General features: G+C 63.0%; 210 protein-coding genes, 3 tRNA genes, 4 pseudogenes and 3 riboswitches (1 of these 220 running past the window's edge). Of the genes and pseudogenes, 117 read left to right on the plus strand and 100 right to left on the minus strand.

What is annotated here, in order from left to right:
• The 4 genes and pseudogenes from EY713_RS13970 to EY713_RS13985 form a co-directional block, all read right to left on the minus strand.
• Positions 1–358, minus strand: a pseudogene (locus EY713_RS13970) (GNAT family N-acetyltransferase); it reaches 389 nt to the left of the window's first position.
• Positions 358–1020: a haloacid dehalogenase type II gene (locus EY713_RS13975; protein ID WP_131115790.1), complete on the minus strand. Its 663-nt coding sequence runs from the start codon at positions 1018–1020 to the stop codon at positions 358–360. The pseudogene EY713_RS13970 and the gene EY713_RS13975 overlap by 1 nt, the downstream one beginning before the upstream one ends.
• A gap of 5 nt (positions 1021–1025) precedes the next feature.
• A complete protein-coding gene (gene murJ, locus EY713_RS13980) occupies positions 1026–2576 on the minus strand; it encodes a murein biosynthesis integral membrane protein MurJ (RefSeq protein ID WP_131115792.1) in 1551 nt (516 codons plus the stop codon).
• Between the two features lie 295 nt (positions 2577–2871).
• A complete protein-coding gene (locus EY713_RS13985; RefSeq protein WP_131115794.1) occupies positions 2872–3471 on the minus strand; it encodes a superoxide dismutase in 600 nt (199 codons plus the stop codon).
• Between the two features lie 243 nt (positions 3472–3714).
• On the opposite strand from EY713_RS13985, the gene EY713_RS13990 reads away from it, so the two are divergent.
• Complete coding sequence (locus EY713_RS13990; protein WP_131115796.1) at positions 3715–5067, plus strand: hypothetical protein; 1353 nt, start codon at positions 3715–3717, stop codon at positions 5065–5067.
• Here the strand turns inward: EY713_RS13990 and EY713_RS13995 are convergent.
• Positions 5064–7181, minus strand: coding sequence for a S9 family peptidase (locus EY713_RS13995; protein WP_131119728.1), 2118 nt, complete (start codon positions 7179–7181; stop codon positions 5064–5066). The two genes, EY713_RS13990 and EY713_RS13995, sit on opposite strands and share 4 nt — an antisense overlap.
• A gap of 280 nt (positions 7182–7461) precedes the next feature.
• On the opposite strand from EY713_RS13995, the gene EY713_RS14000 reads away from it, so the two are divergent.
• A complete protein-coding gene (locus EY713_RS14000; protein WP_131115798.1) occupies positions 7462–7896 on the plus strand; it encodes a Ros/MucR family transcriptional regulator in 435 nt (144 codons plus the stop codon).
• Between the two features lie 10 nt (positions 7897–7906).
• On the opposite strand, the gene EY713_RS14005 is transcribed toward EY713_RS14000, so the two are convergent.
• Both EY713_RS14005 and EY713_RS14010 read right to left on the minus strand, forming a co-directional pair.
• Positions 7907–8347 (minus strand): SufE family protein, encoded by a 441-nt coding sequence (locus EY713_RS14005; protein WP_131115800.1) that lies wholly within the window; start codon positions 8345–8347, stop codon positions 7907–7909.
• Positions 8348–8470: 123 nt separating this feature from the next.
• A complete protein-coding gene (locus EY713_RS14010; protein ID WP_131115802.1) occupies positions 8471–8845 on the minus strand; it encodes a hypothetical protein in 375 nt (124 codons plus the stop codon).
• Positions 8846–8944: 99 nt separating this feature from the next.
• Here EY713_RS14010 and EY713_RS14015 point away from each other — a divergent pair, with 99 nt between their 5' ends.
• The 4 genes from EY713_RS14015 to EY713_RS14030 all read left to right on the plus strand — a co-directional run bounded on the left by EY713_RS14015 (position 8945) and on the right by EY713_RS14030 (position 12509).
• On the plus strand, positions 8945–9544 hold the full coding sequence (locus tag EY713_RS14015) for a hypothetical protein (protein WP_131115804.1): 600 nt from the start codon (positions 8945–8947) through the stop codon (positions 9542–9544).
• A gap of 144 nt (positions 9545–9688) precedes the next feature.
• On the plus strand, positions 9689–11530 hold the full coding sequence (locus EY713_RS14020; protein WP_131115806.1) for a PAS domain-containing sensor histidine kinase: 1842 nt from the start codon (positions 9689–9691) through the stop codon (positions 11528–11530).
• The gene (locus tag EY713_RS14025; protein WP_131115808.1) at positions 11523–12158 is read left to right on the plus strand and encodes a hypothetical protein; all 636 of its coding nucleotides are present in this window, start codon (positions 11523–11525) and stop codon (positions 12156–12158) included. Before EY713_RS14020 ends, EY713_RS14025 begins: the two co-directional genes overlap by 8 nt.
• Positions 12159–12509 (plus strand): DUF1491 family protein, encoded by a 351-nt coding sequence (locus EY713_RS14030; RefSeq protein WP_131115810.1) that lies wholly within the window; start codon positions 12159–12161, stop codon positions 12507–12509.
• 19 nt (positions 12510–12528) lie between these two features.
• On the opposite strand, the gene EY713_RS14035 is transcribed toward EY713_RS14030, so the two are convergent.
• On the minus strand, positions 12529–13650 hold the full coding sequence (locus tag EY713_RS14035) for a DUF2336 domain-containing protein (RefSeq protein WP_131115812.1): 1122 nt from the start codon (positions 13648–13650) through the stop codon (positions 12529–12531).
• A 205-nt stretch (positions 13651–13855) separates the two neighbouring features.
• On the opposite strand from EY713_RS14035, the gene EY713_RS14040 reads away from it, so the two are divergent.
• Positions 13856–14095: a hypothetical protein gene (locus EY713_RS14040; protein WP_131115814.1), complete on the plus strand. Its 240-nt coding sequence runs from the start codon at positions 13856–13858 to the stop codon at positions 14093–14095.
• A 37-nt stretch (positions 14096–14132) separates the two neighbouring features.
• On the opposite strand, the gene EY713_RS14045 is transcribed toward EY713_RS14040, so the two are convergent.
• Genes EY713_RS14045 through EY713_RS14055 form a run of 3 tightly spaced genes read right to left on the minus strand, consistent with a single transcriptional unit; the run spans position 14133 to position 17603 of the window.
• Positions 14133–14735 carry a hypothetical protein gene (locus EY713_RS14045; RefSeq protein ID WP_131115816.1) on the minus strand — a complete coding sequence of 201 codons (603 nt, stop codon included), beginning with the start codon at positions 14733–14735 and terminating at the stop codon, positions 14133–14135.
• Positions 14726–15334, minus strand: a complete 609-nt coding sequence (locus tag EY713_RS14050; protein ID WP_131115818.1) for a DUF1214 domain-containing protein — start codon at positions 15332–15334, stop codon at positions 14726–14728. The genes EY713_RS14045 and EY713_RS14050 overlap by 10 nt, the downstream gene beginning before the upstream one ends.
• A 49-nt stretch (positions 15335–15383) precedes the next feature.
• The gene (locus tag EY713_RS14055) at positions 15384–17603 is read right to left on the minus strand and encodes a transglycosylase domain-containing protein (RefSeq protein ID WP_131115820.1); all 2220 of its coding nucleotides are present in this window, start codon (positions 17601–17603) and stop codon (positions 15384–15386) included.
• Between the two features lie 183 nt (positions 17604–17786).
• Between EY713_RS14055 and EY713_RS14060 the strand changes: the two genes are divergently transcribed.
• Positions 17787–18335 carry a YcgN family cysteine cluster protein gene (locus EY713_RS14060; protein WP_131115822.1) on the plus strand — a complete coding sequence of 183 codons (549 nt, stop codon included), beginning with the start codon at positions 17787–17789 and terminating at the stop codon, positions 18333–18335.
• Between the two features lie 21 nt (positions 18336–18356).
• Here the strand turns inward: EY713_RS14060 and EY713_RS14065 are convergent, their stop codons facing one another.
• Positions 18357–19157, minus strand: a complete 801-nt coding sequence (locus EY713_RS14065) for a S1 family peptidase (RefSeq protein ID WP_131115824.1) — start codon at positions 19155–19157, stop codon at positions 18357–18359.
• 5 nt (positions 19158–19162) lie between these two features.
• Positions 19163–20173, minus strand: a complete 1011-nt coding sequence (locus tag EY713_RS14070) for an alpha/beta hydrolase (protein WP_131115826.1) — start codon at positions 20171–20173, stop codon at positions 19163–19165.
• A 129-nt stretch (positions 20174–20302) separates the two neighbouring features.
• Between EY713_RS14070 and EY713_RS14075 the strand changes: the two genes are divergently transcribed.
• The 7 genes from EY713_RS14075 to EY713_RS14105 all read left to right on the plus strand — a co-directional run bounded on the left by EY713_RS14075 (position 20303) and on the right by EY713_RS14105 (position 29407).
• Positions 20303–21466: an OpgC family protein gene (locus EY713_RS14075; RefSeq protein WP_131115828.1), complete on the plus strand. Its 1164-nt coding sequence runs from the start codon at positions 20303–20305 to the stop codon at positions 21464–21466.
• A 185-nt stretch (positions 21467–21651) separates the two neighbouring features.
• Positions 21652–24165, plus strand: a complete 2514-nt coding sequence (locus EY713_RS14080; RefSeq protein ID WP_131115830.1) for a GcvT family protein — start codon at positions 21652–21654, stop codon at positions 24163–24165.
• Positions 24166–24187: 22 nt separating this feature from the next.
• Complete coding sequence (locus EY713_RS14085) at positions 24188–24502, plus strand: virulence factor (protein WP_131115832.1); 315 nt, start codon at positions 24188–24190, stop codon at positions 24500–24502.
• A 210-nt stretch (positions 24503–24712) separates the two neighbouring features.
• Positions 24713–25624 carry a DMT family transporter gene (locus EY713_RS14090; RefSeq protein WP_131115834.1) on the plus strand — a complete coding sequence of 304 codons (912 nt, stop codon included), beginning with the start codon at positions 24713–24715 and terminating at the stop codon, positions 25622–25624.
• 72 nt (positions 25625–25696) lie between these two features.
• On the plus strand, positions 25697–26581 hold the full coding sequence (locus EY713_RS14095) for an MBL fold metallo-hydrolase (protein ID WP_131115836.1): 885 nt from the start codon (positions 25697–25699) through the stop codon (positions 26579–26581).
• A gap of 86 nt (positions 26582–26667) precedes the next feature.
• A complete protein-coding gene (locus EY713_RS14100) occupies positions 26668–28467 on the plus strand; it encodes a chloride channel protein (protein ID WP_131115838.1) in 1800 nt (599 codons plus the stop codon).
• A 73-nt stretch (positions 28468–28540) separates the two neighbouring features.
• Positions 28541–29407, plus strand: a complete 867-nt coding sequence (locus EY713_RS14105) for a 4-(cytidine 5'-diphospho)-2-C-methyl-D-erythritol kinase (RefSeq protein WP_131119730.1) — start codon at positions 28541–28543, stop codon at positions 29405–29407.
• A gap of 82 nt (positions 29408–29489) precedes the next feature.
• Here the strand turns inward: EY713_RS14105 and EY713_RS14110 are convergent, their stop codons facing one another.
• Positions 29490–30503: a polyprenyl synthetase family protein gene (locus EY713_RS14110; protein WP_170314080.1), complete on the minus strand. Its 1014-nt coding sequence runs from the start codon at positions 30501–30503 to the stop codon at positions 29490–29492.
• 282 nt (positions 30504–30785) lie between these two features.
• Between EY713_RS14110 and EY713_RS14115 the strand changes: the two genes are divergently transcribed.
• Together EY713_RS14115 and EY713_RS14120 are read left to right on the plus strand one after the other, a co-directional pair.
• On the plus strand, positions 30786–31010 hold the full coding sequence (locus EY713_RS14115) for a putative signal transducing protein (RefSeq protein ID WP_131115840.1): 225 nt from the start codon (positions 30786–30788) through the stop codon (positions 31008–31010).
• The gene (locus EY713_RS14120; RefSeq protein WP_131115842.1) at positions 31003–31791 is read left to right on the plus strand and encodes a tRNA1(Val) (adenine(37)-N6)-methyltransferase; all 789 of its coding nucleotides are present in this window, start codon (positions 31003–31005) and stop codon (positions 31789–31791) included. The genes EY713_RS14115 and EY713_RS14120 overlap by 8 nt, the downstream gene beginning before the upstream one ends.
• 54 nt (positions 31792–31845) lie before the next feature.
• Here EY713_RS14120 and EY713_RS14125 read toward each other — a convergent pair whose 3' ends face one another.
• Positions 31846–32226, minus strand: a complete 381-nt coding sequence (locus EY713_RS14125) for a hypothetical protein (RefSeq protein WP_177525405.1) — start codon at positions 32224–32226, stop codon at positions 31846–31848.
• Between the two features lie 369 nt (positions 32227–32595).
• On the opposite strand from EY713_RS14125, the gene EY713_RS14130 reads away from it, so the two are divergent.
• The 5 genes from EY713_RS14130 to EY713_RS14150 are packed head-to-tail and all read left to right on the plus strand — an operon-like array spanning position 32596 to position 36318.
• On the plus strand, positions 32596–33036 hold the full coding sequence (locus EY713_RS14130) for a VOC family protein (RefSeq protein ID WP_131115846.1): 441 nt from the start codon (positions 32596–32598) through the stop codon (positions 33034–33036).
• Positions 33037–33081: 45 nt separating this feature from the next.
• Positions 33082–33558 (plus strand): nucleoside deaminase, encoded by a 477-nt coding sequence (locus EY713_RS14135; RefSeq protein ID WP_131115848.1) that lies wholly within the window; start codon positions 33082–33084, stop codon positions 33556–33558.
• A 5-nt stretch (positions 33559–33563) separates the two neighbouring features.
• A complete protein-coding gene (locus tag EY713_RS14140) occupies positions 33564–34973 on the plus strand; it encodes a malonyl-CoA decarboxylase (RefSeq protein WP_245572728.1) in 1410 nt (469 codons plus the stop codon).
• A 12-nt stretch (positions 34974–34985) separates the two neighbouring features.
• Positions 34986–35645: a thiaminase II gene (gene tenA, locus EY713_RS14145; RefSeq protein WP_131115850.1), complete on the plus strand. Its 660-nt coding sequence runs from the start codon at positions 34986–34988 to the stop codon at positions 35643–35645.
• Between the two features lie 22 nt (positions 35646–35667).
• Positions 35668–36318: a DedA family protein gene (locus tag EY713_RS14150; protein WP_131115852.1), complete on the plus strand. Its 651-nt coding sequence runs from the start codon at positions 35668–35670 to the stop codon at positions 36316–36318.
• A 38-nt stretch (positions 36319–36356) separates the two neighbouring features.
• Here EY713_RS14150 and EY713_RS14155 read toward each other — a convergent pair whose 3' ends face one another.
• The 3 genes from EY713_RS14155 to EY713_RS14165 all read right to left on the minus strand — a co-directional run bounded on the left by EY713_RS14155 (position 36357) and on the right by EY713_RS14165 (position 39341).
• Positions 36357–37523, minus strand: coding sequence for an extracellular catalytic domain type 1 short-chain-length polyhydroxyalkanoate depolymerase (locus EY713_RS14155; protein ID WP_131115854.1), 1167 nt, complete (start codon positions 37521–37523; stop codon positions 36357–36359).
• Positions 37524–37722: 199 nt separating this feature from the next.
• Positions 37723–38535, minus strand: coding sequence for an acetoacetate decarboxylase (locus tag EY713_RS14160; protein WP_131115856.1), 813 nt, complete (start codon positions 38533–38535; stop codon positions 37723–37725).
• 23 nt (positions 38536–38558) lie between these two features.
• The gene (locus EY713_RS14165) at positions 38559–39341 is read right to left on the minus strand and encodes a 3-hydroxybutyrate dehydrogenase (protein WP_131115858.1); all 783 of its coding nucleotides are present in this window, start codon (positions 39339–39341) and stop codon (positions 38559–38561) included.
• 225 nt (positions 39342–39566) lie between these two features.
• Between EY713_RS14165 and EY713_RS14170 the strand changes: the two genes are divergently transcribed.
• The 3 genes from EY713_RS14170 to EY713_RS14180 all read left to right on the plus strand — a co-directional run bounded on the left by EY713_RS14170 (position 39567) and on the right by EY713_RS14180 (position 42077).
• Entirely contained in the window at positions 39567–40730 is a 1164-nt protein-coding gene (locus EY713_RS14170; protein WP_131115860.1) for a patatin-like phospholipase family protein, read from the plus strand.
• Positions 40731–40736: 6 nt separating this feature from the next.
• The gene (locus EY713_RS14175) at positions 40737–41723 is read left to right on the plus strand and encodes a CorA family divalent cation transporter (protein ID WP_131115862.1); all 987 of its coding nucleotides are present in this window, start codon (positions 40737–40739) and stop codon (positions 41721–41723) included.
• Positions 41724–41786: 63 nt separating this feature from the next.
• Positions 41787–42077, plus strand: coding sequence for a hypothetical protein (locus EY713_RS14180; RefSeq protein WP_131115864.1), 291 nt, complete (start codon positions 41787–41789; stop codon positions 42075–42077).
• A 9-nt stretch (positions 42078–42086) separates the two neighbouring features.
• On the opposite strand, the gene EY713_RS14185 is transcribed toward EY713_RS14180, so the two are convergent.
• Positions 42087–42878, minus strand: a complete 792-nt coding sequence (locus EY713_RS14185; protein WP_131115866.1) for an NAD kinase — start codon at positions 42876–42878, stop codon at positions 42087–42089.
• A gap of 155 nt (positions 42879–43033) precedes the next feature.
• Between EY713_RS14185 and EY713_RS14190 the strand changes: the two genes are divergently transcribed.
• The gene (locus tag EY713_RS14190) at positions 43034–43804 is read left to right on the plus strand and encodes a VOC family protein (RefSeq protein WP_131115868.1); all 771 of its coding nucleotides are present in this window, start codon (positions 43034–43036) and stop codon (positions 43802–43804) included.
• A gap of 72 nt (positions 43805–43876) precedes the next feature.
• Positions 43877–44563 carry a DUF1045 domain-containing protein gene (locus EY713_RS14195; RefSeq protein ID WP_131115870.1) on the plus strand — a complete coding sequence of 229 codons (687 nt, stop codon included), beginning with the start codon at positions 43877–43879 and terminating at the stop codon, positions 44561–44563.
• Positions 44564–44568: 5 nt separating this feature from the next.
• Here the strand turns inward: EY713_RS14195 and EY713_RS14200 are convergent, their stop codons facing one another.
• The 3 genes from EY713_RS14200 to EY713_RS14210 all read right to left on the minus strand — a co-directional run bounded on the left by EY713_RS14200 (position 44569) and on the right by EY713_RS14210 (position 46066).
• Positions 44569–44913 (minus strand): hypothetical protein, encoded by a 345-nt coding sequence (locus EY713_RS14200; protein ID WP_131115872.1) that lies wholly within the window; start codon positions 44911–44913, stop codon positions 44569–44571.
• Positions 44914–45025: 112 nt separating this feature from the next.
• Positions 45026–45652 carry a transglutaminase-like cysteine peptidase gene (locus EY713_RS14205; protein WP_131115874.1) on the minus strand — a complete coding sequence of 209 codons (627 nt, stop codon included), beginning with the start codon at positions 45650–45652 and terminating at the stop codon, positions 45026–45028.
• 99 nt (positions 45653–45751) lie between these two features.
• Positions 45752–46066, minus strand: a complete 315-nt coding sequence (locus EY713_RS14210) for a hypothetical protein (protein ID WP_131115876.1) — start codon at positions 46064–46066, stop codon at positions 45752–45754.
• Positions 46067–46218: 152 nt separating this feature from the next.
• On the opposite strand from EY713_RS14210, the gene EY713_RS14215 reads away from it, so the two are divergent.
• From EY713_RS14215 to EY713_RS14230, 3 genes are all read left to right on the plus strand, one after another.
• Positions 46219–47046: a hypothetical protein gene (locus EY713_RS14215; protein WP_131115878.1), complete on the plus strand. Its 828-nt coding sequence runs from the start codon at positions 46219–46221 to the stop codon at positions 47044–47046.
• Between the two features lie 154 nt (positions 47047–47200).
• Positions 47201–47275, plus strand: a tRNA-Thr gene (locus EY713_RS14220).
• Positions 47276–47779: 504 nt separating this feature from the next.
• Entirely contained in the window at positions 47780–47980 is a 201-nt protein-coding gene (locus tag EY713_RS14230) for a hypothetical protein (protein WP_131115881.1), read from the plus strand.
• Between the two features lie 103 nt (positions 47981–48083).
• On the opposite strand, the gene EY713_RS14235 is transcribed toward EY713_RS14230, so the two are convergent.
• The 4 genes from EY713_RS14235 to EY713_RS14250 form a co-directional block, all read right to left on the minus strand.
• Positions 48084–48278: a hypothetical protein gene (locus tag EY713_RS14235; protein WP_131115883.1), complete on the minus strand. Its 195-nt coding sequence runs from the start codon at positions 48276–48278 to the stop codon at positions 48084–48086.
• A gap of 94 nt (positions 48279–48372) precedes the next feature.
• Positions 48373–48828, minus strand: a complete 456-nt coding sequence (locus EY713_RS14240; RefSeq protein WP_245504102.1) for a response regulator — start codon at positions 48826–48828, stop codon at positions 48373–48375.
• A complete protein-coding gene (locus EY713_RS14245; RefSeq protein ID WP_131115885.1) occupies positions 48829–49929 on the minus strand; it encodes a PAS domain-containing protein in 1101 nt (366 codons plus the stop codon). It lies immediately after the preceding gene.
• Between the two features lie 509 nt (positions 49930–50438).
• On the minus strand, positions 50439–51683 hold the full coding sequence (locus EY713_RS14250) for a glycosyltransferase (RefSeq protein ID WP_131115887.1): 1245 nt from the start codon (positions 51681–51683) through the stop codon (positions 50439–50441).
• A gap of 582 nt (positions 51684–52265) precedes the next feature.
• On the opposite strand from EY713_RS14250, the gene EY713_RS14255 reads away from it, so the two are divergent.
• Positions 52266–53003 (plus strand): aldose 1-epimerase family protein, encoded by a 738-nt coding sequence (locus EY713_RS14255; RefSeq protein ID WP_245573015.1) that lies wholly within the window; start codon positions 52266–52268, stop codon positions 53001–53003.
• A 15-nt stretch (positions 53004–53018) separates the two neighbouring features.
• Here EY713_RS14255 and EY713_RS14260 read toward each other — a convergent pair whose 3' ends face one another.
• Complete coding sequence (locus EY713_RS14260) at positions 53019–54434, minus strand: mannose-1-phosphate guanylyltransferase/mannose-6-phosphate isomerase (RefSeq protein ID WP_131115889.1); 1416 nt, start codon at positions 54432–54434, stop codon at positions 53019–53021.
• A 357-nt stretch (positions 54435–54791) separates the two neighbouring features.
• Here EY713_RS14260 and EY713_RS14265 point away from each other — a divergent pair, with 357 nt between their 5' ends.
• Positions 54792–56285, plus strand: coding sequence for a phosphomannomutase/phosphoglucomutase (locus EY713_RS14265; protein ID WP_131115891.1), 1494 nt, complete (start codon positions 54792–54794; stop codon positions 56283–56285).
• Positions 56286–56346: 61 nt separating this feature from the next.
• Here EY713_RS14265 and EY713_RS14270 read toward each other — a convergent pair whose 3' ends face one another.
• The 5 genes from EY713_RS14270 to EY713_RS14290 form a co-directional block, all read right to left on the minus strand.
• A complete protein-coding gene (locus tag EY713_RS14270; RefSeq protein WP_131119738.1) occupies positions 56347–57291 on the minus strand; it encodes a substrate-binding domain-containing protein in 945 nt (314 codons plus the stop codon).
• A 64-nt stretch (positions 57292–57355) separates the two neighbouring features.
• Positions 57356–58357 (minus strand): ABC transporter permease, encoded by a 1002-nt coding sequence (locus tag EY713_RS14275; RefSeq protein WP_131115893.1) that lies wholly within the window; start codon positions 58355–58357, stop codon positions 57356–57358.
• Positions 58354–59922: a sugar ABC transporter ATP-binding protein gene (locus EY713_RS14280; RefSeq protein WP_131115895.1), complete on the minus strand. Its 1569-nt coding sequence runs from the start codon at positions 59920–59922 to the stop codon at positions 58354–58356. Before EY713_RS14280 ends, EY713_RS14275 begins: the two co-directional genes overlap by 4 nt.
• Before the next feature lie 129 nt (positions 59923–60051).
• Entirely contained in the window at positions 60052–61260 is a 1209-nt protein-coding gene (locus tag EY713_RS14285; RefSeq protein ID WP_245572729.1) for a DUF5666 domain-containing protein, read from the minus strand.
• Positions 61261–61271: 11 nt separating this feature from the next.
• Positions 61272–62144 (minus strand): DUF6502 family protein, encoded by an 873-nt coding sequence (locus EY713_RS14290; protein WP_245572730.1) that lies wholly within the window; start codon positions 62142–62144, stop codon positions 61272–61274.
• Positions 62145–63028: 884 nt separating this feature from the next.
• Between EY713_RS14290 and EY713_RS14295 the strand changes: the two genes are divergently transcribed.
• Positions 63029–63220: a DUF2171 domain-containing protein gene (locus tag EY713_RS14295; RefSeq protein ID WP_131119740.1), complete on the plus strand. Its 192-nt coding sequence runs from the start codon at positions 63029–63031 to the stop codon at positions 63218–63220.
• A 109-nt stretch (positions 63221–63329) separates the two neighbouring features.
• Here EY713_RS14295 and EY713_RS14300 read toward each other — a convergent pair whose 3' ends face one another.
• The 3 genes from EY713_RS14300 to EY713_RS14310 all read right to left on the minus strand — a co-directional run bounded on the left by EY713_RS14300 (position 63330) and on the right by EY713_RS14310 (position 65901).
• Positions 63330–63548: a hypothetical protein gene (locus EY713_RS14300; RefSeq protein ID WP_131115899.1), complete on the minus strand. Its 219-nt coding sequence runs from the start codon at positions 63546–63548 to the stop codon at positions 63330–63332.
• 128 nt (positions 63549–63676) lie between these two features.
• Positions 63677–64516, minus strand: a complete 840-nt coding sequence (gene eutC, locus EY713_RS14305; RefSeq protein WP_245572731.1) for an ethanolamine ammonia-lyase subunit EutC — start codon at positions 64514–64516, stop codon at positions 63677–63679.
• Entirely contained in the window at positions 64513–65901 is a 1389-nt protein-coding gene (locus EY713_RS14310; RefSeq protein ID WP_131115901.1) for an ethanolamine ammonia-lyase subunit EutB, read from the minus strand. Before EY713_RS14310 ends, eutC begins: the two co-directional genes overlap by 4 nt.
• Before the next feature lie 245 nt (positions 65902–66146).
• On the opposite strand from EY713_RS14310, the gene EY713_RS14315 reads away from it, so the two are divergent.
• The 4 genes from EY713_RS14315 (at position 66147) to EY713_RS14330 (ending at position 70191) form a co-directional block, all read left to right on the plus strand.
• Entirely contained in the window at positions 66147–67250 is a 1104-nt protein-coding gene (locus EY713_RS14315) for an ABC transporter substrate-binding protein (protein WP_131115903.1), read from the plus strand.
• Between the two features lie 180 nt (positions 67251–67430).
• Positions 67431–68312 (plus strand): ABC transporter permease, encoded by an 882-nt coding sequence (locus EY713_RS14320; protein ID WP_227401674.1) that lies wholly within the window; start codon positions 67431–67433, stop codon positions 68310–68312.
• Positions 68309–69091 (plus strand): ABC transporter permease, encoded by a 783-nt coding sequence (locus EY713_RS14325; RefSeq protein ID WP_131115907.1) that lies wholly within the window; start codon positions 68309–68311, stop codon positions 69089–69091. The genes EY713_RS14320 and EY713_RS14325 overlap by 4 nt, the downstream gene beginning before the upstream one ends.
• A gap of 29 nt (positions 69092–69120) precedes the next feature.
• A complete protein-coding gene (locus EY713_RS14330; RefSeq protein WP_131115908.1) occupies positions 69121–70191 on the plus strand; it encodes an ABC transporter ATP-binding protein in 1071 nt (356 codons plus the stop codon).
• 6 nt (positions 70192–70197) lie between these two features.
• Here the strand turns inward: EY713_RS14330 and mntR are convergent, their stop codons facing one another.
• A complete protein-coding gene (mntR, locus tag EY713_RS14335; RefSeq protein WP_131115910.1) occupies positions 70198–70635 on the minus strand; it encodes a manganese-binding transcriptional regulator MntR in 438 nt (145 codons plus the stop codon).
• A 125-nt stretch (positions 70636–70760) separates the two neighbouring features.
• On the opposite strand from mntR, the gene EY713_RS14340 reads away from it, so the two are divergent.
• Positions 70761–72041, plus strand: coding sequence for an Nramp family divalent metal transporter (locus tag EY713_RS14340; protein WP_245504100.1), 1281 nt, complete (start codon positions 70761–70763; stop codon positions 72039–72041).
• A 16-nt stretch (positions 72042–72057) separates the two neighbouring features.
• Here EY713_RS14340 and EY713_RS14345 read toward each other — a convergent pair whose 3' ends face one another.
• The 7 genes from EY713_RS14345 to rlmB form a co-directional block, all read right to left on the minus strand.
• Positions 72058–72924 carry a dienelactone hydrolase family protein gene (locus tag EY713_RS14345; RefSeq protein WP_131115914.1) on the minus strand — a complete coding sequence of 289 codons (867 nt, stop codon included), beginning with the start codon at positions 72922–72924 and terminating at the stop codon, positions 72058–72060.
• Positions 72925–73018: 94 nt separating this feature from the next.
• Positions 73019–73339: a 2Fe-2S iron-sulfur cluster-binding protein gene (locus tag EY713_RS14350; protein ID WP_227401676.1), complete on the minus strand. Its 321-nt coding sequence runs from the start codon at positions 73337–73339 to the stop codon at positions 73019–73021.
• A gap of 59 nt (positions 73340–73398) precedes the next feature.
• Positions 73399–73902: a DUF934 domain-containing protein gene (locus tag EY713_RS14355; protein WP_131119744.1), complete on the minus strand. Its 504-nt coding sequence runs from the start codon at positions 73900–73902 to the stop codon at positions 73399–73401.
• The gene (locus EY713_RS14360; protein WP_131115918.1) at positions 73902–74636 is read right to left on the minus strand and encodes a phosphoadenylyl-sulfate reductase; all 735 of its coding nucleotides are present in this window, start codon (positions 74634–74636) and stop codon (positions 73902–73904) included. The genes EY713_RS14355 and EY713_RS14360 overlap by 1 nt, the downstream gene beginning before the upstream one ends.
• Before the next feature lie 4 nt (positions 74637–74640).
• Positions 74641–76314 (minus strand): nitrite/sulfite reductase, encoded by a 1674-nt coding sequence (locus EY713_RS14365; RefSeq protein ID WP_131115920.1) that lies wholly within the window; start codon positions 76312–76314, stop codon positions 74641–74643.
• 4 nt (positions 76315–76318) lie between these two features.
• Positions 76319–76648 (minus strand): DUF2849 domain-containing protein, encoded by a 330-nt coding sequence (locus EY713_RS14370; RefSeq protein ID WP_131115922.1) that lies wholly within the window; start codon positions 76646–76648, stop codon positions 76319–76321.
• 194 nt (positions 76649–76842) lie between these two features.
• Positions 76843–77709: a 23S rRNA (guanosine(2251)-2'-O)-methyltransferase RlmB gene (gene rlmB, locus EY713_RS14375; protein ID WP_245572732.1), complete on the minus strand. Its 867-nt coding sequence runs from the start codon at positions 77707–77709 to the stop codon at positions 76843–76845.
• 156 nt (positions 77710–77865) lie between these two features.
• Here rlmB and EY713_RS14380 point away from each other — a divergent pair, with 156 nt between their 5' ends.
• The 8 genes from EY713_RS14380 to EY713_RS14415 all read left to right on the plus strand — a co-directional run bounded on the left by EY713_RS14380 (position 77866) and on the right by EY713_RS14415 (position 85105).
• Entirely contained in the window at positions 77866–78198 is a 333-nt protein-coding gene (locus EY713_RS14380) for a PepSY domain-containing protein (protein ID WP_131115924.1), read from the plus strand.
• 49 nt (positions 78199–78247) lie between these two features.
• On the plus strand, positions 78248–78970 hold the full coding sequence (locus EY713_RS14385; RefSeq protein WP_131115926.1) for a response regulator transcription factor: 723 nt from the start codon (positions 78248–78250) through the stop codon (positions 78968–78970).
• 70 nt (positions 78971–79040) lie between these two features.
• Complete coding sequence (locus EY713_RS14390; RefSeq protein WP_245573017.1) at positions 79041–80408, plus strand: ATP-binding protein; 1368 nt, start codon at positions 79041–79043, stop codon at positions 80406–80408.
• Between the two features lie 75 nt (positions 80409–80483).
• Positions 80484–80939, plus strand: a complete 456-nt coding sequence (locus EY713_RS14395; RefSeq protein ID WP_131115930.1) for a hypothetical protein — start codon at positions 80484–80486, stop codon at positions 80937–80939.
• Positions 80940–81009: 70 nt separating this feature from the next.
• Positions 81010–82143 (plus strand): c-type cytochrome biogenesis protein CcmI, encoded by a 1134-nt coding sequence (gene ccmI, locus EY713_RS14400; protein ID WP_131115932.1) that lies wholly within the window; start codon positions 81010–81012, stop codon positions 82141–82143.
• Positions 82144–82147: 4 nt separating this feature from the next.
• Positions 82148–82630, plus strand: coding sequence for a cytochrome c maturation protein CcmE (ccmE, locus tag EY713_RS14405; RefSeq protein WP_131115934.1), 483 nt, complete (start codon positions 82148–82150; stop codon positions 82628–82630).
• Positions 82631–82640: 10 nt separating this feature from the next.
• A complete protein-coding gene (locus tag EY713_RS14410) occupies positions 82641–84632 on the plus strand; it encodes a heme lyase CcmF/NrfE family subunit (RefSeq protein WP_131115936.1) in 1992 nt (663 codons plus the stop codon).
• Entirely contained in the window at positions 84632–85105 is a 474-nt protein-coding gene (locus EY713_RS14415; RefSeq protein WP_131119747.1) for a cytochrome c-type biogenesis protein, read from the plus strand. Before EY713_RS14410 ends, EY713_RS14415 begins: the two co-directional genes overlap by 1 nt.
• Here EY713_RS14415 and EY713_RS14420 read toward each other — a convergent pair.
• Complete coding sequence (locus tag EY713_RS14420; RefSeq protein ID WP_131115938.1) at positions 85102–85572, minus strand: MarR family winged helix-turn-helix transcriptional regulator; 471 nt, start codon at positions 85570–85572, stop codon at positions 85102–85104. The two genes, EY713_RS14415 and EY713_RS14420, sit on opposite strands and share 4 nt — an antisense overlap.
• A gap of 81 nt (positions 85573–85653) precedes the next feature.
• Here EY713_RS14420 and EY713_RS14425 point away from each other — a divergent pair, with 81 nt between their 5' ends.
• The 5 genes from EY713_RS14425 (at position 85654) to EY713_RS14445 (ending at position 92972) form a co-directional block, all read left to right on the plus strand.
• Positions 85654–86028 (plus strand): nuclear transport factor 2 family protein, encoded by a 375-nt coding sequence (locus EY713_RS14425; RefSeq protein WP_131115940.1) that lies wholly within the window; start codon positions 85654–85656, stop codon positions 86026–86028.
• Between the two features lie 145 nt (positions 86029–86173).
• Positions 86174–87745 (plus strand): Do family serine endopeptidase, encoded by a 1572-nt coding sequence (locus tag EY713_RS14430; protein WP_131115942.1) that lies wholly within the window; start codon positions 86174–86176, stop codon positions 87743–87745.
• A gap of 142 nt (positions 87746–87887) precedes the next feature.
• Positions 87888–88571 (plus strand): response regulator transcription factor, encoded by a 684-nt coding sequence (locus EY713_RS14435; protein ID WP_131119749.1) that lies wholly within the window; start codon positions 87888–87890, stop codon positions 88569–88571.
• Positions 88555–90042: a sensor histidine kinase gene (locus EY713_RS14440; RefSeq protein ID WP_131115944.1), complete on the plus strand. Its 1488-nt coding sequence runs from the start codon at positions 88555–88557 to the stop codon at positions 90040–90042. Before EY713_RS14435 ends, EY713_RS14440 begins: the two co-directional genes overlap by 17 nt.
• Positions 90039–92972, plus strand: a complete 2934-nt coding sequence (locus tag EY713_RS14445) for a bifunctional [glutamine synthetase] adenylyltransferase/[glutamine synthetase]-adenylyl-L-tyrosine phosphorylase (RefSeq protein ID WP_131115946.1) — start codon at positions 90039–90041, stop codon at positions 92970–92972. The genes EY713_RS14440 and EY713_RS14445 overlap by 4 nt, the downstream gene beginning before the upstream one ends.
• A 17-nt stretch (positions 92973–92989) precedes the next feature.
• Here EY713_RS14445 and EY713_RS14450 read toward each other — a convergent pair whose 3' ends face one another.
• The 4 genes from EY713_RS14450 to EY713_RS14465 form a co-directional block, all read right to left on the minus strand.
• A complete protein-coding gene (locus tag EY713_RS14450; RefSeq protein ID WP_245573018.1) occupies positions 92990–95191 on the minus strand; it encodes a PAS domain-containing sensor histidine kinase in 2202 nt (733 codons plus the stop codon).
• A gap of 306 nt (positions 95192–95497) precedes the next feature.
• The gene (gene pepN, locus EY713_RS14455) at positions 95498–98161 is read right to left on the minus strand and encodes an aminopeptidase N (RefSeq protein WP_131115950.1); all 2664 of its coding nucleotides are present in this window, start codon (positions 98159–98161) and stop codon (positions 95498–95500) included.
• A gap of 72 nt (positions 98162–98233) precedes the next feature.
• Positions 98234–99571: an MFS transporter gene (locus tag EY713_RS14460; protein WP_131115952.1), complete on the minus strand. Its 1338-nt coding sequence runs from the start codon at positions 99569–99571 to the stop codon at positions 98234–98236.
• A 34-nt stretch (positions 99572–99605) separates the two neighbouring features.
• Positions 99606–101852 (minus strand): mechanosensitive ion channel family protein, encoded by a 2247-nt coding sequence (locus EY713_RS14465; protein ID WP_131115954.1) that lies wholly within the window; start codon positions 101850–101852, stop codon positions 99606–99608.
• Positions 101853–101980: 128 nt separating this feature from the next.
• On the opposite strand from EY713_RS14465, the gene EY713_RS14470 reads away from it, so the two are divergent.
• From EY713_RS14470 to EY713_RS14485, 4 genes are all read left to right on the plus strand, one after another.
• Entirely contained in the window at positions 101981–102916 is a 936-nt protein-coding gene (locus EY713_RS14470) for a glycine--tRNA ligase subunit alpha (protein ID WP_131115956.1), read from the plus strand.
• On the plus strand, positions 102916–104967 hold the full coding sequence (gene glyS / locus EY713_RS14475; RefSeq protein ID WP_131115958.1) for a glycine--tRNA ligase subunit beta: 2052 nt from the start codon (positions 102916–102918) through the stop codon (positions 104965–104967). Before EY713_RS14470 ends, glyS begins: the two co-directional genes overlap by 1 nt.
• Before the next feature lie 187 nt (positions 104968–105154).
• A complete protein-coding gene (locus tag EY713_RS14480) occupies positions 105155–105604 on the plus strand; it encodes a hypothetical protein (RefSeq protein ID WP_131115960.1) in 450 nt (149 codons plus the stop codon).
• A 39-nt stretch (positions 105605–105643) separates the two neighbouring features.
• A complete protein-coding gene (locus EY713_RS14485) occupies positions 105644–106036 on the plus strand; it encodes a hypothetical protein (protein ID WP_131115962.1) in 393 nt (130 codons plus the stop codon).
• 7 nt (positions 106037–106043) lie between these two features.
• Here EY713_RS14485 and EY713_RS14490 read toward each other — a convergent pair whose 3' ends face one another.
• Both EY713_RS14490 and EY713_RS14495 read right to left on the minus strand, forming a co-directional pair.
• Positions 106044–106337, minus strand: a complete 294-nt coding sequence (locus EY713_RS14490; protein WP_131115964.1) for a DUF1330 domain-containing protein — start codon at positions 106335–106337, stop codon at positions 106044–106046.
• 23 nt (positions 106338–106360) lie between these two features.
• The gene (locus EY713_RS14495) at positions 106361–106618 is read right to left on the minus strand and encodes an exodeoxyribonuclease VII small subunit (protein WP_131115966.1); all 258 of its coding nucleotides are present in this window, start codon (positions 106616–106618) and stop codon (positions 106361–106363) included.
• A 64-nt stretch (positions 106619–106682) separates the two neighbouring features.
• Here EY713_RS14495 and EY713_RS14500 point away from each other — a divergent pair, with 64 nt between their 5' ends.
• Both EY713_RS14500 and EY713_RS14505 read left to right on the plus strand, forming a co-directional pair.
• Positions 106683–107543, plus strand: a complete 861-nt coding sequence (locus EY713_RS14500; protein WP_131115968.1) for a cytochrome b/b6 domain-containing protein — start codon at positions 106683–106685, stop codon at positions 107541–107543.
• Positions 107536–108321 (plus strand): molybdopterin-binding protein, encoded by a 786-nt coding sequence (locus tag EY713_RS14505; RefSeq protein WP_131115970.1) that lies wholly within the window; start codon positions 107536–107538, stop codon positions 108319–108321. Before EY713_RS14500 ends, EY713_RS14505 begins: the two co-directional genes overlap by 8 nt.
• A gap of 4 nt (positions 108322–108325) precedes the next feature.
• On the opposite strand, the gene EY713_RS14510 is transcribed toward EY713_RS14505, so the two are convergent.
• The 4 genes from EY713_RS14510 to ygfZ all read right to left on the minus strand — a co-directional run bounded on the left by EY713_RS14510 (position 108326) and on the right by ygfZ (position 111109).
• On the minus strand, positions 108326–108853 hold the full coding sequence (locus tag EY713_RS14510; RefSeq protein ID WP_131115972.1) for a tyrosine phosphatase family protein: 528 nt from the start codon (positions 108851–108853) through the stop codon (positions 108326–108328).
• Positions 108850–109494, minus strand: a complete 645-nt coding sequence (locus tag EY713_RS14515; protein ID WP_425374314.1) for an HD domain-containing protein — start codon at positions 109492–109494, stop codon at positions 108850–108852. The genes EY713_RS14510 and EY713_RS14515 overlap by 4 nt, the downstream gene beginning before the upstream one ends.
• Complete coding sequence (locus EY713_RS14520) at positions 109491–110198, minus strand: HWE histidine kinase domain-containing protein (protein ID WP_131115974.1); 708 nt, start codon at positions 110196–110198, stop codon at positions 109491–109493. The genes EY713_RS14515 and EY713_RS14520 overlap by 4 nt, the downstream gene beginning before the upstream one ends.
• Before the next feature lie 65 nt (positions 110199–110263).
• Entirely contained in the window at positions 110264–111109 is an 846-nt protein-coding gene (gene ygfZ, locus EY713_RS14525) for a CAF17-like 4Fe-4S cluster assembly/insertion protein YgfZ (protein ID WP_131115976.1), read from the minus strand.
• 214 nt (positions 111110–111323) lie between these two features.
• Here ygfZ and EY713_RS14530 point away from each other — a divergent pair, with 214 nt between their 5' ends.
• Positions 111324–112649 carry a dihydroorotase gene (locus tag EY713_RS14530; RefSeq protein ID WP_131115978.1) on the plus strand — a complete coding sequence of 442 codons (1326 nt, stop codon included), beginning with the start codon at positions 111324–111326 and terminating at the stop codon, positions 112647–112649.
• 89 nt (positions 112650–112738) lie between these two features.
• On the opposite strand, the gene EY713_RS23350 is transcribed toward EY713_RS14530, so the two are convergent.
• Positions 112739–113209, minus strand: a complete 471-nt coding sequence (locus EY713_RS23350; protein ID WP_281015355.1) for a substrate binding domain-containing protein — start codon at positions 113207–113209, stop codon at positions 112739–112741.
• A 290-nt stretch (positions 113210–113499) separates the two neighbouring features.
• A pseudogene (locus EY713_RS23355) lies at positions 113500–113628 on the minus strand (helix-turn-helix domain-containing protein); the annotation flags it as partial.
• Positions 113629–113727: 99 nt separating this feature from the next.
• Between EY713_RS23355 and EY713_RS14540 the strand changes: the two are divergent.
• Complete coding sequence (locus EY713_RS14540) at positions 113728–114522, plus strand: SDR family NAD(P)-dependent oxidoreductase (RefSeq protein WP_131115980.1); 795 nt, start codon at positions 113728–113730, stop codon at positions 114520–114522.
• A gap of 107 nt (positions 114523–114629) precedes the next feature.
• Here the strand turns inward: EY713_RS14540 and EY713_RS14545 are convergent, their stop codons facing one another.
• From EY713_RS14545 to pdxH, 8 genes are all read right to left on the minus strand, one after another.
• Positions 114630–115142, minus strand: coding sequence for a hypothetical protein (locus EY713_RS14545; protein WP_245572733.1), 513 nt, complete (start codon positions 115140–115142; stop codon positions 114630–114632).
• Positions 115139–117877 carry a DNA ligase D gene (gene ligD / locus EY713_RS14550; RefSeq protein ID WP_131115981.1) on the minus strand — a complete coding sequence of 913 codons (2739 nt, stop codon included), beginning with the start codon at positions 117875–117877 and terminating at the stop codon, positions 115139–115141. The genes EY713_RS14545 and ligD overlap by 4 nt, the downstream gene beginning before the upstream one ends.
• Positions 117878–117994: 117 nt before the next feature.
• Positions 117995–119056, minus strand: coding sequence for an alkene reductase (locus EY713_RS14555; protein ID WP_131115983.1), 1062 nt, complete (start codon positions 119054–119056; stop codon positions 117995–117997).
• Between the two features lie 167 nt (positions 119057–119223).
• Positions 119224–119424 (minus strand): hypothetical protein, encoded by a 201-nt coding sequence (locus EY713_RS14560; RefSeq protein ID WP_413771087.1) that lies wholly within the window; start codon positions 119422–119424, stop codon positions 119224–119226.
• Positions 119425–119564: 140 nt separating this feature from the next.
• Positions 119565–120032 carry a TIGR02301 family protein gene (locus EY713_RS14565; RefSeq protein ID WP_131115987.1) on the minus strand — a complete coding sequence of 156 codons (468 nt, stop codon included), beginning with the start codon at positions 120030–120032 and terminating at the stop codon, positions 119565–119567.
• The gene (locus tag EY713_RS14570; protein ID WP_131115989.1) at positions 120019–120486 is read right to left on the minus strand and encodes an NUDIX hydrolase; all 468 of its coding nucleotides are present in this window, start codon (positions 120484–120486) and stop codon (positions 120019–120021) included. Before EY713_RS14570 ends, EY713_RS14565 begins: the two co-directional genes overlap by 14 nt.
• Positions 120483–121235, minus strand: coding sequence for an SDR family NAD(P)-dependent oxidoreductase (locus EY713_RS14575; protein ID WP_131115991.1), 753 nt, complete (start codon positions 121233–121235; stop codon positions 120483–120485). The genes EY713_RS14570 and EY713_RS14575 overlap by 4 nt, the downstream gene beginning before the upstream one ends.
• A 141-nt stretch (positions 121236–121376) precedes the next feature.
• The gene (gene pdxH, locus EY713_RS14580) at positions 121377–121946 is read right to left on the minus strand and encodes a pyridoxamine 5'-phosphate oxidase (protein WP_245573019.1); all 570 of its coding nucleotides are present in this window, start codon (positions 121944–121946) and stop codon (positions 121377–121379) included.
• Between the two features lie 265 nt (positions 121947–122211).
• Here pdxH and EY713_RS14585 point away from each other — a divergent pair, with 265 nt between their 5' ends.
• Both EY713_RS14585 and EY713_RS14590 read left to right on the plus strand, forming a co-directional pair.
• Positions 122212–122559 (plus strand): RT0821/Lpp0805 family surface protein, encoded by a 348-nt coding sequence (locus EY713_RS14585; RefSeq protein WP_245572734.1) that lies wholly within the window; start codon positions 122212–122214, stop codon positions 122557–122559.
• A 156-nt stretch (positions 122560–122715) separates the two neighbouring features.
• Positions 122716–123675 (plus strand): DnaJ C-terminal domain-containing protein, encoded by a 960-nt coding sequence (locus tag EY713_RS14590; protein ID WP_131119757.1) that lies wholly within the window; start codon positions 122716–122718, stop codon positions 123673–123675.
• 35 nt (positions 123676–123710) lie between these two features.
• On the opposite strand, the gene EY713_RS14595 is transcribed toward EY713_RS14590, so the two are convergent.
• From EY713_RS14595 to EY713_RS23600, 3 genes and pseudogenes are all read right to left on the minus strand, one after another.
• Positions 123711–124616, minus strand: coding sequence for an anti-sigma factor (locus EY713_RS14595; protein ID WP_131115995.1), 906 nt, complete (start codon positions 124614–124616; stop codon positions 123711–123713).
• 12 nt (positions 124617–124628) lie between these two features.
• Entirely contained in the window at positions 124629–124913 is a 285-nt protein-coding gene (locus tag EY713_RS14600) for an RNA polymerase sigma factor (RefSeq protein ID WP_131115997.1), read from the minus strand.
• Positions 124914–125087: 174 nt separating this feature from the next.
• Positions 125088–125219, minus strand: a pseudogene (locus EY713_RS23600) (sigma-70 family RNA polymerase sigma factor); the annotation flags it as partial.
• Between the two features lie 258 nt (positions 125220–125477).
• On the opposite strand from EY713_RS23600, the gene fabI reads away from it, so the two are divergent.
• The 4 genes from fabI to aroC all read left to right on the plus strand — a co-directional run bounded on the left by fabI (position 125478) and on the right by aroC (position 132537).
• Positions 125478–126326, plus strand: coding sequence for an enoyl-ACP reductase FabI (fabI, locus tag EY713_RS14605; protein WP_131115999.1), 849 nt, complete (start codon positions 125478–125480; stop codon positions 126324–126326).
• Positions 126327–126328: 2 nt separating this feature from the next.
• Positions 126329–126940 carry a histidine phosphatase family protein gene (locus tag EY713_RS14610; RefSeq protein WP_131116001.1) on the plus strand — a complete coding sequence of 204 codons (612 nt, stop codon included), beginning with the start codon at positions 126329–126331 and terminating at the stop codon, positions 126938–126940.
• Between the two features lie 366 nt (positions 126941–127306).
• Positions 127307–131377 (plus strand): Pls/PosA family non-ribosomal peptide synthetase, encoded by a 4071-nt coding sequence (locus EY713_RS14615; protein ID WP_131116003.1) that lies wholly within the window; start codon positions 127307–127309, stop codon positions 131375–131377.
• A gap of 68 nt (positions 131378–131445) precedes the next feature.
• Positions 131446–132537, plus strand: a complete 1092-nt coding sequence (gene aroC, locus EY713_RS14620; protein WP_131116005.1) for a chorismate synthase — start codon at positions 131446–131448, stop codon at positions 132535–132537.
• Positions 132538–132604: 67 nt separating this feature from the next.
• Here the strand turns inward: aroC and EY713_RS14625 are convergent, their stop codons facing one another.
• The gene (locus tag EY713_RS14625; RefSeq protein WP_131116007.1) at positions 132605–133546 is read right to left on the minus strand and encodes a histone deacetylase family protein; all 942 of its coding nucleotides are present in this window, start codon (positions 133544–133546) and stop codon (positions 132605–132607) included.
• Positions 133547–133695: 149 nt separating this feature from the next.
• Between EY713_RS14625 and EY713_RS14630 the strand changes: the two genes are divergently transcribed.
• Together EY713_RS14630 and EY713_RS14635 are read left to right on the plus strand one after the other, a co-directional pair.
• Positions 133696–134307 carry a L,D-transpeptidase gene (locus EY713_RS14630; RefSeq protein ID WP_131116009.1) on the plus strand — a complete coding sequence of 204 codons (612 nt, stop codon included), beginning with the start codon at positions 133696–133698 and terminating at the stop codon, positions 134305–134307.
• Positions 134308–134497: 190 nt separating this feature from the next.
• The gene (locus tag EY713_RS14635) at positions 134498–135061 is read left to right on the plus strand and encodes a DUF6101 family protein (protein WP_131116011.1); all 564 of its coding nucleotides are present in this window, start codon (positions 134498–134500) and stop codon (positions 135059–135061) included.
• Positions 135062–135070: 9 nt separating this feature from the next.
• Here EY713_RS14635 and mutL read toward each other — a convergent pair whose 3' ends face one another.
• From mutL to EY713_RS14655, 4 genes are all read right to left on the minus strand, one after another.
• Positions 135071–136954 carry a DNA mismatch repair endonuclease MutL gene (gene mutL / locus EY713_RS14640; protein WP_131116013.1) on the minus strand — a complete coding sequence of 628 codons (1884 nt, stop codon included), beginning with the start codon at positions 136952–136954 and terminating at the stop codon, positions 135071–135073.
• 16 nt (positions 136955–136970) lie between these two features.
• Positions 136971–138251 (minus strand): M16 family metallopeptidase, encoded by a 1281-nt coding sequence (locus EY713_RS14645; protein ID WP_131116015.1) that lies wholly within the window; start codon positions 138249–138251, stop codon positions 136971–136973.
• A 46-nt stretch (positions 138252–138297) separates the two neighbouring features.
• Entirely contained in the window at positions 138298–139584 is a 1287-nt protein-coding gene (locus tag EY713_RS14650; RefSeq protein ID WP_131119759.1) for a M16 family metallopeptidase, read from the minus strand.
• 363 nt (positions 139585–139947) lie between these two features.
• Entirely contained in the window at positions 139948–140385 is a 438-nt protein-coding gene (locus EY713_RS14655) for an organic hydroperoxide resistance protein (protein ID WP_207388224.1), read from the minus strand.
• A gap of 186 nt (positions 140386–140571) precedes the next feature.
• Between EY713_RS14655 and EY713_RS14660 the strand changes: the two genes are divergently transcribed.
• The 9 genes from EY713_RS14660 to hisG all read left to right on the plus strand — a co-directional run bounded on the left by EY713_RS14660 (position 140572) and on the right by hisG (position 152319).
• The gene (locus EY713_RS14660; protein ID WP_131116019.1) at positions 140572–141489 is read left to right on the plus strand and encodes a TIGR01459 family HAD-type hydrolase; all 918 of its coding nucleotides are present in this window, start codon (positions 140572–140574) and stop codon (positions 141487–141489) included.
• Between the two features lie 64 nt (positions 141490–141553).
• The gene (locus tag EY713_RS14665) at positions 141554–142606 is read left to right on the plus strand and encodes a bifunctional riboflavin kinase/FAD synthetase (RefSeq protein WP_245572735.1); all 1053 of its coding nucleotides are present in this window, start codon (positions 141554–141556) and stop codon (positions 142604–142606) included.
• Positions 142607–142619: 13 nt separating this feature from the next.
• Positions 142620–143780, plus strand: coding sequence for an N-methyl-L-tryptophan oxidase (gene solA / locus EY713_RS14670; protein ID WP_131116021.1), 1161 nt, complete (start codon positions 142620–142622; stop codon positions 143778–143780).
• Positions 143781–144027: 247 nt separating this feature from the next.
• Positions 144028–147075 (plus strand): isoleucine--tRNA ligase, encoded by a 3048-nt coding sequence (gene ileS / locus EY713_RS14675; RefSeq protein WP_131116023.1) that lies wholly within the window; start codon positions 144028–144030, stop codon positions 147073–147075.
• Entirely contained in the window at positions 147075–147557 is a 483-nt protein-coding gene (lspA, locus tag EY713_RS14680) for a signal peptidase II (protein ID WP_131116025.1), read from the plus strand. Before ileS ends, lspA begins: the two co-directional genes overlap by 1 nt.
• Before the next feature lie 80 nt (positions 147558–147637).
• Complete coding sequence (locus tag EY713_RS14685) at positions 147638–148333, plus strand: hypothetical protein (protein ID WP_131116027.1); 696 nt, start codon at positions 147638–147640, stop codon at positions 148331–148333.
• 173 nt (positions 148334–148506) lie between these two features.
• On the plus strand, positions 148507–150018 hold the full coding sequence (gene hisS / locus EY713_RS14690; RefSeq protein WP_131116029.1) for a histidine--tRNA ligase: 1512 nt from the start codon (positions 148507–148509) through the stop codon (positions 150016–150018).
• A gap of 166 nt (positions 150019–150184) precedes the next feature.
• Complete coding sequence (locus tag EY713_RS14695; protein WP_131116031.1) at positions 150185–151336, plus strand: ATP phosphoribosyltransferase regulatory subunit; 1152 nt, start codon at positions 150185–150187, stop codon at positions 151334–151336.
• The gene (gene hisG, locus EY713_RS14700; RefSeq protein ID WP_131116033.1) at positions 151333–152319 is read left to right on the plus strand and encodes an ATP phosphoribosyltransferase; all 987 of its coding nucleotides are present in this window, start codon (positions 151333–151335) and stop codon (positions 152317–152319) included. The genes EY713_RS14695 and hisG overlap by 4 nt, the downstream gene beginning before the upstream one ends.
• Positions 152320–152414: 95 nt before the next feature.
• Here hisG and EY713_RS14705 read toward each other — a convergent pair whose 3' ends face one another.
• Complete coding sequence (locus EY713_RS14705) at positions 152415–152702, minus strand: hypothetical protein (RefSeq protein WP_131116034.1); 288 nt, start codon at positions 152700–152702, stop codon at positions 152415–152417.
• A 272-nt stretch (positions 152703–152974) separates the two neighbouring features.
• Here EY713_RS14705 and EY713_RS14710 point away from each other — a divergent pair, with 272 nt between their 5' ends.
• Positions 152975–153430 (plus strand): META domain-containing protein, encoded by a 456-nt coding sequence (locus tag EY713_RS14710; RefSeq protein ID WP_131116036.1) that lies wholly within the window; start codon positions 152975–152977, stop codon positions 153428–153430.
• A gap of 13 nt (positions 153431–153443) precedes the next feature.
• On the opposite strand, the gene EY713_RS14715 is transcribed toward EY713_RS14710, so the two are convergent.
• Positions 153444–154553: a 2'-deoxycytidine 5'-triphosphate deaminase gene (locus EY713_RS14715; protein WP_131116038.1), complete on the minus strand. Its 1110-nt coding sequence runs from the start codon at positions 154551–154553 to the stop codon at positions 153444–153446.
• 98 nt (positions 154554–154651) lie between these two features.
• Positions 154652–154730: riboswitch (SAM riboswitch) on the plus strand.
• A gap of 156 nt (positions 154731–154886) precedes the next feature.
• On the opposite strand from EY713_RS14715, the gene metZ reads away from it, so the two are divergent.
• Together metZ and apaG are read left to right on the plus strand one after the other, a co-directional pair.
• Positions 154887–156020: an O-succinylhomoserine sulfhydrylase gene (metZ, locus tag EY713_RS14720; RefSeq protein ID WP_131194363.1), complete on the plus strand. Its 1134-nt coding sequence runs from the start codon at positions 154887–154889 to the stop codon at positions 156018–156020.
• A gap of 107 nt (positions 156021–156127) precedes the next feature.
• Positions 156128–156520, plus strand: a complete 393-nt coding sequence (gene apaG, locus EY713_RS14725; protein WP_131116042.1) for a Co2+/Mg2+ efflux protein ApaG — start codon at positions 156128–156130, stop codon at positions 156518–156520.
• Here apaG and EY713_RS14730 read toward each other — a convergent pair.
• A complete protein-coding gene (locus EY713_RS14730; RefSeq protein WP_210215274.1) occupies positions 156517–156834 on the minus strand; it encodes an ArsR/SmtB family transcription factor in 318 nt (105 codons plus the stop codon). The genes apaG and EY713_RS14730 overlap by 4 nt on opposite strands.
• Before the next feature lie 225 nt (positions 156835–157059).
• On the opposite strand from EY713_RS14730, the gene EY713_RS14735 reads away from it, so the two are divergent.
• From EY713_RS14735 to cobJ, 8 genes are all read left to right on the plus strand, one after another.
• A complete protein-coding gene (locus EY713_RS14735) occupies positions 157060–157473 on the plus strand; it encodes a GFA family protein (RefSeq protein ID WP_131116045.1) in 414 nt (137 codons plus the stop codon).
• 21 nt (positions 157474–157494) lie between these two features.
• A riboswitch (cobalamin riboswitch) is annotated at positions 157495–157713 on the plus strand.
• A gap of 124 nt (positions 157714–157837) precedes the next feature.
• Positions 157838–158269 (plus strand): DUF1636 family protein, encoded by a 432-nt coding sequence (locus EY713_RS14740; protein ID WP_342635951.1) that lies wholly within the window; start codon positions 157838–157840, stop codon positions 158267–158269.
• Positions 158266–159318, plus strand: a complete 1053-nt coding sequence (gene cobW, locus EY713_RS14745; RefSeq protein ID WP_131116048.1) for a cobalamin biosynthesis protein CobW — start codon at positions 158266–158268, stop codon at positions 159316–159318. The genes EY713_RS14740 and cobW overlap by 4 nt, the downstream gene beginning before the upstream one ends.
• A gap of 9 nt (positions 159319–159327) precedes the next feature.
• The gene (gene cobN, locus EY713_RS14750) at positions 159328–162636 is read left to right on the plus strand and encodes a cobaltochelatase subunit CobN (protein WP_131116050.1); all 3309 of its coding nucleotides are present in this window, start codon (positions 159328–159330) and stop codon (positions 162634–162636) included.
• Positions 162637–162926: 290 nt separating this feature from the next.
• A complete protein-coding gene (gene cobG, locus EY713_RS14755) occupies positions 162927–164246 on the plus strand; it encodes a precorrin-3B synthase (protein WP_131116052.1) in 1320 nt (439 codons plus the stop codon).
• 53 nt (positions 164247–164299) lie between these two features.
• The gene (locus tag EY713_RS14760; RefSeq protein ID WP_245572736.1) at positions 164300–164872 is read left to right on the plus strand and encodes a precorrin-8X methylmutase; all 573 of its coding nucleotides are present in this window, start codon (positions 164300–164302) and stop codon (positions 164870–164872) included.
• The gene (locus tag EY713_RS14765; RefSeq protein ID WP_131116056.1) at positions 164869–165609 is read left to right on the plus strand and encodes a precorrin-2 C(20)-methyltransferase; all 741 of its coding nucleotides are present in this window, start codon (positions 164869–164871) and stop codon (positions 165607–165609) included. Before EY713_RS14760 ends, EY713_RS14765 begins: the two co-directional genes overlap by 4 nt.
• Positions 165606–166370, plus strand: coding sequence for a precorrin-3B C(17)-methyltransferase (gene cobJ, locus EY713_RS14770; protein WP_131116057.1), 765 nt, complete (start codon positions 165606–165608; stop codon positions 166368–166370). Before EY713_RS14765 ends, cobJ begins: the two co-directional genes overlap by 4 nt.
• Here the strand turns inward: cobJ and EY713_RS14775 are convergent.
• Positions 166352–167113, minus strand: a complete 762-nt coding sequence (locus EY713_RS14775) for a cobalt-precorrin-6A reductase (RefSeq protein WP_245572737.1) — start codon at positions 167111–167113, stop codon at positions 166352–166354. The two genes, cobJ and EY713_RS14775, sit on opposite strands and share 19 nt — an antisense overlap.
• An 11-nt stretch (positions 167114–167124) precedes the next feature.
• Here EY713_RS14775 and cbiE point away from each other — a divergent pair, with 11 nt between their 5' ends.
• Genes cbiE through cobM form a run of 3 tightly spaced genes read left to right on the plus strand, consistent with a single transcriptional unit; the run spans position 167125 to position 169492 of the window.
• A complete protein-coding gene (cbiE, locus tag EY713_RS14780; protein ID WP_131116059.1) occupies positions 167125–168336 on the plus strand; it encodes a precorrin-6y C5,15-methyltransferase (decarboxylating) subunit CbiE in 1212 nt (403 codons plus the stop codon).
• Positions 168333–168734 (plus strand): cobalamin biosynthesis protein, encoded by a 402-nt coding sequence (locus EY713_RS14785; RefSeq protein ID WP_131116061.1) that lies wholly within the window; start codon positions 168333–168335, stop codon positions 168732–168734. Before cbiE ends, EY713_RS14785 begins: the two co-directional genes overlap by 4 nt.
• On the plus strand, positions 168731–169492 hold the full coding sequence (cobM, locus tag EY713_RS14790; RefSeq protein WP_131116063.1) for a precorrin-4 C(11)-methyltransferase: 762 nt from the start codon (positions 168731–168733) through the stop codon (positions 169490–169492). The genes EY713_RS14785 and cobM overlap by 4 nt, the downstream gene beginning before the upstream one ends.
• 4 nt (positions 169493–169496) lie before the next feature.
• On the opposite strand, the gene EY713_RS14795 is transcribed toward cobM, so the two are convergent.
• Positions 169497–170594 (minus strand): cobalt-precorrin-5B (C(1))-methyltransferase, encoded by a 1098-nt coding sequence (locus EY713_RS14795; RefSeq protein WP_131116065.1) that lies wholly within the window; start codon positions 170592–170594, stop codon positions 169497–169499.
• Positions 170595–170644: 50 nt separating this feature from the next.
• Between EY713_RS14795 and cobA the strand changes: the two are divergent.
• The 4 genes and pseudogenes from cobA to EY713_RS14815 all read left to right on the plus strand — a co-directional run bounded on the left by cobA (position 170645) and on the right by EY713_RS14815 (position 175995).
• Positions 170645–171459, plus strand: a pseudogene (cobA, locus tag EY713_RS14800) (uroporphyrinogen-III C-methyltransferase).
• A complete protein-coding gene (locus tag EY713_RS14805; protein ID WP_131116067.1) occupies positions 171456–172838 on the plus strand; it encodes a cobyrinic acid a,c-diamide synthase CobB in 1383 nt (460 codons plus the stop codon). The pseudogene cobA and the gene EY713_RS14805 overlap by 4 nt, the downstream one beginning before the upstream one ends.
• Before the next feature lie 32 nt (positions 172839–172870).
• Complete coding sequence (locus tag EY713_RS14810) at positions 172871–173659, plus strand: class II glutamine amidotransferase (RefSeq protein WP_131116069.1); 789 nt, start codon at positions 172871–172873, stop codon at positions 173657–173659.
• The gene (locus EY713_RS14815) at positions 173656–175995 is read left to right on the plus strand and encodes a cation:proton antiporter domain-containing protein (RefSeq protein WP_245572738.1); all 2340 of its coding nucleotides are present in this window, start codon (positions 173656–173658) and stop codon (positions 175993–175995) included. The genes EY713_RS14810 and EY713_RS14815 overlap by 4 nt, the downstream gene beginning before the upstream one ends.
• A gap of 28 nt (positions 175996–176023) precedes the next feature.
• On the opposite strand, the gene EY713_RS14820 is transcribed toward EY713_RS14815, so the two are convergent.
• Positions 176024–177430: an FAD-dependent oxidoreductase gene (locus tag EY713_RS14820; protein ID WP_165491142.1), complete on the minus strand. Its 1407-nt coding sequence runs from the start codon at positions 177428–177430 to the stop codon at positions 176024–176026.
• 308 nt (positions 177431–177738) lie between these two features.
• On the opposite strand from EY713_RS14820, the gene rpmH reads away from it, so the two are divergent.
• The 6 genes from rpmH (at position 177739) to EY713_RS14850 (ending at position 182753) form a co-directional block, all read left to right on the plus strand.
• Positions 177739–177873 carry a 50S ribosomal protein L34 gene (rpmH, locus tag EY713_RS14825; protein ID WP_131116073.1) on the plus strand — a complete coding sequence of 45 codons (135 nt, stop codon included), beginning with the start codon at positions 177739–177741 and terminating at the stop codon, positions 177871–177873.
• A gap of 88 nt (positions 177874–177961) precedes the next feature.
• Positions 177962–178471: a ribonuclease P protein component gene (gene rnpA, locus EY713_RS14830; RefSeq protein WP_131116076.1), complete on the plus strand. Its 510-nt coding sequence runs from the start codon at positions 177962–177964 to the stop codon at positions 178469–178471.
• A 69-nt stretch (positions 178472–178540) separates the two neighbouring features.
• Complete coding sequence (yidC, locus tag EY713_RS14835) at positions 178541–180346, plus strand: membrane protein insertase YidC (protein ID WP_131116078.1); 1806 nt, start codon at positions 178541–178543, stop codon at positions 180344–180346.
• Between the two features lie 3 nt (positions 180347–180349).
• Positions 180350–181003: a ribosome biogenesis GTP-binding protein YihA/YsxC gene (gene yihA, locus EY713_RS14840; RefSeq protein WP_131116080.1), complete on the plus strand. Its 654-nt coding sequence runs from the start codon at positions 180350–180352 to the stop codon at positions 181001–181003.
• Between the two features lie 38 nt (positions 181004–181041).
• Positions 181042–181956, plus strand: a complete 915-nt coding sequence (gene argB, locus EY713_RS14845) for an acetylglutamate kinase (RefSeq protein WP_131116082.1) — start codon at positions 181042–181044, stop codon at positions 181954–181956.
• A complete protein-coding gene (locus tag EY713_RS14850; protein ID WP_245572739.1) occupies positions 181953–182753 on the plus strand; it encodes a pyrimidine 5'-nucleotidase in 801 nt (266 codons plus the stop codon). Before argB ends, EY713_RS14850 begins: the two co-directional genes overlap by 4 nt.
• A gap of 44 nt (positions 182754–182797) precedes the next feature.
• Here EY713_RS14850 and EY713_RS14855 read toward each other — a convergent pair whose 3' ends face one another.
• The 6 genes from EY713_RS14855 to otsB all read right to left on the minus strand — a co-directional run bounded on the left by EY713_RS14855 (position 182798) and on the right by otsB (position 190488).
• Positions 182798–183619 (minus strand): lytic murein transglycosylase, encoded by an 822-nt coding sequence (locus EY713_RS14855; RefSeq protein WP_131116084.1) that lies wholly within the window; start codon positions 183617–183619, stop codon positions 182798–182800.
• A gap of 136 nt (positions 183620–183755) precedes the next feature.
• Positions 183756–185342 carry a chromosomal replication initiator protein DnaA gene (gene dnaA / locus EY713_RS14860; RefSeq protein WP_131116086.1) on the minus strand — a complete coding sequence of 529 codons (1587 nt, stop codon included), beginning with the start codon at positions 185340–185342 and terminating at the stop codon, positions 183756–183758.
• Between the two features lie 55 nt (positions 185343–185397).
• Complete coding sequence (locus tag EY713_RS14865) at positions 185398–185889, minus strand: rhodanese-like domain-containing protein (RefSeq protein ID WP_245572740.1); 492 nt, start codon at positions 185887–185889, stop codon at positions 185398–185400.
• A gap of 653 nt (positions 185890–186542) precedes the next feature.
• A complete protein-coding gene (locus EY713_RS14870) occupies positions 186543–187958 on the minus strand; it encodes an alpha,alpha-trehalose-phosphate synthase (UDP-forming) (protein WP_131116088.1) in 1416 nt (471 codons plus the stop codon).
• Positions 187943–189745, minus strand: a complete 1803-nt coding sequence (locus EY713_RS14875) for a glycoside hydrolase family 15 protein (protein WP_131116090.1) — start codon at positions 189743–189745, stop codon at positions 187943–187945. Before EY713_RS14875 ends, EY713_RS14870 begins: the two co-directional genes overlap by 16 nt.
• On the minus strand, positions 189742–190488 hold the full coding sequence (gene otsB, locus EY713_RS14880; RefSeq protein WP_131116093.1) for a trehalose-phosphatase: 747 nt from the start codon (positions 190486–190488) through the stop codon (positions 189742–189744). Before otsB ends, EY713_RS14875 begins: the two co-directional genes overlap by 4 nt.
• A 191-nt stretch (positions 190489–190679) precedes the next feature.
• Between otsB and EY713_RS14885 the strand changes: the two genes are divergently transcribed.
• The 6 genes from EY713_RS14885 to EY713_RS14910 all read left to right on the plus strand — a co-directional run bounded on the left by EY713_RS14885 (position 190680) and on the right by EY713_RS14910 (position 199788).
• On the plus strand, positions 190680–191819 hold the full coding sequence (locus tag EY713_RS14885) for a glycosyltransferase family 4 protein (protein ID WP_131116095.1): 1140 nt from the start codon (positions 190680–190682) through the stop codon (positions 191817–191819).
• Positions 191816–194017 carry an amylo-alpha-1,6-glucosidase gene (locus EY713_RS14890; RefSeq protein WP_131116097.1) on the plus strand — a complete coding sequence of 734 codons (2202 nt, stop codon included), beginning with the start codon at positions 191816–191818 and terminating at the stop codon, positions 194015–194017. Before EY713_RS14885 ends, EY713_RS14890 begins: the two co-directional genes overlap by 4 nt.
• Before the next feature lie 44 nt (positions 194018–194061).
• Positions 194062–194808 carry a phosphatase PAP2 family protein gene (locus EY713_RS14895; protein ID WP_131116099.1) on the plus strand — a complete coding sequence of 249 codons (747 nt, stop codon included), beginning with the start codon at positions 194062–194064 and terminating at the stop codon, positions 194806–194808.
• Between the two features lie 113 nt (positions 194809–194921).
• Positions 194922–197033 (plus strand): FUSC family protein, encoded by a 2112-nt coding sequence (locus EY713_RS14900; RefSeq protein ID WP_131116101.1) that lies wholly within the window; start codon positions 194922–194924, stop codon positions 197031–197033.
• A 40-nt stretch (positions 197034–197073) separates the two neighbouring features.
• The gene (locus EY713_RS14905; RefSeq protein ID WP_131116103.1) at positions 197074–198657 is read left to right on the plus strand and encodes an acetolactate synthase large subunit; all 1584 of its coding nucleotides are present in this window, start codon (positions 197074–197076) and stop codon (positions 198655–198657) included.
• Positions 198658–198783: 126 nt separating this feature from the next.
• The gene (locus EY713_RS14910) at positions 198784–199788 is read left to right on the plus strand and encodes an SDR family oxidoreductase (RefSeq protein WP_131116105.1); all 1005 of its coding nucleotides are present in this window, start codon (positions 198784–198786) and stop codon (positions 199786–199788) included.
• Between the two features lie 47 nt (positions 199789–199835).
• On the opposite strand, the gene EY713_RS14915 is transcribed toward EY713_RS14910, so the two are convergent.
• Positions 199836–199910: transfer RNA gene (locus EY713_RS14915), tRNA-Gln, on the minus strand.
• 202 nt (positions 199911–200112) lie between these two features.
• On the opposite strand from EY713_RS14915, the gene EY713_RS14920 reads away from it, so the two are divergent.
• A tRNA-Pro gene (locus EY713_RS14920) sits at positions 200113–200189 on the plus strand.
• A gap of 215 nt (positions 200190–200404) precedes the next feature.
• Here the strand turns inward: EY713_RS14920 and EY713_RS14925 are convergent.
• Genes EY713_RS14925 through cyoA form a run of 7 tightly spaced genes read right to left on the minus strand, consistent with a single transcriptional unit; the run spans position 200405 to position 207386 of the window.
• On the minus strand, positions 200405–200938 hold the full coding sequence (locus EY713_RS14925) for a response regulator transcription factor (RefSeq protein ID WP_131116107.1): 534 nt from the start codon (positions 200936–200938) through the stop codon (positions 200405–200407).
• Positions 200928–202268, minus strand: coding sequence for an ATP-binding protein (locus EY713_RS14930; protein WP_131116109.1), 1341 nt, complete (start codon positions 202266–202268; stop codon positions 200928–200930). The genes EY713_RS14925 and EY713_RS14930 overlap by 11 nt, the downstream gene beginning before the upstream one ends.
• A gap of 26 nt (positions 202269–202294) precedes the next feature.
• On the minus strand, positions 202295–203143 hold the full coding sequence (locus tag EY713_RS14935) for an SURF1 family protein (RefSeq protein ID WP_245572741.1): 849 nt from the start codon (positions 203141–203143) through the stop codon (positions 202295–202297).
• Positions 203140–203523 (minus strand): cytochrome o ubiquinol oxidase subunit IV, encoded by a 384-nt coding sequence (gene cyoD, locus EY713_RS14940; RefSeq protein ID WP_131116111.1) that lies wholly within the window; start codon positions 203521–203523, stop codon positions 203140–203142. The genes EY713_RS14935 and cyoD overlap by 4 nt, the downstream gene beginning before the upstream one ends.
• Positions 203523–204152: a cytochrome o ubiquinol oxidase subunit III gene (gene cyoC, locus EY713_RS14945; RefSeq protein WP_131116113.1), complete on the minus strand. Its 630-nt coding sequence runs from the start codon at positions 204150–204152 to the stop codon at positions 203523–203525. Before cyoC ends, cyoD begins: the two co-directional genes overlap by 1 nt.
• Before the next feature lie 5 nt (positions 204153–204157).
• Positions 204158–206158: a cytochrome o ubiquinol oxidase subunit I gene (gene cyoB / locus EY713_RS14950; RefSeq protein ID WP_131116115.1), complete on the minus strand. Its 2001-nt coding sequence runs from the start codon at positions 206156–206158 to the stop codon at positions 204158–204160.
• A gap of 37 nt (positions 206159–206195) precedes the next feature.
• The gene (cyoA, locus tag EY713_RS14955; RefSeq protein WP_131116117.1) at positions 206196–207386 is read right to left on the minus strand and encodes a ubiquinol oxidase subunit II; all 1191 of its coding nucleotides are present in this window, start codon (positions 207384–207386) and stop codon (positions 206196–206198) included.
• A gap of 169 nt (positions 207387–207555) precedes the next feature.
• On the opposite strand from cyoA, the gene EY713_RS14960 reads away from it, so the two are divergent.
• Positions 207556–208893: an MFS transporter gene (locus EY713_RS14960; RefSeq protein WP_131116119.1), complete on the plus strand. Its 1338-nt coding sequence runs from the start codon at positions 207556–207558 to the stop codon at positions 208891–208893.
• On the opposite strand, the gene EY713_RS14965 is transcribed toward EY713_RS14960, so the two are convergent.
• The gene (locus tag EY713_RS14965) at positions 208859–209929 is read right to left on the minus strand and encodes an LLM class flavin-dependent oxidoreductase (protein ID WP_131116121.1); all 1071 of its coding nucleotides are present in this window, start codon (positions 209927–209929) and stop codon (positions 208859–208861) included. The genes EY713_RS14960 and EY713_RS14965 overlap by 35 nt on opposite strands.
• A 116-nt stretch (positions 209930–210045) precedes the next feature.
• A riboswitch (TPP riboswitch) is annotated at positions 210046–210153 on the plus strand.
• 63 nt (positions 210154–210216) lie between these two features.
• Between EY713_RS14965 and thiO the strand changes: the two genes are divergently transcribed.
• The 4 genes from thiO to EY713_RS14985 are packed head-to-tail and all read left to right on the plus strand — an operon-like array spanning position 210217 to position 212750.
• Positions 210217–211203 (plus strand): glycine oxidase ThiO, encoded by a 987-nt coding sequence (gene thiO / locus EY713_RS14970; RefSeq protein WP_131116123.1) that lies wholly within the window; start codon positions 210217–210219, stop codon positions 211201–211203.
• A complete protein-coding gene (gene thiS / locus EY713_RS14975) occupies positions 211181–211378 on the plus strand; it encodes a sulfur carrier protein ThiS (RefSeq protein ID WP_131119775.1) in 198 nt (65 codons plus the stop codon). The genes thiO and thiS overlap by 23 nt, the downstream gene beginning before the upstream one ends.
• Positions 211375–212148 carry a thiazole synthase gene (locus EY713_RS14980; protein WP_131116125.1) on the plus strand — a complete coding sequence of 258 codons (774 nt, stop codon included), beginning with the start codon at positions 211375–211377 and terminating at the stop codon, positions 212146–212148. The genes thiS and EY713_RS14980 overlap by 4 nt, the downstream gene beginning before the upstream one ends.
• Positions 212145–212750: a thiamine phosphate synthase gene (locus EY713_RS14985; RefSeq protein WP_131116127.1), complete on the plus strand. Its 606-nt coding sequence runs from the start codon at positions 212145–212147 to the stop codon at positions 212748–212750. Before EY713_RS14980 ends, EY713_RS14985 begins: the two co-directional genes overlap by 4 nt.
• Before the next feature lie 5 nt (positions 212751–212755).
• On the opposite strand, the gene EY713_RS14990 is transcribed toward EY713_RS14985, so the two are convergent.
• Complete coding sequence (locus EY713_RS14990; protein ID WP_131116129.1) at positions 212756–213250, minus strand: GFA family protein; 495 nt, start codon at positions 213248–213250, stop codon at positions 212756–212758.
• Positions 213251–213502: 252 nt separating this feature from the next.
• On the opposite strand from EY713_RS14990, the gene EY713_RS14995 reads away from it, so the two are divergent.
• Positions 213503–214081, plus strand: a complete 579-nt coding sequence (locus tag EY713_RS14995) for a cytochrome b (protein ID WP_131116131.1) — start codon at positions 213503–213505, stop codon at positions 214079–214081.
• Between the two features lie 45 nt (positions 214082–214126).
• On the opposite strand, the gene EY713_RS15000 is transcribed toward EY713_RS14995, so the two are convergent.
• The gene (locus EY713_RS15000; protein ID WP_131116133.1) at positions 214127–214576 is read right to left on the minus strand and encodes an RrF2 family transcriptional regulator; all 450 of its coding nucleotides are present in this window, start codon (positions 214574–214576) and stop codon (positions 214127–214129) included.
• A 194-nt stretch (positions 214577–214770) separates the two neighbouring features.
• Here EY713_RS15000 and EY713_RS15005 point away from each other — a divergent pair, with 194 nt between their 5' ends.
• Positions 214771–216951, plus strand: a complete 2181-nt coding sequence (locus tag EY713_RS15005) for a malate synthase G (protein WP_131116135.1) — start codon at positions 214771–214773, stop codon at positions 216949–216951.
• Positions 216952–217073: 122 nt separating this feature from the next.
• On the opposite strand, the gene EY713_RS15010 is transcribed toward EY713_RS15005, so the two are convergent.
• The 3 genes from EY713_RS15010 to EY713_RS15020 all read right to left on the minus strand — a co-directional run bounded on the left by EY713_RS15010 (position 217074) and on the right by EY713_RS15020 (position 221846).
• Complete coding sequence (locus EY713_RS15010; RefSeq protein ID WP_131116137.1) at positions 217074–218333, minus strand: cell wall hydrolase; 1260 nt, start codon at positions 218331–218333, stop codon at positions 217074–217076.
• A gap of 166 nt (positions 218334–218499) precedes the next feature.
• A complete protein-coding gene (ppdK, locus tag EY713_RS15015) occupies positions 218500–221178 on the minus strand; it encodes a pyruvate, phosphate dikinase (RefSeq protein WP_131116139.1) in 2679 nt (892 codons plus the stop codon).
• A 71-nt stretch (positions 221179–221249) separates the two neighbouring features.
• A complete protein-coding gene (locus tag EY713_RS15020; protein ID WP_245572742.1) occupies positions 221250–221846 on the minus strand; it encodes an HdeD family acid-resistance protein in 597 nt (198 codons plus the stop codon).
• A gap of 199 nt (positions 221847–222045) precedes the next feature.
• Between EY713_RS15020 and dxs the strand changes: the two genes are divergently transcribed.
• The 3 genes from dxs to EY713_RS15035 are packed head-to-tail and all read left to right on the plus strand — an operon-like array spanning position 222046 to position 226027.
• Entirely contained in the window at positions 222046–223986 is a 1941-nt protein-coding gene (dxs, locus tag EY713_RS15025) for a 1-deoxy-D-xylulose-5-phosphate synthase (protein ID WP_131116142.1), read from the plus strand.
• 29 nt (positions 223987–224015) lie between these two features.
• Positions 224016–224738: a TlyA family RNA methyltransferase gene (locus tag EY713_RS15030; protein WP_131116145.1), complete on the plus strand. Its 723-nt coding sequence runs from the start codon at positions 224016–224018 to the stop codon at positions 224736–224738.
• A complete protein-coding gene (locus EY713_RS15035) occupies positions 224735–226027 on the plus strand; it encodes a class I SAM-dependent RNA methyltransferase (RefSeq protein ID WP_131116149.1) in 1293 nt (430 codons plus the stop codon). Before EY713_RS15030 ends, EY713_RS15035 begins: the two co-directional genes overlap by 4 nt.
• 9 nt (positions 226028–226036) lie before the next feature.
• Here the strand turns inward: EY713_RS15035 and EY713_RS15040 are convergent, their stop codons facing one another.
• Both EY713_RS15040 and EY713_RS15045 read right to left on the minus strand, forming a co-directional pair.
• Positions 226037–226768: an SOS response-associated peptidase gene (locus EY713_RS15040; protein ID WP_131116152.1), complete on the minus strand. Its 732-nt coding sequence runs from the start codon at positions 226766–226768 to the stop codon at positions 226037–226039.
• Between the two features lie 42 nt (positions 226769–226810).
• A complete protein-coding gene (locus EY713_RS15045) occupies positions 226811–228586 on the minus strand; it encodes an acyl-CoA dehydrogenase family protein (RefSeq protein WP_131116155.1) in 1776 nt (591 codons plus the stop codon).
• Between the last annotated feature and the right edge of the window lie 67 nt (positions 228587–228653).

Raw genomic sequence — 228653 nt, forward strand, 5'->3', positions numbered from 1 at the left:
TTTCGAGCCGGATCATCGGATCGGGATCCGCGACAACCCGATCGAGCCGCTTTGTCATAACGATGGTCGGGTCGACGCGCGTGTAGCCCGCATGGTCGAGGAGTTCATCGACAGAGGCATCGGCCAGCGGCGTCAGCCGAAACACTACCGGCAGGCCATGCCGTCGATAAAGCGTTTCGGCGTCGCGCCTCACGGCCTCGAAGTCGGGGCCGGGGCTTCAGGCATTGGCCGAATTGGCTCGCTTTGTATAACCATCATGCAGGCGCAGCAGCCAGCCGCCACTCAGCACAGTCGTTTTGGCCGGCCACGCATTGAAGCCGCATTCCTCGATGGATCGGATGGCCGCGTTGTCGATCATCAGGGCTCCGGATCTAACAGCGCGTCGAGCGAGGCGACGATCCGGGTTGGCGGCAAGTCGTGATATTCGTCGGGCATGCCGCCGCGGTTGAGCCAAACGGTTCCGAACCCAAAGGCCGCCGCGCCCGCGATATCGCAACGGTTCGACGACACGAAGGTTACGTCGGCTGGCGGCGTCCCGAACTGTGTTTCGACAAGCGCATAGCCACGCGGGTCCGTCTTGAAGGTCCGGAGTAGATCGACCGACAGAACCGCATCGAGCACCGGGCCGAGACCGGCCGCCGAAACAGCACCACGCACCATGGCCTCGGTTGCGTTGGACAGGATGGCGGTCGCGCAACCCTCGCGCTTGAGCCGCGCCAAGGTGGGCCGGGCATCGGGGTAGGGCGTCAACGTCTCGTAGGCGGTCAGCAATTTCTGCCGCGTGGTTGGATCCAGCCCACCACAGCGCGCCGCCGCATAATCGAGCGCAGCTTCGGTGATGGCCCAGAAATCGACGTAGCGGCCCATGAGGACGCGCACCCAGCTATATTCGAGCTGTTTCTGTCGCCAGAGCTCGGACAGCCTGTCGGTTTGCGCGCCGATCTCGCCGCGCAACGGGATGACGGCCGCATGGACGTCGAACAGGGTCCCATAGGCGTCGAAGACGAACAGACGAGGCATGGCGTTCAGGCCTTTGCTTTGACGAACCGGCGCGGCAGGCCGGGCAATTTCACCTGCAGCACCCAGAGGGCGCCCAGCAAGGTGACACCATAGAGTGCGGCGGCCGGCATGCCGATCAACAACAGCGAAAGTTCTCCGCGTGTCGTCAGATGTCGCGCATAATCTTCAATCGACGGCGCCGCGAGCACGATGAACGCGCCGAGCGCGAGGCATCCGACATCGACCGCCACGGCGACGCGCGCCAGCGTCTCATCGAGCCGCATGGTGCCTTTCAGGCTCGCGAGCGTGACGAGGATCAGGAGGTTGATCCAGGCCCCGACGGCGGTGGCGGTCGCGAGGCCGACGGCCCCGAGCGGCTTGTAGAGCAGCAGTTTCAGCGCGAGATTGAGGGCCACGGCCGCCAGGGAGGCGATCATCGGCGTGGTCGTATCGCCTCTCGCCTGGAAGCTCGCGACGGCCGAGCGGATCAGCACGATCGGCAGAAGGCCGATCCCATAGGCGGCCAAGACCGCGGCAGAGGCTGCGGCATCCGCCGCCGTGAATTGGCCGCGCTGAAAGACGCCTTGCATGATCTCGCGCGGCATCAGCATGAACATCAGAAAGAACGGCGCCGAGAGCGCCAAGGTCAGCGCCATGGTGCGGTTTTGCACGTGTAGCGCGGCGCCAGCATCGCCTTGCGCCAGCCGCCGGCTCATTTCGGGCAGCAGCACCGTGCCGGCCGCGATCCCGATCACGCCGATCGGCAGCTGATAGATGCGCTCGGCATAGTAGATTGACGACGGGCCGCCGGTCGGCAGCATCGATGAGATGATCGTATCGGCGAAGATGGCGATTTGAACGCCGGCGGAGCCGATGACGGCGGGGCCGAGCGCCCGAAAAAATCGGCGCACGTCCGTGCTCCAACGCGGCCTGACAAGCTTTTCCATCACTCCGGCGCGGCGGGCCGCCACCAGCATCATGACGAGTTGCAGCACACCCGAGACCGTGACGCCGACGCTTGCGGCGATCCCGGCATTTGGAAACAGGAATGCCACGCCGAGGAACATCACCATGACGACGTTCAGCAGCACCGGCGCGAAAGCGGCGGCCGTGAAGCGGCGATTGGCGTTCAACGTGCCGGACTGAAGCGTCACCAAGGTGACGCAGAGCAGATATGGGAATGTGATGCGGGTCATGCTGATCGCATGATCCATCTTGGTCGGATCGCTTTCGAAGCCAGGCGCCAGCAGACGCACGAGCTCCGGCGTGAACGCCATGGCCAGAACCAGCAGCACGATCTGTGAAGCGAGCAGAATTGTGAAGATCTGGCTCGCAAACGTCTTGGCTCGCTCCGGCCCTTCCGTCTCCAGCACGCGGGAGTAGGACGGCACGTAAGCCGAATTGAACGCGCCTTCCCCAAAAATGGCGCGGAAATGATTGGGAAGGCGGAACGCCACCACGAAGGCGTCGGCGACGCCGCCGGCGCCAAGGATCGCGCTGAGCGCGACGTCCCGCAGGAAGCCGGTTCCACGCGACAGGATGGTCAGGCCACCGACCGAGAGCAGACTTCTATACATCGGTGACACGATGCGTGACGAGGTTCGCCATGGCGGGCCGTAACAGGACGACTGTCCGGGCTCGCTCCGCTGCGCCCCTGCGGGGCCGTGTCGACGTCATCCGGCTTGATCCACTATTCATGATGCGAAAACGCATTCGCGACGGACGCGAAGGCGTTTTGCGTGACTGTCGCCTCGGAGCCCGCACAACGACGTCGCGGGCCTGCCGAGGTTTGCGCGATCCATGCTTAACGGAACGCTTTCAACAAGGACTTAAACGGCCCGAACCGCAACGGTCGAGCCGAACATCAGCCTTTTACTTGACGGCGGCTGCGTGCATTTCCTCGACGTGTTCCCAATTGATCAGGTTCTCGACGAAGGCCTTGAGGTAATCGGGGCGGCGATTGCGGAAATCGATGTAATAGGAGTGCTCCCACACGTCGACACCGAGGATCGGCTTAGCGCCGTGAACCAGCGGGTTCTCGCCGTTTGCGGTCTTTGAAACTTCGAGCTTGCCATCCTTGACGGTCAGCCAAGCCCAGCCCGAACCAAATTGGGTGGTACCAGCCTGGATAAAGGCTTCGGTGAATTTATCGTAGGAGCCGAAGCTCTCGTCGATGGCCTTGGCGATCGACGCCGGGGGCTTGCCGCCACCGTTCGGCTTCATCCACTTCCAAAAATGGATGTGATTGTAATGCTGGCCGGCATTGTTGAAGAGAGCGGCGTTCTTGCCGAACGATCCAACCACGACCTCTTCGACAGACTTGTCTTCGAACTCGGTGCCCTTCAGCAGGTTATTGCCGTTGGTGACGTAAGCCTGGTGGTGCTTATCGTGATGAAATTCCAGGGTTTCCTTCGACATGTAAGGCGCCAACGCGTCATGCGCGTAGGGCAGCTCCGGGAGGGTGAAAGCCATTTGAAACTCCTTGGTTGACGCGGAAGAGGGCCGAAACGGCCCCCTGCGCGACGGGCATGAAACTAGCGGCTGTTTGAAAAGGAGCAACCATGAAGGTGCGTGACGGGAACCGCTCGTCAGCACAATGATTTTACTTACTCTTTGAAACCCGCTTATTGTTTTTTTCGTGCTGGGCGGACGCTTCGGTAGCATGGGCGTTCACGAACCATGCTGAGACGGATCGACGGGAATGGATGACGCTTGATGACACTTGGGATTTACGTGCTCGGCCTTTTGCTCGTGGTCATCGGTGTGATTTGCGTCGCCAATGGCGCGCCGATCATCCGCCTCGAACAAGGTTGGGCCGAGGTGATCGCCGGATCTGTCATCGTGTCGGGCGGTTGTGTCACATTCGCGATCGCGGTTTTGGCGACGCGGCTCGACTCGCTTCGAGTTTTGCTGACCGCAACCGCTCCCGCCGCGATGCTCGTGGCGGAGCGCGGGGAAGACCGTACGGTCGATCGGGATCTGTCCCAGGACGACACCCTGTTCTCGCCCCGCCGGCCCGATCCGATTTTGGCCAACGACGATGCAGCACCGCGTCCCGACCCGCTCCGCCGCTGGGAGCCTGAGCCGCCGACTGTTGCGGAGCCGATCCGGCTTGAGGAACAGGCACGCCACGACGACCACGCGCGCCTTCTCGAGCCGAGCCGATCCGATATGTCGGTGAGCGAGCTGCCCGGTGACGCAGACGCTGAACGAGAGCCGCCGCATCAGGATGAGCAGCGCCTTGTCGCTGAGCCCGTGGCCGCACTTGAGGCCGCGCCCGTGCTTCGACCCGATTGGGACAACGCGGGCGTTCAGGACGCACCACAGCCGCGTCGTACATCGCGTTTTATGTCGACCATTATGGAACGCGCCGACGCGCTGCGGAAACGCAATCCGTTCGAGCGTCCGGCTCCTGCGATTTCAGATCGGCCATCCGCCGTGCAGCCTGTGCTGGTCCCCATGCACGATACGATGCTGTCCGACGCGCCGGCACGAACCTCGATTGATCTCTCATCCGGCTGGCCAGACCTTTCCCAAGATGGGCATCGGTTGCAGACGGGCGAGAGCGAGGATCGTTTCGAGGCGTTGGCTCATCCCCACGAGCATGAGGCTCACGGCCATGAGGCTCACGGCCATGACGCTCACGAGCATGAGGCTCACAGCTTCGACGCGCATGAGGGCGGGGCCGAGCCGCGCGATGACGACGGACTAGCGACGCATCCGGATCAGGACCACCCAGTCGATAATGGTCACGACCTCGAGCATGAGCCAAGGACCTATGGCGAGCCGGACCCGCATGAGACCGAGGAGCGCGTAGAGACGGGGTCGTCTTATCCCGATCTTCAGCATCACGAGCCTCTCCAGGCTGAGGCCGAGACGAACGAAGCCGACGTCGCCCCGCACCCGCTCAGCCCGACGATCGTTGGCCGCTACAATGCCGGCTCGGCCTCGTACGTGATGTATTCGAACGGAATGATCGAGGTCGAAACCGACACGGGCGTCCACCAATTCGGCTCGATGCAGGAGCTGAAAGCCTTCATCGAGCAACAGGACGTCAACCGCGCTTAACGCGTGGGCGCAGCGGCCGACACGCAAGTCATCGCAAAGGCATATTCGAGCGCGATCTCTTCCAGCCTATCGAACCGGCCGGAGGCGCCCCCATGTCCGGCTTCCATGTTGGTTTTCAGCAGGATCGGACCACCCGATGCGGTCGCGCGCAGCTTTGCGACCCATTTTGCCGGCTCCCAATAGGTCACCCTTGGGTCGGTGAGGCCGCCTAACGCCAGAATCGGCGGATAGGGCCGGGGCGCGACATTGTCGTAGGGCGAATAGGATCGGATCGTGTCGAAGGCCGTCCGGTCGAGGATGGGATTGCCCCATTCAAGCCATTCGGGCGGCGTCAGTGGAAGGTCCGCGTCGAGCATCGTGGTCAGCACGTCGACGAATGGAACATCCGCGATGATGCCGGCGAACAGACCCGGCGCCATATTGGCGACCGCGCCCATCAACATGCCGCCCGCGCTGCCGCCCTGGGCGACGATGCGGCCACGAGCCGTGTAGCCTGCTTCAATCAGGTGATGAGCTGCCGCTATGAAATCATTGAATGTGTTCGGCTTATTGGCCAGCTTGCCCTTGGTGTACCAGGCCCAACCTTTGTCGGTACCACCCCGGATATGTGCGATCGCAAACACGAATCCGCGATCGACGAGCGACAAACGGTTGGCTCCGAAGGCGGCCGGAATGGCATAGCCGTAGGCGCCATAACCATAGAGTAACAGCGGCGCCGAGCCATCGAGTGGCGTATCCTTCCGATACAGAAGCGAAACCGGAACCGTCTCGCCATCGGCTGCTGTCGCGAAGACGCGGCGGCTCACATATTGCTCGGGATCGTGCCCGGACGGCAGTTCGCGCCGCTTCCGAAGAATGCGACGCCGCTCACCCATATCGTAATCGAACACCTCGTCCGGCGTCGTCAGAGACGAGTAGGAAAATCGAATCGTCTGGGTGTCCTGCTCGGCGACATCACCGAGGCCGAGATAATAGGCATCCTCGTCGAAATGGATCGAATGTTCCTCGCCGCTCTCGATGGTACGAACGACGATCCGAGGAAGACCATTTTCGAGCTCTAAACGAACCAGGTGATCGCGATAGACATCCGCATGGAGAAGCAGTCGACCGGCCCGATGCGGCACGAGATCCACCCAATCGGCTCTCCCGTCGCAGGATAGGGGCGCCTCGACGATCTTGAAATCTTCGGCGCCATCGGCGTTGGTGCGAATGAAGAGACGGTCGTGACGCTGATCGACGTCGTAGCGGAGGCCGGGCTCTCTCGCGGCGATGAGGTGACGCGAGACCGCGCCCATCACGCTCAAGTCGACGAGGTGGTTTTCGGTCGCATCATGGCCGTGAACCGAAATGACCGCGAACTGGCCGGATCGCAGACGTTCGATCGAAACAAACCAACCGGGGTCCGGCTCATGGAAAACGAGATCGTCGACGTCACCGCTGCTGCCGAGCCGGTGGCGATAAACGCTGCTGGCGCGATGGTTATCGTCCATCCGCACGTAGAGGAAGGAAGCGCAATCGGCGAACCAAACGGCATTGCCGTCCGTCTGCGGCACCCGATCGGCAAGATCGCTGCCGGCTTCGATGTCACGCACCTGTAGGGTGAACAACTCTGATCCTTTGAGGTCCGCGCTCCAGGCAAGCAGCCGATGGTCCGGCGAATGCTGCGCTGCCCCGATTTCGAAGAACGGATGCCCTTCTGCGAGAACATCGCCATCCAGCAAAATCGTCTCGTCGACCTCGGTATCGCGCGGGCGTCGACACACAATCTCATGCTGTCCATTATCGCGGTGGCGAACGTAATAGTCGAAAGGCCCATCCGAGACCGGAACGTCGCTGTCGTCTTCCTTGATGCGCGCGCGCATTTCGGCGATCAAGCTTGTCTGCAAATCGCTCGTCGGCGCCAGAACAGCATCCGCATAAGAGTTTTCGCGATCGAGCATGGCCTTGATGTCCGTCGGCAGGGCAGAGGGTTTGCGGAGCACCTCCTGCCAGTTCGACGCCTTCAACCACGCATAGGGATCATCCAATTCGAGGCCGTGCACGATCGTGAGGCTCGATCGCCGTTCGGCGGGAGCCGGCGGCTGGGCAGATGCGAAGGGGGGCTCGCTTGTCAGGGCTGTCAAGGGATGATCCGGGTCACGAGGTGGCGCATCGGCTGTATTGATCCGGCCGACAGGATCGACGGCAGACGTCTCATGAGAGGTAGCTAATGCCTGTGATCTGAGCCGACAAGGCAATCTGGTTCGGGATCCTTTGCCAGCAGAACGACGGGCGGCTTGAAGCCGCGATCAGCTTCATTGACTTGTTAGCGATTACCGGCGATATCGCAAAAGTTGTTCGATCAATTTTATGGATCGCAATGCCTAACCTTTGTCTTTCCCAATACCGCAAGAGATGTTTCCCGTGACAGGAAAGCCTGATTCTGGCGAAGTCTTGCTCCTCGCCGCAGATATAATTTCCGCATATGTCAGCAATAATGCTGTTCAAGCGAGTGAATTACCTAACGTCATCTCTGTCGTGCATACGGCGCTGCGAAGACTTGGGACGCCTGATGTATCGACGCCGCTGCAACCGGAGGTCTTGAGACCCGCGGTTTCGATTAGGCGGTCGATTACACCGGATTACCTGATCTGCCTCGAAGACGGGAAGAAGTTCAAATCGCTCAAGCGGCATCTTCGCACGCATTACGAAATGTCGCCGGAAGATTATCGCGCCAAGTGGAACCTCCCCTCGGATTATCCGATGGTCGCGCCCGCTTATGCGCGGGAGCGGTCGCAACTCGCCAAGGAAATGGGTCTCGGTCAACAGCGTCGCTTGAAGAACCGCTGAGCCGCTGACCTTAATGGTGAACGGCTGCTTCGGCGCCAAGCGCCTGAGCCGCATCGCGCTTGATGCGGTCCACCATGGCCCGCACGCCATTCGATCGCTGCGGGGTTAAATGTTCGGTCAGACCGAGACGAGCATAGACCTCTGCGGCGTCGAGGGCGAGAATATCGCGCGCGGCCCGGCCCGAATAGAGCGCCAAGGTGATGGCGATGAGACCTTTGACGATGTGGGCGTCGCTATCGCCCCGAAACGTCAAAATCGGCGCATCGCCCTCGTGGCCCACGGCGGTCTCGAGCCAAACCTGACTGGCGCAGCCTTTCACGCGGTTGGCTTCGGAATGCGCGTCCGTGGGGAGCGGGTCAAGGTCGCGCCCAAGCTCGATCACGTAGCGATAGCGTTCTTCCCAATCGTCGATGAAGGCGAAGTTCTGTTCGATGTCGTCAATGCTCGGCATATCGATCCAACTATCGGTCGCGTCTCGTTCTGTCGGCAGCCTGGTCGGTTCGCAGCAGCGTACTGACCGTCCTGGTACCTTCACGGAACATAGGGTTGCGTCGGCAGGATCACCACCGTCCGATTAGCGCACCGCGCTTTCGTTTCGGGCCGTCAGCACAGGACCGGCCCATCCGCGCTGGCGGTCGGACGCCGTCAACGTATCGCGGGACGACGTGCGGATCGCGCCCGTCGCCAGGGCTCTCGCCGCGGCGCCCATCGATTCGGGGATGATCGTCCCGGTCACCCATCCGGCGCAGGCGGCAGGTGCGACGCGACACGCGCGATCGAGCGACCTCGCCGCAAACTGGCCGGCCTCGCTCGCCGATGTAGCGACCACGTCGGAGGGCCGGGGTGCGTTCGGCAGGAGCGACACGACGATCCCGATGCAGATCGCCGAACGAACGAGGAAAAACATGAAACAGGCGCTCCGCAGCATGCCGATGGTCGGTTGCGTCACTCATCAATAAACGAAGCGGCCAAAGGTCTCCTCAAACCTTTGAGTCGAATGGTTCGGGAAGCCGTATCGCTTCCTTAACCTTAACGGCGGGAGATCGAGATGCGAGATTGGCGTCGCGATGCGAGTGGTGTTTCTGTTGGTTGGTCGGCTAAGTCAGTGCAAGATCGAATTATGAACACTGACCAAGCCCGCTTCAGTCAAGCCATCACCGAGGCCGCGAACCGCGCTGAGGCGACGGCTCTGCTGATCAGGGCAGGGTATCGAGTCTATCGGCCAGAGGCAGATATTGAAGGCGAGGATTTGGTTATCCGCGTCCCGGCTGAGACTGCGCTCCTGACCGGTGAGCTTCGCGGTGTTCAGCTCAAGGGCCGGCCCGTCGTTGACGAACGGCGCTATGGCGGCCGCGATCTTTGGATGCTGTTCCCATCAACAAGATACAATGCGGAGGTCGCTCGCGAGTGGTTTCTGGTTCCGCACGATCATCTTTTCGCTTGGGTTGAAAATCGCCATGGCTCCGCTCCCAAGTGGGATCGTTACTGGAGCTACCCGTCGATCTCAAAGCCGCTAGCGAGCTTTCTTGCGGAGTACGTGGTAAAACCCCTGGATCCGAACGGCATGCGCTTCGTGGAGACGGGCGAAAGCGCAACCATCACTGACGTCGATGGCAATCCGGTCAATTTCGACGAGCGCATCGGATAAATTGCACACCGAGACACTACCGGATCGTCGCATTACTTGCGTTTGCTCGCCGTCTCGCGGTTGTATTTAGGGTTCGCTTAAGGCCGGCCCCCCATAGTGCTCTCAAGACGCAGCGTCGATTGCACGTGGCGTGCGGAGCGTGGCGTGACCGTTCTATTGAGCTTGCTGAATCATATCGACCGGCTCGTCCATCCCGACGCTCGCGCTTCCGAGGTCGAGCGTGTGCGGCATGGCTCTTTCATCGCCACCCGCCTTGGCCTGTTCCTCGCCGCCATCGTCATGGTCCCAATCGGCCTCGCGTCCGGCCATGTCCCGACCCTGTGGGATGCGCTCGTGCTGGCGTGGCTGACGCTGCCCTTGGTGGCCGTGGGCTACGTTTCGAGAACCGGCCGTTTAAGGCAGGCGGAAGTGGCGTGCCTGATCACCTGGGCCGGCTTTGCGGTCACGGCTTGTTTCGCCGGCGGTCTCAGTCTCTATGGCGCCTATGCGTTGCTTCTTCTGATCCCGCTCGAGGCGACATTTGGGTCCGATCCGCGCCTCGTTCGTTTCGCTCTGATCGGTACCGCGCTGGTCGGGTTGGGGCTTGCGATCGCGGCTCGATCGGGGGCTGTGGCCGATCTCGGTGCCGATATTCCCGTCACCGACGCGATCATCGTCGGTCCGGCGCTGGCCTATTGCATCGTGCTGGCGCTGGTGGCGTCGTCGCTCCAGCGTTTGCGCGATCGGCTGCACGGTCTCGGTGAGCAGCGTTACAAAGTATTGTCCGAAGCGATCGGCGATCTCCTGCTTCGGTACGATCGGGCTGGCGGCGTCTTGATGGCCAGCCGCGAAGCCGAACAACTTTTCGGCATCCGACCGCGCGACCTTCTCGGCCGCGGGTTCTTCGAGCGGGTGCATGTCGCTGATCGCCCCGCCTTTCTGAAGCTGTTCAGCGATGCCGGCACTTTCGGCGGCAATGTGTCTGCGCGCTTGCGCTTACGCACATCGTTGGTGGATGGCGATGCTGCCCGACGCGACACGCCGGTCTTCGCCTGGATCGAGGTCCGCGCACGGCGCTCCGACACGTGCGAGCAGGCCGCGAGCCCGGCCGATCCAAGCATCATCGCGATCGTGCGGGACATCACGGCGCAGGTTCAGCACGAGCAGACGATCCAGCAAGCGCGCGCCGAGGCCGAGCGTGCCAATAGCTGGAAGGATGGTTTCCTCGCCAATGTCAGCCATGAACTCCGTACCCCGCTCAATGCCATCATCGGTTTCTCCGAAATGCTATCCAGCGAGGCCTTGACGCCGCGCGATCCACGGAAGCAGCGGGAATATGCCGGCATCATCACGACCTCGGGTCATCATCTCCTGTCGGTCGTCAATTCGCTGCTCGACATTTCGAAAATCGAAGCGGGTCGCTTCGATCTCGAGCCCGAGGCGTTCGACGTCGCCGATCTAATTCGCACCTGTTCCGACATGATCGGGCTGAAGGCCGAGCAGGCCGGCGTCTCGATCGCGCAGGACACGTCGGGCTTCAGCGGTGCGATCGTCGCGGACCAACGCGCCTGCCGGCAGATCGTGATCAATCTTCTGTCCAACGCTTTGAAGTTCACGCCGCGCGGCGGTCAGGTGACGATCACGGCCAAGCCGCAAGGCACATCGGTGCTGATCGTCGTGGCCGATACCGGGATCGGCATTGCGGCGCGCGACCTGGCCCGGTTGGGCAACGCGTTTTTCCAGGCGAAGTCCGGCTACGATCGTCCTTATGAGGGAACCGGACTCGGCCTGTCGGTCGTGCGTGGCCTCGTCGGTCTGCATGGTGGCACCATCGCGGTCGAGAGCGCGCTCGGGGAGGGAACCCGCGTCTCCGTTCGCTTGCCCCTCGATTGCCGGATTGTGGGCGCAGGCCTCGGCGCCGCCACGATCGAAACCGTTCCGCGCTACGCGAAATCCCCCGTGTCGGCCGTCATGACCGATCTCCCGAAGGTGCAGAAAATTGCGTGAAGCCACCATGTCCGATCTTGGGGCGTCTCGACCCCGCAAGGCCTCCGGCAAGGGCGGGACATCCGCTCGTGCCTCGAAGGCGAGTTCGTTCCGGTCGAAACTGCGGCGCATCCGCCCGCAAGCCATCACGGGGATCGCGAGCGCCGGCTTCGCGGCCATCATGGTCGGGATCGTGCTGAACGCGGTGGTGTTCCAGAAGGGCCGGCATCCGGCGCCTCTGTTCGGCTCCGTCCCCTCGGTCGCAAGCGCGCCGCATCCAACGATTCTACCGCCGGTTCGCGTGCAGGCTGCCGCGCCACAGCCAAACCTCGCCGACGCGCCGGTTTCGGATGCGGCTGCCCCGTCGCCGCATGCGGTTCCGGCTCCGGTGCGTCAGGTTATTGCGCCCGCCGCGAAACCGAAGGATGGCATCGCGCAATTTCTCCGTGAGAAGCCACAGGCCGATCCTCACGGCACGGCGTCGATCCCGCGTAGCGCGTCGATTCATCCGGGTGCGGCCAAGCCGGCTGTTAACGGCAAATTGGCAGAAACCCACAAGCCGAAGATGCGCCCAGGGCAGCATAATCCAGCCGTGAAGACAGCTGCGGCGAAGCCGAAGGCGACACCAGCCGTCTCGGTCGAAAACTAAATGTCGGAGCGGCTCCGGTCGGATTTTTGGGTCGGCGCTTATATCAGGCGCTGCTCCAGCGAGGGCGTGGTGGCGATGTTGCGGCGGCGCGGAGCCGCAGAGGCAGGCGCCATCATGGTCAAGGTCGACCGGCTGGACGGCACCGCGACGCTTTATGCGCCCGCACCACAGACCGCCTTCGCCGAACGCGGCATCGATCGCTTGTTCGCGCGCGCCCATACGGAGGATGCGATCGCTGTGATCGACGCGGAAATTCGCCTGAAGAGCCAGATCCGCTTCGACCCGGATCTTTGGATCGTCGAAGTCGAGGACCGGACGGGACGCTCGTTCCTCGACCTCGACGAGACCTGAGGCGCGTCGGTTCTCGAGGTTAAGCCGTCCGCCGCGCCTGCGGGACAGGGGTGTCGCGACGGATCGGAGCAGCCTCGAGAGGTCCTTGTTCGATGCGGTTTGTCGCCGCTGCTGTGCTCGGTGCGGTGCGGCGAAGCGGCTCGGTCCCGCTCGCCATCGCGGCGATCAGCCGTCGCGCAGCGTTGGGCGACACGATCTCGACGATCCGGGTGAGCGCGCGCACCTTGCCGACCGACCGGCCGATGCGTGGATCCCCAAGGATGAAGACGCGAGCCGCCATCTCGGGGGAGGCCCCGACAGCCGCCAGAGCCAGCGCCAGGACTTCGCCGCCTTCCTCATGCATGAGAGTCAGAAGAGACGTCCCCTCGCTTCCGAGCGCGCGACTGAGCGAACTCTCGAAAGCATCCCGTTCGCCGCACATGACCAGCCGGTCCATATGGGCGAGGCTGGCGGCGGTTGTTCCATCGAGCCGGCCCCATTGCCGCTTGCCGAGATCAAGCCGCCGTGCCGCTTCGATGATGGCGTGTCGACGATCGGTGTCGACGATCGAGAATAACGGCGCAAGGTCGATCGGGTCGCTCTCGCGCAGGGCGAGAAGCTGGCCCAACGCGCTGTCTGGATCGGCCTTTGCGCGCCGCACGAGATGCTGGAAGACCGCTCGATCCAGCGTCACCGACCGGTTCGCTGCGAGCCGACACAGCACGACGGCTTCCGGCCGCTCCGCCAGGGCCGCGATCGTTCTCGACGTCAAGGCCCGCCGTCCCGCGACGCCGGCCGCGACGTCGGTCGTCCCCCATGTGGCGGCGGCCGTTAGCGTTTCGTCGTCGAGGACCGCATGCTCATAGACCTGCAGGGCGATCCGGCCTTGCTCGGCGATGAATCGGTCGAGAAGCGCGCGCGGCGTGGCCGGGTGGCGCGATAGTTTTTCGGCGACGATCAGCCTTGCCTCGCCATCGGCGTTGTCGAGGAGGTGCGACACGATGGTGACGAACTGTTTTAGATCCTCGGGAGCGTGATGCTGCTTCCGCACGAACATGTCGACGACGACACGCAGCAGCACGGGCCGGATGTTCACGTCGGGGGATTGTCCGAGAGCCACGAGCCTTTCAAGAGCGACGGGAAGATCGTCGATGGCCGGCATACGCGAAAGCCTCATGAACAATGAATTGATCGGACCCCGCAAACTACCCAATGTTCATTGACGCAACATTAACCTTCGAAAACCGTAATGGAGCCTCGCGCAGATGCTGATCACGGGTTCAGCAAAGCGAGTGCCATCGCTTCATTCGGGGAGAGCGAGGCAATGATCAGGTAGGCCGCAGGCCCTGGTGGCGGGGAGTTGACGTATGACGAACGTAATCGCATTCCAGCCGGGACGGGTCGGCTCAACGGCTTTGAACGACGACGCCAGCATCCGTCAGGAGGCCAGCATCCGTCAGGAGGCCAGCATTTTGTTCTTCACGGGGGTTCGATATGTCCGGGACGAGCCTGATCAGGAGCGTCCTATGGCCCACGTTGTCGAGACGCGGGATCAGGCTGTGATTGACCTTGCGCCGTCCGGCCGGATCGACCGCAAGCAGGCCTGAGCGGTTTCAAGCAGGCCTGGGGCGGTTCAGCCTCGCGCTACTTCGGCGTGGCGGCCGCGCAGATAAGGGCGGCAGCTTGTCGCTCGGCTGCCGCGCGTTGGCTCGGCGCGGTCGCCAAAGCTTGAGCCTCCACAAAACCTTTGGGCTCGGGGACCGACACGCGAAGCTCTTGGCTCGGCTCATCGTCAGTCTCGCGAGCGTCGAGTGCGGCAATCTGATCGTCCGTCGCCAGCGTGAACGCCAGCACACCATGCGACGCCGAGCGGTTCGTCAGAGCGTAAAGCGCGCGACCGTGGCGTCCATGCACCGAGACACTGACGAAGTCGGTGTCGGCCACCTCGAGGCTGATGTGGACCGGGCCGGCCGTCAGATCATAGCGACAAAAGGCCGACGCGATCGCCGGATCACGAAAGCCAAATTGGGCGTCGTCGACCGGCGACGCGAGATGGGTGCGAAGCGGCGCAGCCGTGATGGCCACGACCTTCGCAAAGCCATCAGCCTTGCTCCATCGCGGAAGCAGCAGCAGGGACGCGATATGAACGATGCCGGCCACGAGCACCGCCACGCCAGCGTAGAAGAGAGCGTCCAGCACGCGGACTTGCCACGGTCCGGCGTTGTTGGCAGAGGGAGCTAATCGCATGCGGTCTTGACCACGGTCGGCAACGCAGGAACCGGGCCACCGCCCAGCAAGGCTGCGCTCGGCGGCGTGTCGTAAAAACTCAGCATCAGGATGAAACGTCCTGTCGCCGGTGCGGGCAGCCAGTTGCCGGGCCGCGCCGCTCGGGCGACCTTGATCGTGAAGCCTCCATCTGCCCCACGAAGGAGCTCGGCCGACGTAAACCCGGCGCGGACCAGTGGTGGCGTCGGCGATTGGTCCGGCAGGCCGCCGCGCGGGTCGAGCAGCGTCAGCGTCCAGAATTGCGCGACCGGCGTTGGTCCTGCGACGCTGTAGGTGCAGCGCGCCGTCAGGGCCGCTCCATCCTGATCCGTGGTGGCGAGGAATTGAAGCCCCGAAGCGGCCGCGAGCGGGATGCGTCCGTGTTTGGCGAAAATCGCCTTGGCATAGGGATCGGGTTGGGTCGAGCCGGCCGCCGGCCATGCGGTCCAGACGCCGCTGTGCACGGCTCCCACCACGGGTTGGCCGATGCAGGCCACATAGGTTGCACCGAGACCCAGGGCCGTGCCGCCCGCCACGGCTAGGACGAACTTGACGAGCCGCGCCAGACGAGAGCCTAGCATCGAGTGGCTGGACAAAAGAAATGGGGGATGGTCTGCGTCGTCGCCAAGCCTATTGCAACCCTGTCCTGGCCGCACTGGCTTGGCCCGCGAGATCGCTCGAGCCCGAGGCGACGTCGAGTGTATCGCCAGCCGACCGCTGTTGCCCAGCCGACCGCATCAAGGCGCCGATTTCCATGATGATGCTGGCGGAGTGTCGCGAGAGGGTCGCGGTCCGCGCCGTGGCATCCGCTTGGCTCGGCGCGTCGCCTTGAGGCTGCGACGCCACGGGTAGGGGTTTGCGGACGTCCTCGACGCCGAAGGGCGGTTTGGTTTCGATCCCTTGGTGGGCGAAGGCCATGATGTCGTGCCAGGTCATGGCCGGAAGGGTTCCACCCGTCATCTTGTTCATGGAGGTGTAATCGTCGTTGCCGAACCAGACGGCGCCGACGTAATTGCCGGTGAATCCGCAGAACCACGCATCGTGGTAGCTGTTCGTCGTGCCGGTCTTTCCCGCGACCGTGACATTGTCGAGCCGCGCGCGTGTCCCCGTTCCCTCGGTCACGACATGGGTCAACATCGTGTTCAGGGTCGCGATATCGGTGGCCGGAACGACCTGCTCGGGCTTCGGCCCATCCCGGTCGTGCCGGTAGACGAGATCGCCGAGGCCGTTGCGGATTTCGATCGCAGCATAGGGCGGCACGCGCTTCCCGCCATTGGCGAAAGCCGCATAGGCCGACGCCATGTCGACGACGGTCACTTCATCGGCCCCAACCGGCAGCGACACCGTATCGTTGAGCGGTGTCGTCAGGCCCAATTTATGAGCGTTTTCGACGATCTTGGCCCGCCCGATCTTGGCATTGCCGTTGCCGATCGCAATCGACAGTTTCACCGCGATGGTGTTGAGCGAATGAGCGAGCGCGTTGACCAGCGGAAGTGCGCCGGCGTAGCGGTTCTCGTAATTGTGAACGCACCAATTGCCGATGCAGACGGGTCCATCGACCACGATCGTGGATGGCTTAAACCGCCCCGTCATCAGCGCCGTGAGGTAGACGAACGGCTTGAACGATGAGCCGGGCTGGCGCTGTGCATCGGTGGCGCGATTGAATTGGCTGGCGCCATAGTCCCGCCCGCCCACCATCGCATGGACCGCGCCATCGAGATCCACGATGACGGCCGCGCTCTGCTTGGCGTGATAGGACGGGCCATTCTGCCGTAGCTCATCCTCGATCGTGGCTTCCGCCTTTTTCTGCAGATCCATATCGATTGCGGTGCGGACCGTGAACACGCGAGTGTCGCCAAGCTTGTCGTCCGCGACAAGGCGACGAACTTCGTCATAGGCGTAATCGAGGTACCAATCAGGCGACACATCGCGGGTGCGGTCGACCGGGGTGGCCGGATTTTCACGCGCCGAGCGGACCTCGCCTTCGGTCATGTAGCCTGCGTCGACGAGATTGCTCAATACGTCATAGGCGCGGGCGCGGGCCGCCGGCAGGTTGATGTGGGGCGCATATTTAGTCGGCGCCTTGAACAGGCCGGCCAGCATCGCGGCTTCAGCGAGCGAAACGTCGCGAACCGACTTGCCGAAATAGAATTCCGAAGCGGCCTGAATCCCGAAGGTGCCCCCGCCCATGTAGACGCGATCGAGGTAGAGCTGCAGGATCTGCTTTTTGGTCAGGTGGAATTCCAGCCAAACCGCCAGATAGGCCTCGCGGATCTTTCGCTCAATGGTGCGCTGGTTCGATAAAAAGAGGTTCTTTGCGAGCTGTTGCGTGATCGAGGAGCCGCCCTGCACGACGCCGGACGAGCGCGCATTCACGGTCAGGGCCCGCATAGTGCCGATGATGTCGATGCCGAAATGCTCGTAGAAACGCCGATCCTCGGTCGCCAACACGGCTTCGGTCAAAAAGGCCGGCATGCTTTCGAGTGGAACGCCGTCATCGTGCAAAATGCCCCGCCGCCCAATCTCGGCCCCGTTCCGGTCGAGGAACGTGACGGCTAGATCCTGCTTCTTCAGCCAATCGTCCGTGGTATCCTGGAACGCCGGAACCGCGAGGATGAGAGCCACGATCGCGCCGCCGAGCCCGAGCGTCAGCGCCTCGCAGGAGAGCTCGACCGCAAGCCGTCGGATGCCGCTGACATGGAACCTGTCCATGAAAGCCGAGAAATCGGCATAGGCCGTCTTCGAGCTTTCGCCGCCGGCATAGATGGTGGAGTCGAACCAAGCATCAACCGACAACAGCGCACGCGCCACCCTTTTGCCGAAAGTCGACGTCCGGAAGCTTTGCAACACGCGTCAATACTCCCGCCTGCCGTCGATCGTCCATGGCACGCGTCGGTTCCCGCCCGAACGTCCTCTTGACGCTTGAAGACGGAAAGCGCAAGTCCGCATCGGAGCGGCGGGCGACCGACTGTGCGATTGCCCGTTCGCCTTATGCCACATCGTCGTCACGGGACGACTTACCATATCGATCATATGAGCGACCAACAGGACGAAATTGCGCCCGCGACCACGGAGGCTGAACCCTTTTGGCGCAAGCCTCTCGAGGTGATGACCACCCCGGAATGGGAGAGCCTCTGCGACGGCTGCGGACGCTGCTGCCTTGTGAAGCTTGAAGACGAAGACACCCGTGAGGTATATTTCACCGAAATTTCCTGCGCGCTGCTCTCCAAGGCCACGTGCCAATGTTCCGATTACCCGAATCGGCAAAGCAAGATCCCGGATTGTGTGAAGCTGACACCTGAGATCGTGCGGACGATCGGATGGTTGCCACCCACCTGTGCCTATCGGCTCGTGGCCGAAGGCCGCGATCTGATGTGGTGGCATCCCCTGGTCTCTGGCCGTGCCGAAACGGTCGATGAGGCCGGCGTCTCGGTGCGCGGCAAAGTCGCGGCGTCGGAAGATGAGGTCCAGATCGACGATCTTCCCGGATATATCGTGGCATGGCCGACCAAAGTGCCGGCCCGCGCTCGCAAAAAGGCGATGGCCGCCGGCGCGAAGCGCCCCGGGGGCAAGCTCCCTTAACGGCCACCCGGTTCGGCGCGGTCAGCGCGCCGTCCACTCTGCCAGAACGGCGTTGATCCAGCCCTTCTGGGGGGAGAGCCAGATCGCCTGCGTGAGGTCTCCGCATTGCGCCGAACCCCGGCCAGCAGACCATACCATCAGGGCCGCGACGACATCGCTGTCGGCTGCGAAGACGGGTCCGCCCGAGTCACCCGTGCAGGCGCCGAGGCCGCGATGGTCTGGATCCTCGGCCCAGAGAAGCAGCGTCGACAGCGGTGCCCTGGTCGTCACCGTCGCGAGCCGCAGCTGTCCGGAGCTCGTCGCATCGCCCTCGCGGGTCAGGCCGAAACCGGCGAGCCTGTAGCGCGTGCCGATCGCGGCCGAGGGACCACCACCGAAGATCGCCGGACGGAAGCGGTCCGGGAGCGGTGCAGGCAGCCGGATCAAAGCCAGATCGATCGATCGTTCGCGCGTCTTGATCGCATCGGCTCGGTAGCCGGAATTCCGGCGGATCTCAGCGGTGTCGAGCAGGACAGGCGCATCGGATGTGTCGCGGAAATGCACCTTCGCGGCTGCGCCGGGTGGGACGCAATGCGCCGCAGTCAGCACCGCATTCTGTGCCACCACGAGCCCGGAGCAATAGCCAGCGATGCGACCTTTCAGGCTCAGGACCATGACGACATGCGGCGCGATGCTCGATCCCTCGGTGGAGGGCCCAACGATCGCGCTGGCCGGTGCGGCGCCAGCGATGACGAAAAACGACGCCATCACGGCGGCGCCAAACAGGTGGCCCGCAGCGATCAGCCTCGGCCGGTTCGACGACTTGGGAAGAAACGACCGCATGCGGATCAGCGTGCCGACACTTTGCCGAAGCTTCCATCGACGAAGATGAGCGCATCGACGATCGATTTTTTCCACAGCGCCCAATTGTGGTCGCCATCCATGACGCGGAAATCCACGTCGAGGCGGTTCATCTGCATGGTTTCGAAAAACGCGATCGATCCTCGCCATAAAAGATGGCTGTCGTCATCGCCGACCGACAGATAGATGGCGGGCAAGAGCTTGCCCGTATCGATCGCTTTGTTCAGCAGGGTGAATACGTTCGAGGCATTGAAGCGCTTCGGATTGAAGGGTGTGCCGAACGCGCCGCCGAAGTGCGCGCCGTCCGGCGGGAGATCGACCCCGATCGTGACGGTCGCCGGATCGACCTTTTGAAAATAAGCGATGGCTGGCGCGCGATCATGCGGCGGGGGTGGGGCCGATCCCGCGTTCATGGCCGATGCCTCGTCGGCCGGGAGGGGGATGTTCTGCCAGATGGCTGGAGAGAGGGCCGCGACCGCGCCATATCGATCCGGGTCCGACAAAGCGAAGCGCAAGGCCCCATAGCCGCCCATCGAGACACCCGCGATGGCGCGGTGAAGCCTGTCTTTGGCGACCGGCCACGCGGCATCCACGGCCCTTGGCAGGTCGCGTCCGATCGCGGTCGCGTAGTCGCCGGGGCCGCCGATTGCGCCCGAGTCGACGTACCAGGAATTACCCGCGTCCGGCATCACGACCAGCACGGGCCGAATGCGCTTCTGGGCAATCAAATCATCGAGGGTCGCCGAAATGTTGCCCAGCGTCTCCCAATCACTGCCGGCTCCGTTCAACCCGTGGAGCAGGAAGAGGACCGGCCAGCCCGTCGCTGGACGCTGACCCGACGGCACATAGACTTGCGCGGTCTGATCCTTGCTGAGAGCAGCGCAGTGATAATGAAAAGGCTGTAGCGTCCCAGCGATCGCGGGAAGCGCCACGGCACCGAGGACCAGCACGGCGAGGGCAAGATCGATGAGGCGTTTCGAAACCCGAGTTATGGACATCGACTTTTCCGGTACGGAGCTGGCCGGCTGGCCAAGCGGCTCCAAATTTCTATGTGTAGAACAGCGCCACAAGGACGCTGCATATCAGGATCACAGTGACTTCGACTCAGTAGGTACGGAGTTTCACGAATGAATGACATCGAGCCGGAGGGCATGCCGTCGCAGGGGCCGCGATCCACGCAAGGATCAGGCGGCCGTCGCGACGACATCGACTTCTGGCGAGGATTCATCTTATGCACAATCTTTATCAATCACGTGCCAGGAAACCTCTTCGAGCGTTTCACATATCGAAATTATGGCTTTTCTGACTCGTCTGAAGCCTTCGTCTTCATTTCCGGCTTGTCTCTTTCGCTGGCTTACGGTTCCAAGTTCCTCAATGGGGGGCAGGGCCTCGTGCTCGTCAGCCTCGCACGGCGCGCCGTGAAGCTTTACGCCGTTCACATTCTGCTGTCGCTCGCGGGCCTTGCGATCTTCGCCTCCGGCGCCGCCCTGGCGCAAAATTCGACGCTGATGCAAGAGCATGGCCGCGATCTTTTCATCGACGATCCATTTTCAGCGCTGATCGGACTATTCTCGCTCGGCCACCAGCTCGGTTATTTCAACATTCTGCCGCTCTACGTGCTGATGCTCGCCATGACGCCCGCCATGTTCTGGCTGGCCAAGCGCAATCGGCTGCTGATGTTGGCTGCTTCGCTCGCGGTCTACCTGCTGTCGCGTGTGGCCGGGTTGAACGTCCCGAGTTGGCCCATGAAGGGCGATTGGTTCTTCGATCCCTTCTCTTGGCAACTCATGATGGCGGTCGGCCTCGCTGTGGGTCTCAGTCTTCGCGATGGTGCCGTGCCGCGCAACCGTCTCGTGATGCTCGTGGCGGGCGGCTTGGTGCTCGCGGCGGCCTTTTGTGCCACGGACGGGTTGTCGTTCTGGCCCGGCCTGATGGATCTGGCCCGCGAGAGGGCCGATCTCGGCAAGACGACGCTTGGCGCAGGGCGCATTGTCCACTTTTTCGCCCTGGCCTATGTGGTTTATGGAATCGGATTAGCTCACAACATGCGCCATGCGGCCTGGTTCAGGCCGCTGTGTTCAATCGGGCGAAGTGGCCTCTGGTCGTTCGCGATCCTATCGGTGCTGGCTGCCGTCGGGCAGGTGTTGGCACAGTCGCTCGGCCATTCCGTTCTGCTCGACACGCTGCTGATCGGGGGTGGCCTTGGGCTCCTCTACGGCTGTGCGATGCTGCTGGATGGCCGGCGAGATGGCACGATCCCGCTTTTGGCCGGCCTCTCGCCGCGGCGTTGACCTGCCTGCTTGCCTGTCGTGGATCCGACTGAATTCAAGATCGACGGCGGTTTCGCGATAGCCGACGTCGTTGCATCGTGAGACGGCGACCCCGATGACGCCGATGTATCAGATGACAGACGAACAGAGGTCATGCACCGCGAGCGGTCGATGCCTCTTGTTCTGGCCGAGGTGGAGGCAGGGATTTGAGAACGCAAGCGCGTGTCGTCGTGATCGGCGGAGGCGTGGTCGGGGTGTCCACACTCTATCACCTCGTCAAGAAAGGCTGGAGCGACAGCGTTCTGGTCGAGCGGAAGGAATTAACGTCCGGCTCGACTTGGCATGCCGCGGGCCTGCTCCCCTTGTTCAACGTCAGCTATTCGGTTGGCCAAATCCATAAATATTCGGTCAATCTCTATCGCGGGCTCGAAGCCGAGACGGGGCAGGCGGTCGGCTTCCGGCAAGTGTCCAACATTCGCCTCGCGCGCACAAAAGACCGGCTCGACGAATATAAATATTACGCCGGAATCTCGAGGACGATCGGTGGCATCGACGTCAAATTCCTGACGCCGGACGAATTGAAGGAGATCTGGCCCCTCTGCAACATCGATGGCGTGCTCGGCGCCATGCAGCATCCGCAGGATGGCTACATCCAGCCGGCCGATCTAACGCAGGCGCTGGCGAGAGGCGCGCGGAGCGGCGGCGGCGAAATCAACCGCAACACGACCGTGCTCGGCATCGAGCGCACGACCTCCGGCGAGTGGAAGGTGAAAACCGACAAGGGCGATATCCTCTGCGAGCATATCGTCTCGGCCAGCGGCAATTTCGCGCGGCAGACCGGCCGCATGGTCGGCCTCAATGTGCCGGTGATCCCGGTCGAGCATCAATATATCGTCACCGAGCCGCATCCCGCCATTCAGGAACGAAAGCGCCAGGGCTTGCCCGAAATGGGCGTGCTCCGCGAATCCGATAGCTCCTGGTACATGCGCGAGGAAGCGGGCGGTTTGCTGCTCGGCCCCTACGAGAAGGGCGCTCCGGCCTGTTATGTCGAGGGTCCGTCGGCCGCGAGCGAATACGAGCTTTTCCAAGAAGATCTCGAGCGGCTGATGCCCTATGTCGAAACCGCGATCGAGCGCGTTCCGGCCTTCGGGGAAGTCGGCATCAAGAAGATCTATAACGGTGCGATCGCCTACACGCCGGACGGCAACCCGATCGTGGGGCCGGCGCCGGGTGTGCCGAACTTCTGGCTCAATGAAGGCCATTCGTTTGGCGTCACGGCCGCCGGTGGGGCCGGCTGGCAACTGGCCGAATGGATCGTCGAGGGTGAGCCGACCGTCGACATGATGGGCGTGGACCCGCGCCGCTACGGCCGATACGCCTCGAAGGGGTATCTGATTGAACGCAACGAGGAGGCCTATGCCAAGGTCTTCACGACGCATTATCCGGATGAGGAGCGCGATACCGCCCGTCCTCTGCGGCAAACGCCTTGCTATAGCCGCATGCGCGACCTTGGGGCCGTGTTCGGATCGACCTTCGGGTGGGAGCGGCCGAATTGGTTCGCGCCGCCCGGCTATGCGCTCAGCGAGGCGGATCTCGCCAAGCCAGACGTGCTGCTGAACGAAAACCATCCGCCGGCGATCGACAGCAAGCGGCCGGTCGAAAAGTGGAGCTTTCGCCGCTCGAACTATTTCGATTTCGTCGGGCAGGAATGCCGCGCGATCCACGAGCGCGTCGGCCTCCAGGACATGTCAGCCTTCGCCAAATTCGAGATTTCCGGACGCGGCGCCGAGGCATGGCTCGACCGGATCCTGACGAACCGGATTCCCAAGGCGCTCAACCGGGTCACACTAACCTATCTGTTGACCAAAAACGGCGGCGTTCGGTCGGAGTTCACGCTGACCCGCATCGGCCCGGAGCGGTTCTATCTGGTTTCGGCCGGCGCGCTCGAGGAGCATGATTACGATACGCTGACCAAGCTGCTGCCGATCGACGGCAGCGTCCGCATCGACAAGACCACCACGCAATATGGCGTTCTGGTATTGGCCGGCCCGCAATCGCGCGCCCTGATGCAGCGGATCGCCGATGCCGACATGTCAAACGCCGCCTTCCCGTGGCTGACGGCCCAGCACCTCAGCGTCGGCGCGGCTGGTCTTCTCGCACTCCGGGTCAATTTCGAGGGGGAGCTCGGCTACGAGCTGCACCATTCGATCGAGATGCAGAACTACATCTTCGATCAGGTCATGGCGGCGGGCGCGGATTTCGGCATCAAGCCGTTCGGCTTGCGGGCCATGGATGCCATGCGGCTGGAGAAATCCTACAAGCTGATCCCGCGTGAATTATCGATCGAATATGCGGCCTATGAGTCCGGTCTCGATCGGTTCATCGACGCCAAGAAGGCGGACTTCCTCGGCCGTGACGCTCTGATGAAGCGTCGTGAGGCCGGCCTGCCGAACAAGACCGTGACGCTCGAAGTCTTTGGTGTGACCGATGCGGATGCGCGCGGGTCGGAGCCTCTTTATGTCGGAGACACGCTCGTCGGCCGCACGACATCGGGTGGCTATGGCTGGCGCGTCGGCAAATCCCTCGCGCTCGCGATGGTACGCCCTGATCTCGGAACTCCGGGGACTGAGGTCGAGATCACGATCCTGGGAGAGCGCCGCCGCGCGGTCGTCATTCCAGAAAGCCCCTTCGATCCGGACAACGCCGTCTTGCGCGGCTGACGCAGAGGAGCGAGGATCGCCCATGGCCGATCTTTACGTCCTGTCATGGCGCGACATTCCGGCCCAAGTCATCGTGCGCGACGGCTTGCGCACGATCACGCGCGATTTGCCAAAGCGCTTTTCGGATGCGATCGGACGTGCGGCCTCGCGAGAGGGTCCGGCGGGGATCGACGATGATCCGTCGCAATGGCGCGAGAGTGCGGCTCGCCGCTGCAGCGATGATCTTGAGGCCGCTGCCCGGGACGCGATCGACGAAATCGAACGTAACTACGATGGCAAGATGCTGGCGGAGCTGTCGGCTGCGGCGGGGCATAGCAGACCTCTGACCCTCCGTTAGATTCGTCCCGCCTCCAAGCGTCCGATCGCCTGCTTCCGGCGTAACCGCCGAAAAAAGATTTCATTGCTCAATCGTGCAGCAAAGCTGAGTTGAGCGTCGCAATCCCAGCCGATATCCCAGACCTATGCGCTGTCGCAGAGCGCCAGATGATTCTGGCGCCTGTGATGTTGCGGGACATGGTCGCCCTCCGGCGGTCGAGAGGGTGGGGTCTTGGTCGATCATTCAGCGCTTCCGGGACTGCCGTCGGCCGCGAGCCTGCGGCGCCGCGGTATGGTGCTGGTGTTCTCGGCCGGTGCGCTTTACGCCACCGCCGGCTTCTTCGCCCGCGTGGTCCATGTCGATGCCTGGACGCTGCTGGCCTGGCGATCGTTGTTCGGCGCCATGTTCATGGTGTTGGTGGTCGCGGCTGAACGCAAACGGTTCAGCCTTCGCGACTATGCGGTCAGTGGGCCTCATCTGCTTCTCGTCCCGCTGACGGCTCTTGGAACCAGTGCCTATATTTTCGCGCTGACGCTCACCACCGTGGCAGATGTTATGATCGTCTATGCGACGACGCCCTTTGTGACCGCGGTCGTGGCGTGGCTCTGGTCGGGCGAGAAACCGAGCTCTCGGACGCTTGTCGCGAGTTCGGTCGCGCTGCTTGGGGTCGGGGTGATGATTGGGGCCAGCGCGCCAAGCGACGGCCGGCTCCTCGGCGCCGCTTTGACCTTGTTCATGAACGTCACATTTGCGATGGCGCTCGTCCTGGCTCGACGTCATCCGACGATCTCGATGACGCCGGCCAACACGCTTGGCATTTTGCTGGCCGCCTGTATCGGTTTCACATTCGGACCCAATGAGGCGGTGGGGCTTTTTTCGCTGGTGATGCTGGCGCTGTTTGGCATTCTCACGATTGGGGTCGCGATTTGGCTGTTCATGCGAGGCGCCCGTTTGATCCCATCGGCCGAGGCAGCCTTGATCGGCATTTCCGATACGGCGATCGGCCCGGTCATCGTGTGGCTGGTGTTTGGCGAAAACCCCGGTTTAGCCTCGATCGTCGGCGGAACGATCGTTGCGGCCGCGCTGCTTTGGCATATGTGGCCGGAATTACGCGGGGCTTTGCGGCGTCCGGCTCTGGCATGACGCCAATCATTTGACATTCGTCGCAAGTTTTCTGACACAATAGGTGGGATGACGTTTGTTGCGGTCCCGCCGATGTTCGCTCCTGCAGTTGACGATCCGTCCGTCGGCAACCTGACGGTTCGATTCTGGGGTGCACGTGGCTCGTTTCCGGCGACCGGAACGGAATTCGCGCGCTTCGGCGGCAACACGTCTTGCGTCGAGATCCGGCTCGGCGATCGCATGTTCATCGTCGATGCTGGCTCGGGCTTCATCAAGGCGGGTGACGCGCTGATGGGCAACGTGCCGTCCCGCATCGACATTCTGTTCAGCCACCTGCATCACGATCACGTCTCGGGCTTTCCGTTCTTCGCGCCGGCACTCGCGGGCCATTGCGGCATCCGCACATATTGCGGAAACCTCGGAGGCGAGAGCGCTCAGAATGCGCTGGATGCGATGTTCTCGCCGCCGCTGTTTCCCGTGACGCTGGCGGCTTTCCCAACCCGTTTCGAACATTTCGGCTTCAAGGCGGGGGAGACGTTGCGGTTTGGCGATGCCGAGATCGCGACCTGCCCGTTGTTCCATCCTGGCGGTGCGACCGGCTATCGCTTCGATCATGGCGGCCGGAGGGTTTGCTACATCTCCGACATCGAGCATACCGACCCCTGGCCCGCATCTCATCTGGTCCGCTTCTGCAAGGGGGCGGACCTCGTGATCTACGATTCGATGTATACCACCGCCGAATATGCGATGTTCAAGGGCTGGGGTCATTCGACGTGGAATGCTGGGCTCGCCTTGTGCAAGGCGGCCGGCGTGAGCCGGATGGCCGCGTTTCATCATTATCCGTTGCACAATGATAATGATCTCGATGCGATCGAGGCCGAGATCGCGGCGGCGTCACCGGGGTCTTTCGTGGCGCGCGAGGGACAGTCATTGGTTTTTACACCAAAAATGGTCCTCGCGAACGCCGTTGCGGGCTGACCAGCGCTGAGTTGTCCGCATCCGGCATTGACACGCGGAAGGTGACACGGGACGTCTGAGGTTTGTTGGTCCGCTGGAGACAGCGATTGTCAGACCCGTTTCAGGATCCCGACGCCACGACCCAGCCGAGTGTCGGCCGGTTCCTGCGCGGCTTGTTGTTTCCGCCGGCTCTCCGCAACTTCGTCCGCTCGCGCGAGGCCGGTCTCGTTCTCGTCAGTCTCGTAATCGGGCTGGTGAGCGGCTGCCTCGTCTCGTTCATCAGCTGGGGCGTGCAATCCATGCACGTTCTGCTGTTCTCCATGCCGATCGAGTCCCGGCTGAGCGCGACCGAGGATCTGCCGGTCTGGCGTATTCTGCTCATGCCGACCCTCGGCGGCGGCGTGCTGGCGTTGCTGGCCTTGGTCGGGCAACGCATGGGCGGTCGCCTCGCGGATGCGATCGAGGCCAATGCGCTCTATGGCGGACGGCTCTCGCTGACTGGAAGCTTGCTCGTGACGGCGCAAACGATGGCGTCCTGCGGCTTTGGCGCATCGGTCGGGCTGGAAGCAGGTTACGCGCAAATTTGCGCGGCCGTCGCGTCCCGATTCGGCCTCAATTTGGCGGCTCGCCGGGCCGATCTGCGCCTGCTGGTCGCTTGCGGGGCAGGGGCCGCGATCTCGGCGGCCTTCGGTGCTCCGCTGGCCGGAGCATTTTATGCCTTCGAGGTTGTGCTCGGCACCTACACGGTCGGCACGCTCGCGCCCGTGGCCGCCAGCGCGCTCGTGGCCAATCTCGTCAACCAGGGTCTGTCGTCGCCGGAATTCTTGATCAAGCCCGGGTCTCTTCAGGCCGTGAGCCCGCAGGATCTGATTCATGTGGTCGCTATTTCGGTGATCTGCGCTCTGGTCGGGATCGTTCTGATGTTGGCGGTGTCAGCCTCCGACTATCTGTTCCGCCGGTCCAACCTGCCGGTCTGGTCACGCACGATCGTCGGTGGCGCTCTGGTTGGCTTGCTTGGGTTGATCACGCCACAAGTGCTCGGTGCCGGACATGGCGCAATGGAGCGGGATCTGGTGGCGTCGATCGGCCCGATGATGCTGGTCACGATCATCATCATGAAAGGCCTCGCTTCCGCGATCTCTCTCGGGGCCGGTTTTCGCGGCGGCCTGTTTTATGCGTCGCTCCTGCTCGGCGCCCTGGTCGGGCGGCTCTATGCCGATGGCGGCTGGCTGCTCAATCCTGATCTTGCCTTCGACCCTGACCTTGCGGCGCTCACCGGCATGGCGGCGCTGGGGACGGGCGTGATCGGCGCGCCGGTCACGATGACGGCGCTGGCGCTTGAGACGACCGGGAATTTTTCCATCACGATCGCGGCCCTGATCGCGGCCACGATCTCGTCCGTCATCGTGCGGGAGTTGTTCGGCTATTCATTCGCGACCTGGCGCTTTCATCTGCGCGGTGAGGCCATCCGTGGGCCGCATGATGTCGGTTGGATGCGCGATCTTGCGGTTCGCAAGCTGATGCGAACGGAAGTCAGCACCCTGCCGGCCGATACGCTGTTGACCGCAGCCCGGACGCGTTTTCCGCTCGGCAGCGCCAAGCAGATTGTCGGGCTCGATCCGCAGGGTCGATATGCGGGTCTCGTTCTCCTAGACGATCTCTACACCTCTCCCGAGGCGGCCGACCGGCCGATCAGCGTGATCGTGCGGCATCAGGAGCATGTTCTCTATCCGTGGATGACGGTGCGCGAGGCGCTCAGCCGATTTGAGACCTACGAGGCCGATGCGCTGGTTGTGGTCGATCATGAAGCGACGCTCAAGGTGATCGGCATCCTGAGCGAAGCGCATGCGTTGCGGCGCTACGGCGAGGAACTCGAGCGACAGAACCCCGATAATGTCACCACCTGAGGCTGCTCGTCAGGCTGGAAAGGTTCCATCATGGCTTGACCCCGGACCGCTGTTCGGTTGAAGAACGCGCATGATTTTGACCGCCAGAGCGCCCGCGAAGATCAATCTGTCGCTGCATATCGTGCGACGGCGCGAGGATGGATATCACGACCTCGAAAGCCTGGTGGCATTCGCCGGCGCGGGGGATCTCCTGTCGCTTGAACCCGGTCCGGATCTGACGCTCGAGACATCTGGCCCGACAGCGGCGGCCGCGGCAATCGGCGGCGATAATCTCGTGCTTCGGGCAGCGCGAGCGTTGCGCGAGCTTGTGCCGGATCTGACGCTGGGAGCCTTTCGATTGACGAAGCGGCTGCCCGTCGCGGCTGGGATCGGTGGCGGATCGTCCGATGCGGCTGCTGCTTTACGATTGTTGGCCGAGGCCAATGCCATGCCAGCCGATGACGAACGCCTCTTCGCCGCTGCCCGCGCGACCGGCGCCGACGTGCCGGTCTGCCTCGATCCGCGCGCCCGGATGATGCGCGGGACGGGCGAACGGCTTGGGCCGCCTCTCCGGCTTCAGCCGCTCGCAGCCGTCCTGGTCAATCCGGGTATTGGTCTGGAAACGCGCCATGTCTTCGGCCGCATGGGGCTTCAGCCGGGTCAAGATCATGGGATGCCGGCCCATCCGGACGTTGGTGACCGCCCGACCGGCGATCATCTGTTCGGGTTACTCCGAAAGAGCCGGAACGACATGGAGGATGCCGCCAGCGTGCTGGCGCCCGTGATTTCCGACGTGTTGGCCGTCCTCGGCGCAGCAATAGGCTGCCGTCTGACACGCATGTCCGGCTCCGGCACCACCTGTTTTGCGATCTTCGATGATTGTCGTGCCGCGTCGCGAGCTGCGCGGACCGTTCGACGCGACCATCCGGGGTGGTGGGTCAAGTCGACGGTTTTGCGCTGAGGCTTTCGGCAACTCGTCGCCTCACGCATCGGTCGGATCGACGGCGGGCAAACCGCCCACCGCCTCCGACGTTGGCGTTTCCTCAGTGCGTGCGGGCGATGCAGAAGTCGATCACGCCGCCGAGTGCGGTCTTGAAGTCAGATTGTGGGAACAGCTCGAGCGCGTCCTGGGCCATTGCGCCGTAATGTCGCGCGCGTTCGATCGTGTCCTCGATGGCCCGGTGTTTCCGCATGGTCGACATCGCGACGGCGAGATCGCCGTCCTCGATCTTTCCGTCTTCGAGGCAACGACGCCAGAAGCTTCGCTCCTGCTCCGATCCCCGCCGAAACGAGAGCACGACCGGGAGCGTGATCTTACCTTCGCGGAAGTCGTCGCCGACATTCTTCCCAAGCTTGATGCTCGATCCGCCATAGTCCAGCGCATCGTCGATCAACTGGAACGCAATCCCAAGGTTCATCCCATAGGCACGGCAAGCGGCAATCTCCGGCTTGGAACGGCCGGCCAAAATCGGACCGACCTCGCAGGCAGCGGCGAAGAGCGCCGCCGTCTTGGCTCGGATCACGGCGAGATAATCGTCTTCGGTGGTGCTCGTGTCCTTGGCGGCCGAGAGTTGCATGACCTCACCCTCCGCGATCACGGTGGCGGCGGACGACAACACGTCGAGACACGGCAGCGACCCAACCTCCACCATCATCTTGAAGGCTTGCCCCAGGAGGAAGTCACCCACCAGCACGCTCGCCTCGTTGCCCCAAAGCATGCGAGCCGCGAGTTTACCGCGACGAAGATCGCTCTGATCGACGACGTCGTCATGCAGCAACGTCGCCGTATGCATGAACTCCACGGCGGCTGCGAGCTTGATATGATCGTTACCCGTATGGGCACACAGGCCAGCGGTCGCCAGCGTCATCATCGGGCGAAGGCGCTTGCCACCCGAGCTGATGAGGTGATTGGCGACTTCCGGGATCATCGTGACGCTGGAGCCGGTCCGCGCCAGGATGGTTTGATTGACGCGCTGCATATCGGCATCCACGAGCGACACCAGCAGATTGAGCTCGCCGCCGCTTGCCGGCTCTTCAAGAGGTATGACCAGACCCAAAGGTGATGTTCCTTGCCATGAGAGCAGGATCGGTTTGACGTCACGCCGCAAAGCGATCCCGCGACCGCCAAGCCTGCCCACTGATCCACCCAGTCAGTACCGATGTTATGACCTGCTGGGAAGCGCGCGGACCATAAAGCTGTGATCTCGATGCCGCAACATTCACGCTATTGGCGGCTGACATGATCGAGATGGGCTTTGCAGTGAGCGATGCAACGCGGCAAAGTCGGCGAGGATCGACGCGATCCTTCCGTTTGGTCATATCGAAAGCTGTCCACCCTGATGATCGAACTGCTCCGGACCAACGATCTGATTTTGATCTCGCTAATCGAGGCGATGTTTACGGACGATCGGATCGGCTACTTCGTGGCCGACCAGCATATGAGTTCCATGGAAGGCTCGAGCGGTTTTCTGCAACGCCGGATTTTAGTGGCCGACGACCAGATCGACCAGGCGCGGCGCTTGTTGCGGGATGCCGGTCTTGGTCAAGAGCTTAAACATGGGTGAGGTCGGCCAGGACCTGGGCGGCGCCCCCGACATCACGCTCACGGCGCTTCTCGATGGTCGCTTGTCCGTCTATCAGCCCTGCGTCGGACACAAGGCCGGAACCGACGCGATCCTCTTGGCTGCTGCCGCGCCGGATCTCGGCCAAGGCACATTCGTCGATGTCGGATCTGGTGTCGGTACGGTGGGATTGCTCGTGGCGCTTAGGCAACCGGACACGACCGGACTTTTGCTCGAGCGTGGTCCCGTGGTGGCCGATCTGGCGCGTCGCAACGTCGCGCTGAACGATATGGGCGATCGGCTGAGGGTTCTGGAAGCGGATTTGTTCGACGGTGCCACGCGGGGCACGCTTCGCGATAAGGCGGATCTTGTGATCACCAATCCGCCCTTTTTTTTAGCCGGTCGCTCTCGTGTGTCGCCCCATCCGGGAAAGGCTGCTGCCCATGTGCTCGATGCAGGGCCGGGCGAGCAACATGATGGCCATGGACACTGGTTGCGAGCCGCGCTTTCCCTGCTCGGTCCGCATGGCCGATTGCTGATGATTCATCGCCCCGAAGCTTTACCCTACCTGCTCGCCGCCGCTACGGGCCGACTTGGCGAGATCCGCATCATGCCGATCCATGCGCGAGCCGGCGATCCAGCCATTAGAATTTTGATGATGGGCACGCGCGGCAGTCGAGCACCGCTGACAATAGCCGATCGCTTTGTTCTTCACGGCGTTGGTGGTGCCTTCACGCCGGCGGCCGCTGCCGTGCATCGCGGTGAGCCTCTGTCGTTGATGTGACCAAAAAAAGCCGGCTAACGAGGGCCGGCTTTCACGTTAATGTTTGATCGACGTTCAGCAAACGCGAACGAGGTGCGGGCCGTAATAATCGTAGACCCGGCGGAGGCAACCGCCGTAGCCGTAACCGCCGTAACCGGCGCCATAATACCCTGGCCCGTAGGCGCCGTACCCGCCGTAGACGGATCCGAGACCAAGTCCGAGGCCGAAGCCTGCTAGCCCGTAGCCGTAACCACCATAGCCGCGATGCCCGTAACCACCATATCCACCGCGATAGCCATAACCGCCGCCGCGATAGCCACCGTAGCCGCCGTGGAACCCGCCGCCATGACGGAAGACACCGCCGCCGCCGAAACCGCCGCCTCCGAAGCCGTGACCGCCAAATGCCGCAGCCGGCTGCACTGACGCGAGGGAGCCGCCGACAAGCGTCAGAGCCATTGCGCCGACTAATCCTGCTTTGCGAATGTTTGCTTTGAAATCAATCATTGTGTGATGTCCAAACTGTCTATTTCTCAAAAACAACGCCCATTCTGATGTATGGTTCCGCGATGTCTTGAAGTCTAGGGGACGTTCGACACAGGCCAGCAACTAAGCTTGTGTTCATCTTGCGTTCATCTACCATTCATCTTGCCGATCAAGGCGAGCAGGCCGTCCGTCATAATATGCCGACGGCGTGAGGATCGATCCGAAAGCGACGTCGGACGTTTGATGGTTGGGCCATCGTGTCTGCGCCTGTAGAAGGCTGTGGACGGCGGCCTAGATTGACTATTCCGGCTGTCGCAACCGCAGCCAGCACCTAGGAGCATCATGCGCTATCTTCACACAATGGTCCGCGTCGCGGATCTCGACAAGACCCTGGCGTTCTTTTGCGGACAGCTTGGCATGACCGAGACCCGCCGTATCGAGAATGAGAAAGGCCGCTTCACGCTGGTGTTTCTCGCTTCGAGCGATGATGTCGAAGCGGGGCGGGCGCATCAGGCACCCCTGCTCGAACTCACCTACAACTGGGACCCGGAAAGCTATTCGGGCGGCCGGAACTTCGGCCATCTCGCCTACGAGGTCGATAATATCTACGATCTCTGCGATCGCCTCATGAAGGCCGGTGTCACGATCAATCGCCCGCCGCGCGACGGCCACATGGCCTTCGTGCGCTCGCCCGACAACATCTCGCTCGAGCTTCTGCAAAAAGGTGGCCCGCTCGCGCCTGCCGAGCCTTGGCTGTCCATGAAGAATACAGGAGAATGGTAGCAAGCTCTTGCGGTTCGCGAGGGTCAACGACTCTCTGCGGGTAAGATGATGGCGTCCGATCACGATTTTCTGCTGCAAGCCGTGGCTTTGTCGAAATCCAATATGGAGCAGGGCCGCGGTGGTCCCTTTGGGGCCGTCATCGTGCGCGACGGGGTCGTGATCGGAGAAGGCTGGAATGCGGTGACGTCGTCAAACGATCCGACGGCGCATGCGGAGATCATCGCGATCCGGCGCGCCTGCGAGGCGGTCGGTTCGTTCTCGCTCGACGGCGCAACGATCTTTTCAAGCTGCGAACCCTGTCCGATGTGCCTGTCGGCCATCTATTGGGCACGCATGGAGCGGCTCGTCTATGCCAATACGCGGCACGAAGCCGCTGCAATCGGCTTCGACGATGCCTTTCTCTATGATGAGGTGCCGAAAGACGCTGCGGACCGGTCGCTCCCGACCGAACATGTGGTGTCTCCGGAAGCCAGGGCGGTGTTCGACGCTTGGGCGGCCAAAAGCGATAAGGTGGAGTACTAGCCCCGATGTCGGACGTCTCGACGGTCTTTTCGGGTTCTGGCGCGGGCATGCGGGCCCGCAGCGCCTCCTACGTGTCGGATTTGATCCAATCGGTGGCCGATCGAGGGCGGCTCCTGATCGGTTATCCGCGCCTGTCCGGCGGCGACCACCCCGCCGTCTTGCGACTGGCAGAGGCATTGATGTCGGTCCGTGGCGAAGCCTCGGGCGTGGCTCTCGCGCAGCAAATGCTGCAGGCTTATGCGGCGCTGCCGATCGCGGAGCGTCGTATCGTTCTCAACGACATGGCGCGCCGCTATGGCCCTGACCTCACGGCTCTGTTGGCCGCCTCCAAGGCGTTCCTGGCCACCCCGACCCTGGCGCTCGCCGCCACGGTCCAGAAGGCTGCCGAACCCCGCGCGCTCGAACTCATTCGGCGGCTCAATCTGGCGCCCGGCGGGACACCGTCGCTGGTTGCCATGCGGGCCGATCTTCTCGCGTGCATCGGCAGTGATCCGCTTTTGGCAGATCTCGATCGTGCCTTCGCGGCGTCTTTTGCGTCCTGGTTCAATCGCGGCTTTCTGGAGATGCAGCGGATCGACTGGTCCACGTCGGCCAATGTGCTCGAGAAGATCATCCGCTACGAGGCGGTTCACGCCATATCGGGTTGGGACGATCTGCGCCGTCGGCTCGCGCCGCAGGATCGACGCCTTTATGCGTTCTTCCACCCCGCCTTGATCGACGAGCCCTTGATCTTCGTCGAGGTGGCGCTGACGACCGCAATCCCAAGCACCATCGCGCCGCTCTTGGCCGGCCAACCCTCTCCGGCCCCGGACACCCCGGCCAACACAGCCGTCTTTTATTCGATTTCGAACGCACAGGCGGGTCTTCGGGGCGTCTCGTTCGGCAATTTTCTCATCAAACACGTGGTCGAGGAACTCAAGCGCGAGTTGCCGCGCCTGCAGACCTTTGTCACGCTATCGCCCGTTCCGGGGTTTGCGGCTTGGCTCACGTCGGTGATCGATAACGACACGGATGGTCTGCTCAGCCCCGAGGATCGGCGCGTCCTGAACTTCGTCGATCGACCGAACTGGCACGAGAAGGCCAGTGCGAGCGAGCCGGTTCATCGCGTGCTGCTGCCGCTGGCGGCGCATTATTTCCTGCGCGCGCGGACGCCCGGCGGACGGGTCATCGACCCGGTTGCACGGTTCCACCTCGGCAACGGAGCGCGGCTCGAACGCATCAATCCGCTTGGCGACGTGTCGCGCAAAGGCTTGGCGACGTCGCACGGGCTGATGGTCAACTACATCTACAATCGCGACGAGATCGAAGCCAACCACGAGATCTTCGCCAATAAAAATGAGGTCGTGGCTGCCAGCGCCGTCCGCAAATTGCTGCGGTCCCGTGCCGTGCCGAAGACCGTCGCTTCCCACGCATAAGGAATTTTCAGCATGTTTTCGACTGATGCCTGGGCGCGGAACACGGCTCTTTACGAGCGCATCCGCACCATGCCGTTCAATCAGAACCTCGCGGACGGCACGCTGCCGCTGAAGCTGTTCCGGCACTACATCATCCAGGACGCGCATTACCTCGTCGCCTTTGCGCAGGCACTTGCGATCGCCTCCGCCAAAGCGGACCACCCCGATCACGTGGTACAATTCGCGCAGGGCGCGGCAGGCGCGATCGCGGTCGAACGGGAGTTGCACACCGGCTACTTCCGCACCTTTGGGGTCACGCCGGACGAGGTGGCGTCAACGCCGGTTTCACCAGCGGCTCATCATTACATCAGCTTTTTGATCGCAACCGGCTTTCGGGAGCCGCTGGCGGTTCATCTCGCGGCGCTGCTGCCGTGTTTCTGGGTCTATCGCGAGGTCGGCCGCGATATTCTCGGACGTGCCTCGACCGATAATCCCTACCGGGCCTGGATCGACGCCTATGGCGGTGAGGACTTCTCGACCGCGGTCGATGCCATGATCGCCACCACCGACGCTCTGGCCGCAGAAGCGGGCGCGCCCATCGTCGCTGCGATGCACGCGGCCTTCACGCGCGCCACGCAACTCGAATGGATGTTTTGGGACTCGGCCTATCGCGATGCGGGTTGGCCGGTTTGATCGCCGAACACGTAAGAGTGCGATGCACCTGATCAGCGCGGCGGGCCTCGAAAATGCGATCCTGCATTTTGGCTATGCAGCAGTTTTCCTCGTCATCGCGCTTGAAAGCGCAGGCCTGCCATTGCCGGGCGAAGCCACGCTGATCTCCGCCGCGATCTATGCCGCCGCCACCCACGCCTTATCGCTGCCGTTGATCATCATGGCGGCAACAGGCGGCGCGATCATCGGCGACAATATTGGGTTTTGGGTCGGCCACCGCTTCGGTTTCGAGCTGCTGCTGCGATATGGCAAACACATCGGGCTCGGCGAACCGCAGTTGAAGCTCGGTCAATATGTCTTTGCAAAATACGGCGGGACGATCGTGTTCGTCGGCCGCTTCGTCGCGGTGCTGCGCGCCTTCGCGGCCGTGCTGGCTGGCGCAAACCGCTACCCGTGGGGTAAATTCCTGCTGTTCAATGCCGCTGGCGCCCTCATCTGGGCGACAGTCTACGGCTGCGCAGCTTTCTGGTTCGGACGCTCGATCCATCGGTTCATGGGGCCGGTTGGACTGGGGCTCGGCCTTTTGGCGCTCGTCGCAATGGTCGTCGGCTGGCGGATCGTCAAGCAGCAGCAGGCTGCCCTTCAGTTAGAGGCGGAACGCGCCTATCCGGGGCCGCTCTCGGCTCACGTCTGACGCGCGTCGGCTCGACGACTCAGACGCGCTGTCGCAGCCTAGCAAGCCTGGAGGAAGAACCGAATCATCTCGGCCGACGCGTCTGGGCCATCCGGATCGGTATATGAGCCGGATCGACTGCCACCCGCCCAAGCGTGGCCGGCGCCCCCAAGGCTCCAATTCTCGAAGCGGATCGCGCCTTTGCCGTCTCGACCCAATGTCCTGACGAAAGATCGCCCGCTGAGACAAGCCCCGCTTTCGGTCTCGATCCGCAGTCCGGTTTCGCGTGCCGTGATCTGCGCCACGATGGCATCGGCATTGTGCGGATGCACGGTCCGATCGGCGTCGCCATGCAGCACGATGACCGGGATCGCCCGCTCGAGCAGGCTGTGCTGGATGGTTTCGACCGTCGCGGCCTGTCCGAACCAGCCGCCTTTTGTGCCGCCGTTGCCCTGCATCGCCGAAAAGGCCGATGACATGTCGGATGCAGCTCCGTAGGCGAGGCCCGAATGGATGCCCACCGCCGCATAGAGGTCGGGATAGAGTTCAGCCAGAATGGCCGCCATAGCGCCCCCCGCCGAAAGACCTGCCACGAATGTGCGGTTCGGGCCGAAGCCGAATTCGGCGGCAACCTCGCGCGTCAGTCCGGCCAAAATGCCGGGCTCGCCCGCGTCGCGGTGCTGATCTTTCGGCTCGAACCAATTCCAGCACCCGGATGCGTTGGCGCTTCGGCTCTGCTCGGGATAGACGACCGCGACATTATGCCGGGCCGCAATATCATTCATGCGCGTTCCGACCGCGAAATCATCCGGGTTCTGCGAGCAGCCATGCAGCATGACCAAGAGAGCGGTCGGCTTCTTCTCGAGGTCGGGGCGGAAAAGCTTAAAATTGCGCGACCCGTAGCGCTCCGCATGCGACCGCATGACGAAACTGCCACGCGTGGCATCCGCCTTCACGTCCGTCGTGTTGGCGGCGCTCGGCCAAAACGGGGATGTGAAGGACGATAAGGTGCTGGCCAGCGCCGCCACATTGCCGGGCGGGGCGCAGCATGTGGCCGGATCGCGCTCAGCGCGTGAACTCACGGACGCACCGGGGCCGACAATCGTCTTGGCGACGACATCGCCCACGCCGGACACCGCCTTGCGGATCAGATCGGTGGCCTCGCCGAGGTCGCCGTTTCGCAACAGACGCGTCGCGGCTTCGATGGCTTTATTGATGGCGGGCATCAGCACTCTTTCCAATGGTTGAGTGACGGTGCCCGTCGCGCAACCATCGTCATCTCACCACCAATCGACATGACCCGGAAGATGGTGCAGTGCAGCAAAAACGTCAAGCCGGGCGCCACAGGCCGAAACGCAAAGAAGCGCGCGATCCTGATCGGATGGCGCGCTTTCCTAGGTCTTGAGCGGCGTCGCTCGAGCTGGTTCAGCCCGCGACGGCGTGGGCCGAGGTCTCGCGATTGGCGGGCTCGCCGACCCGCTCCTGGGTGCTGCGTTCGGTGATATAGTCGTGGACGACGCGCCCGTAGGGCAGCGTGAGATCGGCGATGATGTGGGTGGCGCCGACGATGCGGCGGACCGGCAGATCGGCGACCGGAGCGTTGACATGCGGCACGAGGTGCAAACGCGCCGGCCCGCTCCAAGACCCCTTAATCGTGATGTCCTCGATGTTGAGGGCCACGAGCTGACAGATCTCGGCATTGCCGTCGATGCCCGGGATGATCTTGAGATTGATCTGCGTTTTGGCCAGGGACTTCATGGTGCGCTGCTGGTCGCCCGCCATGGCGACATGCTTATAGCCCATCGTGCCCATCGCGACCTGCTGGCCCGCATATTCCAAGGTGCCGGTCAGGGTGTCCTTCACGAGCTCCAGCTTGGGATGTGCGTATTTCTTGGGGAAGCCCCAGATCTCGCGACCCGCCGCGATGGGTGCTTCGTCATCGAGATACATCTGCGACACGAAGCTGACATCCTCGCCCTTGAAGCGGCACGGGATCACGATGCCGCTCTCGGTATAATCGCCGAAGCCGGATGAATCCGGCATCTTGATCCATTCGTAGACCACGATCGGTTGTTCGATCGGCTCCAGCGGCTCGGGAAGGTGATGACGGATCAACTCCGGATCCGTCTCGTAGGTGATGGTGAAATATTCCCGATCGACGAACCGATACGGCCCGGCCGGATAGCTCGGGCTCGCCAGCGGGGTCGAGCGAAGTTGGAGGATATCCTCGGCTTTCATGATGCTGCCTCGTCGTTGCGGAGCTATTCGGCCGTCCAGCCGCCGTCGATCGGCAGGATGGTGCCGGTGATCGATTTGGCCGCATCGGACGCCAGGAACACCGCGAGAGCCGCGACCTCGTCGACGGTGACGAATTGCTTGGTCGGCTGGGCATGCAGCAGCACGTCGTTGATGACCTGCTCCTTGGTCATGTTGCGGGCCTGCATCGTGTCCGGGATCTGCTTTTCGACCAGCGGCGTCCACACGTAGCCGGGGCAGATCGCATTGGCCGTGATGCCGAAGGTGGCGGCTTCCAGCGCCACCGTCTTGGTCAGGCCGGCGATGCCGTGTTTGGCCGCCACGTAGGCCGACTTGTAGGGCGACGCGACGAGCGCGTGCGCCGATGCCGTGTTGATGATGCGGCCCCATTTGCGAGCCTTCATGCCGGGCAGGGCGGCGCGGATTGCGTGGAACGCCGCCGTCAGGTTGATGGCGATGATCTGGTCCCATTTGTCGACCGGGAAGTCTTCGATCGGTGCGACGAACTGAATGCCTGCATTGTTGACCAGCAGATCGACGCTGCCGAAAGTGTTTTCCGCATCCGCGATCATGGTGGCGATCTCGGCGCCTTTGGACATGTCGGCGCCCGAATAATGCGCCGTGACGCCGAATTCGCTCTCGATGGCGGAACGCTCCCGCTCGATCGCCGACGCATCGCCGAAACCATTGATCACGACATTGGCGCCCTGCTGGGCATAGGCGCGCGCGATCGCGAGGCCGATGCCGCTGGTGGAGCCGGTCACGACGGCGGTTTTGCCTTTGAGCATGATGTGTCCTTTGCCGGAATTGTCGAGCGCCAAGCGGCCGGTCTTGCGGAACCGCCGCTGTTTTGGAGAACCGAGTTGACGGTACGACGAAGCTTTCGCTTCGGTAAGATGACAGGGCAGGCGATTATCCCGCCATCGCGTTCGTCACACGCTCGTCAGCGATCGTCCGTATGGCCCATGGCGATGGAGTTCGCTCCATCCCAACAAGCCGGGATGCCGCCCACCATGAACGCACCTTTCGTCGCCACGACCGGATCGGAACAAGACAAGGGATGGCGGCCGGATCGCTGCGCGCGGGTCGCGCTGGTGCTGCAGGGCGGCGGAGCGCTCGGCGCCTATCAGGCGGGTGTCTACCAAGCGTTGCACGAAGCCGAGATCGAGCCCGATTGGATTTCGGGCGTGTCGATCGGCGCAATCAATTCATCCATCATCGCCGGCAACCCGCGTGAGCGCCGGCTCGAACGGCTGCATGCTTTCTGGGATCGGATCACGAGCCGCAAAGTTTGGGCCCATACGCCGGATGGCGACGTGTTCCGCCAGATGCGGAATGCCACCAGCTCTTTCTTCACCATGGCGCTGGGGCAGCCCGGTTTCTTCAAGCCTCGCCAGATGAGCCCATGGATGAGTCCTGCGGGCGCCCAGGATGCCACCAGCTATTATGATACGGAGCCGCTGCGCGAGACGCTGATCGAACTCGTCGATTTCGACCTGTTGAACGATGCGTCGCGCCGCTTTTCGGTCGGCGCCGTCAACGCATCGACCGGCAACTTCATCTATTTCGACAATTCAGACGTCCGCATCGAAGCCGAACATATCATGGCGAGCGGCGCGTTGCCGCCGGCTTTCCCGACCGTGAAGATCGGAACCGACCATTATTGGGATGGCGGGCTCGTGTCCAACACCCCGCTGCAACATCTTTTGGCCCAGGACGATAGCGCCAATACGCTGGTGTTCCAGGTCGATCTCTTCAGTGCGCGAGGCGCCTTGCCCCGGACCTTGCAGGACGTGATGGCCCGCCAGAAGGACATCATGTATTCGTCGCGGACCCGCAACACCACCGACCTCTTTAGCCGCCTTCAAGGCTGGAAGAAGCGCGCCTATCAGGCATTGTTGAAGGTGCCAGACGATCTCCTCAGCGACGAGGACCGCAAGCTGCGCGACGAGCTCGCGACCTTGCCCGAGATGACCATTCTGCAATTGATCTACCAGCAGAAGTCATACGAGGGCGACGCCAAGGATTACGAATTTTCCGGCACGTCGATGCGCGAGCATTGGCAGAGCGGCTATGAGGACACGCGGCGGACTCTAAGCCGCAAGGACTGGCTGGCGATGCCGCCGGCAGGAACCGGTATCGTGACGCACGACCTCCACCGCGAGTATGATCGGTAAAGCGCCATGCTGGAAACCGTCGAAGCAAGCGGACTGATCTGCGGGTATCGCATGGGGCCGGAGGGCCTCGCCGAGGATCTTCGCTGGGACGACATGGATGCCGCCCTCGATCAAGCCGACACGCATGTCTGGCTGCACTTCAGCCAATCGGATGTGCGCACCAGAGCCTGGATCGCCGACAGTCGACGCATTCCGGATGCCGCCAAGGCAATTCTTCTCGGCGCTGATACGCGAATGCGGATCGAAGCGACCGGCAACGGCTTGGCCGGTGTCGTCGGCGACCTGCATAGCGAGTTCGGCGAGCGGACCCAAGAATTGGAAGTGCTGCGCCTCTATCTCGACAACGGATGTCTGATCTCTGTCCGTCGTCAGCCGCTTGCAGCGGTCGACGCCTTGCGTCGCTCCATGCAGGACGGCGCAGCGGCCGAGAAGCCGGTTGGGCTGCTCACGCAATTCTTCCATCATGTCACGGACAAACTGGGCGACCTGATCGTCGAGCTCTCCGAGACAATCGACGGGCTTGAGGATGATCTGCTCGGCGGCAAGCTCGATAATCAGCACGGCGAGATCAGCCGGATCCGGCGTGTCACAGCGCGGCTACGCCGCCATATGGTGCCGCAGCAACATGCGCTCATCGGTCTGATCTCCCGTTTGCCGGATTGGATCGGTGAGAAAGAGGCGACGAACCTTCGCGCCGCCATCGAACGGCTCGGCGCTCTTGGCCACGATCTCGATCTCGTGCAGGAGCGCGCGCGATTGCTGCAGGATCAACTCTCGAGCCGGCTGATGGAGGCTACCAACCGGAACCTCTACGTGCTGTCGATCGTGACCACGATCTTCCTGCCCATGACGCTCATCTCAGGCATCTTCGGGATGAATCTCGGCGGTCCCCCGGCCCTGCAGGATCCTCTTGGTTTCTGGTACGGCATCGCCATCATGGTCGTGACCGGGCTGATCACGCTCTGGGTGCTGCGGCGGCGCAAGATGCTTTGAACGGCGCGGCGATCTGACGACCGGCTGATCGGAACTCCGTCGTGCGCCGGTAGTTTTGAGATCATGCGCTTATCGACCGTCCCGACCCGAACCACCGTCTCGGCCCTCGTGTTTCTGCTCACGCTTGCGATTTGCGGTCTGGCCGAAGCGCAGACGATGCCGAATGTCGGAAATCCGGCCTTCAACGTGCCGGCGCCAGCGGCCCCGGCCTATGGGTCACAACCCTATAACAGCGCGACGGCCAACGGCTTCAACCATCCCAACGACATGGGTTACGGGACCTATCAGAGTTCCAGCAGGCTGACCGGCCACCGGTCGAAACCGCAGGCGAGCCGCCGTTATCGTGGCTATTGAGGCTGAGCGTCAGTAGCCGAATTGCTCGCTGAGGATACGCTCATCCAGCGAATGGCCAGGATCGTGCAGCAACGTCATCGAGACCGCGTGATCCATGGCAATTTCGATCCGGGCGACGTTCTTCAATTCGAAATGATCGGCCGTGGCTGCGACGGGACGCTTTTCGCCTTCGAGGACGTCGATCGTGATCTTGGCGGAGTTGGGCAGCAACGCGCCGTGCCAACGGCGGGGGCGAAAGGCTGAAATCGGTGTCAGGGCGACCAGCGGCGCGTTTAGCGGGACGATCGGCCCGTTCGCCGAGAGATTATAGGCTGTCGATCCGGCGGGCGTAGCGACCAACAGCCCGTCGGCTATCAACTCACTCAGCCGCTCCCGCCCATCGATCGAAATCCGCAACTTGGAGGCCTGGTAGGACTGCCGCAACAGCGACACTTCGTTGATGGCGCGGGCGGTGGCCACGATGCCATCGCAACTCGTCGCGTGCATGACGAGCGGGTGGACCGTGGAGGCTTCCGCACTGCCCAGACGTTCGAACAGATCGGTCTCGAGAAATTCGTTCATGAGAAAACCGACAGAGCCGCGGTTCATGCCGTAGATTGGTTTCGGCGACCCCATGAACCGGTGCAGGACCTGAAGCATCAGGCCGTCGCCTCCGAGCGCCACGATGACATCCGCGACCTCGGGCTCGGCATTGCCGTAGCGCTCGGACAAGACCGCAAGCGCCGTTTCGGCATCAGGAGAACCGGATGAGAGGAAAGCGACTGCCTCGAACCGCTCCGACGGGTTATCCACCCCTGACATAACCCACTCCCGACGATCTTATCCGCTGGAAGCGGTGGTGGGCTTATAGCATGTGCGGTCTGACGGGCCACGCTGAAAGCGGCCTGAGCGGCGGTTGCGAGCCCCGGTCAAAGCGAGCACAACGGGAGATGCGACGTCAGACGAGGGAGGGCGCGATGGCGACGGGACAGGGCCAATTCTGCTGGTATGAGCTGATGACGACCGATGCGGCGGCGGCCAGCGATTTCTACTGCGCTGTGATCGGCTGGACGGCCGAGACGGCCGGCCCCCCAGGCTTGGACTATAAACGCCTGTTGATGGATGGCGCCCCGATTTGCGGTCTCATGAGGCTTCCGGAAAGCCTCCGCGCCCCGGGTTGGCGACCGTCCTGGATCGGCCATGTCGCGGTAGACGACGTCGATGCGATGGTGGTCCTCGTTCGTGACGCTGCTGGCGCGATCCATCGCGAGCCGACTGATATTCCCGGCGTTGGTCGGTTTGCCGTTGTGGCGGATCCGCAAGGCGCGGTCTTCGTTCTCTTCCAAGGTCTTGCCGAAATTCCATTGGTTTCACCCGCCCCGGAGGCACTCGGCTCCGTCGGTTGGCGCGAACTCTACGCAACCGATTGGCAGGCCGCTTTCGCGTTTTACGAGGGTCTGTTCGGTTGGACCAAAGGCGATGCCATCGACATGGGTCCCATGGGCACCTACCAGCTCTTTTGCACGGGGGCGCAGCCGGTGGGTGGTCTGATGAACAAGGTCGGCAGCATGCCGGTTCCATTCTGGAGCTTCTACTTCACGGTCGACGACATCAAGTCGGCGACGGCCCGCGTCGTCGCGCATGGCGGCACAATTCTGCGCGGCCCGAACGAGGTTCCTGGCGGGAGCTGGATCGTCAATTGTTTCGACCCGCAAGGCGTAATGTTTTGCCTGACGGCCCCACGCTGATCGACTCTCGCCCCACGATGGTGACGTCGCATCCAGCGTCACCTACATGAGCGGAGACAAGAAAGGATCGCGATGCCCCGATATGCCATCTATTTCGCTCCCCATGCGGGAAGTCTCCTGGCCCGCTTTGGCGCGAGTGTCCTCGGTTATGACGCGTCGACCGGCGCCGATATCGAGCCTCCGGACCATCCTTTGTTTCACGATCCCGCAAGCCTCGGCTGGACGGCCGGGCCGCGTCGCTACGGGTTTCATGCCACGTTGAAAGCTCCGTTCCATCTGGCGGACGGGCGAACGGCCGCCGAGCTCGAACAGGCCCTGCAGGAGTTCGTACGGACTCAGAAGCCGATCGATATCACGCTCAACTTGGCCTTGGTCGGCCACTTCCTCGCCCTCGTGCTGGCCGAACCCTCTCCTGCCATGCAGGATTTGGCGGCTGCCTGCGTGCGGCACTTCGATCTTTTCCGCGAACCGTTGAGCCCGGAGGACCGCGAGCGCCGCCATCCCGATCATCTGACGGTGCAGCAGGTCGCCAATCTCGACGAATGGGGCTACCCGTTCGTGCTCGATGATTTTCAGTTCCACATGACGCTGACGGGCCCACTCGAGCCGCGAGACAGGGCGAAACTCGAGCCGGTTCTGCGCGACTTGCTGCGTGACGTTCCGCTCAGCACGACGGTCGATAGCCTGGTGTTGCTGCGGCAAGAGAGCGCGAACGACAGGTTCGTGTTGCAGCGGCGTTTCGATTTTGCCGGAGCGTAAGACCGTCAGGGCGCTGTGAATAATCCGGGAAATTTGGTGCCGTAGCGTGTGACGACCTCGCCGCAGAGATCGTCATGCGAGGTGGTTTCGAAACGGTTTTTGTAATCGGTCTCGAAACGGTCGCGGAGGCTGCCCTTCGGAAGCACATCCCCGAGGCGAATGCCGGCTAGAGACAGGATGCCGATCGCCGGGCCGAATGCGACACGGACGTTCCTGCATTCCGCGTCGATCAGGGTCACATCGGCGACGATCTGGACGGGATCGACCGGAACGGCCGGATCATCGGCCGGTGTGGCGCCGGTCGGACCGGCCGCCAAAACGAGAGCCGCGAAGGCGGTGGGCCGAAGCATGCGCTGCATCACGTGTGTTGGCTCGCAATTCTGGTCTCGATCGACGTCAGCAAAGCCATCGTGCCGGAGCCGATTGCCTGCATGAGCGCGGTTGCAGGGCCGTTCTGCCCCCTTATTTGTTGGAGGTGAAGAGGGGAGCGCTGACGGCAGGGCCGATGGAGCGCCAGACGTTCGGATCTTCCTGCGACTGCCGTTTCACAAACCGATAGCCGGTCTGATCCCACGGCAGGATCACGTCGACCATGTTGTCGAGCGCGAATTCACCCTTTGTGGTCTTCACCGTCAGAACCGCATGGCCTTCGCCGCTCCGATCTTTGACAACCGTGACCAGCAGGGCTTGGCGCGGATAGCCTGCTTCGATCAGGAGCTTGCGCTTCATCAGCACGTAATCCTCGCAGTCGCCTTTGCCATCGAGCGGGTAGTCCCAACGATCGATCACACCCCAATGGTCCATATCGGTTTCGGCATGGATCGAGCCGTTCACGCTGCGGTTGATCCGGTCGATGTCCTTCATGACCTTCGGCGACGCGGCAATGTCCTCGGCCGGCAGAACCGGTCCATCGCATTCGCCGGCGTAGCGGTTGCAGAAGTCGATCCATCCGTAGGGCACGCTGGTTTGTCCGGTGACGGCGGCATAGCTGGCCCGCATATCGGCGGCCGTCGCGGTTGCGAGCGGCGAGAGAGCCCCGCTCAGCAGGAGCATCGCTCCCATCACCGCTTTCTTGAAACTCGACACCATGGCGTCCTCGTCATCTGATCTGATGTCGAAGATGCCAGGACGGTTTTGCAGTCGATGTAAGTAAAACTCTATCGTTTTACGGGTTTCGATTTAAGTTTATCACCGGCCCATTAAGTGTAACAAGGTCGAAACAAGGTCGGTAAAGCTTTCGTTTAATTGTCTGGATCCTGTGTAAAACCAAGCTGTTCTGGCGCTGGGTTGGTTGATCTGGCGGCGGCTCGTCTTCGGTGCTTTACAAGCTAGCAACCATGCTCCGGCGTCGATATGGTTAAATTCGGCAGCGTGCGAGCGAAATGCGCGAAAAATTTGTGGCGTCGAAAAGGCGGGGCGGCCGCTCCGCCGCATAATGGCCTCTGCGGTTAAAGCCATGATCGTCGCGCTGCCCTCTCGAAAATCATTAAGCATGAGGGGCATCGCATGTTTCCGTAACGTCAGTTTAGCTTGCCCAAGTCCTGCCTCAATGGTTAAAGCTTCTTAACGCCCCTTGGGCGGATGCTGATCGTGCCGGTTCGTCCCTCCGCTCCTCGGCGGCTGTGTCGCTTGGCGTTTAACACTGCCGGATCGCGATGCCTGTGACCGCCGATCTGCTCTTGCGATATCGCGGCATCTGCGTCGCGGCTTTGGCCATGGCGTCGACCTGCGGCTTTGGCGGAGGGGCCTTCGCGGGTGCGTTCAACGAGCCTGCAGGGCAGGGGCTCGTGGTGTTGCGAGGCACCTACGATAACGGCGATCGGGTGTTCGACACGAGCGGGCGGCTGAACGGGGGCACGCCGTATACGAAGCGTGAAGCGTCGGTCTATGTGCAATATGGCGTGACGGATTGGCTGCAGGTGATCCTTAAGCCCGATTTGGTGTCGACCAGTCTCGGCGGCGCCATGGGGGCGAGTTACACCGGGCTGGGCACCAGCGAAGCCGGCGCGCAGATCAGGCTGCTCATGTTCGGCCCCGCGGTCCTGGCGGTCCAGGGGACGTTTCACCTGCCGGCGACGACTCGCCAGCGCAACGCGGCGCTGATCGGCAATACCTCGCGCGACACGGACGGACGCGCGCTGCTCGGCATCGCTTTCAACCTCGGATCCTGGCCGTCATTCATCGATGCCGGGGCTGGTTACCGCATCCGCAGCGCCCACGCGCCCGACGAGGTGCATATGGACCTGACGCTCGGGACGCGCCCGCGATCCGATACGCTGCTGCTGTTTCAAAGCTTCACGACCTTACCGGTCGGACAGGGCGTGCCGTGGTTCCCGGTGTCGCAATATACCAATGCCGGCGTCTCGGTGGTCTACGACCTCAATCCGCGATGGTCGCTGCAACTCAGCGGCTTCGTGACGGTCGAAGGACGGAATGCCTTGCGCGAGCGGATCGTCGAGACATCGGTTTGGTATCGGTTTTAACGGATCGTCGCCGCTGGCGACTTGCATGCCAGTCGCGGGCTTGCTACTGCGATCCCGGTCGCATCGAGGGCTTTGGGCCGGACAGCGACCTGGGTAGTTCGTCTTGGCGTCTGCCCTTTAATTACCGCGCGGCACCGGCATGTGGTGCCGTTGGGCCGGCGTAGCACAGCGGTAGTGCAGCGGTTTTGTAAACCGAAGGTCGGGAGTTCGATCCTCTCCGCCGGCACCAGACTTCGCTCAATCCTTGTTTTGCGAAGGATCACCGTCCAAAGAGCATCCGAATGTTGCAGCGACGGCTTGCAGAACCAGACATCGTTCGATATATGATGCGGATCGATCCGAATTTGGTCGGCCCGCTCGCATGCTCTCAGGAGCGCTGAGCCGCTATCCGTACTTTCTGAAGGTTGAGCGTCGCGGTCCTCGCGCGACGGACCCTTATGCTTGCTCAAACGAGATTGAGCGATGCCGTGCCATGTCGATAGACTTGGCACGGCTCTTGGATATCATGACACTGACAAAAGACTTCAAAACCACCAAAGCCTTGCCGCGCCCAACCCGGCGCACACCTCTACTCTTCCCAAAAAATACATGGAAACCCGAACCTTGCGGTTTGAGCCGCGAGGAATTGCGTCGCCTGGTCGACGAAATCCTCGGTTAGTCGCGCCCCTGTTTAAGGTAAACGCGATTTTAACTCTGTCTCGATAGCGTCGTCGCTTTCCCGGTGGAGAGCACGATGCCAGCACGCTACGAAGTTCGAGAGGAGCAGGATCGGTCCTGCTCCGTCGTGCAAGCTGAGACGGGTGAACCAGTGTTCCTGGCCGGGATTCCGCAAACGCGACTTCATATCGAGGATGCGAGGGTTTTGGCCGAGCGCTTGAGCCGAATGGCGTTGCGGATCGACACCGCAACCCGGTTGCAGGTCACACCCGACTGAGACTTCAAGACGGACGCCCGACCATCATCGCGGATCGGCGGGCAACCCCGATCTCCCGCGACATCTAAGGCTTGAGCGTCATGTCGCGTCCGACCCAAAGTCTCTAATGGGTCGTCAAAGCCGCTTTGCCGAGATCGGTCAGGACTAGTTGACCCTTGGCGCGGGGAGATGGGCGCGCTTCGATGAAGCCGTTGTCAATCATCGGCTTGATGTCGGTCATGACATGGAAAATGCCGATGACCGGCTGCTTCGCATCGACCCACTCGAGCAATCTCTTCTGCTCGCCATTCAATTGCATGTTCGGCTCTCCGATCCGTTGAACCTCGATCCTGAGCCGCCATGGTTAACGAACCATGAAAGACTGAGCCAATGGCCGTCGCGGCTTGGATCGGTCACGTCGACCAGCTCGCCTCGAAGGCGGTCGAGGGCTGGAAGCTTGTCGGCGGAGGCGATCGCGGAGGCGGTGCACAAACACCTTCTTCGATATAGCGGATCGCTGACATCATCCCGTTCCGTGAAAACGGTTTTGGAATCACGCCATGTGCGCCGGCGAAATCCTGCGGCAACTTTTTGGGATTCGCGGTCACGAAAACGATGACTGTGCTGGCCCATCGCGTTCTGATCCGGGCGCAGACGTCCAATCCATTCGACCCGTGCGCGAGTTGGACATCCACGAAAGCGATGTCGGGATCAATGTCGTCGTCCAAAGCTTCGAAACTAGTCAAGCATGCGGCCTCGCCGACGATGGTGTGCCCTGCATCCTCGATCATCAAGATGAGGTCCATAGCCAGGAGCGCTTCGTCTTCCACGACGAGAATCCGGAGAGGCGGAACGGGGCGCGTCATCATCTAACTCGCGACCGGAAACGTGATCGTGACGCGGGTGCCAGGCTCGGCCTCTTCCCATTTGGTCGTCGCTTCGATTTGCTTGGACAACCGTGAGATCAGAGTGCGGCCGAGCCCGTCGCCCGACAACTCCTGCCCGCCCAATCCAGGCCCATCATCAACGATGCTGATGCGACCCGTCGTGTCGTCCTGCCGCGCGGAGACCATCAAACGTCCCGATCGTCCATTGGGAAAGGCGTGTTTGACCGCGTTCGTCACGACTTCATTGACGATGAGCCCGAAGGCGGTGGCTTTTGTCGACGGAATATCGATCGGCCCAACATCCATCAGCAATGCGATGTCGTTTCGACCGCTCGCACCGATCACGTCCGCGACCAAGGTTTGGGTAAACGCACCGACGTCGAACCGCGTGATGTCGACGGACTGGTACAGGCGACGGTGAACCGTTGCGAGCGCATCGATCCGCTCCAACATTGCATCGAGCTTCGAAACGATAACCGGATCGTCGATCGAACGGGACTGGAGCCGAAGCAGGGACCCGATCATCGTCAGATTATTTTTGACCCGGTGATCGACCTCATGAAGCAACAGCGTCTTGGCTTCCAGGGCAGCTTCCAGATCCGCGGTTCGGCTGCGAACCTCGCTCTCGACGATCGCTTTCTGCTCGGCAATAAGACGCTGGGCGTCGACGCGCTCCGTGACGTCGAGTTGCGAGGCGAAGAAAAACTGGATGTCGCCGTCGACACCGCGAACGGGGCTGAGATAAAGCGCATTCCAGAACGTTGACCCATCCTTCCGGTAGTTCAGAAGGTCAACCTGATGGTTGCGGCCGGCGTCGATTGCGGCTCTGAGTTCAGCGACGGACTGGGGGTCGGTGTCCCGACCTTGCAGAAAACGGCAATTACGCCCCACGATTTCGTGTCTGTCATAGCCGGTCAGAGCCTGGAAGGCCTCGTTGGCGAATACGATCGGATTGTCGGCCTGGCGGGGGTCTGAGATCACCATCGGCATTCGCGTCGCCCGCATGGCTGCCGCAAAGGGGTCTCCCTGGCCATGCTCGTAATTCAGGTCGTCCGTGATATGCCAATCATCTTTCTGCTGCATGACCCGACGCTTTCACTCGATGACGCGCCGCAGCGAACGCCTCCAAATCGTCAGAGCTAACGCCTCCACTTCCGAACCGTTCCATCATGGTTGCCAGGGTCGTGACGAGGCACCGCGTCGCGGCCGGCAGCAAGCGACCCACGATCGTTGAGCGCACGTCGATCCGGAGCCGCGAGTTTTGCAATGCATTCAGAGAGCGCATGCAAGCGTCTTGCTAAATCTTCCGCTCTCGCGATCGCAATGTCCGAGCGTTCAGCCAAGCTTTCGCCAAGTTGATTATCATTTGCGTGCGGCACTCTTCGGCTCCTCGATCCTTATCTCGAGACGGAGATACGTTAACCGTGACCGAAAGCTTCGCCGCGCTAACGGAATAAGTTGAAGTCGCTCCATGAAACGTTCGGCGACTCTGCTGAGGAGAGCAAATCTCGGAGGCGTGTTTCACTCCCGATTGATCCGCCTGACGCGTCGGAGACGCAGGCCGCGATCGAGCGCACGACGGCCTGACGCGGCTAAGCGATCAGGCGGTCGCGCTCCACCTGCCAGTTCATCGATGAACGATCGGCCCATTGCGCCGCAATGACGCGAAGGCAGCGGGCCGCGTGATCCGTATCGGCTTCCGCCCAATGTCCACGATAACCGGGATACCGGCGGAGATAGTCACGATAGGGCACGAGCTTGTATTCGACCGGATAGGCATGGGGATAGCGTGCCATGAACTCGATGTTCCCGGACCAGGCCGTTGCGACCGCCGGCTTGCCCATTTCCAACATTTCGCAGATCCCGAGCCCGAAACCCTCCGATCGGTGCAGCGACAGGCACACGTCGTGCTGCTCCTGCAAGGCGACCATCTCGGCGTCCGTCATTTCCGCTTCAAGAAGCGTGATGGCCTTGCTCTGGCCGATCATATCGAGCAATTCTCGGCGGATCGGAGCTGTGCGTCGACTGAATCGAACTTTCATGGTGAGGGTCGCGCCCGGATGATCGCCAAAGGCTTTTTGCCAGGCCTCGATGTGAGCCCAGGGGTTCTTGCGATCCGGGCAAGTCGAAAGATCCATGACGGCGAGCCCCTTGAAAGGCGCGCCCTCCCGGCGAGCGATCCGTTGAGACCCCGATCGCGCGATCTTCACAGGATGCGGCACCACCGTCACGTCACGGGTCGAACCGAGCCGAAGAGCCTCCGCGCTGAACGACGTCGGGGTCCAGTATTCGTGGAACACCTCGTCGATATATTTCCAGTGCGCGGGAAAATAGGGCAGCTCCCACACGGCTAGGCAGATGCGGTAGCTGTCGCGAAGGAAGCTCGGCGCGACGTTGCGAAGATGCTTCCAGATGAGGTTCGGCTGCATGAGAAAGATGACGATTGCAGGCGGATCGTCGCGGCGCTCGGCCGCATAGGCGGCCAGCGATAACGTTCCGACCTGATCGGTCACATCAATCTTGGTCGCGAATGGATGAACGGCGGCGATCCGATCGAGTTCGTAGCGCGCCGCGCGACTGAGACCATTTTTCGCCGAGAAGGCGCCGATGATGCAGACATCGGCGGATGTCGGACGTCGCGCCATCTCGATCTTGCGAAAACGCTCCGCGACCCGGCGATCCTCGGCGTCATGTCGGAGGCGACTAAACGGACGATTGAACAGATGCCACAGGACGGCGGGCGACAGGCGGCGACATTCGGCCGCAAATCCGTGGAACTCAGAGGCTTGTCGATGCGGAGGGAAATATGGCGCTGACGTGCGAGGAAGATCCGACACGAGACGGCTCCTTGACGTGTGAAGCGGACGATCACAGCCCGATAAAGAACAAAGCAGAATGTTAGGGCTGGGTCGGCACGGCCGGCGGAGCGCTGTCGGGAGTAGCCGGCGACGGTCCAACAACGACCGCCGCCACCATCGAACCGAGGATTGTGACGAGCATCAGTCCACGCAGCAGCCCCTGTGCATGCTGCGGGCCTGTTCGGAGCTCGACCAACGACGGCTCGAAGCGTGATGGATGGATCATGTTCGACAAATTCGCCTCGAGAACCGTTTCGGTCCAGATGCATTAGGTGGGATATTTTCCCACGTCAAGATGTTCGATCCTTTGGATTGCTGGTTGCGGCCCTCCCGTCGCCCCGGTAAATCATCACTCGGCCAGCGAGGCGGTCGAAACGTTCAACGCGGAGACGAGACATGTCGGCCGGTGACACCAAGCCTTCTTCCTTCTCGATCGGATCCGGCGACCTGAGCGCCGAGATCAGTCTTCTCGGCGCGGAACTCATCCGCCTTTAAGACGAGCAGGGACGAGATCTGCTGTGGGACGGAGATCCCGCTTTCTGGACGGGGCGCTCGCCCCTGCTGTTTCCGATCGTTGGGCGCTTGAAGAATGATGTGCTTCGCGCGGGCGAGATGAGCTCTCCCATGAAGCAGCATGGCTTCGCTCGGATCTCGACGTTTGAATGCGTCGGCCACGATCAGACGAGTTGCCGCCTGCGGCTCGACGCGAACGACGACACGCGCGCCATCTACCCCTTCGAGTTTCGCTTCGAGGTGACCTACACGATCATCGCACGAACCTTGGAGATCGCGGTTTCGGTCCACAATCTCGGGGCCGGGGTCATGCCGGCCGCGATGGGATTTCATCCCGCGTTCCGTTGGCCACTCCCCTATGGCGCTGACCGGGCCGACCACGCGATCGTCTTCGAGCGTGACGAGCCGCATGCGATATCCGGCGTGGTCGGCGGGCTCTTGGCGCGTGCGCCGAAGCCCAGCCCCCTCCAAGGCAAGCTCCTTGCCTTACGGGACGACCTCTTCGCGGAAGACGCCCTGGTGTTTCTAAGCCCGGAAAGCAGAATGGTCCGCTATGGTGCGGCGGGTCATCGCTCGATCGACGTGCGATTCCCAACGATGCCGGAGCTTGGCATCTGGTCGAAGCCGGGCGCTGGTTTCGTGTGTATCGAGCCCTGGCACGGTTACGCGAGCCCGGAAGATTTCGATGGCGATCTCGCGCAGAAGCCCGGTATGGTCCTGGTCGAACCCGGCCATGAGCAAAGGTTCGGGATGAGCGTCACGTTGGATGCCCCGACGACAGCGTGAGCCCGTCCGCTGCCTTCAGGTGCGGTTGTAGACATCCTCGAAGCGAATGATGTCGTCCTCGCCGAAGTAGCTGCCCGTCTGTACCTCGATCAGTTCGAGGTTGATCTTTCCAGGGTTGCTGAGGCGATGAATGGTTCCGATCGGGAGATAGATCGATTCGTTCTCGTGGACGACCTTGATCTTGTCGTCCAACGTGACCTCAGCCGCTCCGCGCACCACCACCCAATGCTCGGCGCGATGATGATGCTTCTGGAGCGAAAGGCGCGCGCCGGGCTTCACCACGATGCGCTTGACCTGATAGCGGCTGCCCTGGTCGATGCTTTGATAATAGCCCCACGGGCGATAGGATCGGCGATGTTCGGACGCCTCTGGCCGTTTGAGGGCTTTCAGCTGCTCGACCAGATCCTTCACCTTGCCGGCCTGCGCGCTGTTGAGCACGAGAACGGCATCATGCGTCGTCACCACGATGACGTTGTCGACGCCGACCACCGCCGTCAACACATCCTCGGACCGGATATGGACGTTGGCGGAATCCATGACGATTCCGGAGCCCCGGACCGAGTTTCCGCGATGATCCCGATCCGATAATTCCCAGACGGCCTGCCAATTGCCGATATCCGACCAGCCCATATCGGCCAGAATGACGGCACAACGCTGCGTCCGCTCCATCACCGCATAGTCGATCGAGATCTTATTGGCCCGCGAGAAGGACGTCTGATCGAGCTTGAACATGCCAAGATCGGTCGTCCCCTTTTCGACCGACTCGCGCGCCACCTCGGCGAGTTCGGGCTCGAATTGGTCGAGTTCGGCCATCATGACGTCGGCGCGAAAAACGAAGTTTCCGGAATTCCATAGGTAACCCTCGGCAAGATAGCCGACGGCCGTGGCGGCATCGGGCTTTTCCACGAAGGCATCGACGGCGCGAACGCTCGACCCGAATGCAACCTGTTCGCCCGGACGGATATAGCCAAAACCAGTGGCCGGATGGGTGGGCTTGATCCCAAAGGTGACGATCGATCCCGCCGCCGCCGCGACCGACGCCTCGCTGCAGAGCTTCACAAATTCAGGCCGGTTGGCGATCACATGGTCGGCTGCGAAGATCGCCACCACAGTATCGGGAGCCCGCCGAGAGGCAATTTCGGCCGCAACCGCGATGGCCGGAGCCGAGTCCCGCCGCACCGGCTCGAGAACGATTTCGGCTTCGGCGTCGATCTCCGCGATCTGCTCTGCAACGTAGAAGCGGTAATCGAGGTTCGTGATGACGATCGCGGGGTCGAACACCGAGCGATCACGAAGCATCTCGAGCGCGGTCTGGAATGTCGATTGCTGGCCGACCAAGGGAATGAATTGCTTCGGCATCGTTTCACGCGACTCGGGCCAGACCCGCGTTCCCGAACCGCCGCACATGATCACTGGCAAAATCTTGGGCATGGTCATCCCGAATTGAACGGTGGAATAAATTCTGCTGATTTGACTGCAGCATAGTCTCTCATTGACCCAGTAGCACGGAAATTATGGCATTTTCGACGGAGTAATCCTTTCGACCACAATCCTGGTACTCGCCGATATCCCGAAGCGCTTCGGCAAACTATACCGCGTGTCTTTTGGAGAATAAGAGCGAATTGTACACAAAAGGATGATCCGAATGCACTGTTGCGCTTGAAATGTGCCCGATTTCAAATTCGTGGTCTGCGTCAACTCTTGACGTTCTACCCTGTTCTCGGCAAGAGCTTACGGCATCGCCGCGGCGCGATCGTGGGCTCTCCGTCTTACGTCAAGGATCCGTTTATGCTGCCCGTTTCCGGACTCATCCCCAACAGTTTCGCCTACGAACAGCAGCCGATGGTGAAGCCGACCGGCTTCCGTGAATATGACGCGCGCTGGCTGTTCGGGTCTGAACTGAACCTGATGGGCGTGCATGCCCTCGGTCTTGGGCTCGGGACATTGCTGCGCGAACTCGGCGTCAAACCCGAATTGGTGACCGGACATGACTTTCGCGCCTATTCGTCGTCGATCAAATACGCGCTCGTCTCCGGCCTCATGGCGAGCGGCGTCAAGGTTCACGATATCGGGTTGGCGCTCTCGCCAATGGCCTATTTCGCGCAATTTGCCCTCGATGTTCCCGCGGTCGCGATGGTGACGGCCTCCCATAACGACAATGGCTGGACCGGCGTCAAGATGGGCGCGCAGCGTCCCGTCACCTTTGGGCCGGACGAAATGGGACGCCTTCGCGACATCGTCCTTGGCGACAAGGGCAGCACAAGCGATGGAGGCTCCTACCATTATGTCGAGAATTTCGCCGACATTTACGTCAAGGATCTGACGAGCCGGCCGAAGCTCAAGCGCACCATCAAGGCCGTCGCGGCTTGCGGCAATGGAACCGCAGGCGCTTTTGCGCCGCGCATTCTCGAGGCGCTCGGCTGCGAGGTGATCCCGCTCGACACCGAGGCGGATTTCACCTTTCCGCGTTACAATCCGAACCCCGAAGACTTGCACATGCTCGAGGCCATGGCCGAGAAAGTGCGCGAGACGGGTGCCGATGTCGGGCTGGGCTTCGACGGCGATGGCGATCGCTGCGGCGTCGTCGACAATGAGGGGCACGAGATCTTCGCCGATAAGATTGGTGTCATGCTGGCGCGGGACCTGTCCGTGCTGCATCCGGGCGCGACATTCGTTGTCGACGTCAAATCGACCGGTTTATTCGCGACCGATCCCGTGCTGCTCGCCAATGGCGTGAAGGCCGATTACTGGAAGACCGGGCATTCCTACATCAAGCGCCGCGTCTCAGACCTGAAAGCGCTGGCCGGGTTCGAAAAGTCCGGCCATTTCTTCTTTAATACGCCGATCGGGCGCGGTTATGACGATGGGCTCGTGACCGCCATCGCGGTGCTCGACATGCTTGATCGCAACCCTGCCAAGACGGTCGCTGATCTCTACCGCGACGTGCCGAAGACCTGGGGGTCGCCCACGATGTCGCCCCATTGCGACGACGAGAAGAAATATGGCGTCGTCGACAGAGTCGTGGCTCATTTCAAGGCGGCACAGGCGGCCGGCGAGATGTTTACGGGGCAGCCGATCCGCGATCTCAACACGGTCAATGGCGTGCGGGTCACCGTACAGGATGGCACCTGGGGTCTTGTCCGGGCCTCGTCCAACAAGCCCGAACTGGTGGTGGTGGTCGAAAGCCCGGTCTCTGAGATGCGGATGCGGGAGATGTTCAAGGAGATCGACGCCGTCATGCGCCAGTATGGCGAGGTTGGAGCCTATAACCAGACGATCTGACCCGCACCGACTCCGGGGATCGACACGACGATCCCCGGCAGATTTTAGTTCGCGATGCGGCTCAGAATGGCGAGTCGGGAAAGTAGAATTCCTTGGCGTTGGCTTTCGTCACCAGCGTCGCGTCGAGGATGTAACGGCCCCGAACAGGCACCTGATCGTAGAAGTTGCCGACCGTCAGTTCCATCGCGGTCGCGATCATGGCCGGCGGATATAGCACGTCGACTGGGATCATCGTGTCCCCGTCGGCCACCTTCTTGATCATGTCTTTCATACCGGCGCCGCCGATCACCATTTTGATGTCGCTGCGGTTCGCCTGCTTGATGGCTTCGAGCACGCCCACCGCCATGTCATCGTCCTGGCACCAAACCGCATCGATCTTCGGGTATTTCGATAGATAATCCTGCATTACCTTGAAGGCATCGTCGCGCGACCAATTCCCAAATTGCTTGTCCAGCACCTTGATGCCGCTGCCCGCGATGGCCGTGTCGAAGCCCTTTTGACGCTCTTCATCAATGACGATCGGCAAGCCGCGGATCACGACGACGTTGCCGGTCCCCAGCTTGGATTTCAGATAGTCACCCGCGACGCGGCCCAGATCGGGGTTGTTGCCCGCGATATAAAGGTCTTGGATCGTCGGGTCGGACAAGGCGCGATCGACGACGGTTACGAATACACCCTTCGACTTCACCTGCCGGATCGGATCGGTGAGTTCATCCGAATTCTGCGGCAGTGTCACCAGAGCATCGATGCCTTGCGTCGTCAGATCCTCAAGCGCATTGGCCTGCGAAGCTCCATCGGGCGAGGTCTTCACGATGATTTTGAGGCCCGGATGACGCGCCTCCAGCATCGCCTTGGCGCGCATCGCATGGAACACGACACCGCCGGTCCAGCCGTGGTCGGCCGCGGGAATCGACACCGCGATCGTGACCTTCTTGTCCTCGGCATGCACCAAGCCCGCGCTTGCCACAATCGCCAGGGCGGCGAGCCCCGCCCGTACGGTTTTCATCATCGTCCACTCCCTTGGTGGGGCGCTTGTTCGACGTGCGGGCGGCCCCTTGACCCGTTTTCGGTCATCGCTGGCGCATCAGAGAGCGTTGCACCAGCATGGCGATGATGATGATGGCGCCCTGCACAGCGCCGATCAGATATTCGCTGACAAGATCGGACAACACCATGATGTTGCCGACGACCTCGAGGATAAGCGCGCCGCAGATCGTGCCCCAGATGCGGCCAACCCCCCCTCGCAGCGCGGTGCCGCCGATCACGACGGCCGTGATGGCCTGCAATTCCCACAGCAACCCCGTGGTGGCGGTCGCTGCCCCGAGACGCGGAACATAGACCAGCACCGCAACGGCGACGCAGACGCCCTGGATCATGTAGGTGATGGTGCGGACGCGGTTGACGCGGATGCCCGAATAGCGCGCGACATCCTCGCTGGAGCCGACCGCGACCACATGACGACCAAAGGCCGTCCGGTAAAACACGAAAGCGCCGATCGCCCCCATCGCTGCGATGACGACGATAGGGATCGGGACGCCGAACAGGGTGCCGAAATAGATCGGTCGATAGAGACCTCGCATGTCCTGCGACTTCATCGCGATCGAGCCACCGGCCGCCAAAAAAATCGTCAAGGCCCGGAAGATTCCCATCGTGCCGAGTGTCACGATAAACGGTTCGATCCGCCCGAGCGTCGTAATCATCCCATTGCCGAGGCCACAGAGCGCACCAACCAGCACGGCCAGCAGCATCGCGACCGCGATCGCTTCGAGGCCGAAGCCCATGATGCCGCTGTTCATGAACAGGATCATGATGCTGGCCACGAAAGCCGCCATCGAGCCGACCGACAGGTCGAGGCCGCCAGCCGAAATCACGAAGGTGGCCCCAACCCCGATGATCGCGATGAAGGCGCTGCGGGTGAGGACGTTGGTCAAATTCTCAAGACTGAGAAAACTGTGGTTGACCAAAAAGCCGAGCAGGACCAGCACCGCGAGAGCTGCGAACGGCGCCACGGCCGCGATCTCGAATGCCGGAAGACGGCTCGAGGCCGGTGGATGTGCGGGCGTGTCTGTCATGAGGCTACGACTACCGTTTCGGTCAGCGGTTGTGGTCCAATCCCGGTCGCATGGACCACGATATGCTCCTCCGTCATCGTGTCCCCGCTGACGGCGCCGACCAGCGCGCCACCCCGCATGATCAGGACGCGGTGGCAAAGCCCAATGAGTTCCTGCATCTCCGACGAGATCACGATCACGGCTTTACCCTCGGCCGCCAGCGCGGCGATGAAGCGGTAGATCTGTTCCTTGGTGCCGATGTCGATGCCGCGTGTCGGCTCGTCGATGATGACGATTCGGGGCTCGAGCAGCATCATCTTGCCAAGCAGAAGCTTCTGTTGATTGCCGCCCGACAATTGACCGGCCAGCATCGTGCGACGGCGCGCTCGGATATCGAACGCCTTGACGGCCTCGTCCAGCCCGGCATCCTCCCGGGCGCGATCGATCAGAGGTCCGCGACAAAATCGGGGGAGGGCCGCCAGCGTCAGGTTGATGCGGAGATCCTGCCCGAGCAGCAGGCCTTTGCCCTTGCGATCCTCGCTCAGGTAGACGACGCCCGCCCGCATACTGTCCCGCACGTTGGCGAAGCGCACCGGCGCGCCGTTCAGCCTCACCTCACCCTGCGCCGGGCGCAATCCGACGACCCCTTCCAGCAATTCGGTGCGGCCGGCCCCGATCAGCCCCGCAATCCCGAGAATTTCGCCGTGCCTGAGCTCGAACGAGCAATCTGTCGCGTAACCCGGTACATTCATGTGCCGCACCGCCAGCACGGTTTCACGCCCCGGTTGTGTGTGTCGCTCAGGGTAGAGGTTGGCCATGTCGCGGCCAACCATCAGATGGGCCATGTCGAGAGGCCGCAGCGTACCGGCCTCCCGGGTCGCGATCAGGTTGCCGTCGCGCAGAACGGTGACGCGATCGGCGATCGCCGCAACCTCCGGCAGCCGATGCGAGATATAGAGCACCGCGACATGGCGGTCGCGCAGGCCCCGAATAACGCCGAGCAGCGCATCGGTCTCGACATTGGTGAGCGAGGCGGTCGGCTCGTCGAAGATCACCACGCGATGGGGAACCTGCAGGGCGCGGGCGATCTGCACCAATTGGCGTTGCGCGATCGACAGGCGGGACACGACCGTCGTCGGCGCGATGTCGGCGCCGAGAGCCCGCACGGCCTGGGTGGCCTCGCGGTTCATGCTGCGGTCGTCCATCACCAAGCCGCGCCTGATCTCGCGACCCATGAAGATGTTTTGCGCGACCGTCAGATGCGGTGCCAGCAGGATTTCCTGATGCACCAGGACGACGCCGCGTCGCTCGGCATCCACCGGTCCCGAAAAAGCGACCGGAACTCCGTCCATGCCGATGGCACCATGCGTTGGAACGAGATGGCCGGCCAGAAGCTTCATGAGCGTCGACTTGCCGGCGCCATTTTCGCCGATGATGGCGTGAACCTCACCCGCCATCAGCGACAGGGTGATGTCGCGCAAGACCTCGACCGGGCCAAAGCTTTTTGACAAGCCACGCGCCTCGAGCACGGCTGGCGCATGCGTCAGCCTGGTCTGCGCGGTGGCCGCAGCTCCGGCTGCCGTCACGGTCGATCTCCTCCTTCGCCCGGTTATGCTCCGGTGCCGATTGCTGCTCCAGTCATAAGCGCAATGGCATGATCAGCGAAAGGGATCTTCCGCGCCCTGGATCAGGAATATGGGTGAGATGGCGGCCTGCTAATGATGACCGCCGCCGCCAGGTCCTCCGCCAGGCCCCCCGCCCGGTCCGCCGTTCCGTCCGCCGCCTGGGCCGTCACCGCCCCCGGGGCCGTCGCCTGCTCGACCCCCGTCACGCACACCGGCGCCCATGCCACCGTCGTTCCGGCTGCCAGGGGGCGAACCAACGCCGCGATCGGGTCCGTCTCCCGGCCCATGTCCCGTGTCTTGTCCCATCCCTTGCCCCACCCCTTGGCCAGGACCGCCGGGACGCTGTCGCTCGCCGCTCCGCTGACCGTTGGAGCCGCCTTGACCCGAGCCGGACAGGCGGATCGACTCGAACGTCAGGCGTCCGGTCCGATCGAAGGTTGCCGACACGACAGCTTGCACAACATCCTGGTTGGGAACCTCGGTCCGGCCAAGATGCGCCCCATCGATCGTCAAACCGGAGCCGATCACCAAAGCATCGTCCTGCCGCTCGACGAGTGCTTCCACCGACAGTCCCGATGTTCGCAGTCCGTCGAGCACACCGATTTCGGTCTGCGTCGCAAGAGCCTCGAAGCGGCCATGTCGCGCGATGCCGGAGATCAGCGCGCGTTGGCCGAGCAACGCCGGATCGACCCTGTCGAGCCTCAAGCGACCGATCGCCAAGCCACCGTCGCGGCCGAGGACAATCGGCCCGGCAACCCGATCGTAAACCGTGCGCGCGGGCTCGATCAGGCTCGCCACAATCGTCCCGTCGGGGCGACGGAGACCGCTCACGGCCACACGCTTGCCGACGCGCCAAGATCGCGGCTGCTCGATCGTATCGGTCGTGATCGGTTGACCGAGGACGACGATGCGGCCCCGTGACACATGCTGCACGCGGCCGACAACCTCGCTGACGACCTCGATCGCGCTCGTCGAGAAACGGTGGTCATGGCGCGCGGCGACGACCCGCACGACATGGCCGAGCCGAAGGTCAGATGGCGGAACCGCAACGCCATCGATGGTGACCGGCACATCGTCCGGATAGGAGATCCGCAGGTCGTTCACCACGATGCTGCCGAAGCGCCGGATGGTGCCGACGACACCCGTTCCGCCGATGCCGCGATCGCTCGGCGGATCGGACGGCACCGCGCCGGTTCCGCCGATCCCCTGGTCAAGAACCGTTTGGGCAAAACCCGGCCGGGGCATGACCAGAGCCAAAACGGCCGGCGTCGAGCCGCGCAGAAGGGCCCGGCGCGTCATGAGGCCGAGCCTCATCGACGCTGCTCGCGGCGAGAAGCTGCGGGCGGTGGCGTTGGTTCAGGCGAGGGGGTCTTATCCTCGATCATCACGTAGAGCCCGAAATTCCACCGTGCGGTTCCGCCGGGATCGGTCGCGCAGGCGGCGTGCGCTTCGATGTTGAGGGTCTGCAGCGCCGCCAGAGCGACCTCGCGCGACCGTCGTTCGAGGTGCCGCGCCAGATCGCCCGACAGGCCATCATAATGGACCGCGCGCTCCAGAAAAGGCGGCCCTTCGGCGAGAACATTGGCGACCGCAGCCGCCATATGGTCATGGATGTTGCGGCCAAAATAATAGAGTTGCTGATCGCTGCCGGCCTGCGGCACGTGTCCGGCGCGCAACAGCACGATCGCGTCGTCAGGCCCGATCGCTACGAGTTTACGGTCGAGCCAATCATCGAGAACGGCCCTCGGCCGCACATCCCGCGTGACCGAAGCGACGAGCGATTCAAAGGACGGTTTGCCCTTGTCGGCGATACGCGGCAAGTCGATGGGCTGCCCTGACGCATCTCCGAACGGCGGACCGGCCAGCCATCGGGCCATGATGCGGCTTGTCTGAGACAAGGCGACCGGCACCGCATTCAAGGGCGCTCCCGCGCCTCTCAGCCGGCTGACCTCCTTGCGGTGGATGCCCGTTAAAAGACTGACGCGGCTATCGGTTTGCTCTTTGCGCGCCAGGGCGAAATCGTTTTCGGCGACGTTGACGTAGAGTTCGCGAAGAAGATTACAGATGGCCGGAAAGGTGACGCCGCTTCGGATCAGCAAGCGGACGAGCGGCCGCAACAGCCGCGCCAAAGGGGTCCGCAGCCGCGATGCGTCGGGAGGGCTTGCATCAGGTTCACCGCTCATAAGCGTCTTCTAACGACAAAAATGTGGGAAGCAATCCCACGTACCGGGAGGAACAGCGAGCGGTAGACGTAACGGCGGACGCCCGCGCTGTTTGCTGGTGCTTGTACGAGATGGAACAAGCGGTCGAGTGCGGCTGTTAGCCCCACGGCGCCGGCACATGGCGAGCATGAGCCGATGAGGAGAGCGTCTGACGACGTTCATCGGCCCGCTTGCCCGCGCTATCCGGCTGAAACACGAGAGAGGCCTTTATGAGCTTGAGCAGCACGACGACCCACGATCGTCATATCACCGCGTTTTTTGACACGCGAGCGGGCGCCGAAAAGGCCGTCAATGAACTGATCACGGCCGGTCTTCCGGGAGCGCGCACCTCGGTGACGGGCGATCAGGACGTGGGAACGACAGAAGCGGCGACCGGCGACCGGAGCTTTTGGGACTCTCTGAAGGACCTGTTCTTGCCCGACGAGGACCGCTACGCCTATGCCGAAGGCCTGCGGCGTGGTGGTTTTCTGGTTTCGGTCTACACCGACGACAGCGGGCATGACCGCGCGCTCGATATCCTGTCGAAAGAGGGATCGGTCGATATGGACGAACGCGAGAAGGAGTGGCGCTCGCAAGGCTGGGATGGCTTTGGAAACACCGCCGTGGGCTCCGATCTCGTTGGCGCCGGGACTTTGGGTTTATCCGCATCCGGCCTTGCGATGGCGCCTCCGGTCGAGAGCCCCGTGACCGATCGGCCTCGTATCCTGACGCGCCGTGACACGACCGCCGATCGCGGCGCCGTCCGCAGCTACGTGGTTGAGAGCGCCGACGATTTGCGTGACGAAGACGGCTCGCATGTGCCGAAATTCAATCCGACCACGGATGCGGCACGTATCGTCGAACATATGGACGTCATCGCCTCCGACCGTCAGAAAATTGGAACCGTGGACCATCTCGATGGGCCAGACACGATCAAGCTGGCCAAGACGACGTCGCCCGACGGTCAGCATCACCTCGTGCCGCTCGCCTGGGTCGATCATGTGGATACCCACGTGCATCTGAACAGGACCACCGCTCAGGTCATGAGCAGCTGGTGACGCGCATCCTGACGACATCTTTTTGACGTCACCGGAATGATCGGCGTCTTGCCACGGGAGCGATAGGCCGCGAGCCGATCGCCCCCTCGCCGCGATGGGATCGCGGATTTTAGACGGCGGGAAAATTCGGCGTTGTTCGGGAGGCGGCGCGGACAAGGCCGAACATGCTGCGGGTTCCGCGCCCCGCTTCGGCCACAACGGCGGCCACGATAGCGTCGCGTTCGGTTTCAGCATTGAAACGGAGCGCCACCGCGCGGCGCACCGCCTCGCCGATCAGACGATTGTCGTTGGGCGTGAAGTGTGTGCCGAACTGGTCCGAGTCACGCATGGATTGTCCTCCCGCTCGATCGCCTAGCGCTTCGCGTCGTAAGCTTGCGCCGAGTAGATCATCGCTTCGTTCAAGAACAATGCCATGCCCTCCCTCAAATGCACCTGCGCGACCTTAGGATTTGGTCATCATGAGGGGCAAAGGCGGGGTACCTCCTTCGGGAGGGAGCCGTCCGGTCGTGCTGTATCGTCCTTGAGCTCAACCCCGGTCCGCCCAAGCGTCAGAGCACGCTCGATCAAGCGCGCGAGCGTACTCGCTGCCTGATCCGGATCGAGGCCGCCGGCACGAATATTCGACACGCAATTGCGTTCGGCATCGTTGCGGCCGATCTTTGGATCGAGCGTGAGATAGGCTCCGAGACTGTCGGCTGCCGATAGACCGGGTCGCTCACCGATCAGAACCACCACCATCCTGGCGCCCAGGAGAGCGCCGATTTCATCGCCGAGCGCGACTCGGCCCTGGTTGGCCAGGACGATCGATCCGATGCTGCGGCCGTTGATCCGCAGGAGCGGGATCAGAGCATCGAGCAACGGGCGTGCATTGAGTTTGGCGGCCGTGGCCGACAATCCATCGGCGACCACCAACACGATATTGGCAGGAACGCGAGGGCGTGCCGCCAAGACACTTCGCGACTCACGCGACAGGCGTCGTCCGAAATCCGGGCGCCGAAGATAGGTCGCGCGATCCGGCGCGGCGCTGTCGACCTGTATGATGTCGAGCCCGAATGCGCCAAGCGTGCTCGCCAGGGCGTCGCGGTCGAGCGCGTCGTGCACGGCATCCCGCGCCAAGGCATGCGCCATGTCGAAAGCCAGAACGGCGCTGGTCGGCAGCGCTGAGCCGGCCCGGCCAAGGCCAAGTCGAGCCGACGTGATGCCGGAGGGCAGGGGCGCCCCATCGCGGCTGACGACCGGCTGGCCGGGGCCGGAGTCGGGCTCCATCGCGCCCGCGGATCGGTCTTGCCGGGTCACGCGACGAGCATCCGGCTTTCGGGCAGGAATGGATGAGCGCCCTGCCGAGGCAGCAAGCGCCCGGTTTGGTCCGCCAATCCCATCCGCTCGAGCCAGGCGGCAAATTCCGGGGCGCGGCCAAGACCGAGCAATTCGCGGATGTAGAGTTGATCGTGAAACGATGTCGATTGATAGTTCAACATGACATCGTCGGCACCGGGAACGCCCATGATGAAGTTGATGCCCGCCGTTCCCAGCAGCGTCAGCAGGACGTCCATGTCGTTCTGATCGGCCTCGGCATGGTTGGTGTAGCAAATATCGCAGCCGATCGGCAGGCCGAGCAACTTGCCGCAGAAATGATCTTCCAAGCCGGCCCGGATGATCTGTTTGCCGTCGTAGAGATATTCGGGACCGATGAAACCCACGACCGTATTGACCAAAAGCGGCTGATAGGCGCGACAAACCGCATAGGCGCGCGCTTCGCAGGTTTGCTGATCGACGCCGTGATGCGCGTCGGCCGAGAGGGCGGACCCTTGTCCGGTCTCGAAATACATGACGTCGTTGCCGACCGTGCCACGGTTCTGGGAGCGACCGGCATCTTCCGCCTCCCGCAATAGCGCGAGTGAGATGCCGAACGAGCGGTTCGCGGCCTCCGTCCCGGCGACTGATTGAAAGACGAGATCGACCGGCACCCCGGCCTCGATCAGGCCGATCGTCGTTGTCGCGTGGGTCAGAACGCAGGATTGGGTCGGGATGTCATAGCGCGCGATAAGATCGTTGAGACGATGCAGGATGCTGCTGACGGCGGCCGGCGCATCGGAGGCCGGATTGACGCCGATCACCGCGTCGCCGCAGCCGTAGAGCAAGCCCTCGAGCGTCGAGGCCATGATGCCGCGCGGATCATCCGTGGGATGGTTCGGTTGCAGACGCACCGCCATCGTTCCGGGCAAGCCGATGGTGTTGCGAAAGCGGGTCACAACCCGGATCTTCTTGGCCACGAGGATCAGGTCCTGGTTTCGCATCAATTTCGAAACCGCAGCCGCCATTTCGGGTGTCAGTCCTCGCGCCAGCGCCGCAAGCCGCATCGGGGTGGCATGATCCGAGAGCAACCAATCGCGGAAACCGCCAACCGTCAGAGACGCGACGATCGCAAAGGCGCGTTCGTCATGATGATCGACGATCAAGCGCGTGACCTCGTCCTCCTCGTAGGGGATGACCTGGTCGAGCAGCAAGGTCTTCAGTGGGAGATCGGCGAGGCAGGATTTGGCGGCTGCATGTTCGACCGCCGAGCCAGCCGCGATGCCGGCCAGCATGTCGCCGGAGCGGAGCGGCGTTGCTTTGGCAAGCAGATCCTTCAGGTCGGAGAAGATCCAAGACTGACCGCCGAGACGATATCGATAGCTCATCGCGTCTCCGTTCCTTCGGACGACCTGACGATGGTCGAGATTGATCGCCGTAACCATAGAACGCCGTGGCCGCAAAGAACAGTCGAGCCACCATCGGAGGGTGTCTTATAAGTGTCATATCATTGACATGATGCACACGTGCCATCATTGACATCTGTCTGTCAGAAAGGCGTGATACGGCCCAAGGATTGTCATAAAGAAGGCGGCCCGCATCCGCGTTCCGCCCTTTATGAGGCGAGGGTCTCATGAAAGCTGCCTTGAAATTCACGACGTCGATTTCGGTTTTGGCTCTCTTGGCTTCGGCCCAGCTTGCTTCCGCCCAGGTTCCGGATGCGCTCGTGGCGGCCGCCAAAAAGGAAGGCCAGCTTTCGGTGATCGGCCTGCCGCACGACTGGTGCGGTTACGGTGCCATCATCGACGGGTTCAAGGCCAAATATGGTCTGACCATGAACGAGCTCAACCCGGATGCGGGATCGGGCGATGAAGTCGAAGCCATCAAGGCCAACAAAGGCAACACCGGCCCGCAGGCTCCCGACGTCATCGACGTCGGCCTCTCGTTCGGCCCGACCGCCAAGGGCGAAAGCCTCCTGATGCCGTACAAGGTCGCGACCTGGTCGACCATTCCGGCCAATGCCAAGGACGCCGACGGCGCTTGGTACGGTGATTATTACGGCGTTCTCGGCTTCGAGGTGAATGCCGACATCGTCAAGAAGATCCCGGCTGATTGGTCCGACCTTCTGTCCGACGAATATAAGAACTCGGTCGCGCTCGCCGGTGATCCGCGGACCTCGAACCAGGCGATCCAGGCTGTTTACGCCGCCGGTCTCTCGGCCGTGAAGGGCGATGCGACCAAGGCTGCCGACGCTGGCCTGAAATACTTCTCGGAACTGTCCAAGAGCGGCAATTTCGTTCCGGTCATCGGCAAGGCCGCCTCGGTTGCTCAGGGCGCAACGCCGATCGTCGTGCGTTGGGACTATAACGCCTTGGCGGACCGCGACACGCTGAAGGGCAACCCGGAAGTCAAGGTCGTCGTGCCGAAGACCGGCGTCGTCGCCGGCGTCTACGCTCAGGCAATCAGTGCTTACGCGCCGCATCCGAACGCCGCCAAGCTCTGGATGGAATATCTCTATTCAGACGAGGGGCAGATCGGCTTCCTCAAAGGCTACTGCCACCCGATCCGCTTCCAGAACCTCGTCGACGACAAGAAGGTGGACGCCGCTCTCCTGGCGAAGCTGCCGCCGGCCGAAGCCTATGCGACTGCCGTCTTCCCGACGCTCGCCGAGCAGGATGCCGCCAAGCCGATCATCACGAAGCAGTGGGATTCGGTGGTCGGATCGAACGTTAAGTAATCCACGCCGAAACCCCCGGGAGCGTCGCTCCCGGGGGCCGCAATCGAGAGCGCTGGCGCGATCCTTGCTGGCTGATCGACGCGTGCGATGCGCGCGATGATCAGGCTGGCAGTCGGCAAGCGCAGCGCAGAAATCTTGCCGCCAAGGAGCACCATGGAGCAGACTGCCGCCAGCCTGACGATGCCCGCGATCAACAGCCCGCCCGCGCGATCGCAAGCCCGGATGTCGATGGCTTGGATCGGGATCGTGCCGTTTGCGGTCTTCGCGCTTCTCTTCCTGTTGTTGCCGACCGGCTTCCTTGTCGTCGGCGCTTTTCAGGATGCTGCCGGCAATTTTACATTTACGAACATCGTCCACCTGTTTCAGCCGACGATCCTCAGCGCCTATTGGATCAGCTTCGAGATCAGCGCCGCCTCGGCGCTAGGCGGAGCGCTTCTCGGCTTCATGCTGGCTTGGGCTGTCGTACTCGGCGGCCTGCCGAAATGGCTGCGTCCGACGCTGATGACATTTTGTGGCGTCGCCTCGAATTTCGCCGGACTACCGCTCGCCTTTGCGTTTCTCGCCACGCTCGGGCGTACGGGTCTCGTCACGGCTTTCCTGAGCCAAGCCTTCGACATCAACATCTATCGGTCGGGGTTCAATATCCTGAGCTTTTGGGGGCTGGCGCTCACCTATCTCTATTTTCAAATCCCGCTGATGGTTCTGATTTTGACGCCAGCGCTCGATGGTCTGAAGACCGAGTGGCGGGAGGCCTCCTCGATCCTCGGCGCAACACGGCGGCAATATTGGACCCATATCGCGTTGCCGATCCTGTGGCCGAGCCTGCTCGGCACGACACTCCTGCTCTTCGCTAATTCGTTCGGGGCGATCGCGACCGCTTACGGCTTGACCGGGAGTTCGCTCAACATCGTCACGATCCTGCTTTACGCGCAAATTCGCGGCGACGTGCTGCATGACCAGAACCTCGGCTATGCGCTGGCGCTCGGCATGATCCTGATCACCGGCCTCTCGAACGCGGCCTATATCGTCTTGCGGACCCGCAGCGAAAGGTGGCTGCAGTGAAGAGCGAAAGGATCGGCGCCTGGATCGCCCTGCTGATCGGCGCGAGCTATTTCATCATCCCGCTCATCGCGACGTTCGAGTTCTCGCTGCGGATCAAGCGTGGCCAATATAGTTTCGAGGCCTATCGCATCGTCTTTTCGGACCCGCGCTTCCAGGCGACGTTCCTCTATTCGACGATCGTCGCGGTCGCCACGATCGTCGTGGGCGTGATGCTGGTGGTGCCGACCGCCTATTGGCTCCAATTACGTCTGCCGCGTCTGCGTCCCTACGTCGAATTCATCACGCTGCTGCCCCTCGTGATCCCGGCCATCGTGCTCGTCTTCGGTTATCTCCGGATGTATAACTCGTCGTCCTGGCTGCCGATGACCGCGAACCCCACCAGCACCAACGTGCTGCTGACCTTCGGCTATGTCACGCTGGCGCTCCCTTACATGTATCGCGCCGTCGACACGGGACTTCGAACCATCGACGTGCGGCGCTTGACCGAGGCCGCACAGATTCTCGGCGCGCGCTGGCCGACGATCCTGTTTCGGGTGATCTTTCCGAATATCCGATCCGCCATCCTCAGCGGGGCTTTTCTGACTTTCGCGATCGTGATTGGCGAATTCACGCTGGCAAGCCTGCTCGATCGGCCTGCGTTCGGTCCCTACCTCCAGTTGGTCGGGGCCAACCGCGCCTACGAACCATCGGCCCTGGCCATCATTGCCTTCTTGGTCACCTGGGCCTGTATGGGCCTGATCCAACTCTTTGCCCGCGACCGAACCCTTGCGACATCCTGATCGTACAATCCCTCGAGCGAGGCTCTCCGATGAAGTTTCTTGAAATCGACGGCCTGCGGAAATCCTACGGGACCAATCAGGTGGTCAAGAATTTCGAGATCTCGGTCGAGCGCGGCGAGTTCGTCTCGTTCCTCGGCCCGAGCGGCTGCGGCAAGACCACCTGCCTCCGGATGATCGCCGGGTTCGAAACCCCCTCGCATGGCACCATCAAGGTTGCGGGAAAAGATATCACGCATCTGCCGCCGAACGAGCGCGACGTCGGCATGGTGTTCCAATCCTATGCCCTGTTTCCAAACATGACCGTGGCGCAGAACGTGGCGTTCGGGCTCAAAGTCGCCAAGAAACCCGCGGCCGAGATCAAGACGCGGGTCGGCGAAATGCTTGACCTCATCAAACTGCCGCAACTGGCCGATCGCTATCCCTATCAACTGTCGGGTGGCCAGCAGCAGCGTGTCGCCTTGGCGCGCGCCATCGCGACCAAGCCGCAACTCCTGCTGCTCGACGAGCCGCTCTCGGCACTCGATGCCAAGATCCGCGTGTCCTTGCGGGAGGAGATCCGGTCGCTGCAGCGCGCCCTCGGGATCACGACGATTTTCGTGACCCACGACCAGGAAGAAGCCCTGTCGATGTCCGATCGCATCGTCGTATTGAGCGAGGGGCGCGTCGAACAACTTGGCACGCCGTTCGATATCTACAATCACCCGAAAACGCGGTTTGTCGCTTCGTTCGTCGGAACCCTCAATGTTCTGTCGGGCCGCGTCATCGATGCCTCGCAGGCCCGCGTGTCCATCGACGGGCAGGAGGTCAAGCTGGGTCAGTTGGTCGATGGCGATGCGGGTGCCGTTTGCACGCTGGCGCTGCGGCCAGAAGCGATCGTGATCGGTCGCGCCGAGGGGGGAGCCAACAACCTCACGGGCCAGATCGAGGACGTGAGCTTTCTGGGCGCCGTCGTCCGCATTCGGGTGCGCTTCGGTGAAAACTGGGTCGTGCTGGACACGTTCAATTCGCCCGCTTCGCCGCCGCCCGAGCGTGGTGCGACCGTCACGGTCAGCTTTTCGCCGGCCGGCCTCATTCCGCTGCAGGAGCAACGCGCCGCCTGAGATGGATCAGCGGGTCAGTCGTTCGAAAGCTTTCAGTGTCTCGTCGCTGACATGATGTTCGATGCCTTCGGCATCTCGTTCGGCGACCTCGGCCGATACACCGATGGTCTTCAGGAAATTGACCACGATCTGGTGCCGGATCCGTGCCTGATCCGCGAGCGCGATGCCGGCGGGTGTGAGATGCAGATCGCCATACCGCTGCGCCAGCACGAAGCCTTCTCGTTTCAGGCGAGACACTGTCTTGGCCACGGTGGCTTGCGTGACACCGAAGCGGCAGGCGAGATCGATTGACCTTGCCTCGCCTTTATCGGCAATGAGCGCCGCGATCATCTCGACATAATCCTCGGTCAGCGCATTGCGACGCGCTTCGCGGGTGACGCGAAAGCCCTCGGCTTGTTCCAAAACCGCCAAAGCGGGTGCGACTCTTTTGGCGGCTTGCTGCAAAACTCGATCCGATCCGAATTCTGCCTTGACATTAACACAGCTCGCCACAACATTCGACTTAGCCAAGGCTAAGATTTGGAGCGATGTTTTTGGGACGTCTTCTCGCCACCGAGATACCTGCGACGATGACGGATCGAACGAGATCGGCCATTCGTGACGTGCTGGATGGTCGCCGCGGCGGACTGCGCGCGATCATGCCGTTCGTCGGCCCGGCTGTGATCGCCTCGATCGCCTATATGGACCCCGGCAATTTCGCGACCAACATCCAGGCGGGTGCCAAATATGGCTACCAGCTTTTGTGGGTCGTGGTTGTGGCGAACATCATCGCGATGTTGTTCCAGGCCTTGTCGGCCCGGCTCGGGATCGTCACCGGCCGCAACTTGGCCGAGCTCTGCCGCGATCATTTTTCCAAACGCGCGGTATGGGGCATGTGGGGCATCAGCGAGATCGCCGCGATGGCGACCGATCTGGCTGAATTCGTCGGTGGTGCCATCGGCCTGTCGCTGCTGTTCCACATTCCGCTTCTGGTCGGGATGATCATCACGGCCATTCTGACCTATGCGATTCTCATGATCGAGCGACGTGGGTTTCGCCCGCTCGAGCTTTGTATCGGCTCGCTCGTGACCGTGATCGGGCTCTGCTATCTCATCGAAATGTTTCTTGCACCCGTCGATTGGGCAGCGGTCGGGTTTCATGCCGTCGTCCCGCAGCTTGACGGCAGCGCGCTGACGATCGCGGTCGGGATCGTCGGTGCGACCGTGATGCCCCACGCGATCTATCTTCATTCCGGCCTGACCCAGCACCGCACCAATGTCCTCAACGATGGCGACCGCGCCAAGCTGCTGCGGTTTTCCAATCGAGAAGTTGTTGTGGCTCTGACCTTCGCCGGCCTCGTCAACATGGCGATGGTCATCATGGCCTCGAGTGCATTTCACGCCGGCCATAGCGATGTCGCCGAGATCGAGACAGCCTATCGGACGTTGACGCCGCTCCTGGGTTCGGCTGCCGCCGTCATCTTCCTGGTGTCGCTCATCGCGTCGGGTATTTCGAGTTCGGTGGTCGGCACGATGGCGGGCCAGATGATCATGCAAGGCTTCGTTCGCGTGTCGATCCCGGTCGCGATCCGCCGGCTTATCACCATGGTGCCGGCCTTCGTGGTCGTGGCGATCGGCGTGAACGTCACCGATGCCTTGGTCTACAGCCAGGTCGTCCTGAGTTTCGCGCTTCCGATCCCCATGATCGCGCTCGTGATCTTCACGCGCCGCGTCGACATCATGGGGCGGTTCGCGACCGGCAGACTGGTCGGCTACGCCGCCATCGCCGCGACCGTCGTGGTGCTGCTGCTCAACGTCGTGTTGATCTTGCAGGCGTGTGGCATCGCGGTGCCGCTGCTGCCGAGCGCCTGATCGAGGCTCTCGGCCTTCAGACGACGCCATATTGTTTGAACCAGCCTTGTGCGCGGGCCCAAGCATCCTCTGCGGCCGCCTTGTGATAGCTTGGGCGATAATCGGCGAAAAACCCGTGCGGCGTATCGGGATAGACCACGATCTCGGCGGGGCTCTTGGCCCGGCTCAGCCCAGCCCGCATCTGCTCGATGAGAGCTGCGGGGATGTTGTCGTCCTTGCCGCCATACAGTCCCAGCACCGGCGTCTTGATCGTACTCACGATGTCGAGCGGGTTTTGCGGCTTGAGGGTCGATGTCGGCGAAGCCTTCCCACCAAGGATGCCGTAGAAGGCGACGGCCGCTTTCAGGTCCTTTTTGTGCGCGGCATAGAGCCAGATGATGCGGCCCCCCCAGCAGAAGCCGGTCGCGCCAAGGCGCGCGGTGTCGCCGCCGCCGCTTGCCTTGGCGAACGCCACCGTGTTGTCAAGGTCCGCCATCACCTGGGCGTCCGGCACGTTCGGGACAATCTCGGTGACGATCTTTTGGATGTCGGCAGTGCTCGGATCACCCTGGCGGGCGTAGAGTTCCGGCGCAATCGCGTAATAGCCGAGCTTGGCGAAGCGGCGGCAGACATCCTTGATGTGTTCGTGAACCCCGAAGATTTCCTGGATCACCAGCATGACCGGAAATGGGCCGGGGCCGGACGGCATCGCCCGATAGGCCGGGATGTCGACCCCGAGCGAAGGCACCTGAACCTCGCCGGCCACCAAACCATCGGAGGAGGTCGTGATGGTCTGGGCCGAAACCGGCTGCACCGCCAGTGCGAATCCAAGCGCCAGGCTGGTTTTCAGGAAGGCGCGGCGGCCGCCGTCTGTGGCCGAAGAGTTCGTCGGGTCATCGCTCATGAATCATCCTGTCGAAAGGCATCGGCCGAGCCGCCGCATCGACCTTCTAAACGAGGATTGTGTCAGATCGCCGGACCGCCTGTCATCCTCGGCGTCAGTCCGGTTCCGACCCTGGCGCAAGCGTGACCTTAAGACCGTCGAGATCGGGACGCATCAAGATCTGGCAGGAGAGGCGGGAGTTCGGCTCGACATGCGGCGCCTCGTCAAGCTTATCCATCTCTTCATCGGTGGGCGGGATGAGGACGGCGGACCAGTCCGGATCGACATAAACATGGCAGGTCGCGCAGGCACAGGCGCCCCCGCATTCGGCTTTGATCCCGAGATCCCAGTCACGTATAATCTCCATGACGCGCCAGCCCTCGAGAGCCTCCACCCGGTGCTCAAAGCCCGCATGGTCGACGACCCGGAGCGTCAGCGTTGCGTCGCCATCGGAGCCTTGGTCACCACCGTCGCGATCGAGAACCTGCGCGTCGGTCAAAGCGCGCGTCGTGTCCAGGCGCGCGGCGTTCCGTCCCGCGTTTCGGGTCCGAACCCAGGCTGTCCAAACGTGGTCATGAACGGGCTTTTGCCGCTGCGGATCGCCTTCAGGGTAGGCTCGTTGTCGATCTCGAAAGCATCGAAGCCGCATCGGGCCATCAGTTGCAACTGATCCCACAACACGTCTCCGACAGCGCGCAACTCACCCTCGAAACCGTGCTCACGCAGGAGCGCGGCTTTCGAGAAGGCACGACCATCGCCGAACTTCGGGAACGCAAGAGCGATGACCCAAAAGCGAGGCAGGTCTTGGATGATGTCGTCGATCATCTCGCCGGCTTCCAGCACAAGACCGACCGGTTGATTGGCACCCTGCAACGTGTCGCGTACGGCCTTCCACTGCGCCAAGCCGAAGATGAGGCGCGCGCCTTGCGGGGCAGGGAGATCCGCAGACGCGGCTTGCCACTGATTGTCGATGAAGGCGCCGTTTTTGTATAAAGCCATCAGATCCCCGCCCCGCCACTGACGACCCCGAGGTGGATGCCGCATTCGGTTTTGGACTTACCCCGCCAACGGCCGGCTCGCGCGTCTTCGCCCGGCTTCACCGGTGAGGTGCACGGAATGCAGCCGATCGACAGGTAGTTCTTGGCGACGAGCCGATGCCGGGGCAAATCATGCGCGTCGAGATAGGAGAGGATGCGGGTGGCCGACCAACTCGCGAGTGGGTTGATCTTCGTCCGTGTGCCTTCGGCCTCGAACAGCGGCAGCGCGGCCCGCGTGTCGCTTTGAAACCGCTTGCGGCCCGTGATCCAGGCGTCGAAGCCGTCGACGGCGCGGCCTAGCGGCATCACCTTGCGGACTTCGCAACATTGGTCGGGGTTGGTCGACCACAAGAACGTCTCGGGGTCGAAGGCGGCGATATCCTCGGGCGTTGGTGAAAAGGCCTGGACGTTGGTGAGGCCGAGCAAGGCCACGAGTTCGTCCCGATAAGCCAGAGTCTCGGGGAATAAGTGACCCGTATCGACGAAAATGACCGGCGTCGCCGTGTCGATGGTCGAGACCATATGGAGCAAGACAGCCGAGTCCGCCCCAAAGCTCGACACCAATGCGATGCGGCCGGGATACAGGTCCTGGATCGCGAGCCGCAGGACTGCGCGCGCGTCGAGAGCGACGAAACGCTCCTCGAACCGTGACGCAGCCGTGTAGTCGCCGAAAAGACTGACGTCCAAAACGCCCATGGGACTAGATTCCTGCGCCCGTGTCTTTTTCGTAGAGCGCTTGCTTAAAGGGAGCCATGCCGACGCGGCGGAACGCCGTCAGGAACGTCTCGGATTTGTCGTGCCGCAGCCCAAGATAAGTGTCGACCACCGTCTCGACGGCATCGACCACGTCCTCGGACGAAAAGCCTGGGCCGGTCAGATCACCCAGCGAACATGTCTCGTCGGCGGTCCCGCCAAGCGTGATCTGGTAGGTTTCGACGCCTTTGCGCTCAAGACCAAGAATGCCGATGTGGCCGACGTGGTGATGGCCGCAAGCATTGATGCAGCCCGAGATCTTGATCTTGAGATCACCAACCTCGATGGCGCGAGCGCCTTCGCCGAACCGCTCCGAAATCCGTTGCGCCACAGGGATCGAGCGGGCCGTCGCCAGCGCGCAATAATCGAGACCGGGGCAGGCGATGATATCGGTCACCAAGCCGACATTCGGGGTCGCGAGACCAACGGCCTGTAAGGCATCGTAGATCACCGGGAGATCGTCGAGAGCGACATGCGGCAACACGAGATTCTGCTCATGCGTGACCCGCAATTCGTCATAGGAATGCCAATTGGCAAGATCGGCAACGGCTTCCATCTGCTCCGCCGTCGCGTCCCCCGGAATGCCGCCGATCGGCTTTAGCGAGATCGTCACGATGCCGTAGCCCGGCACCTTATGGGGCGTGACATTGGTGTCGACGAAGGCCGCAAAACGCGCATCTGCTGCGCGCCGCTTGGCGGTCGCGGGTGCGTCGGCGGTGCGCGACTCGAGCGGCGGCAAGGCGAAATAAGCCGTGATGGCGTCGATGTCGGCTTGCGGCAACGTCAGTGGATGATCTGGACGGCGCGCGAACTCGGCCTCGACGGCCTCGCGCATCGGCTCCAGGCCCTTCTCGTGAACCAGGATCTTGATGCGCGCTTTGTATTTGTTGTCGCGCCGCCCCTCGAGATTATAGACACGCACGATCGCATCGACATAGGCGAGCAAATCGGCTTCAGGCAGGAAGTCGCGAATGTTCTTGGCCACGAAAGCGGAGCGACCCTGGCCACCGCCGACGAAGACGCGAAACCCGATTTCTCCCGCCTCGTTCCGTACCACTTGCAAGCCGATGTCATGCACCTGAATAGCCGCGCGATCGCTCGGGGAACCGGTCAGCGCCAGCTTGAACTTGCGTGGCAGAAACGAATATTCGGGATGCAGCGACGACCATTGCCGGAGAATTTCGGCGTAGGGGCGGGGATCGACGATCTCGTCGGCGGCCGCACCGGCGAACTGGTCGGCCGTCACGTTGCGGATGCAATTGCCCGAGGTCTGGATGGCATGCATCTCGACCGTCGCGAGCTCGGCCAGGATATCGGGGCAATCGGCGAGCGCCGGCCAGTTGAACTGGATGTTTTGGCGCGTCGTGAAATGCCCAAAGCCCTTGTCGTAGCGCCGCGCGATGTGGGCAAGCTTCCGCAATTGGCGTGACGACAACACACCATAGGGGATGGCGACGCGGAGCATGTAGGCATGCAGTTGCAAGTAGACGCCATTCATCAGGCGATGCAGCTTGAACTGATCTTCCGTCAACTCACCGGCAAGGCGACGTTCCACCTGGTCGCGAAATTGGGTGACGCGTTCGGAGACGAATTGGGCGTCGAATTCATCGTAGCGATACATCGTTCTACCCGCGATCTGATGCTGACGATCCGTCTGTCGACAGAGCGATGGACGATTTGCCGTGTTCGGGGTGAATGGTCGGGCCTTCGGCGCGGATTGCCTCACGCAGCCGGACGGGCGCCATCACCCCGTTCTTCTCGACGACCTCAATCACATAGGCATCGACCACGATATTCCGGCCTTCATCCTGCTTGGCGGCCGAGAGCGCGCCCTCTGCCTCGGCCGAGGTGGGCAGGACTTCGGCAAGCCGAAGATGATCGACCCAAACCGCGCCAGCGCCACGAAACACCACGATACCGTCGCGCAATCTACTGGCCGTGATGACGTGAGCCATGGTCGGTCCTTGCTGTCCGGCGAGATGAGCCATGTCGCCGCGCTTGTTTTGCATAAGTCTAAAGGAGGCAACAACCCCGATCCATCGAATATAACAATCCCAATCTCGATTGCGAGATCATTTTTAATAACAAAAAATATTTGTATAATTAGAGCGTGCCTTGGAGGCCGGCGGTCAAGACCAGTCGACGCGCCTCAGCTTGCGGGTCGTCGCAGCCGCAGGGTTGCGAGCGCCACCGCGCATGCATTGGACACGTTCAAGCTCTTGATCGCGCCCGGCATGTCGAGCCGTGCCACGACCTCGCACCGCTCACGGGTGAGCCGACGCAAGCCCTTTCCCTCGGCGCCGAGCACCAGCACCAGAGACGACGACGGTTCGACGTCTTCGAGCGGTTGGGTACCTTCGGAATCGAGGCCGACGATCTGGAAGCCCCGCTTGGCGAGGCTGTCGAGGGCGCGCGCGAGATTGACGACATGAACGACCGGCACGTGTTCGAGCCCGCCCGATGCGCTTTTCGCCAGCACGCCGGTCATATCGGGCGCGTGGCGCTCCGTCGTGATCATCGCGGCGACATCGAAGGCAGCGGCTGTCCGCATGATGGCGCCGACGTTATGCGGGTCGGTGATCTGATCGAGGACCAGCAGCGTGCCGATATCGGGCACGTCGCTGATGTCGAGATCGGCCAGGGGACGCGCCTCGACGACGACGCCCTGGTGCACCGCATCACGCGGCATTTTGGCGTCGAGATCGGCTCCGGTGAAGATCTCCGGCGTGATCCCGCGCGCCTCGAGCTCCGGGGCGAGCCGTTCCGCTGCCGCTTCGGTGGCCGACACCCTGAGAATCTTGCGGCCTTCTGACCGTAATGCTTCCTGTGCGGCGTGAAAGCCCCAGATCAGCGTCAACTCGGGCGTGGCACGGAGACGCGCCGTGGCGGTCTTGTAGGAGCCCGATAAGGGTGAGGCGCGATGCGGGGCCGAATGGTCTCGCTCGCGGCCGGGTCGTCCCGCTCCGGGCGCCGTCATGGAGGAGGGACTGGTTGGTGGCTGTCTCGGCCGTTTCATGACATTCGTCCATCGATGCGCCCTGATGATTTGGATGGGCGCGCGTCTGACCGAGATCTACAGGACGTCGCGGGCGATTGAAACGTCGGCCGACGCGAACCGTCATCATCACGCGCATTCATAAGGCGTTCAGCGCGATGAACTTAGGATCAAGCCATGACGTCTTTGGTTCGCATCATGGGGGCGGCACTGACGCTCGGGGTCGTGGGTCTGCCACACGTGGCTCAGGCCACTGAGACACGTCTCCGGACGTGTCTGTCGGCGGGGGAAACTCGCGAAACTCTGCAGACCATGAAGCTTTTGCCGCCCTATCGCGCTGTCGAAGAGGCAGGACGGGGGATGCCGGGCGAGTCGGTCGGCATCAAGCTCTGCCGTCTGAACCAACAGATGGTCTACGACGTGACGATTCTGCGGCATGACGGGCATCTCGTTCACATGCTGGTCGATGCAACCAATGGGACGTTGATGCCGCCCCGCCCAGGATCGTGATCAACATCGAGAGCCTGAATGAAGCCTGGACAATAGGAAAGGGTAGCCGGTGCGTCTTCTTGTGGTCGAGGACGATAAGGATCTGAATCGTCAGCTGTTCACGGCCCTCGAAGGCGCGGGCTATGCGGTCGATCGCGCTTACGACGGCGAGGAAGCTCAATTTCTCGGCGAGACAGAGCCCTACGACGCCATCGTGCTCGATCTCGGTCTGCCCAAAAAAGATGGTGTCTCGGTCCTCGAGGCGTGGCGCGCGGCCGGACGGTCAGCTCCTGTGCTGATCCTCACGGCGCGCGATCGCTGGAGCGACAAGGTGCGAGGGTTTGACGCCGGTGCCGACGATTATGTCGCCAAGCCCTTCCATATGGAAGAGGTTTTGGCGCGGCTTCGGGCACTGCTCCGGCGCTCGGCGGGTCACGCCACGGCCGAACTCGTGAGCGGATTGGTGCGGCTCGATACCCGCGCCAGCCGCGTGCTTGTCGACGGCAATCCCGTGAAGCTGACGTCGCATGAATATCGTCTCCTCTCCTATTTGATGCACCATGCGGGGCGCGTCGTCTCGCGTGCGGAGTTGGTCGAACATCTCTACGATCAGGATTTTGATCGTGACTCGAATACGATCGAGGTGTTTGTCGGTCGGCTCCGCAAGAAACTTGGTGTGGACTTGATACAGACCATGAGAGGGCTCGGATATCTCGTTGAGAATGCTGAACTTTCTGAACAAGCCGCAAAAGCCGGAGCGGGTGGCGGTCCAACCGGCAAGCGTGGAGCCTGAACGGCTGACGCGGCCGCGGTCGCGTGTCGTCGGATGGTTCAGCCGTCGATCGATCGCGACCCGCCTGTTCATGTCGTCGGCGTTCTGGAGCTTCTTCATTCTCCTGATCTCCGGCATTACGCTGAGCGAAATCAATTTTCACGCCGCCGAACTCGACTTCGACGAGAGGCTCGGCGTGTATCTTCGGGCGTTGATCGGGGATGTCGCGGCGGCGGGCGACGAAGGGCATGGGGCTGGGCAACTCGGCGAACCAATGTTCGAATTGCCGCTCTCGGGTTGGTATTGGCAAATCACCCGGCTTGATCAAGCCAAGCCGGATATCCGTGCCTCGAAATCCCTGTTTGCCGAACGGCTTCCGCAATTGGCCGATACCGGCGCGCCCATCACGGCCGGCGGCATTCGCAGGGGCTATGCGATCGGTCCGGATGATCGGCGATTGCGGATCGTCGAGCGTTTCATCGATGCGGGTGACGATGGCCGGTATCTGGTTCAGGTCGCGGCATCCCCGGAAGAAATGTCGGCCGATATCGACGGTTTCAACCTGGCGCTCGGACTGACGTTCGGGGTTCTCGGGCTCGTGCTTGTCGGCTCGACGGCCGTCCAACTTCGCTATGGCCTGCGGCCGCTCCGGCGAATTCGGGACGGTGTCGCGGCGATCCGGCGCGGCGAGGCCGAGCGGATCGAGGGCCGCTTCACCCCGGATCTCGCGCCGCTCGCGGGTGAGTTGAACCTCCTGATATCGTCCAACCGCGAGATCGTTGAACGCGCGCGGACGCATGTCGGAAATCTGGCCCATGCGCTGAAAACGCCACTTAGCGTGCTGGTCAACGAAGCCGATGCTCAGACGTCTGGCGGGTCCCAGGATCTCTCCACCCAGGATCTCGCCGCTAAGGTTCGCGAACAAACCGGTGTCATGCGCGATCAGGTCTCGTATTATCTCGATCGGGCTCGTGCCGCTGCGCGCGTCAGCGTGATCGGCACCGTCACTGAGGTCAAGCCCACCGTCGATGCGCTCGTCCGCACCTTCGGCAAAATCTATCGCGACCGGGATCTCGCCTTCGAGGTCACGGTTTCTGATAGTCTGCGGTTTCGCGGTGAGAAGCAGGATTTCGACGACCTGATCGGCAACTTGATCGACAACGCCGGCAAATGGGCCAAGCGCGAGGTCCGCGTCAGGGGCGAGGCGGCCCAAGATGACCGCGATGGCATTACCTCCGACATCGTGCTGATGGTGGACGATGATGGCCCCGGATTATCCGCTGATGTGCGCGACCTTGTGACGCGACGCGGGCGCAGGCTCGATGAGACTAAGCCGGGTTCGGGATTGGGCCTGTCGATCGTGACCGATCTCGCGGCTGCCTACGGGGGCGGCCTCACACTTCTCGACAGCCCGCTCGGTGGTTTGAGGGCTGTGCTCCGCTTGCCGGGGGCCGGCTGAAGCCTTAAGGCTCGACAGAGTTTCGCCTCCATGCCGCGCAAGGCACCGATCGGCGGGCTGTGACGGGGTGGATACATGCGGGTTCTGTGGGCAGTGGGTCTGTGTCTGGCGGCGGGTCTGGTTAATGCGGGCTGCTCGATGACGGGAGGCGGGAATTCCATTTCGGCCGCGACCCCGCCCGTGCCGGCTGCGCCGCCGCCGATCATGTATGGCACTTTCCTCGATGGTCCGGTCGGCTCCAAGCTCAGCCAGGCCGATCGGGACAAGGCTCTCGCGTCCGAGCAGGATGCGCTCGCGTCTGGGCAGCGAAAGACCTGGAAGGGCGAGCACGGCCTGTTTGGATTTGTCGAACCCGCGCCGGGAACTCCAGCATCCGCGATCGTGAATGTCAGCGCGCCGGGCGGCGCCGCTCCCGCGACGGCCGACTCCTGCCGCGCCTTCACGAGCACGATCTTTATCGCCGGTCGTCCGCAGGTCGGCCATGGCACGGGGTGCTCGAACCCCGACGGAACCTATCGCATCACGAGCTGATCCAAGCGGGCGATTTGGGTCGCTCGATCGGTGCATGCCTCGGTTTAGTTGAGTGGAGTTTGCGGTCGGTATGGTCTGGATCGTCTTCGCGTTGATGACCGCCGCCGTGGTGCTCTGTCTCGTCTGGCCGTTGGCGCGTACCGCTTCGTTTGCCCGTGGCAGGTCGGTCGATGTCGCGTTTTACCGAAGTCAGCTTGGCGAGGTCGACGACGACATCGCGCGGGGGCTCGTCAAGGCCTCCGAAGCAGATGCAACGCGAGCCGAGATCGCCCGCCGGTTGCTCCTCTCCGATAAGCGGCCAGAGCCTTCCGGCCCCGATGTCGGCTTCCGCAAGCGACGACTTGTTGCTGTCGTGGCGTCCGTCGTGCTGGTCCCGGTTTTGGCGATCGGCCTGTATGTTCGCGTTGGTCGTCCCGAGCAGCCGGATATGCCGATCGCCTCACGCGCCGCAGCTTCTTCGTTCGATCTTGCCGCTATTATCCCGAAGATCGAGGCTCGTCTGGCTGCCGATCCCAACGATGGGCGCGGCTTCTCTCTCATCGCTCCCATCTACTTTAAGATGGGCCGTTACGACGATGCGGCCCGCGCCTATGCGGCGGCACTTCGGATCCTTGGTGAAAATGCCGAGCGCCGCGCCGCCTTGGGGCAGGCGTTGGTGATGGCGGCCGACGGCGTCGTTACGGCCGAAGCGCGCGCCGCCTTCGACAAAGCGCTGAGCGACGATCCGACATTGCCGCAGGCCCGGTTTTTCGTCGCGGCCGCGACCGAGCAGGATGGAAACCGCGCCGATGCTTTGATCCTGTGGCGCAAACTCGCGGCCGACGCGCCGCCGGGCGCACCGTGGCTGGCGGCGGTGCAGGGTCATATTGCGGGTCTCGAAACGGCGGCCGTGGCGGGGCCCGCGACCCCGATGGCACGCAATTCCGAGGTTCCAGCAACGCCGGCCGGCGCCGTCATCGCGGCTTTGCCGGCCGATCAGCAGCAAGCCGCCATTCGCAGCATGGTGGATGGCTTAGCGGCGCGCCTTGTGCAAAACGGTCGCGATCCCGAGGGCTGGCTGCGTCTCGTGCGAGCCTATAGTGTGCTCGGAGATGCCAACAAGGCACGGGAGTCCCTCACCGAGGCCAGAAAGGCTTTGAGTGAGAATTCGGCTGCCCGAACCAAGCTCGACAATCTCGCCCATCAACTCGGACTGGAGGGATAAGGGTTTGACCAGGAAGGGGCGTCGTTTGGCCATCATCGGCGCTGCGGGCGGTGTGCTCGCCATCGCGTCCGGGCTCGTGCTGTACGCGCTTCGCGACAGTATCGTGTTTTTCTATGGCCCGACCGACCTCGTCGAGAAGATGCCTCCGCCCGGGACCCGCCTTCGCATCGGTGGGCTTGTCGAAGAGGGATCAATCGTCCGGCTCGGACAATCCAGTCTGACCTTCATGGTGACCGATCTGAAACGCGACGTAAAAGTGAGCTATACCGGGCTGCTGCCGGATCTGTTCCGCGAAGGGCAGGGCGTCGTCGCCGAAGGTGTGCTCGACGCTGCGGGCGGCTTTCGCGCCGATACAATTCTGGCCAAGCACGATGCCACCTATATGCCAAAGGATGTGGCCGACAGCTTGAAGCGGCAAGGCGTGTGGCGCGGCGACCAGAAGGCCGCGAGCGCCAGCAGCGGCGAGGTCGCGAAGGCTATCCCATGAGCGCGCGCAGATGATCGTCGAAACCGGCCATTATGCCCTTGTTCTGGCGCTTGCGGTTGCGTTGGTGCAGTCCGTCCTGCCCATTTGGGGCACGCGGCGCGGCGATGCCGGGTTGGCGGGTGTGGCGGCGCCGGCAGCCTGCGTTCAATTCGTTCTGATCGGCTACGCTTTCGTGGCGCTCGTCTACGCCCATGTCACGTCTGATTTCAGCCTCACCAACGTGGTCGAGAATTCGCTGTCGACCAAGCCGCTGATCTACAAGATCTCCGGCGTCTGGGGGAACCACGAGGGCTCGATGCTCCTGTGGGTGTTGATCCTCGCGGTGTTCGGCGCAGCGGTCGCGACGATGGGCCGTGGCATGGCCGACGATCTCCGGGCCAACACATTGGCGGTTCAAGCCTGGATCGCCTCGGCGTTTTTGCTGTTCATCCTCTTCACCTCGGATCCGTTCGCACGACGGTTGCCGGCACCGTTCGAGGGGCAGGATCTCAATCCCATCCTGCAGGATCCAGGGCTGGCGATCCATCCGCCGCTGCTCTACCTCGGCTATGTCGGCTTTTCGATCGTGTTCTCTTTCGCGGCGGCGGCGTTGATCAGCGGCCGGCTCGATGCTGCCTGGGCCCGCTTCGTGCGCCCCTGGGTCCTTATCGCCTGGGGTTTTCTGACTCTCGGGATCGCGATGGGCTCCTACTGGGCCTATTATACGCTCGGCTGGGGCGGGTTCTGGTTCTGGGACCCAGTCGAAAACGCCTCGCTCATGCCGTGGCTGGCCGGAACCGCGTTGCTGCACTCGGCGGCCGTCATGGAAAAGCGCGAAGCCTTGAAGATCTGGACCGTGTTTCTGGCGATCCTCACCTTCTCGCTGTCGCTGCTGGGCACCTTTCTGGTGCGTTCGGGCGTGCTCACCTCGGTACACACGTTCGCGACCGATCCGACCCGCGGTGTCTTCATCCTGGCGATCCTGACGGTTTTCATCGGCGGCTCGTTGGCGCTCTACGCGTGGCGCGCTCCGACGTTACGGCAGGGTGGTTTGTTCTCGCCGGTGTCGCGCGAGGGCGCGCTGGTGTTTAACAACCTGCTGCTGACCACCTGCTGCGCGACCGTGTTGACCGGCACACTTTATCCGCTTGCGCTGGAATCGTTGACTGGCGAGAAGATTTCGGTCGGGGCGCCGTTCTTCAACCTGACGTTCGGCCCCATCTTCGTGCCGATCCTGCTGGCGATGCCGCTCGGCCAGTCGCTGGCCTGGAAGCGCGGCGATCTCGTGGGCGCGGCGCAGCGGCTGATGGTGGCTGCGGCGCTCGGTTTTGCACTGGCGCTCGTTCTGGCGACCGTCATCAAAGGCGGCCCGGTGCTGACCGCGATGGGGGTCGGCTTGGCGCTCTACCTCATCATCGGAGCCTTTGCCGAGATCGCCTCCCGCGTCGCCGGTCGTGGTGTTCCAATCGGAGTTATGCTGTCGCGCGCCGTTGGCTTGCCACGCTCGGCTTGGGGGACGGCGCTGGCGCATGCAGGCATCGGTGTCACCCTGATGGGTCTTGCCGCGACCGGCTGGGGCGTTGAACGGGTCGTCGCGGTCAAACCCGGCCAGACGACGGATCTTGGCCCCTATACCGTAACGATCCGCGACCTGCAGACGCGGCAGGGTCCGAACTATAGCGAAGTCGCGGTCCCGATCGACGTGCGGAGCGGCGGTGTGCTCGTGACCACGATCGATCCGTCGAAACGCACCTTCCCGGTACGCCAGATGAGCGTGACGCAGGCCGGTATCGCCACGATAAATCTCGGTCAGGTTTATATCAGCCTCGGCGATCAGCATGACGATGGCTCGATCGACGCCCGGATGTTTTGGAAACCTCTGGTCACGATGATCTGGATCGGCGCACTCATCATGGCGCTGGGTGGCGCCGTGTCCCTGTCCGACCGGCGGCTTCGCATCGGCTTCGCGCGCCGCGCGGCGCGCGCGCATCCCGCCCCGCTTGCCCCACAAGCGGCCGAATGATGCGGCGTCTGCGGCTATGGTTGCTCTACGCGCTTCTGGCGCTGCTGCTCGTGCCGTCGCTTGCCCATGCGGTGCAGCCCGACGAAATTCTGCCGAACGCCGCTTTGGAGGCGCGAGCCCGCGACCTCTCGTCCGAACTGCGATGTCTCGTCTGCCAGAATCAATCGATCGACGATTCAGCCGCGACCCTGGCGCGCGATCTGCGCCTGCTGGTCCGTGAGAGGCTCGTCGCCGGTGATAGCGACCAACAGGTCCGCGATTATCTCGTGGCGCGTTACGGCGACTTTGTCCTGCTGAAGCCACCGTTGCGGCCCGAGACGGCGTTATTATGGGGCATGCCGTTCTTGCTGCTTCTGCTCGGGGCAGGCGGCCTGCTGATGGCGCGGCGACGACATGCGCCTCTTGCCGAACCGCCGCTGAGCGACGCCGAGCGCGCCGCACTGAGCCGTCTCGTGGAGCCGCCCTCGGTTTAGGGGCGGGGCTCGCTCGCGCTGCTTCCGTCATCACTCGCGAGTCGATCGAGATTGGCGATGAGCCGCGACAAGAGCGAGACGAATTCGGCCTCTTCCGCCTCGGTGAAGCCGCTCATAGCCTCACTGTTGCCTCGGAACAGAGCCGTGACTGCGGTCGGCATTCGTGTTTTTGCGACCTCCGTCATCACGACGCGTTGGCTGCGGCCATCGGTCGGGTCAGGCGTGCGCTGGACAAGACCGTCCCGCTCCATGCGGGCAAGCATCTGCGCCATTGGGGGCTGCTCGACCCGAGCAAAGCGGGCGAGATCACGCTGCGTGCTCGCCTGACCATTCTGAAGTGCGACCAGCACCGGAACTTGGCCGACGCCGAAGCCGAGCGGCTTGAGGCGAGCCTCGCTCAGGCGGGCAAATCCGCGCGCCGCCAGAGCGATCAGGTGGCCCGGCGTCGAGAGTACATCGAGGTTCATCGACCATCTCCTGTTGCCGATACTCTTATATAGACGTACATATGTATATCGCGTTTGCGATCATGCCAAGGAGAGAACCCGATGGACCATGCGATCGAGACCATCAAGCGGATATATGAGAGCTTCAACGCGCGCGATATCGACGCCGTGCTGGCCGTGCTGGCCAATGATGTCGCCTGGGCCAACGGGATGGACGGCGGTCACGTTCATGGCCGCGAGGCCGTGCGCGCCTACTGGACACGCCAATGGTCGATCGTCAGTCCACATGTCGAGCCCGTCGGCTTTGAGACGATGGCCGATGGCTCGATCTTGGTCGAGGTTCGGCAGTCCGTTCGCGATCTGGAAGGAAAGCCGCTCCAGGATCAAACCCATGGGCTGACCGATAAGATGGTCGGCCATATCTTTCGTGTCGCCAACGGAATGGTCACGTCTTTCGACATCCGGAGCGAGGCATAGTCTCCCGCTATCCTGCTCGATCAGCGAACCGTTTCTTACGAAGATTTCACGCGACGGAAATGGTCGCGTAAGCCGCGCTACTCCATGTTGCCTTCATAAGCACGACACGCAAGGCGTGCTTCGGATCAGCCCGAGGAGTTCAACAATGACACAGCCCGGCCAAATCAATCCCCTGCAGGGATCGGCGTCGACCTCTGCTTCCCGCGCCCCCCGCACCCGTCTTCGTGCCGCCCTTCTGGGCGCCGTCGCGGTCATCGCGGTTGGCGGCGTCGCGGCCGAGACCACTTTGATGAGCGTCGCGCCCGTTCACGCAGCGCAGATTGCGCCGGAAGCCGCGCCCGCACAGATCGCGCCCGGCTCGTTCGCCGATGTGGTCGACCGGGTCAGCCCCGCGGTCGTGTCCGTCAAGGTCAAGATCACCGAGGCCGACGATAGCGACAGCGACAACAGCGCTGGCAACAATAACCAGCGCGCGATGCCGAACATCCCGAAAGACGACCCGCTGTACCGCTTCTTCAAGCAGTTCGGCGAGGGGCAGGGTATGCCGCACGCGCATCCGCGCACCGGCATGGCGCAGGGTTCGGGCTTCTTCATCTCGAAGGACGGCTATGTGGTGACCAACAACCACGTCGTCGAAAATGCCACCGACGTGCAACTGACGCTGAACGACGGCACTGTCGTCCCTGCGACGGTCGTCGGTACCGACAAGAAGACCGATCTGGCCCTGCTGAAGGCCAAGACCGGCGACAACTACCCCTTCGTTCCCTGGGATGACCACACGCCTCGCGTCGGGGATTGGGTGATCGCGGTCGGCAACCCCTTCGGCCTCGGTGGCACGGTGACGGCCGGTATCGTGTCGGCGCGCGGCCGTGACATTGGTGCCGGGCCCTATGACGATTTCCTGCAGATCGATGCGCCAGTGAACCGCGGTAATTCGGGCGGCCCGACGTTCAACACGCAGGGTCAGGTCGTGGGCGTCAACACCGCGATCTTCTCGCCATCCGGCGGGAGTGTCGGTATCGGCTTCGCGATCCCGGCCGAGGTCGCCAAGGACGTCGTGGCCTCGCTGAAGGCCAATGGGTCGGTGGCGCGCGGTTGGCTCGGCATCCAGATTCAGCCGGTCAATTCCGACATCGCCGACAGCCTCGGCCTGAAGGACACCAAGGGCGCGCTCGTGGCCGAGCCGCAGAAGGGTTCGCCGGCATCGAGCGCTGGCATCAAGTCGGGTGATGTCGTGACGGCCGTCAATGGCGACATGATCGACGGACCGCGCGAGTTGTCGCGCAAGATCGCCAATATGGGACCCGACAAGAAGGTCGATCTCACCATCTGGCGCGATGGCACCAACAAGGTGGTCCCCGTCACGCTCGGCAAGTTGCCGGCCGATAAGGAGGCCAAGGCCGAGGTTCCGGCGCAGGACGACAAGGCCGAGATGACCTCGCTCGGGCTGACCTTGGTGCCATCGTCGGTGGTTCCCGGCGGCAGCAAGGAAGGCGTCACGATCGCCGAAGTCGATCCGGACGGCATCGCGGCTCAGAAGGGTCTCAGCGTCGGCGACGTAATCCTTGAGGCTGGCGGCAAAGCGGTGTCGAAGCCGTCTGAAATCACGGCCGCCTTCTCGGCTGCGAAGAAAGACGGCCAGAAGGCTCTGCTGCTGCGCGTGAAAAGCGGTGATTCGATCCGCTTCCTGGCTTTGGCCACGAAGTCTGTCGGCTAAGCCGACGGCCCGCCACGTCTAGGCCGGTGGGTAGGCCAATCGATGCGGCAGTCCGGCTTCGGCTGGGCTGCCGGTCCAATTTTCTCGCCCGCTTGGCTCGTACCCGCTGATATGCGGCGCGAAAGTGTCATACATGTCCAGCATGAAGATTCTGATCATCGAAGATGATGCGGAGGCCTCGGCCTACCTATCTAAAGCCTTCACCGAAGTCGGTCACCTCCCCGACGTCGCGTCGGACGGACTGGAAGGCTACGGGCTTGCCCGGGACGGTCAATATGATGTCCTGATCGTCGATCGCATGCTGCCCAAGATGGACGGGCTGTCGCTGATCGGCGGCCTGCGCGAACAGAAGATCGAAACGCCGGTCCTGATCCTGTCGGCGCTCGGGCAGGTCGATGACCGGGTCAAGGGTTTGCGCGCAGGCGGCGACGACTATCTGACGAAGCCTTACGCGTTTGCGGAACTGCTCGCCCGAGTCGAGGTGCTGTCGCGGCGGAAAACGTCCGGCTCCAGTGACACGACAGTCTACCGGGTCGGCAATCTCGAGCTTGATCGCCTCTCCCATAAACTGCTGCGGGCCGGCAAGGATATCGTGCTGCAACCGCGTGAGTTTCGCCTGCTCGAATATCTCATGAAACATGCCGGGCAGGTCGTGACCCGGACGATGCTGCTCGAAAATGTCTGGGACTATCACTTCGACCCGCAGACCAATGTGATCGATGTTCACATTTCCCGCCTTCGTTCGAAAATCGACAAAGGGCCGGAGCCGCCGCTGCTCCACACTGTTCGCGGTGCCGGATATATGATTCGTGACGGCGCTCGGTAAGCTCTTCCGCACGACAGTGTTCAAGCTGTCGCTCGCCTATCTGATCATCTTCGGGATCGGTGCCGGCTTCGTGCTCGGCGGCGTCGCCTGGAACGTCAATCTCCTGCTCGACGAGCAAATTGGGCAGACCGTCGAGGCCGAAATCACCGGCCTTGCGGAGCAATACGAGACCGGCGGGATGCGACATCTGGTCGACATCATCGAACGGCGTTCGGCCCAGCCCGGCTCCTCGCTGTATCTTGTCACCAACTATGCCGGTGAGAAACTGGCCGGCAATGTGACGACGCTCCCGTCCGGCGTGATCGATCATCCCGGCCTCGTCGAAACGCCCTACGAGCGCCCGAACGACAAGGGCCAGAATTACACGGCACTGGCTCGCATTTTCCTGCTGCCGGGCGGATTTCGGCTTATGGTCGGGCGTGATCTCGACGAGCGGGAAAGCCTGCGAAAGGTCATCACCCACGCGCTGATCACGTCGTTGCTCTGGCTTGCGGGCATCGGCACCTTTGGCGGCATCGTCGTGGCGCGGCGCGTGCTGCACCGGGTCGACGCGATGAGCGACAGTGCAGCCACGATCATGACGGGCGACCTCACGCGGCGCTTACCGACCGGCGGCACGGGCGACGAACTCGATCGGCTGGCGCAGAACCTCAATGCGATGCTGGACCGCATCGGTGAGTTGATGACGGGCATGAAGGAAGTCTCGGACAATATCGCGCATGATCTTCGCACGCCGTTGACGCGCCTGCGGAACGGGGCCGAGCAGGCGCTGCGGACCGCGAAGACGCCTGAAGATTATCGGCATGCTCTCGACAAGACGATCGAGGAAGCCGATCGCCTGATGAGCATCTTTTCGGCGCTGTTGATGATCGCGCGAGCCGAGGCGGGCAGCAGCCTCGGCGTTGTCGCTCCCTGCGATATCAGCAGCGTGGTGCGTGATGTCGTCGAACTCTACGAACCCTCGGCCGAGGAAGCGCATATCGAGCTTCGCAGCGACGTGCAGCCGGATCTCGTCGGGTTGGCCAGCCGAGAGTTGATCGGGCAAGCCGTCGCGAACCTGATCGACAATGCGCTGAAATACGGTGCGCGGACCTCCAATGATCCGGCTGAGGCGATGGGTGCCGATAGTGCGCATCCGGCCTTGATCGAGGTGAGCGTCAGCCGCGACAGGGACGCTGTGGTGATCGTCGTGGCGGATCGGGGTCCGGGTATCGCGGCCGTCGACCGATCACGCGTGCTCGAACGGTTCGTCCGACTGGAAGGGGCGCGCTCGCGTCCTGGGTCTGGGCTGGGTCTCTCGATGGCGGCTGCGGTCGCGCGGTTGCATCATGGCGAACTCCGCATCCAGGATAATGCGCCGGGCTTGCGGGTCGTCCTGTCACTGCCGGCTCTCGACAAACGGCATGGGATCGAGGCCCCGCGGGAGTCGCTGCTCCTGCCGCGGCCTGTCGAGGCTGCTCGCGTGTCATGAGCGAAGCCTCCTCGTCCCTCGCGGCGCAACTGCGCGACGCACCCCGCCTGACACGCCCCGATCTTGCCCGAGATCGGGTCGAAGCATGGCGGGCGGGCCTCGACCCTCGTCACGCCATCGGCTTTGCGGCGCCAGAGGTCGACGCGCTCCTGCTCGGCCTCGCCGATCATTCGCCGTATCTCTGGCGGTTGGTCGTAGCAGACGACGCGCGCTTGTCTGCCATGCTGGCGGAGGCGCCGGAGCAGCATCTCGAGCGCTGTCTCGAGACGATGGACCAGCGTTGCGACAGTCCCGCCATCCCGGTCGCCGACGTCATGCAGGCGCTCCGGCAAGCGAAGGCGTCCGTCGCCTTGTTGGTGGCGCTTGCCGATCTGGGGGGCGTCTGGTCGGTCGAGGCGGTGACGGCAGCGCTGACGCAATTCGCCGACCGCGCGGTTTCGGCGGCGATCCGCGTGCTTCTGCGCGAGGCGCATCGATCCGGCAAATTGGTGCTCGCCGACGTCGATCGGCCGGAAATCGGCTGCGGCATCGTCATTCTGGCGCTCGGCAAGCAAGGCTCGCGTGAGCTGAATTACTCGAGCGATATCGACATCGTGGCGTTTTTCGATCCGGACACGCCGACGCTGGCCGCCAAGACCGTCGCGGCGCCTTTTTATGTCAAGCTGGTCCAGAGCTTGGCGCGAATCCTCAGCGAGAGGACGGGCGACGGCTATGTGGTGCGCGTCGATCTGCGGCTGCGACCCGATCCAGGCTCCACCGCAGTCGCACTCGGGCTGTCGTCGGCCTTCTCGTATTATGAACGCTACGGCCAGAACTGGGAGCGGGCAGCGCTCATCAAGGCCCGGCCGGTCGCTGGCGACACAAGCCTCGGGGACGCGTTCCTACGCGATCTCTCGCCCTTCATCTGGCGCAAATATTTCGACTATGCCGCCATCGCCGACATCCATGCGATGAAGCGACAGATCCATGCGGTCCGGGGCCACTCCGAGATCGCGGTCGCCGGACATGACGTGAAGCTCGGCCGGGGTGGTATCCGCGAGATCGAGTTCTTCGTACAGACGCAGCAACTCATCTTTGGGGGACGGCGGCCCGCTCTGCGCGGCGCTCGCACGTTGGACATGCTGGCCGAATTGCATCGGGACGGCTGGGTCGATGCCGACGCGGTCGAGGATCTGTCGGCGGCTTATCGCTTCCTCCGGACGATCGAGCATCGCCTGCAGATGATCGCCGATGAGCAGACCCAGCGCCTGCCATCCGATCCGTTGGCGCTCGCGGCTTTCGCGAACTTCGCGGGCTTCGACGATGTCGCCGACTTTGCGGCCACGTTCGTCGCACACGCCCAAGCCGTCGAGCGGCATTACGCCAAGCTGTTCGAACATGCCCCGGCTCTCGACGCCGAAGCCGGGAGCCTTGTTTTCACCGGGGTCGAGGACGACCCGGAAACTCTTGAGACCTTGCGCGGGCTGGGGTTCCTGCGCCCGGCGCAAGCTGCGGAAGCGGTGCGAGGCTGGCATTTCGGACGACGTGCCGCAGTCCAGAGCCCGCGCGCCCGGGAAGTGCTGACCGATCTGGTGCCTCGGCTGCTGATTGCCTTCTCGCGCTCCGGCGACCCCGACGCCGCTCTGATGGCCTTCGACAAAGCGCTCGCCCGCATGCCAGCCGCCATCGAGCTCTTCTCCATGCTGCGCGAGAATGCGGCGCTGCTGGATCTCTTCGGCGATATCCTCGGCGTGGCGCCCCGCCTCGCAGCTGCCGTCGCGACCCGGCCGCACGTGCTGGATGCAGCGATCGATCCAGCCAGCCTGCAGACGGCAGGCGACCCCGTGCGACTGGAAGCCCGCGCCAAGACCGTGCTCGATCCCGACTTGCCGGATGAGGAATTTCTCGACCGCACGCGCGATTTTGCGCAGGAGGAATTATTCCTCATCGGCGTGCGGCTGCTCTCCGCCATCGACGATCCCGCGACGTCGGGTCTGGCCTATTCCGATCTTGCCGCCATCGTGGTCCGCGCGACTCTGGCGCATTGCCAGGCGACGTTCGAGCGCGAGCATGGGGTGGTGCCGGGCGGAGCCTGCGCGGTCGTGGCGCTCGGCAAGCTCGGATCACGCGAGATGACGGCAGGGTCGGACCTCGACCTGATGCTGATCTACGATTTCGATCCCGACCATGCGGACAGCACGGGGCCACGTCCACTCGACGCGCTGCGCTACTATGCGAGGCTAACGCAGCGGTTGATCGCGGCTCTGACGGTCGCGACCCGGCGGGGCCGTTTGTACGATGTCGACATGCGGTTGCGTCCGTCTGGCGGCAAGGGGCCGCTCGCGACGCAACTCCGCAGCTTTGTCCACTACCAGGCGCATGAAGCGCAGACATGGGAACATATGACATTGACGCGTGCTCGCGTCATCGCGGGCGATAGCGCACTCTCGGCAAAGGTCGAGGCCGCGATCGCGACGGTCCTGACGTCTAGGCGCGACGCCGCTGCTTTGCGGGTGAGCGTGCGAGAGATGCGAGCGCTCGTGGCGCGGGAGAAGGGCGAAGATGATCCGTGGGATCTGAAGCTCGCTGCGGGTGGCCTGATCGATCTCGACTTCATGGCGCAATATATCGTGCTGCGGGACGCGGCAGATCATCCGTCGCTCTTGCTTCGATCGACCCGGGCAATTTTGGCGGAAACATCAAGGCTCGATCTCCTCGATCACGGCGCCGCATCGGCATTGATCGAGGCGCATCGGCTTTACACAAACCTCCTGCAGATCATCCGCCTGACGGTCGAGGGGTCATTCGATCCCGCCACATCCGGCATCGGGGTCCGGCGGCGGATCGTCCAGGCGTCCGAGTTACCGGATTTCCAGCTTCTCGACGCTGTCCGAGCCCGCTGCGCCGCTGCTGTGCGAGCCACTTTCGTAACGATGCTGGGCGCGCTCTGAACCGATATCTCTTGCGCCTAGACCGGCACCTTCTGCCGGCGGACGGGCTTCAATTGCGGGCTCTTCGGCGCGGGCAGATGGGCCAGCACGATGGTGCCTTCGCCGACGCGCGAGCGGATGCGAAGGCTGCCGCCATGCAGTTCGAGGAGCGACCGGACGATCGCGAGGCCAAGTCCCGAGCCTTTCATGCCGTTCAGCAACGCCGGGTCGATCTGTTCAAACGGGCGGCCGAGGCGCCGGACGGCATCCGGCGCGATGCCGATCCCGTTGTCGGCCACGAAGATGTTCAGGCCGCCGTTGGCGTTGCGGGCCCGAACCGTGATGCGCCCACCCTCCGGCGTGAATTTCGAGGCATTGCAGAGGATCGTGTTCAGCACTTTTTCGAGGGCAGGGCGGTCAGCATGGACCAAGCATCCCGCCGCCGTGTCGGTCATCAGGGTTTGGCGCTTTTCGGCGGCTTGGGTTTCGACGGCCTCGACGGCCGACAGGATAGTCTCCTCGACCGGGAAGATGCTCCGCTCGAGGCGGACGCGGCCCGATTCCAACCGCGACATTTCGAGCACGTCCGAGATCAGCGACAGAAGGCTCTCGCCGCTGGATTTAATGTCGCCGGCATAGCCCACGTAACGCGGTGACCCGAGCGGCCCAAAAATCTCCCCACACATCAACTCGGAAAAGCCGATGATGGCATTGAGTGGTGTGCGGAGCTCATGGCTCATGTTAGCGAGAAATTCCGACTTCGCCCGGTTTGCGCTTTCGGCTTCGGCCTTTTTCTCCATGTGACGCTCGGCCAGTTCGGCGAGTTCCTGCGCTTGGGTTTCGAGCGCTTGGCGGGAGCGGCGGAGGTCGGCGACCGTCGCCATCAGGCGGCGCTCGGAATCCATCAGTCGTTCCTCGTGCAGCTTCAGCGTGGTGATGTCGGTGCCGACCGACACGTAGCCACCATCCTTGGTGCGGCGTTCGTTAATTTGGAGCCAGCGCCCGTCCGCGAGCTGCGCCTCGTAGGAGCGGGCACCCGTGCCGGGGTGTTCGCCAAGCGGAACTTGAGTCTGCACCAGCGTCGGCGTCGCATGTGCGATCACGTCCGAGTAGCGGCTGCCCGGCGGAAAGCTGTTGGGCAGCAAATTGTGGAGCCGCAGGAATTTCGAGTTGCAGGTCACGAGGCGGTTGTCCGCGTCCCACAGCACGAAGGCTTCCGAAATGCCCTCGATCGCGTCGCTCAATCGCACGTCGGCGGTCGCGGTCCGTTCGGCCAAAACCTTTTCGTCGGTGATATCGACCGCGATGCCGACGAGATAGAGCTCGCCCGTGTAGGTTTCGCGCACCAGTTCGGCCCGCACCCTCAACCATACCCACTGGCCCGACACGTTGCGGAGGCGGAACACGTGATCGATGGCGTTGACCTTGGCGCCGGCCAGGAGTTCGGCGAGAGTCGAAAGGTCGTCGTCTTGCGGGTGCACGAGGGCGTTGATGTCGCCGAAGGAAACGAATTCCGACGAGGCCTGCATGCCGAGCATCGCATACATGGATTCGGACCAGTAGATCCGGCCTCGCGCCAGATCCCAGTCCCACAAGCCGCAGCGGCCGCGGTTCAGCGCCGTGTCGATCCGGCCATGAACCTTGGCGTAAAGCATCTCGGCCGCAGCGGCGCGGCCGGATTGCCAAAAATAGGCGGAGGCGATCGCGAATAACACGAAGGCGGTCGCGAATAGCAAGAATCCCGAGCGGAACGAGGCGGAGCGCCAGTCGGCCAGGAGGCCCGCAACCGGATGCACGATGGCGATTTGCCCATAGGGCGGTCGCAGTGCGCGGACGGTCGCAAAGGCATCTTCTCCGTCCGACAGGGTGATGCGGAGAACGCCGGCTTTCTCGTTGAAAGTCGTGAGCGGCTGCGCCGGTCCGAGCCGGTCATACAGGGTCTGCTTGAACGGATGGTCGCTGCTGATCGGGTCTGGCGGCAACATGCCGACGATGACGCCGGATGCGTCGGAAATGATCAGCTGGCGGCCAGACGCGAGAGCGCGGGACGGCAGAGTTTTGGCAAGGGTGTCGAGAAGGGAGCCGTCTGGGCTGTGGGTAATTGAATCGTTTAGTTGCGCCGCAACGACGGCGCTGACAAGTTCGATGTCGTCGACGGCATCGCCGAGGGCGCGATCGCGGGATTGGGTGGCCTGGAAAAAGGCGCCGGTCGCGAGAATCGCAAGAAAGAACACGACCATCACGGGCACGATCCGACGGATCAGCCACTCATAATCAGCCGTCCTCGGGTGAGAGGGCTCAGCCAGTGCACGCGCAAGTCCTTGCAACGACCCCGCGCGTGCGAAGTCGTTGGCCGCGTTAACGCGAGCCATGAGGTGCCCCCTCGTCTGCCAAGTCTGACCCGGGGAATGTGCCGCATCGCCCCGAATCACTGTCATCTGAATCCTCTGGAGCCCCAAAGTCCAGAGGTTCGTTAACCATAGTTTAGCTTTATTTTGGCCACCGTTTTATCGGCCTAAATCCTTGAGTCGAAGCAGAGTCTTAGCTTAGGCAAGCGATCGGTCGACGATGTCGCGGACGTCGGCCGATAGCGTATTTCGTGCCGAGATGCGGCGAAGTGCGGCCTCGGCACGATCGCGGCGGCCGCTCTCCATCATCCGCCAGGATCGAAAGGCGTTCAGCACGCGCGCGGCGACCTGGGGGTTGATGGCATCGACCGCCAGGACGACCTCGGCCACGAGGTCATATCCGCGGCCGTCGGCACGATTGAACTGAGTTGGATTGCTCGCGAAGGAGCCGATCAGGGAGTAGACCCGGTTGGGGTTCGATAACGAGAAGGCGGGATGGCGCATGAGGCTCTGCACCCGGTCCAAGGTGGTGGGATCAGGGCTTACGGCCTGCACCGCGAGCCATTTGTCGACCACAAGCGCGTCGCGCTCGAACATCGCATAAAACCGCGCCAGCAGGCCGTCTTGTTTGGAACCGGGGATGAGGGTCATGATCCCGAGTGCGGCCATGCGATCGGTCATGTTATCGGCCGTGTCGAACTGCGCCGCGCAGAGGCGTGCGCCGTCCATCGGGTCGCCGGCCGCCAGATAACCGAGGACGACGTTTCGCAGAGCTCTTCGTCCCGCGCTGGATGCGTCTGGGCTATAGGCCACCGGCTTGGACAGCGTGTCGTAGAGGTCGAGGAGGGGTGTGCGGAGGGTTTGGCCGATATCGCCTCGAAGCTCTTCGCGTCGACGATGGATGGCATCGGGATCGACATCCCGGCCGACATCGCGCGCCAGATCCGCTTCGCTCGGAAGGTTGAGAACCTGCGCCGTAAAGGCAGGGTCGACCAGCGCCCCGTTGAGCACGGCCGAAAAGGCGCTGAGCAGCGCGGCGAGACGCTCCTCGTCCGGTGCTTCGTCCGACGTCAAACCGTCGAGAATATAGTGGCTCACGAGAGTCTGAGCCGCCTCCCATCGATTGAAGCCGTCGCTATCATGCGCCAGCAGGATCAACCGATCCTGTTCCGTGAGGCTCGATATCAGACGGACCGGAGCCGAAAATCCGCGCAACCAGGATGGAGAAACGGGCCCGGGAACGTCATGAAGGACGATCCGGCGCTCCGCTGTCGTGAGCTCGATGGTTCCGGCTTTACGCTCCGCCTCGGTCAGATCGTCGCTTCGGACGGCGTCGAGCGGGATCGCGTCTCCCTCTGCGCCGACGAGGCCCAGCGCGAGCGGCATGACGAGCGGCGACTTCTCGGACTGCCCCGGCGTCTCCGGTGTGCGCTGCGCGATGTCGAGCGTCAGGGTCTTGGCAGAAGCATCGTAGCCGTGGGTGGCTGTCACCACTGGCGTGCCGGCCTGCTCGTACCAGCGCATGAATTGGGTTAGATCGCGCCCCGATGTCTCGGCGAAGCACCCAATGAATTGCTCGATCGTGGCGGCGGTGCCGTCGTACCGATCGAAATACAACGTCATGCCGGTTGCAAAAGCGTCGCTGCCGATCAGCAATTGCAGCATGCGGATGATCTCGGCGCCCTTCTCGTAGATGGTCGCCGTGTAGAAATTGTTGATCTCGCGATAGACGACGGGCCGGACGCTATGAGCCAGCGGTCCGCCATCTTCGGGAAACTGGCGCGCCCGCAACGTGCGAACATCCGCGATGCGCTTCACGGCACGCGAGCGCTGGTCGGCGCTGAACTCCTGGTCGCGGAAGACCGTGAGACCTTCCTTCAGGCAGAGTTGGAACCAGTCCCGGCAGGTGATCCGATTGCCGGTCCAGTTGTGGAAATATTCATGCGCTACTACGGTTTCGATGCCTGCGTAATCGGCATCGGTTGCGGTTTCGGGGGACGCCAGGATGTATTTGTCGTTGAAGACGTTGAGGCCCTTATTCTCCATCGCGCCCATGTTGAAGTCCGAGACCGCAACGATGTTGAACACATCAAGATCATAGGCGCGGCCGAACGCTGTTTCGTCCCAACGCATCGAGCGTTTCAGCGCGTCCATCGCATAGACCGCGAGCGGCTCCTTGCCGGGCTCGACATAGATTCCGAGCGAGACGACGCGTCCCTCGCTGGTCGAGAAGCTGTCGTGGATCGACGCGAGATTGCCGCCGACGACCGCGAACAAATATGGCGGCTTGGGGTGCGGATCGTGCCAGACCGCGAAATGCCGGTCCTCACCTTCGGCAGCCTCGACCGTGCCTTGCCGCACCAGATTGCCGTTGCCGAGCAGCACACTTGCCTCGGCGCGTGCGGCCTCGATGCGGGTCGTGAAGACCGACAGGACGTCCGGCCGGTCGAGCGCGTAGGTGATGCGGCGGAAGCCCTCCGCCTCGCATTGCGTACAATAAGCCGAGCCTGACCGGTAAAGACCCATCAGTTTGGTGTTGGCCGTCGGGTCCAGCCGGGTTTCGACAATGAGGACGAACGGCCGTTGCGGCGGTGTCTCGATAGTGAGACGATCTGCTGTCGCGAACCCCGTCGATAAATCGAGCGCGGCGTCGTCGAGCGTCACGGCAACGGGGACAAGCCCATCACCATCAAGGACCAGCGGCGCATTGGCTCGGCCCTTGGGGTTGGGACGGATCGACAGGCGTGACGTCACGCGCGTCGCGGTCGGATGAAGGATGATGTCGAGATCGATTGTATCGATCACATAGTCTGACGGTCGGTAGTCGACGAGGCGGATAGGCTGGTCCTGGTCGGCGCGCATCGGCGTTTCCCTCAAACGTTGCAGGTCAGTCAGACACGGTAGGCCGGGCGGCTTTGTGGTCGACGCCGCCGATTAGGCTCGCGACCGCTCGCCTCCAGCGCCGAGGTCGGTCGCATAGGTGTCGGGCGCATAGGTCACGGCGTGGCCGCGCGGCAGCGTCACGTAGAAGTAAAGCGCCGCTCCGACGTTGGCGGCGCCAAGGCCGATCAACAACACCGGATCAGGGACGTTGATGTAAGCCGATTGGAGGCTTGCGGTCACGACCGAGCCGAGCACCATGAACAGAGCGTTGAGGACGCTGACGCCCGCAACAACCCGCGCCCGACGATCCTCGCTCGACCAAGATTGGACTGCGGCGAAAAGAGGCACCGAGAACATGCCTCCAGCGCAGGCGAGGCCGATCAGGTCAATGGCGATCCGCAAGCCGATGAAGCTATGCAGGAAATCGCCGAGGCTCATGGTTTCGTGCACGTTGCCGAGCGAGGATGTCGCAAGGCCGATATCGACCAGGAAGATGGCCATGAACACGGCCGCAAATGGCACGTGTTTGATGTAGATACGCCCACGCGCAATCAGCACGGTGGCGAGCGATCCGAGGCCGACGCCGATGGCAAAAAACACGCTGATGGCGGTCTCGACCTCGACGCCGCCGCCGATCCGCTGCTTGACCACGAGCGGGACGAGCGACAACGTGACGGCGCCGCTCAGCCAGAACCAACTGACGCCGAGCGCGCCAATCCAGAGGCGGCGGCTGGTGCGAAGATCGCGGATCATCGTGAAAGTCGACGCGACGAGGTTGCGCGTTATTTTGAGGCCGGGCGCCGCGATGCGGGTCGATGGAATAAATAAGGTTGCCAGATAAGAGGCGAGACCGACGCCGATCAATTGCGCCACCACGAGCCACGGCGCGGTGGATTTTAGGCCGGTAATGCCACCCGCCACGAGGCCGAGCAGGATCGCCACGAAGGTCGCACCCTCGATGAAAGCATTGCCGGCGGTGAGTTCCTCGGTCGACAGGTGATCGGGGAGAATGCCGTATTTGATCGGGCTGAACAGGGCGGCCGCCGCGCCGAGCGCAAACAAACCGACGAAGAGGGTACCGATCGAGCCGAACCAGAATCCTGCCGCAACCAGGATCTGGATCGCGAATTCGCCCAGCTTCAGCCAACGCGCCACCTTGGCCTTGTCGCTCGCATCGGCCAGTTGGCCGCCGACCGCGGACAAAAGCAGGGATGGCGCGATAAACACACCGACCGCGAGTGTGACGAGCGGCCCTGCCGCTTCTTCGCCGACGCGGAACAGGATCATCATGGCCAGCATAGTGCGGACGAGATTGTCGTTGAAGGCGGAAAAGAACTGGCACCAGAATAATGGCGCGAACCGTTTCGAGATCAACAACCTCAGAAGCATACGCAATAACCTCGATCGTTCCGGGGCGCGCCGATTAGTCGACCTTGACCTGTTTCAAAAGATCATAGCCCATCTGGGCGGCCGCGCCGTTCGCCCCATCTCCGGCTACATGGACCATGGGCACCGCAAATCCAATGCCGTTCTCGGCGAATGATTTGTTGATCATGAGAAGCGCTCGTCGCCGCGCCATGAATTGTACGTCGCCAGGCTTGGTCATCATCTTGGTCTGAATCTGAATCGCGAAGTCGCCGAACTGCACCACGCCCTGCATTTTCAGCGGGTTCAAAATTTCGGGCCCGAAGTCGGGATCTTCAGCCAGAGTTTCGCCGATGCGCTTGACGATCTTGCGGACTTTCTCGAGGTCCGTGCCGTAGGGGACGTTCATCACGATCTTGTCGACCACCCAGTCGCGGCTCTGGTTTTGCACGGCGCCGAGGATGCCGAACGGCACCGTATAGAGTGCGCCGCGCTGATGGCGCAGCTTGACGGATCGCAGGCTGAACGATTCCACCGTGCCTTTGTAGGTGCCGCTTTGGATATATTCGCCGATGCGGAAAGCGTCGTCGAAGAGGTAGAAAATCCCGCTGATAATGTCTTTGACGAGCGTTTGAGCGCCGAAGCCGATCGCGACGCCGACCACACCGGCGCTGGCGATCAAGGGGCCGATCTCGACCCCACCGGCCGAGAGCGCCATCATGCCGGCGACCACCACGATGGCGACCAGCAGGATGTTGCTGACGATCGGGAGCAGCGTCTGGAGCCGCGCTGCATGGCCGGCATCCTCCGTGCCATCGGCGCTGATCATGCTGATTTCGAGTTTGCGATCGATGAGCGCCTTCAAGACATGCCAAAGGAAATCGGCCGCGAGCGCGATCACGACGATGCTGATGACGCCGCGCACCAGCCGCGTCGCCACCGTATCCTGCATCGTCAGGGTGACGACATCGATGTCGAAGATGCGGCCGAGCAGCAAGGCCGCCCCCACGATAATGACGCATCGAACACCGCGTTCAAACACGATGACGTCGAGCGTCTTTGAGTCTCCGACCGAGAAGCTCGATCCGGCCGGCCGCAGCACGTGATTGACGGAATGTCGCGCCATGACGATCACGCCCGGAAGCGCACCCATGAAGGCGACCAACCAGAACAGATGGGTCGCATCCACGATCCAGAGAACGAGAAGAACCAGCAGCAGGCAGGATGCCGCGATGACAAGGCCGGAGTGGTGACGCGTCGAGAAGCCTGCCTTGGGCAGCTCCACCGTGTCGGTCGAACCGATCGCCGGATCGACACCTTCGACAAGCGCCATCGGCGGCGCGCGCCAGAGGATATCAAGGCCGACGAGCAGCAGGATGAGGCCGAGGACGTCGCCGCAGAGTTCGCTCGATAAAGGCGTCAGTCCGAAGCGGCCGAAGATGCTGATCGTTTCGGCGCCGAACCCGACCACGATCGCCATGACGATCCAACGCTCGAACAGAAATCGTGCGCCCGCGCTGGAGATCGGCACGACGCGGAACCGCTGCGCGCCGGGCGCTAGAAGCAGACGGCCGACAACGGAACAGAGCCGCACGAACAAAAACGCGAGCAGGTAGCCGAGCAGGATCTCCTTGATGACGATCGGCCAGTCGAACAGCAGAAACGCCCCGACGCTGCCGAGCGCGAAGCTGCCGACAAGGCCGATGCCATAAATGAAACGCGCGAAGACGGCGCGGACGCGTTCGTCGACGCTCGCGAGCGTCAGGCCGAGAAGCCACGTGAGGAATCGCTTCGTGAGGCGCCGAAAAACCCATTCGGCGCCGAAGCCGAGCGCCACGAAGCCGGAAAAGAAAAGCGCGATCGACAACCAGCCACGCTGGCTGATCGCCTCAGCGACCATGCCGCGTGCGGCACGAAAATCATTGGGGAGCGTTTTGACATTGGCTGCGACATCGAGGAGGTGCGCGCGCAACACCTGCAAATGATCCGCAAGACCGACCGCCATCGTCTTCGGCGGCGCGGTTTGGGCCGGTGCCTCGACGCCGTTGCCGTCCCGCCGTTTCATCGCGGCCTGAACGTCCGGATCCGAAAGAAGCGTCATCAGGGTCTGCAACTTGGCATTGGGCGGCGTCGCTGCGACATCGGCGGTCTGCGATGCCGGCTCCGCCTGCACGGGGATGGATACGCCGCCCACCATCCCGGCAACCAGCCACAACAAGACGAGCCGAACCAAGACGGTTCGGGCGATGCGGCCCAATCTCGTTGCGGCTCGCCCCCGGCCGCCGGTCGCTGCGTCTATACGCATATGCTCTGCTCCCCGCAGCCCATCACGACGCCCATCATGCCACGCAATCGTTGACCCCTTATGCGCTCGCCACTAGAGCATGGCAGCGCCTGCACCACATCCCCAACCACAAGAAGCGTTCCCGCCCCATGTCCGCATTTGCCGGAAGCGCCCTCGATCCGCGACGATCGTTTCAGGGCCTGATCCTCACGCTGCAGCAATTCTGGGCCGAGCAAGGCTGCGTCGTGCTTCAGCCCTACGACATGGAGGTTGGAGCCGGCACCTTCCATCCGGCCACCACGCTCCGGTCGCTCGGGCCGAGGCCCTGGCGCGCCGCCTATGTGCAGCCCTCGCGGCGGCCGAAGGATGGGCGATACGGGGAGAACCCCAACCGAGGGCAGCATTACTACCAGTTCCAGGCCATCCTGAAGCCCTCGCCGCCGGATTTGCAGGAGCTTTACCTGCGCTCGCTCCAGGCCATCGGCATCGACCTTGCGCTGCATGACGTGCGGTTCGTCGAGGACGATTGGGAAAGCCCGACGCTGGGCGCTTGGGGGCTTGGCTGGGAATGCTGGTGCGACGGCATGGAAGTCAGTCAATTCACCTATTTCCAACAGGTCGCGGGCGTCGAATGCTCGCCGGTGTCGGGCGAGATCACCTATGGGCTGGAGCGTCTCGCCATGTATGTGCAGGGCGTCGACAGCATCTTCGATCTGAACTTCAACGGTCGTGATGGTGACGACCGTATTTCCTACGGTGACGTGTTCAAACAAGCCGAGCAGGAATATTCGCGTTTCAACTTCGAATATGCCGATACGGCTTTGTTGTTTCAGCATTTTAAGGACGCCGAGGGCGAGGCGCGTGCGCTGCTGAAAGCGGGCGAGCCAGGTCCCGATGGCGGCGTTCATCTGCTTGCCTTGCCGGCCTATGACCAGTGCATCAAGGCCTCCCATCTGTTCAACCTTCTCGATGCGCGTGGCGTGATTTCGGTGACCGAACGGCAGAGTTACATCTTGCGCGTGCGTGAATTGGCGAAAGCCTGCGGTGCGGCATGGTTGAAGACCGCCGGCGGGAGAGCAGCCTGATGCCCGATCTTCTGCTCGAACTCTTTTCCGAAGAGATCCCGGCCCGTATGCAGGCCCAGGCGGCCGCGGACTTGCAACGCCTCGTGACCGGCGCGCTGGTGGATCGTGGCCTGACCTACGAGGGCGCGCAGAGTTTCGCGACGCCGCGCCGACTGACCCTGCACGTGGTCGGGCTTCCGGCTCGCCAGCCCGACACGCGCGAGGAACGCAAAGGCCCGCGCGTCGGTGCCCCGGATGCGGCTGTCCAGGGTTTTCTGAAAAGCGCCGGACTGGCATCGCTGGCCGACGCCACGATCGTCTCCGATCCGAAGAAGGGCGATTCTTACGTCGCTCATATCGAGCGGCCGGGTCGCGCCACACCCGAGGTGCTGGCCGACATCATGCCCGGGATCGTGCTCGCTTTTCCCTGGCCGAAGTCGATGCGCTGGGGCCGTGGGTCGGACAAGCCCGACGCTTTGCGCTGGGTGCGTCCGCTGCAATCGATCGTCTGCACCTTCAGCAGCGACACCGAGGAACCCGAGATCGTGCCGTTCACGGTCGGCGGGATCGCGTCCGGTGACACGACTCGCGGACATCGCTTCATGGCCCCGGCCAGCTTCAGTGTGAAGCGGTTCGACGATTACGCTCCGGCTCTCGAGAAGGCCAAGGTGGTGCTCGACCCCGAGCGGCGTAAATCGATCATCCTCCATGACGCGCGTGACCTGACCTTCGCCCAAGGGCTGGAACTCGTCGAGGACGAGGCTCTACTCAACGAGGTGGCCGGCTTGGTCGAATGGCCAGTGGTTTTGATGGGGAGTTTCGACGAGAGCTTTCTCGCGATCCCGCCCGAGGTGATCCGCGCCACCATCCGGGCCAATCAGAAATGCTTCGTAGTGCGGCGACCGGGTGAGACGCGGCTCGCCAATCGCTTCTTGCTGACCGCCAATATCGAGGCGAGTGATGGTGGTGTCGCGATCGTCGGCGGCAACGAGAGGGTCGTGCGGGCCCGCCTGTCGGACGCGAAATTCTTCTGGGAAACGGACCTGAAAGTGCCGTTGGCCGATCGTCTGCCCAAGCTCGACAGCATCGTGTTCCACGAAAAGCTCGGCACGCAAGGCGCGCGGGTGAAGCGTATCGCGGCTTTGGCGCGCGAGCTTGCGCCGCTTGTCGGGGCGGATCCGGCTCTGGCTGAACGCGCCGCGACTCTCGCCAAGACCGATCTCGTCTCCGAAATGGTTGGCGAGTTCCCCGAATTGCAGGGCCTCATGGGCCGCTACTACGCAACCCATCAGGGCGAGCATGCCAGCGTCGCCGCTGCGGTGGAGGAGCATTACCGGCCGCAAGGGCCGTCCGATCGGGTGCCGACCGATCCCGTGTCGATCGCGGTGGCGCTTGCCGACAAGCTCGATACGCTGGTCGGCTTCTGGTCGATCGACGAGAAGCCGACGGGCAGCAAGGACCCGTATGCGTTGCGCCGTGCCGCGCTCGGTGTGATCCGGATTGTGATCGAGAATGGCATCAGGGTGCGTTTACTGCCGCACGGTGCCGATCTTCTGTCCTTCTTCGCCGACCGCCTAAAGGTCTACTTGCGCGACAAGGGCGCGCGGCACGATCTAATCGATGCGGTCTTCGCGCTGCCGGGGCAGGACGACCTGCTGATGGTGGTTCGCCGCGTCGAGGCACTCGGCAAGCTGCTCGACACCGAGGATGGCGAGAATCTCCTGGCCGGTCATCGCCGCGCCGCCAACATCCTGCGGGCCGAGGAGAAGAAGGACGGAGCGGGCGCGTTCGACGCCGCCTATGATCCGGCATTGCTGACCCAGGACGAGGAGCGCGCCTTGGCCGACATTCTCGATCGGGTTCGGCTGGAGGCGACCGCCGCGCTGAGGCGGGAGGATTTCGAGGGGGCCACGCGGGCTCTGGCGCTGTTGCGGCCGCCGGTCGACGCCTTCTTCGACAAGGTTACGGTCAACGCCGATGACGCGAGCCTTCGGCTCAATCGGCTGCGGCTGCTGAACGCCTTGCGGCAGACGACGCTGACGGTCGCGGATTTCTCGAGGGTGGGTGGGTAGGAGCTGCGTTCTGTTTACGCGGCGTTCACGCCAATTGGCCGCCTCCGCTATCGAGATTTAAGACGCGAAGGATCACAACATCGGCTTCAAAGGGCTGGTGTTGACGCCCCCAAGCAGGTCTGACGCTTGAGGGGGATTGTTCAAGCACCGGCATGATCGGGCCACTAGCTCGGTTGGGGTGCGGATCATGACCATCGACAGGTTTCGCCAGGATCTCGGTAAAGCGCTTCGAGGGAGCGCGGCTCATAAACGGAAGACGATCGGGCAGGGGTTGTCGACCGACCAGGATATCGACTGCATTATCCTGCTCGAACGGCTTGCCGACGACGCCGACACCTCACCGGAGCATCTGTTCGACCGCTATGGTCGGACGTTTGCCGATACACAATCCGCCACGATGTACTTCGGCAGGCAGAAGGCATTGCTCGATCGGGTGGGGGTCGATTGCGTGCCGCATGACGTCGGCGAGCTTTTGGGCTGGTTGGGTCGCCGGACCAAAGAGCAGCACGCCAAAGCCGAAACCGCTTCCCCCATGGTGTCGCCGAGGCTTCGGAGTGCGGTGCGCGATAGCGCCACGATCTTCGCGCTCGATCTCTCGGCCGGTGTCGGGATTATCGCCCCGATGGTGGCCATCTGAAAGATCAAGCAGGGGATCGGCCAGTGGATGGATCGATCAGTGGCGCTCAATCACCCGTCGGTTCAGGCCACGGTTTTGGCCATCGAGCGGCCCGGTGCCGAGCGTCACTTCAGCGGCAGCACCATCACGCTCAGCTATAAGATGCAGGACGGCACGGGCCTGTGCCAGACGGCCGTCCACACGCTATCGCCGGCGAGCTTTCCACCTGCCGGCGAAACCATCGAGGTGGTTCCGCGCTCGTCAACATGTGGCAGCCCCATCATTCCCTCTCAGATTGGGGATCCAGCCGCCACGTTTGGCCTCGTCCTCGTTCTGATCGCCGCCAGCCTCGCGTCGCTGAAGGTTTGGCTTCGACTGCTGCATCGGCCCACCCGAGGAGCGATTCGCCCCGTATGGACGCGATCCGTCGTGAGCGATCGCAGCCGGGTCTAATTTGGCTTCAGGCGACGCCTTCGACGATCCGCATGTCGCGCACCGCGCCGCCATCCAGCGCCTTAAGTGCGATCTGATACGCCGGGTTATCGTAGAGGCTGAGCGCCGTCTCGAGACTGTCGAATTCGACGATGACGGTGCGCTGCTGCACCCCGGCCTCCATGGCGCGCGCCGCGACGCCGCGTGCGATGTAGCGGCCGCCGAGCGCCTCGATCGCCGGTCCGGCCAGCTTGGCATAGGCGGCAAGCTTCTCCGTATCGGAAATCGCGGTGTAGTTGGAAACCAGATAGGCCTTGGGCATGCTGATGCTTCCTTGATGACTGTCTATTCGACGTCGAGAGGCGCGAGACCGGTCGGATGGCCGTCCGCCCCGAGCGTGATCTTTTCGATCCGCATTTCCGCGTTGCGCAACAGCGTTTCGCAATGTTTCTTCAGGGCTTCGCCACGCTCGTAGATCACAATCGACTCTTCGAGCGGCACGCTGCCCTTCTCCAATTGCCCGACGATCTCCTCGAGTTGCGCCAAGGCCTTCTCGAACGGCAATCCGGCAACGTCGACCCCACCGGTCGCTTGATCACTCACGCTGTAACCTCTTCAATGGTGTAGACGTATCTCGACCAAATGGTTTTAACCGATCGGATGCTCGATGTCTCATGCTGAAGCGCTGCAGCCGACGAGCGAGGCAGCAAGGCCCGGTGGCGACACGTTGGTCAAACGGCATAGCGCCATCGTCCGCTTGACGCATTGGATCAACGTGCTGTGCTTGACCATGCTGCTGATGAGCGGTCTGCAAATCTTCAACGCGCATCCGTCGCTCGACTTCGGCAAGATCTCGAATTTCGTGGACCCGCCGATCGCCATCGGGGCTGACGAGGCCAATGGCGCGCCGCGCGGGTTCGTGTCGCTTTGGGGTCACAAGTTCAACACCACCGGCGTGCTGGGGTTGTCGTCCCTTGATGGCAAGCCGACCGAGCGCGCGTTTCCGGCCTGGCTGACGCTGCCATCTTATCAAGACCTTGGGACTGGGCGAGCCATTCACTTCGTGTTCGCGTGGCTGTTCGTGCTGAACGGGCTCATCTACCTGATCTATGGGTTCGCGACCCGGCATTTCCGGCGCGACTTCATCCCGACGGGAGAGCAGATGCGGCATTTCGGCGGTGCGATCCGCGACCATATTCGGTTGCGTTTTCCGAAGGGCGAGGAAGCACGACGCTATAACGCGATCCAGAAGCTCACCTATTTTCTGGTCGTTTTCGTCATGTTGCCGTTGCTGGTTCTTGCCGGCTGGACGATGTCGCCCGGTCTCGACGCGGCTTTTCCGCAATTGCTCGATCTGTTCGGCGGCCGCCAGACGGCGCGTTCGGTCCATTTCTTCGCGGCATTCGGCCTTGTTCTGTTCGTCATCGTCCACGTCGCGCTGGTGTTGTTATCGGGGGTGTTTAACAACATGCGCTCGATGATCACCGGCTGGTACGACATTGGCCGGGAGCCTGACTCACATGCGTAAGATCAACTCGACCCGTCGCGGCATCCTGGCGCGGGGCGCGGCCTTCATTGGCGCAGCGGCCTTGGCGGGATGCGACAAAGTCATCAACTCGGATCAGGCGGCGTCCGCCTTCAAGGGCGTCGACGCGCTGAACCGCAAGGCGCAACAGGCAATCCTGCAGGCCCAGCAGCTTGCACCCGAATATACCGAAGCCGACATCTCCCCGAAATTCTATGCCAATGGCTCAACCGACCCGGACGACCCCGCCTATAAAGCCATGGTGGCGGATGGCTTCAAGGATTACCGGCTCCAGGTGACCGGCATGGTCGACACTCCGCTGAGCCTCTCGCTTGCGGACCTTCGGGCGATGCCCGCCCGCACTCAGATCACGCGGCATGATTGTGTGGAAGGCTGGAGCTGCATCGGCAAATGGACCGGCGTGCCCCTCAGCCTCGTGCTCGACAAGGCCGGCGTCAAACCGACCGCCAAATATCTCGTCTTCCAGTGTTTCGACACGATGGATGATCCCTCGTCCATGTCGGGGCCGCCGCCTTTCTACGGCAGCATCGACCTGCTCGGCGCCCATCATCCGCAGACGATCCTGGCTTATGACATGAACGGAAAAGCGCTCGAGGTGCCGTTCGGGGCGCCGCTGCGGCTGCGGTTAGAGCGCCAGCTCGGCTACAAAATGACCAAATACATCAAAGAGATCCAGTTGGTCGACAGCTACGCTGAAATTGGGCAGGGGAAAGGCGGCTATTGGGAGGACAACGGCTACCAGTGGTACGCCGGAATCTGATGGCTCACGCCGTCGGCGCGTCGAGATCCAGCCTGAATGGCGCGCCCTCGAAGCAATCTTCCCCGCGGCCGATCGCGGTGATCGCGGCGCTCATACGCCCGGCTCGACCGAGTGCCGCATCGGCAAGTGCCACGAGGCTTGCATTGGGGGTTGCGGACGGGGAGGCGGCCCGTAAAGAACGCGCTACCTCACTCTCGTCGCGGTCCGGCGCGAGCGCGCAAACCGCGATATAGGCCGCGGCTGTCGAGCGGCTGACGCCAGCGTAGCAGTGGATCAGAAGCGGATCGACACGGTCCCAGGCGGCGAAAAACGCCAGCAGATCGGCGATGTGGCCGGCCTGCGGATGGGTATGGCCCTCCGTGGGCGTCACGATATCCGACACATTGATGACGAGGTGCCGGTCGGCCGCGATGCTCGGGGGCCGCTCCGCCACGACGCCACCGGGCGACAGCAGCGTCAGCAAGCTTTTGGCCTTGCTCTCAATGGCAGTTTCCGGAAGCCTTGCCAGCGAACAGACATGGATCGCGCTCAAACCGGTTCCTTTCGCGAGGACGCGCCGCTCAACATTGCGAAACGATCGAGAAAGACGCGTTCGGCATCCTCTGACCGGGCGGGCGACAAAACCTCTTCGTCACGCCGCGTCTCCTGGACCTGGATGCCGAAGATGCGATCGGCGTCGGCGCGGTCGAAGCCAGCCAGATCGATGGCCTCGCGATAGGCCGCGATCCGATCGGCTTGCTTGATGAGGTTGACCAAAGCGGGCGGTGAGATCGGCAGGCCGAAACGCGCATGAATGGCATCGAGGAGCCGATGTTCGATCGATCGATAGGCGTCGCCGAGGACTGCCTTGAACGGGGAGATCAGGTCCCCGATCACATATTCGGGACTATCGTGCAGCAGGGCCGCCAGCCGCTCCGCCGGGGTCGAAAGCGGCGCCAGTCGGGCCATAATGGCTTCGACCATCACGGAATGCTGGGCGACCGAAAAGATGTTTGGCCCCTCGGTCTGGCCATTCCAGCGCGCCACCCGGGCTAAGCCATGCGCGATATCGGCGATGTCGATATCGGCTGGGCTCGGGTTCAGGAGATCGAGTTTGCGGCCCGACAGCATGCGTTGCCAGACGCGCGGTTGTGCGGGCTCGACATCCCGATCTCGACGTTCGCTTGGTGTCACGCTGAGTCGGCGAGGCGTGAGAGAGGCGCGCGGACGCGGCACTGCAGGCCTTGTGGCTCGAACATCACTGCAACATCGCGGCCGAAGGCGCTTTGCATCGATTGCTCGATGAGCCGCAAGCCAAAGCGCCGCTTTGCCGGAGGCTCGACCGCAAGGCCGCCGGATTCGCGCCATGTAAGCGTGAAGCCCTGGTCTTCCACGGTCGGGTCGAGCCACCACGAGAGATCCACGCGGCCGGCCTCCACTGACCAAGCGCCGTGCCGCTTCGCGTTCGAGGCCAACTCATAGAGAGCCATGGCGAGCGAGAGCGCGGCACTCGCGCCGATCCGCAGCTCTGGGCCATCGATCGTCAGCCGTCGGTTCTCTGTGTCGAATGGTTGAAGAACACGCTCCGCCACGGCCCGCAGCGTTACCGTCGTCCAACCCTCGTTCAGGATGACATCATTGGCGCGGGCCAAGGCGATGATGCGGGACCCGAAGGTCGCAAGGGCTTCTTCCTTGGTGTCAGCGCCGCGCAGGGTCTGGCCCGCAAGGGCCTGAACGACGCTGAGAACGTTCTTGACGCGATGGCCGAGCTCGAAGGTTAAACGGTCTCGCTCGGTCTCACTCGCGGCCCGTTCGATCGCGGCGGCGTTGACGAGTGCCTGCAGCCGGGCGATTTCGCCCTGCATCGACTCCCGGCTCAAACTTTGACCATCCTGCATCGATCGTTTCTCTTGGTCGTCGCGATAAATTGCATTGTGCACAACGCAATAGACGCTCGCGTGCCCTAGTGCCAGCCCGGACCGTCGAGCGTGAGCGGTATCGAGCCGGCTACGACGGATGTGCCCGCGAGCCTCGCGTCCTCGGCTTTGTCGATGCGAAGGAGACCAAGCCCCAACCCGTCGATCGACGATCCCATCACGCCGATCGAAACTCCGTCCGCCGTGATATCCGACCCGACCATCGGCGGCTCACCGTCGAAGCGCACGCCAACGATCCGCTTTCGTGCCGTGCCGCGATGTTGCACGCGGGAGACGACTTCCTGGCCGATGTAGCAACCTTTCTTGAAGTCCACGCCATGCAAACGATCGAGATTGGCCTCGTGCGGGAAGGTCTCGCCGTAAATGAAATCGATGCCGCCTTCGGGCACGCCGAGCCGGACACGCTGCTCGCGATAGGCCCAGCGTCCCGAATCATCGCCCAAGTCGGCGAAACGCGATCGATCGACGATCGCGCGGCGCCAGAGGCCCGGCACACGCGGATCGTCGAACGTCAGCCGGCAATCGCCGGGCAGGGCCGAAGGGTCGCCGGCGACGATCCCGAGCGTTTCGCTCTGGTTTCGGATATCGACCTTGGCGCGCAGCCTGTACATGGTGAGCTTCTTCACGAGATCCACCACCAACGCCTCCGGCACGTCGATGTAGAAGCGTGACGCAACCGGGTCGCGATCCGCCACGACGAAGAAGTCCGACGTGATTTTGCCTTGCGGTGTCAGCAGGGCCGCGTAGCGCGCCTCGCCGGGCTTCAGATTGTCGACATCATTGGTGATGAGCCGCTGCAACAGATCGCGTGCATCGGGGCCGACAACCTCCACGATCCCACGGTCGCTCAAAACTGCCAGATCGCTACTCATTTCATTTCAGCCGTTCGCATGATGATCATCCTCCGACCGAAGCCTGTCATCGAAATGAGCCCGCACGTCGACCACCTTGCTGTGTGGCGACGTCGAGTGCCAAATTCCGCTTCTAGGCTGACCCAAAACAGCTTAAATCCCGCCTTCAGCAGATACGACCATGTTGGCCGGACGCAAGGGTGCTTCGGTCAGCCGCGTGAAGGTAGCCCAAACCATGAGCGAGACATTCGACCTGATGCTGCGTGGCGGCACGTTGGTCAATCAGAATGGCGAGTATTGTGGTGATCTCGGCATCCGAAATGGCACGATCGCGGCGATCGGGTCGCTATCGGCCTCGGCGGCAGGCCGTGTCATCGACTGCACGGGCCTTCACGTGCTTCCGGGCGTCATCGACACGCAGGTGCATTTTCGTGAGCCGGGCGCCACCCACAAGGAAGATCTCGAGAGCGGATCCCGCGCCGCCGTCATGGGCGGTGTCACGGCCGTGTTCGAGATGCCGAATACGACGCCGCTGACCACCGACGAAGCGACGCTGGCCGATAAGGTCTGCCGTGCCCGTCAGCGCATGTTCTGCGATTTCGCGTTCTGGGTCGGCGGCACGCGCGACAATGTCGCGGCCATTCCCGAGCTCGAACGGCTTCCCGGCGCGGCCGGCATCAAGGTCTTTATGGGCTCGTCGACGGGGTCGCTGCTGGTCGAGGACGATGCCGGCGTCGCTGCGATTCTGGGGAAAACGCGCCGTCGCGCGGCATTTCACAGCGAGGACGAGTTTCGCCTCCGCGAGCGGCTCGGCGAGCGCGTGCCCGGCGATCCGACCTCGCATCCGGTCTGGCGCGATGCGGTGGCGGCGCTGCGCTGCACGGAGCGGCTCGTTCGCATCGCCCGCGAGGCACGCGCCCGCATCCACGTGCTGCATATCTCGACCGCCGAGGAGATCGCGTTCCTGGCCGATCACAAAGATATTGCGAGCGCCGAGGTGACCCCGCATCATCTGACGCTGTCGACCGACGATTATCCGACGCTCGGCACCAAGCTGCAGATGAACCCTCCGGTGCGCGACAAACGTCATCGCGACGCGATCTGGGCCGGCGTCGCGTCAGGGGTCGCCGACATTCTGGGGTCGGATCACGCCCCCCATACGCTGGCCGAGAAGGCAAAGGCTTATCCCGATAGCCCCTCGGGCATGACGGGTGTGCAGACCCTGGTTCCGATCATGCTCGACCATGTTGCGGCCGGACGGCTCAGTCTGCAGCGTTTCGTCGATATGACGAGCGCTGGGCCTGCGCGTTTGTTCAACATCGCGCGGAAGGGCCGCATGGCAGTTGGCTATGATGCGGATCTCACCGTGGTCGATCTGAAGCGGCGGGTCACGATCACGGACGACTGGATCGCGTCCCGCTCGCAATGGACGCCATATCACGGCCGGGACGTTACGGGATGGCCCGTCGGCACCATCGTGCGGGGCCATCAGGTTATGTGGGATGGCGGCATCGAGGACCCCGCGAGCGGACAGCCGGTGCGGTTTCTCGAAGCGTTGTAGTTGACGCCGTCCGGATGCGAATGCGCCTCGACCGAGAGCCGCCTTTGTCGAGCCGAGACGACGGGTCAGACAAGCGCTGAACGTCTTTCCTAACCTCGGCGCGGAATGGCCTCCGCGAAAAAGTTAGTCACTTGGCGGACGCGAGCCGGAACAAAACGGCGTTTGGGCCAGACAAGACTGATGTCTCTGACATCGGTCACAAATTCGTCGAGGATTGTCATGACCTCGTCTTGCCGGAGTTCATCCGCAAGCGAAACCCTGGCCAAGAGGCCAATTCCAACATCCGCCAGAACCGCGGTCCGGATCGTTTCGACACTGTTGGACCAGAGATTGCCGCGAACCGGAACGCTGAAGCGACCGTCTCGCCCCACGAACGGCCAATTCGCCGCCTCTGTTAAGCCGCCATACAACAGGCAATTATGCTCGCTGAGCTCCGCAGGCGTCTTTGGAATCCCGTGGCGCTCGAAATAACGGTGAGATCCGACGCATATAAGCGGGGTGATGGCGACGCGCCTGACGACCGCATCTGGTTCGTTGACGGGTCCGACGCGTATCGCCAAGTCGATCCGATCTTCAACCTATCTCGCACGAAATCCGAGAGGATGAGGTCCACCTGAAGGCCGGGATTGAGGGACAACAGGTCAGGGATAAGCGGCAAAACATGGAGACGGCCGAACGTCCCAGATGCCGCGATCCGAATTCGACCCGAGACGCTCAGCGTGCTTTCGGTGAGTTCGTTATCAGCATCCTGCATCTCATCAAGAAGGGGCTTGATCCGATCATAATATCTCCGCCCCTCATCGGTCAGCGTGACCTTGCGGGTGCTTCTATTGAAGAGCCTCACGCCGAGGCGTCTCTCCAACGCGCCGATGGCTTTACTGACGGCGGATTGTGAGTCGCCGGTTGTGCGTGCTGCGGCGGAGAAGCCGCTTGCTTCAACGACGGCGATGAAAGCGGCTAATTCATTGAAGCGGTCCATACCATTCCCAGCGAGAATTAATCTTATGGCAGTTTAAACAATTATCGTTGGTTTCGATATCGCCCATATCCGGATCTCTCCAATAGAAGGAATGGCGTCATGAATATCGATCTGACTGGCCGCAAAGCGGTCGTTTCTGGGTCCACAGCAGGGATTGGCCGAGCCGTTGCAGAAGGGTTGGCGCGCGCTGGCGCTGCGGTCGTCATCAACGGTCGCCGCCAAGAACGGGTCGGTGCGGCGCTGGCCGAGTTGCGCACGCTTTTCCCGAACGGTGAGTTCACCGGCGTCTGTGCGGATCTTGCGACCCCGGAAGGCGCGGCGGACTTATTCGCGCAGGTGCCGGACGCGGACATTCTCGTCAACAATGTGGGTACTGGGCGCCCGAAGCCCTTCTTCGATATTGCGGACAGCGAGTGGGTCGATCTCTTCGAGCTGAACGTCATGAGCGGCATCCGCGCCTCCCGTCACTATACGCCGGCCATGGTGAAGCGCGGCTGGGGGCGTGTCGTCTTCATCAGCAGTGAGTCCGCACTCGCAATCCCGAAGGACATGATCGACTACGCCATGACGAAAACCGCGCAACTCGCCATTGCGAGGGGCTTGGCCGAGGTGGTCGGGGGTACGGGCGTCACCGTCAATTCTGTCCTCCCTGGGCCGACAAATTCGGAGATCATGGGGGGGTGGATGAAGGCGAACGCAGAGGCGCAAGGCATAACGCGAGAGGACGCCGAGCAGCAGTTCTTGAAGACGATGCGCCCGACATCGCTGCTCAATCGCTTTGCGACGACCGAAGAAGTCGCGAACCTGGTCGTCTATGTCTGCTCGGATCAGGCGTCGGCAACAACAGGCACGTCCTTGCGTGTCGACGGGGGCGTCGTACGAACAATAGCGTAACGCTTGGCTTCTGCGCGGGCACGACGCGGTTCCGCGAAGGGCCGCAACCTATCGGTGTTTTCGCGGGGGAGACGACCGCTCGCGCCAAGCGCCCTGAGCTTGACGAGCTAGGTCTCGGTCCAGAAATAGTGCCAGGTTCCGTCGTCCCCGATCGCGGTTCGGTGGATGAGTGGACCGCCTCCCGCGGCCTTGGCGGTGAGGTCCTCAAAGCGGACGCAGCGCCAGAGGCCGATCTGTTGCGAGCGGGGCGGGGCGACCTCGTTCGCGACCGGGAAGATGGGCCAGATGTAGGATGTGATCGGGCCACGCCGATCCTGCACGTAAGCGGCCGTGAAAACCGCTCGCATGATCCCGAGCATCTCGCGACCATGTCGATCGAAGCTTCGGCTCTTCAAGTATGCAACCGGGTCCGCCTCCGGTTTCTGGCCACGACGGAACAGCGGCGGCACCTCGTTCCAACCGAGCGGCACGCGGAGATCGTCGATGTCGCCGCCGCGCACCGTCTCGAGAATGCGAGCCCGCAGAAGCTGCACGGCGCGGGGCAGGGATGCGATTTCAAGCGAAGGAGCGGATCGCGCTATCGGTCGATCGTCGCCCGGCTTTGCCTCGGATCGTGTCACGCGTCGACCTTGAATCGCTGCATGGCCCGCTCGAGTGAGCGCGCGCCCTCATCATAATCGGCCCAAGCGATCGATTTTGATAGCAGGGCCGGCACGGTGCGGATCGTGAATTTGGCCGGGTCGAGCCCCGTTTTGACCTGCGACCACGTCAACGGCATCGACACGGTCGCGCCGGGCCTGGCGCGCGGCGACAAAGGCGCCACCGCCGTCGCGGTCCGGTCATTCCGCAAATAATCGAGGTAGATCTTTCCCGTCCGCAGCTTCTTGGCCATGTTGACGAGATAACGATCGGGATCCGCTGCCGCCATGTCGGCGCAAATTCGTCGGCAGAAATCCTTCGTGGCGGCCCAATCCGGCCCGGCCTTCTTCGGCATCGTCAGCGGTGTCACGACATGCAGCCCCTTGCCGCCGGTCGTCTTGCAGAACGACACCAGCCCGAGATCGTCGAGCCGGTCTTTGATGTCACGTGCCGCATGGATGACAGCCTCGAAATCGACCTCCGGGCCGGGGTCAAGATCAAAAATCAATCGACCCGGCACCTCAGGCTGATCCGGCTGACAGTTCCACGGATGCAATTCGATCGCGCCGGTCTGCGCCAATGCGACTAAGCCTTCGACGCGATCGACCTGCAGGTAGGGCTTCGTCTCCTCCTTCACGGTCACCAGCGTCAGCAAGCTCGATGTGCCCGGCATCGCGTGGCGTTGGAAAAACTGTTGTCCGCCGATCCCGTCCGGCGCGCGCACGGCCGAGCATGGGCGACCTTTGACATGCTCGAGCATCCACGGGCCGATGGCTTCGACATAGCGGGCGAGGTCGAGCTTGGTGACAGGCTGGCCCGAGCCATCATCGGGCCAGAGCGCCTTATCCGGGTGCGTGATGCTGACGCCCATCACCACGGCATTAGCGGCGGGCCGGTGGCGGGCGGCTGCGACAGGCGTTGCTTCGCTCGCGGACGGTTTGGCGGCGGTCTTGTTGGGTTTTGTGCCGCGCGTCGGCTTAACGGGCGGCTCCGATAGCGGCGTCTCGACCGGAGCGGGTTTTTCGGCCACGACCTCGGCTGCCGGCTTGTCGTCTCGCAAACCCTTGAAGGCGGCCTGCCGGATCATGCCGTCGCCGGTCCAACCTGCATAGTGGATTTCGGCCACAAGGTCGGGCGCGAGCCAATGAATACCCTTGGCGGCTTTGGGAGCGTTGAGGCCGGTAAACGGGTTCTTGGTGGCGGCATGCTGTTCGAGGCGCGGCATCAATTGCGACACCACCGCCTGACCATAGCCGGTTCCGATCCGCCCGACATAGACGAGATGATCGCCCTTATGCACGCCGGCCAGTAACGAACGGAACTTGCCATCCGTATCGGTCCAGCCGCCGATCACAACCTCATGGCCCCCTCGGCATTTGGCCTTGGTCCAACTCTCGGAACGGCCCGACACATAGGGGGCGTCGAGCCGCTTCGAGACGATGCCCTCGAGCGACATGCGACAGGCCGCCTTGAGGACCGCGTCGCCGCCGGCCGCGAAATGGTCGACGAACCGCAAGCGGTCGTCGTCATGCGGGGTGTCGGTGAGGATACCCTTCAGGCGGGATTTCCGGATCGACAACGGCTGTCCGCGCAAATCCTCATCGCCCGTCATCAAAAGATCGAAGGCAAAGAAGACGAGCTGGTCGGTTTTCCGATCCGAGATGGCAGCCTGCAAAGCCGCAAAGTCCGGCGCTCCCTGATGATCGAGCGCCACGATCTCACCATCGAGAATGACGTCAGGCAGCGCTTCTCCGACTGCGGCGATGGCCTTGAACTTGTCGGTCCAATCCAACCCCTTCCGGGTCCGGAGGACCGCCGTTCCGCCCCGCACGTTGAGTTGCACGCGATAGCCATCGAACTTGACCTCGTGGGCCCATCCGGCGTCGCTCGGGGGATGGTCGACCAATCGACAGAGTTGCGGTTCCACGAAGCGCGGCCATTCCGGCGCAACCGACTTGGCTTTCGCGGTCGCTGAAATCTTGGTCTTCGGCGCTGCCGCTTTGGCGGCTGATGGCCTCTTGGGCGGTTTCTCGGGCTGAGATGTGGCGTCGTCGGCCGCGCGATGCGACTGCCAAACGGCGTCGGGCTTGGCGGCTTTCGAGGCTTTGGTCATAAACGGCTTCGGTGGTTTGCCTCGGCCTGCCGCGATATCGTCCATTGCGCGGCCGGAGGCGACCGAGGTGTCCTGCGACAGAAGGGCATCCGCATCGCCCTCGTTTGCGGCGTCATCGCGATGCTTGATCAGCAACCAGTTTGTCCGCTTGCCGCCCATCCGATCGTGTTTCATGCGGACCAGCACCCACGACCCGTGCAGCTTCTCGCCGCGCAGGGTGAATTTGAGGTCGCCCGACTCGAGGCCACCCTGGGCCGTCATACCTTCTGGGGTCCACGTGCCCCGATCCCACAGCAGGACTGTGCCGCCGCCATATTGACCTTTTGGGATCGTGCCTTCGAAATCACCATAGTCGAGCGGATGGTCCTCGACCTCGACGGCGAGGCGCTTGTCGTGCGGGTCGAGCGAGGGGCCGCGTGTGATCGCCCAGGATTTAAAGACGCCGTCGACCTCGAGTCGCAGATCGTAATGCAGCCGCGTGGCATCGTGTTTTTGGATGACGAAGCGCAGCGCCTTCGACGGGGTAATGGCCGCCTTGCCGGTCGGTTCCGCGGTCTTCTCGAAGTCGCGCTTCGAGGTGTAGGACGCGAGTTTCGTATTCACCGCTCGTCAGCCTCCCGACAGGCGGAGCCAGCGAATGGCTCCGCTTTCGTCTGAGCGACTCAATCGGCGGGACCGCAGGAAGTTGCAGGCCTCGCCGCTCGCAACGTTAGCGTCTCATCAGGCGGCTTGCGACAGGCTCGGATAATCGATGTAGCCCGTCGGTCCTTCCGCATAGAATGTTTCGGGCCGCTGCGGGTTGAGCGGCGCGTCCTGACGGAGACGCTCGACCAGATCCGGATTGGCGATGTAGGCCTTGCCGAACGCGACGGCATCAGCCTCGCCCTTGTCGAGCAGAGCCTGCGCTTCGGCTTTATCGAGCTTCTCGTTGGCGATGTAGACGCCGCCGAACAAAGCCTTGAGCTGCGGGCCGAGGCGATCATCTCCCGTATGCTCGCGGGCGCAGATGAACGCGATCTTCCGGCGGCCGAGTTCGCGAGCCACGTAGCCGAAGGTCTCCAGCGGCGTCGAATCGCCCATGTCATGCGCGTCACGGCGCGGGGCGAGATGCATCCCGACGCGGCCAGCGCCCCAGACATCGATACAGGCGTCCGCGACTTCCAGCATCAGCCGGGCGCGGTTCTCGATCGAGCCGCCGAAGCGGTCGGTCCGCTGGTTTGTTTTGTCCTGCAGGAACTGGTCGAGCAGATAGCCGTTTGCGCCATGCACCTCGACGCCGTCGAAGCCGGCCCGCTTGGCATTTTCGGCGCCATGGCGATAGTCGGCGACGACACGGGCGAGTTCATCCGTCTCCAGCGCGCGAGGCGTCACGAAATTCTTCTCCGGACGAACCAGGCTCACGTGGCCCGAAGGTGCGATCGCGCTGGGCGCCACAGGGGTCGCGCCGTCGAGATAGACAGGATCCGAGATGCGGCCCACGTGCCAAAGCTGGAGCATGATGCGGCCGCCCGCCTTGTGGACCGCCTCCGTAATGATCTTCCAACCCTCGACCTGGGCATCCGACCAGATGCCGGGCGTGTTCGGGTAGCCAACTCCCTCGGCCGTCACGCTCGTGGCTTCGGTCAGGATCAGTCCAGCAGTCGAGCGCTGGACATAATATTCGGCCATCATTGCATTCGGTACGCGACCGGCGCTCGCGCGGCAACGGGTCAGCGGCGCCATGATGATGCGATTCGGCAAGGTCAGGTCACCGACGACCAGCGGATCGAAGAGAGTTGGCATGTGAGGATGTCCATTGTTCTTGGAGCGGCGCCACGGACCGGCAAAGCCTGAACCGCATGGCGTATCGGGTTATGTACCGAACGTTATGCGCGACCGCAATCGTGTCAAGCGCCGGATCGCCGATCCCTAACTTGGTCACCTACGCCAAGACTTAGGGTGGGGGCGCGTTACTGGCGGGTCACGATTGAGAATTCACCCTGCCGAATTCGCTCGGGTAGCCGTTCAGCGAATGTCGCGGCTGCGTCTTCGCCGTAAATGTCGACCAGCGTCTGAAAGGCCGTGAAGAGGGCGGCTTGCACGAAGCAATCCTCCTCGATGCCATCCAGCGTCGCCTCTGCGAAGGCTTCGGCCACATAAGCAAGCGCCAAGCGGCGATCGTCAGCAGCGTCGAATCGGTCTTGCGAAACAGTCGTGTCAGTCAACATGCAGAGGTTTTACCGTGTCGACGCGCAAGTGCATATCCCGATTACTACGAAAGGGTTAACATGCCTAGTGAAATGCAGTTTTTCTATTCACCACCGAAACGGATCGACAGATCGCGCGCGAGTCGCTCGCCTTCCTGCAAGGATCGGTCGACGACCGCCTGAGCCGCCGGCGTGCACGTCCGATAGGTGACCTGATAGCCGCGATAGCCGCGATTGTAGCTGCCGGCGAGCCGCTCCTTCCGCAGCCCCGTCTTCGACTCGGCGTCGAGAAGGCTCTCCATTTTGTCGTGCCAGGTTGCACCATCGCCTTGCCCGCACAGCGTTTGCATAAACGCCAGTGTGCCCATCAGCTCGGCCAAGCGATCGAGCTGCGCCTCGTAGGGAGGCGGTCCCGCCGGCTCGCGTGGAACAACACCACGTTGCGGTGCTGGCGGGGGAAGCGGCGGTGGCGCCGTTTCGGCGCAGGCCCCGTTCAGCCCTGTGGTTGACCCAATCAGCAGTGCCGCAAGGAACGGACCAAGGATCGTCTTGCGCCGGTCAGTCCCCCGCATGTCGGCTCGCGATAGCCTGCTCCAGCAAAGGCTTCAGGCCAGGGGTGAGCGGCAGGGTCTCGAGATCGGCGAGGTTGGCCCAGACGATCGTGCGCGTCTCGTCACTAGCGATGCCCTCTCCGGAGACCCATTCACCGATGAAGGAGGCGACGACGAAATGCCGTTCGACGCGGCCCATATTGTCGCGTGCGAGGACTTCGACATGGCCGTTGAAACCCGTGATCCGAGCCGTGACTCCGGTTTCCTCGGTCAGTTCGCGAAGGGCCGCTTCTTCGAGCGTCTCACCGAGTTCGACGAGGCCTCCCGGGAGCGAATAGGAGCCGGCACCCGGTGGTTTCACGCGCTCGCCGAGCAGCACCCGCCCATTGCGAAACACCGCTACGCTCGCGGCGATGATCGGTCTGGCCGGGTAGGAACGCGAGGGATCGAGCGGCACCGGGCCGGTCGATGTCATATGTGCTGGCCGCCATCGATGTGGATTTCGGCCCCATGCACGTAGCTCGATTGTTCGGTGCAAAGAAAGTAGATGGCCTTGGCGACCTCTTCGGGCTTGCCCAGCCGCCTGAGCGGAAGATGCTCGATGATCTTGTCGGTCCCAGGCGACAGGATCGCGGTATCGATCTCACCCGGCGAAATAGCGTTGACCCGGATCCCGAGGGGTCCGAAGTCGGACGCCATTTCGCGCGTCAAGGCCGCAAGCGCCGCCTTCGACGTGCCGTAGGCGGCCCCGGCGAAGGGATGGACACGAGAGCCGGCGATCGAGGTCACGTTGACGACCGACCCCTGCGCTTTTTCGAGTTCCTTGATCAAACCGCGGGCCAGCATGACCGGGGCGAAGAAATTGACCTGAAAGACCTTCTGCCAATCGAGCAGGTTGGTCTCGATTGCGCCCATGCGGCCCCCGCCGCTGAGCTTCGGCGAGATGGCGGCATTGTTGACGAGGGCGTCGAGCCGTCCGTCCTGCAAGCGCTGACGCACCTCCTCGATCGCGGTCGCGGTGCTGTCCGAATCGGCAAGATCGACCTGCAAATGGTCTTCCGGGCCCATTTCCCACGGACAATCCTCTGGGAAAGCATGACGCGAGCAGGTGATCACACGCCATCCCGCCGACGAGAATCGTTTGACCGTCGCATGGCCGATCCCGCGCGACGCGCCGGTCAGCAGCATGGTCCGCCGCGGGCCGTTGGACTGAGTCTGATACATCGTCATCGTTGACCGCCGCGTGTCGGATGGGGGAGCCCGCTCTGGGGTCGGGGCCGTGCTGCGACCGTCATCGATCGCAGCGGGCTCGTGTTGCGGGTCTTATGCCAGCCCGCCCGCGTGGCGACTAGCCTTCGACCGATCTCAGGGTTGAAGCCGCAGCTTGGTCCAATCCGCCCGATCGTCGGCGCGGGAAAAAACGATGCGATCGTGCAGTCGGGACGCACGATCCTGCCAAAATTCCATCGACGAGGCGATCACACGATAGCCCTTCCAATAATCGGGGCGCGGCACGTCTTTGCCCTCGAACTCGCGATCGAGATCCTCGACGCGCTTCTCGAGCGTGGAGCGTGCGTCCAGAGGGCGCGATTGCTGGCTCGCCCAAGCGCCGATCCGGCTCCCGCGGTGCCGGCTGGCAAAATAGGCGTCCGCCTCCTCCTTCGTGACGGCTTCGACCCGTCCTCTGACTCGGATTTGCCGGTTTAGCGATTTCCAATACAGCACAAAGGCAGCCTGCGGGTTGGCGGCGAGTTCCTCACCCTTCTGGCTTTCCGAATTCGTATAGAAGACGAAACCTCGGTCGTCATACCCCTTCAGCAGAACCAGACGAACGTCCGGCAAGCCCTGCTGATCGACCGTGGCGAGCGCGATCGCATTCGGGTCGCGCGGCTCGCTTGCGACCGCCTCGCCTAGCCAATCCTTGAAAAGGCCCATCGGGTCGTCGCGCAGCGTGAAGTCACCAGCAATTAACGGTTCCAAGTTACCGTCCCTTCATGTTGTTGCGGAAAAGCGGATCGCACTCGTGAACGTCAGGCAGCCAATCTCGAACGCGAAAGCCTCGGCGATGTCGGCCGTTCGGATCGATCCGAGCGCCGCCGGCCGCGGTTTTGCGTCCCGCGCCATCCTCCGGCTTCTTATGTGCAGCGGCATCGGCATTTGCGCCAGTGCCTGCTCGGTTTCATTTCCGATTGGCGGGTTCATGGCAGACCAGAGCCCGACCGGATCGATCAATCGGTCCACCGTCGTTTTATCCAAGGAACTCGACGGCGAGGATTGGCGCCGGGCGAAAGCCGCGCTTGCGGTCGCGCTCGACCCACAAGGAAATGGCGCGAGCGTCGCGTGGGACAATCCTCGATCGGGCGCGAAAGGCAGCTTCATCGCGACCGCAGCACCTTTTTCCAAAAATGATAAAATCTGCCGGTCGTTCAAGGCACATGTGGTGCCTGATCCGCATGCCGATCGACATATCGAGGGGTCGGCTTGCCGTGGTCCGGATGGCGATTGGACCGTGGCGGATGCCCGCGAGGAAAAGCAAGCCAAAGCCTGAACCGGCACAAAGCCTCGCCAACCCTGATCTTTTTGTAAATGGCGTGCCGCTTCGCCTGTCGTGATGCTTGCCCTTCGGCGGCAGAGCGCCCATTTTGCCACAGACAGAGACATGCGCTTCGTGCCGCTTGGGCGAGCGCGATCAGCAGGCCAGATGATGCGTAATCCATATGAAGTGTTGGGCGTCCCTAAGACGGCGGACGCTGCAGAGATCAAGAAGGCGTTTCACAAGCTCGCCAAGAAACATCATCCTGATCAGAACAAGGATCCGAAAGCGCAGGAGCGTTTTTCCGAAGCCAATTCGGCCAATGAGATTCTGGGCGACGAGACCAAGCGTGCAGCCTTCGATCGGGGCGAGATCGATGCGGACGGCAAGCCGCGCTACCAGAGCTTTGACGGATTCGGGGCCGGTGGCGGCGCTGGCGGCCGGGCAGGTCAGCAAGCTTACGAATATCAGGATTTCGGCGGTGGTGGATCGCCGTTTCGTGGCTTCAAGGGCGCTCAGGGCGGGATCGATCCGACCGACTTCTTCTCCGACCTCTTCGGCGGTGGTGCGGCGCGCGGCGCGGCCGGTGGTGCTTCGGCCGCGAAGGGCGAGGACGTCTCGGGCACCGTGACGGTGTCGCTCAACGAGGCGGTGGAGGGCGCGCAAGCCCGTGTCAGTCTTCCGAGCGGACGCATGCTCGACATTAAAATCCCGGCCGGGATCGAAGATGGCAAGCAGATCAGGCTGAAAGGGCAGGGCATGCCGGGTCGCGGCGTGCCGGGGGACGCGTTGATCACGGTCAAGATCGCCAAACATAAGTTCTTCGAGGTCGACGGACGCGACCTGCGGCTCGATCTGCCAATCACGCTTTATGAGGCGGTGTTGGGCGGAAAGGTCAATGTGCCGACGCTCGGTGGGGCCGTCGAACTCACCTTGCCGCCCGGCGCTCGCGCCGGCAAGACGCTGCGGCTGCGGGCCAAGGGTTTGCCGGCCACCGGATCGCTGCCGGCTGGCGATCTTCTGGTGACGCCACGCATCGTGCTTCCGGCCGAGCAGGACCCGGAGCTGATCGCGGCGGCGGAACAGCTCCGTGATCGTCATCCCTATACCCCGCGAAGCATGTTCGACTGAGGTTGACGCGCCAAGCCCTGAGAGGCCGGCGGGCGTCAGTCGCTTGCCGGCATTTTGATGCTGGCCCTCAGCCAATCGATGTTTTTCGATAGCCAAGCCGAATCCTTGTTGACCGAGAGAACCAGCCCGATCGGCCCCTCGATCCAAGCCGCGCTGGATTCGCCGTTGCCGGCCGTGACGATCATGCTGGTTTTTGGCGCAGCATCGGTCCGGGCGACATAGAAGCCGAGCCGCTCGCCGGCCTCATTTTCAAAAACGAAATAGGCGCCTGGCCCAAGGTCGCCGGGAGCGAGGCGTCCGCCGAGAAGCAACCACCCTTCGCTGCGAAGATCAGGCGCGTGAACCGCAATCGACAGGCGGCGCTGAAACCAATTGTCCAACTGCGCCTGTTGTGCCGATGCGATTTCGACGGGTCGCAGCGGATCGATCGCATAGGTCCGATAGGCATCGGCCGCTCGGTCGATCAACCGATGGATTGGATCATGGGCTTCGGGCGGTCGCACCTCAGCCTGATGTCCCTCGAAGAACCGCCTCGGCATGACATCGCGCGAGACGAAATAGCCCATCGTGATCGCGGCCGCGAGCGCCAGAGCCGCCACGCGGAAGTCCTTCAATCTGTGACGGCGCGGCTTGGCGGGGAGCGCAAGGTGGACGACGGGTTTTGCCTTGAGCGGCGCTGTCGTCTCGATCGGTGCGAGCGCTTCGTCGCGCTCCGGGGTCATATGGTCGAGCCGCAACCAGAGCGGAACCGTCTCATGAGCAATGCCCGCGAAAGCCGCCTGAATAACATCATTCTGGCGGCTCCAATGTTCGATGCGCTCGGCCTGCTCGGGATCATCGCTCAAATGGGCCAGAAATGCAGCCCGGCGTTCATCGTCCAAGCGGTGATCGACGAAGCGGAGGGCGTCGATGTCGCCAAAGACACGTTGCATACGCTTCACGGTGCGGCAGCCTTACGATTTGACAAGGCGAAGATGCGTCGAGCGCTGCCGCCTCTCTGCCTTCTCGGCTGTGGCCTGCGTCGAGGACCAGAGCGTTTCTCCGAGTTGCTCGCGGGCATGCACCAAGCGGGTCACGAAGGTTCCGGTCGGAATGCCGATGATCTGCGCGGCTTGCGGGTAATCGAACCGCCCAAGCACCACCAGAAGCAGGGCCTCCCGATGTCCGAGAGATAACAGGTCGAGGGCGCGACCGGGGGATCCTCCGGCGCTATGAGGCAGGAGATCTGTCTGCGACATCTGGTGCGTCGCTTGTCCGTGGGCCTGCTGGTCCGACGAGCCAAGAGCACTTGGTGATGACCGCCGTTCACCCAGACACGCGCGCGCCCGAAGCCGATTGGCTGCCGTCACGCGCGTGAAAAGCTTGATCGCCACATCTTCGCCAACCCAATGTCGTTCGCTTCGCAGGGCATGAGACAAAGCGTCGTGGACAAGATCGTCAGCCGCGTCCTGGCGGTGATCGGTCACAAGCGCGCGTGCATATTGGCGAAGCCGAGGGATCAGCTTTTCGACGTCTCCACGATAGGAGTGCCTCGTCGCGTTCACCGTCTTCCCCGCCGCCAATTCATGACCCCATCCTTTAATTCAATGTTAGGACAAACAAGGAGTCTTGCCTACGGTTCTTCAAGCCGCCACGATGGATTATCACCGGATTGCCGGTACCTAAAACGACGCAGATGTGCCGATCGAAACGACCGAATGCTGTTTGTTCGGTCCCGGTCTTTTCAGATCGATGTCGGTTGAGTTATGAGCGGCGGATGGTTTGGCGAGGGCGAATGCAAGCGGTTCGAGGTCGGGTAGCACATGTCTGAAGCAACAAGCGCCTCCAAGCCGTCGGTCGGGCGGGGGATTCTGGCCGGCAAACGCGGTCTGGTGATGGGCGTCGCGAATAATCGGTCGATCGCCTGGGGGATCGCAAAGGCGGCCCATGAGGCGGGTGCGGAACTCGCCTTCACGTTCCAGGGGGACGCGCTGGAAAAACGGGTGCGGCCGTTGGCACGGGAAATCTCCGCCGAGGTGGTCGGCCACTGCGACGTCACCGACAGCGCCTCGATCGATGCGGTTTTTGCAGAGGTCAAGCGCTTGTGGGGCAAGCTCGACTTTCTCGTTCATTGCATCGCGTTTTCGGACAAGGACGAGCTCACCGGGCGTTATGTCGACACGACAGCCGAAAACTTCTCCAAGTCGCTGTTGATCTCCTGCTACTCGTTCACGGCGGTGGCGCAACGCGCCGAGAAGCTGATGATCGACGGCGGTTCGATGCTGACACTCACCTATTACGGCGCCGAAAAGTGGATGCCGCACTATAACGTGATGGGTGTCGCCAAAGCGGCTCTCGAAGCGAGCGTACGCTATATGGCGGCGGATCTCGGGGCGCAAAACATTCGCGTCAACGCCATTTCGGCCGGCCCGATCAAGACACTGGCGGCCTCCGGCATCGGCGACTTCCGATACATTCTGAAATGGAACGAATATAACGCGCCTCTCCGCCGCACCGTGACGATCGAGGAGGTGGGCGAAAGCGCCGCCTTCCTGTTGTCGCCCCTGTCACGCGGAGTGACGGGCGAGATTCTGCATGTGGATGCCGGCTATCATGTCGTCGGCATGAAGAACCCGTCGGCTCCGGATATTTCGGTCGTCGGCAAAGAGTGACGATGAGCGGAAGCGCGCGGCGCGAGCGTCGCTTTCTTTTCATACGACACGGGGAAACCGACTGGAACGCCGAAGGCCGGCTGCAAGGCCAAAAGGACATTCCGCTCAATCAGGTCGGCCAGGATCAAGCTGCGTCGTCCGGCAGGCGAGCGCTCGGCGTCCTCAAGCGTGACGGGGGCGACCTGTCGCAATGCCGATTCGTGTCCTCGCCACTCGGGCGCACCTGCGAAACGATGCGCCTCGCGCGTTTGGCCATGGGGCTCGATCCCGACACGTATGATCGCGACGAGCGGCTGCGCGAATTTTCCTTCGGTGACTGGGAGGGATTGACTTGGGCCGACGTCAAGCTCCGATGCCCCGACCTGATCCGCGAGCGTCGCCGCGATAAATGGCATTTCGTGCCGCCGGGCGGCGAGAGCTATGCCATGCTGGCCGAACGGGTCAGGCCATGGCTCGACACCCTCTCCAACGGCGAGATCGTGGTTTCGCATGGCGGCGTGGCGCGAGCCCTGATGGTGCTGGTCGGCGGACTATCGACCTTGGCGGCCCCAAATATCGAAATCACGCAAGGTCGGGTGTTGAAGTTCGAGCGCAACAGTTTCGCTTGGGCTTAAATCTTCCCGTGCCTCCATGGTGCGCGGATCGGGGCATTCAGGGAAAGTTCAGACGCGAAAGCGTCTTTGACAGGGGATGCCTCATCCGATCGGTGACAGAGCGGTGGTAATTTGGCGGCAGTGGCGCCTTTTTACGAGCCGCGAATCGGTTTTCAATTGCTATAATCTGGGCTGGTGCAATTGCGGTCATGTTTGATCGGTAAGGCGGCATACCCCTCAAGGGGGTGCGATAGGGCGCAATGAGGTGGGCAGGAGCCATTCGAGGTTTCAACTCAAAGCCGCTCTCGGAACAAAGGGGCTGAGGCAGGTCGACGATGCTCGATCTTCCCCAGGACTGAACAGCGGGCCATGATGTCGATAGCAGAGATGAAGATAAGCCCGGCCGAGTCGTCGGACGGCGTTGTGCGGACTCTGGATTCGTCGCTGGAGCCTTCGCGACTGGTCGGTCCGCTCAAGCCCGAATTCGTGCGAGACGAACTTCTCTGCGAGATTTTTGCGTCGGCCGTGGCCGCGACCCCCGACGCGATCGCGCTTCGGTCGGGTCGTCTGACGCAGACCTATGCCGAGGTTGACGCGCTTGCGACCGGCATCGCGCGGGGCTTGCTCAAGCGCGGCCTCCGTCCCGGCAAGGTGGCCGGGCTCTGGATGGGACGCGGACCGGATCTGCTGATCAGCCAAATCGCCATTGCCAAAACCGGCGCGGCTTGGCTGCCGTTCGATGCCGACGCACCGGTCGATCGCATTGCGACCTGCCTCGGCGATGCTGAAGCCGTGCTGCTGCTTAGCAACGACGCTTATCGCACCAAAGCGGGCGGCGCGATGCCGTGCCCCATCGTGGTGGCGGCCGACCTCGTCGAACCGGACGATCGTTCGGTCGTCGATGCGCGGGCGCTCGGCGCGACTCCCGCAGATCCCGCCTATCTGATCTACACGTCCGGCTCGACCGGCGTGCCGAAAGGCATCGTGATCACCGGCGCCAATATCTGCCACTATCTCCGGTCCGCCAACGATCTCTACAGGATCGAACCGACCGACATTGTTTTTCAGGGCGCCTCGGTCGCGTTCGACCTGTCGATGGAGGAGATCTGGATCCCGTATCTCGTCGGTGCAAGCCTGTTCGTGGCAAGTGCCGAGATGCTGGGTGAGGCCGACAAACTGCCCGACCTGATGAGCATGGCGGGCGTGACGGTTCTCGATACGGTGCCGACGCTGCTGGGGATGATCTCGCAGGATATTTCGTCACTGCGCCTCATCATTCTGGGTGGGGAAGCCTGCCCGCCCGTCATCGCCCAGCGCTGGTGCCGACCCGGTCGCCGTATTTACAATTCCTATGGTCCGACCGAAGCGACCGTGGTCGCAACGGCCTCCGAGGTGCGGATCAACGAGCCCGTCACGATCGGCGGCCCGATCGCCAATTATACCTGTTACGTTGTCGACGAGCACATGACCTTGCTGCCCCGCGGCATCGAGGGCGAGCTCGTGATTGGCGGCCCCGGTGTCGCCAAGGGGTACCTCAAACGCGACTCGCTGACGGCTGAAAAGTTCGTCGCTAATCCGTTTGGGACCGAGAACCACGATCCGATTCTCTATCGCTCCGGTGATGCGGTCGTCATGGATCGCGCCGGCAAGATCGGGTTCCGGGGTCGTATCGACGACCAGGTTAAGATTCGCGGCTTCCGCGTCGAGCTCGGCGAGATAGAAGCCAAGCTCGCGGTTCTAACGGGTGTCGCGCAAGTGACGGTTGTGCTTCGCACCGACGATGGCATCGACCAACTCGTCGCCTTCATCGTGCCTGATCGGGCCGCACCAAGCGACAGTCTCGAAGCCAAGCATCTCCGTAGCGTGCTGCGGGATGAACTGCCGCCCTATATGGTTCCGACTCGTTTCGAGATCGTCAACGATCTGCCGCGCCTGTCATCCGGTAAGGCTGACCGCAAGGTGCTGCGAAGCGTGGCGCTGACGACACCCGTGATGGTCGAGGCGCAGGAAGAGCCGCGGAGCGACACCGAAGCCAGCCTTCTGGCCGCCGCCAAACAGGTGCTGCCGCCCCAGGCGATCCCGTTCGATGCCGACTTCTTCACCGATCTCGGTGGCCATTCGCTGCTGGCGGCTCGTTTCGTTTCCGTCGTCCGACAGATCCAGCATCTCTCGGGGCTGACCCTGCAGGACATGTACAAGCTGCGGACGCTGCGGGCGATCTCGGCCTCGCTCGATGCGAAATCGGCGCAACAAGGCGGCGTCCGCGATCTCGGTTTCGAGCCTCCCAGCCTGCGGCGCCGCTTCCTCTGCGGGTTGGCGCAAGCCGCGGTGCTGCCGCTCATCATCGCCTTGATGACGTTTCAGTGGCTCGGCGTTTTCATCAGCTATATGCTTCTGACCGGTAGCGATGCCGGCTTCTTTGAGGAAGCCGCATCCCTGATCGGCATCTATATGCTGATCAACGTCGCGACCGTTCTATTCGCGATCGCCGGCAAATGGCTCATTCTCGGCCGTATGAAGCCGGGGCGTTATCCGCTTTGGGGCGTTTACTTCTTCCGCTGGTGGGTGGTGCAGCGCCTCGTGTCGCTGACCCATCCGAAGTGGATGCAGGGGTCGCCAGTCATGCGGACCTTCCTGCGTGCGCTCGGCACCAAGGTCGGACCCAATGCCATCATCGGCGATATCGACATCGGGTCGTTCGACCAGCTGTCGATCGGGGAGGACGCCAGCATCGGCGGCAAGGTCAAGTTCAACAATGCCCGGGTCGAGGGCAACCTGTTCATCGTGGGCGAGATCTCGATCGGGCGCGACACGTATATCGGCACGTCCTGCGTGATCGAGGAAGATGTCGTAGTCGGCGAAGGGGCCGAACTGAAGGATCTGACCGCCATCGCGGCGGGTGGACGCGTGGGCGACTGGCAGGTGTGGGACGGGTCGCCGGGTCGGCAGACCGGAACCGCGAGCCGGGCCGAACTCGATGAGTTGCCGACCGCATCGCTGGGCCGACGCATCGTGCAGGGGCTGCTCTATGTCGTCATGCTGCTCGTCATTCCGCCGCTTGGCCTGATCCCGATCTTCCCGGCTTTCTGGGTCTTTGATCAGATCGATAGCTGGATCGACGTGCCGGAGGTCGACCGTCTCACCTATTTGGCGTCGCTGCCGATCCTGGCTTGGCCGACGGCCTTTGCCTTGGTGCTCGTCACGGTCGCTTTCATTGCGGCGATCCGCTGGATCGTGCTGCCGCGGGTGAGCGAGGGACGCTACTCGGTCTATTCCTGGTTCTACATGCGGAAGTGGATCGTGGCGCTTTCGACCGAGATCACGCTCGAAACGCTGAGCTCGCTCTTCGCCACCGTCTATATGCGCGGGTGGTATCGGTTGATGGGCGCCAAGATCGGCAAGGACGCCGAGATCTCGACCAATCTATCAGGTCGCTACGATCTCATCGATATCGGAGAGAAATGCTTTATCGCCGACGAGGTTGTGCTCGGCGACGAAGAGGTTCGCCGTGGATGGATGATCCTGAAGAAGGTCCGGACCGGCGCTCGCGTCTTCATCGGCAACGATGCCGTCGTGCCGATCGGGGCCGATATTCCGGACGGGGCGCTGATCGGCATCAAGTCGAAGCCGCCGACAAATGAGGAACTTAGCCCGGGCGACACCTGGTTCGGGACGCCACCCATCAAGCTGCCGGTTCGGCAGCGGTTTGACGGTGGCGGCGCAAATTGGACCTACGAGGCGCCACGCTGGAAAAAGCTGATGCGCGCCGTGTTCGAGGCCGTGCATATTTCCTTGCCCACCATGCTGTTTATCGTCTTCGGGACCTGGTCGGTCGAATTGCTCGGGCCGAAGCTTCTCGATGGCCGCTACGGACAGGTCACGCTGCTGTTCATCGGTGTCTCGCTGCTGATCTCCCTCACCATGACGGCGGTGGTGATCCTGGTGAAATGGGCCACGATGGGCCGTTACGAGCCGACCGTGCAGCCGATGTGGTCGTTCTGGGCGATGCGGACCGAAGCCGTTGCGGTGATGTATTGGGGACTGGCCGGCAAGGTTCTGCTCGACCATCTCCGTGGCACGCCGTTCCTCCCCTGGCTGCTGCGGCTGTTCGGCGCGAAGTTTGGGAAGGGCGTCTATCTCGACATGACCGACATTACGGAATTCGACTGCGTCACAGTCGGTGATTTCGTGTCGATCAACGCGCTCGCGGCTCTCCAAACGCATCTCTACGAGGACCGCGTCATGAAGGTCGGCCGTGTCAATATCGGCAATGGTGTGACGATTGGGGCGGGGTCGACCGTGCTTTACGACACGCATGTGGGTGACTTCGCGCGCCTCGGCCCGCTCACTCTGGTCATGAAGGGCGAGTCCATTCCGCCGCACACGGAATGGGCCGGCGCGCCGGCCGAGCCGAAGGACCGCCCTGTCGTGGTGGTTGAGCCCAAGCGAGCCGCGTGACAAGAAAGGGATGTTGAGTGAAATAACGAACGCGGCCGGGCGATCGGTCGCGTTTCAGGCGAGCCTTCATGTCACATAACAGCTTCGGTCATCTGTTTCGGGTCACGACGTTCGGTGAGAGCCATGGGCCTGCCTTGGGCTGTGTCGTCGACGGGTGTCCGCCCGGCCTGATCTTGAGCGAGGCCGACATTCAGGGCTTTCTCGACCAGCGTAAACCCGGCCAGAACCGTTTCACCACCCAACGGCGCGAGCCGGATCTCGTCAAGATCCTGTCCGGCACCTTCGCGGACGGGCCTGATCAACCGGCTGTCACGACCGGGACGCCGATCGCGTTGATGATCGAGAATGTCGATCAGCGGTCCAAGGATTATTCGGACATCGCCGCGAAATATCGGCCCGGACATGCCGACTACACCTACGATGCGAAATACGGCATTCGGGATTATCGCGGCGGCGGACGCTCTTCGGCACGTGAGACGGCGGCGCGGGTCGCGGCCGGCGCGATCGCCCGCAAGGTGGTCAGTTCCGTCACGATCCGCGGGGCACTGGTCCAGATGGGGCCGCACCGGATCGATCGTGCGCTATGGGACTGGAACGAGGTCGGCAATAACCCATTTTTCTGCCCCGATCCGAAAGCTGCGTCGTTTTTTGAAACCTATCTCGACGAGGTTCGCCGCGATGGCTCTTCGGTCGGCGCCGTCATCGAGATCGTGGCCGAGGGCGTGCCGGCCGGATGGGGCGCGCCGATCTATGGAAAACTCGATTCCGATCTCGCGGCCGCGTTGATGAGCATCAACGCCGTCAAGGGAGTCGAAATCGGCGACGGCTTCGCGGCTGCGGCTTTGCGCGGCGAAGAGAATGCCGATGAGATCCGGCGCGGGGCCGATGGCCGACCGCAGTTCCTGGCGAACCATGCGGGCGGCGTCTTGGGCGGAATTTCGACGGGGCAGCCGCTCGTTGCGCGCTTTGCCGTGAAGCCGACCTCCTCGATCCTGGCGCCACGCCAAACGGTCGACCGAGACATGGCCGAAACCGAGATCATCACCAAGGGGCGCCACGATCCCTGCGTCGGGATCCGCGCCGTCCCGGTCGGTGAAGCCATGATGGCTTGTGTCCTGGCCGACCATTTCCTCCGTCATCGCGGCCAAACCGGGACCTGAGTCCGCCGAAAGGGGGTCGCGACTGCTCTCGATGGCTGGGCTTCACTACTCGACTGAAGGCTGAGGCTCAGTCGAGCCCCGCCTCCATCAAGCCGAGTACGTGGGCCGCAGCCGAGTCCGTCAACCCGTCGAGATCGTAGCCCCCCTCCAGCACTGAAACGAGCCGCCCACCCGCGTGTTTGTCGGCCACGGCCATCAGGGCGCGTGTGACCCAATCGAAATCGCTGGCTTCCAAATTGAGATTCGCGAGCGGGTCGAGCCGATGCGCGTCGAAGCCGGCCGAGACAATGACAAGATGGGGCGCGAATGCGTCGAGACGGGGCAGGATGACGCTTTCGATGGCCTCGCGAAAGGCCTCGCCGTCGTCGCCCGGCTGAAGCGGGGCATTGACGATCGTGCCGCGGTCCCCGCGCTCGTCCGCAGCACCCGTGCCCGGAAACAGCGGCATCTGATGCGTCGAACAATAAAGCACGCTCGGGTCGGACCAGAAGATGTCCTGCGTGCCGTTGCCATGATGGACGTCGAAATCGACGATCGCGACTCGTTTGGCACCATGGATCGCTTGAGCGTGGCGAGCCGCGATTGCGGCCGTGTTGAAGAAACAAAATCCCATGGCGGTCGAGCGTTCGGCATGATGGCCAGGGGGGCGCATGGCCACAAACGCATTGGCGACCTCACGCCGCATGACCCGATCGACCGCGAGACAAGCGCCGCCAGCTGCGTAATGGATTGCTTCCCAAGTTCCCTCGTTCATGACCGTGTCGGGATCGAGCCGGGTGGATCCGCCAGGGCCGGGGCGGGCGGCCGCGAGCGCGTCGATGTAGGTGGCCGGATGCACTCGCTCGATCATCTCCCGCTCGGCACGCGGCGCAAAGACTCGAACGAGATCATCGAAGGCTTCGTCGCCGAATCGCTTCATGAGCGCGCGAATGCGGTCTGGGCGTTCCGGATGGCCAGGACCCATATCATGCGCCAAGCTGGCGGGATGACTGATCAGAGCGGTCTTCATACCGGGTCCTTTCGTCTGCTCTGGGCTGATCTTGTCGCATTATGGCCACGGTCGACAGGTTCGTTTAGCAACATGTTGTTAGGAACTGGTCAATTGGGTCATCCGGACGTTACTCACAACAACGGTGTTTGTCGGTTGATGGGTGTGCGATGTCCTGGATGAAAGTGGTCTTGGCCGCAGCGGTAGCCGCGACCCTCGGCGGATGCCAATATACGTCGGTGCCCGACCCGCAGCTTTCGGCGCGCGACACCGAATATTTGGCGATGGTGCCGAAAGTCCAGACTGGAGACCTCACCTTCGAGCGTTACCAGGTGGATGATGAAACCGGGCAGGAGCCCGGCACCGTCGTGGTGGACTCGAAGCGTAACCTGCTCTGGTACGTGCTCCCCGGCAAGAAGGCGATCCGCTATGGCGTGTCGACCGGCATGGAAGCCTATGGCTGGACCGGCGCCGCGACGGTCAAGCGCATGGCCGAATGGCCGAGTTGGATGCCCCCGGCCGATATGGTCAAGCGCTGGCCGCATCTTGCGCCCGTCGTGGCGATGGGCGGCCTGAAGGGTGGGCCCGAAAACCCGCTCGGCGCCCGCGCGCTCTATCTCTATGACCAGAGCGGCAAGGATACGCTCTACCGCATTCACGGCACCAACGAACCGGAAGAAATTGGTCGGGGCGTGTCGTCGGGCTGTATCCGGATGCGCGATATCGACGTCATCGATCTCTATAATCGCGTCAAGCTCGGCACCAAGGTCGTGGTGCTGTAAGCGATCTGCCGCTCGGAACGCAAGGAATCCGCAAGGAATTTTTTGCAAAGCGTTGACGATGCTTGTTTTTTACGCATCGTCAACCAGACCTATTAGGACATTGAACCCTCTCGGCAAGCGACACTCGGACAACAAGGAGGGAAACCCTCCAGGTCGCGGCAGGCGACGAGATGTTCGAGAGGCGTCGAAAATGTTCAACCCGCAAGCTCACGCGCAGGCCGATCACACGATATCCGGTCGCCCGGTCCATCTTCCGTCTCAGACGACGGATCGCCGCGCCGATGGCCAGTTACGCTCCGTGTCGCTCACACGCGACCTGGTGCGGATCGATCGGAGCGTGCTGGGCATCGCGATGCGGGTTGCCGTGCCGGTGCGGACCTATCGCGGCGTGGCGCTATCGCTGCGGTCGAGCCAAGATGGCGCGCTCTCCTATCAGCTGCATCTGCTTCACCCAGACGGTGAGCTCTCGGTCGCGCTAGACGAAGCGGACCACGACCGGGATATCGTCGCGGATTGGCGATTGTGGAGCCGTTTCTTCCGGCTACCGGCACTCGTCGAACGCGAGATTGGCTTGATCGAGGAGGCGGATGCCGCGCTCGGAACCGTCTTGCTCGGCGAAGCCGTTCCGGAGCGCCGGCCGAGCCGCTCGATCTCGAAGCGGCGCCCGCGTTTTCTCCAGCGCCGGAAATCCGGCGTGATGTCAGCGGACCCGGTCGTTCATGGCGGCGAAGCCGAACTGATCGCGCGCGATTGACGCCGGCTCTCAGCGACGACCGAACAGTCGCTCGATGTCGCTGAGCTTCAGTTCCACATAGGTGGGACGGCCGTGGTTACACTGGCCTGACCCCGGCGTGCGCTCCATCTCGCGCAACAGCGCATTCATTTCCTCCGGTACAAGGCGTCGTCCCGCCCGCACCGAATAGTGGCACGCCATGGTGGCGAGGACGTGATCCAGCCGCCGCTCGAGCGGCCCAGCGCGCCCGTCCTCGGCCAGGATCGCGGCGACGTCGCGCACCAGGGCGGCGACGTCGCAGCCGCGCAGGTCTTGCGGGACCGCCTGGACCGCGACGGCTCCGGGTCCAAACCCCTCAAGCGTCAACCCAAGCTTGTCGAGCAACGGGGCAGCCTCGATGAGATCGCCACGCGCGGCCTCGTCGACCGGGACCACGATCGGCACCAGCAACAATTGCACCGCGATCCCGGATGTCGTCCGAGCCGCCTTCATGCGCTCGTAGACAAGTCGCTCATGCGCGGCGTGCTGATCGACGATCACGACCCCATCGGCCGTTTGCGCCACGATATAGGTCTCGTGCAACTGGGCACGCGCGGCGCCGAGCGGGGCTTCGCTATGCGACCGTTCCTCCGACGCCGGACCGGCGTGACTGTGCTCCTCGACCCGCGCCTGCGGCGGAAAGAAGGGCACGTCGTCGCTCAGCGAGGCGGTGTCGCGGCGGGCGCTCGAGGACCAGATTGGGGCGGATTGCGAGGCTTCCGCAAAGCCTCCCGGCTGATAGGTCAGCGGGGCTGATGGCGAGAGGTCCGACGACCAACGCGTCGCCGGAGAGGAGTTGCGGAACGGAGCGGCGGGCCATCGCGCAAAGGCATCGCCCATGCGGGCGCCTCCTGTCGTGGTGGCCCGATGCAGCGCGCCCTCGATCGTTTCGCGCATGGCGCCGATGAGCAGACCACGCACCAGACCAGGGTCGCGGAAGCGGACCTCAGCCTTGGTGGGATGGACGTTGACGTCCACAAAGTCAGGATCGCAGGTGAGGAACAGCGCCAGGACCGGAAAGCGGTCGCGCATGAGATGATCCGCATAACCGGCCGACACGGCACCCATCAGCAATTTGTCGCGCACGGGACGGCCGCCGACGTAAAGATGCTGGCTCTCGCGATTGGCGCGATTGAAGGTCGGCAGCCCAATGAAGCCTGTCAGCCGGACGCCGTCGCGCGCAGCATCCACCGCCAGGGCATTGGCCGAAAACTCCTCGCCGAGGACTTGGGCCAGGCGTGTCAGCCGCCCCTCCACACCCTCGCCGCACGGCAGCAGATCGAAGCCGGCCAGATGGTCGCCCCCGAGCCCGAAGCGGATGTCGGGATGCGCCATGGCGAGGCGCTTGACGGTCTGCGCCACCGTTTGGGCTTCGGTGCGATCGGTCTTGAGAAATTTCAGCCGTGCGGGCGTCGCGGCGAAGAGATCGCGCACCTCGATCGTGGTTCCGGGTGAGCGCGACGCAGGCTGCACGGGGCCGCGCCGCCCGGCATCCACCGTGATGCGATGCGCGGCACCTCCATCAACGTCGGTGCGCGCCCGTGTGACGATATCGAGCCGCGCCACCGATCCGATCGAGGGCAGGGCCTCGCCGCGAAACCCGAGGGTCGCGATCCGGGTGAGGTCGCCATCGGGAAGCTTCGACGTCGCGTGACGCTCGACCGATAAGGCGAGGTCGGCGGCCGACATGCCGCTCCCGTCGTCGACGATGCGGATCAGCGTCCGGCCACCCGCCTCGATCGTGACATCGATCGAAGAGGCACCGGCGTCGATGGCGTTTTCGACCAGCTCCTTGACGGCGGAGGCCGGTCGCTCGACCACTTCGCCAGCCGCGATCCGGTCGATCAGGATAGGATCGAGGCGCCGGACCGACATGCGTGACCTTTGAGGCTCAGAGACCGACCGGACGTCCCACGATTGTGACCAACAGGCCGCTTTCGCCGAACATCCGCTTCGCGGCGCGCTGCGTGTCTTCGAGCGTCACGGCATCGATCATCGGATTGCGCCGGTCGAGATGATCGACGTCGAACCCCTCAATCTGCAAATGAACGAGTTGGCTGGCGATCTTGAGAGAGGAGTCGAATCGCAACGCGTAGGACCCGGTGAGATAACGCTGCGCTTTGTCGAGTTCCTCTGCGGTCGGGCCATCGGCCGCCAGTTTGTCGATCTCGTCCTGGATCACCGAGAGCGACTCGGCTGCACGTTCGTTCTTGGTCGACGTGCCGCCCGAAAACAGCGCCGCATGATCGAATGTCGCGAGTTGCGAATAGACCGAATAAGCCAGACCACGCTTTTCCCGCACCTCACGGAATAACCGGGCCGAAAAGACACCGCCGCCGAGCACGTGGTTGAGAACCACCGCCGCCATATGGTCGGGGTCTTTGCGGGCGATACCGTTGCTGCCGAACCGGATCGTCGCCTGCGGGATGTCGAGATCGACAATGGTGCGTCCGCCCGTGGACGGCAGCAGCACGTCAGCAATCGAATGCAGAGTGGGGGCAGCCGGCAAAGCGCCGAAGGCTCGATCCAGCAACAAGCCGAGCCGAGCCGCATCGATGGCCCCGACGACCGCGATCTTTAGATTCTGCCGCGCCATGCAGGCCCGATGCAGGGCGATCAGATCGTCGCGGGTGATCGTCTCGATGCTCTCGAGCGTCCCGCGAACCGGCAATCCGTAGGGGTGATGGCCGAAGGCCGCTTCCCGCCAGGCCCGACCCGCCAAAGCATCGGGATCCTTCGCGTCGCGCTTCAAGCCGGCGCCGATCTGGCCTGCGACCCGCTCGATGGCATCCTGATCAAACCGCGGTTCATTGACGGCGAGCCGCAGCAGATCGACAGCCGCGTCGGTGTGTTTCGAAAGGGTCTTCAGACGACCGGAAAAATAGTCGCGGTCGGCCGAGAACGACAATTCGATCGCCTTGTCGTCCATGGCGCGATGAAAGACTTCGGCGTCGAGGTCCGCGGCACCTTCATCGAGCAGGCTGGCCATCATGGCACCGGTGCCGGGCTTACCCGTCGGGTCCTGCGCCGCGCCGCCTCGGAAAGCGAAATCGAACGCGACGAGCGGAACCGCATAATCCTCGACGAGCCACGCTTCGATACCGCCCGGAGAATATACCTTTTGCACGCTCGCGGCGCGTGACACGGGCTTGCTGATCAGGATGATTGTCATTGTTGATTGTCCAGAACGCAACGCGACGAACGGCCTTGGCGGGCCGTCAAGCCTCTTGCTCTTCACCGGTTATCAGGAAACCCGTTACGGCGCGTCGCTTCAACAGCCACGCCGCCGCGGCATCGCGAACGCTCTCGGCCGTCACGGCCTCGATGTCGTCCGGCCAGCGCTCCACATCCTCGACTGTCAAACCAGTCGCGAGTGCCGCGCCATACCAACGTGCCAAGGACGCCTGATTGTCCTGAGCATAAACCGCGTCTGCGACAAGGCGGGTTTGAGCCCGGATGAGATCGTCGGCATCGACCAAGGTGGTCGCCATGCCATGAATGACCTCCTCGACGGCAGCATCGAGGTCGTCAAGCGTGGTGTCGGGCGTCGGGATGCCCCAAACGAAGAAGCGGGTCTCGTCGAGCGCCGTTCCCATGTAATAGGCACCGGCTGCGACCGCGATCTTGCGATCGAGAACCAGTGCTTTGTACAAGATACTCGTCGAGCCGCCACCCAGCAGATGGGCCAGCACTTCGAGCGCCGCGGCAACACCGGGTTTGGCCGTGGTGTAGGACGGAACCATATAGACGCGCTGGGCGCTCGGCTGCTCGACCTTCGGGTCTGACAACGTCACCAGTCTGTGGGCGCGAGGCTCCGGCTCTTGCTGGCGGCGACGAACCGGCTTCGCGCCACGCGAGGGGACCAGGCCATACGTCTCGCGGGCCAGCATTTCGACGTCATCCTGCTCAACATCGCCGGCCACGATCAGGATGGCATTTTCGGGCGTGTAGAAGCGGTCGTAATAGGCCAGCGCATCGAAGCGATCGAGGCTCTCGATCTCGTGATTCCAGCCGATGATCGGCGTGCCATACGGGTGATGCGAATAGAGCGTCGCCTGCACAGCCTCGTTCAACTGCGCGCCAGGATCGGTGTCGGTTCGCATGCGGCGCTCTTCCAGCACCACGTCGCGTTCCGGGTTCACGATCTCATCCGAGAGGACCAAGCCGGTCATCCGATCGGCCTCGAACTCCATCAGGACGCGGAGATGCTCCTTCGAAGCACGCTGGAAGTAAGCGGTGTAATCGGTTGACGTAAAGGCATTTTCCTGACCGCCAAGCTCGGCAACGACCTCCGAGAAGGCGCCTTGCGGATGTTTTGATGTGCCCTTGAACATCAAATGTTCAAGAAAATGCGCGATGCCCGACTTTCCTGCTGGATCATCGGCCGACCCGTTTCGGTACCACACCATGTGGGTCACCACTGGTGCGCGCCGATCCGGGATCACGACGATTTCCATGCCATTCTCAAGCGTGGCATGCGTGATGCGCGGGGTGCCGCCTGGCATCTGAGTGACGGCCACGGACGGATTAAGATCCAAGGACGTCGGCTGGCCTCGGTACGATGGGGAAACAACGACGTCGACAGGAGCCATGTGAACCATGTGTTTGCGTGGGAGCAGCCGACGCCGATGACCGGCTGGCTCGAAGGCGCGCACTGCCGAAACAGTCCGCTATAGGTTAAATCAATGTGACAACTCTGCGCCGAATGTCAAAGGTCGGACCAGGAAGAAAGCTGGTTCGAGACGCGACCCGACGTCTCGGCGGTCGCCTGCAGTCCAGAATATGGCGTAGACGGGTTGAACACAGGGATACGGCAACGACCCAAGGCTAAGCAGCCTTGGGCCTCGTGATCGGTCGGGCGGCTGAGCTCAGGCGCCTTCGACGGTCAGTTGGACGTCGACATTGCCGCGGGTCGCGTGGCTGTAGGGGCAAACCTGCTCATGTGCCTCGTTGCAGAGCTCCTGCAATTCAGCCTGGGGCAGGCTCTTGTCGGTCACGACGAGCTTGACCGCGAGGCCGAAACCGCCGGCGTCGCGCGGGCCGATGCTCACGGCGCATTTCACGATCGCGCCAGTCGCGTCCTTCTTGTGCTGCTTGGCAACAAAATCGAGCGCTCCGCCGAAGCAGGCCGCATAACCGGCCGCGAACAGATGTTCGGGCGTGCTCGTGTTGGGCTTGCCGGGGCCGCCCATCTCCTTCGGGACCGACAGCGAGACGCTGACCGAACCGTCATCAGCCGACGTGGTGCCGTTCCGACCGCCAGTTGCCGTGGAGTGAGCCGTAAAGAGGGGTTTGATGTTCGACATCATGGAGACGTGCCTTGTTGTTGCGTTCCGGTCGATCCTGTCCGGACGCGATCGCTATAGCCTGGATCACGTTTGCGGACCATCGGGGCGCCGTTACATTGGGGGCAATTTAATTGAACGAGGCCGGTCGGTCGCGCGGAAAAAGTCGCCTTGACAGCATTGGTCTCGAAGCTTAGCCGCGACGGAATGAGTTCATCATCGTCCCTCACGTCGACCCGGACCACGAGCTTCCCAGGAGGCTTGCGCGAGCTTGCGCCGCGCTATGACACGTTGCTGTGCGATCTTTGGGGCGTCGTCCACAATGGACGACAGATGTTCGCCCCGGCTATTGATGCCTTGCAGAAATTTCGGGCGGGCGGGGGTGTGGTCGTCTTCATCACCAATGCTCCACGTCCGCAGGGGCCTGTGCTCGACCAGATCTTCGATCTCGGCCTACCGCGCGACGCCTTCGACGACATCGTGACATCCGGCGACGTGACCGTGAAATCGATCGCGGCGCGCGGGACCGATCCCGCGTATCATATCGGGCCGACGCGCGATCTTGCGCTGTTCGAGGCGGTCGAAGTCTTGACCAATGTCGCACCGCCGGTCGTCGGGCTCGAGGAGGCCGCCTATGTTGTCGTGACCGGCTTGGTCGACGATGCCGTCGAAGTGCCGGCCGATTATGCCGCACGCCTCGCGGAGATGCGCCGACGTGGGCTTTTGATGATCTGCGCCAATCCGGACATCGTGGTCCATGTCGGCGATAAGCTGATCTATTGCGGCGGCGCATTGGCGCAGGCCTATGCGGCCATTGGCGGCGAGACGTTCCTGGCCGGAAAACCGCATGCGCCGATCTACGAGGCCGCGATCGAGCGCGCGTCGCGTGCGCGACATGGGGCTCCCATCGACCGAAATCGCATTCTGGCGATCGGCGATGCACTCCACACCGATGTGGCAGGCGCTTCCGCGCAGCAGATCGACGTCTTGTTCGTCACCTCCGGCATTCATCGCGAGGAACTGCATCCGGGCGGCGATCGCGATATCGATCGTCTCGCCTTCGCCCAGCGTCTCGCCGATGCGGACCATCGGCCGTTGGCCGCCATGCCGCATCTGACATGGTGAGCGGCGCCGATCGGCACTAGAATAGGGCGTCGGGGCTTCGGGTCCGCGAGGATTGATCAAGATCTTGACCATAGACACGCGCGACCAACCGCATGGAGAGACGCAGGCGCGGCCCTCCGTTGCGTCGCCCATCACGGTCTATGACATGCAGTGGGACCGGGGCGACATGCCGGCCGCACTGCGAGGGGCCGTCGTGGCCATCGGAAATTTTGACGGCATTCATCGCGGCCACAAAGCCGTCATCGAGCGTGCCAAAGCGTTGGCGACGCAGATGGGTCGCCCCTGCGCTGTCTGCACCTTCGAGCCGCACCCCGCCGATTATTTCGGGCGCGGCGCTGCGCTGTTTCGCCTCACACCCGAAACCGCCAAGGCGCAGGCGCTGTTTCGGGTGGCGGTGGACGGCATGATTGTGCTGCCGTTCGACGCAAGAATGGCAAGCCTGTCGGCGGCGGATTTCGTCAGCACGATTTTGGTCGAGCGTCTCGGCATTGCGGCGGCCGTTGTCGGTTACGATTTTCATTTCGGCAAGGCACGCAGCGGCACGCCGGCTTTCTTGGCCGAAGCCGGGCAAAGCGAGGGGTTCACGGTGGAGATCATCGGCAAGATTTCGGCCGATCCGGCCGGCGATCTTTCGGCCGTGTCGTCGACGGCGATCCGCAACGCTTTGGAAAGCGGGGAAGTGGCACGGGCCGCCAAGCTGCTGGGCCATGATTATTTTGTCGTCGGCGAGGTGCTGCACGGACAAAAGCTCGGACGAACGCTCGGCTATCCGACAGCCAACATGCGCCTCGATCCGACCTCCCGCCTCGCGCATGGGATTTATGCCGTCACGGTGCGGGTTCCGGGCTGGTCGGGCGGGGGCGTCGCGAGTTTTGGACGCCGGCCGACCTTCGACAATGGCGCGCCGCTGCTCGAAACCTACATCTTCGATTACACCGGCGACCTCTATGGGCAGACGATCGAGATCGGTTTCGTCGACTGGATCAGGGGTGAGGCCAAGTTCGACGGTATCGACGATCTGATCCGCGCCATGACGGTCGACGAGGCCAAGGCCCGCATCGCACTCGAGCGCCATGCTCGAGGCGAGGTTGAGCGGCCTGCAATCGAGACACGATGAGCGGATGGTCGGCGTGAGCGATAGGTTCGACGTTGCTGTCATCGGCCTTGGCGGTATGGGCAGTGCCGCAGCCGCTCATCTCGCGAGCCGGGGTCAGCGCGTCATCGGCATCGAGAGCCATTATCCGGCTCATGCCCTGAGTTCATCGCATGGCGACAGTCGCCTGATCCGTCTCGGTTATTTCGAGGACCCGGCTTATGTGCCGCTGCTTCGCCGCGCGTATCAAAATTGGCGATCGCTCGAGATTCTCACCCGGCAACAGATCCTAACCGTGACGGGCGTTCTGCAGATCGGACGAGCCGATAGCGCGATCGTGGCCGGCTCGCGCGCCGCCTGCCAATTGCACGACCTGCCGTTCGAAATCCTCGATCCCGCCCGCGTCGCTGAGCGCTATCCGGCTTTCGGGCTCGATGCGGACGAGGTTGGGCTGCTCGAACCACAGGGCGGCTATCTGCGACCCGAGCGCGCCATCATGGCTCACCTCAAGGTCGCGGCTGAGGGTGGGGCGGTTCTCCGCTTCAACGAGAAAGTCACGGCTATTGAGCCGGACGATGCAGGTGTCACGATCGCGACGGCACTCGGCCGGTTGCGCGCCCGGACGGTCGTGGTGGCGACAGGACCCTGGATCGCTGAACTCGTGCCGGATCTGCAACAGGTGGCGCAGCCCATCCGTCAGGTCGTGGCCTGGTACCAGCCGGGCGACGCTTTTTTGGTCACGCCGGACCGCATGCCCGTGTTTCTCCGTGACGAAGGGGAGGCGGGGTCATATTTCGGATTCCCGGCCATCGGACCGGATGGCTTCAAGGTCGGCAAACATTGCCACTTCATGGAGCCGGTCGACCCCGACCAGCCGAATGCGCCGGTGAACGAGCGCGATACGGCGCTGCTCGACGACTTCGTGGCGCGTCGTCTGCCTGGGACAGCGGGGATGCGGCGAGCGACGACGACCTGCCGCTATACGATGCTGCCCGGCGAAGACTTTCTGATCGACCGGCTACCGTCCGACCCGCGCGTGATCGTCGCCTCGCCCTGTTCCGGCCATGGCTATAAATTCGCCAGCGTCATTGGTGAAATCCTCGCTGATCTTGTGATCGACGGCGGCTCCGATTTGCCCATCGCGCTGTTTTCGTTGGCGGCGCTTCAGCGGGCGCGGGGTCGGGCCAACACCGTCTAACGACCGGGATTGGCGAGCGGCAGACCCGGCCGCAAGACGCTTCACACGGTCTGGCGCTTCTGCTAACCAACGCTCATGCTCGGTTTCATCATGCCTTTCTTCAGGCGTTGGATTAGGTCGGCCCGCGCCTGATCGAGGAAGCGGGCCGGAAAAACCGGCGCGTGAGCGCTCTTCATCCTTTCCGCCAGGGCTCAAACGAACGCCAGTCCCGTGAGCCGCTTGGCCTCGAACGACGGCTTTCTTCACGATGCAAGACACGCCAGCCCGCTCCGGCTCCGCTTCTGCCGACGAGCATGATTACGCCGCGACTCTGTTTCTGCCGCAGACCGACTTTCCGATGCGGGCGGGGCTGCCGCAAAAAGAGCCAGCGATCCTGGAGCGATGGAGCGCGATCGATCTCTACGGCAAGCTCCGCGCCGCCTCGAAAGGCCGCGACAAGTTCGTACTGCATGATGGCCCGCCCTATGCGAACGGCAATATCCACATCGGGCATGCGCTCAACAAGCTGCTGAAGGATATGGTCACCAAGTCCCAGCAGATGCTCGGACGCGACTCCAACTATGTACCCGGCTGGGATTGCCACGGTCTGCCGATCGAATGGAAGATCGAGGAAGAGTATCGCGCCAAGGGGCTGAACAAGGACGAGGTGCCGAAGGTCGAGTTTCGCCGCCAGTGTCGCGCCTTCGCGCAGCGCTGGGTCGATATCCAGCGGGAGGAGTTCAAGCGGCTCGGTATCGTCGGTGATTGGGGCCACCCTTATACCACCATGAGCTTTCCGGCCGAGGCGCAGATCGCCCGCGAAATCATGAAATTCGCGGCCAATGGCACGCTCTATCGCGGATCGAAGCCGGTGATGTGGAGCGTCGTCGAAAAGACCGCACTGGCCGAAGCCGAGATCGAATATGAAGACTATACCAGCGACACCGTCTTTGCGGCGTTCCCGGTGCTGCGATCTCCCTCGGCCGACATGATGGACGCGTCCATCGTCATCTGGACCACGACGCCCTGGACCATGCCGGGGAATCGCGCCATCGCGTTCTCGTCGCGTGTGTCATACGGCATGTACGACGTCACCGAGGCCGCCGACGACAATTGGGCCAATGTCGGGGCGCGCTACGTGCTGGCCGATACGCTTGCGGCCGGACTGTTCAAGGCTGCGCGGGTCGTTGCCTTCCAGCGGATCGGCGACGTGTCGTCCGAGACCTTAGCCGCCACGCTCTGCCGCCACCCCTTCGCCACGACTTTGCCGGGCTATGATTTTCCTGTGCCGTTGCTCGAAGGCGACCATGTGACCGACGAGGCCGGCACGGGATTCGTGCATACCGCGCCAAGCCATGGCCGCGAGGATTTCGACCTGTGGATGGCAAGGACTCGTGAGCTTCTGAGCCTTGGGGTCGATACCCGCATTCCCTACACGGTCGATGCCGACGGGGCCTATACGGCTGATGCGCCGGGGTTCGAAGGCAAGCGCGTCCTGACCGAAACCGGGGCGAAGGGCGACGCCAACGAAGCGATCTTTGCGGCTCTGCTCGCGGCCGGCACGCTCGTGGCGCGCGGCAAGGTCAAGCATCCCTATCCGCACTCGTGGCGTTCCAAAAAGCCGGTTATCTTCCGCAACACGCCGCAATGGTTCATCGCGATGGATCAACCCATCGCCGGTATGAGCCTTGGGGGAGACAACGCCAGTGCGATCGACGCGGCGCTGTCCAACGGTGGCCCGACCTTGCGCGAGCTCGCGCTCGAAGCGATCGTGCAGACCAAATGGGTGCCGGCGAGCGGCGAAAACCGCATCACCGGCATGGTCGCCAACCGGCCCGATTGGGTCGTGTCGCGCCAGCGTGCCTGGGGCGTGCCGATCGCGATCTTTGTTCGTGAAGCCGAGGGCGGCGCGATCGAGATCCTTCGCGACGAGACTGTCAATGCCAGCGTGATCGCGGCCTTCGAGGCAGAGGGCGCCGACGCTTGGTATCGGGAAGGGGCGCGCGAGCGCTTTCTCGGCGATCTATCCGGCGAGGCTTGGCAGCCGGTGCAGGACATCCTTGATGTGTGGTTCGACTCGGGGTCGACCCATGCGTTCGTTTTGGAAGACGCCGTGCATTTCCCTGGTCTCGCCGGGATCAAGCGGCGCGCTGTCGGCGGCACCGACGAGGTCATGTATCTCGAAGGCTCCGACCAGCATCGGGGCTGGTTCCATTCGTCGCTGCTCGAAAGCTGTGGCACCCGCGGCATCGCGCCCTATGACATCGTGCTGACGCATGGCTTCACGCTGGACGAGCGCGGCCGCAAAATGTCGAAATCGCTCGGCAACCAGACGTTGCCGCAGGACATCATCAAGGTCAGCGGCGCAGATATCCTGCGGCTGTGGGTGGCGGGCGTCGACTATTCGGACGATCAGCGCATCGGGCCGGAAATCCTGAAAACCACGTCCGATACATATCGAAAGCTTCGCAACACCCTGCGCTGGATGCTCGGCACCCTGGCGCATTACCGGCCCGAGCAGGCGGTCGATCATGACGCGATGGATGAGATCGACCGGCTCATGCTGCATCGGCTCGCCGAACTCGATGTCGAGGTGCGGGACGCTTATGCGCGTTTCGACTATAAGCGGATTGTGGCGCGCCTGTCCGCCTTTCTCAACACCGACCTTTCGGCCTTCTACTTCGATGTCCGCAAGGACTCGCTCTATTGCGACCCGCTTTCAAGCACCAAGCGGCTTGGGTCACTGACCGCGATCGAGCATATTTTCCGGAGCGTCACGGTCTGGCTCGCGCCGATCCTCTCCTTCACCTGCGAAGAGGCATGGCTGAACCGCTACCCCGATGCGGCTTCGGTCCACCTCGAATTGTTTCCCGATCTTCCAGCGGCGTGGCGCGACGACGCGCTGGCGTCCAAGTGGGATGCGATCAGGCGGGTGCGTTCGGCCGTGACTGGTGCGCTCGAGATCGAGCGGGCCAACAAGCGGATGGGGTCCTCGCTCGAAGCCGCGCCGCTGGTTTTCGTTGATGATGCCGCTTTGGTGGCGCTGCTCGGATCGGTCGACTTCGCCGAGGTCTGTATCGTGTCGGATATCGCGGTCGAGGCCGGTCGCGGGCCTGACGAGGCTTATCGGCAGGCCGACGTGCCCGGCGTCGCGGTGGTGCCGCGTCGTGCCGAAGGGCGGAAGTGCGCTCGCTCGTGGAAAATCACCCCCTCGGTTGGTGGTGATCCCGATTATCCCGACGTGACACCGCGCGACGCGCTCGCGCTGCGTGAGCTCGCGGCTCGTGACACCGCCTTGCGCGGCAGCGCGGCCTGATGCCGATCCGCGTTCTCGGGCTTCTGGTCGCTCTGGCGGCTTTGGCGGCCGATCAAGCATCGAAGCTGTGGCTGTTGTTCGTCTATGATCTTGGCAACCATCAGCCAGTGCGGCTGTTGCCGTTTCTTGATCTCGTCCTCGTCTGGAACCGCGGCATCTCTTACTCGCTGTTCACGACCGATAGCGAACGGGGCAGGGTGATCTTGCTGGCCGTGACGCTACTGGCGACGGCGGCGCTCGTGGTCTGGTTATTTCGGGTGCACAGCCGGTTCACGGCGGCGGCGCTGGGCCTCTTGATTGGCGGCGCGCTCGGCAATGCCTACGATCGGTTTGCCTACGGGGCGGTGGCGGATTTCGTGTGGTTTCACGCGAGAACGTTCTCGTGGTATATTTTCAACGGTGCGGATATCGCGATCGTGATCGGCGTCATCTTGCTGATCTACGAGTCGATCTTCCAACGAGCCGCCTCCAAAATGCCGTGAAGCCTCGGCATCAACCGACAATATGGTCAGGCGCCATGACCACATCGACCTGATATCGGCGCAACAAGAAGGAGTTCGCTTTGGCCCATCGTTCTAAGACAACGCGAACCGTCATCTTGGGTGCTGCGCTTGCGAGTGGCCTCGCCTTTGCGGGAACCCAGGCGCGTGCTGCCGACGACGGTTATGACAACGTGTTCTCGTCTGTGCTGACCGCCACGGGGTTGCTCCACGAGAAGACCTCTCCGGACATCGAATATCGCGAGCGGCCGCCGCTGGTTCTCCCGCCCAAGGCTGGGTTGGTGGCACCGGTGAAGCAGGGCGCCGCCCGGCCGAGCTCGTGGCCGCAGGATCCCGACGTGTTGAAGCAGCGCAAGGCTGCCGAAGCAGCCCGTGCGCCAATGCTCGATGGTTTCGCCAATTCGCGGGATGGTGTGCTGTCGAAGGAAGAATTGATGCGTGGCCGTGTTGCTGGCGGCCAAGGCGGCGGCCCCGACGAGTGCGGTGGGTTCGCCAACAACAACCGCTCCTGCAACCTGCTCAGCCCGGACGAATTGAAGGCGCAAGGCGACCGCTACAATGCGATGGTGGGTGCCGACAAAAAGTCGGATGTCGTCACGGCTGGTGTCGAACCGGATCGCGTTTATCTGACCCAACCGCCGCGTGGATATTTGAAGGCGACCAAGACCGTGAAGGTCACGGCGGAAGCACCGCGCGAGATCGTCGACGAGTCGAATCCGAAGGCCGCCAACTACTATCGCGCGCCCACCAACGAATAAGTCTCGTTAGGCTCGTCGGGGGCGGCCTTGCCCTCCCCGACGCCGTTGCTTAGAACGCGCGCTTGATCCTTCGACGCTTGGGCGAATGGCCTGGTGTCGAACCAACCAGATCGAGCGTCGTCCGTTTCCCTCTTTGATGTCATCGGGGCCGGCCGCTCGAGTGCGAGAGCCCCATGTCGATCGATGCTCCGGCCAACAACGAGACCGTCAAGCCGCGCCTGCCGCGTGGGTTGATCGACCGCGGCCCGCTTGATCTTGCCGCGACCGATCGGATGTTGTCGGCCATTCGTGAGAATTACGCGCTCTACGGTTTCGAGGCGGTCGAAACACCGCTGATCGAATATACCGACGCGCTCGGCAAATTCCTGCCCGATCTCGATCGGCCCAACGAGGGTGTTTTCTCGTTCAAGGACGACGACGAGGCTTGGCTGTCTCTGCGCTATGATTTGACCGCGCCGCTCGCCCGCTACGTGGCCCAGAATTACGACACGCTGCCGAAACCCTATCGCAGTTTTCGCGTCGGGCAGGTGTTTCGGAACGAGAAGCCGGGGCCGGGTCGTTTTCGTCAATTCATGCAATTCGACGCCGATACGGTCGGGTCCGCCTCTGTCGCGGCCGATGCCGAAATGTGCGTTATGGCGGCCGGGACCCTAGAGAAGCTCGGCATCCCGCGCGGCGACTATCGCGTCAAGGTCAATAATCGCAAGGTCCTCGATGGCGTCATGGAGGCTGCTGGTCTCGGCGCGCCCGATCAGGCCGGGCGACGACTGACCGTTCTCCGCGCGATCGATAAGCTCGATCGGCTCGGTCCCGACGGGGTTCGCGCGCTGCTCGGGTCCGGGCGCCGCGACGAGAGCGGCGACTTTACCAAGGGCGCCGGGCTCGATGAGGCGGCGATCGCCACGATCCTGGCTTTTACCGAGGCCGGAACCGACACCAACGACGCGACGCTGGTCAACCTCGCCGAGGTCGTGGCTGGCTCAGCGCGCGGGCAGGAGGGGGTCGCCGAACTGCGCGAGATCGCGGCTCTGGTGGCGGCTGCCGGCTGTGGCGAAGATCAGGTGATCCTCGATCCATCGGTCGTGCGTGGGCTCGAATATTACACCGGTCCAGTCTTCGAGGCCGATCTCACCTTCACGGTTCAGGGCGAGGACGGGAAGCCCGTTCGCTTTGGATCGGTCGGCGGCGGGGGGCGCTACGATGGCTTGGTGGCGCGCTTTCGCAACGAACCCGTTCCAGCCACCGGATTTTCCATTGGTGTATCGCGGTTGTTCGCGGCCCTGAAGGCGGTCGGTAGCCCGATCGTTGTCGGCGGTCCTGCGGCCGGACCGGTCGTGGTTCTGGTGCTCGATAAAGATCAGCTGCCGCATTATCAAGGTTTGGTGACGCGGCTACGCGAGGCGGGCGTGCGGGCCGAACTCTACCTCGGGCAGTCCGGCATGAACGCGCAGTTGAAATATGCCGACAAGCGCGCCAGCGTTTGCGCCGTCATTCAAGGCAGCAACGAGCGTCAGGCCGAGGGCGGCGCGACCGTCATGATCCGCGATCTCGTCCTTGGGGCGGAACTCGCCAAGGGCAGCAAAGACCGCGACGATTATCTCGACTTGCGCCAAAAGGCACAATTTCCAGTTTTGGAGGCCGATCTCGTAACGGCCGTTCAGGAGGTTCTCGCCCGCCACGCCTAGACCCCGGGGTGCGGCGGTTGCGGACTATTGACTCTCCGTCCCGAAAGCGGTCGCGCCGAGCAGCCACGCTTGTTACAAGCGCGCCAATGACGTGTCGGACGAGCATTACCCTCATGGGGCGCACGATCCGACGCTCGACCGGAACGACGAGGACGCACGGTTGACGATGAGTTCGGAACAGACGGCGGTATCGATCGGCGATCGACGCCAAGCGGCCCTCTTAGCGCGGTTCGCGGCGTCCGGCTACGAGCCGATCGACTTGCCGATCCTCGGCCCGGCCTCGGTCTTCATCGATTTTTCCGGTGAAGAGATCCGCTCGGGCTTGTTCCTGACCAGCGATGACGCGGGCGCTGAACTCTGTCTTCGCCCCGAATATACGATCCCTTTGTGCCGCGCCTATCTCGGTTCGGATCGCGCTGGCCGACAGGCCAGCTTCGCCTATTGTGGTCCCGTCTTCCGGTCGCGGCCGGGCCACGCCGCCGAGAGTGTGCAATCAGGAATCGAGAGCTACGGGCGGGCCGATATCGCGGCCGCCGATGCCGAGATTTTGGCGCTCTCGCTTGAGGCGGCTGCGGCGGCCGGCACCGCCGGTCTCGCGATCCGCGTCGGAGATGCCGGGCTTGTGTCGCGCGTCTTTCAAGCGTTGCGTCTTCCAGAGAGTTGGCAGCGTCGGCTGCGGCGTGGGCTCGACAAGGGCCAGACGATTGACACGATCATGAACGGAGCGCCGAGCGCGATCGGTGACCATTCGGGCGTGTTGGCGGCCCTGACCGGGACGGATCAGAAGGGCGCGCGGGCGCTCGTCGAAGATCTCTTGTCGATCGCCGGCATCGCATCGGTCGGTGGCCGCTCCGCTGCCGAGATTGCCGAGCGTTTTCTGGTTCAGGTGGCCAACAAGGCGTCGCCGGCTTTTGCCGACGAGCAACGGCACAGCCTCGACCGCTTTCTGGCCATCGACGGGTCGCTCGACGACGCCTCCGCCAAGCTACGCGCTTGGGCCCGCGAGACCGGGCTGGACCTTGGCGACGCTCTCGACCTCTTCGATGACCGCATCAATTTCATGGCGGCCTGCGATATCGACATGGATGCGCTGGTGTTTGAAGCCTCGTTTGGACGCAACCTCGATTACTATACCGGCTTCGTCTTCGAGGCACGGCGCCCCGGCGCGGTTCAGGAGGGCGACGACGTCTTGATCGGCGGCGGACGCTACGACCGCTTGGCCGAACAACTCGGCAGTCGTGAGCCGATCGCGGCCGTCGGCGCGTCGATCTGGGTCGACCGCCTCGACGATACGTCCCGCGAAGGAGCGATCCGATGAGCGACGTATCGAACACGCCGTTCGTTGTGGCAGTCCCGTCCAAGGGCCGTCTGCAGGAAAATGCGGCCCAGTTTTTTGCCCGTGCCGGTCTCACGCTCGTGCAAGGCCGCGGCGCGCGCGATTATCGCGGCACGCTGGCGGGTTTCGACGGCCTCGAGGTCGCCTATCTGCCGGTCTCCGAAATCGTGGCAAGCCTCAAGGACGGATCGGTCCATCTCGGGGTGGCGGGGGAAGACCTGATCCGCGAAGCGATGCCGGACGCCGACGCCCGCGTCGAACTGCTGGCGCCCCTCGGCTTTGGCAATGCGAATGTCGTCGTTGCGGTTCCGCAAGCCTGGATCGACGTCCGAACGATGACGGACCTTGAGGATGTGGCGGCGATCTTTCATGCACGACGCGGTCAGCGGATGCGGGTCGCGACCAAATACATCGATCTCACGCGGCGCTTCTTCGCCCAGCACGGGGTCAGCGACTACCGGATCGTCGAAAGTCTCGGCGCGACCGAGGGGGCTCCTGCCTCTGGCACGGCGGAACTGATCGTCGACATCACGACGACGGGCGCGACCCTCACGGCAAATGCGCTCAAGGTGCTCGATGATGGTGTCATCCTGCGATCCGAGGCTAATCTGGTCGCGTCGATGCGGGCCGACTGGAGCGAACCGCATCTCCGCACCGCACGCGCGATTTTGTCGCGCATCGCGGCTGAGGAAACGGCGCGGCAAACGCGCGACGTCGTGGCCGATTTTCCAGATGTCCGCGATGGTCTCGGGCAAGAAGCGGCCGAGCGTTTCGGCGCCACGCTTCTCAGCGAGGGAAAGCGGGAGGCGACGACCTTCCGATGCAAGCGGCGCGACGCCGCGTCCTTGGCCGAGTGGCTCATCGAGCAGGGCGCTCATGCGGTTTCGGTACGCACAAACGATTATCTGTTCGCGTCGGATAGCCCCTTGTTCGATACGCTCGTTCATCGCGTTCGCCGAACGTAAAACGGCGCGACCCGAAGGCCGCGCCGTGTGAACTGACGAACAGGGATCAGGACAGACCGACCTTGGGGGCCGCCGATTGATCCCGATGCGTCGTCTCAGGGCTCGCTGCCTTTGGCCTTCACGTAATACCACGGCTCCGGAGCCACGGTGGCCTGCGGGACGGCGGTGATCACCGTCCGGCGACCAGCCACTCGAGCGGGCGCTTCGGCGGTTGCGTAGGGAAGATCGTAATCGGAGGGGCGCGACGTTGCCCGGTAGTCGCTCGCGCCGACCGAATAGTGATTGTGGACGTTGATGGGCCGGGACGGAGCAGACTGGGCCAAGGCCGCAGTCGAAGCGAGCATCACACCCGCAACAGCGATGTAGACTGCTTTATTCTGCATGAGACGTGCTCTTCGGTTTCAGAGGTTTGTTCCTCAGACCGCCAGCTTTGACCCCGGCACCGATGTTGAGCAATCGTCTTGGCGCTTGGCTGCTATGCACAGGAAACAGGCTCGATTTGTCAAGTAATTGATCATGTTGAATAATGTACCGATCGGTATTCTTGCGATCAAAAGATCGTGAACCGATCGGGTCGGGTAGCGCGGGGAGCAAAGCGCTTTGCACCGCTTCGAGCAGCGGTTTAGATAGAGTTTGTGCGGAGTAAGGTTGCGTGATGATCGCTTTTCGACTCGTTTTGACGGCTGTCGCTTTGATCGGGATCGGTCTTCCGGCCGTTGCAAGTCCCCGCCATCCGGCCGCCAAGGCGGCAGACGCGAAGCCGACCACACCAGAGAAGGCATTCCCGCTCGGCAACACGTGGATCTTGCAGTCGATCAACGGCAAGGTCCCGGTCGGCGAGGCGCCCAGTTTTGCGCTCGATACGACCATGCGGGCGACCGGCTTTTCGGGGTGCAACACCTTCTCAATGGCGCTTTACCCGGTGAAGGACCAGAAGCTCGCGGCAGGCGCGATCGCGCTGACCCGCAAGACCTGCGACAAGGCCACGATGCTGGCCGAGCGCGACTTTCTGGTCGGGCTTCACTCCCTGCCGACCTGGCAAGCCTCCGACAACGGCGACCTCACGATCAAGGGTCGCACCGGCGTTATGCAATTTCGACGCGGGATTTGACCGGGGCGGGGTCTCAGTCGGGGCGGAAGTGCTTGGATAACTTCAGGCCCTGTGCCTGATAATTCGAGCCCGACGCAGCGCCGTACAGCGACTTAGGCCGCTCCGAGAGACGCTCATAGAGCAGGCGGCCGATGATCTGGCCATCCTCGAGAATGAACGGCACATCGCGGGAGCGGACTTCGAGCACTGCCCTGGCGCCCGTGCCGCCCGCCTCCGACGCGCCGAAGCCGGGGTCGAAAAAGCCCGCGTAATGCACGCGGAACTCGCCGACGAGCGGGTCGAACGGCACCATTTCGGCCGCATGATCGGCCGGAACATGCACGGCCTCCTTCGAGGCCAGGATGTAAAATTCGCCCGGATCGAGCACGAGCTCCTTGCGCGACCGGAGCGGAAGCGGTTCCCAAAAATCGTGCAGGTCGTAGAGCCCGACCGTATCGACGTCGATCAGCCCGGTGTGGCGTTTGGCGCGGTAGCCGATGAGCCCGCGATCGAAGCCACCGAGATCGACCGAAAGCGCCACGCCACCCGCGATCGAGGGCGTCGAGCCGGACACCAGGGTGTCGCGTCGATGCAGCGCGAGATGCGCGGCGTCGTCGAGCCGTGACTGCCCGGCGCGGAAGCGGATCTGCGACAGGCGCGATCCCGCCTTCACGCGCACCGGAAAGCTGCGCGGGCTGACTTCGAGGTAAAGCGGCCCGGCATAGCCGGCCTCGACAAAGTCGAATTCCCGCGCCTGATCGGTGATGACGCGCGTGAAGACGTCGATACGGCCGGTCGAACTCTTTGGGTTGGTGGCGGCCGAAATCGAGGCCGGAAGGTTCAGGGTTTCGTCGAGCTCGACGATCGTGACGGTGCCGGTCTCCAGCACGACGGGGCTCGACAGGTCCATTTCGTGCGAAGGCTGGCTTGCGATGCAGGCTTCGACTGTTCGGTTCGGACCGGGCAGGAAACTGGCTCTCACGCGCCACGCCCGCGTGCCAAGCCGAAGATCGAGGCTCGCCGGTTGCACCAGATGCTGGTCGGGTGCCGCCGGCGTGGTCGACACGATGGCGCCTGCGGCCGCCAAGGCCTCGATCTGATGCTCCGCGAGAAGGCCGGGCGGGAAGAGCGGCGAAGTCGTCATGATTGTCGAAGTCGTTCCTAGAGCGCGGACGTTGCCGATTGGGACCGTAGCGTTACGGCAAAGGTCCGTTGACGCCAAGCGTCGCCGGTCTATAGTCCATCAATCGAAGTGGTCATTTGAGCCGGCTGGCTTGCCGCCACGTTAAACAAAGCGCTAAAAAGCCGGGTCGCCCGAACGGCCCCGCTTCGCGTTTTGAACGCAGACGCCTCCACGCGTCTTGCCAGCCGCGCCCGTTTGCACCTCGCTCCTGCATTCGGAGGATTTGTGGACAATTCCAACGCCAACACCCGTTCGGCTCTTCGGCCCGCCACGCGCCTCGTTCATGGCGGCACAATGCGGTCGCAATTCGGCGAAGTCTCCGAAGCCTTGTTCCTGACACAAGGCTACGCCTACGACTCGATGGAGGCCGCCGAGGCGCGGTTCAACGGCGGAGATCCCGGGTTCGTCTATTCGCGCTTCTCGAACCCGACGGTCGCGATGTTCGAGGCCCGTATGGCGCTGCTGGAAGGTTGCGAGGCCGCGCGCGCCACGGCCACAGGAATGGCGGCCGTGACGGCCGCGATGATGGGGCAGGTGCAGGCGGGCGATCATGTCGTGGCGGCCAAGGCGCTGTTCGGGTCCTGTCGCTACGTGGTCGAAGAATTGTTGCCGCGGTTCGGCGTGGCGTCGACCCTGGTCGACGGCGAGGATCTCGATCAATGGCGCGCTGCCATGCGGCCAGAGACCAAGGTGGTCTTTCTGGAAAGCCCAACCAACCCGACCCTGAGCCTCGTCGATATCGCGGCTGTGGCCGAGATCGCCCATGCGGGCGGCGCTTTGCTCACGGTCGATAACGTCTTCGCCACGCCGATGCTGCAGAGCCCCTTCGAACTCGGCGCCGATTGCGTCGTCTATTCGACCACCAAACACATCGACGGGCAGGGGCGCTGCCTCGGCGGCGTCATCCTCGGCTCGCAGGACTTCATCGACACCAAGATGCAGACCTTCCTGCGGCAGACCGGGCCGGCTCTGTCGCCGTTCAACGCTTGGGTCATGTTGAAGGGGCTCGAAACGCTGCCATTGCGCGTCGCGGCGCAAGATGCGAGCGCCAGCCGCATCGCCGATTTCCTGGCGGATCACAAACAGATCTCCCGCGTCATCTATCCGGGCCGCGACGACCATCCGCAGGCCGAACTGGCTCGGCGTCAGATGAAGGGCGGCGGGACGCTGGTGGCGTTCGACGTGGTCGGCGGTAAGCCGGCGGCATTCCGCTTCGCCAATGCACTGAAGGTCATCCTGATCTCGAATAATTTGGGCGATGCCAAAAGCCTGATCACCCACCCGGCCACGACGACGCACCAGCGTCTCAGCGCCGAGGTGCGCGCGGGTCTCGGGATCAACGACGCCATGCTGCGGTTGTCGGTCGGGCTCGAGGACGTGCATGATTTGCTCGAAGACATCGGCCGGGCGCTCGACCACGCCGATTGACCATCACGGTGAACGCCGCTCGCAAAAGAACGCTCGAAGCCATTTTTTTGCGGCGCGTCCTCTAGTAAGGTCGGTCGGCACGATACGGCTTTGGGCGGAGCTTCGGCATGTATACGGCAGTAACGCACGACATTCAGGTCTCGGTCTTCCCCGAATATCTGGCGGACCGGTCCGACCCGAAGAACGACCGCTATTTCTGGGCTTATACGATCGAGATCGCCAATATGAGTCGGCTGCGGGTTCAGCTGCTGTCCCGCTACTGGCAGATCACCGATGCAAACGGCCATGTCGAGGAAGTGCAGGGACTGGGAGTCGTGGGGGAACAGCCGGTTCTCGAACCCGGCGAGTCGTTTCGCTACACATCGGGCTGTCCGTTGACGACGCCAAGCGGCATCATGACCGGGACCTACCATATGGTCGACGACGCCGATCACACCTTTCCGGTCGCGATCCCGCCCTTCTCGCTCGACAGTCCGCAGGCCAAGCGGGTGTTGAACTAGGCCGATAGGCCTTCGCAACACGCATTGATGAACTGCTGGATCAGTCGCGCGCGCTCGACCTCGATGCGGCAGCGAAGACTGCGCCCTTCCCGGGTCTGCATGACCAGTCCGATGCCGATCAACTGCGCGAGATGATGCGACAGCGTCGATTTCGGAATCCCGATCCGATCCTGGATCTCGCCGACGGAATGGCCCGTCTCGCCTGCTTTGACCAGCAGGTTGAAGATCTGCAGCCGGTGCGGATGGCCGAGTTCGGCAAGGCAGCGGGCCGCTTCCTGAAAAGCGAGTGGTTTTTGAGACGGTTCGAGGCTCATCAACATCCTTTAAGCGAGGATGGAGCGGCGGCTGCCCGTCTATCGACGCGTGGGTGCCGCGTGTTGGTCTGATCGGTGATGGTCAAGATCAGCCTGTGCAATGGGCCCCGCCACAGACCGATGGATGAACGATCGAACAGACGAAACACTGCACGTGCCCTCGATTGGTTTGATAGTTCTAGAATATTGGGAATATAAGGTTTCGGTCAATCCCGGAGCTTCCACATGTCTGTTCAGACCGTCCCCTCTTTGACAACCGGAAGCTGTCTTTGCGGCGGCGTCCGCTTCGCCATCCACGGACCGCTGCGTCCCGTGACGGTCTGCCATTGCATCATGTGCCAACGGGCCAACACTCACGATGGAGCCTATACGGCTTGCGCGCCCGATGCGCTGGAGCTGCGTGAAACCCGCAAGCTGAAATGGTATCGATCCTCGCCGTCCGCGCGGCGCGGCTTTTGTTCGGGCTGCGGCGCGCAATTATTCTGGGAGCCGACGGCTCGATCCCACATCAGCATATCGGCCGGCAGCCTCGATCGACCCAATGCTCTGGTGGAGGGGCGACATATCTTCTGTGAACAAAAGGCGGACTATGAGCCGGTCGCGGCTCTCCACTCCGCTGCGGTTCCGGCTTGCGATTGACACGCTCGCCCACGACCCGCTACCACAAGCCTGTCCAAAGGTCCCGCAAGGGATGGCCTGGCAACAGGCCTAGGGAATGCGGTGCGGGCCTCGGCCCAAGACCGCAGCTGCCCCCGCAACTGTAGGCGGAAAGTTTCGGCGTCATCAGAGCCACTGGGTTCCGCGCGAGCGGCCCGGGAAGGCGACGTCGAAGCGTTCGTATCCGCGAGCCAGGAAACCTGCCTCAGGTCACAAGAAGCGCGCGCCGGGCGGGGTGTCCTGGAGGCTGTTCGGTCGAGCCGTATGCTTTCGACCCGATGATCCGGCATTTCTGCTGGAGCGCACCACCCGTCTGAACGCGCCGTGATGGCGTGAGGAGAACTGGGTGGAGCCGACACCGACGATCCCCGATCACGACGCCGCATCCGCTCCTGTGCGGGTGATGGTTTGCACGACATGCCGGGCCGAAGGCGAGCCCAGCCTGCCGATGGAGGACCGCGCCGGTGCGCGCCTCTTCCGCGCCCTCTCCGACGCGACGAGCGAGGATGCCCGCGTCGACCTCGTGCCGGTGGAATGCCTCAGCGTCTGCAAGCGGCCCTGCACGGTGAGTTTCGCGGCGCCCGGCAAGTGGACCTACATCTACGGCGATCTGCCGGCCGAAACCGCCGCGCCGATCATCCTCGACGCGCTCAAGCTTTATGCGGCCGCCCCGGATGGACTGATCCCGTGGAAGCTGCGGGTCGATGCCATCAAGAAGGGCGTCGTGGCCCGTCTGCCGCCCACTCCCGCGTCCGAAACAGGAAAGACCCTCGTATGACATTGCTCGCCAAGGTTCCGGTTACGGTCGTGACGGGCTTTCTGGGTGCCGGGAAGACGACCCTCATCCGCCATATTCTGGAAAACGCCGGCGGTCGCCGTCTGGCGCTGGTCATCAACGAATTTGGCGACGTCGGGGTCGATGGGGACATCCTACGCTCCTGTGGGATCGAGTCCTGCCCGGAGGAAAACATCGTCGAACTCGCCAATGGCTGCATCTGCTGCACGGTCGCTGACGACTTCGTGCCCGCTATCGAAGCCCTGTTGGCGCTGACGCCGCGCCCCGATCACATCATCGTCGAGACATCCGGTTTGGCCTTGCCGAAGCCGCTCGTCAAAGCCTTCGATTGGCCGGGGATCCGGGCGCGTCTGACGGTTGATGGCGTCGTGGCGGTCGTCGATGCCGCCGCCGTTGCGGCCGGCCGCTTCGCCGACGATCCCGAAAAGCTCGCGGCGCAACGGGCCGCCGATGCGTCTGTGGATCACGATAATCCGCTCGAGGAGGTCTACGAGGATCAACTTCTCTGCGCCGACCTGATCGTGCTGAACAAGACCGATCTGGTGAGTGCCGAGGACCTCGGCCGCGTGAAAGCCGAGATCGCCGCCACCATTCCGCGTGCCGTCAAGGTTGTGGCGACGCAGGACGGCATGCTCGAAGCCGCGATCCTGCTCGGGCTCGACGCCAAGGCCGAGGACGATCTCGCGGCGCGGCCCTCGCATCACGATGCGGAAGAAGGCCACGACCACGACGATTTCGATAGCTTCGTGCTGGCGGTGCCGGCGCTGAGCGACCCGGAGGGTCTGCTGGCCCGCCTCGCAGAGGTCGCGGCCAAGCATGATGTGCTGCGGATCAAGGGTTTTCTCGATCTGCGCGGCAAGCCGATGCGGCTCTTGGTGCAGGGTGTTGGCACGCGGTTCCGCCAGCAATTCGACAGGCCTTGGCGGGCGGGCGAGGTTCGGCAGGGGCGCCTGGTTGTCATCGGCCAAAAGGGCATCGACCGTGCGGCCATCGAGGCGGATCTCTCGGCCCTAACGGCGGAGGCAGCCTAACGGCCGACCATGCATCTGCTGCAAACCCAGGAACGCACGCTCGACGATGAGGCGGCCGCGATCGATCTGGCCCTGAGCCCGGCCGATCTCGTCGTCCTGTCGTTTACAGACAGCGATCTTGCCGTGTCTGCAGCGGCGTTCGACGCCATAGACGGCCAAATGCCGAGTCTTCGGGTCGCCAATCTGGCGCGGCTCAAACATCCCTATTCGGTCGATCTCTTCGTCGAGACACTCGCGCCGTATGCGCGTTTCGTTCTGGTTCGCTTGCTCGGCGGGCTCGACTATTGGCGTTACGGTGTCGAAGAGCTCGGCGCGGCGGCGCGGCGCTACGGCTTTCACCTCGCCGTGGTGCCTGGCGACGGCCGTGAGGATCTGCGCCTCGACAAGGCCTCGACGCTGCCGCAGGACGATCTCCGACGGCTCTGGGCCTATTTCCAATCCGGTGGTTCGGCCAATATTGGGCAAGCCTTGCGGTTCATGGCGTCGCGCGCCGGTCACGCGATGGCGTGGGACGAGCCCAAGCCGGTCCCGCATGCGGGGCTGTTCGAGGCGGGATGTCGGGCCGCTTCCGACACGGCGCCCCATGCCCTGATCCTGTTCTACCGCTCGGCTTTGCTGGCCGCCGATACGGCGCCGATCGAGGCTCTGGCCGATGCGCTCGCGGCGCGCGGCGCGCGGGTCACGAGCCTGTTCGCCACCAGCCTCAAGGATCCGGACAGCAAAGATGCGATCCGCGCCGCGCTGCAATTTGATCCGCCGCAGGTCATCCTCAACACCACCGCGTTTTCGGCGCGGTCCGGTCAGCGGGCCGCCATCACAGATCGGGCCAAGGTTCCGGTGCTGCAGGTCATGCTAGCGGGCGCGACCGCCGAACAATGGTCGGCCTCGACACGCGGTCTTGGGGCCGCCGATCTCGCCATGAACGTCGTGCTGCCGGAGGTGGATGGTCGCATCATCGCAGGGGCGATCTCGTTCAAGGCCGATGCGGATCGTCGGTCCGATCTCGAATTCACGCGGATCGTCCATCGCGCCGAACCCGACCGGATCGCGCATGCGGCCGACCTCGCGATAGCCTGGGCCAAACTCGCTCGCAAACCGCGCCACGCGCGCCGAATCGGCTGTGTGATCTCGGATTATCCGGGCCGCGACGGCCGCACCGGTTACGCGCTTGGTCTCGATACGCCCGCCAGCGTCCTGACGATCGCCGATCACCTGCGCGAGGCAGGTTTCTCGATCGGGGCGATGCCGGATTCCGCCTCGGTGATGCGGCAACTCACGGCGGGTGATCGCGCGCCGGTTCTGTCGCTGGCGGACTACCGTCTTCTCTTCGAGAGCCTGCCGCCCGCTTTTGCCGCCTCGGTCATGGCCGCCTGGGGCGATCCGGGTGACGATCCGGTCGTTAACGACGGGCAGTTTGCTTTTCCGATGCTGCGCTCGGGCACGTTCCTGCTCGCGGTGCAGCCCGATCGCGGTGCGCCACACAACCGGCGGACCGATTATCACGACACCGCGCTGCCGCCGTGCCACGCCTATGTGGCGTTCTATCTTTGGCTGAGGGTCGTCGAGCAAATCGATGCGATGATCCATCTCGGGACGCATGGCACGCTCGAATGGCTGCCCGGCAAAGCTGTCGCGCTGAGCCAGTCCTGCGGACCGGAAGTCGTGCTCGGCCCGGTGCCGGTCGTCTATCCGTTCATCGTCAATAATCCGGGCGAGGCCGCGCAGGCGAAAAGGCGTATCGCGGCGGTCACGATCGGGCATCTGACGCCGCCGCTGATGGAGGCCGGTCATCACGGGGTGACGCTGGATCTGGAAGCCCTGTTCGACGAATACGCTCAAGCCGTCACGCTCGATCAGCGACGCGCAAAGGTGCTGGCCAAGCTCATTCTGGACAAAGCCGCCGAGAGTGGCGTCGCGACCGACTGCGGCCTCGACGCGACGGCCGACCCGGATGCGACCCTGGCGGCGCTCGACGCTTGGCTCTGTGACATCAAGGAGATGCGGATCGGCGACGGTCTCCACGTCTTCGGTCGAAACCCGGCCGCCGTCATTGAAGGCGCAGAGGGCTGCGGGCCGGCTGAATGTGCCGGCCTTCTGACGGCGCTGGATGGCGCGTTCGTCCCGCCCGGTCCGGCCGGAGCGCCCTCGCGTGGGCGGCTCGACGTGCTGCCGACGGGCCGCAACCTGTTCACGGTCGATCCCCGTGCCGTGCCGACCCGGACGGCCTATGATCTCGGTAAGGCGCTGGCGAGCGAGGTCATGACGCGATACGCGCAGGATCACGGCGACTGGCCGCGCAGCTTGGTGCTCGACCTTTGGGGCAGCGCCACGATGCGGACGGGCGGCGACGATCTCGGGCAGGCTTTCGCGCTGATCGGCGTGCGTCCACGCTGGGATCCGGCGTCGAGCCGCGTTCTCGGCTACGATATTCTTCCGTCTGCGCTCCTCGACTGGCCGCGGGTGGACGTGACCTTGCGGATTTCCGGGCTGTTCCGCGACACCTTTCCCGAGCAAATCGCGTTGTTCGATGCCGCGAGCCGCGCGGTCTCGATGCTGGATGAGACGGCGGACGACAATGCCCTTGTGGCGGCGGCGTGCGCGGGGCCGGACGGCGCGCTTCCGCCGCGTGTGTTCGGCGCCGCGCCGGGGCAATATGGCGTCGGCATCGCCCGCACGATCGCGGCAGGCGCCTGGGAGAACCGAAGCGAGCTTGGCGAAGCCTATTTGGCCGCGACCTCGCATGCCTATGGGGCGGGCGAGGGTGTCGAGGCGAGCGCTGCTTTCCGGGCGCAGGTGGGCTCGGCCGATGTTTATCTCCATGTGCAGGACCAGCCGGGCGCCGATCTGCTCGATGCGGCCACCTATGCTGACCATCAGGGGGGCTTCGCGGCAGCCGCCTCCGCGCTCGGCAATACGCCCGCGCTCTATCAAGCCGATACGAGTGTGCCTGGACGGCAAGCGGTGCGTAGCCTTGCCGAAGAGATCGCGCGGACGGTGCGCGGGCGCGCCGGCAATCCACGCTGGATCGCCGGACAGATGCGGCACGGCCATCGCGGAGCGGCGGAGATTGCCGAAACGGTCGATAATCTCTTTGCCTTTGCGGCGACGACAGACGTCGTGCCGAGCCGGCATTTCGATCTTCTCTTCGAAGCGACGTTAGGCGACGAAGCCGTGCGGGATTTCCTGTGCGACAGCAATCCGTTGGCGGCCCGCGCCATCGCGGAGCGCTTCACACAGGCGATCGACCGGCAGTTCTGGACCTCTCGCCGCAATTCCGTCGCCAGCATTTTGGCCGAGATGCTGGAGGGAGGCGCGTGAGCGGGCTCCCTCCCACAACAGAGGACACCGGGAGGCGCGTGAGCGGGCTCCCTCCCACAACAGAGGACACCGGGAGGCGCGTGAGCGGGCTCCCTCCCACAACAGAGGACACCGGGAGGCGCGTGAGCGGGCTCCCTACCAAAGCAGAGGACACCGGGAGGCGCGTGAGCGGGCTCCCTCCCACAACAGAGGACACCGGGAGGCGCGTGAGCGGGCTCCCTCCCACAACAGAGGACACCGGGAGGCGCGTGAGCGGGCTCCCTACCAAAGCAGAGGACACCGGGAGGCGCGTGAGCGGGCTCGGCGGGATGCGGGTCGGCTGGTGTCCGGGCGCGTTGCGGCCGATGATGGCCGGTGACGGCCTCCTGGTCCGTCTCAAGCCACGCGCCGCCGGGCTTTCGGCCTCGCAATGTTTGGCGGTCGCGGACCTCTCGCGGCGATTCGGGAACGGCATCATCAACATCACCGGACGTGGCAATCTGCAGCTCCGGGGCGTGCAGCCTGCAGGGGTCGATCAGCTGGTGTCCTGTCTCGATGCCCTGAATCTCCTCGATGCGACACCGGACGGCGAGGCCGTCCGCAACGTCATCGCGAGCCCGCTGGCGGGTCACGATCCCGATGCGCTGGTCGACATTCGCGCAATCGTCACAGCGCTGGAAAATCGACTGGCGTCGGATCCCGCGCTCTGGCGCCTGCCGCCGAAATTCGCGTGGAGCGTCGATGACGGGGGCTATCTCTCCGTTGCCGATCGGCCGGTCGATGTCGGGTTCGAGGCGATGGTCGGACCGAATGAGGTTCGCTTCGCGATTCGGCTCGATGGCGGTGACGTCGTCGGCTCCTGTTTGGCCGATGCGGTCGTACCGACCGCTCAGGCGCTGGCGGCCGCGTTTCTCGAACTCTGCGCCGTTTTTCAGCTCGAGCCTCACCGCATGCGTGATCTCGTCGCGCGTTGCGGTGCCAAGACCATCTTGGCGCATGCGGGCGTCTCCCGGGCGGACATTCCGGCTCGGGAGCGCCCCGAGCACCTGCCGATCGGAGTGGGGCGGCGAGCCGCCTCGTCGTGGGTCGGGGTCGCGCCGCCGTTCGGTCGATTGGAGGCCGGTGGCCTGGCGGCTTTCGCATCCGCGGTCGCCAGCGGCCCGATCCGTGCGACGCCCTGGCGCACCCTGCTGGTTCCGGGGCTGGACGAAGCGGAGGCGGACCGGATCTGGGCGAGCGTTAGAGGAGAGTTCGGTGGGGCCTCGGGCCTTATCGTCGATCCGGCCGATCCGCGCCTGCGGGTCGCCGCCTGTTCCGGCGCCCCCGCCTGTCTCCGCGCCACGACGCCGGTGCAGGAGGATGCCGGAATCCTGGCTGCCGCGCTGATCATGCCAGGCTCCGGCACCCTGCTGCACGTCTCGGGATGCGCCAAGGGCTGCGCCTATCCGGAGGCCGCGGCGATGACCTTGGTCGGGAGGGAGGGCATCTATGATCTCGTGCGCGACGGCAAAGCGGGCGACCGACCGGAAACGCAAGGGCTGACCCGCGGCGACATGCTCGCGATCATGGTCGACCGGGCACAATCCGTGGGATACGCAGCATCCTCAAGGCTCCGGGAGCAAGCGTTCTGACCACCTATGATTATATCCGCGATGGCGCGGAGATTTATCGCCGCTCGTTCGCCATGATCCGCAACGAGACCGACCTCACTCGCTTCTCGCCGACGGAAGAGCGGGTCGCGGTTCGGATCATTCACGCCTGCGGCATCGTGGAAGCCGTCAACGACATCCTGTTTTCACCCGGCGCGGTGGATTGCGGCATCGCGGCCTTGCGTCAGGGGGCGCCCGTGCTCTGCGACGCCCATATGGTGGCCGATGGCGTGACGCGCGCGCGGCTGCCGGCCGGCAATGCGGTGATCTGCACCTTGCGCGATCCGCGCGTCCTGGCTCTGGCGCAGGATCTCGGAACTACACGGACGGCCGCCGCCATGGAGCTTTGGCGCGAGCATCTGCCGGGATCGGTCGTGGTGATCGGCAATGCTCCGACCGCTCTGTTCCGCCTCCTCGAATTGCTGGATGACGGCGTCGGCGCGCCGGCCGTCGTGGTTGGGATGCCGGTCGGCTTCGTTGGAGCCGCCGAATCGAAAGATGCCCTGTTTCAAGATGGCCGCGTGCCAGCCATGATCGTCAGGGGTCGTAAGGGTGGCAGCGCGATGGCGGCGGGGGCGGTGAATGCCCTCTCGAGCGCAACCGAATGACCAGCCTTTCACGCGCGGGGCGGCTATTCGGCATCGGGCTCGGCCCCGGCGACCCGGAGCTCGTGACCGTCAAGGCGATGCGTTATCTGCAGCGCGCGACCGTAGTGGCCTACTTCGCCAAAGCGGGACGGTGCGGCATCGCCCGCACGATCGCGACCCCATGGCTGTCGCACGGCGTTCGCGAGCTTCCGCTCCACTATCCGGTCACGACCGAGATGCCGTTCGACGGAGACGATTACGTGTCGCTGCTCGGCGCGTTCTATGCCGACGCAGCCGATCTTCTCGCGGTCGACCTCGCGGCCGGACAGGATGTGGTGCTACTCTGCGAGGGCGACCCGCTGTTTTATGGGTCGTTCATGCATCTCTACAGTCGGTTGAGAGAGCGTTTTCCGGTCGAGATCGTGCCAGGGGTGACCGGCATGTCCGGGTGCTGGACGGCCGCCGGCGAACCGATGACCTGGGGCGACGACGTGCTGACCGTGCTGCCCGGCACGCTGGCAGCCGGAGCCTTGCGCGAGCGGATGACCGCGAGCGATGCGATTGTGATCATGAAGCTTGGGCAGAACCTGCCGAAAGTCCGCGCCGCGCTGGATGCGGTCGGCTTGCTCGATCGGGCCATCTATGTCGAGCGTGGCACGATGGAGGGTCAGATGATCCTCCCCCTGCGGGAGAAGACCGACGATCACGCGCCCTATTTCGCCATCGTGCTCGTGCCCGGGCAGGGGCGGCGGCCATGACGGGTGGATCGCTCGCCGTCATCGGCCTCGGGCCGGGACCGGCCGACTGGCTGACGCCCGAGGCCTCGAGGCTGCTCGGCGAGGCGACCGATCTCATCGGTTATGAACCTTATTTGGCGCGTGTCGCCGACCGGCCCGGCCTGATGCGTCACGCGTCCGACAATCGGGTCGAACTCGACCGGGCGCGACACGCTTTGGCGCTGGCCGCCTCAGGGCGGCACGTCGCGGTCGTCTCGGGCGGCGATCCCGGCGTCTTTGCCATGGCGGCGGCCGTGTTCGAGGCGATCGAGGCGGGAGCGCCTGACTGGCGCGGGCTCGACATTCGGGTCGCTCCGGGCGTGTCGGCCATGCAGGCTGCCGCAGCTCGGCTCGGTGCCCCGCTCGGCCATGATTTCTGTGTCATGTCGCTCTCGGATAATCTCAAGCCCTGGGCCATCATCGAGAAGCGGCTGCGGGCCGTGGCCAACGGCGACTTCGTGCTGGCGCTTTATAATCCGGCCTCGAAGGCGCGGCCGACGCAACTCGCGGACGCGTTCGCGCTGCTGCGCGATCTCAAGAACAGCGACACACCGGTCGCCTTCGCGCGCGCGGTGGGTCGACCCGACGAGCGGATCGTCATCACGACGCTCGAGCAGGCTGACGCCAGCCTTGCCGACATGAGCACGCTGGTGCTGATCGGATCGAGCGAGACACGGCTCGTCTCGCGCCCCGACGGTTCGGCATGGCTGCTCACGCCGCGTCATTACGGCGTGCCGCGTTGAGCCTCGATCCAGGCCAGCACGGCGGCGAGATCGTGCAGGACGAGGCCGCTCTCCCGGCTTGGGGGGGCGATCAGGATGACCGGGAGCGCCAGGGCGCGGGCCGCCAGAAGCTTGTCGAAACTTGCGCCGCCGCCGCTGTTCTTCGTGACCAGCACGTCGATCCGCTCGGCGTGCAGCAGGTCGATTTCCTGGTCCACCGGGAAAGGTCCCCGCGCCAGAATCACGCGATGGTCGGGCGGCATATCGGCGGGGGCGGGCGGGTCGATTGTGCGGATCAGGTAATGGTGCTGTGGCGCAGCCAGAAAGGCTGCGAGGCCGAGCCGGCCGCTGGTGACGAACACGCGTTTTTGCGTCGAGCCCAGCGACAATGCGGCCTCGTCCAAGCTGGTGACGGTCGTCCAACGGTCGGTCGGCTCGGGTCGCCAGGGCCGGCGCGTGAAGGTCGCGAGCGGGATTCCGGACAATCCCGATGCTGCCGCCGCATGGGCCGACATACGCGCCGCGAAGGGGTGCGTGGCATCGATCATGGCGTCGATGCGGGTGTGGCGCAGATAGTTGACCAGTCCCTCAATGCCGCCGAAGCCGCCGATCCGATGCGGAATGGGCGGGAGCAGGGGCGTCAGCGTCCGACCCGCCAAGGACAAGATCGGTGCGACGTCACTTCTGCCCGCAAGCGCACGCGCCAGCGCGCTAGCTTCGCTGCTGCCGCCGAGGATCAGAAGTCGCAGCGGTTGGTGTTGCACGGGGTCATCCGATGAAGCCGGCTCCTTGGCTGACGCTGGTCGGCATCGGCGAGGATGGCCTTGATGGGCTGTCGTCTGCCGCACGACGCGCCGTGATGCAAGCCGAGCTGGTCGTCGGCGGCCGTCGGCACCTCGCTTTGGTGGGCGACACGCCGGGCACACACCTGCCGTGGGGCTCGCCGATCGAGGCAACCTTTCCGGCCATTCTGGCGCGGCGCGGCAGCCCCGTTTGCGTCCTGGCCAGTGGTGATCCGTTTCACTACGGGATTGGCTCCGTTCTGGCCCGGCATGTCGATCCGGGCGACATGACGTGCCTGCCGCATGCCTCGAGCTTCAGTCTGGCGGCAGCCCGCCTCGGTTGGGCGCTTCAGGATTGTGGACTGGTGACGCTGCACGGTCGCCCGCTGCAACGGATCGTGCCGTTTTTGCGTCCCGGCAAGCTCATCTTGGCGCTGTCGTGGGACGAGACGACCCCGGCGGCGCTTGCAGCTTTACTCGTGGCACGCGGGTTCGGGCTGTCGCGCCTGACCGTGCTCGAAGCGATGGGCGGACCGCGCGAGCGGATCACCTCCGCGCTCGCACGAGACGTCTGCCTCGACCGTGTCGATCCGTTGAATGTCGTCGCGGTCGAAGTTTTGGCCGACGCGACGGCACGGGTGCCGCCGATAACGCCGGGCCTTCCCGACGACTGGTTCGAGCATGATGGCCAGATCACCAAGTCACGCATCCGGGCCCTCACGCTATCGGCTCTTGCGCCTCAGCCGGGCGGTCTGTTGTGGGACGTCGGAGCCGGATCGGGATCGGTCGGCATCGAATGGATGCTGTCGTGTCCCGACAATCGCACCGTTGCGATCGAGTCCGATCCGGTTCGCGCCTCTCGTGTCGCCCGCAACGCGGCATCGTTCTGGCTGGCCGATCTGCGCGTCGTCGAGGCACGTGCACCTGACGGACTGCAGGATCTTCCCCGGCCCGATGCGATCTTCATCGGCGGCGGCGTGACATCGCCTGCACTGCTCGACTTTTGCTTGGGCGCGCTCGCCCCCGGCGGTCGGCTGGTCGCCAATGTGGTCACGCTCGAGGGCCAGATGCTGCTCGGAGCCGCCTTCGCGGCGCATGGCGGCGATCTCGTGACCGTCAACATCGCTCAAGCCGATCCGGTCGGGCGCTTCCATGGCTGGCGCGCCGCCATGCCGGTCACCCAATGGGTCTGGGTCAAGCCATGACCCGCCTGGTTGCGATCGGGGTCGGGTGCCGCGCCGGTTGTGCGGACGACGCCATCACGCGGCTCGTCGAACAAGCGCGTGCGGCTCTGCCGGCGCGCTATGCCGCATGCGGGATGGCGCTTTACACGATCGAAGACAAACGCCACGAGGCAGGACTCGTCAAGGCGGCCGAGCGCCTTGGCCTCACGCTCGCATTCCTGTCGCGCGACTTGTTGCGGGACGCAATGCCGGGTGTCGCGACGCGTTCGCCCGCTGCCGAGGCCCGGTTCGGTGTCGCATCGGTTTCCGAGGCAAGCGCGCTTGCCGGGGCAGGGCTAGGCGCGACCTTGCTGGTCAAGCGGATCGCCGCCGAGGGAGCGACCTGCGCCATCGCGGCGCCGCCGGAGGACACGCCATGACGGTTCACTTCATCGGGGCTGGCCCCGGTGCGCCCGACCTCATCACGATCCGGGGGCGCGACCTCATCGCAAGCTCGCCGGTCTGCCTCTATGCCGGATCGTTGATCCCGGCGGCCTTGCTGGATCACTGTGCGCCCGGCACCCGCATCGTCGATACGGCGCCGCTCAGCCTGGAGGGGATCGAGGCGGAGTTCCGACGCGCTCACGCGGCTGGGCAGGACGTCGCCCGCCTCCAATCGGGCGACCTGTCGATTTGGAGCGCGCTCGGCGAACAGATCCGGCTCCTCGACCGACTCGGAATTCCATACACGGTCACGCCGGGCGTCCCGTCCTTCGCGGCGGCCGCGGCAGCGCTTTGCACTGAATTGACCTTGCCGGCCCTCACCCAATCGGTCGTCCTGACCCGAACCGGCGGCCGTGCGTCGGCGATGCCGCAGCGCGAACAGCTCAGCGCCTATGCGGCCACGGGAGCCACGCTGGCGATCCATCTGTCGATCCACAAACTCGATGTGGTGCTGGCTGAGCTGATCCCCTTTTACGGCGTGGATTGTCCCGCTGCGGTCGTGGTCCGCGCATCGTGGCCGGATGAGCGCGTGTTTCGTGGCACCTTGTCGAGCCTGGGCGCGGCGGTGGCGGCCGATCCGGTCGAGCGCACGGCACTCATCTTGGTCGGTCCGGTTCTCGGCTCGGCGGATTTTCGCGCGAGTGCACTCTACGATGCCGATTATCACCGGCGTTTTCGCGGCGGCATGGCCTGAGCTGTCAGGCAGTGGTGCGGCAGCCGCTTTCGCCGACGACGCGACCGTCGCGGTCGATCAACACGATATCGAGATCGATGCCCGGACCGAGTGTCGCGGCGGCCGTCTCCCAGGCCGAGGTGGCGACGGGTCGCCCAAGATCGATCCCGCGTTGCTGCATCACATCAAAGGCTTGAGCGATGGTGTTGACCTCCCTGATTAGCGTAACGTCATCCTGCGTGGCGCCGATGCTGACCGCCTTATCGCTCAACCAGGTCCGGTCGACCTCGCCGCGTTTCGAATGAAGATCGAGGAGGCCCTGGCCAAGTTTGCTGATCTTGGCCACGCCGCCCGCGATCGTGACGCGGGGAACCGGATGGCGGCGGAGATACTTCAACATGCCGCCGACGAAATCCCCCATGTCGATCAAGGCGGGGTCGGACAGTGCGTAATGAGCCTGAATGGCCTTTTCCGAGGTGTCGCCGGTCGCGCCCGCGACATGGGGCAAGCCAAGGGCGCGCGCTACGTCGATGCCACGATGGATGCTATCGATCCAGGCCGCGCAGGAATAGGGAATGACGATGCCGGTCGTGCCGAGGATCGACAATCCTCCGACGATCCCGAGACGACCGTTCAAGGTCCGCTCCGCCAGCTTTTCGCCGCCCGGTATCGAGATTTCGACATCGACATCCCGCGGGCCGTCGAACGCGGTCGCCGCTTCGTCGATCGCCGCGCGGATCATGGCGCGGGGCACCGGGTTGATGGCGGGTTCGCCGATCCCCAGCGCCAGGCCGGGCCGCGTCACGATGCCCACCCCAGGGCCCGCGCGAAACAGGATTCCGCTGCCTTCGCTTGCAAGCCGGACTGTAGCCAGTATGACGGCACCATGAGTGACATCGGGATCATCCCCCGCATCCTTGACGATCCCGGCTTGCGCGTAATTTGCAGCGCGCTCCGTGCTGGCCAGCGCGAAGGCGATCCGCTGGCCGTTCGGCAGCGTCACGACCACGGGATCTGGGAACGCTCCCGTCACGAGCGCCTCATAGGCTGCGCGGGCCGCTGCGGTCGCGCAGGTGCCGGTCGTCCAGCCGCGCCGCAAAGCGGCAGAAGTTCGCTCGGTCATGATGGCGGAATGTATGCCGTGTCGTGCGGCCTGAACAGGGTTGCGGCTCGATGAGCGATGTTTCGTTCGCCAACGCGCTTGCCGACCTCTCCCTCCCGCGCCTCGAACCCGGGACGGTGTGGCTGGTTGGCGCAGGGCCGGGCGATCCGGGCCTGCTGACGCTGCATGCGTTGAACGGGTTGAGGCAAGCCGATGTGGTGGTTTACGACGCGCTCGTCGGCGAGGTTGTGCTCGGCTTCGCGCGCCCCGACGCTTTGCGTGAATTCGCCGGCAAGCGAGGCGGCTTGCCGTCGCCCAAACAGCGGGACATCAGCGAACGCCTGATCGAACTGGCTTTGGCGGGTCATCGCGTGCTCCGGTTGAAGGGCGGCGATCCGTTCGTGTTCGGTCGCGGCGGCGAAGAAGCCTTGGCCTTGGCGGCCGCCGGCATCCCGTTCCGCGTCGTCCCGGGCATCACGGCCGGGATCGGCGGCCTCGCTTATGCGGCTATCCCGGCAACCACACGCGACACCAACCGGGCCGTGATCCTGGCAACTGGCCACTCGGCCGGGGGGCTGTCGACTCCAACGATTGGGCCGCGCTGGCCCGGACCGGACTGCCGATCATCCTCTACATGGGCATGACGTTCCTCGACGGCATCGCGGCCGGCTTGATCGAGGGGGGGCTTTCGCCCGAGACGCCGGTCGCGATCGTGACCGATGCGACGTCGGCTCGCCAGCGCATCCTCATCACCACGCTTCAGCGCGCCAAGGTCGATGCGAGGGAGCGTGGTCTGGGAGCCCCGGCGATCGTGGCGATCGGCGAGATCGTCCGCCTGCACGATGTTCTCGCGCCCTATGCGATCACACTCGAGGATCTTGCATGATCCCTGCAACACCCGGTTTCGTCATCGCGGCCCCGCGCTCAGGCAGCGGGAAAACCACGCTGACGCTTGGCCTGCTCCGCGCCTTCGCCCGGCGCGGCCTGCGTGTGGCCGGAGCCAAATGTGGGCCGGATTATATCGATCCCGCCTTCCATGCGGCCGCGACCGGCCGTCCGAGCTTCAACCTCGATACCTGGGCCATGGAGCCGTCGCTCGTGACCGCTCTCGCGGCGCGCTCCGGAGCGGCGTGTGATCTCGTGATTTGCGAGGGGTTGATGGGCTTGTTCGATGGCGTCCCGTCAGAGGCGGGCCGCAGCGGATCGAGCGCCGATGTCGCGGCGGCCCTTGGCTGGCCGGTGCTGTTGATCCACGATGTCGGCGGCCAATCTCAGTCGGCCGCCGCACAGATCAAGGGATGTTGTGATTATGACCCCCGCATCCGCATCGCGGGCGTCGTGCTGAACCGCGTCGGCAGCGAGCGGCATCGGCGGCTGGTGAGTGACGGCATCGCGAGCTTCGGGCTGCCGGTGCTGGGCGCTCTCCCGCGATCGAGCGCAATCGTGCTGCCAGAGCGCCACCTTGGCTTGGTGCAAGCGGAGGAAACCACCGAACTCATCACTCGGCTCGACGCGATGGCGGATTTCGTCGAGGCGCATGTCGACCTTGATGCGGTCCTCGCGCTCGCGACGCGGGGACAACCGAATGTAGGGGCGCATGACGCCGCGCCGGTTCGACCTCCGGGCCAACACATCGCCATCGCGCGGGATTCAGCCTTTTCGTTTTTGTATCCGCATGTTCTGACCGGCTGGCGGGATGCCGGTGCGGCCTTGAGTTTCTTCTCGCCGCTGGCCGATGAAGCGCCTGCCGCCGATTGCGATTGCGCGTGGCTGCCGGGCGGCTACCCCGAATTGCACGCCGCGCAATTAGCGTCCTGTCACTGCTTTCTGGATGGGATGCGGACGGTCGCTACGAACCGGCCGGTGCATGGCGAGTGCGGCGGCTACATGGTTTTGGGTCGGTCGCTCACGGATGCGAGTGGGACCGCGCATGCGATGCTGGGTTTGCTCGGTCTCGAGACGAGCTTCGGCACCCGCAAGCTCCATCTCGGCTATCGCGACGCAAGTCTGCTGGCCGATAGTCGCTTCGGTCCTGCCGGAACGCGACTGCGCGGGCATGAATTTCATTATGCGACCGTGACGAGCGACGGCGGCGATGCGGCGCTGGCAAGCGTGCAGGATGCTTATGGTTCTTTACCAACTCCGTCCGGAACCCGTCGTGGAAATGTCACAGGCAGCTTCTTTCATGCTATTGCCGCACTGCGGGAGGAGAGCGGCCTTGGCAGTGCCGTTAAGCTCCCGTTAAGTTCGAAAGAGCGAAATTAAGCTTCAATTTCCGGACCGTTGCGGGGTCGTCGATGTGTCGTTGGATCGCCTATCAAGGACAGCCGATCTATCTCGACGCCCTCGTCGCGACGCCTGAACGCTCGCTGATCGCGCAATCGATGTGCGCTGCGGAAGCCAAGGTCACCACCAATGGGGACGGGTTTGGGGTTGGTTGGTATGGCGAACGTGAAACACCCGGTCTCTATCGGGAAGTTCGCCCCGCCTGGTCCGACGAAAACCTGAAGAGCCTCTGCTTCCAGGTGCGTTCGGCGCTGTTTTTCGCTCATGTGCGTGCCTCGACCGGTCCGGCAACCGCGCGGGCGAATTGCCACCCCTTCGCGGTGGGCAAATATATGTTCATGCACAATGGGCAGATCGGGAATTATTGCGCCATCAAGCGCCAACTCGACGCTCTCATTCCGGACGATCTCTACCCCTACCGGAGTGGAACGACCGATTCGGAAGCTCTGTTCCTCGCTGCTTTCGCGCATGGCCTGCGGGACGACCCTGTTGCGGCCGTCATCGCGACCCTGTCGATGGTGCATGGCCTGATGCTGGAGGCCCGCATCGCCGAGCCGCTTCGCGCCACGCTGGCCCTGACGGATGGCAAGGATCTCTATGCCTTCCGTTGGGCCTCCGACGCCTGCGCGCCGACGCTCTACTGGCGGCAGACGGAGCATGATCTCATGGTCGTGTCCGAGCCGCTGGATCGCGAGCGGGCGCAGTGGCGCGAGGTGCCGCAGAATTGCGTTCTGGTGGCTCGCGCGGGAGCGCCCGTTACCATCAGTCGACTCGACGATTCGATGCGCCAAGCCGCTTGATCATCGGTCCTTTAGCGGTTCCGATCCGCGGTCGCACGATTCTGCTCGGCTTGTGCGGAATCGCGCTCGCTGGAGCCTGCGCGCAACACGGCGGCCTTTCTGCTCTCGTGTCGAACGCTGCTTTCGCAGCCGACGGACAATCCGGTCTCAAGTTGCCGTCGGAAGCCATTTTCGTGGCCGAAGTCGTGGCGCTGCTGGTCGTCGGTCGTCTCTTCGGCGAGATCATGCTGCGGCTTGGACAGCCCGCCGTCGTCGGACAGTTGCTCGCCGGCATCGTGCTCGGGCCATCCGTATTCGGGTTGTTGCTCCCCGATCTCCATAATCTCGTTTTTCCGGGCGATCACGCGCAGCGGGCCATGATCGACGGCGTCGCGCAACTCGGCGTGCTGCTTCTGCTGCTGCTGACCGGCATGGAAACCGATGTCGGCTTGGTCCGCTCCGTCGGTAAACCGGCCGCGAGCGTCTCGATCATGGGGATCGCGGTCCCGTTCGGCTGTGGCGTGCTGCTTGGGCTCTATGGCCTGCCCGATAGCCTTTTGCCGAACCCCAGCCAGAGGGTGGTCACGGCGCTCTTTCTCGGCACCGCTCTGTCGATTTCGTCGATCAAGATCGTCGCGATGGTGATCGACGAGATGCACTTCATGCGTCGCAATCTCGGTCAGATCATCGTGGCGTCGGCCATCATCGACGATACGGTGGGTTGGATCATCGTGGCCGTAACTTTCGGGCTGGCTCGCCCCGGCGGCCTGAACCTTTTCTCGCTGGTCGGGTCGGTCGGCGGCACGATCATCTTTCTTGTCGTCAGCGCCACGCTCGGACGACGCGTCGTCGCAGCGCTGATCCGGTGGGCGAACGACCACCTGGTCAGCGCGGTGCCGGCCGTCACCATGATCCTCGTCATCATGGGCGTCATGGCCCTGATCACCAACGCGATCGGCGTCAACACCGTGCTGGGCGCCTTCGTGGCCGGCGTGTTGGTGGCGCAATCACCCATCCTGACCAAGCAGGTCGAAGCCGAATTGCGCGGTCTCGTGGTGGCGCTGTTCGCGCCGATCTTCTTCGGCCTCGCCGGCCTCGGGACGGATCTCACGCTGCTCAAGGATCCGACGTTGCTGGCCCTGACGGCCGGCCTCGTTCTGATCGCCAGCCTTGGCAAGTTCGGCGGCGCGTTTCTGGGTGGCAAGATCGGCGGCCTCTCGCGTGACGAATGTCTCGCTCTGGCACTCGGTATGAACGCGCGCGGCTCGACGGAAGTCATCGTCGCGACACTCGGTCTATCGGTCGGCGCCCTCGACAAAACCCTGTTCACCATGATCGTCACCATGGCGGTCTTAACCACCATGGCGATGCCGCCGACCTTGCGCTGGGCCTTGGCGCGGCTGCCGATGAACAAGGACGAGAGCGAGCGGCTGGACCGGGAAGCATTCGAGAAAACCGCCTTCCTCAGCAATGTCGAGCGCTTGCTGGTGGCGGTCGACGACGGAGCGAGTGGCAAATTGGCCTCGCGCCTCGCCGGCTTGCTTGGGCGAGGGCAGGCGCTGCCGATCACGGCTATGTCGCTCGACGCGTCGCAGAGGCCGCCCGTTCTGGAGCAAGCCGGCGCCGGTGTGATGGCGTCCGGGGATAGGGCTCGCTTGCCGGGATCGGAGGATGACGCGGCTGCTGTGCCGATGGACGTCACGGAACGGCCGATCACCGGATCCGACCCGATCGCGGCCGTCGGCGCGGAGGCTCGCAAGGGTTATGGCCTTCTGATGATCGGCATCGAGCCGGCCACAACGCCCGAGGGTGGTCTCGATCCGCGCCTCGCCGAGGTCGTGAAAGCGTTTTCCGGCGCACGGGCCATCGTTGTGGCGCGCGGCCTTCACCGCACGGATCCCGTCCATGGTCCCTTGCAGTTTTTGATCCCGACGAGTGGCACAGGCGCGTCGCGCCGCGCCTCGGAACTCGGCTTTGCACTGGCCCGCGCGAGCGGCGCCTCTGTTACGGCTTTGTTCGTCGGCGACCCGATCGATGCGCCGCGAAGCGGCAAACGGCGGCGCGCCGCGGCGGCGGAGGCAAAATCGCAGATGGGCGCCGACATCCTGCGCCAGACCGCCGCGCTCGCCGCACGGTTCGACATCACGGCCACACCTGTTGTGCGTCAGGCATCCGACAAGGATGCGGCGATTCTCGGACAGGCGCGCCGCGCGGGTGATACGGTCATCGTGCTAGGTGTCTCGATGCGGCCCAGCGATCGCGTCCTGTTCGGCGCCCTGGCCGACTCCCTGCTCGAAGGATCGCAGCACTCACTGCTGCTTCTCGTGGACGACAGCGGGATCGGCTTGGCGGGGTAAACGATCCGCGCCTCGACGATCAAGATCATCAGCCGAGAAGCTTGAGCACACCCATGGCCCGTTTGACCCATGGCCTACGCAACTGGGCCGCGACGAAGCCGAGCGCCGCCCGCCGCGATGTATCGCTGAGGCTTGGCTGCGGGAGCGCAAGAACCGCCAAGTCGCCAAGCGAAATGCCGTGCTCGATCGCGATCGCCCAGGGCACGATCAAATCCTCCGCCCGAGGACCGAGGATGCTCGCCCCGAGCACCTCGCCACGGGGGGTCGCGACGATCGTCGTATGTCCCGCCGTCACGCCGCGCGCGATCGCGCGCTCGTTGTCGGCCAGGGCGGCGCGATGGATCGTGACGTCCCGATGCAGGCGCCGAGCTTCCACCTCATTATGTCCCACCAAGGCGATGGCCGGGACCGTCCGGAGCACGCGGGGAACGAGCTGCGGCTTGAGGCGGACCGGCTGACGGAAGAAGGCCGACCGCAAGACGAGGCCGACCTGGATCGGAATGAGCGTTGCGGCCGACATCTGAGCGCCCGCGACGTCGCCGATCGCATAGACGCGCCGGTTGCTGGTTCTGAAGTCGAGGCGGGTCTCCGGAACGCCGTCGACACAACGGACCTCACCCCGGTCGAGGCCGAGACTTTCGGTGAAAGGTTTGCGGCCCTGAGCCACCAGGAGATGTGACGCCGCCACGATCGTGCCGGCGTCGTCGGCCAGCACGATATCGACGCCGTCCCGATTGGGACGGAGACCACGGACCTCGGTATCGACGATGGCAACGCCGTCGCGGTGCAGCGATGCGTCGATCGCAACGAGGAGTTCTCCGTCGACGTTCAGCCCTTGACCGCCCGTTCGAAGGAGCGTGACCTCCGATCCGAGGCGGCGGTACGCTTGAGCTAGTTCGTAGGCCAGCGGTTCTTGACCGAGTATCGAGAGGCGTGGGGGCAGGGTCGCCAGGGCCGCTATCGTGTCGGTCGACCAGAATCGGATGAGGTCGATCCCATCGAGCCGTGGCACCGTGGGCTTGCCTCCGGTCGCGATCACGATTCGGCGAGGCTTGATGCGGATGTCACCCGCCGCGATTGTCTCGGGATCTGCAAATCGCGCCGTTGCTTGAATTAAGGTCACGCTCAGCGATCGGAGCCGCTCCGCGCTGTGATTGGCGGAGGCGGCCGATACCGCTCGACCGATTCGGTCGCGAAGCATCGCAAACGATCGGTCGCCGTCGTCCCCTTGCGGGAGGGCGGTCCTCGCGCTCTGAATCAGCATGTCGAGCGCAAGATCGGCCGCCTGTCCGCGCCCGAGGCGTGGGGCCGCATCCACGACCACGCAGGAGAGGCCGATCGCGGCTGCTGCGAGCGCCATGGCCGATCCGGCGACGCCGCCGCCGATGATGCAGAGGTCCGGCGTTAGGATGGTAGGCCGGGAGACGTCGGTCATGGTTGCGTTCCGCTTGAGGCTGTTCTTGCGTCGAGTCTTCCGATGAAAGCTCATTGCTGCATGTCAGGCCTCTACAATTGATTAGAGGTGTTGTCGCACCCAGTTCAGGTCTGTCGTCCCGTTCGACATGCCGCAGCGCATTGACTTGCTGGCGAGGCTGCTCCTATAAGACCCACCTTATCCGAGCCGTCGCGCCCGTTGGATTGCGCCGTTGCGTTTTGAGCAATGGGTGATCCGACCGTCGTGGCGTCGGTTTCATTTCAAGCACGGCCTCTGGCGCCGGGCATCAGCGGACCGGAGCAGAGACAGTGAAGAGGACCTACCAACCCAGCAAGCTCGTGCGTAAGCGCCGGCATGGCTTCCGGGCTCGTATGGAGACGGTCGGTGGCCGCCGCATTATTGCGGCTCGTCGTGCACGCGGTCGCAAGAAGCTGTCGGCCTGATCCATCGTCGCGCGTTCGAGGCACTGTTCGGGTTCCTCCTCGCGAACGTAGGTCCAACACGATCGTGATCGTGACTGCGGGTCCCGGCATGTCTGACCTGGTCGGATCATTTGATAAAGCCTCGCGCAACGAGAGTCGCGAGGCTTTTTGCGTTCCTGAGCGGTTGAAACAACGCGCCGACTTCCTGCAAGCCGCACGCGGGACGCGGGTCCATCTCTCGCTGTTCTCACTCCAGGCAGCGAAGCGGCCGGTTCCCGCTCCGTCATCGGACGGCCGCGTCGCTGCCGATCAGGTGGCGGCGGATCATCAGGTGGGTCCATTCAAGCCGCGGATCGGTCTCACGGTCACCAAGAAGACTGGCGGGGCCGTCGAACGCAACCGAATCCGTCGCCGTCTCAAGGAGGCGTTACGTCACGCCAAGGCGCTTTCAACCGAGCCCGATACCGACTATGTAATCGTCGCGCGCCGCGAAGCTCTGACGGTTCCATTCGCAAGATTGATCGCTGATCTCGAAACGGCGGTGCGCAAGGCCGGCGCGCAACTGAAGAGGCCGCGCGGGTCAACGAGACAGCCGGACGAACGGCCCCGCAAAGGCTAACGGATTGTTTCAACCTCTCTCTTCGCGTCAGCAACGACGTTCATCCCCGACGAGTTCAGTGATCGAACCATGGTGAATGAAACCAACAACAAGAACCTTTACCTGGCGATCGCGCTGTCGGTTCTGGTCATCGTCGGCTGGAACTATTTCTACGGCTTTCCACAGGCCCAAAAGGCCCGGCAAGTTCAGGCGCAGCAACAGGGACAGGTCACCTCGAACACCCCGCAACCGCAGGGCGTGACGGGGGCGGCCTCGCCGGCCATTATCCCCGGCGGCGCTGTTCCGGCTGCCGGAACGCCTGAGGCGACGCGGACACGGCAGGAGGCTTTGGCGGCCAGCCCGCGCATCACGCTCGATACGCGCAGCCTGTCGGGATCGATCGATCTCAAAGGCGCCCGGATCGACGATGTCGCGCTTAAAAATTACCGTCTGACCACCGATCCGAACAGTCCGATCATTGAACTGCTATCGCCGTCAGGTTCGCCGCATCCCTATTATGCCGAAGTCGGCTTTGTCGGACAGCCGGGCAGCACCATGGCGCTTCCGGGCGCCGATACGGTCTGGACCGCCGATAGTGATCGGTTGACCGCCGAGAAGCCCGTTACGCTGTCCTACGACAACGGCCAGGGCCTGACGTTCCACCGTACGATCTCGGTCGACGATCAATATCTGTTCTCGATCAAGGACACGGTTGAGAACAAGGGTTCGGCCGCCGTGACCCTGTTCCCCTACGCGTTGATCTCACGCCACGGTAAGCCCGAGGTCTCGAACTATGCGGTTCTGCACGAAGGGCTGATCGGCGTCATCGGCGACAGCCATGTGCAAGAAATCAAATATGACGCGATGGAGAAGGAGACGGACGGCACGCGCACCCTCGATGGGACGGGCGGCTGGATCGGCATTACGGATAAATATTGGGCGACGGCCGTCGTTCCCGAGCAAAATGCAGCGTTCAAGGGACGCTTTTCCGTCAATGGTACGGCGCAGCCGAAGACCTATCAGACGGACGTTCTCGAAAACGGCAAGGATATCGCGCCCGGCCAGTCGATCGACCTGACCACGCGCGTTTTTGCGGGCGCCAAAGAAAACAATACGATCGACAAATACCAGGCCGAGTTTGGCATTAAGAATTTCGACCTGATGATCGATTGGGGCTGGTTCTATTTTATCACTAAGCCCTTGTTCAAGGTTCTCGACTTTTTCTACAAGCTTACCGGCAATTTCGGTGTCGCGATCCTGATCGTCACGGTCTTGATCAAAGGCTTGTTCTTCCCGCTCGCCAGCCGCAGCTATCTGTCGATGGCCAAGATGAAGAACGTGCAGCCCCAACTGGCGGCCATCAAGGAACGTTTCCCGGACGACAAGGCCAAGCAGCAAGAAGCCACGATGGAGATCTACAAGCGGGAGAAGATCAATCCCGTGGCCGGATGTTTGCCGATGGTGGTGCAGATCCCGGTCTTCTTCGCGCTCTACAAGGTCATCTTCATTACGATCGAGATGCGCCATGCGCCGTTTTTCGGATGGATCAAGGACCTGTCCTCGCCTGACCCGACATCCGTCTTCAATCTCTTCGGCCTGATCCCCTGGACGCCCCCGACCCCGCTCATGATCGGCGTCTGGCCGCTCATCATGGGTGTCTCGATGTTCCTCCAGATGAAGATGAACCCGACACCGCCGGACCCGGTCCAAAAGACCATGTTCACCTGGATGCCGGTGATCTTCACCTACATGCTGAGTTCGTTCCCATCGGGTCTCGTGATCTATTGGACCTGGAACAACACGCTCTCGGTTTGCCAGCAATATCTGATCATGCGCCGTGCCGGCACGAAGGTGGAACTGTGGGACAATCTTTCGGGCATGTTCCGGAGGACATGACGCATGACTGAGAGCGCTCCCGCCTATGCCGAACATACGGAGTCGGGTCGGCTGTTGTTCGCGCAATCCTGCGACTTCATCTTCGGCTCGCCCACGGTGGCGGCTCTGCCACCGCTGGCGGCGCCGGAGATCGCCTTCGCGGGTCGCTCGAACGTCGGGAAGTCGTCACTCGTCAACGCGCTGACCAATCGCAAGACTCTGGCCCGGACGTCGAACACGCCCGGCCGGACTCAGCAGCTGAATTTTTTCGCGCTCGGTGACAACCTGCGTCTCGTTGATATGCCGGGCTACGGTTACGCGGCTGTCAGCAAGACCATGATCGCGAGCTGGGGAAACCTCATGCGGGACTTCCTGCGCGGGCGCTCGACCCTGATGCGCGTTTACCTCCTGGTCGATGGCCGTCACGGCCTGAAGGAGAGCGACGGCGAGATGATGGATCTATTCGATAAATCCGCGATCTCCTATGCGATCGTCCTGACCAAGCAGGATGAGGTCAAACTCGCGGATCGTCCGAAGCGGATCGCCGAGACGGAAGCGGCGCTGGCGCGTCGCCCGGCAGCTTTTCCAACGGTTCTGTTCACCTCTGCCGAAACGGGCGAGGGAATCGCCGATCTCCGGGCCAGTATCGCTCTGCTCTTGCATGAGCGCGCCGGCTGAGGCATCTGCTGACCTCGCGCATCACCGATGGGTATTCCATGCCGACGAACCCGAGACTGAGCGATACCCCGAAGGGGAGCCCCGAGGAACAGGCCGAGATCCTGATGCAGGCTCTGCCGCATATGCTCCGTTACGACGACCAGACCGTCGTCGTAAAATATGGCGGCCATGCCATGGGGAATGAGACCGTGGCGCGCGATTTCGCACGCGACATGGTCCTGCTCGAGCAATCGGGCGTCAATCCGGTGGTGGTCCATGGTGGTGGACCGCAAATCGGCGCGATGCTGAAGAAGCTCGGGATCGTCTCGCAGTTTTCGGGCGGCCTGCGGGTCACCGACAGTGCCACGATCGAGATCGTCGAGATGGTTCTCTGCGGATCGATCAACAAGCAGATCGTGGGCTTCATCAATGCCGAAGGTGGCCGGGCGATCGGGCTTTGCGGTAAAGACGGCAATATGGTCACGGCCAAGAAGCTCGAGCGTCCCGTCACCGAGGACGACGCGCATCATGAGGATCATGTGGACCTCGGCTTCGTCGGCGAACCCGACCGGATCGACACCACGGTGCTCGATCAGGTCCTGGGTCGCGAACTGATCCCCGTGTTGGCTCCGGTCGCGCAAGGGTCGGATGGGGAGACCTACAACGTCAACGCCGACACGTTCGCGGGAGCGATCGCTGGCGCGCTCAAGGCCAAGCGTCTGCTGTTCCTCACCGATGTTCCGGGTGTGCTCGACAAGAATAAGCAGATCATCAAGGAATTGAAGGTCGATGATATTCGGCGATTGATCGCCGACGGCACGATCACGGGCGGCATGATTCCGAAAGTCGAGACGTGCATCTATGCCTTGGATCAAGGCGTCGAAGGCGTGGTGATTCTCGATGGGAAAGTCCCACATGCGGTCCTGCTCGAATTGCTGACCGACCACGGAGCCGGCACGCTGATCACGCGATGACTGATCTCGACAAGTCGATGGCGATCGCGCGCGACGAGCCTGCGCCCGATACCCTTGATGATCTGACGATCAGCACGGCGATTCCACGTGCGCGGTCGCAAGACGTCGCGTCCCGGTTTGCCCATGTTCACACCTGGGTGTTCGACCTCGACAACACACTTTATCCGGCCGACAGCACGCTCTGGCCGCAGATCGACCGTCAGATCACCCTGTTTCTGATGAACCTGTTTGGCATCGATGGGCTCTCGGCCCGGGCGCTCCAGAAATATTACTATCGGCAATATGGCACGTCGCTGCATGGCCTGATGATCGAGCATAAGATCGGCCATACCGAGTTTCTGGCTTTCGCGCATGACATCGACCGGAGCGACTTGCTCCCCAATCCCCGGCTCGCCCAGGCAATCGCGCGGCTTCCGGGACGCAAGCTGGTCCTTACCAACGGATCGCGCGACCATGCTCTGAAGACGGCGGCACAGCTCGGGCTGAACGATCTCTTCGAAGACGTGTTCGATATTGTCGCGGCGGATCTCGTGCCGAAGCCGGATCCGGTGGCCTATGACAAGTTTTTCGCCCAGCATGCGGTTGACCCGCGCCGGGCCGCCATGTTCGAGGATTTGTCGCGCAATCTCATCGTTCCGCACGAGCGCGGGATGCTTACGACACTGATCGTGCCGACATCAACGAGTTTAGACCATCGCGAGGCCTGGGAGCAGCTGGGCGGGGGCGATGTGCATGTCGATTTCGTCACCGATGACCTGACTCAGTTCCTGGTCGATCTCATGCCGCTTGGATCGTAGCGGAGCCAGATGCAGCACGACACGCGTCGTGCTGCATCTTGTCCCTACTTGGTGCCGGCGATCTTGTCGGCCAGGAGCGCGATCGTGCGCGAATAGACCGCGCTTGCGTTCCACTGCTGGATCACGGCGAAATTAGCCTCGCCCGGATCCCAGCCCGCTCCAGCCTGCCAGCCATAGCCTTGGAGATATTTGGCGGTCGACGCCAGCACGTCGGGAACGCTATGGACGAGATCGCGACGCCCGCTGCCGTCGAAATCGACCGCATATTTGATGTAGGACGACGGCATGAACTGCGTTTGGCCGATTTCACCCGCCCAAGCACCGCGCATCGAGGACGGGCTCATGTCGCCCCGCTGAACGATGCGGAGCGCGTCGGTTAATTCAGCCCGGAACTTGTCTGGACGCCGGCAATCATAGGCCAGGGTCGCAAGCGACCGAATGGTTTCGAACTTGCCCATAAAAGCGCCAAAGTCGGTCTCGAGCCCCCAAATCGCAACGATCACCGGCGCCGGAACGCCATATTGGCTCTCGATGCGCGAGAACACATCGGCATATCGCTTGATGAGACTTTTACCCTTGCTGATGCGATAGGCATTGGCCATACGGGCCGAGAATTGCTCGAAACTCTGCTTGAAGACTTTCTGGCCACGATCGTGCGAGATCGTTTCGCGATCGTAGGTCACATTCCCGAGAGCCGCGTCGATCGTTCCTTGCGAAATGCCGGCCGCTGCCGCCTCGCTCTTGTAGCTCTCGAGCCAAGCCGGGAACCCCGCCGGATCCGAACAGGATGCCGCATAGGCCGTTGAGCCGGCGGCGAGCGAGAATGTCAGGCCGACGATCGGCAACAAACGCTTGAAAAGGCGCATCGGGCGGCGGTTTCCTTCGGCTTGCGACGACCCCTTCACGTCTCGAAGGGCCATCGCGAACTAACGACGCGGCAGACATTCATGCTGCACGCGCCGCTGTCAATGCCGCTCGCAGGACCAACCCACGATCCGATCATCAATCCTGAAGCAGGCGCTTCAGCAACTCGAGTTCTTCAGCCAGCGTTCCCTCTTTGCCACAAAGGTTTTCGATCTTGCGCACCGCATGAAGCACGGTTGTGTGATCGCGGCCGCCGAAACGACGCCCGATTTCGGGCAGCGACCGGAGCGTGAGGCTCTTCGAGAGATACATGGCGATCTGGCGCGGCAGCACCACGGTCGCGGTCCGCCGTGAGGAGAGGATATCGGCGCGGCTCACGTTGTAGTGAGTGGCGACGAGTTTCTGGATGTCTTCGATCTTGACCCGCTTTGGCTCGCGCGTTCGGATCAGATCGCGGATCGCGACTTCCGCCGTCTCGATCGTGTGTGGCGTGCCGTTCAGGGTCGCATGCGCCATCAGGCGATTGACCGCGCCATCAAGGTCGCGCCCGTTGGTGACGATCGATTTGGCGACATAAGCAATGACTTGTGGCGATAGCTCGAACCCCGGTTGCACGTTGCGCGTCGCAAGTGTGCGGTTTTCGAGGAATTTGAACCGCAGCGCTTCATCGAGAGGCTCCATCTCGACACAAAGACCACCGGCGAGCCGCGAGCGGACCCGCTCGTCTAATGTTTCGAGATCGGCCGGCGGGCGATCGGCCGCGACAACCACTTGCCGGCTATCGTCGATCAAGGCGTTCAGCGTGTGGCAAAACTCCTGCTGGATCGACTTGCCTTGCAAGAACTGCACGTCGTCGATGATCAGCACGTCGATCGCGCGGAGTCGCTCCTTAAACGCTATGGCGGTTTGGGCGCGAAGCGACGAGACGAAGCCATACATGAACTTTTCGGCCGTCAGGTAGATGACGCGTCGTCCGCTATCGGCCACCGCATGTGCGACGGCCTGGATCAGATGGGTTTTGCCAAGCCCCACGGCGGCGTGGATGTAAAGCGGGCTATAGAGCAGAGGTTCGCCGGGCAGGGCCTGGGCCACGCGTTGAGCCGCCGCAAAAGCCAGTTGGTTGGACTTGCCGGTCAGAAAGCTCGCAAATGTGAGCCGCCGGTCGAGTGGCGAGCCGGAGGGAGCATCGGCCGCGTGATCGCCATCCTGCGGGCGAACAGAACTGGCGGGGCGGTCCGCTTGTGGCGTGCGGCGGTCATCGGCTTGGCGGGGCTTCGGCGAGCTTTCCGTGCCGCGGTCATACGGGCGCTCGGCGCGTTTCTCAGCCGAAACCGGCGCAGCTGCGACGCGGCCGCGGGAGGATGAGCGGAGCGCGATGCTGAGGCGCTTGACCTCGGGAGCCTCGGTGCTCAGCGTCGCCAACATCTTGTCGTTATAATGCGACTGAATCCACGCTTTCAGAAACGTCGTGGGAACCGACAGATAGGCCGTCCCATCGGCGATCCGGTCGAGCTCCAGGCGGGCGAACCACGCGTTGAAGACGGCGTCGCCAAGCTCCGCCCGCAGCCGCAGGCAGGCATTCGACCATCGGGCACTCAGATCACGACGCGTGTCGTCCTCGGCAGTGGCATGGGTCAGCGGGGCGGTCGTGGTCTCGTTGGCGCGGGAGGCAAGCGGGTCGGCTTGCGTCGAGGCGGCCGGATTGGATTCACGTCGAGCGATCATGAGCGGGCGGCGACTTTGCTAACGGCGAAAAGGGCGGGTGGACGGCGCGATGTGATCAGGGGCGCTTCCAGGGAAGGCCATCGGCCCTCCAACCACTCAGTCCCTGGGCTGCCGAGCCCTCGAATCCACCAGCAATGTTGTAGCTTTTGGCATAACCGAGCGACGTCATCGCCTTGGCGGCGGCCCCGCTTCTTGCGCCGGAGCGGCACAAAAACAGCAGAGGGGTTTCGGCGCCTGCACCACGGCGATCGAGTTCAGCCTTCAGCTCAGAGACGAAGCCCGGATTCGGAGCCATTGAGGGATAGGACAACCACTCGATCAGCACCGGCGCGGATTGTACCGAGGCAAGATCCGGCACGCCAATCGACTCCCATTCGGCTGTCGTACGAACGTCAACCAAGATCGCCTGGCGATCCTGCTCGAGTTTTTCCAACGCGTCCGACGGAGTGATATCGCCTGCGTAACCGGCTCCCATCGACATTGCAGCATCCTCCCGACAGAGCGATCGCTCCGCAGTTACAAGTAGAACAAAAGAAAACGGCAGCAACGCTGAACGCGCCGATACTCAACGAACATCAGACCAAGTACGCACACCCGGAACTCTGACTAGGATCGAAAGGATAGGATTTACCGATACACAAGCGCGTCGCCGATGTCTCAGCGTTGACTACCCCATGGGCCAAGTTGAGGATTTCCAACTGGCAGCGCGATGCCGCAGTCGGTCTATAAACACTACACAGCAGCCGTTGGCGGCGCAACAGACCTCGTCACTAAAGAGTCAAAGTGATGTCCGCGTTGCGGCTGTGAGTCGGCGAAAATGACAGCTTGACTGCCCTAACTCTCTCGAATCACGCAGGTAAAAAACGGGCTCAAAGTCGCAATTTAGCCTGTGGCAATTCTGCATCAGAGGCTCGCTTCCCGGCTCAAAAGCCGAGTCAATGGGTCGCAGAAAAGCTCGAAATAAGGCCTTGGGCGCTAACCCTTTGGTTCTATGGCGATTAGTTTGCGCGGGCGATAATTACCGAAAACAATTTTTCGGAGCGTCGCGGATGGCCATCGGCGGGTCAACAAAGACGGATGTCGACAGGCCGTCTTACGCTCGCGCGCCTGCCTCTCGGTCGATCTGCTGCGAATTGGGAACGGGTCGGCGGGCAAACCGCTTTGCGACCGGCCCGAGCATTCCTCGGAACCGGTCTCGCCTCAGTTGAACAACGACCGGAGCTGGCCGATCAGGAAGGAGCGCCGGGTGTCGGCCAGCTTCGCCAGGAAGGTCTCGGCCCACCAGTCGATGTTGTATTTCTCGATGCTGGCATACATCAGCGCATGCCGATCGCGACGCTCGTCGAGCGGCATCTCCAGCGCCTGCTTCATGGCCGCCGCCATGCCCTCCGTCTCATGGGGATTGACGATGAGGGCTGCGTCCAATTCAGCAGCGGCACCAGCAAATTGCGAGAGGATCAGAACCCCCGGATCATCCGGGTTTTGGGCCGCGACGAATTCCTTCGCGACAAGATTCATCCCGTCACGCAAGGGAGTCACGAGAGCGGCAGCCGATTGCCGGAAAATACCCGCCAGAGCAGGCCGTGAATAGGATCGGTTGATGTAACGAACCGGGGTCCAGGCGGCCTCCCCGAGACGACCGTTCAGCCCGCCGACCAGTTCGTTCACGGCCCGCGACATGTCGTGATATTCGGGAATTTCCTCCCGGCTCTTCGGCGTGATCTGTAACAGCGTCACGCGGTTCGACCATTCGGGCTCGTTTTCCAAAAAGTGGCCAAAGGCCTCGAGCCGATGGATGATCCCCTTGGAATAGTCGAGCCGATCGACGCCGAGAAACAGTTTGCGGCCGGACAGGCTGTCACGCACCTCGTGGGCGAAGGGCGAGTCCTCTGCCTCGACCGCGAGACCGGCATATTCACGGGTTTCGATGCCGACCGGGAAGGCGCCGATCCGCGTCACCCGTCCATCGACCGAATAGGCCAAACCATCACGGCTGACCGTCGCCTTGGACATGGCAAGGTAGCGCCCGTAATTGGCGCGATCATTCTCGGTCTGAAAGCCGACGAGGTCGTAGTGGCTCAGCACGCCGAGGCTCTGTTCCTGGCGCGGAATCGTGAAGAGGAGATCGGGCGGCGGGCAGGGGATGTGGAGAAAGAAACCGATCGGGTTGTTGAACCCGCGCTGCCGCAGCTCCCGCGCGAGCGGGATCAGATGATAGTCGTGCACCCAAATGATATCGTCCGGCTCGAGCAACTTGGCGAGTTGATCGGCGAAGAGCCCATTGACGCGCAAATAGCCGGTCAGATCCGAGCGGTTGAACTCGGCGAGATCAACCCGATAATGCAGGATGGGCCACAGCACGCGATTGGCGAAGCCGTTGTAATATTCCTGATAATCGGCCGTCGACAGATCGGTCACCACATAGGTGATCTTGTCCCGGACAGCAACCACAGGCTCCACGTTCGGGCCATCGTCGACCCTGCCGCTCCACCCGAACCAAAGCCCCTCCCGATCCTTCAGGGCCGCATGGACAGCGACCGCAAGACCGCCAGGTGGCGGCGGTTTTCCAGGTTCCGGAACGACGACACGGTTCGATACGATTACAAGTCGTGACACCAAGCGTCCTCCCAGCTTTGTGAAAGCCGCATGGCCGAATTGATGATGCCCGCCATCGAATAGGTCTGGGGGAAGTTGCCCCACAACTCGCCGGTGGCCGCATTCAGATCCTCCGACAGAATGCCGAAATGGTTGCGGTGCAAGAGGATGTCGTTGAAGCGCTCGCGGGCCTCATCGCGCCGCCCGACCTGCGCGAGCGCATCGACATACCAGAAGTTGCAGACCAGAAAGGCGGTCTCCGGCAGGCCGAAGTCATCCGCCGAGGTGTAGCGCATGATCTTCCCGTCGCGCATCAATTCTTTGCCGGTCAATTCCAAGGTCTTGACGAAGCGCTCGTCCGTCGCGGCGATGAAGCCAAGCTCCGGCAGCAGCAAATTGCTGGCGTCGAGTTCAGGCTGTCCGAACGCGCCCGTGATCGCCCCGCGGACCGGATCCCACGCCTGCTCCATGATGGCGGCATGCAATCGCTTGGATTCGGACGACCAATGCGCCGCTTCCTTGTGCAAGCCGAGCTTGTCCGCGATTCGTCCGAGCCGGTCGCAAGCCGCCCAGCACAGTGCCGCCGAATAGGTATGGACCCGTTTGAACCCGCGATATTCCCAGATGCCGGCATCCGGCTCGAGCGCGAATTTGGCGGCCTGATGACCGAGCCGTTCGAGCCTTCGGAACAGAGCCTCGTCGCCGAGCTTCGGGAGGCGCTCATCCACGAACATCTGCGTGGCACCGAGCACGACGCTCCCATACACATCGTGCTGAACTTGCGTCACAGCCTCGTTGCCGACCCGAACCGGCTTATTGTTCATAAAGCCGTCGAGGTTCGGCGCAATCCACTCGTCGAGCGGCGTGCCAGGGATGATGCTGTGTACCGGCTGCAGGTGCTTATCACCGCTGATCGCCAGATCCGTGATGTAGTTGATGTAGGATTCCATCGTTTCGGTCGCGCTCAGACGGTTGAGCGCATGGACCACGAAAAAGGCATCGCGGAGCCAGCAATAGCGATAATCCCAATTGCGGGTCGACCCATCCGCCTCCGGGATCGACGTCGTATGGGCCGCGATAATGGCGCCGGTTTCCTCGAAACTGCAGAGCTTGAGCGTGATGGCGGCGCGCGTCACAGCCGTCTGCCATTCATATGGCAAGGCGAGATGCCGAACGAAATTCAACCAATGAGCATGGGTGCGGTCGAGGAAGTCGCGGCACGTCGCTTCGAGTCCGGAGAGGAAAGGCTCGTCTGGCCCGAACACCATGGTGACTGGCCGATTCAGCGCGAAGCTGACCTCCCGCTCGATATAGGACAACGGCGCATCGGTTGTCAGGCGGACGACATTGTCGCCGCCAAGGTAGCGGATGTGGTTCGATCCATGCGCGATTTCCGTGACCTTGCGACCGTAATCGTAAGTCGGACGGACCCGGATCGTGATGCGCGGGAGCCCGGCCATCGGTTCGATCCGGCGCACGATTTGCGAGGGGCGGAACGTCCGCTCGAAACGCTCGAAGCGCGGCACGAAATCCGTGACCTTGACGACCCCGCCTTGAGAATCGGTCAGGATCGTTTCGACGATCGCGGTATTCCGCACGTAAGCCGATTCGTTTTTGACCTGGTCGGCCAGCACGACGTCGCAGAAACCCTTTTCTTCATCCCCGGCCAAGAGGCGGGAAAACACCGGATCCGAATCGAACCGTGGTGTGCACCACCAGACAATCCTCGCATTTGTGTCCACCAAGGCGGCCACGCGACAATTGCCGATGAGAGCGAAATCGAGATTTCTCGCCTTGGCTGTGCTCATGCGTGCAAACTCTCCGTTTCGACGATCCGTGCCACCCAATGGCGCACGGCGGCCGGACTTGCAAATGATCCTGTCGTGCCTGGAAATCGGACCCCGACCGAAAAAGCGTCACCGTCCTGATCGAGCGCCGCTGCAAATCCGGGCTGATCCGTCACATCGTCGCCGATGAAAACGGGCCGCCGCCCAGCAAATGGCGCCTCCGCAAGAAAACGTTTGATCGCAATCCCCTTGTCGAAGGTCGCCCGCTTGATTTCGACGACGAAATGACCCGGCATCAGGCTCAGCCGCGCCTCCGGACGGCGGTCGATCAATGTCTTGAGCGCTGCCGTCAAGGCGATGCCACACGCGGGCAACGCCCTGTAATGGACAGCGTAGCTGAACGTCTTGTTCTCGGCAAAGGTCCCTGGGTAAGCCGTCAGGAGGTCAACGACCTCGGACCAGACATCGACCGGGATCGCATCCTCCTCCGAGCGAATCACGGGCCCCTCAGGGTCGAACCGCATTTCGGCGCCGTGCACGCCGCTGGCGCGGAATCGTGCCGGCTGAAACAGCATATCGAGTTGTCCGATGGAGCGTCCGCTCACCAGAGCCACCGCGCCTTTCGCAACCCGATTGAGGCTTTCAAGATCACGCAGCAGCGTCGTCGGAACCACGACGGCGTCTGGTTTTGGCGCAATGTCGATCAACGAGCCATCCACGTCGAAAAAGAAGCATGTTTCATCGAGAGGGCGGTCGAGCATCATCGCGTGGGTCTCTGAATTTTGATGCGGCGAGAGGCATTGTCGGACTTTAGGCAGCCACGAGCCTTCGAACGCACGCTATACCCAATGCTTGAGCTCTAGCGTGTGTTGCGGCGCGGAACAATTAATCTTGCGGTAACGTTTTAGCCATGGCCCGTCGGGTCGATATGCGTGTTTGCGTTGGGGGTGTTTCCATGAAAATCGCTCAGATTGCTCCACTGATGGAAAGTGTTCCGCCTCGTCTTTATGGCGGCACCGAACGCATCGTGTCTTGGCTTTCTGAGGAACTCGTCAATCAGGGGCACGAGGTGACTCTCTTTGCGAGCGGCGATTCCATGACGTCCGCCAATCTTATCCCATGCACGGTCGAAGCGATTCGCTTGTCCGAGACCATGAAGGATTACATTCCGCATACGACCATGATGGTCGACAAGGTGCGTCGAATGACTCAGGCGTTCGACATCGTCCATTTTCATATCGATCTGTTCCACTTCCCGCTGTTCCGCGGCATCGAGAACAAGACCATCACGACCCTTCACGGTCGGCAGGATCTGCCGGATCTCTGGCCCTTCTACCGGGCCTTCCCGAAAATGCCTTTGGTGTCGATCTCGAATGCCCAGCGTGCGCCGATCAGCGACGCAGGCTTTGCCGGAACCGTGCTGCACGGCTTGCCGGCGGATCTTCACACGCCGAATTTCGAGCCCCGTGGTGGCTACCTCGCATTCCTGGGTCGCATTTCGGCGGAGAAGCGTCCGGATCGTGCCATCGAGATTGCGAAGGCGCTTGGCATTCCCTTGAAGATCGCCGCCAAGGTCGACAAGGCTGATGAGAAGTATTTCCGCGAGGTCATTCATCCTCTGATCCAAGATCATCCGGATGTCGAATTCATCGGTGAGGTGGACGAGCGCGGCAAGACCAAGTTCCTCGGCGAGGCGCGAGCATTGCTGTTTCCCATCGATTGGCCCGAGCCCTTCGGTCTCGTGATGATCGAAGCGATGGCCTGTGGCACGCCCATTCTCGCCTTCCGTAACGGGTCGGTGGTCGAGGTGATCGATGATGGCTTGACCGGGCGGATCGTCGATACGGTGCCCGAGGCCATCGCGGCGCTCCCCGAGGTTCTGGCTCTCGATCGACGCGCGGTCCGGCGCCAGTTCGATCAACGGTTCACAGCGGCCCGAATGGCGCGAGACTATGTCGATCTCTACCAGCGGCAGATCGATGCCGAAGTGGCGTCGCAGCGGACCGCTTCGCTTCGCGGCGCCGCAAATTTGTCGATCGATACGATCGTCCCGGCGAGCGGTGGTCGGTTCGGTAACCCGGTCGATTTTCAATGATGTCAAACGACGCAACGGTCACGTCGAACATCGAACATAAAGACCCTGCGCCGGAGCAGGGCCAATTCTACATCACCGCGACCGGGCCATCGTCCCGACCGCGTCACACATTGAAGCATGGCGACAGTTTCGCGGTCTTCGACGCTCACGGAGACATCGGCGCCTCGGCCGGTGGGCCGGATGGCTTGTTCAATCATGACACCCGGTTCTTGTCGCGTCTGGAGTTGCTGATCAACGGCGTCCAGCCTCTTCTGCTGGGGTCGACCGTCCGCGACGACAATGTGTTGATGAGCGTCGATCTCACCAACGCCGACATCTACCGCGATGGCGTGATCGCGTTACAGCGCGACACCATCCACATTGTCCGGACGATCTACCTGTGGGGCGGTGTTGCGCACCAGCGGATCCACGTCACAAATCATGGCGAAGCGCCGCTCGCATTCTCCATCTCGCTCGTCTTCGGCGCAGATTTTTCGGATTTGTTCGAGGTTCGCGGCAGCCGCCGCATTCATCGCGGCGTCTCGACCCAGGCGGTCGAGGGAGATCAGAAAGTCCGCTATCGCTATACGGGTCTTGACGACGTGAAGCGCGACACGCTGGTTTGCCTTGACCCGGCCCCGGCGAGCCTTGTGGAAGGCGCTGGAAAATACAGCCTGAAGCTCGACGCCAATCAATCGACCACGCTTTTCTTGGCGATCGAATGTCACGGCCTCGATGCACCGATCAGCGAAACCTTCTTCAAGGGGTTCATGGCGGCGAACCGCCATCAAAAGGCGGTCACGCGACATGTCGCGACGGTGGATACCTCGAACGACATTTTGAATGAGGTGATGTGCCGGTCCACGGCCGATCTGTTCATGCTGATCACCGACACGGCTCAGGGTCCTTATCCCTATGCCGGAACACCGTGGTACTCGACCACCTTCGGCCGAGACGGGATTTTGACCGCCATCCAGATGCTCTGGTGCGACCCCGGCGTCGCGAAGGGTGTTCTCGACCGCCTTGCAGCCTTTCAGGCCACCACGGTCGACAATGCGTCCGATGCGGAACCCGGCAAGATCGTGCATGAAATGCGCGGCGGCGAGATGGCGGTGCTTCGTGAAGTGCCGTTCGGTCTGTATTATGGCACCGTCGACGCGACACCGCTGTTCGTCGTGTTGGCCGGTCTCTACCTCGAACGAACGGGCGATCTCGAAACCGTCAGGCAGTTGTGGCCCGCGATCGAAAAAGCCCTTGCCTGGATGGATGGTCCCGGTGATCGTGACCACGACGGTTTCATCGAATATGGCCGCGCTCAGGACACCGGGCTGCAGAACCAGGGCTGGAAGGATTCGTTCGATGCGATCTTCCATGCCGACGGCACCCTGGCCGAAGGCCCGATCGCGCTATGCGAGGTTCAAGGATATGCCTATTTGGCCAAACGCCTCGCGGCCTCCAGCGCGCGTCGCCTAGGGATGCACGACCGATCGGATGTGCTCGACAAGGCCGCGACCGAGCTGGCCGAGCGGTTCGATGCTGCATTCTGGTGCGAAGACCTCGGCACTTATGCGATCGCGCTGGACGGCGCCAAAAAGCCGTGTCGTGTCCGCACGTCCAATGCCGGTCAGGTTCTCTGGTCCGGCATCGCCCGTCCAGATCGCGCCAAGCGGGTGGCCGATGACATGCTGTCGACCGACTTCTTCTCCGGCTGGGGCATCCGCACCGTGGCGTCCGGTCAGGCGCGATATAATCCGATGTCGTATCACGATGGATCGATCTGGCCGCATGACAACTCGTTGATCGCAGCCGGAATGGCACGTTACGGCCACACCGATCTGGCCGAGCGCGTGTTTGAAGGCCTGTTTGCGGCCGCCAGCTATATGGACCTGCGCCGGCTGCCGGAGCTTTTTTGCGGCTTTCGTCGTCGACGTGGCGCCGGACCGACGCTCTATCCCGTCGCCTGTTCACCGCAGGCTTGGGCCAGCGGAGCGCCGTTCCTGCTTCTCCAGGCGTGCCTCGGCCTCGAGTTCGACCCGTTCGATCGCGCGATCCGGTTCCGCAATCCGCGCATGCCGTCCTTCGCCGACGAAATTACTCTGCGTGACATTGGCTTCGACGATGCCAAGGTCGATGTGACCTTGCGGAGGATCGGCGAGCATGTTGCGCTGCGGATCCTCCGCAACACCGGTGCGATCCAGGTGTCGATGGATCTGTCGTAAATCACCTCGGGGCCGGGTCGGCGCCGAGGCGGATCGAGGGTTCGATGAGCGACGCGGGCGATACACTGCGGCTTGCACCCCACGTGTCGAACGCGAGAGCGTTCGGCTTTGGTCAAACGAGGCTGATCCTCACCGTCGCGACAATCTTGGGCACTATCCTGTCGATTTCGTTGATCGATCGGCCGGCCGCTTTTTGGTCCCATGCGGATTTCCACGGGATATGGGCTTTCGTCGCGCTCACTCATCTTGTCGATCCTCTGCCGCCGGCTGCGTCGATCGGCTTTCTGGTGCTGGGCATCGCGGCACTTTCGGGTCGACGACCGGGTCCAATCGGCTGGGTCATTCTGCAGGCTTGCGTGGCGCTCTTGGTCGCCGTGATGATCAAGGATCAGGGGAAATTCGTCTTCGGGCGGTTGTGGCCGGAAACCTGGATCAACAACAACCCGTCGCTGATCGGCACCGGGGCCTACGGTTTTTTCCCGTTCCATGGCGGCACCGGATGGGCGTCTTTTCCGTCCGGCCACATGACAGCCATCACGGCTCCCATGGTTGCAATACAGCCGGCTCTCCGACGATGGTGGTGGGTCACTGTCGTGCCGATCGGCTTGGTGGCGATCGGCCTGTTCGGCGCCGATTATCATTTCGTCGGCGATATGTTGGCCGGAACGCTGCTTGGCGCGGTCTGCGCCTGGGCGATCGTCTCGCTGATGCCGAGGCCGGAAACTGGAATACCGACCAAAATGGATGGCCCGGCTGGCTCGATCGCGACCGTGAGTGACAGCCGACATTGATGAGGCCACGGAAGCCACTATCATAAGGGCTCGCAACGGCTCGCGATTGCGTGACTCGAAACCGCGCGGCGACATCGGGTAGGGCTCGGGTCGTCCTGTCTCAAGGGCTTGCCTTGCCGCAGAATTCTCCCCTCCCTGTGCATGCGTCGCGGCAAGGTCGGCGCGGCACCAACCGCCGACCGGGCGCCAACCTCTATAAACTCCCGATCGGGCTCGATTTATCCGGCATCAGCGTCCTTGAAGGAGTGCGTGCCGCGCTGGCCTCTGCCGTCTTCCTCGCTCTCAATCAATGGATTGGGTCGCAGGCGCTGCTGATCGCTGCCGTCGGTGCCATGATCACCTGTTTCTGCGACATCGGCGGCTCGCTTCGGCAGCGGCTCCCGATGTTGTTGACCTTCACGGCCCTCGGCGCCGCGACATGGGCGATCTTCGGTCTTCTTCGCGCGGCGGGGATTGGGGTCGTGATCCCCTGCGCCGGCCTCGCCGCCTTCCTGTTCAGCATGGCGCGGGCCTGGGGACTGAGGGCGCAGACGATCGGCAACGTTCTCATCGTGGTCCTGGCGCTTGCGATCGACGCGCCGCTGACGCCCGACAAAGCGCTGTCGTTTTTCCTGTATTTCGGCGTAGGCGGCCTCTGGGCTTGCCTGCTCACCGTCTTGATCTGGCGCATCCAGCCGGATCGACCGGCCATCCAGGCCGTTGCGGCCGTCTGGTCGGCCCAGGCGGCGCTCGCGGCCGACCTCCGTGACATGCTGCTTCGCCCGGGCACGTCGCAAGCCGATTGGGATGATCATGCGCGCGGCCATCGGCGCGCGGTGCGGGCCCATATCGAGGAAGCGCGGTCGATCGTTTCGACATCGGTCCGGCGGCGGGGGCTCGTGTCGGGCAGAGGAACCCAGGCTCTCTTGTTGCTGGAGGCTGCCGATCAGCTGTTCGGCGAACTGATCATCCTCTCCGAACTGCTCGAAACTGCGACCGCGCCGGGTGTCCATGCCCATGCCGAGCGCATGTTACGTCGGCTTCGCCCGATCCTGCTGATCCTCGGAGCCGATCACCGTCCCGACATCACGCGGCTGCGGCAATCGCTCGATCGCATGGCCGAAGAGGCACTCGGTTCGGAGCAACTCAACAGCCTGATCGGTGCCATTGTGGATCGGCTTCGGATCACGCTTCGGGTCGTCGAAGGGTTGGAGAAGCCCGCTCCGACGGCTCATCCGGCTCCGCCGGACGGCGGCGTGTGGCGCACGCGCATTTGGGGTCCTCTTCGCGACGAACTCACCTGGCGGTCCGCCATTCTTCGCCACGCCGTCAGGGCCACTGTTATCGTTGTTCCGGCGATCGCGATCACGCTGCACTGGTGGACGCCCTATTCGCATTGGCTGACCATCACGCTGGCTCTGACCATGCAGCCGTTCTTTGCCGCGACATGGCAACGGGCATTGGAGCGGATCGGCGGCACGGTGCTGGGCGCGGCCATCGGCGGCGCGCTCGCCTTCTTTCCGCAAACGCCGATCGTCGTCGGTGCGCTCCTCTTTCCGCTGGCGGTCATCGGGTTTTCGGTTCGTCAGGTCAGCTACGGGGCCTACATTGCCTGCCTGACGCCTTTGATCGTTCTGCTGTTCGACATTGTCGAACCGGGCCACAGCGCCTTCGTGGTGGCCGGCATGCGCATCTTCTACACGCTCGTCGGCGGCATCGTCGCGGTCGCGGCCTGTATGCTGCTCTGGCCGAGTTGGGAGCCGTTTCGCCTCCGGCGCGAGTTACGCGAGACATTTCTGGCCTATGCTCGCCTTGCGGTCGCGGTCTTGGGCAACCCCGGCACGAGCCGCGCCGAGGGCACTGAGGCGGCTCGCCGCGCTGCTGGGCTGGCCAACAGCAATCTCGAAGCTTCGCTGTCACGCGCGCTGCAGGAACCGGGGCGTGGCAAGCGCGTCGGACTAGAAAAGATCATCGCGGCGGATGCAATTTTGCGGCGGCTCGGCGCGGCGCTGTTGGCAACCCCGCATGATACCTCGATCCAGCCGATCTTATCGGGACCCGGCCGGGCAGAGTGGCAGACTTGGCTCGATGAAGCCTTCACGGCGCTGGCCGACGGCCGATCTCCGTCTCGTCCCGCTCCGGACGCGCCGGCGTCGAGTACGTTGCAACGGGTGCGGCGCGGCATTGACGTGTTGAGCAGCGATCTCGCAACGCGAGGAGACGAGGCGCCACAGCCTCCACTATGAACCGGCGCCGGCCGATAGCGATTTGGAAGGACACGATAGGATGAACGGTGCTGATGTTCTGGGCGACACCCTGCTGGCCAACGGGGTCGACGTCTGCTTCGCCAATCCTGGCACGTCCGAGATGCACTTCGTTGCCGCCCTGGATCGCCGCCCACAGATGCGCTGCATTCTCGGATTGTTTGAGGGTGTCGTGACAGCGGCTGCGGATGGGTACAGCCGCATGGCCGACAAGCCGGCCGCGACGCTGCTGCATCTCGGCCCGGGGCTCGCCAACGGCTTGGCCAATCTGCATAACGCGAAACGCGCCCGGTCACCGGTGGTCAATATCGTCGGTGACCACGCGACCCACCATCTCCAATATGACGCTCCTCTCACGAGCGATATCGAATCGCTCGCGCGGCCCATGTCGAACTGGGTCGGCCGCATCGCGCTGGGCGACGATGTCGGGCAGATGACTGCTGAGGCCATTTCGCAGGCCCGGCAAACGCCCGGCGTGTCGACCCTGATCCTGCCGGCCGATGTGGCGTGGAGCGATGTGGGAGGATCGAGCGGCGGAGAGCCCCGCCCGGTCCCGATCGCGCCGCAAGCCACGCGTGCGTTGCCCGAGCGTTCGGCGATCGAGGCCGGCGTCCAGTCGCTGCGATCGGGTGGGCGGATCGGTCTCTTGCTCGGCGGCCAGGCCCTGCGCTCACCCGCGCTCGAATGGGCTGGTCGGATTGCGGCCGCGACAGGCGCGACGCTTCTGGCCGAGATGTTCAATGCGCGGATCGAGCGGGGCAGGGGCCGCGTCCCCGTCGCGAAGGTCTTGTACAAGATCGACGCGTCACTGGCGCAGCTCGCCGACTATGAGACCTTGATTCTCATCGGCGCCAGCGTGCCAGTGGCGTTTTTCGGCTACCCGGGCAAGCCGAGCCGTCTTATCGCCGAGGGCTGCAGGGTCGTTCAGGTCGCCGGACCGCACCATGATCTTGCGGCGATCCTGCAGGCCTTGGCCGAAGACATCGGCGCCTCGCGAACGACCGCATCCGCCGCTTCAGCTCCGCAGCTGAGCGAAACATCGGCCTCACCGACCGGTCCGCTCGATGGAGAGACGGTCTGTCGGATCGTGGCGCGCCGCATGCCCGAGGGGGCGGTGGTCTGCGACGAGTCGCTCACGGCGGGCTTCTCGTTTTTCGCTCATTCTCAGGCGGCCGCACCTTATGATTATCTGCAATTGACGGGTGGTGCGATCGGCATCGGCATTCCGCTCGCGGCGGGCGCGGCCGTCGCAAGTCCAGGCCGCAAGGTCATTGGTTTGCAAGCTGATGGAAGTGGCATGTACACGGTGCAGGGCCTGTGGACCCAGGCTCGCGAAGGGCTCGATGTGCTGACCGTCATCTTCTCCAATCGGGCTTATGCGATCCTGCACGGCGAGATGGCGAATGTCGGCGTGAACGCGATTGGCCGCAACGCGGCGCGAATGCTCAACCTCGACGATCCCGCTCTCGATTGGGTGTCGTTGGCCAAGGGACTCGGCGTCGACGCGGCACGCGCGACAACCCCCGCAGCATTCGACGCACTCTTCACAGCCGCGATGACCCGGCCCGGACCATTCCTGATCGAAGCGGTGCTCGAGCCAAGCTGAGCGCCGCGTGCCGATCGAGGCGACGCGCGTCCGCTCCACCGGACCGAGTGCCGCAGGACCTCCCGTTCCCCGACCGAGTTTCCTTGTCGTTCCGGACCGTCGCGTCCGCTGCCACAAGGAAGTGTCATGTCCGATCCCAAAAATGTCTCTCTCTCGCGGCGTCAGATCGTCGGAGGTGCCGGCCTCGGTCTCGCGGCCGTCGCGGCTGCTGTGCCGGCGGCCGCACAAAGCTCAACCGCGCCTGCGCCGAGGCCTCTGGAGGATCCAAGGACCAAATATCCGCAGCCGCCCTACAACAAGCAATCCCAGCCCTGGCCCGGACTGGCCAGCAAGATGGATCCCGTGCCGGATCATGGCGAAAAGAGCTACCGGGGCTCGGGGCGTCTCGCCGGTCGCAAGGCGATGATCACGGGCGGCGATAGCGGGATGGGCCGCGCCGCCGCGATCGCATTTGCGCGTGAGGGCGCGGATGTCGCCATCAACTACCTCCCCGAGGAGGAGCCCGATGCCCGAGAGGTGATCGCTCTCATTAAAGCCGAAGGAAGGATCGGGCTCGCGATTCCAGGGGATTTGCGGGACGAGGCCTTCTGTCAGCGGCTCGTTGCCGATGCGGTCAATGGCCTTGGCGGCCTCGACATCGTGGTCAGCAATGCGGGGCGTCAGCAGGCGCATGCCTCGATCCTGGATATTTCGACCGAGCAGTTCGACTGGACGATGAAGACCAACATCTACGCGCCGTTTTGGATCATCAAGGCGGCGTTGCCCCACCTTCAGCCCGGATCATGCATCATCGCGACAACGTCGGAACAAGCCTATGATCCGACGCCGGACCTCTATGATTATGCGCAAACCAAAGCCGCGACGATGAACTTCGTGAAGTCGCTGGCCAAGCAGTTGGGGCCGAAAGGCATCCGGGTGAACGGTGTGGCGCCAGGCCCGATCTGGACGCCGCTTCAGGTCAGCGGCGGGGCCTCGCAGGATAAGCTCCAAACGTTCGGCATGATGACGCCACTTGGACGGGCGGGTCAGCCGGCCGAACTCGGCGGCATTTACGTCCAGCTTGCCATGACAGATGCGAGCTATGCCAACGGGCAGATCTACGGCGCCGCAGGCGGAAGCGGACAACCTTGATACCGAACGGCATCGCTCGGTCGTCCAAAACGCGCGTTGGGTAATACTGGCTGGGGCGCCTGGATTCGAACCAGGGGATGGCGGAATCAAAATCCGCTGCCTTACCACTTGGCTACGCCCCATCAAGACCGAAGCCCCTGAGGGTCGATCGCGGCGCGACCATAGGTGTAACGATCCTGCGCCGCAAGGGCCCTCGTCAGCCCCTCAAACTAAATGCGGATCCGCATCGAAACCCCCATCTTTCGACGCTGGCCCGCTTGCCGGATCTGTTGAGGGCGGCTATACGAACCTTCGTCGGTGCAGCACATGTGCATCGCCGACTGTCGGAGTGTAGCGCAGCCTGGTAGCGCACCTCGTTCGGGACGAGGGGGTCGTAGGTTCGAATCCTATCACTCCGACCAGATTTCTTGTTGAGATCAATGTTGCAAAGGCCGCCTTCGGGCGGCCTTTCGCGTCTTTCTCTTGCAGTCTCACGCTTTCAAATCCTGAATTTGATCCGTGCGGCTCCTCGCCGTGCAGCGGATTGTCGCCCCGATAGAGCGGGTCCGTCAGACGCGACGGAGTGCCGCGCAGGCAGAGGGGATTGCGCGAGCGAAAGGCTGGGCCGCGCGGCAGTTTACTTGACCTGTCGTTTTTCCAGTTTGCGGGCCAGCGTTCGTCGATGCATCCCGAGGCGACGGGCGGCCTCGGATATGTTGAAATCGGTCGCGGCCAGCATTTCATGAATGCGCTCCCACTCGAGCGTCTTGATCGAGGTTGGACGCTCCGTCAGCGGCACGTCGGTGTTGCCTGCGGCCTTGCCGAACGCGGCCTCGATATCGTCGGTGTTGGACGGCTTGGCGAGATAGTGACAGGCCCCCAGCTTGATGGCCTCGACCGCTGTCGCGATGCTGGCGAAACCCGTCAGGACAACGATCAGCATCTCGGGATCGTGTTCGTGCAGCGCTTCGAGACAGGCAAGGCCCGAGGCTCCTGCGAGCTTGAGATCGACGACCGCATAACCGGGCGAGCGTGTTTGCAGCAAGGTGTTGACCGCGTCGATCGTCGGCGCGACCACGACCTCATACTCGCGGCGCTCGAACGAGCGCTTTAAAGTCTTTGCGAAAGCTTCGTCGTCGTCAACGACAACGAGAAGGCGGTCAGGCGGCATCAAGCCTCCGCGTTTCAAGCTCCAGCGCCGCAAGCGGGAGCGCCAGGGTCACAACGGCGCCGCCGTCTTGCCGATTGCGGAATTGGACCCGGCCACCAAGCTTTCGAACGACGTTCACGACCAAGAATAGGCCGAGACCGCCGCCGCGGCGACCCTTGGTGCTCTGATAGGGTTTCCCGATCTGCGCCATCATGTCTTCCGGAAAGCCCGGTCCGACGTCCGTTACCGATAAGACCAACATGTCATCGACGCGCGTCGCCGAAAAGCCCACCCAGGGCGGTGAAGCCTCGAAGGCATTGTCGAGAACATTGAAGATCACCTGCTTGAGCGCCGTGTCCGAGACGATCGGAACATCCGAGCCGAAGGCATTGTCGTAGGAAAGATTTGTGGCCGACCGTGCTGCCCGCCAGTCAACGACAAGGTCGTTGAGGAATGTATGCACGGTCGTGACGCCCGCCGATTCCCCTCGGGTCTCACCCGCTGAAACCAGGATACCGGTCACGATTGCTTTGCAGCGCTGAAGTTCAGCCTGCATGGCATTGATATCGTCGGCCAGATCCGGATCGGCAATCAGGCGCGGCATACGGCGCCAGTCGCCCAGGATCACCGACAAAGTCGCGAGCGGCGTGCCGAGTTCATGCGCTGCGCCAGATGCGAGCAACCCCATTCTGACAATGTGATGTTCTTCAGCGGCCTGTTGTCGAAGGTCGGCCAGCCGCGCGTCGCGCTCACGCAGATTGAAGTTGATCCGGGTCACGAACACGACCAGCAGCGCCGCGTCGAGCATGAAACAAATCAGCATTCCGTCAATATGCATGCTGAACAGCGCCTCGACATGGTGATCGAGCAGATCCAGCGGTCTGTACAGGAAGGTTAGGCCGGCAAAGCAGAGGGTCGCGAGCGCCACCACAACCCAGGTCGACCAGGCATCGAGAAGCACGGCCCCGATCGTGACCTGCAGCAGATAGAGGAAGGTGAACGGGTTCGTAGCGCCGCCGCTGAGGTAGAGTTGCGCCGTGAGGGCCGCGACATCGAACACGACCGCGACGAACAATTCAGAATTGCTGACGCTCGATCGTGTCCAGAGCCTGAGCAAGCTGGCGATGTTCAGCGTCACCAGCGCCGCCAGCACTGCGGCCATGCCACCAAACGGCAGCGAGATCCCAAGCCCGTAATGCACAGCAGCGATCGTGGCGATCTGGCCGATGACCGCAATCCAGCGAAGCTGGATCAACAAGAAGAGGTTTTTGCGTCCGGCCATGTCGGCGTTCGGCGGAGCGCCAGACGGGTCATACGACGCAAGCGACGGTCCGAGCAGACGTTCGAGCATGTCTTGGCCCCGAGGGACGCGCCATGTCACGAGAGATTGACCGGTGTTCCGCCAGGGCCGGTGCGATGGCCAGAGACACGGTCAGCGGATGATGTGATGTGACGCAGCCGAAGCTCGTCACGCGCGAGCCAGACGACCGCTCCAGCCAGCATGGCCGCGAGCCCGAACCAAGTGAGCGCATAGACCAGATGATTGTTCGGGAATGATATGACGGTGAGCCCGCCCACCGGATATTTGCCAACCTTCGGATCGAAATCCGCATCGACGAAATAAGGCACAACGTCATCGAGGCCGATCTCGGCCGCGATCGCACCGACGTCGCGGGAGTACCAGCGTCCGTTCGTCGGATCGTTGTGACGAAGGAAGCCGCCGCCCGGTTCCGTCATCCGCAGCAGGCCCGTCACGGTGGTGGCCCCGGTCACTTCACTGTCCCGCCGCGTCTCTCGGTCACGACGCTCTGGCGGCACGAAGCCCCGATTGACCAATACGGTCCCGCCCGAGTGCAGCTCGAAGGGCGTCAGCACCCAAAAGCCTGGGCCGAGCGCCGTGACGGCTTGAACGAATGTTTCGCGACCATTGTCGAAGCGACCATCAAGGCGCAGATGCCGATATTCATCTGCCTCAGCCGTGATGCCGGACCACGATCCCAGCCCCGGCGCGGCGAGGGGCGCTGCGTGAACCCGCTCATTGACCCGGGCGATCAGGTCAAGCTTCCATTGTAACCGGTATAGTTGCCAAACCCCAAGTGCTGACAGAACCGCGATCGTGAAGAGTGCAAATGCCCCGATCAAAGCCAAGGACCAAAGCGAGCGTGGTGAGGGCGCGGCGAGATCCGCGCCCGCCACCACCGGCGCGTCACTTCGGTTGCGTGTCACGGCATGTTGCGCATGTCGTGGACCGACATGGGCATCATGTTGCTGTTGAGATGGTACATGACCCAGATGGAGCCCGATAATGTTATGACCAGCAAAACCATTGTGAAGATCAAAGCCAACATGGTCCAGCCGCCCTCAGACTTCGTGTTCATATGAAGGAAATAGACCATGTGGACCACGATCTGAACGGCCGCCAAACCCATAACCGCGAAAGCCGTGATCCGCGTATCGTCGAAGACATGCCCCATCACCAGCCAGAACGGAATGGCCGTGAGGATGACCGAAAGGACAAACCCGGTCAGATAACCATTGAGGGACCCATGCCCGGCTTCGTGGTGGTCCGGGAGAACCTCGACATGAACGGCATTATTCGCGGTCATCAAAGCACACTCAGGAGGTAGACGAACGAAAATACGCCGATCCAGATCACGTCGAGGAAATGCCAGAACATGCTCAGGCACATCAGACGGCGCTTATTCTCAGGCACGAGACCGCGTTGACCAACCTGGACCATCAAGACGATCAGCCAGATGATGCCGAGCGAGACGTGGATACCGTGCGTGCCAACAAGGGTGAAGAAAGACGACAGGAAGGCACTGCGCTGCGGTCCCGCACCCTCATGGATGAGGTGGATGAACTCGTTGACCTCGAGGCCAACGAACGCTGCGCCAAACAATCCGGTGATCGCCAGCCACATCAGCGTCGTGCGCTGCTGCTGCTTCTCCATGGCCAGCATGGCGAACCCGTAGGTGATCGACGACAGCAGCAACATTGAAGTGTTGAGCGCGACGGTCGACAAATCGAAGAGATCCGCCGGCGACGGCCCAGCCGCATAATTGCGACCAAGGACCCCGTAGGTCGCAAAGAGGACCGCAAAGATGAGACAATCGCTCATCAGATAGATCCAGAAGCCGAGCATGGTGCCGCCTTCGGCGTGCCCATGCTCTTCTGCCACGTAGAACGTCAGCGGTTCATCGCCTGTGGTGACGGCGCTCGATGCGTCGGTCATCGCCTTTACACCTGCCCTGCGAGAATCTTCGTCCGGCGGCTCTCCGCCCGGACCACGTCTTCGACCGGGATGTAGAAATCCCGATTGTAGTTGAAGGTATGCAGGATCGCGACCGCGAGGATGCTGACGAAGGCGAGAACCGCCAACCACCATATGTACCAGATCATCGCGAAGCTGAAGACGGTGCTGAGCGCCGCCAGAACAACGCCGGCCCAGGTGCTCCGCGGCATGTGGATTGCCTTGTAGCCCTGCAGGGGTCGAACATAGCCCCGCTTCTTCATGTCGGCCCACGCATCAAGGTCATGTACCTGAGGCGTGAACGCGAAGTTATATTCGGGCGGCGGAGAAGCCGTGGACCATTCGAGAGTCCGGCCGCCCCACGGATCGCCGGTCAGGTCCGCAAGCTCTTCACGGCGCATGATGCTGACCACGATCTGCACGATGAACGAGACAATGCCCACGAGGATCAAAAGTGCGCCAAAGGCGGCGATGATGAACCAGATCTGAAGCGAGGGATCATCGAAATGGCTGAGGCGCCGCGTGACGCCCATTAGGCCGAGCACATAGAGCGGCATGAAGGCGACGTAGAAACCGACGACCCAGAACCAAAACGACATATGACCCCAGAACGGATCGAGCTTGAAGCCGAAGGCTTTCGGGAACCAGTAGGTCACGCCCGCCATCAAGCCGAACACGACGCCGCCGATGATCACGTTGTGGAAATGCGCGACCAGAAACAGACTGTTGTGCAGCATGAAGTCGGCCGGGGGTACCGCCAGGAGAACGCCGGTCATGCCGCCGATCACGAAGGTCAGCATGAAGGCGACAGTCCACATCATCGGCAGTTCGAACCGAATGCGACCCCGATACATCGTGAAGAGCCAATTGAAGATCTTGGCCCCCGTCGGGATCGAGATGATCATCGTCGTGATGCCGAAGAACGAATTGACGTTTGCACCGGACCCCATCGTGAAGAAGTGATGGAGCCAGACGAGATACGACAGGATGGTGATCACCACGGTCGCATAGACCATGGACGCATAACCGAAGAGGCGCTTGCCGCAGAAGGTCGACACGACTTCCGAGAAGATCCCGAAGGCCGGCAGGATCAGAATGTAAACCTCCGGATGGCCCCAGATCCAAATCAGATTCACGTACATCATCGGATTGCCGCCGAGGTCGTTCGTGAAGAAGTTCGTTCCAGCATAACGATCGAGAGACAGAAGCGCCAAAACGGCGGTCAGAACCGGGAAGGCCGCGACGATCAAAATGTTGGTGCAAAGCGCCGTCCAGGTGAAGATCGGCAGCTTCATCATCGTCATGCCAGGCGCCCGCATCTTCACGATGGTGGCGATCAGGTTGATGCCGGACAGCAACGTCCCGATACCGGCGATCTGCAGGGACCAGATGTAATAATCGACGCCGACACCGGGGCTGTAGGACGCGCCGGAGAGCGGCGGGTAGGCAAGCCAACCGGTGCGTGCGAATTCGCCGATGAACAGCGACAGCATAACCGTCACGGCACCGCTCGCGGTCATCCAGAAGCTGAAGTTATTCAGGAACGGGAATGCCACGTCTCGTGCACCGATCTGAAGTGGCACCACGAAATTCATCAGACCAGTTACGAACGGCATCGCCATGAAGAAGATCATGATGACGCCGTGAGCCGTGAAGACCTGATCATAGTGGTGCGGCGGCAGATAGCCGTCGTTGCTCCCGAACGAAATCGCCTGCTGGCTCCGCATCAAGATCGCGTCCGAAAAGCCGCGCACCAGCATCACGATGGCCAAGACCACATACATGATGCCGATCTTCTTATGATCGACACTCGTGAACCACTCGCTCCAGAGGTATCCCCAGAGGCGGAAATACGTGAGGGCACCGACGACCGCGATGCCGCCGAGAGCCACGACGATAAACGTCATGACCACGATCGGCTCGTGCGGGATGGCTTCGAGCGTCAGTCTGCCGAAGATCAACTGCTGAAGATCGAGATTGGCGAACATGGGATCCGTTCGTTTGTTGTGTTCGTAAGTGGGTGAATTACTTCGTTAACTGGACCGGGGCCGGGCTGTCCGGTTTCATGCCGGGCATGTCGTTCATGTCGGACGCTGAACCATTCTGGTCTCCCGTCGAAGGCGCCTTTTCGTTGACGATGGGCGACAATGCACGAGGCTTCATCCCCTCGGGCTGAACGTTGGAGTTCGGCGGGCGACCCGAGGCCGGGAAGGTGGCTCCGGACGCTTCGTCCCCATTCTCCATGCGATGGTTGTCATATTTCAACCGCTCGAAATTCGCTTCACTGTCCTTGCCGGCCCCGCCCTTGGCGTCGATCTGCATCATCTCGTTGACGCACATCTTCCCTGGCATGGCGCAGAGATTGAGGATCGCGTCATACAGCCCGGCCTGTGTCGATGAGAAATAGCGGACGGGTTCTTTTTCGGAAGGCTTTTCCAGCGCGACATATTCGGTCTTATCGAGCGGCGAGCCCTGCTGCTTGAGCTTCTCGACCCACGCGCCAAAATCCTGATCGCTCAAGGCGTTCATTTTGAAGTGCATGTGCGAGAAGCCGGCCCCGCTGTAGTTTGCGGAAAATCCTTCGTAAGTACCGGGTTCGTTGATGACCGCATGAAGCTGCGTCTGCATACCCGCCATGGCATAGATCTGTCCGGCAAGAGCGGGGATGAAGAATGAGTTCATCACTGTCGCGGACGTGATCTTGAACTGCACCGGCACGTCGACCGGGAGCGCGAGTTCATTGATCGAAGCAACACCCTGGTCGGGGTAGAGGAACAGCCATTTCCAGTCGAGCGCGACAACTTCCACCGTCAGCGGCTTGATCTTGTCCGAGGCCGGTATGGTCGCGCTGATGCGTCCGATCGGCCTGAACGGATCGAGCAGATGTGTGCTGATCCATGTCAAAGCACCCAGCGCGATGATAATCATCAGTGGCGCTGTCCAGATCAACACCTCGAGCTTGGTCGAATGATGCCACTCCGGGTCGTAGACGGCGGCGGCGTTCGATGCGCGATAGCGCCACGCGAAGAGGGCCGTGAACACCATGACGGGCAGGATGATAAGCAGCATCAGCAAGGTCGAGATGATGATCAGGTTGCGCTGCTGAATCGCCACGTCGCCGGACGGGCTCATCAGAACCGCGTTACAGCCACCTAGAAAACTAAAGAGCGGGAGCATCATGAGGATGCGAAGTAATTTCACGGGCGACCAAACCATCTTTTTGCTGCGCTGCACACGATCTATCTACGGGACCTGATATTTGGGATTGGACGTTTTGTCCAAGCGCAGCAGTTTGACGCTGCGGGCGCACAGGTTCTATCTGGTGCGCGGCCCGAAACTTACCGGCGCCCGATCGATCGTTGAAACTCACGTTAGGAAATGTGGCATGGCCGCGAGTAGTGGGAATGTGGCCTCGTCCTCGGCTCTCGAGCGGGATGCGAGGCTCGTTTCGTCCGACGAATCGCATGTGTCGCCCGGTGAGATTGCGATTGGCGTGGTGATCGGTCGCACCTCGGAATCGTTCGACTTCTTTGTCTTCGGTCTCGCCTCGGTCCTCGTGTTCCCGGAACTCATGTTTCCGTTCACGGATCGACTGACCGGAACTCTCTATTCCTTCGCGCTCTTCGCCCTCGCCTTCGTGGCGCGTCCGATCGGCTCCATCATCTTCATGGCGATCGACCGCCGCCATGGCCGAGGCGTGAAGCTGACGATCGCACTATTCCTGCTCGGTGGATCGACGGCCGCGATCAGTTTCCTGCCCGGTTATAATGACATCGGTATTTGGGCGATCGTCCTTGTGTCGATTTTCCGGTTTTCACAAGGCCTCGCCCTTGGTGGAGCCTGGGATGGGTTGGCGTCCCTGCTGGCGTTGAATGCCCCCCACAACCGGCGCGGCTGGTACGCGATGATGCCGCAGCTCGGTGCGCCGTTCGGCTTCATCGTCGCAAGCGGGCTGTTCGCGTTCTTCCTGCTTAACTTGACCCAGGCCGACTTCCTGAGCTGGGGCTGGCGTTATCCGTTCTTCGTGGCCTTCACGATCAACGTCGTGGCCTTGTTCGCCCGCTTGCGCCTCATCGCCACGGAAGAATTTGCGCGCCTTCTCGCAAATCGCGATCTCGTACCGGCGCGCGTTTCAACGATCTTGCGGTCGCAGGGCTACGATCTGCTGCTCGGCGCTTTCATTCCGCTGGCGAGCTTTGCCCTGTTTCACCTCGTGACGATCTTTCCGCTGTCCTACATCGGCTTGTTTACAAACCGCACACCGGCCGACTTCTTGTTGTTACAGCTCGAAGGTGCCGTCGTCTGCGCCTTCGCCGTGATGCTGTCGGGCGTACTGGCGGATCGGATCGGTCGCCGCAATCTCATCGGGACCTGTGCTGTGGCGATCGCGGTGTTCAGCTTCCTGACCCCGATGTTGCTCGGCGGCGGTGCGTCCGGGCAGACCACCTTCGTTTTCCTCGGCTTCGCGTTGCTGGGATTGTCGGTCGGCCAATCGGCCGGGTCGATTGCGTCGAACTTCTCCAGCGAAAACCGCTACACCGGGTCTGCCTTGACGTCGGATCTCGCCTGGCTCTTCGGTGCCGGTTTTGCGCCGCTTGTCGCTCTTGGCTTCTACAGCCGCTTCGGCCTGTGGGCGGTTGGTGCCTATCTCTTGTCCGGCGCGCTCTGCACCTTGGCGGCGTTGGCGGTCAACCGCCAACTCGAAGCGCGCGGGATCCGCTGAGCGCCTCGTCGAGGATGGTTCGCACGAGCGGAATGACACGCGTTCCATAAAGCTCAATGTTCCGCATGAGCTTGTCGTGGGTGAGCGGACCGGCGCTGTATTTGAGATCGAAGCGAGACAGCCCGAGCGCGCTGGCGGTCCGGGCGATCTTGCGGGCGACGGTTTCGGGGGAGCCCACATAGAGGGAGCCGCGATCCGCCTCCTGATCGAACTCGGACCGGTCCATTGGCGGCCATCCGCGTTCAGCGCCGATATGGTCGCGCATGCGCTTGTAGTCCGGCCAAAGCTCTTCGCGCGCCTGCTCGTCTGTTTCGGCGATATAGCCGGGCGAATGCACCCCGATCGGCTGAACCGGCTGCCCCATTTGGCCGAACGCCTGTCCATAAAGATCGACATAGGGTTTGAAGCGCGTCGGGTTGCCGCCGATGATCGCCAGCATCATGGGCAGGCCGTGCTGCGCCGCACGCACCACGGAAGCCGGGCTGCCACCAACCCCAACCCACGTCTTGAGCGAGCCCTTCTCGAGCGTCGGATAAACGCGCTGATCTACGAGCGCGCCGCGCGTCGTCCCGCGCCACGTGACGGCATCCTGTCGGATCAGCGCGGCGAAGAGAGCCAGCTTTTCTTCAAACAAAGTTTCATATTGGTCGAGTTTATAGCCAAACAGCGGAAACGACTCGGTGAAAGAGCCGCGCCCGACGATCACTTCAGCGCGCCCGTTCGAGATCGCATCGAGCGTAGAAAATCTCTGGAATACGCGCACGGGATCGTCCGAGCTCAGCACCGTCACGGCCGATCCGAGCCTGATGCGGCTCGTTTGCCCAGCGATCGCGGCCAAGACGACGTCCGGCGCCGAGACCGCGAAGTCGCTGCGGTGGTGTTCGCCGACCCCAAAGAAATCGATCCCGACCTGGTCCGCCAGAACCGCCTCGGCGACGACATTGCGGATCACCTGGGCGTAGGGCAGGAGGGTTCCGTCCGGGGCGGCCGTCACGTCGCCGAACGTATCGAGCCCGAGTTCAAGTCGCTGTCCCATGCCGTGCTCCTTCGCGTGACGAGTAGAGCGTCGGCCGGTCTGTCGCAAGATCGGGGAGCCGCATGAGATCGCCGGTCGAGGCGGCATTGCCTTCGCGCCGGGGTCTGCCTATCTTTCGATTGTCCGAGGGGTGTCTTGCAGGGGCGGGACTGAGACGGCACGAGCCGAACCCTTCGAACCTGATCCGGGTCATGCCGGCGAAGGGACGGGACCGTTGATGTTGAACCGCTACCCTTTTTTCCATAGTTGCTTACGGTCCGTCGCGGCCGGCGTTGGCGGCTGACGCCATGCGGGTCATCGTCGTGGGAGCCGGCGTCGCCGGGCTTGTGACCGCTGTCCAACTCGCCGAGCGCGGCGCTTCCGTCGACGTGGTGGATCGCGGCGCTTACCTTGGCGCGGCATCCTGTTCTTGGTTCGCCGGAGGCATGCTGGCGCCGTGGTGCGAGGCCGAAAGCGCCGAACCCGCTGTGACCCATCTCGGCCGGATGGCGCTCGATTGGTGGCCGGCCCATATCGCCGGGACTGTGGCTTTAGGCACGCTCGTGGTCGCGCCCCCGCGCGATACAGCCGAGCTGTCTCGCTTTTCGAAACGCACCACCGATTTCGAGTGGCTGGATCGGGACGCGGTCGCGCGCTTGGAGCCGGATCTCGACGGGAGGTTTCGCAAGGCCCTGCTCTTTCCACGGGAGGCGCATCTCGACCCGCGCCGCGCCTTGGTCGCTCTTGCGGCTCGTCTCGAGCAAATGGGCGTGCGGATCAGCTTCGATCGCGATGTGTCGATCCCGGATCTCGACGCGGATCGGATCGTCGACTGCCGGGGCTTCGCGGCGGCGGCAGACTTGCCCGACCTCAGGGGCGTGAAAGGCGAAATGGTCGTGATCCGCACACACGAGATCAAGCTGCATCGGCCGATCCGAATGCTTCACCCGCGCATCCCGCTCTACATCGTGCCGCGCCAGGATGGCTTGTTCATGATCGGAGCGACCTCGATCGAAAGCGCCGATCGCAGCCGCATCACAGCGCGGTCGATGATCGAGTTGCTCAGCGCCGCCTATGCGCTGCATCCTGCCTTCGGCGAGGCCGAAGTGGTCGAGATTGGCACCGATGTGCGGCCGGCCTTTCCCGATAATTTGCCGGCTATACGCCGAGACGGGAAGATCGTCAGGCTGAATGGCCTCTATCGCCATGGATTTTTACTGTCGCCGGCCTTCGCGCGCATGGCGGCCGACGCTGTGTTCGAGGAGACTGATGGTGCAGATCATGTTGAACGGTGAGGCGACGGATCTTGCGGCCGATACGTTGGAACAAGCGTTGCAGGAATTGGACCTTGGCAAAGCCGTGGTTGCTACCGCGCTGAACGGGGATTTCGTTCCGGCACGGCTCCGGAGCGTAACCGCCCTTCGTCAGGGGGATCGTATCGAGATCGTCGCGCCGATGCAGGGAGGATAACGATGTTCTATGGGGTCGAACCAAAATCCCGCTTCCTGCTCGGGACCGCGCAATATCCCTCGCCCGCAATTCTGTCCGACGCCGTTCGTGCATCGCAGGCCGAGATCGTCACGGTCTCGTTGCGGCGCGAGTCGGCGGCCGGGCGAGCCGGTCAGGCGTTCTGGACGTTGATCCGCGATCTCGGCCTTCGCGTCTTGCCAAATACGGCCGGGTGTCACTCGGTCAAGGAGGCGGTGACGACCGCCCATATGGCGCGGGAGGTGTTCGATACGCCGTGGATCAAGCTCGAGGTGATCGGTGAGGCCGATACGCTTCAGCCTGACGTTTTCGGCTTGGTCGAGGCGGCGCGGATCTTGTGCGGCGAGGGCTTTGAGGTGTTCCCCTATTGCACGGAGGACCTTGGTGTCGCCGAACGGTTGGTCGAGGCGGGCTGCCGGGTGTTGATGCCATGGGGCGCGCCGATCGGATCCGGCTTGGGCCTCAACAACCCGTTCGGTCTCCGAACCCTGCGGGCGCATTTTCCAGACATTCCGTTGGTGGTCGATGCGGGCCTCGGCTTGCCGTCGCAAGCCGCGGCCGCGATGGAACTGGGCTATGACGCCATCCTGCTAAATACGGCTGTGGCCAAAGCCGGTGATCCCGTCGCAATGGCGCTCGCATTCGCCAAAGCGATCGAAGCGGGACGTCTGGCCTTCGAGGCTGGCCCCATGGAAACGCGAGATATGGCGGCCCCCTCGACTCCCGTGCTCGGGCAGGCGGTGCTGGCATGATGCTGGACCGATTCTACCCCGTCGTCGGCGACGCCGAATGGGTGAAGCGGGTGCTCGCGGCGGGCGCGCGGCTCGTGCAATTGCGGATGAAGCATCAGGATACGGAACAGCAGGTCGTTCAGGCGAGACAGGCTCGCGACCTCTGCGCTGCTGCTGGCGCGACGCTCGTGCTAAATGATTTTTGGGAACTCGCCATCACTGAAGGCATCGGCGTCGTTCATCTCGGGCAGGGCGACCTCGTCGATGCTGACCTCGCGGCTCTGCATCGCGCCGGCATCAAGGTCGGGCTGAGCACGCATGATGATGACGAGCTTGATCGGGCGCTTTCGGCACGGCCGGATTATGTTGCGCTCGGCCCGATCTACCCGACGACCCTCAAGGTCATGCCATGGGCCCCGCAAGGGCTCGATCGCATCGGCATTTGGAAGCAGCGGATTGGTTCGGTGCCGCTCGTCGCGATCGGCGGGATCACACTCGACCGTGTCGCGCCCGTTCTCACGGCCGGCGCCGATAGCGTCGCTGTTGTGACCGATGTCGTGAAGGCAGACGATCCCGAAGAGCGGATCAAAGCCTGGGTCGCGGCGACACGCGCCGCGGCGTAAGCCGCTCAGTCGATCCACAGACCGCGCGAGCGGTGCCACTCCTCGATCGACTGTTCCGGATAGCGTGCGAAGGTTTGATCCTTTGGGCCGATTGAGGCGTCGACCCACTCCGGTTTAAAGTCGAGCATGAGATGCACTTTCTCAAGCGCTTTCGGGAGGGGCGTGTCGATGACGGCCGCCAGGGGATGGATCAGGTCTGGCCAATTCTCGTCGTAAAGCCACAAAGCGGATCCGCATGTTGAACAGAAACTTCGCTCGCCTGAGCTGATCTCGACTGAGCCGTCATCCTGCTCGATCTCGGCCCGATAGACCGCAATGGCATCCTGGCCAGTCACCTCGAGACTGTCGGCTACGCCCATGATGTTGATCGCGAAGCCGCCGCCCCCTGTCGTCTTTCGGCAGATCGAGCAGTAGCACAGCTGGTAGGGGACGGGCGTATGGCTGTCCAAGGTGAACCTGACTGTGCCGCAGCGACAGGATCCTTGCAGTTTCATCGGCATGGGAGGTTCATCTCGATGGCGTGGTTTCGATTTTAGAGCGCATTCGACCCCTGATACCATGGAGCGTTCCGCCAGCATCGTAAAGCGACCGCAACGCAAGCGGACCGGGTAGCCCGGCCCATTTGCCACACCGCTCCGCCATCGCGATGCCAGACGATCGAGCGATGGCGAACGCCGCAATTTAGCCCGGTCCGACCGGGAAAGCCTTTGCGGTGCTGGCCGCCCGGAGGCCGCGTCGAAATTGGATTTGGAATGACGACCCTCGACCTCGACATCGTCCGGCAGCCGGCCGAGCCTCTCCCGCGCTACGACCTCGTCCAACGCGGCTTTCACTGGAGCATGGCAGTCATCATCATCGCCGCCATGTTGATTGGCCTCTACTGCGCCTATCAGCCGCCCGGCCAAGCGACGCGACGCTTCCTGTTGGAGTGGCACAAGTCGCTCGGCATGACGGCGCTGGTCCTGATCGTGCTGCGGATTGCTTACCGGCTCGCCAAGGCGGCTCCGCCTTATCTGGACCGGTTGGGCCGTCTCAATCATGCGGCGGCGTCCGCTGCCCATCTCGGCCTCTACGCGCTGATGCTGTTCATGCCGCTCACGGGCTATTGGAACTCGGCGGCGGGCGGCTACTCGCTACCGTTCTTCTGGCTGTTCCAGTGGCCGCGGATCGTGCCGGTCGACAAGGCGGCGTCTCACGTTGCCGAGGAGCTGCACCTCTGGGGCGCCTGGGCGATCTATGGCGTGGTGGGGCTGCATATCGCGGCCGCGCTGTGGCATCATTTCATCAAGCGCGATCATGTCCTTGACCGGATGTTGCCCCGTTCCCGGTGACGGCATCGCTCTCGGTTCGAGCAGAGCGCGAAGCTCGGCCGTTTATCAGATGTCGTATGTCAACGAGTCAGATTGCAGGTTGCCGAGAGCCCGCATCTCGGCGAGTGATCGGTTGTCGAGCACGCGGGCCGTCGCGTCGCGAACTTCCATCATCATGCGGCGAACCGTACAGGTGGCTTCATCGTTGCAGTCGAGACACCGCCGATAGTATTTCCGGCTGGCACAATCGATCGGCGCAAGCGGTCCATCGAGAATACGCACGATCTCGCCCACGCTGATTTCGCTTGGCGGTTTCGCGAGCGCGTAGCCACCGCCCTTGCCCTTCTTCGAGACGACGAGACCCGCGACGCGAAGCTCCCCCAAAATCGCATCGAGAAACTTTTTGGAAATCGAGTTTTCGTTGGCGATGAAGGTGACGAGTTCCGGTTGACCCGGCTTACAGCCCGCGAGATGCACCATGGCCTTCAGACCATATTTTCCCTTCATGGTCAGCATGAAGAGAACTCTGGCGCGGGACAGTCGTTCGGTAAGGGCCAGTCAAACTGCCCCAGGAAATCACGGTGCGCCATGGCGGGATTATGTGCCGCGCCCGCTTGGTGTACAAGGCTTGCCACACAGAATGACGGCCCTGAAGCGGTGAGGCCGTCTTGTATGACGATCAGTCGAGACCCATCACCAGGAGCACACCAATGGACAGGACAACGACCGCTGGTCTAAGCGTCGCGAACGAGCTTTACGCTTTCCTCGACGCGAAGGTGCTGCCCGGATCGGGCGTTCAAGCGGCTCGGTTCTGGACAGGTTTCGCGAGCTTGATCAAGGCGTTGGCGCCCCGCAATCGTGAGCTGCTTGCGATTCGCGACGACCTGCAGGCGCGGATCGATGCCTACCATCGGGACGGCAAAGCGATGCAGGGCGAAGCCTATCTCGGGTTCTTGCGGGAGATCGGCTATCTGCTGCCCGAGGTGACGGATCAAGCGATCAGCACCTCCAATGTCGATGACGAGATCGCCCGCATGGCCGGGCCGCAGCTCGTCGTTCCGATGTCCAACGCCCGCTATGCCTTGAATGCCGCCAATGCCCGGTGGGGTAGCCTCTACGATGCGCTCTATGGCACGGATTCGATTCCCGACGAGGGTGATGCCGCGCGTGGCAAAGGGTTCAACCATGCGCGGGCCGCCAAAGTGGTCGACGCCGCCAAGGCGTTCCTCGACAAGGCCCTTCCTCTGGAGCAAGGCTCCCACACGCAGGTGATCGGCTACTCGGTCGTCGATGGGTCGCTGAAAGCAGATCTGGCCAAGGGCTTGGCTCCGGTCGGCCTAAAGAACTCGGCGGCCTTCGTTGGCTATCGCGGCGCGGCACCCGCGCCAGAGGCCGTGCTTCTGGTTCACAACGGCTTGCATGTCGAACTCACGATCGATCGAACTCATGCGGTTGGTCGGTCCGATCCCTCCGGTCTTGCCGATGTGGTTCTCGAAGCCGCCGTCAGCACCATCGTCGACATGGAGGACAGCGTTGCCGTGGTCGATGCCGCCGACAAGACCGCGATCTACACAAATTGGCTCGGCCTGATGGACGGCACGCTTTCGGCCACCTTCAAGAAAGGTGGCGAGACGCTGACACGGCACCTTAACAAGGACCGGGTCTATACGGCACCGGACGGCACCGGCGAGGTGCGCTTGCCCGGTCGCAGCCTGATGCTGATCCGCAATGTCGGCCATCACATGTATACGGACGCGGTGCTGGACGCGGCCGGTCAGGAGATCCCGGAAGGCTTTCTCGATGCGGTCGTCAGCGTTTTGATCGCCAAGCGCAATCTCGATGCACCGGCCGACATTCGCAACAGCCGCAAAGGCTCGATCTATATCGTCAAGCCCAAGATGCACGGACCGGACGAGGTGGCGTTCGCGAACCAACTGTTTGGGGCGGTCGAGGATCTCGTCGGTCTGCCGCGCAACACGATCAAGATCGGCATCATGGACGAGGAGCGCCGCACCTCGATCAACCTCAAGGCTTGCATTGCGGCCGCGGCCGAGCGGGTCGTTTTCATCAACACCGGCTTCCTCGACCGGACCGGTGACGAGATTCACACCTCGATGCTGGCCGGTCCGGTCGTACGCAAGAACGACATGAAGAACATGAGCTGGATCAAAGCCTACGAGGACTCGAACGTCGACAATGGCATCGCGATGGGTCTGGTGGGGCACGCGCAGATCGGCAAGGGCATGTGGGCCGCACCGGACCGAATGGCCGACATGCTGGTGCAGAAGGTCGCCCATCCGAAGTCTGGCGCCACGACGGCCTGGGTGCCTTCACCGACCGCCGCCACGCTGCACGCGATGCATTATCACGAGGTCGACGTGGCGGCTCGGCAAGCCGAGGTTGCGACCCGTCCACGTACGCCTGTCGACGCCATTTTGACCATCCCGGTGTCGCAATCGAATTGGGCACCGGAGGATGTGCAGCAGGAACTCGACAACAATCTGCAGGGAATCCTGGGTTATGTGGTGCGCTGGATCGACCAGGGCATCGGCTGTTCCAAGGTGCCGGACATTCACGATGTCGGGCTGATGGAGGACCGTGCGACGCTCCGCATCTCCAGCCAACACGTCGCCAATTGGTTGCAGCACGGCATCGTCAACGAGGCACAGGTCAATGAGACCCTGCAGCGGATGGCCGCCGTCGTTGATCGTCAGAATGCCGACGATCCTCTCTATCGGCCGATGGCGCCCGGCTTCGACGGCGAAGCCTTCGCGGCCGCCCGTGAACTCGTGTTCAAGGGACGCGAGCAGCCGAACGGCTACACCGAATGGGTGCTGCATGCGCGTCGACGCGCCGCCAAGCAGAAGGGCGCGGTCTCGGCCGAAGGCTAGTCGGCCTCGCCGTCAAACCTGAGTTCCAACACTTTGGACGGAAAATCACGAAAAGTGTTGGAACTTGGTGGGTCGCATGACCGCGACCAATTTAGATGCCACGCGCCCGCGCGTCGCAGGTCTTAGGTCTGCCCGGGTCGCAACTTGTAGAAGACGTGATGGCCGATCACGTCCATCTTCTTCAGGCGCGAGGCCCAGAATGGCCGGACGTATTTGGCGTGATAGTGGGTTGCACCGCCGACGTCCGACACATAGGCGCTCCCCTCGGTGACCTCATGCGCCACGCGGACCGCCTGAGCCCAGGCGTCGGTCTCGGTGATCCGCAGAGCCCGGCCTTCGCACGCGAAGGAAAACTGGCACGCATTGTGACGCTGTTGGTTCTGGAACACGACGCCGCAGACCGATTGCGGATAAAGCCCGCTGCTGACCCGGTTCAGCACGACTTGAGCGACGGCCGCCTGACCTTCCTCGGGCTCGCTTCTGGCTTCGAAGTAAATCGCCTCGGCCAGACATTTCTGTTCGCTGGAGGCTTTGGTCAAATCGATCAAGGCCGCATAGTCCGGATGCGCTGGTGTGATACCGACCACGGTCGTGTTGCCGGTGACGACACCTTGCGGCCCGCGTGAGAATTTCGGCAACGCCGCGATCTCGACCGGGGTCGAGTCGCTTTCGACGGGCGTGGTCGAATCGAGCGCCAGGGCGCGCGCCACCGTCGGGGTCGAGCCATCCTGCATATGCGGTGTCGTGGCACCCGAGCCTTGCTGTGGCGACGCGTCGGACGACGATGGCGTGGTCGTCAGCGTCTTGCCGTCCGGCATCGGCACGAAAGTGGCGACACTCTCGGGACCGGGGGCGGGCCCTGCGTCCGGCGTGAAACTCATCGGCTCTGCTTGCGGGTTCTCATCGGAGAACACGAGACTCGCGCCGCGGGCGGCCTGGAGAGAACCAGCCTTGCGAAGCTTGGCGTCGAAGGTCGGTCGCAATCCAACCGTCGGATCGCCTTTATGGCTGCGATCGACGCTCGGGAAGATCTTGGCTTGTGGTTTGAGCGCCGGGTTCGGGTCGATCTCATCGGCCGCCGCCTGAAACTCGGACGGATCGCCGATCACGAGCCGGGCTTGCTGCACGACCTGATCGCCCTTCGGAAGCTGAAAATGGAACGCTTCGCCTGCATCGGTGGACGGAACCAGAACCGCAGGAGCGGCGGCCGCATAGAGGCGGAACGATTGGCTTGCATCGACACGGGGATCCTGGCCGGCATCGGCCGCATAGGACACGAGCATGACGAGCGCGGCGCACCAGGGCGCCACCGTGCCGCAGGCCCAGGCTATGCGGGAGCGGCGCTTGACCTTGGTGCGGACGCCGATGCGTGAGGGGACCATGCCGTACCTTCGCCCAAAACCCCAGGGAGGACGCACCTATGATAGGCGCGGCTCCGATGCGGTGTCGGCCCAAGGGTTAATAACGCAACCGACCCTCGAGGCGAACCGCACCGGAATTGTGGTTATCGAGCTTTAGGCTTGATGGAAGGTTAACGTGAGCTTGGCCTTAAGCGCCCTCCTGGACGCGAATACCCAGCGCCGCATGGGCGGCGGCGAGGCGCGCGATCGGCACGCGGTATGGCGAGCAGGAGACATAATCGAGCCCGACCTTTTCACAGAAGGCGATCGAGGCTGGATCGCCGCCATGCTCGCCGCAGATGCCGAGCTTGATGCCGGGGCGGGTGGCTCGACCGCGTTCTGCCGCGAGGCTGACGAGCTGCCCGACGCCCTCCTGGTCCAGCGTGACGAACGGGTCAGCCGGCAGGATGCCCTTGGCCGTGTAAGGGCCGAGGAACGAGGCCGCATCGTCGCGGGAGATGCCGAGCGTCGTCTGAGTCAGGTCGTTGGTGCCAAACGAGAAAAATTCAGCGCTCTCTGCGATCTGGGCCGCCATCAAGGCGGCGCGCGGCAGTTCGATCATCGTGCCGATCTGGTAGGGGATCTTGACGCCGCTTTCCGTCTCGACCGCCTCTGCCATTGCGACGATGCGGGCTTTGGTGAGATCGAGCTCGGCCTTGGTCATGACCAGCGGCACCATGATTTCGGCCGTGACGGGTTGGCCGGTTTTCTTCTGCGCCAGCACCGCGCCCTCAAAGATCGCGCGGGCCTGCATCTCGGCGATTTCGGGGAACGCGATGGCGATGCGGACGCCGCGGAACCCCAGCATCGGATTAAACTCGTGCAGTTCCTGCGCCCGACGGCGCAGCTTCTCGGCGCTGGTTCCCATAGCGGTCGCGACCTCCGCCATATCGGCATCGGTGTGGGGCAAAAATTCGTGCAGGGGCGGGTCGAGGAGGCGGATCGTGACCGGCAAGCCCGACATGATCTCGAACAGGTCGGCAAAATCCTGCCGCTGGATCGGCAGCAGCTTGGCGAGGGCCACGCGCCGCCCGGCCTCGTCATCGGCAAGGATCATCTCGCGCACTGATACGATTCGGTCCGCGTCGAAGAACATATGCTCGGTCCGGCAGAGCCCGATGCCCTCAGCCCCATATTTGCGCGCCGTTCGCGCATCGAGCGGTGTTTCGGCATTGGCCCGCACCTTCATGCGGCGCACGCCGTCTGCCCATTCCATGATGGTGGCGAAGTCGCCCGACAGTTCCGGCTCCAACATGTCGACCCGGCCTCTCAGCACCTGACCGGTGGAGCCGTCGATCGTGACGATGTCGCCCTTTTTGAGCACGACCCCGCCGCAGGTCAGCGTCTTGGCGGCGTAATCGACCCGGATCGACCCAGCGCCAGAGACGCAGGGCTTGCCCATGCCGCGCGCCACGACGGCCGCATGGGAGGTCATGCCGCCGCGTGTCGTCAAGACGCCTTCGGCCGCATGCATGCCGTGAATATCTTCCGGCGATGTCTCGACCCGAACCAGCACGACCTTCCGGCCCGCGACCTTCAGGGCTTCGGCATCGTCCGAGTTGAACACGATCTCGCCCGATGCGGCTCCGGGGGAGGCCGGCAAGCCGGTCGCGATCAGGTCGCGCTTCGCCTTGGGATCGATGGTCGGATGGAGCAATTGGTCGAGCGAGGCCGGGTCGATGCGTTTCACCGCCTCCTCGCGCGGAATCATGCCGGCCTGCGCCATATCGACCGCGATGCGGAGCGCCGCCTTGGCGGTGCGCTTGCCCGAGCGGGTCTGCAGCATCCACAACTTGCCGCGCTCGACCGTGAACTCGATATCCTGCATGTCGCGGTAATGCTGCTCGAGCAGCTGTGTCGTGCGGACGAAATCAGCGAAGACGGACGGCATCACCCGTTCCATCGAGGGTTTGTCCGAGCCGGCCGCGACCCGCGCCACCTCGGTGATGTTCTGCGGCGTGCGGATGCCGGCCACGACATCTTCGCCCTGCGCATTGACCAGGAACTCGCCATAGAGGGCGTTTTCGCCGGTTGAGGGGTTGCGCGTGAAGGCGACGCCGGTCGCTGAGGTCTCGCCCATGTTGCCGAACACCATGGCCTGAACCGTGACCGCTGTGCCCCAAGCTTCGGGGATGGTGTTGAGGCGGCGATAGGTGATGGCGCGGGCGTTCATCCAGGACGAGAAAACGGCGCCGATTGCACCCCAGAGCTGCTCGTGCGGATCTTGCGGGAACGGTTTGCCGGTTTCGACAGCCACTTTCGCTTTGTAGTCGGCGACCACGACGCGCCAATCGGCGGCCTGCAGATCGGTGTCGAGCATGGCGCCGCGACGCTCCTTGTGGTCCTCCAGAATGTCCTCGAAATGATGATGATCGAGATCGAGCACCACATTCGAATACATCTGGATGAAGCGGCGATAGCTGTCATAGGCAAAGCGTTCGTCACCCGACGAGGTCGCGAGAGCCAGCACGGTTTCGTCGTTGAGGCCGAGATTGAGCACGGTATCCATCATGCCCGGCATCGATGCGCGCGCGCCGGAGCGAACCGACACCAACAAGGGGTTGGCGGCATCGCCGAAGGTGCGTGACGCAAGCTGCCCGACATGTCCGAGCGCCGCGTCAATCTGCGGCTTGAGGTCCTCGGGATAGGCACGCCCGTTGGCATAGAAGGCGGTGCAGACCTCGGTCGTAACCGTGAAGCCGGGCGGAACCGGTAAGCCCAAACTCGACATTTCGGCGAGGTTGGCGCCCTTGCCACCGAGCAGGTTGCGCATCCCGCTCTGGCCTTCGGCCTGGCCATCGCCGAACGTATAGACCCACTTCGCCATGCCGCGTCCCTTTGCCCTGCCTCACGCGGCAAGCGCGATCGCCCGCGCGCCGTCTTGCTTCCGACTGCTTGTCAGAGCGACCGACGATGACCGATACGATAGCCGAAGATCATCCAAGTCAAACCGTAGAAGAGCAGGTCGATGCCAAGGAATGTGCCCAGCACCAGCACGCTGTTGTTCGGCCAACCCGCCAGGATAAGCACACCGAGCAGCAACGTGACGGTGCCTGCGAGGATCACGGCGCCGCGTGAAGCGCTGCCGGTCATTTTGAAGCCGAGATAGATGCGGAGCAGGCCGGTCGCGAACAGGCCCGCGCCGAGCAGGAGCGTGATAACCCCCGCCGCGACCTCGGGCAGAAGAATTGCGACGATGCCGGCGAGAATGTAGATGATGCCGGCCGCTTCCCACAGGAACATGCGTCCCCACGTGCGGGTCCGCATCCCAATGGCCACCTCGGCAAATCCGGCCATGACCATGAAGATGCCGATGAGAAGAACGGACGCGATGGTCGCGGTTTCGGTGAGCACCAGGGCGACGACGCCGAGGATCGCGCTAAACGCCCCGAACGCGACGATCCACCCCCAGCGGTGGCGGATCCGCTCCGCCGCGGCCCCAAGGGAATGAGGCCCGGTTCCAAGCGAAGGTCGAGGCGGGATCATATTGCTCATGCGGCAGTTTATTCCTTCTCGCGTCGGCACTGATGCATGCATGACATTGACGAAGACTGAATGTCACACACGGGAGTATTCGACCATGATTCACAAGAGGCAAACCATTCGGTTCGCAGATTATTTGCGTGTGGCATCGGTTTCGGTGTAGCTCGAAACCAATGTGCATGTTCTGTCGCAAATTCAACGTGAGTTTTCTATGACTGTCCAAACGCCGCTTCTCGATCGCGTTGCCACGCCGGATCTGCTGAGGCAATTGCCCGAGAGCGACCTGCGGCAGGTAGCGGACGAGTTGCGCGCCGAGACGATCAGTGCGGTTTCCGTCACAGGCGGGCATCTCGGTGCCGGCCTTGGCGTGATCGAGCTGACGGTGGCGTTGCACCACGTGTTCAACACCCCGGCCGACCGCATCATCTGGGATGTCGGGCATCAAGCCTATCCTCACAAGATTCTGACCGGACGTCGCGACCGCATCCGGACGTTGCGTCAGGGCGGCGGCCTCTCCGGCTTCACCAAGCGCAGCGAAAGCGAATATGATCCGTTCGGCGCCGCCCATTCCTCGACCTCCATCTCGGCAGGTCTCGGCATGGCGGTCGCGCGCGATCTCGCCGGCGGCAACAACAACGTCATCGCGGTCATCGGCGATGGGTCGATGTCGGCCGGCATGGCCTATGAGGCGATGAACAATGCGGGCGCGATGCACTCGCGCCTGATCGTCATCCTCAACGACAACGATATGTCGATCGCACCGCCGGTCGGCGCGATGTCGGCCTATCTGGCTCGGCTCGTGTCTGGCGGCATGTATCGGTCGCTACGCGATTTCGGCAAACAACTCGCCAAGCACCTGCCGCAATTCATGTACGACAAGGCTCGGAAGACCGAGGAATATGCGCGCGCCTTCTTCACAGGCGGCACCATGTTCGAGGAACTCGGCTTCTTCTACGTCGGCCCGATCGACGGTCACAACCTCGACCATCTCCTCCCCGTCCTGAAGAATGTACGTGACAGCGAGGCCGGCCCGGTTTTGATCCATGTCGTGACGCAAAAGGGGAAGGGCTATGCCCCGGCCGAGGCCGCGCCCGACAAGTATCATGCGGTGTCGACGTTCGACGTCATCGACGGCGCACAGGCCAAGGCCAAGCCGAATGCGCCGGCCTATCAACGCGTGTTCGGCGAGAGCCTGATCAAGGAAGCCACCAAGGACGACAAGGTCGTGGCGATCACGGCCGCCATGCCGTCCGGCACCGGACTCGATCTGTTCGGCCAAGCCTTTCCGACCCGCACCTTCGACGTCGGGATCGCGGAGCAACATGCCGTGACGTTCGCGGCCGGCATGGCCAGCGAAGGCTTCAAACCGTTCTGCGCCATTTATTCGACCTTTCTGCAGCGCGCCTATGATCAGGTGGTGCATGACGTCTGCATCCAGAATCTGCCGGTGCGCTTTGCGCTTGATAGGGCGGGGCTGGTCGGTGCCGATGGCGCGACCCATGCCGGGTCGTTCGATCTCGCTTACCTCGGCTGCTTGCCCAACATGATGATTATGGCGGCAGCGGACGAATCCGAACTCGTCCACATGGTCGCGACCCAAGTGTCTTACGACCAGGGACCATCCGCTTTGCGCTACCCGCGTGGTGAAGGTGTCGGCATCGACATGCCGGAGGTCGGCATTCCGCTCGAGATCGGGAAGGGTCGCATCGTCCGTCACGGCAAGCAGATCGCGATCCTGTCGCTCGGGACCCGGCTGGCCGAAAGCCTCAAGGCTGCGGATCAATTGTCCAGCCTCGGCTTCTCGGCCACGGTGGCGGACGCTCGCTTCGCCAAACCGCTCGACCGTGATCTGGTGCGCCAACTTGCCACGAGCCATGACGTTCTGATCACGGTGGAAGAAGGATCGGTCGGCGGCTTTGGTTCTTTCGTGTTGCACGCCTTGTCGGAAGATGGCCTGCTCGACGGCAACCTGAAGGTTCGCACACTCGTGCTGCCCGACGTGTTCCAGGATCACGACAAGCCCGACCGCATGTATGCGGCTGCCGGACTCGACGCGAAAGCGATCGTCGCCAAAGCGCTCGACGCGATCGGTCATACGGCGATCGTCGCCACCAAGCCCATCAAGCCGGTTCTGGCCCGGCGCGAGGGTTGAGCGCGACGGCTGAGGGAAGCCAAACCGCGATGTCGCAGCGAGCCGATGTCGCGATCGTTCAAGCCGGCTTGTTCGATAGCCGTGCCAAAGCCCGCGAGGCCATCGAGGCCGGGCTCGTCACCATCAACGGCATCGTGATCACCAAGGTGGCGACGATGATCGGCGCCGATGCCGTCCTGGCCGCGACCCCTGCTTATCCGTGGGTCTCGCGTGGCGGCGTGAAACTCGCGGCCGCGCTCGATCACTTCGGCTTTGATCCCTCCGGGCGCCGCTGCCTCGATGTCGGTGCTTCGACGGGTGGTTTCTCCCATGTGCTTCTGACGCGCGGTGCCGCCCACGTGACGGCGATCGATGTTGGGCGTGGACAGTTGCATCGGTCGCTGTCGACCGAGCCTCGGCTTCATCACAGCGAGGGTTTGGACGCCCGCGATCTCGATGCGGATCTGCTCGGCGAACCGCCGACGCTCGTCGTCTGCGACGTCAGCTTCATTTCGTTACGGCTCGTTCTCCCGCATGTTCTCGCCCTTGCGGCCGAGCATGCGGACGTGGTGGCTCTCGTCAAACCGCAATTCGAGGCGGGCTTTGGTCGGGTCAAGAAAGGTGTCGTGCGCGACATCGCGATCCATGCGGAAGTCTGTGCCGAGATCGTTGCCCTTGTGACCGGACTCGGGTGGACGATGGTGGATGTGATCCCGTCTCCGATCGAGGGGCAGGACGGCAATCGCGAGTTCCTGCTGGGCGCGACGCGATGAACGCCGCTGTCACGCTCGATATCCTGCGGCTCGGTCAACGCGGCGAGGGTGTCGCTCAAGGCTTGACCAGCTCCATCTTTGTTCCGGATGGGCTCCCCGGCGAGCGCCTCGCAGCCGAGGTCGAGGGCGACCGCGGACGCATCCTGGAGATCCTCCGGCCCAGCCCCGACCGTATCGAGCCGATCTGCCCCTATTACGGAACATGCGGCGGCTGTGCGATCCAGTCGCTCGCCCCGGCACCCTATGCGGAATGGAAGCGTGGTCTCGTCGCAACGGCCTTGTCGATGGCGCATGTCGATGCGGCCGTTGGGCCGACCGTCATGGCCCATGGGGCAGGCCGCCGCCGCGCGACGTTCCACGCTCGTGCCGCCAAGGCCGTCAATGTCCTCATCGAGACACCGCCGGCCGTCGGCTTCATGCAGGCGCGCCAGCACGACATCGTGGCCATCGCATTTTGCCCCATTCTGTCGCCCGATATGGCCGATGCACTCGACGCGTCCCGTGCGATCGCAACCGCTCTCGCCTCGACCGGCAAGCCGCTCGACATTCTCGTCACTGCGACGCAATCCGGGCTCGATATCGATCTGCGCGGCTGTGGGCCGCTCGACGATCCGACCACGGCGCGGCTCATCGCGGTCGGCGCGGCGCATCGTTGCGCTCGCATCTCGAACCACGGCGAGGTCGTGATCGAAAGCCGCGCGCCTCTCCTGACGATGGGACAGACTTCGGTCTATCCACCGCCCGGCTCGTTCCTTCAAGCCACCCAGTTGGGCGAGGATGTGCTTGCGGCGCAGGTTCTGACGGGTGTGGGGTATGCTCGGCGCGTGCTCGATCTCTTCAGCGGCATCGGTACATTCGCGCTCCGTCTCGCCGAGCGCGCCACCGTCCATGCGGTGGATCTCGAGGCCAAGCCGCTTGCGGCCTTGGCCAGGGCCGCGCGCAACTCACCGTCGCTCCGGCCCGTCACGATCGAGACGCGCGATCTGTTTCGCCGGCCGGTCACGTCGTCTGACCTCGCGGCTTACGACGCGGTGGTGTTCGATCCGCCACGCGCGGGTGCGGCAGCGCAAGCCGAGCAGATTGCGGCTTCGGCGGTGCCGACCGTCGTGGCTGTGTCGTGCAGTCCGGCGAGCTTTGCGCGGGACGCCGCGATTCTGATCGCCGGTGGATATCAGCTCGGCCCGGTCGTGCCTGTCGATCAATTCATCTATTCGGCGCATATCGAGCTTGTGGCCGTCTTCCGCAAAGCCACTGTGAGCGCGAAGAAACGCCGGTCGCTGCTGTCCTGACCACGATCGTTAGAAGTCGAAGCTGGTTTGCCGTGCTGGCGCGCAAGGCGGCGCGGCCCCGACCGGATCCTGGACCGATACATCGTCGTTCGCGACCTTGTTGACCCTCGGCGCGACCGGAAACATGTCAAGCACGTCATCACCCGCAGGGCGCAGCAAAGCGGTTGCGCGCGCCACATCGACCCGATCGACGTCGAGCCACGTCTCGTAATCCTGCTCCTCCAGGATCACCGGCATGCGCGAATGGATCGCCGACATCGCGCCATTGGCGTGGGTGGTCACGATACAGGCTGTCTCCATTTCGCTGCCGTCCGCGCCCATCCAGCGTTCGTGCAAGCCCGCAAAGGCCATCGGGCGCCCGTCAGCGCGGCGACAGAGGAACGGCGTCCCGGTCACGCGGGGCTGTATGCGCTGCCATTCGTAGTAGGCATCCGCGATGACGAGACAGCGGCGACGGATCATCGCGGCGCGGAAACTCGGTTTGGCCGCGATCTCTTCGGCGCGCGCGTTGATCAGCAACGGAAACGCGTTCCAATCCTTGACGAAGGACGGCACAAGGCCCCAGCGCACCAGCCGGAAGTGCCGACCTGGATCGCCGATCTGCCGATCGTCCCGGCAGACGATCGGGATCGGTTGAGTCGGCGCGATATTGTATCGCGGCGGAAAGTTCGGCTGCTCGGGGTAGCGGAACCAAGCCCGAACGGCTTCGGGCGGCAGGGTGATGGCGTAACGTCCGCACATGATTTTACACGTGGCCATGCGGCCGGTGCGGCGCAAGCGCCGTCACGCGTCGGCCCAGATGGCCTCGGCACCCTCGAGCGCCTCGGCTCCGTCGATGATCGCGGTCGCGAGGCTCGGCGCGGCCGATGCGATCTGTTCGGCGAAGAAGCGGCAGAGCGTGACAAGGGCGGCTGGGGCATTTGGGTCGCGACCTGCAGCATGGGCCAACACGGCCAAGGCTGTTCCGCCACGCGCCAATCCGAACAGCCTGAGGTAGGACGTGGCTCCCAGCAGCACCTGCGCGGGCGCAGTCGCCAATCGGTTCAACAGAAATTGTGTCGCGGCTTCCAGCGCCTCCACCGCGTCATGCAGGCGAGCGGCGGTTTGTCCGAAGGCAGTCTCGTTGGTGCCGCGAATAAGGTTTATGGCCACCCGCATCTCCGCGATCTCGGCCGCCACGACGGCGCCGCCATCGAGCGCGATCTTGCGCTGCACGAGGTCAATCGCCTGAATGCCGTTGGTGCCTTCGTAGATGGCCGCAATCCGCACGTCGCGCATGATTTGCGCCGCGCCGGTATCCTCGATGTAGCCCATGCCGCCATGCACCTGCACGCCGAGCGAGGCGACCTCGTTGGCGATATCGGTCGCGTAAGCCTTGGCGATCGGCGTCAGCAACGCTGCCCTCTTTTGCGCGGTCGCCCGCCCGGCCTCGGGTCCGCGAGCGGCTTGATCGAGCGCGCCGGCAACCAGATGGCAAAGCCCCCGCGCCGCCGCCGTTTGCGCCTTCATGGTCAGCAGCATGCGGGCGACATCGGGATGGTCGATGATCGGGCTCGGACCGTCGGACGGCGTTGCAAGGTTGCGGCCCTGCCGCCGCGTCTTGGCGAAGGCAATAGCGGTCTGGGTGGCGCGTTCGGCCGCCGCGACACCCTGCAGCCCCACCGCCAGGCGCGCATTGTTCATCATCGTGAACATGCAGGCGAGCCCCCGGTGGGGTTCGCCAATAAGCCAGCCGGTCGCGCCACCGTTCTCGCCGAACATCATCGTGCAGGTCGGCGAGGCATGCATGCCGAGTTTATGTTCGATCCCTCCGCAGATCAGGTCGTTCCGCTCGCCCGGGGTGCCGTCCGGCTTGGGGATGAATTTCGGCACCAGAAACAGGGAGATGCCCCGCGTGCCTGACGGCGCATCGGGCAACCGGGCCAGCACCAGATGCACGATATTGTCGCTGAGATCGTGCTCGCCATAGGTGATGTAGATCTTCTGCCCGGTGATCCGGTAGGTGCCATCTGCGACCGGTGTGGCGCGGGCTCGCAAAGCCCCGACATCCGATCCGGCTTGTGGCTCCGTGAGGTTCATGGTGCCGGTCCAGGCGCCGGAGACGAGGTTGTGGAGGTAAATTGCTTTCAGTTCGTCCGAGCCATGCCGGTGCAACGCCTCGGTCGCACCCATGGTGAGAACCGGCCCGAGCGCGAAGGAGGCGTTGGCGGCGCTCCAGATTTCGAGGCAGGCCGCATTGACGAGTGTCGGCAACCCCATGCCGCCGAAATCCGCCGGAGCCGCGACACCGTTCCAGCCCCCGTCGCGCCAAGCGTGATAGGCCTGCGACCAACCCGGTGGCGTGACAACCGCACCATCCAGAAATGTGACGCCGTGCCGATCGCCCATGCGGTCGAGCGGCAGCAGCAGGGTTTCGGCGACGCGGCCGGCCTCGTCCAGAATGGCGTCGGCCGCATCATCGGCGAGGTCGGGATAGAGCCCGGACGCCACACCTTGATCGAGCCCGCCGAGATGCCGGAGCGAGAAGAGGATGTCGGCGACCGGAGCGCGATAGGGCATGCTGATCGTTTCCGCAGGGATGGGTCGGCGTCAGCATAGACTTTTGCGTCGAGAGCCGCGAGTGAAG

The sequence above is a fragment of the Lichenihabitans psoromatis genome (assembly GCF_004323635.1).
Taxonomy (GTDB): Bacteria; Pseudomonadota; Alphaproteobacteria; order Rhizobiales; family Beijerinckiaceae; genus Lichenihabitans; species Lichenihabitans psoromatis.

What these genes read in the sequence shown, in the direction of transcription:
- EY713_RS13975 (WP_131115790.1), bottom strand. Translation starts at nt 1,020, where the DNA reads ATGCCTCGTCTGTTCGTCTTCGACGCCTATGGGACCCTGTTCGACGTC.
- murJ (WP_131115792.1), bottom strand. Translation starts at nt 2,576, where the DNA reads ATGTATAGAAGTCTGCTCTCGGTCGGTGGCCTGACCATCCTGTCGCGT.
- EY713_RS13985 (WP_131115794.1), bottom strand. Translation starts at nt 3,471, where the DNA reads ATGGCTTTCACCCTCCCGGAGCTGCCCTACGCGCATGACGCGTTGGCG.
- EY713_RS13990 (WP_131115796.1), top strand. Translation starts at nt 3,715, where the DNA reads ATGACACTTGGGATTTACGTGCTCGGCCTTTTGCTCGTGGTCATCGGT.
- EY713_RS14000 (WP_131115798.1), top strand. Translation starts at nt 7,462, where the DNA reads ATGTTTCCCGTGACAGGAAAGCCTGATTCTGGCGAAGTCTTGCTCCTC.
- EY713_RS14005 (WP_131115800.1), bottom strand. Translation starts at nt 8,347, where the DNA reads ATGCCGAGCATTGACGACATCGAACAGAACTTCGCCTTCATCGACGAT.
- EY713_RS14015 (WP_131115804.1), top strand. Translation starts at nt 8,945, where the DNA reads ATGCGAGATTGGCGTCGCGATGCGAGTGGTGTTTCTGTTGGTTGGTCG.
- EY713_RS14030 (WP_131115810.1), top strand. Translation starts at nt 12,159, where the DNA reads ATGTCGGAGCGGCTCCGGTCGGATTTTTGGGTCGGCGCTTATATCAGG.
- EY713_RS14035 (WP_131115812.1), bottom strand. Translation starts at nt 13,650, where the DNA reads ATGCCGGCCATCGACGATCTTCCCGTCGCTCTTGAAAGGCTCGTGGCT.
- EY713_RS14040 (WP_131115814.1), top strand. Translation starts at nt 13,856, where the DNA reads ATGACGAACGTAATCGCATTCCAGCCGGGACGGGTCGGCTCAACGGCT.
- EY713_RS14045 (WP_131115816.1), bottom strand. Translation starts at nt 14,735, where the DNA reads ATGCGATTAGCTCCCTCTGCCAACAACGCCGGACCGTGGCAAGTCCGC.
- EY713_RS14050 (WP_131115818.1), bottom strand. Translation starts at nt 15,334, where the DNA reads ATGCTAGGCTCTCGTCTGGCGCGGCTCGTCAAGTTCGTCCTAGCCGTG.
- EY713_RS14060 (WP_131115822.1), top strand. Translation starts at nt 17,787, where the DNA reads ATGAGCGACCAACAGGACGAAATTGCGCCCGCGACCACGGAGGCTGAA.
- EY713_RS14065 (WP_131115824.1), bottom strand. Translation starts at nt 19,157, where the DNA reads ATGCGGTCGTTTCTTCCCAAGTCGTCGAACCGGCCGAGGCTGATCGCT.
- EY713_RS14070 (WP_131115826.1), bottom strand. Translation starts at nt 20,173, where the DNA reads ATGTCCATAACTCGGGTTTCGAAACGCCTCATCGATCTTGCCCTCGCC.
- EY713_RS14075 (WP_131115828.1), top strand. Translation starts at nt 20,303, where the DNA reads ATGAATGACATCGAGCCGGAGGGCATGCCGTCGCAGGGGCCGCGATCC.
- EY713_RS14085 (WP_131115832.1), top strand. Translation starts at nt 24,188, where the DNA reads ATGGCCGATCTTTACGTCCTGTCATGGCGCGACATTCCGGCCCAAGTC.
- EY713_RS14095 (WP_131115836.1), top strand. Translation starts at nt 25,697, where the DNA reads ATGTTCGCTCCTGCAGTTGACGATCCGTCCGTCGGCAACCTGACGGTT.
- EY713_RS14115 (WP_131115840.1), top strand. Translation starts at nt 30,786, where the DNA reads ATGATCGAACTGCTCCGGACCAACGATCTGATTTTGATCTCGCTAATC.
- EY713_RS14120 (WP_131115842.1), top strand. Translation starts at nt 31,003, where the DNA reads ATGGGTGAGGTCGGCCAGGACCTGGGCGGCGCCCCCGACATCACGCTC.
- EY713_RS14125 (WP_177525405.1), bottom strand. Translation starts at nt 32,226, where the DNA reads ATGGCTCTGACGCTTGTCGGCGGCTCCCTCGCGTCAGTGCAGCCGGCT.
- EY713_RS14130 (WP_131115846.1), top strand. Translation starts at nt 32,596, where the DNA reads ATGCGCTATCTTCACACAATGGTCCGCGTCGCGGATCTCGACAAGACC.
- EY713_RS14135 (WP_131115848.1), top strand. Translation starts at nt 33,082, where the DNA reads ATGATGGCGTCCGATCACGATTTTCTGCTGCAAGCCGTGGCTTTGTCG.
- EY713_RS14140 (WP_245572728.1), top strand. Translation starts at nt 33,564, where the DNA reads ATGTCGGACGTCTCGACGGTCTTTTCGGGTTCTGGCGCGGGCATGCGG.
- tenA (WP_131115850.1), top strand. Translation starts at nt 34,986, where the DNA reads ATGTTTTCGACTGATGCCTGGGCGCGGAACACGGCTCTTTACGAGCGC.
- EY713_RS14150 (WP_131115852.1), top strand. Translation starts at nt 35,668, where the DNA reads ATGCACCTGATCAGCGCGGCGGGCCTCGAAAATGCGATCCTGCATTTT.
- EY713_RS14155 (WP_131115854.1), bottom strand. Translation starts at nt 37,523, where the DNA reads ATGCCCGCCATCAATAAAGCCATCGAAGCCGCGACGCGTCTGTTGCGA.
- EY713_RS14160 (WP_131115856.1), bottom strand. Translation starts at nt 38,535, where the DNA reads ATGAAAGCCGAGGATATCCTCCAACTTCGCTCGACCCCGCTGGCGAGC.
- EY713_RS14165 (WP_131115858.1), bottom strand. Translation starts at nt 39,341, where the DNA reads ATGCTCAAAGGCAAAACCGCCGTCGTGACCGGCTCCACCAGCGGCATC.
- EY713_RS14170 (WP_131115860.1), top strand. Translation starts at nt 39,567, where the DNA reads ATGAACGCACCTTTCGTCGCCACGACCGGATCGGAACAAGACAAGGGA.
- EY713_RS14175 (WP_131115862.1), top strand. Translation starts at nt 40,737, where the DNA reads ATGCTGGAAACCGTCGAAGCAAGCGGACTGATCTGCGGGTATCGCATG.
- EY713_RS14180 (WP_131115864.1), top strand. Translation starts at nt 41,787, where the DNA reads ATGCGCTTATCGACCGTCCCGACCCGAACCACCGTCTCGGCCCTCGTG.
- EY713_RS14185 (WP_131115866.1), bottom strand. Translation starts at nt 42,878, where the DNA reads ATGTCAGGGGTGGATAACCCGTCGGAGCGGTTCGAGGCAGTCGCTTTC.
- EY713_RS14190 (WP_131115868.1), top strand. Translation starts at nt 43,034, where the DNA reads ATGGCGACGGGACAGGGCCAATTCTGCTGGTATGAGCTGATGACGACC.
- EY713_RS14195 (WP_131115870.1), top strand. Translation starts at nt 43,877, where the DNA reads ATGCCCCGATATGCCATCTATTTCGCTCCCCATGCGGGAAGTCTCCTG.
- EY713_RS14200 (WP_131115872.1), bottom strand. Translation starts at nt 44,913, where the DNA reads ATGCTTCGGCCCACCGCCTTCGCGGCTCTCGTTTTGGCGGCCGGTCCG.
- EY713_RS14205 (WP_131115874.1), bottom strand. Translation starts at nt 45,652, where the DNA reads ATGGTGTCGAGTTTCAAGAAAGCGGTGATGGGAGCGATGCTCCTGCTG.
- EY713_RS14210 (WP_131115876.1), bottom strand. Translation starts at nt 46,066, where the DNA reads ATGCCCCTCATGCTTAATGATTTTCGAGAGGGCAGCGCGACGATCATG.
- EY713_RS14215 (WP_131115878.1), top strand. Translation starts at nt 46,219, where the DNA reads ATGCCTGTGACCGCCGATCTGCTCTTGCGATATCGCGGCATCTGCGTC.
- EY713_RS14230 (WP_131115881.1), top strand. Translation starts at nt 47,780, where the DNA reads ATGCCAGCACGCTACGAAGTTCGAGAGGAGCAGGATCGGTCCTGCTCC.
- EY713_RS14235 (WP_131115883.1), bottom strand. Translation starts at nt 48,278, where the DNA reads ATGCAATTGAATGGCGAGCAGAAGAGATTGCTCGAGTGGGTCGATGCG.
- EY713_RS14240 (WP_245504102.1), bottom strand. Translation starts at nt 48,828, where the DNA reads ATGATGACGCGCCCCGTTCCGCCTCTCCGGATTCTCGTCGTGGAAGAC.
- EY713_RS14245 (WP_131115885.1), bottom strand. Translation starts at nt 49,929, where the DNA reads ATGCAGCAGAAAGATGATTGGCATATCACGGACGACCTGAATTACGAG.
- EY713_RS14260 (WP_131115889.1), bottom strand. Translation starts at nt 54,434, where the DNA reads ATGCCCAAGATTTTGCCAGTGATCATGTGCGGCGGTTCGGGAACGCGG.
- EY713_RS14265 (WP_131115891.1), top strand. Translation starts at nt 54,792, where the DNA reads ATGCTGCCCGTTTCCGGACTCATCCCCAACAGTTTCGCCTACGAACAG.
- EY713_RS14270 (WP_131119738.1), bottom strand. Translation starts at nt 57,291, where the DNA reads ATGAAAACCGTACGGGCGGGGCTCGCCGCCCTGGCGATTGTGGCAAGC.
- EY713_RS14275 (WP_131115893.1), bottom strand. Translation starts at nt 58,357, where the DNA reads ATGACAGACACGCCCGCACATCCACCGGCCTCGAGCCGTCTTCCGGCA.
- EY713_RS14285 (WP_245572729.1), bottom strand. Translation starts at nt 61,260, where the DNA reads ATGACGCGCCGGGCCCTTCTGCGCGGCTCGACGCCGGCCGTTTTGGCT.
- EY713_RS14290 (WP_245572730.1), bottom strand. Translation starts at nt 62,144, where the DNA reads ATGAGCGGTGAACCTGATGCAAGCCCTCCCGACGCATCGCGGCTGCGG.
- EY713_RS14295 (WP_131119740.1), top strand. Translation starts at nt 63,029, where the DNA reads ATGGACGTCATCGCCTCCGACCGTCAGAAAATTGGAACCGTGGACCAT.
- EY713_RS14300 (WP_131115899.1), bottom strand. Translation starts at nt 63,548, where the DNA reads ATGCGTGACTCGGACCAGTTCGGCACACACTTCACGCCCAACGACAAT.
- EY713_RS14310 (WP_131115901.1), bottom strand. Translation starts at nt 65,901, where the DNA reads ATGAGCTATCGATATCGTCTCGGCGGTCAGTCTTGGATCTTCTCCGAC.
- EY713_RS14315 (WP_131115903.1), top strand. Translation starts at nt 66,147, where the DNA reads ATGAAAGCTGCCTTGAAATTCACGACGTCGATTTCGGTTTTGGCTCTC.
- EY713_RS14320 (WP_227401674.1), top strand. Translation starts at nt 67,431, where the DNA reads ATGCCCGCGATCAACAGCCCGCCCGCGCGATCGCAAGCCCGGATGTCG.
- EY713_RS14330 (WP_131115908.1), top strand. Translation starts at nt 69,121, where the DNA reads ATGAAGTTTCTTGAAATCGACGGCCTGCGGAAATCCTACGGGACCAAT.
- EY713_RS14340 (WP_245504100.1), top strand. Translation starts at nt 70,761, where the DNA reads ATGACGGATCGAACGAGATCGGCCATTCGTGACGTGCTGGATGGTCGC.
- EY713_RS14345 (WP_131115914.1), bottom strand. Translation starts at nt 72,924, where the DNA reads ATGAGCGATGACCCGACGAACTCTTCGGCCACAGACGGCGGCCGCCGC.
- EY713_RS14355 (WP_131119744.1), bottom strand. Translation starts at nt 73,902, where the DNA reads ATGGCTTTATACAAAAACGGCGCCTTCATCGACAATCAGTGGCAAGCC.
- EY713_RS14360 (WP_131115918.1), bottom strand. Translation starts at nt 74,636, where the DNA reads ATGGGCGTTTTGGACGTCAGTCTTTTCGGCGACTACACGGCTGCGTCA.
- EY713_RS14365 (WP_131115920.1), bottom strand. Translation starts at nt 76,314, where the DNA reads ATGTATCGCTACGATGAATTCGACGCCCAATTCGTCTCCGAACGCGTC.
- EY713_RS14370 (WP_131115922.1), bottom strand. Translation starts at nt 76,648, where the DNA reads ATGGCTCACGTCATCACGGCCAGTAGATTGCGCGACGGTATCGTGGTG.
- rlmB (WP_245572732.1), bottom strand. Translation starts at nt 77,709, where the DNA reads ATGAAACGGCCGAGACAGCCACCAACCAGTCCCTCCTCCATGACGGCG.
- EY713_RS14380 (WP_131115924.1), top strand. Translation starts at nt 77,866, where the DNA reads ATGACGTCTTTGGTTCGCATCATGGGGGCGGCACTGACGCTCGGGGTC.
- EY713_RS14390 (WP_245573017.1), top strand. Translation starts at nt 79,041, where the DNA reads ATGTCGTCGGCGTTCTGGAGCTTCTTCATTCTCCTGATCTCCGGCATT.
- EY713_RS14395 (WP_131115930.1), top strand. Translation starts at nt 80,484, where the DNA reads ATGCGGGTTCTGTGGGCAGTGGGTCTGTGTCTGGCGGCGGGTCTGGTT.
- ccmI (WP_131115932.1), top strand. Translation starts at nt 81,010, where the DNA reads ATGGTCTGGATCGTCTTCGCGTTGATGACCGCCGCCGTGGTGCTCTGT.
- EY713_RS14410 (WP_131115936.1), top strand. Translation starts at nt 82,641, where the DNA reads ATGATCGTCGAAACCGGCCATTATGCCCTTGTTCTGGCGCTTGCGGTT.
- EY713_RS14415 (WP_131119747.1), top strand. Translation starts at nt 84,632, where the DNA reads ATGCGGCGTCTGCGGCTATGGTTGCTCTACGCGCTTCTGGCGCTGCTG.
- EY713_RS14420 (WP_131115938.1), bottom strand. Translation starts at nt 85,572, where the DNA reads ATGAACCTCGATGTACTCTCGACGCCGGGCCACCTGATCGCTCTGGCG.
- EY713_RS14425 (WP_131115940.1), top strand. Translation starts at nt 85,654, where the DNA reads ATGGACCATGCGATCGAGACCATCAAGCGGATATATGAGAGCTTCAAC.
- EY713_RS14430 (WP_131115942.1), top strand. Translation starts at nt 86,174, where the DNA reads ATGACACAGCCCGGCCAAATCAATCCCCTGCAGGGATCGGCGTCGACC.
- EY713_RS14435 (WP_131119749.1), top strand. Translation starts at nt 87,888, where the DNA reads ATGAAGATTCTGATCATCGAAGATGATGCGGAGGCCTCGGCCTACCTA.
- EY713_RS14445 (WP_131115946.1), top strand. Translation starts at nt 90,039, where the DNA reads ATGAGCGAAGCCTCCTCGTCCCTCGCGGCGCAACTGCGCGACGCACCC.
- EY713_RS14450 (WP_245573018.1), bottom strand. Translation starts at nt 95,191, where the DNA reads ATGGTCGTGTTCTTTCTTGCGATTCTCGCGACCGGCGCCTTTTTCCAG.
- pepN (WP_131115950.1), bottom strand. Translation starts at nt 98,161, where the DNA reads ATGCGCGCCGACCAGGACCAGCCTATCCGCCTCGTCGACTACCGACCG.
- EY713_RS14460 (WP_131115952.1), bottom strand. Translation starts at nt 99,571, where the DNA reads ATGCTTCTGAGGTTGTTGATCTCGAAACGGTTCGCGCCATTATTCTGG.
- EY713_RS14465 (WP_131115954.1), bottom strand. Translation starts at nt 101,852, where the DNA reads ATGCGTATAGACGCAGCGACCGGCGGCCGGGGGCGAGCCGCAACGAGA.
- EY713_RS14470 (WP_131115956.1), top strand. Translation starts at nt 101,981, where the DNA reads ATGTCCGCATTTGCCGGAAGCGCCCTCGATCCGCGACGATCGTTTCAG.
- glyS (WP_131115958.1), top strand. Translation starts at nt 102,916, where the DNA reads ATGCCCGATCTTCTGCTCGAACTCTTTTCCGAAGAGATCCCGGCCCGT.
- EY713_RS14480 (WP_131115960.1), top strand. Translation starts at nt 105,155, where the DNA reads ATGACCATCGACAGGTTTCGCCAGGATCTCGGTAAAGCGCTTCGAGGG.
- EY713_RS14490 (WP_131115964.1), bottom strand. Translation starts at nt 106,337, where the DNA reads ATGCCCAAGGCCTATCTGGTTTCCAACTACACCGCGATTTCCGATACG.
- EY713_RS14500 (WP_131115968.1), top strand. Translation starts at nt 106,683, where the DNA reads ATGTCTCATGCTGAAGCGCTGCAGCCGACGAGCGAGGCAGCAAGGCCC.
- EY713_RS14505 (WP_131115970.1), top strand. Translation starts at nt 107,536, where the DNA reads ATGCGTAAGATCAACTCGACCCGTCGCGGCATCCTGGCGCGGGGCGCG.
- EY713_RS14520 (WP_131115974.1), bottom strand. Translation starts at nt 110,198, where the DNA reads ATGCAGGATGGTCAAAGTTTGAGCCGGGAGTCGATGCAGGGCGAAATC.
- ygfZ (WP_131115976.1), bottom strand. Translation starts at nt 111,109, where the DNA reads ATGAGTAGCGATCTGGCAGTTTTGAGCGACCGTGGGATCGTGGAGGTT.
- EY713_RS14530 (WP_131115978.1), top strand. Translation starts at nt 111,324, where the DNA reads ATGAGCGAGACATTCGACCTGATGCTGCGTGGCGGCACGTTGGTCAAT.
- EY713_RS14540 (WP_131115980.1), top strand. Translation starts at nt 113,728, where the DNA reads ATGAATATCGATCTGACTGGCCGCAAAGCGGTCGTTTCTGGGTCCACA.
- EY713_RS14555 (WP_131115983.1), bottom strand. Translation starts at nt 119,056, where the DNA reads ATGCCAACTCTCTTCGATCCGCTGGTCGTCGGTGACCTGACCTTGCCG.
- EY713_RS14565 (WP_131115987.1), bottom strand. Translation starts at nt 120,032, where the DNA reads ATGCGGGGGACTGACCGGCGCAAGACGATCCTTGGTCCGTTCCTTGCG.
- EY713_RS14570 (WP_131115989.1), bottom strand. Translation starts at nt 120,486, where the DNA reads ATGACATCGACCGGCCCGGTGCCGCTCGATCCCTCGCGTTCCTACCCG.
- EY713_RS14575 (WP_131115991.1), bottom strand. Translation starts at nt 121,235, where the DNA reads ATGTATCAGACTCAGTCCAACGGCCCGCGGCGGACCATGCTGCTGACC.
- pdxH (WP_245573019.1), bottom strand. Translation starts at nt 121,946, where the DNA reads ATGGGCCTTTTCAAGGATTGGCTAGGCGAGGCGGTCGCAAGCGAGCCG.
- EY713_RS14585 (WP_245572734.1), top strand. Translation starts at nt 122,212, where the DNA reads ATGGCAGACCAGAGCCCGACCGGATCGATCAATCGGTCCACCGTCGTT.
- EY713_RS14590 (WP_131119757.1), top strand. Translation starts at nt 122,716, where the DNA reads ATGCGTAATCCATATGAAGTGTTGGGCGTCCCTAAGACGGCGGACGCT.
- EY713_RS14600 (WP_131115997.1), bottom strand. Translation starts at nt 124,913, where the DNA reads ATGTCGCAGACAGATCTCCTGCCTCATAGCGCCGGAGGATCCCCCGGT.
- fabI (WP_131115999.1), top strand. Translation starts at nt 125,478, where the DNA reads ATGTCTGAAGCAACAAGCGCCTCCAAGCCGTCGGTCGGGCGGGGGATT.
- EY713_RS14610 (WP_131116001.1), top strand. Translation starts at nt 126,329, where the DNA reads ATGAGCGGAAGCGCGCGGCGCGAGCGTCGCTTTCTTTTCATACGACAC.
- EY713_RS14615 (WP_131116003.1), top strand. Translation starts at nt 127,307, where the DNA reads ATGAAGATAAGCCCGGCCGAGTCGTCGGACGGCGTTGTGCGGACTCTG.
- aroC (WP_131116005.1), top strand. Translation starts at nt 131,446, where the DNA reads ATGTCACATAACAGCTTCGGTCATCTGTTTCGGGTCACGACGTTCGGT.
- EY713_RS14625 (WP_131116007.1), bottom strand. Translation starts at nt 133,546, where the DNA reads ATGAAGACCGCTCTGATCAGTCATCCCGCCAGCTTGGCGCATGATATG.
- EY713_RS14630 (WP_131116009.1), top strand. Translation starts at nt 133,696, where the DNA reads ATGTCCTGGATGAAAGTGGTCTTGGCCGCAGCGGTAGCCGCGACCCTC.
- EY713_RS14635 (WP_131116011.1), top strand. Translation starts at nt 134,498, where the DNA reads ATGTTCAACCCGCAAGCTCACGCGCAGGCCGATCACACGATATCCGGT.
- mutL (WP_131116013.1), bottom strand. Translation starts at nt 136,954, where the DNA reads ATGTCGGTCCGGCGCCTCGATCCTATCCTGATCGACCGGATCGCGGCT.
- EY713_RS14645 (WP_131116015.1), bottom strand. Translation starts at nt 138,251, where the DNA reads ATGACAATCATCCTGATCAGCAAGCCCGTGTCACGCGCCGCGAGCGTG.
- EY713_RS14650 (WP_131119759.1), bottom strand. Translation starts at nt 139,584, where the DNA reads ATGCCAGGCGGCACCCCGCGCATCACGCATGCCACGCTTGAGAATGGC.
- EY713_RS14655 (WP_207388224.1), bottom strand. Translation starts at nt 140,385, where the DNA reads ATGTCGAACATCAAACCCCTCTTTACGGCTCACTCCACGGCAACTGGC.
- EY713_RS14660 (WP_131116019.1), top strand. Translation starts at nt 140,572, where the DNA reads ATGAGTTCATCATCGTCCCTCACGTCGACCCGGACCACGAGCTTCCCA.
- ileS (WP_131116023.1), top strand. Translation starts at nt 144,028, where the DNA reads ATGCAAGACACGCCAGCCCGCTCCGGCTCCGCTTCTGCCGACGAGCAT.
- lspA (WP_131116025.1), top strand. Translation starts at nt 147,075, where the DNA reads ATGCCGATCCGCGTTCTCGGGCTTCTGGTCGCTCTGGCGGCTTTGGCG.
- hisS (WP_131116029.1), top strand. Translation starts at nt 148,507, where the DNA reads ATGTCGATCGATGCTCCGGCCAACAACGAGACCGTCAAGCCGCGCCTG.
- EY713_RS14695 (WP_131116031.1), top strand. Translation starts at nt 150,185, where the DNA reads ATGAGTTCGGAACAGACGGCGGTATCGATCGGCGATCGACGCCAAGCG.
- hisG (WP_131116033.1), top strand. Translation starts at nt 151,333, where the DNA reads ATGAGCGACGTATCGAACACGCCGTTCGTTGTGGCAGTCCCGTCCAAG.
- EY713_RS14705 (WP_131116034.1), bottom strand. Translation starts at nt 152,702, where the DNA reads ATGCAGAATAAAGCAGTCTACATCGCTGTTGCGGGTGTGATGCTCGCT.
- EY713_RS14710 (WP_131116036.1), top strand. Translation starts at nt 152,975, where the DNA reads ATGATCGCTTTTCGACTCGTTTTGACGGCTGTCGCTTTGATCGGGATC.
- EY713_RS14715 (WP_131116038.1), bottom strand. Translation starts at nt 154,553, where the DNA reads ATGACGACTTCGCCGCTCTTCCCGCCCGGCCTTCTCGCGGAGCATCAG.
- metZ (WP_131194363.1), top strand. Translation starts at nt 154,887, where the DNA reads ATGCGGTCGCAATTCGGCGAAGTCTCCGAAGCCTTGTTCCTGACACAA.
- apaG (WP_131116042.1), top strand. Translation starts at nt 156,128, where the DNA reads ATGTATACGGCAGTAACGCACGACATTCAGGTCTCGGTCTTCCCCGAA.
- EY713_RS14730 (WP_210215274.1), bottom strand. Translation starts at nt 156,834, where the DNA reads ATGAGCCTCGAACCGTCTCAAAAACCACTCGCTTTTCAGGAAGCGGCC.
- EY713_RS14735 (WP_131116045.1), top strand. Translation starts at nt 157,060, where the DNA reads ATGTCTGTTCAGACCGTCCCCTCTTTGACAACCGGAAGCTGTCTTTGC.
- cobW (WP_131116048.1), top strand. Translation starts at nt 158,266, where the DNA reads ATGACATTGCTCGCCAAGGTTCCGGTTACGGTCGTGACGGGCTTTCTG.
- cobN (WP_131116050.1), top strand. Translation starts at nt 159,328, where the DNA reads ATGCATCTGCTGCAAACCCAGGAACGCACGCTCGACGATGAGGCGGCC.
- EY713_RS14760 (WP_245572736.1), top strand. Translation starts at nt 164,300, where the DNA reads ATGATCCGCAACGAGACCGACCTCACTCGCTTCTCGCCGACGGAAGAG.
- EY713_RS14765 (WP_131116056.1), top strand. Translation starts at nt 164,869, where the DNA reads ATGACCAGCCTTTCACGCGCGGGGCGGCTATTCGGCATCGGGCTCGGC.
- cobJ (WP_131116057.1), top strand. Translation starts at nt 165,606, where the DNA reads ATGACGGGTGGATCGCTCGCCGTCATCGGCCTCGGGCCGGGACCGGCC.
- cbiE (WP_131116059.1), top strand. Translation starts at nt 167,125, where the DNA reads ATGAAGCCGGCTCCTTGGCTGACGCTGGTCGGCATCGGCGAGGATGGC.
- EY713_RS14785 (WP_131116061.1), top strand. Translation starts at nt 168,333, where the DNA reads ATGACCCGCCTGGTTGCGATCGGGGTCGGGTGCCGCGCCGGTTGTGCG.
- cobM (WP_131116063.1), top strand. Translation starts at nt 168,731, where the DNA reads ATGACGGTTCACTTCATCGGGGCTGGCCCCGGTGCGCCCGACCTCATC.
- EY713_RS14795 (WP_131116065.1), bottom strand. Translation starts at nt 170,594, where the DNA reads ATGACCGAGCGAACTTCTGCCGCTTTGCGGCGCGGCTGGACGACCGGC.
- EY713_RS14805 (WP_131116067.1), top strand. Translation starts at nt 171,456, where the DNA reads ATGATCCCTGCAACACCCGGTTTCGTCATCGCGGCCCCGCGCTCAGGC.
- EY713_RS14810 (WP_131116069.1), top strand. Translation starts at nt 172,871, where the DNA reads ATGTGTCGTTGGATCGCCTATCAAGGACAGCCGATCTATCTCGACGCC.
- EY713_RS14820 (WP_165491142.1), bottom strand. Translation starts at nt 177,430, where the DNA reads ATGACCGACGTCTCCCGGCCTACCATCCTAACGCCGGACCTCTGCATC.
- rnpA (WP_131116076.1), top strand. Translation starts at nt 177,962, where the DNA reads ATGTCTGACCTGGTCGGATCATTTGATAAAGCCTCGCGCAACGAGAGT.
- yidC (WP_131116078.1), top strand. Translation starts at nt 178,541, where the DNA reads ATGGTGAATGAAACCAACAACAAGAACCTTTACCTGGCGATCGCGCTG.
- yihA (WP_131116080.1), top strand. Translation starts at nt 180,350, where the DNA reads ATGACTGAGAGCGCTCCCGCCTATGCCGAACATACGGAGTCGGGTCGG.
- argB (WP_131116082.1), top strand. Translation starts at nt 181,042, where the DNA reads ATGCCGACGAACCCGAGACTGAGCGATACCCCGAAGGGGAGCCCCGAG.
- EY713_RS14850 (WP_245572739.1), top strand. Translation starts at nt 181,953, where the DNA reads ATGACTGATCTCGACAAGTCGATGGCGATCGCGCGCGACGAGCCTGCG.
- EY713_RS14855 (WP_131116084.1), bottom strand. Translation starts at nt 183,619, where the DNA reads ATGCGCCTTTTCAAGCGTTTGTTGCCGATCGTCGGCCTGACATTCTCG.
- dnaA (WP_131116086.1), bottom strand. Translation starts at nt 185,342, where the DNA reads ATGATCGCTCGACGTGAATCCAATCCGGCCGCCTCGACGCAAGCCGAC.
- EY713_RS14875 (WP_131116090.1), bottom strand. Translation starts at nt 189,745, where the DNA reads ATGAGCACAGCCAAGGCGAGAAATCTCGATTTCGCTCTCATCGGCAAT.
- otsB (WP_131116093.1), bottom strand. Translation starts at nt 190,488, where the DNA reads ATGATGCTCGACCGCCCTCTCGATGAAACATGCTTCTTTTTCGACGTG.
- EY713_RS14885 (WP_131116095.1), top strand. Translation starts at nt 190,680, where the DNA reads ATGAAAATCGCTCAGATTGCTCCACTGATGGAAAGTGTTCCGCCTCGT.
- EY713_RS14890 (WP_131116097.1), top strand. Translation starts at nt 191,816, where the DNA reads ATGATGTCAAACGACGCAACGGTCACGTCGAACATCGAACATAAAGAC.
- EY713_RS14895 (WP_131116099.1), top strand. Translation starts at nt 194,062, where the DNA reads ATGAGCGACGCGGGCGATACACTGCGGCTTGCACCCCACGTGTCGAAC.
- EY713_RS14905 (WP_131116103.1), top strand. Translation starts at nt 197,074, where the DNA reads ATGAACGGTGCTGATGTTCTGGGCGACACCCTGCTGGCCAACGGGGTC.
- EY713_RS14910 (WP_131116105.1), top strand. Translation starts at nt 198,784, where the DNA reads ATGTCCGATCCCAAAAATGTCTCTCTCTCGCGGCGTCAGATCGTCGGA.
- EY713_RS14925 (WP_131116107.1), bottom strand. Translation starts at nt 200,938, where the DNA reads ATGCCGCCTGACCGCCTTCTCGTTGTCGTTGACGACGACGAAGCTTTC.
- EY713_RS14930 (WP_131116109.1), bottom strand. Translation starts at nt 202,268, where the DNA reads ATGCTCGAACGTCTGCTCGGACCGTCGCTTGCGTCGTATGACCCGTCT.
- cyoD (WP_131116111.1), bottom strand. Translation starts at nt 203,523, where the DNA reads ATGACCGCGAATAATGCCGTTCATGTCGAGGTTCTCCCGGACCACCAC.
- cyoC (WP_131116113.1), bottom strand. Translation starts at nt 204,152, where the DNA reads ATGACCGACGCATCGAGCGCCGTCACCACAGGCGATGAACCGCTGACG.
- cyoB (WP_131116115.1), bottom strand. Translation starts at nt 206,158, where the DNA reads ATGTTCGCCAATCTCGATCTTCAGCAGTTGATCTTCGGCAGACTGACG.
- cyoA (WP_131116117.1), bottom strand. Translation starts at nt 207,386, where the DNA reads ATGGTTTGGTCGCCCGTGAAATTACTTCGCATCCTCATGATGCTCCCG.
- EY713_RS14960 (WP_131116119.1), top strand. Translation starts at nt 207,556, where the DNA reads ATGGCCGCGAGTAGTGGGAATGTGGCCTCGTCCTCGGCTCTCGAGCGG.
- EY713_RS14965 (WP_131116121.1), bottom strand. Translation starts at nt 209,929, where the DNA reads ATGGGACAGCGACTTGAACTCGGGCTCGATACGTTCGGCGACGTGACG.
- thiO (WP_131116123.1), top strand. Translation starts at nt 210,217, where the DNA reads ATGCGGGTCATCGTCGTGGGAGCCGGCGTCGCCGGGCTTGTGACCGCT.
- EY713_RS14985 (WP_131116127.1), top strand. Translation starts at nt 212,145, where the DNA reads ATGATGCTGGACCGATTCTACCCCGTCGTCGGCGACGCCGAATGGGTG.
- EY713_RS14990 (WP_131116129.1), bottom strand. Translation starts at nt 213,250, where the DNA reads ATGCCGATGAAACTGCAAGGATCCTGTCGCTGCGGCACAGTCAGGTTC.
- EY713_RS14995 (WP_131116131.1), top strand. Translation starts at nt 213,503, where the DNA reads ATGACGACCCTCGACCTCGACATCGTCCGGCAGCCGGCCGAGCCTCTC.
- EY713_RS15000 (WP_131116133.1), bottom strand. Translation starts at nt 214,576, where the DNA reads ATGCTGACCATGAAGGGAAAATATGGTCTGAAGGCCATGGTGCATCTC.
- EY713_RS15005 (WP_131116135.1), top strand. Translation starts at nt 214,771, where the DNA reads ATGGACAGGACAACGACCGCTGGTCTAAGCGTCGCGAACGAGCTTTAC.
- EY713_RS15010 (WP_131116137.1), bottom strand. Translation starts at nt 218,333, where the DNA reads ATGGTCCCCTCACGCATCGGCGTCCGCACCAAGGTCAAGCGCCGCTCC.
- ppdK (WP_131116139.1), bottom strand. Translation starts at nt 221,178, where the DNA reads ATGGCGAAGTGGGTCTATACGTTCGGCGATGGCCAGGCCGAAGGCCAG.
- EY713_RS15020 (WP_245572742.1), bottom strand. Translation starts at nt 221,846, where the DNA reads ATGAGCAATATGATCCCGCCTCGACCTTCGCTTGGAACCGGGCCTCAT.
- dxs (WP_131116142.1), top strand. Translation starts at nt 222,046, where the DNA reads ATGACTGTCCAAACGCCGCTTCTCGATCGCGTTGCCACGCCGGATCTG.
- EY713_RS15030 (WP_131116145.1), top strand. Translation starts at nt 224,016, where the DNA reads ATGTCGCAGCGAGCCGATGTCGCGATCGTTCAAGCCGGCTTGTTCGAT.
- EY713_RS15035 (WP_131116149.1), top strand. Translation starts at nt 224,735, where the DNA reads ATGAACGCCGCTGTCACGCTCGATATCCTGCGGCTCGGTCAACGCGGC.
- EY713_RS15040 (WP_131116152.1), bottom strand. Translation starts at nt 226,768, where the DNA reads ATGTGCGGACGTTACGCCATCACCCTGCCGCCCGAAGCCGTTCGGGCT.
- EY713_RS15045 (WP_131116155.1), bottom strand. Translation starts at nt 228,586, where the DNA reads ATGCCCTATCGCGCTCCGGTCGCCGACATCCTCTTCTCGCTCCGGCAT.